At 71.1% G+C, this 230,686-nt stretch carries 196 protein-coding genes and 1 riboswitch (2 of these 197 running past the window's edge); of the genes, 103 read left to right on the top strand and 93 right to left on the bottom strand.

Going from position 1 to position 230,686, the window contains the following annotated elements:
* Nucleotides 1–98 carry the 3' end of an RbsD/FucU family protein gene (locus tag Q9R08_RS15090; RefSeq protein ID WP_308868930.1) on the top strand. It extends 319 nt beyond the left edge of the window, so the window shows 98 of its 417 coding nt (coding positions 320–417); the start codon falls outside the window, past its left edge; its stop codon occupies nt 96–98.
* A gap of 13 nt (nt 99–111) precedes the next feature.
* On the opposite strand, the gene Q9R08_RS15085 is transcribed toward Q9R08_RS15090, so the two are convergent.
* Entirely contained in the window at nt 112–1,836 is a 1,725-nt protein-coding gene (locus Q9R08_RS15085) for a D-alanyl-D-alanine carboxypeptidase family protein (protein WP_308868929.1), read from the bottom strand.
* 37 nt (nt 1,837–1,873) lie between these two features.
* A riboswitch (TPP riboswitch) is annotated at nt 1,874–1,985 on the top strand.
* Here Q9R08_RS15085 and Q9R08_RS15080 point away from each other — a divergent pair.
* The 3 genes from Q9R08_RS15080 to Q9R08_RS15070 all read left to right on the top strand — a co-directional run bounded on the left by Q9R08_RS15080 (nt 1,976) and on the right by Q9R08_RS15070 (nt 4,946).
* Nucleotides 1,976–2,620 (top strand): ECF transporter S component, encoded by a 645-nt coding sequence (locus tag Q9R08_RS15080; RefSeq protein WP_308868928.1) that lies wholly within the window; start codon nt 1,976–1,978, stop codon nt 2,618–2,620. (Overlaps the previous riboswitch by 10 nt.)
* A gap of 2 nt (nt 2,621–2,622) precedes the next feature.
* Complete coding sequence (locus Q9R08_RS15075) at nt 2,623–4,143, top strand: ABC transporter ATP-binding protein (RefSeq protein WP_308868927.1); 1,521 nt, start codon at nt 2,623–2,625, stop codon at nt 4,141–4,143.
* Entirely contained in the window at nt 4,140–4,946 is an 807-nt protein-coding gene (locus Q9R08_RS15070; protein ID WP_308868926.1) for an energy-coupling factor transporter transmembrane component T family protein, read from the top strand. The genes Q9R08_RS15075 and Q9R08_RS15070 overlap by 4 nt, the downstream gene beginning before the upstream one ends.
* Nucleotides 4,947–4,963: 17 nt before the next feature.
* Here Q9R08_RS15070 and Q9R08_RS15065 read toward each other — a convergent pair whose 3' ends face one another.
* From Q9R08_RS15065 to Q9R08_RS15055, 3 genes are read right to left on the bottom strand one after another with little or no spacing between them, the layout of a single operon-like run.
* Nucleotides 4,964–5,470, bottom strand: a complete 507-nt coding sequence (locus Q9R08_RS15065) for an SRPBCC domain-containing protein (RefSeq protein ID WP_308868925.1) — start codon at nt 5,468–5,470, stop codon at nt 4,964–4,966.
* Nucleotides 5,467–6,192: an aminoglycoside 3'-phosphotransferase gene (locus Q9R08_RS15060; protein ID WP_308868924.1), complete on the bottom strand. Its 726-nt coding sequence runs from the start codon at nt 6,190–6,192 to the stop codon at nt 5,467–5,469. Before Q9R08_RS15060 ends, Q9R08_RS15065 begins: the two co-directional genes overlap by 4 nt.
* Before the next feature lie 33 nt (nt 6,193–6,225).
* Entirely contained in the window at nt 6,226–6,576 is a 351-nt protein-coding gene (locus Q9R08_RS15055; RefSeq protein WP_308868923.1) for a DUF488 domain-containing protein, read from the bottom strand.
* A 56-nt stretch (nt 6,577–6,632) separates the two neighbouring features.
* On the opposite strand from Q9R08_RS15055, the gene Q9R08_RS15050 reads away from it, so the two are divergent.
* From Q9R08_RS15050 to Q9R08_RS15030, 5 genes are all read left to right on the top strand, one after another.
* Nucleotides 6,633–7,148 (top strand): hypothetical protein, encoded by a 516-nt coding sequence (locus Q9R08_RS15050; protein ID WP_308868922.1) that lies wholly within the window; start codon nt 6,633–6,635, stop codon nt 7,146–7,148.
* Between the two features lie 116 nt (nt 7,149–7,264).
* Entirely contained in the window at nt 7,265–8,026 is a 762-nt protein-coding gene (locus tag Q9R08_RS15045) for an SDR family NAD(P)-dependent oxidoreductase (RefSeq protein ID WP_308868921.1), read from the top strand.
* A gap of 14 nt (nt 8,027–8,040) precedes the next feature.
* Nucleotides 8,041–8,817 (top strand): enoyl-CoA hydratase/isomerase family protein, encoded by a 777-nt coding sequence (locus Q9R08_RS15040; protein WP_308868920.1) that lies wholly within the window; start codon nt 8,041–8,043, stop codon nt 8,815–8,817.
* 17 nt (nt 8,818–8,834) lie between these two features.
* Nucleotides 8,835–9,674, top strand: coding sequence for an SDR family oxidoreductase (locus Q9R08_RS15035; protein ID WP_308868919.1), 840 nt, complete (start codon nt 8,835–8,837; stop codon nt 9,672–9,674).
* A gap of 43 nt (nt 9,675–9,717) precedes the next feature.
* Nucleotides 9,718–10,098, top strand: a complete 381-nt coding sequence (locus Q9R08_RS15030; RefSeq protein WP_308868918.1) for a VOC family protein — start codon at nt 9,718–9,720, stop codon at nt 10,096–10,098.
* 39 nt (nt 10,099–10,137) lie between these two features.
* On the opposite strand, the gene Q9R08_RS15025 is transcribed toward Q9R08_RS15030, so the two are convergent.
* Genes Q9R08_RS15025 through Q9R08_RS15015 form a run of 3 tightly spaced genes read right to left on the bottom strand, consistent with a single transcriptional unit; the run spans nt 10,138 to nt 12,110 of the window.
* Nucleotides 10,138–11,028, bottom strand: coding sequence for a Cof-type HAD-IIB family hydrolase (locus tag Q9R08_RS15025; protein ID WP_308868917.1), 891 nt, complete (start codon nt 11,026–11,028; stop codon nt 10,138–10,140).
* Nucleotides 11,028–11,666 carry a LysE family translocator gene (locus Q9R08_RS15020; RefSeq protein WP_308868916.1) on the bottom strand — a complete coding sequence of 213 codons (639 nt, stop codon included), beginning with the start codon at nt 11,664–11,666 and terminating at the stop codon, nt 11,028–11,030. The genes Q9R08_RS15025 and Q9R08_RS15020 overlap by 1 nt, the downstream gene beginning before the upstream one ends.
* Before the next feature lie 9 nt (nt 11,667–11,675).
* Nucleotides 11,676–12,110, bottom strand: a complete 435-nt coding sequence (locus Q9R08_RS15015; protein ID WP_308869108.1) for a GNAT family N-acetyltransferase — start codon at nt 12,108–12,110, stop codon at nt 11,676–11,678.
* A gap of 157 nt (nt 12,111–12,267) precedes the next feature.
* On the opposite strand from Q9R08_RS15015, the gene rlmN reads away from it, so the two are divergent.
* From rlmN to Q9R08_RS14980, 7 genes are all read left to right on the top strand, one after another.
* A complete protein-coding gene (gene rlmN, locus Q9R08_RS15010; RefSeq protein ID WP_308868915.1) occupies nt 12,268–13,509 on the top strand; it encodes a dual-specificity RNA methyltransferase RlmN in 1,242 nt (413 codons plus the stop codon).
* Nucleotides 13,510–13,575: 66 nt separating this feature from the next.
* Entirely contained in the window at nt 13,576–15,219 is a 1,644-nt protein-coding gene (locus Q9R08_RS15005) for a DUF4407 domain-containing protein (protein ID WP_308868914.1), read from the top strand.
* A gap of 297 nt (nt 15,220–15,516) precedes the next feature.
* The gene (locus Q9R08_RS15000) at nt 15,517–17,250 is read left to right on the top strand and encodes an ABC transporter ATP-binding protein (RefSeq protein ID WP_308869107.1); all 1,734 of its coding nucleotides are present in this window, start codon (nt 15,517–15,519) and stop codon (nt 17,248–17,250) included.
* Entirely contained in the window at nt 17,247–19,394 is a 2,148-nt protein-coding gene (locus Q9R08_RS14995) for an ABC transporter ATP-binding protein (RefSeq protein ID WP_308868913.1), read from the top strand. The genes Q9R08_RS15000 and Q9R08_RS14995 overlap by 4 nt, the downstream gene beginning before the upstream one ends.
* Before the next feature lie 138 nt (nt 19,395–19,532).
* Nucleotides 19,533–20,546 (top strand): aldo/keto reductase family protein, encoded by a 1,014-nt coding sequence (locus tag Q9R08_RS14990; RefSeq protein ID WP_308868912.1) that lies wholly within the window; start codon nt 19,533–19,535, stop codon nt 20,544–20,546.
* Between the two features lie 36 nt (nt 20,547–20,582).
* Nucleotides 20,583–21,071 (top strand): NUDIX hydrolase, encoded by a 489-nt coding sequence (locus Q9R08_RS14985; protein WP_308868911.1) that lies wholly within the window; start codon nt 20,583–20,585, stop codon nt 21,069–21,071.
* 178 nt (nt 21,072–21,249) lie between these two features.
* Nucleotides 21,250–21,612: a VOC family protein gene (locus Q9R08_RS14980; RefSeq protein WP_308868910.1), complete on the top strand. Its 363-nt coding sequence runs from the start codon at nt 21,250–21,252 to the stop codon at nt 21,610–21,612.
* 26 nt (nt 21,613–21,638) lie between these two features.
* On the opposite strand, the gene Q9R08_RS14975 is transcribed toward Q9R08_RS14980, so the two are convergent.
* On the bottom strand, nt 21,639–22,031 hold the full coding sequence (locus tag Q9R08_RS14975; protein WP_308868909.1) for a hypothetical protein: 393 nt from the start codon (nt 22,029–22,031) through the stop codon (nt 21,639–21,641).
* Between the two features lie 19 nt (nt 22,032–22,050).
* Between Q9R08_RS14975 and Q9R08_RS14970 the strand changes: the two genes are divergently transcribed.
* Nucleotides 22,051–23,517 carry an aminotransferase-like domain-containing protein gene (locus Q9R08_RS14970; protein ID WP_308868908.1) on the top strand — a complete coding sequence of 489 codons (1,467 nt, stop codon included), beginning with the start codon at nt 22,051–22,053 and terminating at the stop codon, nt 23,515–23,517.
* Between the two features lie 3 nt (nt 23,518–23,520).
* Here the strand turns inward: Q9R08_RS14970 and Q9R08_RS14965 are convergent, their stop codons facing one another.
* From Q9R08_RS14965 to Q9R08_RS14950, 4 genes are read right to left on the bottom strand one after another with little or no spacing between them, the layout of a single operon-like run.
* Nucleotides 23,521–24,051: a ribonuclease H family protein gene (locus tag Q9R08_RS14965; protein ID WP_308868907.1), complete on the bottom strand. Its 531-nt coding sequence runs from the start codon at nt 24,049–24,051 to the stop codon at nt 23,521–23,523.
* Nucleotides 24,052–24,061: 10 nt separating this feature from the next.
* Nucleotides 24,062–24,532, bottom strand: a complete 471-nt coding sequence (locus Q9R08_RS14960; protein ID WP_308868906.1) for a GbsR/MarR family transcriptional regulator — start codon at nt 24,530–24,532, stop codon at nt 24,062–24,064.
* Between the two features lie 17 nt (nt 24,533–24,549).
* Nucleotides 24,550–26,169, bottom strand: a complete 1,620-nt coding sequence (locus Q9R08_RS14955; protein ID WP_308868905.1) for an ABC transporter permease — start codon at nt 26,167–26,169, stop codon at nt 24,550–24,552.
* Nucleotides 26,166–27,089, bottom strand: coding sequence for an ABC transporter ATP-binding protein (locus Q9R08_RS14950; RefSeq protein ID WP_308868904.1), 924 nt, complete (start codon nt 27,087–27,089; stop codon nt 26,166–26,168). Before Q9R08_RS14950 ends, Q9R08_RS14955 begins: the two co-directional genes overlap by 4 nt.
* 157 nt (nt 27,090–27,246) lie before the next feature.
* Here Q9R08_RS14950 and Q9R08_RS14945 point away from each other — a divergent pair, with 157 nt between their 5' ends.
* The 10 genes from Q9R08_RS14945 to Q9R08_RS14900 all read left to right on the top strand — a co-directional run bounded on the left by Q9R08_RS14945 (nt 27,247) and on the right by Q9R08_RS14900 (nt 40,955).
* Complete coding sequence (locus tag Q9R08_RS14945) at nt 27,247–29,967, top strand: FtsX-like permease family protein (RefSeq protein WP_308868903.1); 2,721 nt, start codon at nt 27,247–27,249, stop codon at nt 29,965–29,967.
* Nucleotides 29,964–32,732 carry an FtsX-like permease family protein gene (locus Q9R08_RS14940; RefSeq protein WP_308868902.1) on the top strand — a complete coding sequence of 923 codons (2,769 nt, stop codon included), beginning with the start codon at nt 29,964–29,966 and terminating at the stop codon, nt 32,730–32,732. Before Q9R08_RS14945 ends, Q9R08_RS14940 begins: the two co-directional genes overlap by 4 nt.
* The gene (locus Q9R08_RS14935; protein ID WP_308868901.1) at nt 32,729–33,748 is read left to right on the top strand and encodes an ABC transporter ATP-binding protein; all 1,020 of its coding nucleotides are present in this window, start codon (nt 32,729–32,731) and stop codon (nt 33,746–33,748) included. The genes Q9R08_RS14940 and Q9R08_RS14935 overlap by 4 nt, the downstream gene beginning before the upstream one ends.
* Nucleotides 33,745–34,587, top strand: coding sequence for an ABC transporter ATP-binding protein (locus Q9R08_RS14930; RefSeq protein WP_308868900.1), 843 nt, complete (start codon nt 33,745–33,747; stop codon nt 34,585–34,587). The genes Q9R08_RS14935 and Q9R08_RS14930 overlap by 4 nt, the downstream gene beginning before the upstream one ends.
* Before the next feature lie 114 nt (nt 34,588–34,701).
* Nucleotides 34,702–35,397: a GntR family transcriptional regulator gene (locus Q9R08_RS14925; RefSeq protein ID WP_308869105.1), complete on the top strand. Its 696-nt coding sequence runs from the start codon at nt 34,702–34,704 to the stop codon at nt 35,395–35,397.
* 9 nt (nt 35,398–35,406) lie between these two features.
* Entirely contained in the window at nt 35,407–36,933 is a 1,527-nt protein-coding gene (locus Q9R08_RS14920) for an MmgE/PrpD family protein (protein ID WP_308868899.1), read from the top strand.
* A 112-nt stretch (nt 36,934–37,045) separates the two neighbouring features.
* Nucleotides 37,046–37,945: a methylisocitrate lyase gene (prpB, locus tag Q9R08_RS14915; protein ID WP_308868897.1), complete on the top strand. Its 900-nt coding sequence runs from the start codon at nt 37,046–37,048 to the stop codon at nt 37,943–37,945.
* A gap of 103 nt (nt 37,946–38,048) precedes the next feature.
* Nucleotides 38,049–39,239, top strand: a complete 1,191-nt coding sequence (locus Q9R08_RS14910; protein ID WP_308868896.1) for a bifunctional 2-methylcitrate synthase/citrate synthase — start codon at nt 38,049–38,051, stop codon at nt 39,237–39,239.
* 4 nt (nt 39,240–39,243) lie between these two features.
* Nucleotides 39,244–39,696, top strand: a complete 453-nt coding sequence (locus tag Q9R08_RS14905; protein WP_308868895.1) for a hotdog fold thioesterase — start codon at nt 39,244–39,246, stop codon at nt 39,694–39,696.
* A gap of 80 nt (nt 39,697–39,776) precedes the next feature.
* Nucleotides 39,777–40,955: a thiolase family protein gene (locus Q9R08_RS14900; RefSeq protein WP_308868894.1), complete on the top strand. Its 1,179-nt coding sequence runs from the start codon at nt 39,777–39,779 to the stop codon at nt 40,953–40,955.
* A gap of 69 nt (nt 40,956–41,024) precedes the next feature.
* Here Q9R08_RS14900 and Q9R08_RS14895 read toward each other — a convergent pair whose 3' ends face one another.
* Nucleotides 41,025–41,942: an NADP-dependent oxidoreductase gene (locus Q9R08_RS14895; protein ID WP_308868893.1), complete on the bottom strand. Its 918-nt coding sequence runs from the start codon at nt 41,940–41,942 to the stop codon at nt 41,025–41,027.
* A gap of 145 nt (nt 41,943–42,087) precedes the next feature.
* Between Q9R08_RS14895 and Q9R08_RS14890 the strand changes: the two genes are divergently transcribed.
* The 3 genes from Q9R08_RS14890 (at nt 42,088) to Q9R08_RS14880 (ending at nt 45,235) form a co-directional block, all read left to right on the top strand.
* A complete protein-coding gene (locus Q9R08_RS14890; RefSeq protein ID WP_308868892.1) occupies nt 42,088–42,294 on the top strand; it encodes a dodecin family protein in 207 nt (68 codons plus the stop codon).
* 115 nt (nt 42,295–42,409) lie between these two features.
* Nucleotides 42,410–44,998, top strand: a complete 2,589-nt coding sequence (locus tag Q9R08_RS14885) for a glycosyl hydrolase 2 galactose-binding domain-containing protein (RefSeq protein WP_308868889.1) — start codon at nt 42,410–42,412, stop codon at nt 44,996–44,998.
* A 9-nt stretch (nt 44,999–45,007) separates the two neighbouring features.
* Nucleotides 45,008–45,235: an RNA-binding S4 domain-containing protein gene (locus tag Q9R08_RS14880; protein ID WP_308868888.1), complete on the top strand. Its 228-nt coding sequence runs from the start codon at nt 45,008–45,010 to the stop codon at nt 45,233–45,235.
* A 36-nt stretch (nt 45,236–45,271) separates the two neighbouring features.
* Here Q9R08_RS14880 and Q9R08_RS14875 read toward each other — a convergent pair whose 3' ends face one another.
* A complete protein-coding gene (locus Q9R08_RS14875; protein ID WP_308868887.1) occupies nt 45,272–45,604 on the bottom strand; it encodes a TraR/DksA C4-type zinc finger protein in 333 nt (110 codons plus the stop codon).
* Between the two features lie 68 nt (nt 45,605–45,672).
* Nucleotides 45,673–46,017 (bottom strand): hypothetical protein, encoded by a 345-nt coding sequence (locus Q9R08_RS14870; protein WP_308868886.1) that lies wholly within the window; start codon nt 46,015–46,017, stop codon nt 45,673–45,675.
* A 554-nt stretch (nt 46,018–46,571) separates the two neighbouring features.
* Here Q9R08_RS14870 and Q9R08_RS14865 point away from each other — a divergent pair.
* Nucleotides 46,572–46,706 carry a hypothetical protein gene (locus Q9R08_RS14865; RefSeq protein ID WP_308868885.1) on the top strand — a complete coding sequence of 45 codons (135 nt, stop codon included), beginning with the start codon at nt 46,572–46,574 and terminating at the stop codon, nt 46,704–46,706.
* An 87-nt stretch (nt 46,707–46,793) separates the two neighbouring features.
* Here Q9R08_RS14865 and Q9R08_RS14860 read toward each other — a convergent pair whose 3' ends face one another.
* The 3 genes from Q9R08_RS14860 to Q9R08_RS14850 form a co-directional block, all read right to left on the bottom strand.
* Entirely contained in the window at nt 46,794–46,919 is a 126-nt protein-coding gene (locus Q9R08_RS14860; RefSeq protein WP_308868884.1) for a hypothetical protein, read from the bottom strand.
* Between the two features lie 53 nt (nt 46,920–46,972).
* Nucleotides 46,973–48,673: a substrate-binding domain-containing protein gene (locus tag Q9R08_RS14855; protein WP_308868883.1), complete on the bottom strand. Its 1,701-nt coding sequence runs from the start codon at nt 48,671–48,673 to the stop codon at nt 46,973–46,975.
* A gap of 189 nt (nt 48,674–48,862) precedes the next feature.
* A complete protein-coding gene (locus Q9R08_RS14850; RefSeq protein ID WP_308868882.1) occupies nt 48,863–49,348 on the bottom strand; it encodes a GyrI-like domain-containing protein in 486 nt (161 codons plus the stop codon).
* A 240-nt stretch (nt 49,349–49,588) separates the two neighbouring features.
* On the opposite strand from Q9R08_RS14850, the gene Q9R08_RS14845 reads away from it, so the two are divergent.
* Nucleotides 49,589–50,182, top strand: a complete 594-nt coding sequence (locus Q9R08_RS14845) for an N-acetyltransferase (protein ID WP_308868881.1) — start codon at nt 49,589–49,591, stop codon at nt 50,180–50,182.
* Between the two features lie 151 nt (nt 50,183–50,333).
* Here Q9R08_RS14845 and Q9R08_RS14840 read toward each other — a convergent pair whose 3' ends face one another.
* The 3 genes from Q9R08_RS14840 to Q9R08_RS14830 form a co-directional block, all read right to left on the bottom strand.
* A complete protein-coding gene (locus Q9R08_RS14840) occupies nt 50,334–50,567 on the bottom strand; it encodes a hypothetical protein (RefSeq protein ID WP_308868880.1) in 234 nt (77 codons plus the stop codon).
* A gap of 6 nt (nt 50,568–50,573) precedes the next feature.
* A complete protein-coding gene (locus Q9R08_RS14835; protein WP_308868879.1) occupies nt 50,574–51,143 on the bottom strand; it encodes a dihydrofolate reductase family protein in 570 nt (189 codons plus the stop codon).
* 140 nt (nt 51,144–51,283) lie between these two features.
* Entirely contained in the window at nt 51,284–51,697 is a 414-nt protein-coding gene (locus Q9R08_RS14830; RefSeq protein ID WP_308868878.1) for a VOC family protein, read from the bottom strand.
* Between the two features lie 216 nt (nt 51,698–51,913).
* On the opposite strand from Q9R08_RS14830, the gene pulA reads away from it, so the two are divergent.
* Nucleotides 51,914–57,631 (top strand): pullulanase-type alpha-1,6-glucosidase, encoded by a 5,718-nt coding sequence (gene pulA, locus Q9R08_RS14825; RefSeq protein WP_308868877.1) that lies wholly within the window; start codon nt 51,914–51,916, stop codon nt 57,629–57,631.
* Nucleotides 57,632–57,679: 48 nt separating this feature from the next.
* Here pulA and Q9R08_RS14820 read toward each other — a convergent pair whose 3' ends face one another.
* From Q9R08_RS14820 to Q9R08_RS14810, 3 genes are read right to left on the bottom strand one after another with little or no spacing between them, the layout of a single operon-like run.
* Nucleotides 57,680–58,027: a hypothetical protein gene (locus Q9R08_RS14820; protein ID WP_308868875.1), complete on the bottom strand. Its 348-nt coding sequence runs from the start codon at nt 58,025–58,027 to the stop codon at nt 57,680–57,682.
* Nucleotides 58,028–58,042: 15 nt separating this feature from the next.
* Complete coding sequence (locus Q9R08_RS14815) at nt 58,043–58,411, bottom strand: bleomycin resistance protein (RefSeq protein ID WP_308868874.1); 369 nt, start codon at nt 58,409–58,411, stop codon at nt 58,043–58,045.
* Nucleotides 58,412–58,452: 41 nt separating this feature from the next.
* On the bottom strand, nt 58,453–58,632 hold the full coding sequence (locus tag Q9R08_RS14810) for a hypothetical protein (protein WP_308868873.1): 180 nt from the start codon (nt 58,630–58,632) through the stop codon (nt 58,453–58,455).
* Nucleotides 58,633–58,845: 213 nt separating this feature from the next.
* On the opposite strand from Q9R08_RS14810, the gene Q9R08_RS14805 reads away from it, so the two are divergent.
* The 4 genes from Q9R08_RS14805 (at nt 58,846) to Q9R08_RS14790 (ending at nt 62,413) form a co-directional block, all read left to right on the top strand.
* Nucleotides 58,846–59,220, top strand: coding sequence for a YciI family protein (locus tag Q9R08_RS14805; protein WP_308868872.1), 375 nt, complete (start codon nt 58,846–58,848; stop codon nt 59,218–59,220).
* 191 nt (nt 59,221–59,411) lie between these two features.
* A complete protein-coding gene (locus tag Q9R08_RS14800) occupies nt 59,412–60,572 on the top strand; it encodes an acyl-CoA dehydrogenase family protein (protein ID WP_418001356.1) in 1,161 nt (386 codons plus the stop codon).
* Nucleotides 60,573–60,614: 42 nt separating this feature from the next.
* The gene (gene mmsB / locus Q9R08_RS14795; RefSeq protein WP_308868871.1) at nt 60,615–61,514 is read left to right on the top strand and encodes a 3-hydroxyisobutyrate dehydrogenase; all 900 of its coding nucleotides are present in this window, start codon (nt 60,615–60,617) and stop codon (nt 61,512–61,514) included.
* A 122-nt stretch (nt 61,515–61,636) separates the two neighbouring features.
* Nucleotides 61,637–62,413, top strand: a complete 777-nt coding sequence (locus Q9R08_RS14790) for an enoyl-CoA hydratase (RefSeq protein WP_308868870.1) — start codon at nt 61,637–61,639, stop codon at nt 62,411–62,413.
* Nucleotides 62,414–62,480: 67 nt separating this feature from the next.
* On the opposite strand, the gene Q9R08_RS14785 is transcribed toward Q9R08_RS14790, so the two are convergent.
* A complete protein-coding gene (locus Q9R08_RS14785; protein ID WP_308868869.1) occupies nt 62,481–63,017 on the bottom strand; it encodes a MarR family winged helix-turn-helix transcriptional regulator in 537 nt (178 codons plus the stop codon).
* Between the two features lie 177 nt (nt 63,018–63,194).
* On the opposite strand from Q9R08_RS14785, the gene Q9R08_RS14780 reads away from it, so the two are divergent.
* Genes Q9R08_RS14780 through Q9R08_RS14770 form a run of 3 tightly spaced genes read left to right on the top strand, consistent with a single transcriptional unit; the run spans nt 63,195 to nt 66,828 of the window.
* Nucleotides 63,195–63,971 (top strand): electron transfer flavoprotein subunit beta/FixA family protein, encoded by a 777-nt coding sequence (locus Q9R08_RS14780; protein WP_308868868.1) that lies wholly within the window; start codon nt 63,195–63,197, stop codon nt 63,969–63,971.
* A 13-nt stretch (nt 63,972–63,984) separates the two neighbouring features.
* Complete coding sequence (locus Q9R08_RS14775; protein ID WP_308868867.1) at nt 63,985–64,950, top strand: electron transfer flavoprotein subunit alpha/FixB family protein; 966 nt, start codon at nt 63,985–63,987, stop codon at nt 64,948–64,950.
* A 6-nt stretch (nt 64,951–64,956) separates the two neighbouring features.
* Nucleotides 64,957–66,828 carry a cytochrome b/b6 domain-containing protein gene (locus Q9R08_RS14770; RefSeq protein ID WP_308868866.1) on the top strand — a complete coding sequence of 624 codons (1,872 nt, stop codon included), beginning with the start codon at nt 64,957–64,959 and terminating at the stop codon, nt 66,826–66,828.
* 95 nt (nt 66,829–66,923) lie between these two features.
* Here Q9R08_RS14770 and Q9R08_RS14765 read toward each other — a convergent pair whose 3' ends face one another.
* The gene (locus Q9R08_RS14765; protein ID WP_308868865.1) at nt 66,924–67,613 is read right to left on the bottom strand and encodes a pentapeptide repeat-containing protein; all 690 of its coding nucleotides are present in this window, start codon (nt 67,611–67,613) and stop codon (nt 66,924–66,926) included.
* A 58-nt stretch (nt 67,614–67,671) separates the two neighbouring features.
* Between Q9R08_RS14765 and Q9R08_RS14760 the strand changes: the two genes are divergently transcribed.
* The 4 genes from Q9R08_RS14760 (at nt 67,672) to Q9R08_RS14745 (ending at nt 71,506) form a co-directional block, all read left to right on the top strand.
* Nucleotides 67,672–68,547, top strand: coding sequence for an LLM class flavin-dependent oxidoreductase (locus Q9R08_RS14760; protein WP_308868864.1), 876 nt, complete (start codon nt 67,672–67,674; stop codon nt 68,545–68,547).
* A gap of 129 nt (nt 68,548–68,676) precedes the next feature.
* Complete coding sequence (locus tag Q9R08_RS14755; protein ID WP_308868863.1) at nt 68,677–69,942, top strand: sensor histidine kinase; 1,266 nt, start codon at nt 68,677–68,679, stop codon at nt 69,940–69,942.
* On the top strand, nt 69,930–70,652 hold the full coding sequence (locus Q9R08_RS14750; protein ID WP_308868861.1) for a response regulator: 723 nt from the start codon (nt 69,930–69,932) through the stop codon (nt 70,650–70,652). The genes Q9R08_RS14755 and Q9R08_RS14750 overlap by 13 nt, the downstream gene beginning before the upstream one ends.
* Nucleotides 70,649–71,506 (top strand): hypothetical protein, encoded by an 858-nt coding sequence (locus Q9R08_RS14745; protein WP_308868860.1) that lies wholly within the window; start codon nt 70,649–70,651, stop codon nt 71,504–71,506. The genes Q9R08_RS14750 and Q9R08_RS14745 overlap by 4 nt, the downstream gene beginning before the upstream one ends.
* 75 nt (nt 71,507–71,581) lie before the next feature.
* On the opposite strand, the gene cofE is transcribed toward Q9R08_RS14745, so the two are convergent.
* Together cofE and Q9R08_RS14735 are read right to left on the bottom strand one after the other, a co-directional pair.
* On the bottom strand, nt 71,582–72,358 hold the full coding sequence (cofE, locus tag Q9R08_RS14740) for a coenzyme F420-0:L-glutamate ligase (RefSeq protein ID WP_308868859.1): 777 nt from the start codon (nt 72,356–72,358) through the stop codon (nt 71,582–71,584).
* 81 nt (nt 72,359–72,439) lie between these two features.
* Nucleotides 72,440–72,946 (bottom strand): GNAT family N-acetyltransferase, encoded by a 507-nt coding sequence (locus Q9R08_RS14735; RefSeq protein ID WP_163620068.1) that lies wholly within the window; start codon nt 72,944–72,946, stop codon nt 72,440–72,442.
* A gap of 203 nt (nt 72,947–73,149) precedes the next feature.
* Between Q9R08_RS14735 and Q9R08_RS14730 the strand changes: the two genes are divergently transcribed.
* Nucleotides 73,150–73,710 (top strand): thioesterase family protein, encoded by a 561-nt coding sequence (locus Q9R08_RS14730; protein ID WP_308868858.1) that lies wholly within the window; start codon nt 73,150–73,152, stop codon nt 73,708–73,710.
* Nucleotides 73,711–73,719: 9 nt separating this feature from the next.
* Here the strand turns inward: Q9R08_RS14730 and Q9R08_RS14725 are convergent, their stop codons facing one another.
* Nucleotides 73,720–74,034 (bottom strand): DUF7882 family protein, encoded by a 315-nt coding sequence (locus Q9R08_RS14725; protein ID WP_308868857.1) that lies wholly within the window; start codon nt 74,032–74,034, stop codon nt 73,720–73,722.
* Between the two features lie 137 nt (nt 74,035–74,171).
* Between Q9R08_RS14725 and Q9R08_RS14720 the strand changes: the two genes are divergently transcribed.
* Complete coding sequence (locus Q9R08_RS14720; protein ID WP_308868856.1) at nt 74,172–74,960, top strand: EAL domain-containing protein; 789 nt, start codon at nt 74,172–74,174, stop codon at nt 74,958–74,960.
* Between the two features lie 70 nt (nt 74,961–75,030).
* Here Q9R08_RS14720 and Q9R08_RS14715 read toward each other — a convergent pair whose 3' ends face one another.
* Nucleotides 75,031–75,288 (bottom strand): hypothetical protein, encoded by a 258-nt coding sequence (locus Q9R08_RS14715; RefSeq protein ID WP_308868855.1) that lies wholly within the window; start codon nt 75,286–75,288, stop codon nt 75,031–75,033.
* Between the two features lie 44 nt (nt 75,289–75,332).
* On the opposite strand from Q9R08_RS14715, the gene Q9R08_RS14710 reads away from it, so the two are divergent.
* Entirely contained in the window at nt 75,333–75,635 is a 303-nt protein-coding gene (locus Q9R08_RS14710; protein ID WP_308868854.1) for a DUF7882 family protein, read from the top strand.
* On the opposite strand, the gene Q9R08_RS14705 is transcribed toward Q9R08_RS14710, so the two are convergent.
* Nucleotides 75,627–77,579, bottom strand: coding sequence for a bifunctional diguanylate cyclase/phosphodiesterase (locus Q9R08_RS14705; protein ID WP_308868853.1), 1,953 nt, complete (start codon nt 77,577–77,579; stop codon nt 75,627–75,629). The genes Q9R08_RS14710 and Q9R08_RS14705 overlap by 9 nt on opposite strands.
* Before the next feature lie 227 nt (nt 77,580–77,806).
* Here Q9R08_RS14705 and Q9R08_RS14700 point away from each other — a divergent pair, with 227 nt between their 5' ends.
* Entirely contained in the window at nt 77,807–78,424 is a 618-nt protein-coding gene (locus tag Q9R08_RS14700) for a hypothetical protein (RefSeq protein WP_308868852.1), read from the top strand.
* 45 nt (nt 78,425–78,469) lie between these two features.
* Nucleotides 78,470–79,771, top strand: a complete 1,302-nt coding sequence (locus tag Q9R08_RS14695; protein WP_308868851.1) for a hypothetical protein — start codon at nt 78,470–78,472, stop codon at nt 79,769–79,771.
* On the opposite strand, the gene Q9R08_RS14690 is transcribed toward Q9R08_RS14695, so the two are convergent.
* From Q9R08_RS14690 to Q9R08_RS14675, 4 genes are read right to left on the bottom strand one after another with little or no spacing between them, the layout of a single operon-like run.
* Nucleotides 79,772–80,299 carry a hypothetical protein gene (locus Q9R08_RS14690; RefSeq protein ID WP_308868850.1) on the bottom strand — a complete coding sequence of 176 codons (528 nt, stop codon included), beginning with the start codon at nt 80,297–80,299 and terminating at the stop codon, nt 79,772–79,774.
* Complete coding sequence (locus tag Q9R08_RS14685; RefSeq protein WP_308868849.1) at nt 80,284–80,850, bottom strand: hypothetical protein; 567 nt, start codon at nt 80,848–80,850, stop codon at nt 80,284–80,286. The genes Q9R08_RS14690 and Q9R08_RS14685 overlap by 16 nt, the downstream gene beginning before the upstream one ends.
* Nucleotides 80,837–81,499 (bottom strand): hypothetical protein, encoded by a 663-nt coding sequence (locus Q9R08_RS14680; protein ID WP_308868848.1) that lies wholly within the window; start codon nt 81,497–81,499, stop codon nt 80,837–80,839. Before Q9R08_RS14680 ends, Q9R08_RS14685 begins: the two co-directional genes overlap by 14 nt.
* Before the next feature lie 9 nt (nt 81,500–81,508).
* Complete coding sequence (locus Q9R08_RS14675) at nt 81,509–82,414, bottom strand: LysR family transcriptional regulator (RefSeq protein WP_418001359.1); 906 nt, start codon at nt 82,412–82,414, stop codon at nt 81,509–81,511.
* A 164-nt stretch (nt 82,415–82,578) separates the two neighbouring features.
* Between Q9R08_RS14675 and Q9R08_RS14670 the strand changes: the two genes are divergently transcribed.
* Nucleotides 82,579–86,337 carry a proline dehydrogenase family protein gene (locus Q9R08_RS14670; RefSeq protein ID WP_308869102.1) on the top strand — a complete coding sequence of 1,253 codons (3,759 nt, stop codon included), beginning with the start codon at nt 82,579–82,581 and terminating at the stop codon, nt 86,335–86,337.
* A gap of 51 nt (nt 86,338–86,388) precedes the next feature.
* On the opposite strand, the gene Q9R08_RS14665 is transcribed toward Q9R08_RS14670, so the two are convergent.
* Nucleotides 86,389–87,417, bottom strand: a complete 1,029-nt coding sequence (locus Q9R08_RS14665; RefSeq protein WP_308868846.1) for a LacI family DNA-binding transcriptional regulator — start codon at nt 87,415–87,417, stop codon at nt 86,389–86,391.
* Nucleotides 87,418–87,589: 172 nt separating this feature from the next.
* Between Q9R08_RS14665 and Q9R08_RS14660 the strand changes: the two genes are divergently transcribed.
* The 10 genes from Q9R08_RS14660 to Q9R08_RS14615 all read left to right on the top strand — a co-directional run bounded on the left by Q9R08_RS14660 (nt 87,590) and on the right by Q9R08_RS14615 (nt 99,218).
* Nucleotides 87,590–88,567 (top strand): sugar phosphate isomerase/epimerase family protein, encoded by a 978-nt coding sequence (locus Q9R08_RS14660; protein ID WP_308868845.1) that lies wholly within the window; start codon nt 87,590–87,592, stop codon nt 88,565–88,567.
* Nucleotides 88,564–90,309, top strand: coding sequence for a dihydroxyacetone kinase family protein (locus Q9R08_RS14655; protein ID WP_308868844.1), 1,746 nt, complete (start codon nt 88,564–88,566; stop codon nt 90,307–90,309). The genes Q9R08_RS14660 and Q9R08_RS14655 overlap by 4 nt, the downstream gene beginning before the upstream one ends.
* Nucleotides 90,310–90,312: 3 nt before the next feature.
* A complete protein-coding gene (locus Q9R08_RS14650) occupies nt 90,313–90,774 on the top strand; it encodes a ribose-5-phosphate isomerase (protein ID WP_308868843.1) in 462 nt (153 codons plus the stop codon).
* The gene (locus Q9R08_RS14645) at nt 90,771–91,724 is read left to right on the top strand and encodes a 3-hydroxyacyl-CoA dehydrogenase family protein (protein WP_308868842.1); all 954 of its coding nucleotides are present in this window, start codon (nt 90,771–90,773) and stop codon (nt 91,722–91,724) included. The genes Q9R08_RS14650 and Q9R08_RS14645 overlap by 4 nt, the downstream gene beginning before the upstream one ends.
* A gap of 197 nt (nt 91,725–91,921) precedes the next feature.
* Nucleotides 91,922–93,283, top strand: coding sequence for an ABC transporter substrate-binding protein (locus tag Q9R08_RS14640; RefSeq protein ID WP_308868841.1), 1,362 nt, complete (start codon nt 91,922–91,924; stop codon nt 93,281–93,283).
* Nucleotides 93,284–93,354: 71 nt separating this feature from the next.
* A complete protein-coding gene (locus Q9R08_RS14635) occupies nt 93,355–94,281 on the top strand; it encodes a carbohydrate ABC transporter permease (RefSeq protein ID WP_308868840.1) in 927 nt (308 codons plus the stop codon).
* Complete coding sequence (locus Q9R08_RS14630) at nt 94,278–95,204, top strand: carbohydrate ABC transporter permease (RefSeq protein WP_308868839.1); 927 nt, start codon at nt 94,278–94,280, stop codon at nt 95,202–95,204. Before Q9R08_RS14635 ends, Q9R08_RS14630 begins: the two co-directional genes overlap by 4 nt.
* A 49-nt stretch (nt 95,205–95,253) precedes the next feature.
* Nucleotides 95,254–96,765 carry an arabinosylfuranosidase ArfA gene (gene arfA / locus Q9R08_RS14625; RefSeq protein ID WP_308868838.1) on the top strand — a complete coding sequence of 504 codons (1,512 nt, stop codon included), beginning with the start codon at nt 95,254–95,256 and terminating at the stop codon, nt 96,763–96,765.
* Between the two features lie 49 nt (nt 96,766–96,814).
* Nucleotides 96,815–98,197, top strand: coding sequence for a glycoside hydrolase family 5 protein (locus Q9R08_RS14620; RefSeq protein ID WP_308868837.1), 1,383 nt, complete (start codon nt 96,815–96,817; stop codon nt 98,195–98,197).
* A 13-nt stretch (nt 98,198–98,210) separates the two neighbouring features.
* Nucleotides 98,211–99,218, top strand: a complete 1,008-nt coding sequence (locus Q9R08_RS14615; RefSeq protein ID WP_308868836.1) for a LacI family DNA-binding transcriptional regulator — start codon at nt 98,211–98,213, stop codon at nt 99,216–99,218.
* A 142-nt stretch (nt 99,219–99,360) separates the two neighbouring features.
* On the opposite strand, the gene Q9R08_RS14610 is transcribed toward Q9R08_RS14615, so the two are convergent.
* Nucleotides 99,361–100,917: an alpha/beta hydrolase gene (locus Q9R08_RS14610; protein ID WP_308868835.1), complete on the bottom strand. Its 1,557-nt coding sequence runs from the start codon at nt 100,915–100,917 to the stop codon at nt 99,361–99,363.
* A 329-nt stretch (nt 100,918–101,246) separates the two neighbouring features.
* On the opposite strand from Q9R08_RS14610, the gene Q9R08_RS14605 reads away from it, so the two are divergent.
* The 6 genes from Q9R08_RS14605 to rocD all read left to right on the top strand — a co-directional run bounded on the left by Q9R08_RS14605 (nt 101,247) and on the right by rocD (nt 107,486).
* On the top strand, nt 101,247–103,379 hold the full coding sequence (locus Q9R08_RS14605) for an alpha/beta hydrolase-fold protein (protein WP_308868834.1): 2,133 nt from the start codon (nt 101,247–101,249) through the stop codon (nt 103,377–103,379).
* Nucleotides 103,380–103,542: 163 nt separating this feature from the next.
* A complete protein-coding gene (locus Q9R08_RS14600; RefSeq protein WP_308868833.1) occupies nt 103,543–103,977 on the top strand; it encodes a hypothetical protein in 435 nt (144 codons plus the stop codon).
* On the top strand, nt 103,977–104,192 hold the full coding sequence (locus Q9R08_RS14595) for a helix-turn-helix transcriptional regulator (RefSeq protein WP_308868832.1): 216 nt from the start codon (nt 103,977–103,979) through the stop codon (nt 104,190–104,192). Before Q9R08_RS14600 ends, Q9R08_RS14595 begins: the two co-directional genes overlap by 1 nt.
* 1 nt (nt 104,193) lies before the next feature.
* Nucleotides 104,194–105,213 carry an NAD(P)-dependent alcohol dehydrogenase gene (locus tag Q9R08_RS14590; RefSeq protein WP_308868831.1) on the top strand — a complete coding sequence of 340 codons (1,020 nt, stop codon included), beginning with the start codon at nt 104,194–104,196 and terminating at the stop codon, nt 105,211–105,213.
* Nucleotides 105,214–105,330: 117 nt separating this feature from the next.
* Nucleotides 105,331–106,239, top strand: a complete 909-nt coding sequence (ddaH, locus tag Q9R08_RS14585; protein WP_335342915.1) for a dimethylargininase — start codon at nt 105,331–105,333, stop codon at nt 106,237–106,239.
* Nucleotides 106,240–106,259: 20 nt separating this feature from the next.
* Nucleotides 106,260–107,486, top strand: a complete 1,227-nt coding sequence (gene rocD, locus Q9R08_RS14580; RefSeq protein WP_308868830.1) for an ornithine--oxo-acid transaminase — start codon at nt 106,260–106,262, stop codon at nt 107,484–107,486.
* A gap of 22 nt (nt 107,487–107,508) precedes the next feature.
* Here rocD and Q9R08_RS14575 read toward each other — a convergent pair whose 3' ends face one another.
* Nucleotides 107,509–109,233, bottom strand: coding sequence for a molybdopterin-dependent oxidoreductase (locus Q9R08_RS14575; RefSeq protein ID WP_308868829.1), 1,725 nt, complete (start codon nt 109,231–109,233; stop codon nt 107,509–107,511).
* 209 nt (nt 109,234–109,442) lie between these two features.
* On the opposite strand from Q9R08_RS14575, the gene Q9R08_RS14570 reads away from it, so the two are divergent.
* The 3 genes from Q9R08_RS14570 to Q9R08_RS14560 are packed head-to-tail and all read left to right on the top strand — an operon-like array spanning nt 109,443 to nt 112,947.
* The gene (locus Q9R08_RS14570) at nt 109,443–111,179 is read left to right on the top strand and encodes a circularly permuted type 2 ATP-grasp protein (protein ID WP_308868828.1); all 1,737 of its coding nucleotides are present in this window, start codon (nt 109,443–109,445) and stop codon (nt 111,177–111,179) included.
* Nucleotides 111,173–112,105: an alpha-E domain-containing protein gene (locus Q9R08_RS14565; protein WP_308868827.1), complete on the top strand. Its 933-nt coding sequence runs from the start codon at nt 111,173–111,175 to the stop codon at nt 112,103–112,105. Before Q9R08_RS14570 ends, Q9R08_RS14565 begins: the two co-directional genes overlap by 7 nt.
* Nucleotides 112,102–112,947 (top strand): transglutaminase family protein, encoded by an 846-nt coding sequence (locus tag Q9R08_RS14560; RefSeq protein ID WP_308868826.1) that lies wholly within the window; start codon nt 112,102–112,104, stop codon nt 112,945–112,947. The genes Q9R08_RS14565 and Q9R08_RS14560 overlap by 4 nt, the downstream gene beginning before the upstream one ends.
* A gap of 42 nt (nt 112,948–112,989) precedes the next feature.
* Here the strand turns inward: Q9R08_RS14560 and Q9R08_RS14555 are convergent, their stop codons facing one another.
* On the bottom strand, nt 112,990–113,172 hold the full coding sequence (locus Q9R08_RS14555; RefSeq protein ID WP_308868825.1) for a hypothetical protein: 183 nt from the start codon (nt 113,170–113,172) through the stop codon (nt 112,990–112,992).
* 214 nt (nt 113,173–113,386) lie between these two features.
* On the opposite strand from Q9R08_RS14555, the gene Q9R08_RS14550 reads away from it, so the two are divergent.
* Nucleotides 113,387–115,645 carry a beta-glucosidase family protein gene (locus Q9R08_RS14550; protein WP_308868824.1) on the top strand — a complete coding sequence of 753 codons (2,259 nt, stop codon included), beginning with the start codon at nt 113,387–113,389 and terminating at the stop codon, nt 115,643–115,645.
* Nucleotides 115,646–115,725: 80 nt separating this feature from the next.
* Nucleotides 115,726–116,739, top strand: coding sequence for a LacI family DNA-binding transcriptional regulator (locus tag Q9R08_RS14545; RefSeq protein WP_308868823.1), 1,014 nt, complete (start codon nt 115,726–115,728; stop codon nt 116,737–116,739).
* Nucleotides 116,740–116,826: 87 nt separating this feature from the next.
* Here Q9R08_RS14545 and Q9R08_RS14540 read toward each other — a convergent pair whose 3' ends face one another.
* From Q9R08_RS14540 to Q9R08_RS14515, 6 genes are all read right to left on the bottom strand, one after another.
* Nucleotides 116,827–117,816 (bottom strand): serine hydrolase domain-containing protein, encoded by a 990-nt coding sequence (locus Q9R08_RS14540; RefSeq protein ID WP_308868822.1) that lies wholly within the window; start codon nt 117,814–117,816, stop codon nt 116,827–116,829.
* The gene (locus Q9R08_RS14535) at nt 117,813–119,243 is read right to left on the bottom strand and encodes a rhamnulokinase (RefSeq protein WP_308868821.1); all 1,431 of its coding nucleotides are present in this window, start codon (nt 119,241–119,243) and stop codon (nt 117,813–117,815) included. The genes Q9R08_RS14540 and Q9R08_RS14535 overlap by 4 nt, the downstream gene beginning before the upstream one ends.
* A gap of 94 nt (nt 119,244–119,337) precedes the next feature.
* On the bottom strand, nt 119,338–121,374 hold the full coding sequence (locus Q9R08_RS14530) for a bifunctional aldolase/short-chain dehydrogenase (protein WP_308868820.1): 2,037 nt from the start codon (nt 121,372–121,374) through the stop codon (nt 119,338–119,340).
* Nucleotides 121,375–121,406: 32 nt separating this feature from the next.
* The gene (locus tag Q9R08_RS14525; protein WP_308868818.1) at nt 121,407–122,294 is read right to left on the bottom strand and encodes an alpha/beta hydrolase fold domain-containing protein; all 888 of its coding nucleotides are present in this window, start codon (nt 122,292–122,294) and stop codon (nt 121,407–121,409) included.
* A 103-nt stretch (nt 122,295–122,397) separates the two neighbouring features.
* Complete coding sequence (gene rhaI, locus Q9R08_RS14520) at nt 122,398–123,564, bottom strand: L-rhamnose isomerase (RefSeq protein WP_308868816.1); 1,167 nt, start codon at nt 123,562–123,564, stop codon at nt 122,398–122,400.
* On the bottom strand, nt 123,561–123,977 hold the full coding sequence (locus tag Q9R08_RS14515) for an L-rhamnose mutarotase (RefSeq protein WP_308868815.1): 417 nt from the start codon (nt 123,975–123,977) through the stop codon (nt 123,561–123,563). The genes rhaI and Q9R08_RS14515 overlap by 4 nt, the downstream gene beginning before the upstream one ends.
* 182 nt (nt 123,978–124,159) lie before the next feature.
* On the opposite strand from Q9R08_RS14515, the gene Q9R08_RS14510 reads away from it, so the two are divergent.
* Nucleotides 124,160–124,942 (top strand): nucleotidyltransferase domain-containing protein, encoded by a 783-nt coding sequence (locus Q9R08_RS14510; RefSeq protein ID WP_308868813.1) that lies wholly within the window; start codon nt 124,160–124,162, stop codon nt 124,940–124,942.
* A 12-nt stretch (nt 124,943–124,954) separates the two neighbouring features.
* Here the strand turns inward: Q9R08_RS14510 and Q9R08_RS14505 are convergent, their stop codons facing one another.
* The 3 genes from Q9R08_RS14505 to Q9R08_RS14495 all read right to left on the bottom strand — a co-directional run bounded on the left by Q9R08_RS14505 (nt 124,955) and on the right by Q9R08_RS14495 (nt 128,174).
* Nucleotides 124,955–125,869 carry a carbohydrate ABC transporter permease gene (locus Q9R08_RS14505; RefSeq protein ID WP_308868812.1) on the bottom strand — a complete coding sequence of 305 codons (915 nt, stop codon included), beginning with the start codon at nt 125,867–125,869 and terminating at the stop codon, nt 124,955–124,957.
* Nucleotides 125,866–126,783: a carbohydrate ABC transporter permease gene (locus Q9R08_RS14500; protein WP_308868811.1), complete on the bottom strand. Its 918-nt coding sequence runs from the start codon at nt 126,781–126,783 to the stop codon at nt 125,866–125,868. Before Q9R08_RS14500 ends, Q9R08_RS14505 begins: the two co-directional genes overlap by 4 nt.
* A gap of 83 nt (nt 126,784–126,866) precedes the next feature.
* A complete protein-coding gene (locus Q9R08_RS14495) occupies nt 126,867–128,174 on the bottom strand; it encodes an ABC transporter substrate-binding protein (protein WP_308868810.1) in 1,308 nt (435 codons plus the stop codon).
* A gap of 266 nt (nt 128,175–128,440) precedes the next feature.
* On the opposite strand from Q9R08_RS14495, the gene Q9R08_RS14490 reads away from it, so the two are divergent.
* The 3 genes from Q9R08_RS14490 (at nt 128,441) to Q9R08_RS14480 (ending at nt 135,192) form a co-directional block, all read left to right on the top strand.
* On the top strand, nt 128,441–131,128 hold the full coding sequence (locus Q9R08_RS14490) for a family 78 glycoside hydrolase catalytic domain (RefSeq protein ID WP_308868809.1): 2,688 nt from the start codon (nt 128,441–128,443) through the stop codon (nt 131,126–131,128).
* Between the two features lie 62 nt (nt 131,129–131,190).
* Nucleotides 131,191–134,016 carry an alpha-L-rhamnosidase gene (locus Q9R08_RS14485; protein WP_308868808.1) on the top strand — a complete coding sequence of 942 codons (2,826 nt, stop codon included), beginning with the start codon at nt 131,191–131,193 and terminating at the stop codon, nt 134,014–134,016.
* A 168-nt stretch (nt 134,017–134,184) separates the two neighbouring features.
* Complete coding sequence (locus Q9R08_RS14480; RefSeq protein WP_308868806.1) at nt 134,185–135,192, top strand: LacI family DNA-binding transcriptional regulator; 1,008 nt, start codon at nt 134,185–134,187, stop codon at nt 135,190–135,192.
* 71 nt (nt 135,193–135,263) lie between these two features.
* Here the strand turns inward: Q9R08_RS14480 and Q9R08_RS14475 are convergent, their stop codons facing one another.
* Nucleotides 135,264–138,083: an FAD-binding and (Fe-S)-binding domain-containing protein gene (locus Q9R08_RS14475; RefSeq protein ID WP_418001358.1), complete on the bottom strand. Its 2,820-nt coding sequence runs from the start codon at nt 138,081–138,083 to the stop codon at nt 135,264–135,266.
* A 125-nt stretch (nt 138,084–138,208) separates the two neighbouring features.
* Between Q9R08_RS14475 and Q9R08_RS14470 the strand changes: the two genes are divergently transcribed.
* The gene (locus Q9R08_RS14470) at nt 138,209–141,319 is read left to right on the top strand and encodes a glycoside hydrolase family 2 TIM barrel-domain containing protein (RefSeq protein WP_308868805.1); all 3,111 of its coding nucleotides are present in this window, start codon (nt 138,209–138,211) and stop codon (nt 141,317–141,319) included.
* A 40-nt stretch (nt 141,320–141,359) separates the two neighbouring features.
* Here Q9R08_RS14470 and Q9R08_RS14465 read toward each other — a convergent pair whose 3' ends face one another.
* The 6 genes from Q9R08_RS14465 to Q9R08_RS14440 form a co-directional block, all read right to left on the bottom strand.
* Nucleotides 141,360–143,711 carry a transglycosylase domain-containing protein gene (locus tag Q9R08_RS14465; protein ID WP_308868804.1) on the bottom strand — a complete coding sequence of 784 codons (2,352 nt, stop codon included), beginning with the start codon at nt 143,709–143,711 and terminating at the stop codon, nt 141,360–141,362.
* A gap of 130 nt (nt 143,712–143,841) precedes the next feature.
* Nucleotides 143,842–144,015: a hypothetical protein gene (locus Q9R08_RS14460; RefSeq protein ID WP_308868803.1), complete on the bottom strand. Its 174-nt coding sequence runs from the start codon at nt 144,013–144,015 to the stop codon at nt 143,842–143,844.
* Between the two features lie 14 nt (nt 144,016–144,029).
* Nucleotides 144,030–144,503 carry an NUDIX hydrolase gene (locus Q9R08_RS14455; protein WP_308868802.1) on the bottom strand — a complete coding sequence of 158 codons (474 nt, stop codon included), beginning with the start codon at nt 144,501–144,503 and terminating at the stop codon, nt 144,030–144,032.
* Between the two features lie 22 nt (nt 144,504–144,525).
* Nucleotides 144,526–145,785, bottom strand: a complete 1,260-nt coding sequence (locus Q9R08_RS14450; protein WP_308868801.1) for a four-carbon acid sugar kinase family protein — start codon at nt 145,783–145,785, stop codon at nt 144,526–144,528.
* Nucleotides 145,778–147,034 (bottom strand): RuBisCO large subunit C-terminal-like domain-containing protein, encoded by a 1,257-nt coding sequence (locus tag Q9R08_RS14445; protein WP_308868800.1) that lies wholly within the window; start codon nt 147,032–147,034, stop codon nt 145,778–145,780. Before Q9R08_RS14445 ends, Q9R08_RS14450 begins: the two co-directional genes overlap by 8 nt.
* A 5-nt stretch (nt 147,035–147,039) precedes the next feature.
* Entirely contained in the window at nt 147,040–149,031 is a 1,992-nt protein-coding gene (locus Q9R08_RS14440; RefSeq protein WP_308868799.1) for a glycoside hydrolase family 127 protein, read from the bottom strand.
* Nucleotides 149,032–149,199: 168 nt separating this feature from the next.
* Here Q9R08_RS14440 and Q9R08_RS14435 point away from each other — a divergent pair, with 168 nt between their 5' ends.
* From Q9R08_RS14435 to Q9R08_RS14420, 4 genes are all read left to right on the top strand, one after another.
* Complete coding sequence (locus tag Q9R08_RS14435; RefSeq protein WP_308868798.1) at nt 149,200–150,618, top strand: ABC transporter substrate-binding protein; 1,419 nt, start codon at nt 149,200–149,202, stop codon at nt 150,616–150,618.
* A gap of 65 nt (nt 150,619–150,683) precedes the next feature.
* Nucleotides 150,684–151,565: a carbohydrate ABC transporter permease gene (locus Q9R08_RS14430; protein WP_308868797.1), complete on the top strand. Its 882-nt coding sequence runs from the start codon at nt 150,684–150,686 to the stop codon at nt 151,563–151,565.
* Between the two features lie 2 nt (nt 151,566–151,567).
* Nucleotides 151,568–152,482, top strand: coding sequence for a carbohydrate ABC transporter permease (locus tag Q9R08_RS14425; protein ID WP_308868796.1), 915 nt, complete (start codon nt 151,568–151,570; stop codon nt 152,480–152,482).
* Between the two features lie 21 nt (nt 152,483–152,503).
* Nucleotides 152,504–153,166, top strand: coding sequence for an aspartate/glutamate racemase family protein (locus Q9R08_RS14420; protein ID WP_308868795.1), 663 nt, complete (start codon nt 152,504–152,506; stop codon nt 153,164–153,166).
* A gap of 123 nt (nt 153,167–153,289) precedes the next feature.
* Here Q9R08_RS14420 and Q9R08_RS14415 read toward each other — a convergent pair whose 3' ends face one another.
* Both Q9R08_RS14415 and Q9R08_RS14410 read right to left on the bottom strand, forming a co-directional pair.
* Entirely contained in the window at nt 153,290–154,267 is a 978-nt protein-coding gene (locus Q9R08_RS14415) for a sugar-binding transcriptional regulator (RefSeq protein WP_308868794.1), read from the bottom strand.
* Between the two features lie 260 nt (nt 154,268–154,527).
* On the bottom strand, nt 154,528–157,140 hold the full coding sequence (locus tag Q9R08_RS14410) for a family 78 glycoside hydrolase catalytic domain (RefSeq protein WP_308868793.1): 2,613 nt from the start codon (nt 157,138–157,140) through the stop codon (nt 154,528–154,530).
* 147 nt (nt 157,141–157,287) lie between these two features.
* Between Q9R08_RS14410 and Q9R08_RS14405 the strand changes: the two genes are divergently transcribed.
* The 4 genes from Q9R08_RS14405 to Q9R08_RS14390 are packed head-to-tail and all read left to right on the top strand — an operon-like array spanning nt 157,288 to nt 162,934.
* On the top strand, nt 157,288–158,118 hold the full coding sequence (locus Q9R08_RS14405; protein WP_308868792.1) for an NAD-dependent epimerase/dehydratase family protein: 831 nt from the start codon (nt 157,288–157,290) through the stop codon (nt 158,116–158,118).
* A gap of 1 nt (nt 158,119) precedes the next feature.
* Nucleotides 158,120–159,193, top strand: coding sequence for a LacI family DNA-binding transcriptional regulator (locus tag Q9R08_RS14400; protein WP_308868791.1), 1,074 nt, complete (start codon nt 158,120–158,122; stop codon nt 159,191–159,193).
* 43 nt (nt 159,194–159,236) lie between these two features.
* Complete coding sequence (locus Q9R08_RS14395) at nt 159,237–160,766, top strand: apiosidase-like domain-containing protein (RefSeq protein WP_308868790.1); 1,530 nt, start codon at nt 159,237–159,239, stop codon at nt 160,764–160,766.
* Nucleotides 160,767–160,768: 2 nt separating this feature from the next.
* Nucleotides 160,769–162,934 carry a beta-galactosidase gene (locus Q9R08_RS14390; protein ID WP_470365359.1) on the top strand — a complete coding sequence of 722 codons (2,166 nt, stop codon included), beginning with the start codon at nt 160,769–160,771 and terminating at the stop codon, nt 162,932–162,934.
* 40 nt (nt 162,935–162,974) lie between these two features.
* On the opposite strand, the gene Q9R08_RS14380 is transcribed toward Q9R08_RS14390, so the two are convergent.
* Nucleotides 162,975–163,844, bottom strand: a complete 870-nt coding sequence (locus tag Q9R08_RS14380; RefSeq protein WP_308868789.1) for a helix-turn-helix transcriptional regulator — start codon at nt 163,842–163,844, stop codon at nt 162,975–162,977.
* Nucleotides 163,845–163,917: 73 nt separating this feature from the next.
* Here Q9R08_RS14380 and Q9R08_RS14375 point away from each other — a divergent pair, with 73 nt between their 5' ends.
* Genes Q9R08_RS14375 through Q9R08_RS14365 form a run of 3 tightly spaced genes read left to right on the top strand, consistent with a single transcriptional unit; the run spans nt 163,918 to nt 166,435 of the window.
* The gene (locus tag Q9R08_RS14375; RefSeq protein ID WP_308868787.1) at nt 163,918–164,115 is read left to right on the top strand and encodes a ferredoxin; all 198 of its coding nucleotides are present in this window, start codon (nt 163,918–163,920) and stop codon (nt 164,113–164,115) included.
* Nucleotides 164,112–165,242 carry an NAD(P)/FAD-dependent oxidoreductase gene (locus Q9R08_RS14370; protein WP_308868786.1) on the top strand — a complete coding sequence of 377 codons (1,131 nt, stop codon included), beginning with the start codon at nt 164,112–164,114 and terminating at the stop codon, nt 165,240–165,242. The genes Q9R08_RS14375 and Q9R08_RS14370 overlap by 4 nt, the downstream gene beginning before the upstream one ends.
* On the top strand, nt 165,239–166,435 hold the full coding sequence (locus Q9R08_RS14365; protein WP_308868785.1) for a cytochrome P450: 1,197 nt from the start codon (nt 165,239–165,241) through the stop codon (nt 166,433–166,435). Before Q9R08_RS14370 ends, Q9R08_RS14365 begins: the two co-directional genes overlap by 4 nt.
* Before the next feature lie 65 nt (nt 166,436–166,500).
* Here Q9R08_RS14365 and Q9R08_RS14360 read toward each other — a convergent pair whose 3' ends face one another.
* From Q9R08_RS14360 to Q9R08_RS14315, 10 genes are all read right to left on the bottom strand, one after another.
* On the bottom strand, nt 166,501–168,330 hold the full coding sequence (locus Q9R08_RS14360; RefSeq protein WP_308868784.1) for a D-apionate lactonase family protein: 1,830 nt from the start codon (nt 168,328–168,330) through the stop codon (nt 166,501–166,503).
* Nucleotides 168,331–168,445: 115 nt separating this feature from the next.
* Nucleotides 168,446–169,198, bottom strand: a complete 753-nt coding sequence (locus Q9R08_RS14355; RefSeq protein ID WP_308868783.1) for an SDR family NAD(P)-dependent oxidoreductase — start codon at nt 169,196–169,198, stop codon at nt 168,446–168,448.
* Nucleotides 169,199–169,206: 8 nt separating this feature from the next.
* Nucleotides 169,207–170,073 (bottom strand): phosphogluconate dehydrogenase C-terminal domain-containing protein, encoded by an 867-nt coding sequence (locus Q9R08_RS14350; protein ID WP_308868782.1) that lies wholly within the window; start codon nt 170,071–170,073, stop codon nt 169,207–169,209.
* Nucleotides 170,070–170,864, bottom strand: coding sequence for a sugar phosphate isomerase/epimerase family protein (locus Q9R08_RS14345; RefSeq protein WP_308868781.1), 795 nt, complete (start codon nt 170,862–170,864; stop codon nt 170,070–170,072). Before Q9R08_RS14345 ends, Q9R08_RS14350 begins: the two co-directional genes overlap by 4 nt.
* A complete protein-coding gene (locus Q9R08_RS14340; protein ID WP_308868780.1) occupies nt 170,861–171,736 on the bottom strand; it encodes a triose-phosphate isomerase family protein in 876 nt (291 codons plus the stop codon). The genes Q9R08_RS14345 and Q9R08_RS14340 overlap by 4 nt, the downstream gene beginning before the upstream one ends.
* 110 nt (nt 171,737–171,846) lie before the next feature.
* The gene (locus Q9R08_RS14335) at nt 171,847–172,332 is read right to left on the bottom strand and encodes a ribose-5-phosphate isomerase (protein ID WP_308868779.1); all 486 of its coding nucleotides are present in this window, start codon (nt 172,330–172,332) and stop codon (nt 171,847–171,849) included.
* Nucleotides 172,319–174,082: a dihydroxyacetone kinase family protein gene (locus tag Q9R08_RS14330; RefSeq protein ID WP_308868778.1), complete on the bottom strand. Its 1,764-nt coding sequence runs from the start codon at nt 174,080–174,082 to the stop codon at nt 172,319–172,321. Before Q9R08_RS14330 ends, Q9R08_RS14335 begins: the two co-directional genes overlap by 14 nt.
* Entirely contained in the window at nt 174,079–175,494 is a 1,416-nt protein-coding gene (locus Q9R08_RS14325; RefSeq protein ID WP_308868777.1) for an MFS transporter, read from the bottom strand. Before Q9R08_RS14325 ends, Q9R08_RS14330 begins: the two co-directional genes overlap by 4 nt.
* Nucleotides 175,495–175,613: 119 nt before the next feature.
* Nucleotides 175,614–177,299, bottom strand: coding sequence for a hypothetical protein (locus Q9R08_RS14320; RefSeq protein ID WP_308868776.1), 1,686 nt, complete (start codon nt 177,297–177,299; stop codon nt 175,614–175,616).
* A gap of 66 nt (nt 177,300–177,365) precedes the next feature.
* Complete coding sequence (locus Q9R08_RS14315; protein WP_308868775.1) at nt 177,366–178,679, bottom strand: ABC transporter substrate-binding protein; 1,314 nt, start codon at nt 178,677–178,679, stop codon at nt 177,366–177,368.
* Between the two features lie 145 nt (nt 178,680–178,824).
* On the opposite strand from Q9R08_RS14315, the gene Q9R08_RS14310 reads away from it, so the two are divergent.
* The 4 genes from Q9R08_RS14310 (at nt 178,825) to Q9R08_RS14295 (ending at nt 183,468) form a co-directional block, all read left to right on the top strand.
* A complete protein-coding gene (locus tag Q9R08_RS14310; RefSeq protein WP_308868774.1) occupies nt 178,825–179,562 on the top strand; it encodes a FadR/GntR family transcriptional regulator in 738 nt (245 codons plus the stop codon).
* 45 nt (nt 179,563–179,607) lie between these two features.
* Complete coding sequence (locus Q9R08_RS14305) at nt 179,608–180,858, top strand: D-arabinono-1,4-lactone oxidase (RefSeq protein ID WP_308868772.1); 1,251 nt, start codon at nt 179,608–179,610, stop codon at nt 180,856–180,858.
* Nucleotides 180,859–180,961: 103 nt separating this feature from the next.
* Nucleotides 180,962–182,008 (top strand): nucleoside hydrolase, encoded by a 1,047-nt coding sequence (locus Q9R08_RS14300; RefSeq protein ID WP_308868771.1) that lies wholly within the window; start codon nt 180,962–180,964, stop codon nt 182,006–182,008.
* Nucleotides 182,005–183,468, top strand: coding sequence for a DUF1593 domain-containing protein (locus tag Q9R08_RS14295; protein ID WP_308868770.1), 1,464 nt, complete (start codon nt 182,005–182,007; stop codon nt 183,466–183,468). The genes Q9R08_RS14300 and Q9R08_RS14295 overlap by 4 nt, the downstream gene beginning before the upstream one ends.
* A 140-nt stretch (nt 183,469–183,608) precedes the next feature.
* Here the strand turns inward: Q9R08_RS14295 and Q9R08_RS14290 are convergent, their stop codons facing one another.
* The 7 genes from Q9R08_RS14290 to Q9R08_RS14260 form a co-directional block, all read right to left on the bottom strand.
* The gene (locus tag Q9R08_RS14290) at nt 183,609–185,123 is read right to left on the bottom strand and encodes a glycoside hydrolase family 43 protein (RefSeq protein ID WP_308868769.1); all 1,515 of its coding nucleotides are present in this window, start codon (nt 185,121–185,123) and stop codon (nt 183,609–183,611) included.
* Between the two features lie 33 nt (nt 185,124–185,156).
* Nucleotides 185,157–186,287: a serine hydrolase domain-containing protein gene (locus Q9R08_RS14285; RefSeq protein WP_308868768.1), complete on the bottom strand. Its 1,131-nt coding sequence runs from the start codon at nt 186,285–186,287 to the stop codon at nt 185,157–185,159.
* 158 nt (nt 186,288–186,445) lie between these two features.
* A complete protein-coding gene (locus Q9R08_RS14280; protein ID WP_308868767.1) occupies nt 186,446–188,875 on the bottom strand; it encodes a beta-glucosidase in 2,430 nt (809 codons plus the stop codon).
* A gap of 89 nt (nt 188,876–188,964) precedes the next feature.
* A complete protein-coding gene (locus tag Q9R08_RS14275; protein ID WP_308868766.1) occupies nt 188,965–189,828 on the bottom strand; it encodes an ATP-binding cassette domain-containing protein in 864 nt (287 codons plus the stop codon).
* A complete protein-coding gene (locus Q9R08_RS14270) occupies nt 189,825–191,702 on the bottom strand; it encodes a dipeptide/oligopeptide/nickel ABC transporter permease/ATP-binding protein (protein ID WP_308868765.1) in 1,878 nt (625 codons plus the stop codon). The genes Q9R08_RS14275 and Q9R08_RS14270 overlap by 4 nt, the downstream gene beginning before the upstream one ends.
* Nucleotides 191,699–192,640 carry an ABC transporter permease gene (locus tag Q9R08_RS14265; RefSeq protein WP_308868764.1) on the bottom strand — a complete coding sequence of 314 codons (942 nt, stop codon included), beginning with the start codon at nt 192,638–192,640 and terminating at the stop codon, nt 191,699–191,701. Before Q9R08_RS14265 ends, Q9R08_RS14270 begins: the two co-directional genes overlap by 4 nt.
* A 63-nt stretch (nt 192,641–192,703) precedes the next feature.
* The gene (locus Q9R08_RS14260) at nt 192,704–194,233 is read right to left on the bottom strand and encodes an ABC transporter substrate-binding protein (RefSeq protein WP_308868763.1); all 1,530 of its coding nucleotides are present in this window, start codon (nt 194,231–194,233) and stop codon (nt 192,704–192,706) included.
* A gap of 196 nt (nt 194,234–194,429) precedes the next feature.
* On the opposite strand from Q9R08_RS14260, the gene Q9R08_RS14255 reads away from it, so the two are divergent.
* Entirely contained in the window at nt 194,430–195,197 is a 768-nt protein-coding gene (locus Q9R08_RS14255) for a TetR/AcrR family transcriptional regulator (protein ID WP_308868762.1), read from the top strand.
* Nucleotides 195,194–197,641: a glycoside hydrolase family 2 TIM barrel-domain containing protein gene (locus Q9R08_RS14250; protein WP_308868761.1), complete on the top strand. Its 2,448-nt coding sequence runs from the start codon at nt 195,194–195,196 to the stop codon at nt 197,639–197,641. The genes Q9R08_RS14255 and Q9R08_RS14250 overlap by 4 nt, the downstream gene beginning before the upstream one ends.
* Nucleotides 197,642–197,688: 47 nt before the next feature.
* Here the strand turns inward: Q9R08_RS14250 and Q9R08_RS14245 are convergent, their stop codons facing one another.
* A complete protein-coding gene (locus tag Q9R08_RS14245; protein ID WP_308868760.1) occupies nt 197,689–199,050 on the bottom strand; it encodes an MFS transporter in 1,362 nt (453 codons plus the stop codon).
* Nucleotides 199,047–199,520, bottom strand: coding sequence for a MarR family winged helix-turn-helix transcriptional regulator (locus tag Q9R08_RS14240; protein WP_308868759.1), 474 nt, complete (start codon nt 199,518–199,520; stop codon nt 199,047–199,049). Before Q9R08_RS14240 ends, Q9R08_RS14245 begins: the two co-directional genes overlap by 4 nt.
* Nucleotides 199,521–199,625: 105 nt before the next feature.
* Between Q9R08_RS14240 and Q9R08_RS14235 the strand changes: the two genes are divergently transcribed.
* The 6 genes from Q9R08_RS14235 to Q9R08_RS14210 all read left to right on the top strand — a co-directional run bounded on the left by Q9R08_RS14235 (nt 199,626) and on the right by Q9R08_RS14210 (nt 206,201).
* Nucleotides 199,626–200,477 carry an alpha/beta hydrolase gene (locus Q9R08_RS14235; protein ID WP_308868758.1) on the top strand — a complete coding sequence of 284 codons (852 nt, stop codon included), beginning with the start codon at nt 199,626–199,628 and terminating at the stop codon, nt 200,475–200,477.
* 187 nt (nt 200,478–200,664) lie between these two features.
* A complete protein-coding gene (locus Q9R08_RS14230; protein ID WP_308868757.1) occupies nt 200,665–202,272 on the top strand; it encodes a glycoside hydrolase family 6 protein in 1,608 nt (535 codons plus the stop codon).
* A gap of 184 nt (nt 202,273–202,456) precedes the next feature.
* A complete protein-coding gene (locus Q9R08_RS14225) occupies nt 202,457–202,783 on the top strand; it encodes a hypothetical protein (RefSeq protein ID WP_308868756.1) in 327 nt (108 codons plus the stop codon).
* Nucleotides 202,784–202,890: 107 nt separating this feature from the next.
* Nucleotides 202,891–203,940: a lipoate--protein ligase family protein gene (locus tag Q9R08_RS14220; protein ID WP_308868755.1), complete on the top strand. Its 1,050-nt coding sequence runs from the start codon at nt 202,891–202,893 to the stop codon at nt 203,938–203,940.
* Between the two features lie 13 nt (nt 203,941–203,953).
* A complete protein-coding gene (locus tag Q9R08_RS14215) occupies nt 203,954–205,042 on the top strand; it encodes a DNA-methyltransferase (RefSeq protein WP_418001355.1) in 1,089 nt (362 codons plus the stop codon).
* Nucleotides 205,043–205,214: 172 nt separating this feature from the next.
* Nucleotides 205,215–206,201, top strand: coding sequence for an LLM class F420-dependent oxidoreductase (locus tag Q9R08_RS14210; protein WP_308868754.1), 987 nt, complete (start codon nt 205,215–205,217; stop codon nt 206,199–206,201).
* 106 nt (nt 206,202–206,307) lie between these two features.
* Here the strand turns inward: Q9R08_RS14210 and Q9R08_RS14205 are convergent, their stop codons facing one another.
* Together Q9R08_RS14205 and Q9R08_RS14200 are read right to left on the bottom strand one after the other, a co-directional pair.
* Nucleotides 206,308–207,864, bottom strand: coding sequence for a carboxylesterase/lipase family protein (locus tag Q9R08_RS14205; RefSeq protein WP_308868753.1), 1,557 nt, complete (start codon nt 207,862–207,864; stop codon nt 206,308–206,310).
* Nucleotides 207,861–208,499: a TetR/AcrR family transcriptional regulator gene (locus Q9R08_RS14200; RefSeq protein ID WP_308868752.1), complete on the bottom strand. Its 639-nt coding sequence runs from the start codon at nt 208,497–208,499 to the stop codon at nt 207,861–207,863. The genes Q9R08_RS14205 and Q9R08_RS14200 overlap by 4 nt, the downstream gene beginning before the upstream one ends.
* A gap of 233 nt (nt 208,500–208,732) precedes the next feature.
* Between Q9R08_RS14200 and Q9R08_RS14195 the strand changes: the two genes are divergently transcribed.
* The gene (locus Q9R08_RS14195; RefSeq protein WP_308868751.1) at nt 208,733–211,600 is read left to right on the top strand and encodes a lamin tail domain-containing protein; all 2,868 of its coding nucleotides are present in this window, start codon (nt 208,733–208,735) and stop codon (nt 211,598–211,600) included.
* A 60-nt stretch (nt 211,601–211,660) separates the two neighbouring features.
* Here the strand turns inward: Q9R08_RS14195 and Q9R08_RS14190 are convergent, their stop codons facing one another.
* The 3 genes from Q9R08_RS14190 to galT form a co-directional block, all read right to left on the bottom strand.
* Nucleotides 211,661–212,503, bottom strand: a complete 843-nt coding sequence (locus Q9R08_RS14190) for an alpha/beta fold hydrolase (RefSeq protein WP_308868750.1) — start codon at nt 212,501–212,503, stop codon at nt 211,661–211,663.
* 128 nt (nt 212,504–212,631) lie between these two features.
* Nucleotides 212,632–213,828 carry a galactokinase gene (gene galK, locus Q9R08_RS14185; RefSeq protein WP_308868749.1) on the bottom strand — a complete coding sequence of 399 codons (1,197 nt, stop codon included), beginning with the start codon at nt 213,826–213,828 and terminating at the stop codon, nt 212,632–212,634.
* Entirely contained in the window at nt 213,825–215,015 is a 1,191-nt protein-coding gene (gene galT, locus Q9R08_RS14180) for a galactose-1-phosphate uridylyltransferase (RefSeq protein WP_308869095.1), read from the bottom strand. Before galT ends, galK begins: the two co-directional genes overlap by 4 nt.
* A gap of 138 nt (nt 215,016–215,153) precedes the next feature.
* On the opposite strand from galT, the gene Q9R08_RS14175 reads away from it, so the two are divergent.
* The gene (locus Q9R08_RS14175) at nt 215,154–216,125 is read left to right on the top strand and encodes a LacI family DNA-binding transcriptional regulator (RefSeq protein WP_308868748.1); all 972 of its coding nucleotides are present in this window, start codon (nt 215,154–215,156) and stop codon (nt 216,123–216,125) included.
* A 105-nt stretch (nt 216,126–216,230) separates the two neighbouring features.
* Here Q9R08_RS14175 and galE read toward each other — a convergent pair whose 3' ends face one another.
* Nucleotides 216,231–217,211 carry a UDP-glucose 4-epimerase GalE gene (gene galE, locus Q9R08_RS14170; protein WP_308868747.1) on the bottom strand — a complete coding sequence of 327 codons (981 nt, stop codon included), beginning with the start codon at nt 217,209–217,211 and terminating at the stop codon, nt 216,231–216,233.
* Nucleotides 217,212–217,384: 173 nt separating this feature from the next.
* Nucleotides 217,385–218,086 carry a ThuA domain-containing protein gene (locus tag Q9R08_RS14165; RefSeq protein WP_308868746.1) on the bottom strand — a complete coding sequence of 234 codons (702 nt, stop codon included), beginning with the start codon at nt 218,084–218,086 and terminating at the stop codon, nt 217,385–217,387.
* Between the two features lie 77 nt (nt 218,087–218,163).
* Between Q9R08_RS14165 and Q9R08_RS14160 the strand changes: the two genes are divergently transcribed.
* A complete protein-coding gene (locus Q9R08_RS14160; protein WP_308868745.1) occupies nt 218,164–219,291 on the top strand; it encodes a glycerate kinase in 1,128 nt (375 codons plus the stop codon).
* Nucleotides 219,292–219,439: 148 nt separating this feature from the next.
* On the opposite strand, the gene Q9R08_RS14155 is transcribed toward Q9R08_RS14160, so the two are convergent.
* The 9 genes from Q9R08_RS14155 to Q9R08_RS14115 form a co-directional block, all read right to left on the bottom strand.
* Nucleotides 219,440–220,903, bottom strand: a complete 1,464-nt coding sequence (locus Q9R08_RS14155; protein WP_308868744.1) for an aldehyde dehydrogenase (NADP(+)) — start codon at nt 220,901–220,903, stop codon at nt 219,440–219,442.
* A 28-nt stretch (nt 220,904–220,931) separates the two neighbouring features.
* Entirely contained in the window at nt 220,932–222,038 is a 1,107-nt protein-coding gene (locus tag Q9R08_RS14150) for a mandelate racemase/muconate lactonizing enzyme family protein (RefSeq protein ID WP_308868743.1), read from the bottom strand.
* Entirely contained in the window at nt 222,035–222,934 is a 900-nt protein-coding gene (locus tag Q9R08_RS14145) for a 5-dehydro-4-deoxyglucarate dehydratase (RefSeq protein WP_308868742.1), read from the bottom strand. The genes Q9R08_RS14150 and Q9R08_RS14145 overlap by 4 nt, the downstream gene beginning before the upstream one ends.
* On the bottom strand, nt 222,931–223,896 hold the full coding sequence (locus tag Q9R08_RS14140; protein WP_308868741.1) for an NAD-dependent epimerase/dehydratase family protein: 966 nt from the start codon (nt 223,894–223,896) through the stop codon (nt 222,931–222,933). Before Q9R08_RS14140 ends, Q9R08_RS14145 begins: the two co-directional genes overlap by 4 nt.
* Nucleotides 223,893–225,239 (bottom strand): Gfo/Idh/MocA family protein, encoded by a 1,347-nt coding sequence (locus Q9R08_RS14135; RefSeq protein WP_308868739.1) that lies wholly within the window; start codon nt 225,237–225,239, stop codon nt 223,893–223,895. The genes Q9R08_RS14140 and Q9R08_RS14135 overlap by 4 nt, the downstream gene beginning before the upstream one ends.
* A gap of 76 nt (nt 225,240–225,315) precedes the next feature.
* Nucleotides 225,316–225,663, bottom strand: coding sequence for a CU044_2847 family protein (locus Q9R08_RS14130; protein ID WP_308868738.1), 348 nt, complete (start codon nt 225,661–225,663; stop codon nt 225,316–225,318).
* Between the two features lie 126 nt (nt 225,664–225,789).
* The gene (locus tag Q9R08_RS14125) at nt 225,790–227,508 is read right to left on the bottom strand and encodes a CHAT domain-containing protein (protein ID WP_308868737.1); all 1,719 of its coding nucleotides are present in this window, start codon (nt 227,506–227,508) and stop codon (nt 225,790–225,792) included.
* A gap of 126 nt (nt 227,509–227,634) precedes the next feature.
* Nucleotides 227,635–228,648 carry a LacI family DNA-binding transcriptional regulator gene (locus Q9R08_RS14120; protein ID WP_308868736.1) on the bottom strand — a complete coding sequence of 338 codons (1,014 nt, stop codon included), beginning with the start codon at nt 228,646–228,648 and terminating at the stop codon, nt 227,635–227,637.
* A gap of 92 nt (nt 228,649–228,740) precedes the next feature.
* Nucleotides 228,741–229,775 carry a LacI family DNA-binding transcriptional regulator gene (locus Q9R08_RS14115; RefSeq protein WP_308868735.1) on the bottom strand — a complete coding sequence of 345 codons (1,035 nt, stop codon included), beginning with the start codon at nt 229,773–229,775 and terminating at the stop codon, nt 228,741–228,743.
* A gap of 105 nt (nt 229,776–229,880) precedes the next feature.
* Between Q9R08_RS14115 and Q9R08_RS14110 the strand changes: the two genes are divergently transcribed.
* Nucleotides 229,881–230,686 carry the 5' portion of a beta-L-arabinofuranosidase domain-containing protein gene (locus tag Q9R08_RS14110; protein WP_308868733.1) on the top strand. The gene runs 1,498 nt beyond the window's last position, so only the first 806 of its 2,304 coding nucleotides appear in the window; it begins with the start codon at nt 229,881–229,883; its stop codon lies off the right edge, out of view.

The following is a 230,686-nucleotide window of genomic DNA, read 5'->3' as shown; positions in this document are numbered from 1 at the left end:
CGAAGCGCGCGTACCTCGTGGTCCGCACGGGCGAGACCCGCACGTACGGCAACGCGCTGCTGCGCAAGGGCGTCGTCGGGCACCCGTCCGCCGACTGAGCGGCGGACCGCGTCAGCCGTTGAGGCCGAACAGGTCCAGCGGGTGCGTCAGCCGCCACCACGGCGACGGGTCGGTGATGTCGGCGGCGAGCTGCAGGTCGACCGTGGTGTCGTCGAGCGGCCCGGCCACGCTGAGCGAGCCGACCACGTCGCCCGCCTCGCGGCTCTCGCCGAGGTGATACGTGGTGGCGACGGTGCCGCTGCCGCCGTTCCACAGGACCACCGACGCATCCCCCGAGGTGACGATGTCCACCTCGTCGCCCCACAGTGTCTCGACCTGTCCGGCCACCGTGTTCGCCGTCACCGAGGGCTTCAGTTGCAACTCGCTCTCGAGCTGCGCGTAGAGCGCGCGGGAGGCGGCCAGGCGGCTTTCGTCGTCGGGCTGTCCGAGCACCGACGCGTAGAGGCGCACCGTCGTGTCGCCGATCGTGACGTCCTTCGCCGACAGCAGGTTCCAGGCGTCGAGCGTCCCGGTCTTCAGGCCCACGACGCCCGGGTCGGCGAGCAGGCCGTTGGTGTTCTCGACGAGCCCGGCACCGGGCAGGTCGACGGACTGCTTCGCGACGATCTCGGCGATCACGGGGTTCGCGAGGGCCTTCTGCGCGAGCACCACGAGGGCCTCGGGGCTCGCGGTGTTGCGCGGGTCCATGCCCGTCGGCTCGTAGACGGTCACGCCGGAGACGCCGTGGCTGGAGAGCCACGACGAGGCCGCCGAGGCGAAGACGGCATCCGACGGCCAGATGCCCTGCGCGAGCCGGTCGGCGTAGTTGTTCGCGGATCCGATCAGCATGCCCTCGAGCATCTGATACTGGGTGAGCGAGCCGCCGGCGGGCACGTTCAGCGCCGACTCGCCGTTGCTGAGGTACTGCCAGTAGCGGGAGCGATCCGCCGAGGTGAACCGGTACTCGGGTCCCTGCTCGCCGAGCGCGAGCGGCATCTCCTCGAGGACCACCAGGGCGGTCACGAGCTTGGTGATGCTCGCGATGGAGTCGGCATCCGCCGTGGTGGCCAGCGACCCCGAGATGCCCCCGACCGCCTCGGCCGCGCTGCCCTGTGCGGGCCACGCCGGGGCCGCGGCGGGCGCCGCCACCGGCTGGACCTCCATGGCGGTGACCGTGGGCGCGACGGCGTGCAGCGGCCACAGCAGCGTCGTCCCCGCATACGCGCCGAGCACGGCCGCGATCGCGAGGGTGGGAACCACGACGCCGGCGCGCAGCGGCGAGCGCCGCGGTGCGTCGGAGAGCAGATCGGCGTCGACGGTGACGTACGGGGTGGTCGCGGCGGTCAGGTCGCCCGGAGCGGCGCCGAGGCCCATGGTCGTCTCGTCGACCCAGGAGAGTGCGGTGCGTCCGCTGCCCGCCGTCGGGCGGAGGTCGTCGGAGCGCGGGAGGTCGGCGAGCGTGTCGTGAGTGCCAGGATCCCAGGTGGCCACGGGGACCGACGGCTCGGGAAGGCGCCCGGGAATGACAGGCCCGGTCTGCGGCGCCGCGTCGAACAGGGCCATCGTGGGCGCCATCGCGGCCGGGCTGCCGGCGAGCGGCATGGTGGCGATCGTCGGAGCGACGGTGGGCACACCGACGGGGGTGGTGGTGCTCTCCGGGTGCACGACCTCGGTCTCGCCGGTGGCGACGGTGAGGATGCCGCCTTCCGGGGCGCCGCCCGACGGCGCGGTCGGCACGGCACCGGTCTGCGCCCGACGCGCGCGACGCGTGGGCACGGGGGTGTCGTCCGGAGTCACCCCCTCAAAATACCCGTCATCGCGGCGGTATACTCAACGCCATAACCACGGGAGTCCGGTGAGCCGGGCTGAGAGGAAGCGATCCACGCTTCGACCGTCGAACCTGATCCGGATCATGCCGGCGCAGGGAGGAGTTCACATGCACACGTCCGCGTCCGCATCCACCCCCGTTGCGGCCCCCTCTTCGAGCCCGCGCAGCCTGCGCTGGCGCGTCGTCGACATCGTCGTCGCCGCAGTGCTCGGCGTCGCCATCGGCCTCGTCTTCTGGGCCTGGAACACCGTCGGCTACGCCTGGTTCATCGCGATGGACGGCCTGACCCCCGGCCTCGGCGGCCTCGCCGTCGGCATCTGGCTGATCGGCGGCGTCATCGGCGGTCTCGTCATCCGCAAGCCCGGCGCAGCGCTCCTCGTCGAGGTGATCGCCGCGATCGTGTCGATGCTCATCGGCAACGTGTGGGGCGTGTCCACGCTGCTGTCGGGCCTGGTCCAGGGCCTCGGCGCCGAGCTGATCTTCGCCCTCTTCCTCTACCGCCGCTTCACTCTGCCCGTCGCGATGCTCGCCGGTGCGGGCGCCGCGGTCGGTGCCTGGGTGTTCGAGCTGTTCTACGGCAGCTCGCCCAACATCCTGAAGACGCTCGAGTTCAACGTGATCTACCTCGTCTCGCTCGTCGTCTCGGGCGCCGTGCTCGCCGGCGTCGTCGGCTGGCTCGCCGTCCGCGGACTCGCCGCCACCGGCGCGCTCAACCGCTTCGCGGCAGGACGCGAAGCGCGCCGCGAGGTCTGACGATGGCCTCGACCCGTCCGGCCCGTCTCACGGCGGACGGCTGGGGATGGCGCTACGCCGGCCGGCGCTTGCCCGCCGTCCGCGACGTGTCGTTCACGATCGAGCCGGGGGAGCGCGTGCTGCTGCTCGGCGCGTCGGGCGCGGGCAAGTCGACGCTGCTCGCCGGGATGGCGGGCCTGCTCGGCGGGGCCGACGAGGGCGACGAGACGGGCTCGCTGCTGATCGACGGCGAGCGGCCGGAGGCCCACCGCGGCCGCGTGGGGCTCGTGCTGCAGGATCCGGACTCGGGCGTCGTGCTGTCGAAGGTCGGCGACGACGTGGCCTTCGGCTGCGAGAACCTCGGGGTGCCGGCGGCCGAGATCCCCGCCCGTGTCGCCGAGGCGCTCGAAGCCGTCGGACTCGACGTCCCCCTCGCGCGGCCGACGAAGGCGCTGTCCGGCGGGCAGAAGCAGCGGCTCGCGCTCGCCGGCGTGCTGGCGATGCGACCGGGTGTGCTGCTCCTCGACGAGCCGACGGCGAATCTCGATCCCGAGGGCGTCCGCGAGGTGCGCACGAGCATCGAGCACGCCCTCGCCGAGACGGGGGCGACGCTCGTGGTGATCGAGCATCGCACGGCCGTCTGGGCCGACCTGATGGACCGCGTGCTCGTCGTCGGCGCCGACGGCGGGCTGCTCGCCGACGGCCCGCCGGCCGAGGTCTTCGCCCGCCACGGCGCGGCGCTCGCCGCCGCCGGCGTGTGGGTCCCGGGTCGCCCCGTCGACCTGCCGGTCCTTCCCGAGGCACCGCCCGGTGCTGCCCCGGCGGTGGCGGCATCCGCTCTCTCGATCTCGCGCGACCGGCGCACCGTCGTGCGTGCGGGGCTCGACCTCAGCGTTCCGCGCGGCGCGGCGACCGTGATCACCGGTCCCAACGGCGCCGGCAAGTCCACCCTCGCGCTGACGCTCGCAGGGCTCCTGCCCGAGGCGGCGGGTGAGGTCGTCGCGGCGCCTGAGCTCGCCGGGCGCTCGGGCCGCCGTCCCTCCCGCTGGACCTCGCGCGAGCTGCTGACCCGCATCGGCACCGTGTTCCAGGAGCCGGAGCACCAGTTCCTCGCCTCGACCGTGCGCGACGAGCTCGCGATCGGGCCGCGCTCACGCGGGGTTGCCGTGGACGCCGTCGACCTGATCGTCGACGAGCTGCTCGAGCGCCTGCACCTCGCGCCGCTCGCCGCCGCGAACCCGTTCACGCTGTCGGGGGGACAGAAGCGCCGGCTGTCGGTCGCGACGGTGCTGGCCGACGCGCCGCCCGTGATCGTGCTCGACGAGCCCACGTTCGGCCAGGACCGCCGCGGCTGGATCGAGCTCGTGCAGCTGCTGCAGTCCGAGATCGCCGCCGGCACGACCGTCGTCGCCGTCACGCACGACGAGGACGTGCTGCGCCACCTCGGCGGCCGCCGAATCGATCTCGGGTCTGCGGGGCCGACGGTCCCGCAGACCCCGTCCGCAGCGCCGGGGCGCTCGCGGCCGGTCGGGTCACGGTCGTGACCGCCGTCGACGCGCGCACCGGCGCGCATGACGTCGGCGCCGAGCGGGCGGCCTGGCTCGACGGGGTCAACCCGGTGACCAAGATCGTGCTCGCACTGCTGCTGTCGGTGCCGCTGCTCGCGTCGATCGACGTGACGAGCGCGCTCGTCGCCATCGCGCTGCAGCTCGCGTGCATCCCGCTGACGGGCCTCGGCGCCCTCACGGTGCTGAAGCGGATGCTGCCCGTCCTCGTCTTCGCGCCCGTCGCAGGCGTCAGCATGCTGCTGTACGCCGAGCCGGGCGGAACGGTCTACTGGTCGTTCTGGTACGCCACGATCAGCGACGACTCGATCGCCCTCGCCGTCGCGGTGTGCCTGCGCGTGCTCGCCCTCGCGCTGCCGACGATCCTGCTGTTCGGCCGCACCGACCCCACCGAGCTCGCCGACGCCCTCGCACAGGTCGCGAAGCTGCCGAGCCGCTTCGTGCTCGGGGTGCTCGCCGGCACGCGCACGCTGGGACTCTTCCTCGACGACTGGCGCAGCATGGGCCTCGCGCGTCGCGCGCGCGGCGTGGGCGACAGCGGCGCGGTCCGGCGCTTCTTCTCGATGGCGTTCGTGCTGCTCGTGTTCGCCGTGCGGCGCGGCACCAAGCTCGCGATGGCGATGGAGGCGCGCGGCTTCGGCTCCGGCATCCCGCGCACCTGGTCACGTCCCTCGCGGCTCCACCCCCGTGACGTGGTGGCGCTGCTCGGCGCCGCCGCGATCATGACCGTGGCGATCGCCGCAGCGGTCGTCGCCGGCACCTTCCGCTTCGTCTGGTCCTGATCGCGGCCGCCCGTCGCTCAGTCGGCGGCGACGAGCCGCTCGTAGGCGGGCTGCAGAGCGGGGAAGTAGTCGTCCCACGAGACCGTGCCGGCATCGAGGCCGGCCTGCGCGGCGACGAGCCGGTCGAGGTAGTACTCCCAGCCCGGACCGATCGAGCCGACATCCTCGCCGGGGTTCAGCCGCTGGCCGAACGTGAGGATCGTGTCGCCCGGCGCCTCCTCGGCGAGCTCGAACCACAGATGCCACGCGCCCCCGGCCGCCGACGTGTCACCGGCGAAGCGCCGCGGCCGGTCGCACTCGAGGATCGTGTACTCCTCGCCCGCGGCATCCTCGGCCTCGGCCGTCATGTAGAACGTGACGTGCCCGCTGGACGGGTCGCCGTCCCACCGGCCTATCCAACGCGCGAGCCGTGCCGACTCGGTGAGCTCGCGCCAGATCTCGTCGGCGGTCGCGCGGAAGCGCCGCAGGATGACGAGGTTCGGGTGGCCGTCGATCTTGCAGACGTTGCCGGTGATCTCGGTCATGTCGCGTTCCACAGCTCTCGGTAGTACGACAGGCGCTCACGGTCGGGCTCGACACCGTACGCCTCGATGAGGGCGTCCTCCCATCCCTCGCCATAGTTCCACGCCGTCGACATCGACGCCACGGCGATGTCGGCCCAGCGGTCGCCGACGCCGAGTGCGCCGAGGTCGACGTGTCCGCTCCAGCGGCCGTCGTCGCCGATGAGGGTGTTCGGGCAGCAGGCGTCGGCGTGGCAGACCACGAGCCGGTCGACGGGCGGCGGCTCGCGCAGGACATCGGGAATTCGGATGCCGCGCCCCTGCGCATTCGCGATGCGCGAGGGCACGCCCCAGTCGAAGGGGCACTCGGCCACCGGCAGCGCATCGTGCAGGGCGCGCAGTCCCTCGCCGACGGCGCGGACGGCGGTGGCGGCATCCGCGATCCACCGGGGATCGACCGCCGAACGCCCTGGCAGCGCGGCCGTCACGATCCACTCGTGGGTGCCGTCGGCGCCCTCGTCCAGCACCCGCGGCACGGCGATGTGCGGCGACGCCCAGCGCAGCCGCTCCGCCTCACCCGCGAACGACGACTCCGCGTTGCGCGGGCCGTGCTTGATGAAGCGCGCGTCGTCGGTGCGGAACGTCACACCGCCGTAGTCGTTGCGCCAGACCGGGGCGAGATTCGCGCCGCGCGCGAGCTCGCGCACCTTCTCCGGGACGGCGACGTCTTCGAGGGGGATCGACACCGTCCCATCCTGCCCGGTGCAGCACCGGGTGGGTCAGGACTCCAGGGCGTCGCGGAGGATCAGGGCGTGGTTGTGCGCCTCGTCGTTCACGGCGTGCAGCAGTGTCACGACCGGGTGCGCAGCCAGCTCTTCCCGCAGCGACGCGAGGGCCGTGCTCGTCGGACCGGCGAGCTCTGCCCGATAGGCGGCCTCGAAGTCGGGCCACGACAGGTCGTCGTGGTGGAAGGCCTTGCGCAGCTCGGTCGAGGGCGCGACCTCATTCGCCCACAGGTCGAGCGCGGCGCGCTCCTTCGAGAGCCCGCGCGGCCACAGCCGGTCGACCAGCACGCGGAAGCCGTCGCCCGGGGTCGGCTCGTCGTACACGCGCTTCAGCCGGATCTCCATGCGCCCATCCAACCCGCCTGCCGCGCCATGCGCCACCGGCGCGGTGGGATGGATGCATGCCCACCACGCGCGCCACTCGCCGCCGCGGACCACTCACGGCGCTCCAGGGGGCGGAGCCGGCGGTCGCGATCGGCGACACCACGGCGCGGCACGTGCGACTCACCCCCGACGGGCTCGCGCGGCACATCGGCGAGTCCCGGTCGCAGTTCGTGTCATGGGTGCAGGTGCACTCGCTCACGGTGGCTCCGCCGTCGACCTGGTGGCCGTACCCTGCGATCTCCGACATGGCGGCGGCGCTGCTCGGCGGTGTGGCCGGCGGTCTGGAGGTCGGCGAGGCGGCCGAGACGCCGACCTTCCTCGTCGTGATGACGACCCTCGATGGGCAGCGCCAGGAGTGGCGCGCCACTCAGCACTACCTCTCGGGCTACCGTCGCGGCGATGCGCAGGCGACGACGCGGCTGGTGGAGTATCTGACCGCCCGCGGCGAGGCGCGCCTGCTCCTCGCACGGCCTGCCGAACTGATCGACCGCATCTCGGCCGTCACGCGCATCGGTCCGCAGTTCGGGCCGTGAGGGCGGCGACCGCCCGTTAGCCTGGTCCCGTTGCACCGCCCGCGGCACCACGTGGGACTCAGTCCCGCGTATGCTGATACGCGGTTCCGCATCATCCGGACTTCGAAGGAGAATCCATGGACCTCACCGGTGCCTCCGCGCTCGTCACCGGCGGTGCGAGCGGCCTCGGCCTCGCCACGGCCCGTCGCCTCGCCGCAGCGGGCGCGGCCGTCACGATCGTCGACCTGCCGTCCTCCGCCGGCGCCGATGTCGCCGTAGAGCTCGGGGGAGCGTTCGCGCCGGCCGACGTCACGGATGCGGAGCAGGTGGCTGCCGCGGTCGCAACGGCCGCGGCATCCGGTCCCCTCCGCGTCGTCGTGAACTGCGCCGGCATCGCACCGCCCGCGAAGGTGCTCGACCGCGACGGCAACCCGTCGCCGCTGGAGGGCTTCGAGCGCATCGTGCGCGTCAACCTCATCGGCACCTACAACGTCATCGCGCAGGCCTCCGCCGCGATCGCCAAGACGGAGCCGACCGCCGACGGCGACCGCGGCGTCATCGTCAGCACGGCGAGCGTCGCGGCGTTCGACGGGCAGATCGGCCAGCCCGCGTACGCCGCGTCGAAGGGCGGCGTGCACGCGATGACGCTGCCGATCGCGCGCGAGCTCGCGCGCTACGGCATCCGCGTCGTGACGATCGCCCCCGGCATCATGGAGACCCCGATGCTCATGGGGCTGCCGCAGGCTGCGCAGGACTCGCTCGGCGAGCAGGTGCCCTACCCGCAGCGGCTCGGCAAGCCCGACGAGTACGCGCGGCTGGTGATGTCGATCGTCGACAACGACTACCTCAACGGCGAGACGATCCGCCTCGACGGCGCGATCCGGATGGCCCCGAAGTGAGTGCAGGAGACCCCATGAGCGACTCGATCCTCGTCGCGCGCGACGGCGCGCTCGCGCGCGTGACCTTCAACCGGCCTGCGTTCCTCAACGCGATGGGCTTCGAGATGGGCCGCCGCTGGCGCGACGTCGCCCACGAGATCACGTCCGACGACTCCGTCGGCGCGGTGATCCTGGATGCCGCGGGCCCGGCCTTCTGCGCCGGCGGCGACGTCCTCGAGATGGCGACGTCGGGCGCGTCAGGCCCCGACGTCACGGGCGCCGCGCAGACCATCCACGACGGCATCCGCAGGTTCGTCGAGTCCGACAAGCCCATCGTCGCGGCCGTGCAGGGCGCGGTGGCGGGCGGCGGGCTCGGGCTCATGCTCACCGCCGACTACATCGTCGCGTCGGAGCAGTCGAGGTTCGTGAGCAAGTACGCGAACATCGGACTGACACCCGACCTCGGCGTCTCGACGCTGCTCCCCGCGGCGGTCGGCCAGCGCCGTGCCCTCCAGCTGCTGCTGCAGGACCTCACGATCGACGCCGAGACGGCGCTCGACTGGGGCCTCGTCACCGAGGTGGTTCCCGCGGCCGACGTCGCCGCCCGCGCCGAGGCGGTCGCACGGTTCTGGCTCGACAACGCCACCGGCGCCTTCGGCCAGGCGAAGCGGCTCGTGCGCACGGGGGCGGGACGCTCGTTCGCCGAGAACCTCGACGACGAAGCCGCCTCGATCGGCGCCCGCTTCGACACGCAGGAGGCCCGTGCTCGCGTCGCGGCCTTCGCGGCGGCATCCGCCAAATCCCGTTCCTGACCCGAGGAGAACCCGACATGAGCGACAAGCCCCTGGCCGGCAAGACGATCCTGATGTCGGGCGGCAGCCGCGGCATCGGGCTCGCGATCGCGCTGCGCGCGGCGCGGGACGGCGCCAACATCGCGCTGCTCGCCAAGACCGACACGCCCCACCCCAAGCTCGAGGGCACGGTGCACTCGGCTGCCGAGCAGATCCGCGCCGCCGGCGGGAACGCGCTGCCGATCGTCGGCGATGTGCGCAACGACGACGACGTCACCGAGGCCGTGCTGAAGACGCAAGGCGAGTTCGACGGCATCGACATCGTGGTCAACAACGCCTCGGTGATCGACCTGTCGCGCTCCCTCGAGCTCGACGCCAAGAAGTACGACCTCATGCAGGACGTCAACGTCCGCGGCACGTTCATGCTCTCGCGCGCCGCGATCCCGATCCTGAAGGATGCCGAGAACCCGCACATCCTCTCCCTCTCTCCGCCGCTGAACCTCTCGCCGAAGTGGCTGGGCGGCCACACCGGCTACACGCTCGCGAAGTACGGCATGACGATGGCGACGCTGGGGCTCGCGGCGGAGTTCGCGTCGGCGGGGATCGCCGCCAACACGCTGTGGCCGCGCACCACCATCGCGACCGCGGCGGTGCAGTTCGCACTCGGCGGCGACCGGATGATGAAGGTGAGCCGCACGCCCGAGATCTACGCCGACGCCGCGTACGAGATCTTCACGCAGCCGGCTCGCGAGTACACCGGGCAGACGCTCATCGTCGAAGACGTGCTGGAAGCGGCCGGCGTGACCGACCTCTCGGGGTACGCGGCCGTCCCCGGAACCCCGGACTCGGCCCTGTTCCCCGACATCTTCCTGGACTGAGCGGTCCTTTCGAGACCCATCAGGGCGACGTAAGGTGGGCGCCATGGGGGTACGGAGCCTGTTCCCGATCCTGCTGGTGCGAGACCTGCCGGAGCTCGTGCGGTTCTACGAGAGCGCCCTCGACGCGACGGTGGCGTACCGGTTCGGCAGCGGCGACGAGGACGACTACGTGTCGCTGCAGGTCGGCGAGACGTCGCTGGGCATCGGACGCGACCCCGACGCCCTCCCGCCGTCGGTGGGCGACCGCGTCGCGCTGTGGTTCTACGTCGACGACGTGGATGCGACCTACGCGGCGTGGGTGCGTGCCGGCGGGCGGGCCGAGCAGGCGCCGGCCGACATGCCATGGGGCGAACGGGTGGCGCAGGTGCGCGACCCGGGCGGCACCCTCGTCAACCTCGGGATGGAAGCCCCCACGCAGCCGTGACACCGCGGCAGGGCCGCTTCGCGCGCCGCCGACGCCGGGTCAGATGAGGCCGAGCCGCCGGAAGGCGTTGGCGATGCCGTCGTCGAGGACGTCGGTCGTGACCATGTCGGCGAGTTCCTTGAGTTCGGGCTGCGCATTGCCCATCGCGACCGCGACGCCGCACACTTCGAACATCTCCACGTCGTTCCAGCTGTCGCCGACCGCGACGGCGTCCGCGGCATCCATCCCGAGGTGCTCGAGCAGCAGCTCGATCGCCGAACCCTTGGTCGTGCCGCGTTCGCTGATCTCGCCGTTCGAGCCGCCGGGCAGCGGCATGCTGCCCGGGACGATGAGGAACTCGTCGCCCAGGTCGGCGCGGAGTTCGTCGATGCCGTCCTCGTGGTCGCTGACGAACACGGCCTTGTCGATGCGGTCGAGGTCCGCGTCCTCCACGCCGGGGAACGTCCGCTGAGCGAGGCCGACCAGCGAGTCCTCGGGGCGCACCTCTCGACCCGCCCGCACACGGGCCTCGAGCGCGACGGCGTAGTCGCGCATCAGTTCGGCCATGTCGTCGCTCGCGTAGACGCCGTCACGGGTCTGCAGGAAGTAGCGGATGCCGCGGCTGCGCAGCGCCGTCAGCATCCGGTTCGTCGCCTCCGGCGACAGCGGGCGTTCGACGACCACCTGGCCGTCCGACGTCACGAGCGCGCCGGAGTTGGTGACCGCGCCGTCGAAGCCGATCTCGGCCACGACCGGATGGATGTCGGCGGCCGAACGTCCGGTGCTGAGGTACACGAGATGGCCGGCCGCGCGCGCCGCTCGCACGGCGTCCGGGGTCGAGGGGGAGATGTGCGAGCCGTGCTCGAGGATCGTCCCGTCGACGTCGAGGAAGATGATGCGCCGACCGGCCGAGCGCTGCGGTCCGGCATCCGAGGTGGTCGACGAGCCCATCAGTGCTTGTTCCCGGTGAAGAGCAGGATGCCGCCGAGGCCGATCATCAGGCCGCCGCCGGTGGCCGACAGCGTCGAGATGCGCTTCGGCGAGCGGCCGAACCAGGTGCGGGCGCCGGCCGCGACGAGTGCCCAGATGCCGTCGGAGATCAGTGCGATGACGAAGAAGACGAGGCCCAGTTCGACCATCTGAAGGGGCACCATGCCCGCGTCCAGGTCGACGAACTGCGGCAGGACGGCCACGAAGAACGCGATCGTCTTCGGGTTGGTCACGCCGACGACGAAGCCCTCGCCGAGCTGGCGCCAGGCGGACCGGGGCAGGACGCCGCCGTTCGCCTCGGCGGCGGCGCGGTGCCGGTGACGGATCGCCTGGACGCCGAGATACATGAGGTACAGCGCGCCGGCGACCTTGACGATCGTGAACAGCACGATGGACTGCGCCACGATGCCGCCGACGCCGAGCGCGACGAGGCCGATGACCGGCAGCAGGCCCAGCGCGTTGCCGAGAACGCTGAGGAGCCCGCCGATGCGCCCGAGGGCGAGCGCGCGCCCGATCGTGAACAGCACGCTCGGGCCCGGGATCACGATCAGGACGAGCGCGGCGAGCGTGAAGGCGAGAAGGTTCTCGAGCGGGACCACACGGCGAGCCTAGCCGCGACGCCCGTGGTCGAGCCGTTTGCGCAGGAACACCTGCTCGGTGCCGTCGTCGCCCGGCACGCGCTGCGTCTGCGCGTAACCGACGCGCTCGTAGAGGCGGAGGTTCGCCTCGCTCAGCGATCCGGTGAAGAGCTCGGCCTCGGAGGCGCCCCGCTCGGCGCCGCGCCGCTCGACGGCCTCGAGGAGTGCGCTGCCGATGCCCTCGCCCGCGCGGTCCGGTGCGATCGCGATGCGGCCGACGAGCAGCAGATCGCCGTCGACGCGCGCCCGCAGCGCCCCGACCATGCGGGCGCCGTCCAGGGCGACGACGCCGAGGTTCTCCTCCAGCTCGGACTGCACCTCCTCGAGCGTCTGCGTGAGCGGCGGCATGTCGGGGGTTCCGTAGATGAGGGCCTCCTGCACGAACGCGGCGCGCTGCAGCGTCATCACTTCGCCGGCATCGCCGGGCTCGATCGGCCGGATCGTCACGTCGCTGTTGTCGCTCACGCCCGACACGCTAGCCGGGTCGGCCGGCTGCCCGACGGGGGTTGCGGGATGCGCCGGCATCGGCATCCGTCCAGGCGCGTCCCCTACCCTGGATCTCATGACCGATTCGCCCGTGCGCGCCACGAAGCCCAGGCAGGTGCGTCCGGCGACCGAGGGATGGACCCAGAAGAAGGATGCCGAAGGCAGGCCGCTCCTGCAGTTCGCCAGCCCCAAGCGCGGCAAGCCGCCGGTGCACCTCGCCGACTTCACCCCCGAGCAGCGCGTCGAGAAGGTCAAGGAGCTCGGGCTTCCCGGCTTCCGGGCGAAGCAGCTAGAGAAGCACTACTTCCAGCACTGGACCCACAACCCCGCCGACATGACGGACCTCCCGGCCGAGGGCCGCGAGGAGTTCGTCCACGGCATGCTTCCGGCGCTCCTCACCGAGGTGCGGCGTCTCGAGACCGATCGCGGCGACACGATCAAGTTCCTGTGGAAGCTGCACGACGGCGCCCTCGTGGAGTCGGTGCTCATGCGCTACCCCGGACGCATCACGCTGTGCGTCTCGAGCCAGGCCGGCTGCGGCATGAACTGCCCGTTCTGCGCCACCGGGCAGGCCGGCCTCACCCGCAACATGTCGGCGGCCGAGATCGTCGAGCAGATCGTGCGCGCCAACCGCCTCATCGCCGACGGCGGGCTGGGCGGCAAGAAGAAGGACGACCACTCCGCCGAGCGGGTGTCGAACATCGTCTTCATGGGCATGGGCGAGCCGCTGGCGAACTACGCGCGGGTGATGCAGGCCGTGCGGGTCATGACCGACAAGCAGCACGGTCTCGGCATGAGCGCCCGCGGCATCACCGTGTCGACGGTCGGACTCGTGCCCGCGATCACGAAGCTCGCGAACGAGGACATCCCGGTGACCTTCGCGCTCTCGCTGCATGCGCCCGACGACAAGCTCCGCGACGAGCTGATCCCGGTCAACTCCCGCTGGAAGGTCGACGAGGCGCTCGACGCCGCCCGCGCCTACTTCGACAAGACCGGACGCCGCGTGTCGATCGAGTACGCGCTCATCAAGGACATGAACGATCACGGCTGGCGCGCCGACCTCCTCGCCGAGAAGCTCAACGCGCGCGGTCGCGGCTGGGTGCACGTCAACCCGATCCCGCTGAACCCGACCCCCGGCTCGATCTGGACGGCATCCGACGTGCCGGTGCAGAACGAGTTCGTCCGGCGCCTCAACGACGCCGGCATCCCGACGACCCTCCGCGACACCCGCGGCAAGGAGATCGACGGCGCCTGCGGGCAGCTGGTCGCCACCGAGGAAGACGAGGCGGTCGCGGCCGTCACCCCGCTCGAGGACTGAGCGCACCGGCTCCTCGCGCCGCCGAGACTCACCTGCCGCACAGGTTGGCCTGTCTAGGGTGTCCGGATGTCATTCTCCGCACACCGGCCGGGCAGGTTCGGCTCCGACGGCCGCATCGAGTTCGAGACGGACGGCGACCGGACAGAGGATCTGTACCTCGACGACGTGCGCGCCCAGCAGGCGGCAGGCGAGCCCGGTGACGCGCGTCTCGACGCCGACGGACCCGAGGACCCGTACCCGGTGACGCGCGATCTGCTCGAGGACGCGCTGGCGATGAACCCGACTCAGCCGGTCGCGGTGGTGGCGGACAGGGCTCCGGTGGCGGACCGAGTGGTGGATGCCGAGCCGGCGGCGACCGCGGAGAGCACCCCGATCGGGGAGTGGGGCGCCGCGGCGGAGCCCGAGCCGACCGCCGAGCCCGCCGTCGAGGCGCCCGACGCGGAGGCCGCGGCCGCGCGCGCGGGTCGCTCGGGTCGCTCCCAGCGCGCCGCGCATCGGCGTGAGCGCGGCGCGGGCTGGCGCCGGGTCGCGATCCTCGGTGGCGCGGACGGCTCGGTGCTCGACGAAGTGCCCACTGAGACACCGCGGTTCGTGCAGATGTTCTTCGTGCTCGCCGGCACCGCCCTGGTCTCGGCGATCTCGATGATGTTCGCGCTCACGACGGGCGTGCGGGTGGCGGCGTGGGTCGCCGTGCCGCTCGCGATGGTGTGGGCGCTCATCATCTTCAACCTCGACCGCTTCCTCACCTCGACCATGCGCTCGACGCGCAATGTCTGGCGCCTCATCGGGCTGGCGATCCCGCGCGTGATCATGGCCGCGATCATCGGCATCGTCGTCGCCGAGCCGCTCGTGCTGCAGGTGTTCCACAACGACATCGCGCGCGAGGTGACCGCGACGAATCTCGTGCAGGCGCAGTCCGATCAGGACGCCGTGACGTCCGGCCCCGAGAAGCAGGCTTTGGATGCCGCGAGCGAGCGGGTCTCCGCTCTCGAGAGCCAGGCGGCCAGCGGCGTGGTGGCAGGCGCCGACACGACTTCCGGCGCGACGGCGTCGGCGCAGGCGACCGTCGATGACCTGACTGCCAAGCTCGCCGCCCAGCAGACCGTGATCGACCAGGCCCGGGCCATCTACCAGTGCGAACTCACCGGCCAGGGCGCTGGCGAGGTCGCAGGCTGCAGCGGCGTCGCCGGCGAGGGAGCGAGCTCCGGCGCGGCTCAGGATCAGCTGGCGGCGGCCCAGTCGGCGTACGACGATCTGGCGGCCCAGCTGACCGCCGCGCAGTCCGACCTCGCTGCCGCGCAGGCGGCCGGCACGGCCGACGCGGGTGCCTCCGAAGCCCAGAACAAGAAGCAGGCGAAGGACGAGTTGCCCGCCGCTCGCGAGCAATACGACGCGGCGCTCGCCGCGTACAACGCACGTGCCGCCGAAGTCGCGGGTGGCAACGCCGGTGCGACCGGATTGCTGAGCCAGATCAGCGGCCTGGAGCGCCTGTCGCAGCGCGAGCCGACGCTGCTGTGGGCGCACGGGCTGATCGCCGCGCTGTTCTTCATGATCGAGCTGCTCCCGGTGCTCGTGAAGGTGCTGACCAGCTACGGCGATCCGACGCTGTACGAGAAGGCGGACGCGTTGCGCCGTCAGGTCGCCCTCGACCGCGTCACCGCCCGCAGCTGGCGGGAGCGCGCCGACATCGCGCAGGGCGGCCAGGCCTAGACCGAGGCATCCGCCTTCCCTGCGAGGAATCGCGAAAGGGTATGTTTCCGCAGTCGCACGCTGCCGAACATACCCTTTCGCGATTCTGGAGCGGCGGATGCGGGAGCTCGCATCACGCGATATATCGTGTTAGAGTGACCGGCGGGCGGCCCGGGAATGCCGTTCGAATACGCCGTTCGCCCTCCGTGAACGGGACTGCCGCGATGTCGGCGGCCCGTGCAATGGTGGGGTCGGCACACCATGACCACCGCATCAGGCGGTGATTCGTCGTGGCCTCGTCACGTCTGGGAGAAGTCCGTGCTCGCCAAACTCCTCGTCCGCTATCTCAAACCATCCGGCTGGCTGCTGCTCGGGGTGCTGCTGTTCCAGTCCGCCTCCGCGCTCGCCTCGCTCTACCTGCCGAGCCTCAATGCCGACATCATCGACAACGGCGTCGCCAAGGGCGACACCGAGTACATCTGGCGCACCGGCGCGGTGATGCTGACCGTGTCGCTCGCGCAGATCGTCGCCTCGATCATCGCCACGTACTTCGCGGCTCGCGCGGCGATGAAGCTCGGCCGTGACGTCCGCGACGACATCTTCGAGCGGGTGTCGGGATTCTCCGAGCGCGAGGTCACCGGCTTCGGCGCCGGCTCGCTGATCACCCGCAACACGAATGACGTGCAGCAGGTGCAGATGCTCGCGATGATGGCCGCCACCTTCCTCGTGACGGCGCCCCTGCTCGCCATCGGCGGCATCATCCTCGCCGTCGAGCAGGCCGCCAGCCTCGCCTGGATCATCGCCGTCGCCGTGCCCGTGCTGCTCGTCGTCGCCGGCATCGTGATCGCGCGGATGGTCCCGCTGTTCCGCAGCTACCAGGGCAAGCTCGACGGCGTGAACCGGGTGATGCGCGAGCAGCTCACCGGCATCCGCGTGATCCGTGCCTTCGTCCGCGAGCCCATCGAGGAGGAGCGCTTCCGCGCGGCCAACACCGAGATCATGGTCGTCGGTCGCAAGGTCGGCTCGCTCTTCGTGGTGCTGTTCCCGGCCGTCATGCTCATCCTGAACGTCACCGTCATCGGCGTGATCTGGTTCGGCGGCATGCAGGTCGACTCGGGCGAGATCCAGATCGGCACGCTGTTCGCCTTCATGCAGTACGCCATGATCATCCTGTCGGGCGTGATGATGGCGAGCTTCATGACGCTGATGATCCCGCGCGCCGCGGTGTCGGCAGAGCGCATCGGCGAGGTGCTCGACACCGCCTCGTCGCTCGAGCGGCCCGCGGACGCGCCCGCCGAGTTCCCCGCGCCGGGCACCGTCGAGTTCAAGGACGTCACCTTCACCTACCCGGGCGCCGAGCATCCCATCCTCTCGGGCATCAGCTTCCGCGCCGAGCCGGGTGAGACCGTCGCGGTCGTCGGCTCGACCGGTGCGGGCAAGACCACGCTGATCTCGATGATCCCCCGCCTGTTCGACGTGACCGACGGCGTTGTCGAGGTGGGCGGCCTGGATGTCCGTCGCGCTGACCTCGACGCGCTCTGGGCCACGATCGGGCTGGTGCCGCAGCGGCCGTTCCTGTTCTCGGGCACGATCGCGTCGAACCTGCGGTTCGGGCGTGAAGAGGCGACGGATGCCGAGCTCTGGCGTGCGCTCGAGATCGCCCAGGCGAGCGACTTCGTGAGCCAGATGGACGGCGGGCTCGACGCCCCGATCTCGCAGGGGGGAACAAACGTGTCGGGCGGTCAGCGTCAGCGCCTCGCCATCGCCCGGGCGATCGTCCACCAGCCGCGCGTGCTCGTCTTCGACGACTCCTTCTCGGCGCTTGATCTCACCACCGACGCGAGGCTGAGACAGGCGCTGTGGCGGGAGCTGCCGGACGTCACCAAGATCGTCGTCGCCCAGCGTGTCTCGACGATCACCGACGCCGACCGCATCATCGTCCTCGACGACGGCGGCATCGTCGGACTCGGCACGCACGAGCAGCTGCTCGAGACGAGCCAGACCTACCGTGAGATCGTCGAATCCCAGCTCGGAGCGGAGGTCGCCCGATGAGCGCCGACAACCAGTCCCACACCGACGAGTCCACCGCCGACAAGTCCACCAGCCGTCGTCGTGCGCGCGACGCCATCGCAGAGCTGAGCCCCGAGGAGAAGCTCGAGATCGAGCTGGGCGAGCAGGCGCGCATCTCGGCCGATGACTGGAGCGGCGCCGTCGCCCCGGGCAAGGCCGCGCACTTCGGTCCGTCCTTCCGCCGCCTCATCGGGCTGCTGCGCCCCAACGCCGTCGGCTTCATCTTCGTGTCGATCCTCGGCTCGATCGGCGTCGTGCTGGCGGTTCTCTCGCCGAAGGTGCTCGGCGAGGCGACCAACATCCTCTTCGAGGGCGTCGTGTCGTCGATGGCGCCGTCGGGCGCCACCCAGGAGCAGGTCGTCCAGGGTCTCGCCGACAGTGGCCAGCAGGACCTCGCCAACATGGTCGCGGCGATGGAGCACTTCGTCCCCGGCGCCGGCGTCGACTTCATGGCGCTGAGCCGTGTGCTGCTCATCGTGCTCGCGCTGTACTTCACGTCGTCGCTGCTCATGTGGGTGCAGGGCTACGTCATCAACGTCATCATGGTGCGCGTCATGTGGCGCCTCCGCGAAGACGTCGAGGCGAAGATCAACCGCCTGCCGCTGCGCTACTTCGACCGGGTGCAGCGCGGCGAGCTGATCTCGCGCGTCACGAACGACATCGACAACATCACGCAGATGATGCAGCAGTCGCTGTCGCAGGCGCTCACGAGCGTGCTCACCGTGATCGGCGTGCTGATCATGATGCTGACGATCTCGTGGCAGCTCACCCTCGTCGTGCTCGTGAGCTTCCCGCTCATGGCCGTGCTGTTCGGCGTCATCGGTCCCCGTTCGCAGAAGGCGTTCGGCATCCAGTGGCGCAAGGTCGGCCGCCTCAACGCGCGCGTCGAGGAGTCGTTCTCGGGTCACGCGCTCGTCAAGGTCTTCGGCCGCGAGCAGGCGTCCCGCGAGGCCTTCCGGGCCGAGAACGAGGAGCTGTACCAGGCGTCCTTCAAGGCGCAGTTCCTGTCGAACATCATGATGCCCGCGATGATGTTCATCGGGAACCTGACCTACGTCGGCATCGCTGTCTTCGGCGCGCTGATGGTGGCGAGCGGCCAGCTGCGCCTCGGCGACGTGCAGGCGTTCATCCAGTACTCGCAGCAGTTCACCCAGCCGCTGTCGGAGCTGGGCGGCATGGCCGCGGTCGTGCAGTCCGGCACGGCGTCGGCCGAGCGGGTGTTCGAGCTGCTCGACGAGAGCGAGCAGGAGCCCGACGCGCAGGACGCCCCGGCGCCTGTCGAGGGCGACGGCACGATCGAGTTCCAGGACGTCGCCTTCTCGTACACGCCCGAGCGGCCGCTGATCCACGACCTGTCGTTCCGGGTGGAGCCGGGCCAGACCGTCGCGATCGTCGGTCCGACCGGCGCCGGCAAGACGACGCTGGTGAACCTGCTCATGCGCTTCTACGAGCTCGACGGCGGCCGCATCCTCCTCAACGGGCAGGACATCGCGCAGCTCACGCGTCGCGACATCCGCGCCAAGACGGGAATGGTGCTGCAGGACCCGTGGCTGTTCGCCGGCACGATCCGCGAGAACATCCGCTACGGCCGCGCCGACGCGACCGACGACGAGATCCTCGCCGCCGCGCGGGCGACCTACGTCGATCGTTTCGTGCACTCCCTGCCGGACGGCTACGACACGCTCCTCGATGAGGATGCGTCGAACATCTCGGCCGGCGAGAAGCAGCTCATCACGATCGCCCGCGCGTTCGTGGCGCAGCCGTCGGTGCTGATCCTCGACGAGGCGACCAGCTCCGTCGACACCCGCACCGAGCTGCTGCTGCAGCACGCCATGGCGGCGCTGCGCGAAGGCCGGACGTCCTTCGTGATCGCACACCGCCTGTCGACCATCCGCGACGCCGACCTCATCCTCGTGATGGAGAACGGCGGGATCGTCGAGAAGGGCACGCACGACGAGCTCATCGTCGCCAAGGGCGCGTACTTCCGGCTCTACAACTCGCAGTTCGAGCAGGCGGCGACCGATCTCGACGAGGAGGCGCGCGCGCTCTCCGAGGCCGCCCACGGCGAGGCGTCGGCCGGGGCCGGCGATGACGCCGTCGAGGACGAGTCGGCCCGCGTGGTCTGACCGGCGCCTGACGACGGATGCCGCGGCCGGTGCTCACGCGCCGGTCGCGGCATCCGTTCGTTCCGCCGTGTTTCATGGAGTCGGCGACCTGACCCGCTGCGCGCCGGCACCTCACCGGAGGCAGGTAGCGTTTTCCTCATGGTCAATTACCGGTACCTCGGAAACAGCGGTCTCAAGGTCAGCGAGATCACCTACGGCAACTGGGTCACCCACGGCTCGCAGGTCGACGACTCGGCCGCCATCGCGACGGTCCATGCGGCACTGGATGCCGGCATCACCACGTTCGACACCGCAGACGTGTACGCCAACACGCTGGCGGAAGAAGTCCTCGGCAAGGCGCTCACGGGTCAGCGCCGCGAATCGCTCGAGATCTTCACCAAGGTCTACTTCCCGACCGGCCCCAAGGGCCCCAACGACACCGGCCTCAGCCGCAAGCACATCTTCGAGTCGATCAACGGATCGCTGAAGCGCCTCGGCACCGACTACGTCGACCTGTACCAGGCGCACCGCTTCGACTACGAGACGCCGCTCGAGGAGACGTTCCAGGCGTTCGCCGACGTCGTCCGCCAGGGCAAGGCGCTCTACATCGGCGTGTCGGAGTGGACGGCGGAGCAGCTGCGCGAGGGTCACGCGCTCGCGCGGAGCTACGGCGTTCAGCTCATCTCCAACCAGCCGCAGTACTCGGCGCTGTGGCGCGTGATCGAGGGCAAGGTGGTGCCGGCCTCCGAGGAGCTCGGCATCTCGCAGATCGTGTGGTCGCCGATGGCCCAGGGCGTGCTGTCGGGCAAGTACCTGCCCGGTGAGCCGGTGCCCGAGGGCTCGCGCGCCACGGATGAGAAGAGCGGCGCGGGATTCATCAAGTCCTTCCTGCGCGACGAGGTGCTCCAGGCGGTCCAGGGGCTCAAGCCGGTGGCCGAGCAGGCGGGGCTGTCGATGCCCCAGCTCGCCATCGCCTGGGTGCTGCAGAACAAGAACGTCGCGTCGGCACTGGTCGGGGCATCGCGCCCCGAGCAGCTCGCCGAGACGGTCAAGGCCTCGGGTGTCGTGCTCGACGCCGATACCCTCGCCGCCATCGACGCCGCCCTGGGCGACGTCGTCTACCGCGACCCGGAGGACACGTACACCGTGTCGCCCGAGACCCGCCTGGTCTGACCGGCAGCCTCGAGAACCCGCGACCTCGGGACCGACATGGCGATCACCAGCGCCGGCATCCTTCTCTACCGGCTCGCGCCCGAACTCCAGGTGCTCATCGCACACATGGGCGGGCCGTTCTGGGCGAGCAAGGATGCCGGCGCCTGGTCGATCCCCAAGGGCGAGTTCACTGAGGGCGAGGAGAGCGCGCTGGATGCCGCACGGCGGGAGTTCCGCGAGGAGCTCGGCGTCGACCCGCCCGAGCCGCCCTACGCCGAGCTCGGCACCTTCGCATACTCGTCGGGCAAGCGGGTCACGGTGTTCATCGCCGACGGGACGGGCTTCTCGCTCGACGATCTCGCGTTCGGCGAGTTCGAGCTGGAATGGCCGCCGCGCTCGGGGCGGACGGCGTCGTTCCCCGAAATCGATCGCGTCGAGTGGACGAGCCCGGATGCCGCCCGCGAGCGCCTCGTGAAAGGCCAGCGTCCCGCGATCGACGCGCTCGAGGCGCACCTCGCGGAGGCGTCCTCGTCCTCCTCCGCCTGATCCCCCCGGCCCTCCTCGCCCCGCCCCCGCCCCCCGTTCGACCCGAGAGTGCATCTGGTGGACGAGAGGATGGGTGGTTCCCCGCCCCTCGTCCACCAGGTGCACTCTCGCGGGCTCTTGTGGCTCGGGCGCGGGCGGCGGAGACTGACCGGGTCGGATCCGCACGAGAGGAACCACCATGGCTCACGGCGACATCACGCACATCGACATCCCCGTCACCGATCTCGGCAGGGCGACGGAGTTCTATTCGGGCCTGTTCGGCTGGCAGATCGCGGAGGTGCCCGGCTTCGAGGGATACCCCATGTGGCAGGCGCCCAACAAGATCTCGGGCGGCGGTCTCGCGCCGCGCGAGGACGGCTTCACCCAGCCCCGTTCGTATGTCGAGGTCGACTCCATCGACGAGACGGTCGCGGCGGCGAAGGATGCAGGCGGCACCGTGCTCATGGAGAAGAGCCAGATCTCTCCCACGAGCTGGTGGGCCGTGATCGGCGACCCCGACGGCAACGCGATCGGCCTCTACGAGGGCATGACCGAGAGCTGAGCCGCGGTCCCGCCCGACGCTCCGGCTCAGGTGAGCCGGAGGCTCGGGCGACGGACGGATGCCGGTGCCGGCGCCGGTGCGTGGCGGTCGGTGGCCGCCGCTATCTGTGTCGCCGCGGCGCTGATCGCGTCGTCTGCGACGTCACGGAGTGCCCGGTCGCCGAGCGTGACGTCTCGTAGGGCCGGCGCGGCGCGGAGGTGCGACGCGACCGCCCGCACGAGCGCCACCGGCGAGCGCGGAGTCAGAGCCGGTGAGGCGTCGGGTGCGAGGCCGGCGAGGACGGCCGAGAGCAGGGGCCGGAGCGTCTCGTCGTGGGAGCGGGCGTCGTCGTCGGCGATCCACGCGACGAGCTCCTGAATGGTCCAATCGGGAGCAACTGGCCCGAGCGTGGCGGAAACAATGGCGTCTGACGTGAACATTGGACCAGAATGCGGTGCTATGACGACTGTTCACAGGGCCAATGAGCGGCTGGTGGACCACCGGGTGGCACTCGGCGGCACGGTCGAAGCCTCCCGGCTGGCCGGCCGGCTCGGCCGATGGGCGCAGGGCGACGGCACGCTCACCGTCCAGCTCGCACAGGCCATCGCCGCGCTCATCGAGGGCGGCGAGCTGCGTCCCGGCGACCGCCTCCCCGCCGAGCGTGCACTGGCCGGCGCGATCTCCGTGTCGCGCGGCACCGTCGTCGCCGCCTACGCGCTGCTGAGCGAGGACGAGCTGGTCGAGCGGCGGCAGGGGAGCGGCACCCGGGTCGCCGGTCACGTCGGCGCGGCGCTCCCGGTCCGTGAGCGGACGGCCCGTGGCGAGGGGCTGTTCTCTGCGCTCCCGTCGGGCATCGACCTGCTCCGCGCCGTGCCGGCGATGCCGCCGCTGGCTCTCGACATCGTGCGCGCGCACGCTCCGACACTCGATCCTGTGACGCTGGCCGAGACCGACCCCGCGGGGCTGCCGATCCTGCGTGCCCGCCTGGCCGCACTGCTCGAGGAGGAGGGCACTCCTGCCACGGCCGCGCAGATCCTGGTGACGCACGGCGCACAGCAGGCGATCAGCCTCGTGGTGGACGAACTGGTGTCGCCGGGCGACGTCGTGCTGACCGAGTCGGTCACGTGGCCGGGGCTCGCCGACTCGGTGCGCCGACGCGGCGGCCGCGTGCACGGGGTGACCATCGGTCCCGACGGCATCGACGTCGACGAGCTCGAGGCGGCGATCGTGGCACTGCGCCCGGTGCTGGTCGCCGTGAACCCGCACCACCACAACCCGACGGGCACGCGCCTGCCGGCGGCAGGGCGACAGCGGATCGCCGACCTGTCGGCGGAGTACGGCGTCCCGGTGCTCGAGGACCGGGTGCTCGCGCACATCTCGTTCGACGGGGTGGTGCCGCCGACGCTCGCCGCCCTGCGCCCGGACGCCCCGATCATCGTCGCCGACTCGCTGTCGAAGTGGTGCTGGTCGGGGCTGCGGATCGGATGGCTGCGCGCCGACCCCGTGCTGGTGCGCCGTCTGCGCGCGCTGCGCCAGCTCGTCGACCAGTCGACCAGCGTCCCCGCGCAGCTGCTCGCGCTCGATCTCGTCGACGAGGCCCGGGCGCTGCGCCGCTCCGTCGGCGAGACGCACACGGTCGCATCGGCCCAGCTGCTCGCGGCGATGTCCGAGCACCTTCCCGACTGGCAGGTGACGCCGCCGCGCGGCGGCCTGGCGGTCTGGGCGCGGCTGCCGGTGGGCTCGGCGACCGCGCTCTCGCGCGTGGCCTCGATGCGCGGCGTCGCGGTGGCGGGCGGCACCGAGTTCACGGCCTCCATCACCTACGACGATCACATCCGCGTGCCCTACACGGCGCGGGAGGCGCTGCTGCAGGAGGGCGTGCGCCGGCTCGGCGAGGCCTGGCAGGAGTATCGTGCGCAGCTCTGAGGCTCAGCGGCCGTTCTTCGGGCGCGTCGAGACGTCGATGCGGTCCTGCGCGCCGAGCGACGACCACGCGCTCGCGACGCCCTTGGCCGCGTGCTCGGACGCGCGAACGGCGCGCTCGTCGGCCCAGGCGTTGAGCACGTGGCCGGAGTGCCCGCGGACATGCTCGAGCACGACGTCGGGCATGCCCGCCGTCCGGCGCGCATCGCGCGCGACGATGAGCTGCTCGAGGATGTCGACGTTCTTCGTCGGCGCGCCGGTCGAGGTCTTCCAGCCTCGGCGGCGGTGGCCGTCCATCCACTTCGTGTAGGTGTCGATGGCGTATTTCGAATCGGCCTGCACCACGAGGTTCTCGACGTCGGCGTGGTCCTCGATCGCCTTGAGAAGACCCATCAGCTCGCCGACGTTGTTCGTGCCGAGCGGGATCGCGCCCGCGGCCCAGTGCCCGTCCTCGCCGACCCACGCCCAGCCGGTCGGCCCCGGGTTGCCCTTGCAGGCTCCGTCGGTCGCAACGATGTAGCGGGTCGCGTCAGTCACTCGGGCAAGGCTACCGTGCGCCCGAGGAGCGCTCGGCCCGCCATTCCGCCGCGAGGTGCGGCATCCGTTCCGCGAGATACCTCAGGAAGTCGGCGACGTCGCGCGCCCTCGCAACGGATGCCGGCGCGCCGTCGTTGGCGTCGGCGATGCGGTCGATGTGGCCGGCGAGCGCGGAGTACAGCGGGGCGTTCGCCGTGATCATCCCCGACCAGGCGTCGTCGGTGAGGTCGTAGCGGTCGCGCCGATCGCCGGGCCGCGACAGTCGCTGGATCAGCCGCATCGACACCAGGTACCGCACCGCGCCCGACACCGCCGCGGCCGACACCCCCAGGCGGTCGCCGAGTTCCGCCGCCGTGTAGCCCTCGTCGGGCGAGCCGACGAGCGCCATCATCACGCGTGCGGGCATACGCGCCATGCCGGCGCCGGTCAGCATCGCGGCCGCCTGCTCGGCGGCGTCGACGCCCGGATGCTCGCTGCTCACATCGCCCCCTTCGATGACTATCCTCCCGCTTCCAGTTCGCGCCGGCGCATCAGCCCGAGGGAGGCCACGGCGCTGGCGGCGGTCGCGAGCAGCAGCCACCACAGCCCGCGCACGTCGATGTCGTCGCCGTCGAGGAGCGGTGTCACGGCGATGGGCGAGAGATGCACCAGCCAGTCCGGGAACTGGAACAGCGGGCCGAAGAGGCCGAGCATCATGCCCAGGACGACCAGGGTCCAGCCCACGGGGATGGTCAGCCGGGGAAGGAGGACGAACACGAGCGCCGTCAGGACCAGGAACACGGATGCCGCGGCCACCTGTCCCGCACCCGTCACGAGCACGGTGCGCATGAGGTCCATGTCGCCGTCCTGCGAGGCGATGCCGATCGCCGCACCCCCGATCGCCGCCGCGATCACGAGCACGATCGCGAGCAGGGCCACGACGAGGTAGTCCGCGAGCCACCGCACCCGGCCGACCGGCGCGGCGAGCAGCGGCTCGGCCGTGCCGTGCGCCTCCTCCTGGCGGGCGCGGCACACCACCTGCACCGCCGCGCAGGCGGCGAGCACACCCAGCATGGTGAAGAACGTGGCGACCGTGCCCTGCTCCACGCTGCCCTCGCCCGAGATCTGCCGCAGGATCTGCTCGACCGACGGGTTGGCGGCGCCGATCTCCTGCACGATCGAGGCGAGCGACGTGGAGAGGATGCCGACGAGCAGCCCGCCGACGGTCCAGCCGATGACCGCGCCCCGCGTGAGGCGCCAGACGAGGCCGGTGGGGGTCGAGAGGGCGGCGGAGGCATTCGCGCGCGCCGGCCGCTCCGCGATGAAGCTTCCGCCGAGGTCTCGGGCCGAGACCAGCACCGCCGAGACCCCCACGAGCACGAGTCCCACGGCGAGGCAGAGCAGGGCGGGCCACCAGAGGTTCTCGTCGAACGCGCGGGTGTTCTCGCCCCATCCGAAGGGGGAGAGCCATGTGAGCCAGGAGCTCTCCATGCGGGTGAGGTCGTCGCTCGGCGTGCCGACCGCGTTACCGATGCCCGAGAGCACGAACGTGATGAGGAGCGTCCAGACCGCCAGCGAGTTCGCTCCGCGCGACGTGCGCATGAGCTGTGCCGCGACGAGCCCGACGCCGAGGAAGGTCACGCCGACCGCGCCGACGGCCGCACCCGCCACGAGCGAGCCTTCGACGCCCAGGCCGACGGCGAGGAACGCCCCGGCCGTCAGCGCGCCGAGCAGGACGTTCGCGATCAGCCCGTGCGCCGCGGTCGCCACGAACGGCAGCGTGCGCGACGCCGGAGTCGCGGCGACGAGCTCTGCGCGGCCGGATTCCTCGTCACCGCGGGTGTGCCGCACCGCGAGGAAGGTGCTCATGAACGCCGCGAGCATGGCGAGCCACGGGAAGATCAGGAAGACCATGAACGCGCCCTGATCGGTGCCCGATGGCAGACCCCGGAACAGCAGGATCACGGGGTTCGCGAGCGCGGCGGCGAGCAGTGAGGTGCGGTCCTGCTCGGTGCCATAGGAGTCGGCCACGCCGACGTAGGACGCGTAGGCGAGCAGACCGGTGCCGACCGCCCACAGCAGCACCTGCACCCAGTCCCGGCGGATGCGCTGACCGAGCAGCGCGAAGAATCGCGTCATCGGCCGTTTCCGTCCATCTCGGCGAGCTCGTCGCCGTAGTGGCGCAGGAAGAGCTCCTCGAGCGACGCCGGCGCGATGCGCAGGCCCGCGGCGTCACGCGCGGCGAGCGCCGGGAGGGTGGATGTCACGGCGTCGCTGTCGACGGTGAACTTGATGCGGCCCTCCTCGACGACGACGTCGTGGGCGCCGGGGATGCCGGCGATGGCGGCGGCATCCGTGCCCTGGAAGGAGACCTCGGTGCGGGTGAGGTGGCGGAGCTCGGCGAGGGTGCCCGCCTCGACGATGCGGCCCGACCGGATGATCGACACGCGGTCGCAGAGCTGCTCGACCTCCGACAGGATGTGGCTCGACAGCAGCACCGTGGCGCCTGCCGCCCGCACGCGCGCGATCTCGTGACGGAACATCACCTCCATGAGCGGGTCCAGGCCGCTGGTCGGCTCGTCGAGGATGTACAGATCGGCGGGTACCGCGAAGGCCGCGATGAGGGCGACCTTCTGCCGGTTGCCCTTCGAGTACGCCCGGCCCTTCTTGCGCGGGTCGAACTGGAACGCCTCGATGAGACGCTTCTTCTGCGCCGCATAGGCGGGGTCGTGCCGCGGGGCGCCGCGCAGGCGTGCCATCAGGTCGATCGCCTCGCCGCCCGACAGGTTGGGCCACACGCTGACATCGCCCGGCACGTACGCGATGCGACGATGCAGGGCGACGGCGTCGCGCCACGGATCCTGACCGAAGACGGCTGCCTCGCCGCCCGTCTTGCGCGCGAGCCCGAGGAGCACCCGGATCGTGGTGGACTTGCCGGCTCCGTTGGGTCCGAGGAAGCCGTGGATCTGACCCTCGTCGACGGTGAGGTCGAGTCCGTCGAGGGCGTGGACGCGGCCGTAGTGCTTGGTGAGGCCGCTCGTGCGGATGATCGTGGACATGGCGCCGAGGCTACGCCGATTTCACAAATTCCTGAATATTCCTCACGCTTTCCTCACGGTCCCGCCGCGCCGGACGTCGGAGCGTGCGCGATCGGGCAGGATAGGACCCCTATCCGCCCGCGCCGCGACCAGCCGGCCGCCTCTCCCCGGAACGCCGATGCCGACGACGCCTCTCCGCCGCCCCGCGGTGTCTGCGGGACACCTGGTGCGGGCGCGGCTGCGCTCGCGGGTGGGACTGGCGGCGAGCATCGCCGCCGCGATCGCCGTGGCCGTCGGCCTGCTGTGCGGGCTGCCCGCGGCGGCCGCCATGGCGTCCGCCGCATCGATCCGCTCCGCGATCCCCGATGCGCAGAGCCCGGCGGGGTGGCTGCAGGTGCACACGCGACCGGCGACGGATGCCGCCGCCCAGGACGACGCGGCGCGAAAGGTGATCGCGGACCTCCTCGCCGACGACGTTCGGATCGAGACGGTGCGGGTCGGTGACCCCGGCTCGGACTTCGAGCGCGTCGCCTGGCGCCTGACGCCGGCGCCCGAGGCACTGAACGCCGACGGCGTGGAGCGGCTCGCTCGAGGGCTTGCCCGGGTCCCGGAGTCGATCCGCGAATCGGATGCCGCCGAGGGAGGCATCGTCGCCTCCGGCGGGCTCGCAGACGCGGTGGAAGACGTCTCGGCCGGAGCGATCGCGGCGGCGGCCATCACGCCCGTGCCGATCGTCATCCTGACGGTCCTCGCGTGGTTCGCGGTGCTGCAGCTCGCTCGGCTGCTGGGTGCCGCCCGCGGCCGCGAGACCCGCGTGCTGGTCGCGCGGGGCTTGTCGGCCCGTCAGGACGCCGCGCTCGCAGCGATCGAGACGGTCGTGGTCGTGACGGCGGGAACCGCGACCGGGGTCGTCGGCGCCGTCGTCGCCGCCGGAACGGCTTGGGGACCGGTCGGGATCGGAGCGCTGACGCGCAGCTGGCCGCTCGTCGTCGTGTCGGTGATCGTGCTCGCAGCGACGCTCCTCGTCTCGCAGCTGCGCGGGGCGAAGGTCGCTTCGGGAGCGGATTCCGTCGCCGGGCGGATCGCGCGCGCGGCGTCGCCGGGCGTCGCCGTGCTGCTCGTGCTCGTGGGTGCCGTGCTCGTCTGGCAGGCTTCGCAGCTCGCCACCGGCGCCCGCGATCCGTGGTCCGTCGCCGTCACAGTGCTCGCCCCCACGGTCGGGATCGCCGCCGTCGCCGTCCTCGCGGTCCTCCTGTTCGCGCCGCTGTCGGCGCTCGTCGCGCGGGCGGCGGCGGCGGGTGCCGGTATCGCGCCGGCATTTCCGGCGCGACAGGTGGCCCGGCGGCTGAGGTCGTTCACGGTGGCCGTGGCTCTCGTCTCGATCGTCGTCGCCGGGGCGGTGCTCGCAGGCGCCTATGGTGCGACGTGGAGTGCGGCATCCGCCCAGTCTCAGCAGGTCACCGCGGGAGCGGCGCTCCGAGCCGCCGTCGATCCGGTGTCGCCCGGCGACGTCGCGACCGCGGGCGACACCGTCGGGGTGACGGATGCCGCCCCAGCGTGGAGTGCCGCCGTGGTCGCCGGCGGCGTCGCCGGGACGCTGGTCGCGTTGCCGCCGGACAGCATGCCCGGTGTGCTCTTCGCGGTGCCGGGCGTGATGGATCCCGTGAACCTGGCCGCCGAGATCGCGGCGCCGCGGCTGGCCGTCGAGGTGCCCGACGGCGCGACCGGCCTGCGCTTCGAAGCGCGCGTGTCGACGCCCGAGCCGGCGGCCGCGGGGGCGATGGAGGTGCAGGTCTGGCTCGACGACTCCGCCGGCGTGCCCGTGGCCGTGCCGCTGGACGTGAGTGTCGCCGAGGCCGACGGTGCTCTCAGCCTCACCGCGGACGCGGAGCTGCCGGCGGGTGAGGAGCCCTGGCGGATCGTGGCCGTCGAGATCGGGCAGGGACGCGGATGGCCCGGCGCCGAGCTGGTGGTCACCGGCATGCGCATGCTGTCGACCGATGACGGCGAGAGTGAACTGGTGGCGCCGGTGCCGAACGCCCGGTTGCACACCGCCCTGCCCGGCGGCGCCGCGGTGAGGTCCGCCATGGTCTGGGCGGCCGGCGGTGCGACGCCTCCGCGCATTCCTGCCGTCGTGACGACCGTCTTCGCCGACGAGCTCGGGCTCGCGGTCGGCGACGACGTCGACGTGCGCGTCGACGGGGGCGGCCGCACGGTCGCGGCGACCGTCGCTTCGATCGTCACCGCGCTCCCCGGAACGGGCACGGGCGCGGGCGTGCTGGTCTCCCTCGACGCGGCGGTCGACGCCGCGTCCGCGACCTCGGCGCTCGACGGCGCTGCGACCGACGAGGTCGTGACCCCACCGCTGGCGAACGAGGTCTGGGCGGCGGGAGACGAGTCCGCGGCCGCGGCACTGGGCCGTGCGCTCGACGCGCCCGTCGCGACGGTCGGCTCGCCCGCCTCTGCGGTGGCGGGTGAGGTCGTGACGCTGTGGGATGCCGCAGCCGTCGGAGGCGCACTGCTGGCCGGTGTCGCGTTGATCGCGCTGCTGGCTGCCCTGACCGCGCAGCGCGCGGGCGAGGTGCTGGTGCTGCGGGCGCTCGGCATCCCGCCGACCGCGCAGGCGCGCATGCGCGGCATCGAGGCCGTCGTCGTGGTGATGCTGGGCGTCGTGCTCGGCGCAGCGGGCGGCGTGAGCCTCGCCGCCCTCCTCGTGCCTCGGATGGCCGAGCGCGCGGTCCCCGACGTGCAGCTGCCGCCGACGCTCTCGTTCTCGCCGTGGCCGATCGTGTTGGCGCTCGCCGTCGTCGGGGTCGCGCTCGCCGTGGCCGTGCTGGGGTCGTGGCTCGCCGTGCGACGGCAGGGCTCGTCCACGCGCATCGAGGAGGCGGCCCCGTGACCGGCGGGCTTCGGACCCGGCGCCTGCTGCGCGTGCACCTGACCTCCGGGCTGGGGGCGACGGCGACCGTGGCCGCCGTGGTCGCGGTGCTGGCGGGCCTCGCCGTGTTCGCCCCGCTCGCCGTCGGATCCATGCTCGACGCGTCGACGCGATACCGCGTGTCGTCTCTGAGCGGCCCCGTGCGCGATCTGAGCACGTCGATCGCCACCCCACCCGCCCCCGGCGCAGGCACCGCGCCGACCGCGTCGCTGCCTCAGGAGTACCGGGACACCTGGGGCACCTGGGACTCGGGCCTTCGCGACATCCTCACCCAGGCGCCGGCCTCCGTCAGGGCGGTCCACGGCGACGCCGACTACTACGTCCGTCTCGGCCAGCCGGCGCGCTACGCGTCGGCCACCAACCTGGACTTCGACCCCCGCTTCGCCTCGCGCATCACCGTGACCGAGGGGAGGCTTCCCCGGGCGACCGTGACCGAGCAGGAGTGGAACGTCGCGCTGGAAGCGCGCATGGACGAGAACTGGCGACCGGTCGACGGCGCCGAGGCCCTTCCGGCGACCGAGATCGTGCTGTCGGCGGCGTCCGCCGACGAGGTCGACTGGGAGATCGGCGAGACGCGCATCTCGGAGGCGGAGTCGGGGTGGGTGCTGCCGGTGCCGCTCACGCTCGTCGGCACCTTCGAGGCCGTGGACCCGAGCGACCCGCACTGGTCGCGCGAGGTCGGCGTGCTCGAACCATCCATCGCATCCGACCCCGACGGCGTCCCCTACGTGCGCACCACCGCGTTCGCGGCACCCGAGACGTACCACCGCTTCGGGCACCTCAACGGCGGTACGACCACGGAGGCCTGGTATCCGCTGCAGCCGGAGCAGGTGACCGCGGCCGCCGCGCCGCAGTTGCTCGCAGACCTCCGGGGCTTCCTCGCGACGCCGCACCGCGCTCCCGGATTCGGTGGCCCCGGAGTGCCGATGAGCTTCCAGGCCGGAGTCATGCCCACTCTCGAAGGTGCCATCGCGCAGAATCAGGCACTCGTCTCGGCGCTGGCGATGCTCGTCGCCGGGCCGATCGGCGTCGCGCTCGCCGTGCTGGTGCTCGCCTGCCGGCTGATGCACGAGAACCGCCGCTCCGCTCTGGACCTCCTCGCCGCGCGCGGCGCGGCGAACGGGCAGCTGCGCGGCGTCCTCGGTCTCGAGGGCCTCCTCGCCGGACTCGTGCCGTCGGCGGTGGGGGCGGGGCTCGGGCTCGCGATCGCCGCCGTCGCGCTTCCCGGCGCGGGACCGGCATCCGCTCTTCCGGTGGTGCCCACCCTGCTGGCACTCGTGCCCGCCGCGGTCGGCGTCGCCACCGCCACGCGATCGCGCGGACGCGAGCGCGCGGATGCTCCGACCCGGCGCTCCCGCTGGCGGCCGGTGGTCGAGGCCGCTGTCCTGGCGCTCGCGATACTCGCGACCGCGCTGCTCGTGCTGCGGGGCACCGAGGCGACCGCGGCGGTGGACCCGCTCGCCGTGGCGGCCCCGTTGCTGCTCGCACTGGTCGCATGCGTCATCACGCTCCGCCTGTACCCGGTGGCGCTCAGGACCCTGCTCGCCCGCGAGCGCTCCCGCGCGGGATTCCTCGGCGTCCTGGGCGCCGCCCGCGCGCTCCGCGACCCCGCGACCGGCGTCGCGCCCGTGCTCGCGCTCATCGTCGGTGTCTCGTTCGCCGTCGCGAGTGCCGTCGTGCTCTCCATGGTGCAGACCGGGGCGATGGACGCCGCCCGGGCCACGGCGGGTGCCGACGTCCAGCTGTCGGCGAGCCGCTTCGACGTGGAGGCCGTCACGACGGCCGAGTCCGTGGACGGCGTCGCGGCGGTCGCGCGCATCGACCTGCTGCGCTCCGCCCAGCTGAAGGTCGACCAGCGGCTCTCGCGCGTCTCGCTCTACCTCGTCGACCGGGAGCGGCTCGACGAGGTGCAGGGCGAATTCCCGCGTATCGTGCCCGCCGACGTCTCGCTCGGTGACGGCTCGGGACCGCCGCAGCTTCTCTTCTCCGAGGAGGAGGCCGACCGCACCGATGCTGCCGCGCTGCCGGTGCACATCGTCACGTCCGAGGCCGAGTTCGCCGGGGCCGTCGCGGAGGCAGTGCCCTTCACCTCCTCGTCGTCGTGGGTGCTCGCCGACGCCGCCTACGCCGAGCAGATCTCGGACGACGCGCCGATCCCGGTCCGGCTGCTCGTGCGTACGGCACCCGGTGCGGACCCCGCCGCCGTCGCGGCGGAGCTGCGCGAGAAGTTCGGTGCGGGGGTGCGCGTCACGACAGCCGCGGACGCCCTCGACGCGGTGTACGCCGACCCCGCCTTCGCCGGGCTGCGTGGTGCGCTGGTGGCCGGAGTGCTGGTGTGCGCGGTGCTGAGCGCCGTGGCGGTGGTCGTGACGCTCGTGCTGGGGACGCGCCCGCGGCGCCGGATCCTCGCACTCCTGCAGACGCTCGGGGCTCCGCCGCGGGCGGGCCGCGGCCTCGTCGCATGGGAGCTCGCACCCGCGGGGATCGCCGCGTTGATCGTCGGCAGCGCTCTCGGGCTGCTGATGCCCGTGCTGCTGGCATCCGTGGTCGATCTGCGGCCGTTCACGAGAGGGCTCGCCCCGCCGTCGTACTCGGTCGACCCGCTCGTGCTGCTGTCGACCCTCGGCGGATTCGCGGCGGTGACCCTGCTGGTCACGGCCACCGCACTCGCCGTCACCCGACGCGCCCGCGTCGCCGCCGTCCTGCGTACCGTGGAGGAGACATGACCACCACCGTCACCCGCGCGCCCGCGATGCCGCACCGCGTCGAGCCCGACATCGTGTGCGCCGACCTCGTGCGCATCTTCACCACCGAGGCCGTCGAGGTGCAGGCGCTCCAAGGGCTGAGCCTGGTCGTGGAGCGCGGCGAGCTCGTGGCGGTTGTCGGCGCATCGGGCTCGGGCAAGTCGACCCTGCTGTCGATCCTCTCGGGCCTCGACACCCCGACGGCCGGCGTCGCCCGCGTCGCCGACCGCGACCTCTTGACGCTCTCGCGACGCGAGCGCGTGCGGTTCCGCCGGGAGTGCGTCGGGTTCGTCTGGCAGCAGACCTCACGCAACCTGCTGCCTTACCTCACCGCGGCCGAGAACGTCGCCGCCGTGCTGGCGATCACCGCATCCGCGAAGGGGGCGGCACGCGCCGAGCGGGTGGGTGCGCTGCTCGACCTGCTCGAGGTCGCGCACTGCGCCGATCGCCGTCCGGCGGAGATGTCGGGTGGCGAGCAGCAGCGCGTCGCGATCGCCGTGGGCATCGCCAACGAGCCCCGGGTGCTGCTGGCCGACGAGCCCACGGGCGAGCTCGACGATGAGACGAGCGCGCATGTGCTGGAGGCGATGCGGGCCGTCAATCGCGAGATCGGCATCACCACGCTGATCGTGACGCATGACCCGGCGGTGTCGGAGCACGTCGCGCGCACGGTGCAGATCCGCGACGGGCGCACGGCCACCGAGGTGCTGCGATCGACCCGCACCGACGAGGACGGCGCCGAGCACCACGTCGCCGAGGAGTACGCGGTGCTCGACAAGGTCGGCCGCCTCCAGCTGCCCGACGACTTCGTCACGACGCTCGACCTGCGCCAGCGGGTGCGCCTCGCACTGGAACCGGACCATGTCGGCGTGTGGCCCGCGCACCGCCGTGAGGCGTCTGCCGATCCCGCGCCGGCGGATGCGGACGGGGCGGCGGGCGACGGCGTGGTGCTCGACGCGCCGGCGGCGCTCGACCGTCCCACGGAGGAGAAGCGATGACTCTCGAACAGGCTCAGGACGCCCGCGTGGCGCTGCGGGCGGAGGGTCTGGTGCGGGTGTTCCCCTCCGCGGCCGGCGACGTGCACGCGGTGGACGGCATCGACATCGAACTCCGCGCCGGGGAGCTCCTCGCCGTCCGCGGGGCGTCGGGCGCGGGCAAGACGACGCTGCTGAACCTCCTCGGCGTGCTCGACCGCCCGACGTCGGGCCGGGTGTGGATCGGCGACGTCGACACCACCGACCTGCCCGAGGACGACCTCGCCGCGCTGCGGCGGGACGCCCTGGGGTTCGTCTTCCAGTCCTTCGGGCTCATCCCGGTGCTGTCCGCCCGCGAGAACGTGGAACTGCCCCTGCGGATCGCCCGCACCGACCCCGCCGAACGCGACGCCCGCGTCGCCGACGCCCTGGCGATGGTCGGGCTCGCGGCGCACGCCGAACAGCGGCCGGCCGAGCTGTCCGGCGGACAGCAGCAGCGCGTCGGCATCGCACGGGCGATCGTGGCGCGACCACGCGTGCTCATCGCGGACGAGCCGACCGGGCAGCTCGACTCGCGCACGGCCGCCACGATCATGGACCTTCTCGGTGCGCTGGCCCACCGCCAGGGCCTCGCGGCGATCGTCTCGACGCACGATCCGCTGCTGGTCGCGCGCGCCGACCGGGTCATCGAGGTGCACGACGGCCGCATCGTCGGTGCCGGTGCCGGTGCCGGTGCGGGTGCCGGTGACGGTCGAGGGGGAGCGGATGCCGCGGCCACGCCCGCGCCGCCCGCGGCGGCGACGGCCCCGGCGCCGCGGACTCGGGCGGAGGCGCGCCGCGACCGGCAGGGTTCGGGGGCGTGATGCTGCCGGCGCAGCGGTAAATGTATACCTAAAGCGCTCCTGATCCGCCGACGTTGGCGCCAGATGCGTTCAATGTATACACTGGCCGAGGTGTCGAACGAGGAGGTGATGCGGATGCGCGCCAGCGATCGCGCGTACGCGACTCTCCTCGACGAGATCCAGTCCGGCATCCTGCGCCCCGGCGCGGTGCTCGGCGAAGTGGAGCAGGCGGCCCGCCTCGGCGTCAGCCGCACCCCGCTGCGCGAAGCCCTCGGCCGCCTCGCGGCCGACGGACTCGTCGCGCAGCAGTCCCCGCGCGTCACCGTCGTGACCGCGATCGACGCCGGCGACATCCGCGAGATCTTCGAGGTGCGGCGTGCGCTCGAGGAATCGGCCGCACGCCTGGCCGCCGAGCGGGGCGATGCCGCGGCGTTCGCCGACCTCGCGCGCGACTTCGCACACGTCGACCTCGCGGGCGCCGAGGCACCGGGCCCCACCTCGCCGACCACGGACGGCACCGACGCCTACTACGCGCTCATCGAGCGCTTCGACCTCGCGCTCGACGCCGCCGTCGCCAACGACTACCTCACCGCAGCGCTGCGCACGGTGCGCACGCACCTCGTCCGCGTCCGTCGACTGGCACGCGACAACCCCGCACGGCTGGCGGCATCCGTCGCCGAGCACCGCCTGATCGCCGCCGCGATCGCCGCCCGCGACGCGGATCTCGCGGCCCACGCGACGCACGTGCACCTCCACAACGCCCTCCACAGCATCCTCGAGTCGCTCCGTGCCACAGCGCTCACGAACTCCTCGACTCCGCGTTCGATCTGAAAGGCCGTCATGACCGTCATCCACCACCTCCGCGTCCACCGCAGCGACGAGAACCTCGCCCGCGAAGGGCAGCTCGCCTGGCACATCGCCGAGATCGCCGCCGACCCCGTGGCGGTCGACGAGGACGTGGTCGACATGATCATCAACCGCGTCATCGACAACGCGGCGGTTGCGGCGGCATCCCTCACCCGCGCGCCCGTCAGCGCCGCGCGCCAGCAGGCCCTCGACCACGCGGTGTCGGTCGGCGGGAGCGGCGCCACCGTCTTCGGGTGCGCGCTCGACCGCAGGACCAGCCCCGAATGGGCGGCGTGGGCGAACGGCGTCGCCGTGCGGGAGCTGGACTACCACGACACGTTCCTCGCGGCAGAGTACTCGCACCCGGGCGACAACATCCCGCCGATCGTGGCCGTCGCGCAGCACGTGGGGGCCGACGGCGCCGCGCTCGTGCGCGGACTCGCGACGGGCTACGAGATCCAGATCGACCTGGTGCGCGCGATCAGCCTGCACAAGCACAAGATCGACCACGTCGCGCACCTCGGCCCGTCGGCTGCCGCCGGCATCGGCACGCTCCTCGGGCTCGACGTCGAGACCATCTACCAGGCGGTCGGCCAGGCCCTGCACACCACCACCGCGACGCGGCAGTCGCGCAAGGGCGAGATCTCGACGTGGAAGGCTCACGCCCCCGCGTTCGCCGGCAAGATGGCGATCGAGGCCGTCGACCGTGCGATGCGCGGCGAGACGTCCCCCAGCCCCATCTACGAGGGCGAGGACGGCGTCATCGCATGGCTGCTCGACGGACCCGACGCCACCTACGAGGTGCCGCTGCCCGGTGCCGGCGAGCCCAAGCGCGGCATCCTGGACTCCTACACGAAGGAGCACTCGGCCGAGTACCAGGCGCAGGCCTGGATCGACCTCGCCCGCAAGCTCCACGGCGAGCACCCCGAGCTGCTGGACCCCGCGAACGTCGAGGCGATCGTGCTGCACACGTCGCACCACACGCACTACGTGATCGGGTCGGGGGCCAACGACCCGCAGAAGTACGACCCGACGGCGTCGCGCGAGACGCTCGACCACTCGATCCCGTACATCTTCGCTGTCGCGCTGCAGGACGGCGGCTGGCACCACGTCGACTCGTACACCCCCGAGCGCGCCGGCCGCACCGACACCATCGAGCTCTGGCACAAGATCACCACGGCCGAAGACCCGGAGTGGACGCGCCGCTACCACTCGGAGGACCCGAACGAGAAGGGGTTCGGCGGCCGCGTCGAGATCCGCCTCACCAACGGCGAGACGATCGAGGACGAGATCGCCGTGGCCGACGCCCACCCGCTCGGCGCCCGGCCGTTCGCGCGCGAGGACTACGTGCGCAAGTTCCGGCTGCTGGCCGAGCCGGTGCTCGCGGCCGACGAGATCGAGCGCTTCCTCGATCTCGCGCAGCGCCTCCCCGAGCTGACCGCCGCCGAGGTGCAGCAGCTCACGATCGTCGCCGACTTCGGCGTGCTCGCCGGCGCCCCGGCGCCGAAGGGCCTGTTCTGATGCTGTCCGCGCGCTCCCAGACTTCGCAGAATCGCACGGATTTCGCAGCGACTCGCGCGCAAGCTGCGAAGTACGACGGATGCTGCGCACTCTGTGAAGGACGGAGTCTCTGATGCTGTACTCCACTGTGCCGGCGCACGAGAAGCGACGGCTGTTCCGCGAGCGGCTCGCGAGCGGCGAGCTGCTGCGCTTCCCCGGCGCGTTCAACCCGCTCAGCGCCCGGCTCATCGAGCGCAAGGGGTTCGAGGGCGTCTACATCTCGGGAGCGGTGCTCAGCGCCGACCTCGGCCTGCCCGACATCGGCCTCACGACGCTCACCGAGGTCGCGGCCCGCGGCCAGCAGATCGCGCGGATGACCGACCTCCCGGCGATCATCGACGCCGACACGGGGTTCGGTGAGCCGATGAACGTGGCACGCACGATCCAGACGCTCGAGGACGCCGGCATCGCCGGCACACACATCGAGGACCAGATCAACCCGAAGCGCTGCGGCCACCTCGACGGCAAGGCCGTGGTCGACGAGGACACCGCGATCAAGCGCATCCGCGCGGCCGCCGACGCACGCCGCGATCCGAACTTCCTGATCATGGCGCGCACCGACATCCGCGCGGTGGAGGGGATGGATGCCGCCATCGATCGCGCCAAGGCGCTGGTGGATGCCGGAGCCGACGCGATCTTCCCCGAGGCGATGAGATCGCTCGAGGAGTTCGCCGCGATCCGGGCCGCCGTCGACGTGCCGATCCTCGCCAACATGACGGAGTTCGGGAAGTCCGACCTGTTCTCGGTCGATCAGCTGCGGGACGTCGGCGTGAACATCGTGATCTGGCCGGTGTCGCTGCTGCGCATCGCGATGGGCGCCGCATCCCGTGCACTCGATACGCTCATCGAAGACGGACACCTCACCGCGAAGCTGGGTGAGATGCAGCACCGGGCCGATCTCTACGACCTCATCGACTACGAGCAGTACAACCACTTCGACCAGGACGTCTTCAACTTCCAGATCGAGCGTTGACCATGTCCCGAATTGCGCGTCGCATGTCCCGACACCGGTCGCTCCCGCACCCGCGGAACGACCGTTTCCGGGACATGCCGCACCCCGAAGGAGAGCAGTCATCATGACCGAACCCGACATCAAGAAGGGGCTCGCCGGCGTCGTCGTCGACTACACGGCCGTCTCGAAGGTCAACCCCGACACGAACTCGCTGCTGTACCGCGGCTACCCGGTGCAGGAGCTCGCGGCCACGCAGTCGTTCGAGGCCGTCGCCTACCTGCTGTGGCACGGCGACCTGCCCACCGGCGTGCAGCTGGCGCAGCTGCGCGCCACGGAGCGGGCCTACCGTCACCTCCCTGCTGATGTGCGCGCCGCGATCGATCTCGTGCCGATCGACGCGCACCCGATGGACGAGGTGCGCACGGCCGTGAGCCTCATCGGCGCCCGCGACCTCGCCGGCACGGGCTCGGTGCTCGAGGTGAGCGGCAGTGCGGAGGAGAACCTGGCGCGCAGCGTCCGTCTGTTCGCCGTGCTCCCCGCGATCGTCGCGTACGGCCAGCGCCGTCGGCGCGGCCAGCAGCCGCTCGCGCCGCGCGACGACCTCGACTACGCGGCCAACTTCCTCTGGATGACGTTCGGCGAGGAGGCCGACCCGGTCGTCGTCGACGCCTTCAATCGCTCGATGATCCTGTACGCGGAGCACTCCTTCAACGCCTCGACGTTCACCGGCCGCGTCATCGCCTCGACGCTCAGCGATCTCTACTCGGCGGTCGTCGGGGCCATCGGCGCCCTCAAGGGACCGCTGCACGGCGGCGCCAACGAGGCCGTGCTGCACATCTTCGACGAGATCGGCACCGCCGAGAACGTCGGACCGTGGCTCGACGAGGCGCTCGCGCAGAAGCGCAAGATCATGGGCTTCGGCCACCGCGTCTACAAGCGCGGCGACTCGCGCGTGCCGACGATGAAGGCGGCGCTCGACACCCTCGTCGAGCACTACGACCGGCCCGACGTCGCGGCGCTCTACGACACCCTCGAGTCGGAGTTCGTGGCGCGCAAGGGCATCTACCCGAACCTCGACTACCCGTCGGGTCCGGCGTACAGCCTCATGGGCTTCGACACGCTCACCTTCACCCCGCTGTTCGTGGCGGCGCGCGTCACCGGCTGGACCGCGCACATCATGGAGCAGCTCGCCTCGAACGCGCTCATCCGCCCGCTGTCGGAGTACAACGGCCCCGACGAGCGCCACATCGAAGGTTACGTTCCGGATGCCGCGACCCTCGCCGCCGCCGAGCGCGAAGAAGAGGCAGCGGGGTGACCCGATGAGCCTCTGGCACGGCGCCGACGCCGTCGATCTCGGAGCCATGGCAACGGGGACGCTCATCGAGAACCTCGGCATCGAGATCGTGGAGATCCGCGACGACGCGCTGGTCGGACGGATGCCGGTGGACCATCGCACGGTCCAGCCGGCGGGCGTGCTCCACGGCGGGGCATCGGTGGCTCTCGCCGAGACGCTCGCGTCGTGGGCGGGCTACCTCGCCGTGGATCGCGAACGGTTCCATGTCGTGGGCCAGGAGATCAACGCGAACCACATCCGCCCGATCTCGTCGGGCTGGGTGACGGCGACCGTGACGCCCGTGAACATCGGTCGCCGCGTGCACGTGTGGGAGATCCGCATCGTCGACGACGCCGGCAAGCTCGTGTGCATCTCGCGGTGCACGCTCGCCGTCATCGAGCAGCGCAGCACCTACGCCACGCCCGAGACGCGCGGCTGATGCCTCGACGCGCGGCTGATCCCGGATGCCGAGACCCGCGGCATCCGGCACCGTCCTAGGCTCTTGAGCAGGAGGTCTCCATGCCACAGGCCGTCATCGTCGACGTCGTCCGCACCCCCTCCGGGCGCGGCAAGCCCGGAGGTGCGCTGAGCGCCGTGCAGCCGGTCGACCTCGTCGCCGGAGTGCTCACGGCGCTGCTCGAGCGCAGCGGGCTGGAGTCGCGGCAGGTAGACGACGTGCTCATGGGATGTGTCAGCCAGATCGGCGACCAGTCCCTCAACATCGCGCGGCAGGCCGTGCTCGCGGCCGGCTTCGACGAGACGGTGCCCGCCGTGACGATCGACCGCCAGTGCGGGTCGAGTCAGCAGGCGGCGCATTTCGCGGCGCAGGGCGTGATCGCCGGTGCGTACGACGTCGTGATCGCTGCGGGCGTCGAGTCGATGAGCCGCGTCCCGCTGGGCTCGTCGGCCCACGGCGGGACCGTCTCGCAGGGCGTCGTGCACCGCTATCCCGACGGCCTCGTGAACCAGGGCGTGTCGGCGGAGCTCATCGCTCAGCGATGGGGCTTCAGCCGCGAAGAGCTCGACGCGTTCTCGGCCGAATCGCATCGGCGGGCGGCGGATGCCTGGACCCGCGGCGCGTTCGATTCGCAGGTGATCCCGGTCCTGGCCGGCGCCCCCGACGCGGTGGCGTTCGACGAGACCGTGCGCGCAGGTACGACGACGGAGTCCCTGGCCGGGCTGAAGTCCGCCTTCCGCACCGACGCACTCGCCGCGCGGTTCCCCGACCTCGACTGGCGCATCACCGCGGGCAATTCCTCGCCGCTCACGGATGCGGCATCCGCTGTCCTGATCATGAGCGAGGAGAAGGCGGCCGCGCTCGGACTGACGGCGCGGGCGCGCTTCCACTCGTTCGCGGTGGTCGGCGACGACCCGATGATGATGCTGACGGGACCGATTCCGGCGACGAAGCGCATCCTCGAGCGCAGCGGTCTGGGAATCGACGACCTCGATGCGTACGAGGTGAACGAGGCGTTCGCGTCGGTGCCGCTCGCATGGCTGCGCGAGATCGACGCAGACCCCGCCAAGCTCAACCCCTGGGGCGGCGCGATCGCGCTCGGGCACGCCGTCGGCGCGTCGGGCACCCGCCTGCTCGGCACTCTCGTGTCGTTCCTCGAGGCGACCGGTGGCCGCTACGGCCTGCAGACGATGTGCGAGGGCGGCGGCATGGCCAACGCCACGGTGATCGAGCGCCTGTAGCGGGGGAGCGGTCGGGTCCGCGTGTGGTCGCCTCAGACCGGGGTGCGAGTGCGCGAGCGGGGCCGATCGTCAGGGACGTACGCGGATGACGGTCTTGCCGGTGCGCCGTGCGGTGGGGTTGAGCGCGGCGACCGCATCGTCGAGGGTCGCGACCGTTCCTACGTTCGAGCGGAGCCGTCCGTCCCGGACGCGCTGCACGATCTGCGTCAGCTGGTCCGGCACGGACTCGACGACGAAATCGATGGCGAGACCGCCGTCCGGGCGCGCTGCCACGGGCCCCACGACCGACACCAGCGTGCCGCCGGGACGGATGATCCGCGCGGAACGTTCCTGGATATCGCCGCCGAGCACGTCGAAGACCAGATCGACGCCGCCGATGTCTTCGATGCTCGCACTGTCGAGGTCGAGGAACTCGTTCGCACCGAAGTCGAGCGCCGCCTGGCGGTTCTTGGCCCGCCCGGTACCGATCACATAGGCGCCGGATTCGCGGGCCAGCTGCGTGACGACCGAGCCGACCGCCCCCGCGGCGCCGTGCGCCACAACCGTCTGCCCCGGCTGCAGCCGGCCGTGCTGGAAGAGGCCCTGCCACGCAGTCAGGCCTGAGATCGGCAGGCTCGCGCCCATCGTGAAGTCCACGTCGCCGGGCAGCGGCGCGAGGTTTCGGGCTTCCACGGCCACGTGCTCGGCGAGGGTCCCGTCGCGGTGCCAGTCGGTGATCCCGAACACCCGCTGACCCAGCGACAGACCCGTCGTGCCGTAGCCGAGGGCGGTGACCACGCCGGCGAACTCGTGTCCGATGATGGGTCGCGACCGTTCATGGCCTGAGCGATCGACCCAGGTCGAGGGCCACTCCCACTCGGCCGGGACGAAGCCGGAAGCGTGGACCTCGACGACGACGTCGTTGATCGCCGGCACCGGCACCGGCGTCTCCGTCAGGATGATGCCGGCGGCTTCGGCGGATCGATCGGCCGCGACGATTGCCTTCATGGGTTGCCTCCGAGACTTGCCTGATACCCCATGAGGGATCACAGTAGCGGGGCGCGGCGCCGCGCCCCGCTGCTGTCGCCCTTCCATCGGAGCGGGAGCGGGATCAGTATGGGTTCGTCGGCATCGAGCGATGAGGGGTTCAAAGATGAGCGTGTACCGAGTGATCGACGTCATCGGCACCAGTGCCTCGTCCTGGGAGGAGGCGGCCCGAGAGGCCATCACCACCGCCGCGGGATCACTGCACGATCTCCGAATCGCCGAGGTGACGAAGCAGGATGTCGTCGTCGGCGATGACGGGACGCTGCTGTTCCGTTCCCGGGTCCAGCTCTCCTTCAAGTACGCGCCCGAGTAGGCCGATCCCCTGCAACAGCCGGCGCGTCTTCGCACGCCGTTCGACGCCCGTCGGCAGGGTCGAGGAACGGGTCCCGATGTGGCATCGATCCCACATCTGAGCCAGACTGTGATCCGTGCGCCGAATCCACTCCCTGAGCGACGACGAGTGGGAAATGCGCGAAGCGCTCGGCGATACGTGGCAGTGGCATATCCGCAAGCCCGCCGAGCGCCGCAACAGCGTGACGATGGCGGCGCAGACTGACGCGTGGATCCGCAGCCGTGTGCCCGGCTCGGTCGTCGACGATCTGGTCCGCGCCGGGGAGGTGCGCACACCGTACTTCGCGCGCCAGACCCGGGAATCCGAGTGGACCGCCGAACGCCACTGGGTATACCGCCGACTGGTCGACGTGCCTCGGCTCGACGCGAGCGATGGGGTTTGGCTCGAACTGGAGGGCGTGGATCCGGGTGGCTGGGTGTTCTGGGACGGCCGGCTGATCGGCGAGATCACGGGGCTGCACAACCACACCTGGCTGCGGGTCGGCGGTGAGGGCGACCCACCGGTCGCGGTAGGTGCTCACACGCTTGCCGTCGTCATCCGTCCCGCAGAACCGACTGAGCCTCAAGTGGGCCGCACCGACCGCGTACGCGCGCTGAGTCCACGGCTCACCAGCGGCTGGGACTTCGCGCCGCGCCTCCGGCACCAGGGCATCTGGCGTGACGTCCGGCTCGTGATCGGGCCCTCCGCTCTGACCGCTGTGAGCGCCCGATCGAGCGTCGACCTCGACGCGGGCACGGGCAGCGTGATCGTCGAGGCGAGCGTGGACGCGGTGGATGCGCCATCCCCTCCGGTCACGGCCGTGCTCCTCCGGGACGGCGTCGTCGTCGCGACCGAAACCTCCACCGCAGGTACGATTCGGCTGGATCTCGAAGAAGTCGAACTCTGGCAGCCCATCGGACACGGTGGCCAGACGCTCTATGATCTCCGAGTCACGTCCGGAGGGCACACCCGCTCCTTCCGTGTCGGGTTCCGGGACGCGCGCCTCGTCCCCAACCATGGCGCACCCGTCGGCGCGCTCGGCTACACCGCCGTCATCAACGGCGACCGCGTCCCGCTCGTCGGCTGGAACTGGGCGCCCGTCGACATCCAGTTCGGGACGATCGACGCCACCCGCACCAGGCATCTCGTCGATCTCGCTGCCGACTCCGGCGCACGCATCCTGAGAGTCTGGGGCGGGGGTCTTCTGGAGTCGGAGGAATTCTACGAGGCCTGCGACGAGCGCGGACTGCTCGTGTGGCAGGAGTTCAGCCAATCCAGTTCAGGGACGCAGAGCACACCTAGCGCCGATGCAGCGTTCGTCGCGCATGCGGTCGACCAAGCCTTGCGTGCCGTCGAACGGCTGGCCCACCACGCGAGCCTGTTCGTCTGGTGCGGTGGCAACGAGTTGGAGGATGATCTCGGCCCCCTCGACGAGACGCGGTCCCCCGTGCTTGCGGCGATGCGCGACACCCTCGCGGCCGCAGATCCCGGGCGGGCGTGGCTGCCCACATCCCCGAGCGGTCCGACATTCCACCATCGTCTGGACCGGATCGCCGCCGACCCGGAGGGTCAGCATGACGTGCACGGTCCGTGGGAACACCAAGGTCTCGAGGGCCACCACACGCTCGCGGATGCCGGAACGAACCTCGCCCACACCGAGTTCGGGGTGGAGGGCATGGCGGGTATGCGGTCACTTCGCGGCATCGTCCCCGCCGAATCGCTCTGGCCTGCCGACCGTTCGAACCCTGTCTACCGGCATCTCGGGGAGTGGTGGAACAACGCGGACCTCGTGTCGGAATGCTTCGGTGGACGGATCGACGGAATCGAGCAACTGGGCCGCGCCAGCCAGTGGCTGCAGGCGACCGGTCTGCAATACGCGATAGAGGCCGACCGTCGCCGGTGGCCGCGCTGCAGCATGGTGCTGCCGTGGCAGCTCGCGGAGAGCTTTCCGAACGCATGGTGCACCAGCGTCGTGGAGTGGTCGGGGGAGGCCAAGCCGGCCTTCCACGCGGCGACCCGCGCGTTCGCCCGCGATCGGGTGACGCTGCAAACGCCCCGATCCGCCTGGGCCGGCCATGAGCGTCTGACGGCGCGAGCATGGGTGTGGTCTGAGCGCGGGGTGAGTCCGGGCTCCATCGTTCTGCTGCGCCTGCGAGACGCGGCCGGCAGGACGCTGAAGGAAGTGTCAGCCTCGGCGCTCGACTCGGTGGGAGAGCCCCGGCCGGTCGTAGCTCTCGAGGTGGCCCATGTCGGCTCGAACGGCATCGTCATCTGGGAGGCCGAATGGCGCGACGCGGCGGGGCGCTCGATCGACGTCGAACGCTCCGTCGCGACGCTCGGCGCCGACCTCGGCGGCTTGCTGGATCTTCCCGCCGCGCAGCTCCATGCCGCAGTCCACGACGACGGCCACGCCTGGCGCATCCGCATCGCTCACGTCAGCGGTGCGGCCGCGATCGGTGCCGGACTGCGCGACGCCAGGCCGTGGGGCTCACCGGGGCGCGCACTCGTCCGCGACGACCCCCGACCCCTTCTGCCCGGCGAGTCGCGGGAGCATCGTGTGGAGTGGCGCGGCGTCGCGCCGGCCGAGCGGGCGCTGAGTCTGGACGCCTGGAACGTACCGGCCATCCCTCTCGTCTCGAGCGCCACCGATGACCGTCCCAGGGCAGGGCGCTGCCGCGTCGGCTAGCATTCGGGGATGACGAACCTGCCGCCGATCGAAGATGTCTCGATCGGCGGCGAGGTCATCCGCCTCGGGCAGTTCGTGAAGTTCGCCGGACTCCTCGACTCCGGCGGAAACGTCAAAGAGGCCATCATCGACGGCTACGTGCTGGTGAACGGGGAGGTCGATCGTCGCCGCGGCCGGCAGCTGCAGCTGGGTGACATCGTCGGTTTCGAGGGACGCCGGGTCCGCGTCTGCCCGTGAGGGCGAATCAGCACGCGTCCGTGAGCGGACGGGTGTTCACGAGCTCTCGACATCGTTCTGGCACACGATGCAGGTCTCGGCGTAGGGCAGTGCTTCGAGGCGCGCGGCCATGACCGCGCCGCCGCAGCGGACGCACCGTCCATACGTCCCGTGCGAGATGCGGTCCAGCGCCGCCCCGAGCTGGTCCATCACCCGACGTGTCTCCGCAGCGGCCATGTAGGCGACAGGATCGACGTGGGGAATGGCGCGAGGAGCGAGCTCGCGGAAGATGTCTTCGCGTCGCTTCAGCTCTTCTTCCAGCGAGCGCTGGATGGACGCCATGTCCAGCTTCGGCGGGGCGATGGTTTCAGCGGGGGTGTCGGGGGTCATGGGCGGTCCTTGTTCGTTGTGGGATGCGTGATGGGGCGCGGCGGAAGCTGAACCCGGGCCATGTGCGGTCAGGCGTGCCGGTGCGAGAGCCGCCCGGATCTCCACTGGCGACGTCTCGCCTCCTCGGCGCGTCGGTGCTGTTGGAGTCGGATGGTGAGGTCGCGCAGCTGCGCGGTTGCCGCGCGCAGTGTCAGTTGGCGCTGCTCCACCTGTGCGATGATCCGGCTGATCCGGGCTCGCGCTTCCGCGGTGATCGCCGAGGGACGACGGGGAAGCGCGCGCAGAGCCTCCTCCGCGACGAGCCGCGCGTTCAGCGCCTGGGGCGACCAGGTGACGGGCGGACTCAGCTCGATCGGCTCGCTCGCCGGGGCGCCGCCGTCATCGAGCCACCGGTGGATCTGCTTCGCGGGCACGGGGCGGGCGGTGTCGCGTCTGTAGGCTGTCGTCGCGATGAGGCTCCTGTGTGCGCTGAGATCCGGTGGGGATGCCGCGGCATCCGGGAGCTCACGCTCAGACGGGGATGAACGGAAACGTTCGGTGGGCATGACTGCCTCCTCGGGGCAAAAAAAGAAGCGCCGCAGATGCGACGCGCTGGGTAGCCGGAATTTCCGTGGTGGGACACGGATTCAGGGCGGCGGAGCGCGGCGGCGGGAGCGGTAGAGCACATCAGCTCCCTGCACGTGCGGCCGAGGCGGCAGCACCGCGTGCCGTGCCCCAGCGATGTCCATCGCACGCGCCACTCCGAGGGCGCCGGAGAGACGCACCGGGGTGGAAGAGCGAACCGTCATGGACATGCCCTCACCATAGCCCGGAAGCAAAAAAAGGCAAGTCCGTGGGACTTTTCACGGTCAGCACCGGTCGCACACCCGTGCAGTGGCGGGAAGAGAGAACCGCGAATTGACTTCCCGCGGAAGGCGGCTATGGTCGATGGTTCACCCGCCAGCCGATCTAGGGGAAGCGAGTTCTCATGTCTGGAAAATCACCGCAGTCACGCGGTGTCAAGAAGGTCGCACAGCGGTCGATCAAGGAGAAGCGCGCAGACAAACGCGCGACCCGCGAGTCCGCCGCATTCATCAAGCCGCGCAAGAGCGCCGGCACCTGATCCACCCTCGGCTCGAGCCGCTTGTGGACACTGAGGGATCAGGTGCGGAACTCCGCGGGCCGAACAGCTCTGAAGAGCACGAGGCTGTCATTGTTCGCACGCGATCGCGCCGTCGACGACCGCCACCGCGACGAGGCGGTCGTGGCGGTCGTCCGCCATCGGCGCCTCCCGCTCTCGCCGACCGCACGCCAGATGCACCGCGTTGATCGCCACGAGATCATCTGGCGCTGCTCGCCGGATCATCACGCGGCTGAGCGTAGCGCGGCCTAACCGCAGTTCGGGCGGCAGCCGCGCTGGGTGACCGCGTCGACCAGCACCGTGCCGATGTCGGTCGGCTGCAGCGCCTGATAGGCCGCGCCGTCGGTGGCAGCGGCGATCTGCTCCAGCGCGGCCTGATCGGTGTCGGGCCCGTAGCCGATCGCGATGACCGCGACGGGTTTCGCGGGGTCCCGGAGGGTTTCGAGCTGCGCGAGCAGCCCCGGCAGGTCGAGGCCTTCGTCGTCCTCGTTGTACCCGTCTGTGTTCAGCAGCACCAGGTTGACCTGGCCGGGGACGTACGTCTCCCGCATGTACTGCACGGCCGCGAGCACGCTGTCGTAGAGTCCCGTCCCGCCGCCGACGAGGCTGTCGAGCCCGTTCGCCGTGTCGATCGTGCGCTGTTTGTGCGCCGGATCGCCGAGCGGACCGAACGGGACGATCTCCTGCCAGTCCTGCCCGCCGATCCGCCGGCTCGAGAACACCCAGGTGGCGAGCGACGAGTCGGCCGACAGGGAATTGATGGCGCGGACGGCGGCCTGTTCGAACAGGTCGATGCGCCGCATGTCGGCGGTCGCCGGCTGGAGCATCGAACCCGACACGTCGTTGAGCGACAGCATCCGGGACGGCGCAGTGAGCATCTGCCAGGTGCGCAGCGCTTCGGCCTGGTTGGCGCTGTCGACGGGGTCGGATGCCGCGCCGGCATCCTCCGCGGTCGAGTCGGCCGCGTTCCCCGCCGCGTCGCGCAGGCCGTATTCGGCGAGACGGTCGCGTGCGCCCGCCAGGCCCGCGGAGAGCTCTTTCACCGCCGCGAGCGTGTCGTCCGACGCATCGGCGAGCGTCACGAGAGCTACGCTCACCGCGGGCTTCACGTCGGCCGGGTAGATCGGCACCAGGGGTGTCCCGGCATCCTTGCCGTACTCCAGGACCGCCTGTTCGGTGGTGACCGCGATCGTGGGCGTCGTCGCGGTGGATGCCGCAGCGAGCGCATCGGCGGCGGTGGGAACGACACCGGCGTCGAGGCCGAGTGCGATCGCTGTGAACATCCGCGCGTCTCCGGCGACGGCCGTCTGCAGCGCGAGCAGTGCGGCGGAGCTCGCTGCGACCGTCGACGGGTCTGGCAGCACCGTGGCGACCGAGGGTGCCGCCAGGCTCGAGAACCCGGCCCCTGCGGCTTCGAGAGCAGCCGCCGTAGCCTCCGTCGCCGCGAACACGACCGGCGTGCTGGCCACGGGATCGCTGACGACCAGTTCAGCGGCGTCCACGCCGGTGAGCTCCGCCTGGCCGGTGGCGCGCGCGGGCCACATCGCAGAGTCGGGCACCCAGACGTCGAACTCCGGCGCAGACCCGGTGGCCAGCGCCGCGGCCGTGGCCGAGCTGTCCTCCACGTCGATCGTCACGCCGGGGCAGTCGGCGCCGGATCGGGTCAGTTCGGCGACGGTCGCCTCGACCGCGCCTGCGACCGCGGGATCCGCGGTGATGCGCAGGCTCGCCGGCAGACAGTCACTCGTCGACGTCGACGAAGTGTCCTGCTCGGGTTCACCGGGGGCTCCGCGCAGGAAGAAGATGCCGAGCACGACCGCGACCGCGACAGCGAGAACGATGATGACGCCCAGGAGGATCAGCGAACGCCTGCGCTGCTGCGCAGCGCGCGCGGCCGCGCGTGTGGGCGCACCGCCACTGTCGGGCGTGTTCGGCTGCACTCGGACCACAAGCACTCCGATGGACGGCGGGTGGGTGCCCGCATGGGATACGACCTCGTATCAGGGAATACGGCATCGTACGTGGGGGGATACTTCAGTGGAGTATAGGCGACGGGCGCTCGAGCCGAAGGGGACTCCCGCCACACCCGCCCGCGCCACACGATGCTCGAGCGGCGTCGGACGCTGCAGAGGCCCGCGTCAGCGGGTGAGAAACGCGAGTTCTGTCTCCCAGCGGGTCTTCCGCGGCTCGGTGCGCGGATCGGTGACGTAGATCTCGAATCTCCCGGCCCAGCTGGTGCCGGCATCCGTCTCCTCGACGTCGAACCGTGTCTGCTGTGATTCCGCCCAGTCGAAGAGAAGCCGGTGTGCCCGCATCGAGTGATTGACGTACCGCAGGACGACGTACTCACCGCCGGGCATCGAACCCTCCACGACCTTCGCGTCACCGGGGGCGGTCGCGAACGTGCCGACCTCGATGTCCATCTCGCCCGCCATGTCGACGGTGTGCAGCCGCAGGTAGAACGAGCCTTCCGGCTCGACGTCGTTGACCCGCATCCAGCCGATGAGCTCCGAGAGGAGACGATCGCGTTCTGCGAGCATCCCGCGGAACGGCGTGCGCTTTCGGATGCCGAGCGTCGGACGCGAGTCGCGGTGCTCGATGCGAGGGCCGTCGACGACGTCCACGCCTGCTCCTCTCGACAGCGACCGCCTCGACGGTACTGCATCTCCGGCTCGTGCCGGTGGAATGCCCGGCCGCACGACCGGTCTTGGCGCAGCGATGAGCCCGTGACTTCGATCGGTGATGCTGGCAGGATGACGGCATGGCACGCGACCTGCGAGTGATCCTCCGTGGTCGTTCACCCGCGCCACCCGAACCGCGGCGCCGTTCCCGCCGCCGTCGGACCGAGAGCTGAGGCCGGTGACATGGTCACGACGACGTCGCACGTGATCAAGCCGCTCACGCCCGAGACCTTTCCCGCCTGGCTGGCCCTCGCGCAGAAGCACAACGGGGTCTGGGGCGGGTGCTACTGCTCGTACTTCCACGGCGACACGGAGCACACCGCCAAGGGCGACTACGACGGGCCGACGTTCAAGCAGCGACTCGTGGCGGAGGGCGTCGCGCATGCCGCGCTCGTCTTCGACGGCGAAGACGCGATCGCGTGGTGCGAATACGGCAGTCCCGCCGAGCTGCCCGGCATCTACCACCGCAAGCAGTACGACGCGGGCGAGGCCAACCCGGCGCCGTGGCGCATCACCTGCTTCTTCGTCGACCGCGACCACCGACGTTCGGGAGTGGCGCGAGAGGCTCTGGAGGGCGCGCTCCACCTGATCGCGCAGGCCGGCGGAGGAGAGGTGGTCTCGTTCCCGAACGAGCTCGCTGAAGGCAAGCGGACGTCAGCCTCGTTCCTGCACAACGGCACGCGGGCCATGTTCGAGAAGGCGGGATTCACGTTCGAGCGCCATATCGGCAAGAGCAAGACCGTGATGCGCAAGACCGTCCCGCCTGCCCACGCCTGAGTTCGGGTCGCGCCGCTCTCAAGCGCGCCGCGCGAGACGCAGACGGCGGCCGGCCCGTTACACCGGCTCCGTGGTGCGGATCAGGCCGCCGTTCACGCACGACCATGCGACGAGGAAGCGCTCATCGTCGAGGATCTCGAACTTCAGAGGGTCACCGCAGGTCGGGCAGACTCGCGGATCCGCAGCATCCACCGTCATGCCTCCAGCCTACGGACCTGTCCGGCGCGACGCACTCGATGACGGCGATCGGCGCGGCGAGGAAGGGGACCGTGACGAGGAAGATCACCCAGAGGGCGCTGCCCCAGCCGTTCAGGGTGTGGTCGCGGAACAGGTCGACGATGATCGTGATGACACCAAGCCTTCGGGGGCCGGTGGGCAGCCGCACCCGCTGTCAGTACCGGATGCGGTAGCGGAGGTGGGTCACTCCGCCTTCGCCGGGGAGGACCCTGACCCGCTCGAGCTCTCGACGCGGCGAGCCGAGGTGCTCGAAGAGCCGGCGACCTTCCCCGAGCAGCACGGGGACGAGGTGGATCTCGAGCTCGTCGAGGAGGGCGGCCGCGATGGCGCGCTGGGCCGTGGCGGCGCCGTGCACCAGGACGTCCTTGTCTCCCGCAGCCTGCCGTGCGTCGCGGAACGCCGCGGCGATGTCGTTCGTGTAGTGCACGGCGGACATGCCGCGCGCCCAGTCCGGCATCGGGCGGCGGCTCAGGACCCAGATCGGCACGCCATCGTGGTGGTCGCCGTGCCAGCCCTCGGCGGGCTCGAACGTGCCCCGACCGGCGACCACGGCGCCGGTGGACATGAACTCGTCCACGACCTGCGCGTTCGCTCCACCCTCGGGAGGGAACACCCATTCATGGAGTCTGCCGCCGCCATCGCCGAGGCCGTTCTCGTCGGTCTCGTTGGGTCCTGCGATGAACCCGTCGAGCGACATGGACATGTACAGCACCGTGTTACCCATGCACGACTCCGCTCTGCGTCGATGCAGGCATTGTCCTCCCTTCGCGCCGGCCCGGCGAGTACGTCGGCGTCGGTCGCGGCCGCCACGGTCCCGCGCCCAGCCGGCGCCGCATACGCGCCGCGCGCAGCAGGTCGGGCGGATCAGCTTGCCTCAGCAGGCTCCTGCGGGGGATTGTGCATGAACTCGATGCGGATGCCGTTGTCGTCCTCCACGAACGACGCGTAGTACCGATCGTTGAAGCGCGGGTAGAGCTTCGGCTCCCGCACGACGGACCATCCGGCGCCCACGGCGACCGCGTGGAGGCGCTCGACCTCGGCGCGGGAGTCGACGGCGAACGCGAGATGCTGCCATCCCACCCGTCCATGCCGGTGCGGGCCGGTGCCGGGCTCGCGGGCGGGAAGGAGGATGAACTCCGTCTCACCCTCGGTGTGCCACGACACACCGCCGTCGGCGTCGTACCGGGTGAATCCCAGCGCCGTGAAGACCGGATCGAACTGCGCGATCGAGGACGGAAGGTCGTCGACGCTGACGCCGAGATGGTCGAAGACAGGCATCCCGGAAGTATTCCGCATTTGGCGGACCCGCTGGTGCATGGCAGTGCAAGCGATTGCGGCGACGTCAGGAGAACGCACGCTGCAGCGCTCGGGATCCGCCGTATGAGCGCGTTCTCATGATGTAAGCGCTTGCAGTTCTTCCGAGCGCGCTGCTAGTGTCGGCGGCACATCGCATCACAACGGGCACGTCGCCGTGCCCCACACTCAGGAGCTCCTGTGTCGAAGTCGACCTCAGCCCGTGCCCGCATCGTGACCGCATGCCTCACCGCGGCGGCCCTCATTCTGACCGGGGGAGTGGTCGCCATCGCGCCGGCCGCCGCGGCCGAGCGCACGTTCGCGCTCGTGGGCAGCCTCCAGTCCGAACTCGGCTGTTCCGACGACTGGCAGCCCGCCTGCGCCGCGACCGAGCTCAGCCCGACCGCGACCGCGGACATCTACGCCGCCGAGTTCGAGGTGCCGGCCGGCTCGTACGACTACAAGGTCGCGGTGAACGACGCGTGGGACGAGTCGTACGGGCTGAACGGGGGCGACGACGACATCCCCCTGACGGTCGCGGGTCCGTCGACGCTGCGTTTCATGTTCGACGACAGCTCGCACCGCGTCGGGGTCGAGGTGAAGAGCCTGCGGGCCGGCTACACCGCCGACGACGACGCACTCGTCGCGACGCCGGTACGGCAGCCCGGCAGCCAGGAGCAGTTCTACTTCGTCATGACCGATCGTTTCGCCAACGCCGACGCGTCGAACGACGAGGGCGGGCTCACGGGCGACCGCTTGACGACCGGGTACGACGCGACCGACAAGGGCTTCTACAACGGCGGCGACATCGCGGGCCTGCGCGAGAAGCTCGACTACATCGACGGCCTCGGCACAACCGCGATCTGGCTGACGCCGAGCTTCAAGAACAAGCCCATGCAGGGCGAGGGGGCGAATGCGAGCGCCGGGTACCACGGGTACTGGATCACGGACTTCACGCAGATCGACCCGCATCTCGGCACCAACGCCGAGCTCGAGGCGCTCATCGCCGAGGCGCACGCCAAAGGCATCAAGGTGTATTTCGACATCATCACGAACCACACCGCCGATGTCATCTCGTATGCCGACGGCCAGTACGGCTACGTCGACCAGGCGACCACCCCGTACCGTGACGCCGCCGGCACCGCGTTCGACCCGGCCACCTACGCCGGCACCGACTCCTTCCCGACGCTCGATCCGGCGACCTCGTTCCCGCACCCGCCGGTGATCGCGGCCGCGGATGCGGATGCGAAGACGCCGGCCTGGCTCAACGACCCCACGTTGTACCACAACCGCGGCAATTCGACGTGGACGGGCGAGTCGGTGACCTACGGCGACTTCGACGGCCTGGACGACCTGATGACAGAGAACCCTGCGGTCGTGAACGGCTTCGTCGACGTCTACCAGGACTGGATCGACCTCGGCATCGACGGCTTCCGCATCGACACCGCCAAGCATGTGAACTTCGAGTTCTGGGAGCAGTGGACGACCGAGGTGCTCGACTACGCGCGCGACGTCAAGGGCAAGGACGACTTCTTCATGTTCGGCGAGGTCTACGACGCCGACCCGGTGAAACTCTCGCCGTACGTGCGCGACACCGACATGTCGAGCGTGCTCGACTTCACGTTCCAGTCGTCGGCAGTGAGCTACGCATCGGGCAACAGCGCGAAGGGACTGCAGAGCCTCTACGCCGGCGACGACTGGTACACCACGCCCGACTCGTCGGCGACGGCGCTGCCGACCTTCCTCGGCAACCACGACATGGGCCGCGTCGGCTACATGCTGCAGTCGACGCCGAACGCGCTCGAACGCGACCTGCTGGCGCATGACCTGATGTTCCTCGGCCGTGGCCAGCCCGTCGTCTACTACGGCGACGAACAGGGCTTCGCGGGTGCAGGCGGCGACAAGGACGCCCGCCAGAGCCTGTTCGCGACAGAGGTCGCCGCATACCAGAACCAGAACCTCATCACCGGGGCGACCGCCGGCTCGGTCGACCGCTACGACACGTCCGCACCGATCTACGAGAGGATCGCCGCGCTCGCCATGCTCCGCGAGGCGCACCCCGCACTCGTCACCGGGGCGCAGATCGAGCGCTACGCCGACAGCGGCGCGGGCGTCTATGCCTTCTCGCGCGTCGACCGCGACGAGAAGGTGGAGTATCTGGTCGCCCTCAACAACACCGCCTCCGACAAGACGGTGAGCCTCACGACGCTCACGCACGGCGCGTCCTTCGAGCCGGTCTACGGCACGACGACGGCGATCTCGACGGATGCCGCAGCGGCGGCATCCGTCACCGTCCCGGCTCTGTCGGCCGTCGTCTACCGTGCCGACCGGCCGGTGACCGCGCCTGAGGCGCCGCTCGCCGTCACCGTGTCGGCGCCCGCTGCGGGCGCGGCGGTCACCGGCTCGGCGCCGATCCTCGCCGACGTCGACGACGCGACGTGGACCGAGACCAGCTTCGCGTGGCGCGTGGTCGGCTCGGACGAATGGCACGCGCTCGGCACGGCCGAAGACACCGACCCCCGGGTGTTCCACACGGTGGAGGGCCTCGCCGACGGCACCCTCGTGGAGTACCGGGCGGTGACGACGGATGCCGCCGGTGCGCACGCCGCCTCGTCGACCTACGCTTCGGTGGGCAACGCCGTGACGCTCGACGTCCCGGAGGAGCCGGAGTCGCCGATCTCGATGGTGACCGTGCCGGGCAGCCTCAACTCCGAGATGGGCTGCGCCGGCGACTGGGCGCCCGGCTGCGAGGCCGCGAAGCTGACCCTGCGCGCCGACGGAATCTGGGCCGGCACGTTCGACCTGGCGCCCGGGGATTACGAGTACAAGGTCGCGATCGACGGCTCGTGGACGATCAACTACGGCGCGAACGGCGTGCCCGGCGGCGCGAACATCGCCATCACGCACCCGGGCGGCCCGATCTCGTTCTACTTCGACCCGCGCACCAACATCGTGCAGTCGACCGCCGAAGGCCCCATCGTGACGGTCCCGGGCTCGCACCAGAGCGAGAGCGGCTGCGCGGGTGACTGGGCACCGGACTGCCTCGCGAGCCTCATGGCCGACGGAGACAAGGACGGCGTCTACGAGCTCACCCTCGACCTGCCCGGCGGCGCGTACGAGGGCAAGGTCGCGCACGGCATGAGCTGGAGCGAGAACTACGGCGTCGGCGGCGTCGCCGGCGGCTCGAACTACTCGTTCACCGCCGAGGCGGGTGTGCCGGTGCTCTTCCGCTACACCATCGCGACCCATGTGCTGCAGATCGGCGACGGGCTCCCGGGCCTCGGCGAGGAGCGCGCGCACTGGATCGATGAAGAGACGCTCGCATGGCCCGCTGACCTCGGCGCCGATCCGGCCGAGGCCTCGTGGCAGCTGCACGCGTCGGCGGCGGCATCCCTCGCTCTGGAAGACGGCGGGGTCGTCGGGGGTGAGACCGTCGAGCTCAGCCGCGTCGAGGGAGATCTCACCGACGCCCAGAAGGAGCGGTTCCCGGCTCTCGCGGGCTACGTCGCACTGCAGGTGGCGGACGGGACCGATGCCGCGGCTCTCCTGCGCGGCCAGCTCCTGGTGTCGCAGCGCGACGCCGACGGCACCGTGCGCGCCTTCACCGGCGTGCAGATCCCGGGCGTGCTCGACGACCTGTACGCGGATGCCGTCGCCGACGCCGATCTCGGTGTGACGTTCGCGAAGGACAAGCCGACGTTCCGCCTGTGGGCGCCGACGGCCCAGAGCGCGACGCTGCTCACGTGGGACGCCGGCACCGACGGAGAGCCCGTGCGTCACGAGGCGACGTGGGATGCGGCATCCGGAATCTGGGCAGTCGCAGGCACCAAGGCTCTGAAGGGCGACGAGTACCTGTGGGAGGTCGTGGTATACGCACCGACTACCGGGGCGATCGAGACGAACCGGGTCACCGACCCGTACTCGCTGGCGCTCACGACCAACTCGGAGCGGTCGGTCGCGATCGACCTGGACGACAAGCAGTGGCGCCCGAAGGCATGGGAGAAGACGAAGGCGCCCGTCGTGGCCCGGCCCGTCGACCGCGCCATCTACGAGCTGCACGTCCGCGACTTCTCGATCACGGACGAGTCGGTGCCCGAGGCGGAACGCGGCACCTACCGGGCGTTCACGCGTGACAGCGCGGGCACGGAGCAGCTGCGTCAGCTGGCCGACGCCGGCATCAACACGGTGCACCTGCTCCCCACCTTCGACATCGCCACGATCGAGGAGGACCGCTCGCAGCAGGCCGTGCCCGACTGCGATCTCGCGTCGATGCCGGCCGACGGCACCGAGCAGCAGGCCTGCATCGAGAAGGTGGTCGACGCCGACGGCTTCAACTGGGGCTACGACCCGTACCACTACTCGGTGCCCGAGGGCTCGTACGCCGTCGACCCGGAGGGCGGCGCACGCGTCGCCGAGTTCCGCTCGATGGTGGGCGCGCTCCATGGCATGGGCCTGCAGGTCGTGCTCGACCAGGTGTTCAACCACACATCCGCGTCGGGACAGGCCGACACCTCGGTGCTCGACCAGGTCGTGCCCGGCTACTACCAGCGCCTGAATGCGGCCGGCGGCGTCGAGACGTCGACGTGCTGCCAGAACGTCGCCACGGAGCACGAGGTCGCCCAGCAGCTGATGGTGGACTCCGTCGTGCTGTGGGCCCGCGAGTACAAGGTGGACGGGTTCCGCTTCGACCTCATGGGCCACCACTCGAAGCAGAACTTGCTCGCTATCCGCGACGCCCTCGACGAGCTCACGCTCAAGCGGGACGGCGTCGACGGCAAGGCGATCTACCTGTACGGCGAGGGCTGGAACTTCGGCGAGGTCGCGAACAACGCCCTCTTCGAGCAGGCCACCCAGGGACAGCTCGGCGGCACCGGCATCGGCACGTTCAGCGACCGGCTGCGCGACACCGTGCACGGCGGCAGCCCGGTGGACGGCAACTCGAAGTTCTACCAGGGCTTCGGAACGGGCCTTGCGACGGACCCCAACGGCAGCGACCAATCCGCGCCCGGCGACCCGTTCGCCGACCTCGCCCACAAGACCGACCTCGTCAAGCTCGGGCTCGCGGGCAACCTGCGCGACTTCGCGTTCACGTCGGCGGACGGCACCCTCAAGTCGGGCGACGAGCTCGATTACAACGGCTCGCCCGCCGGCTACGCGGACCAGCCCGACGAGGTCATCACGTACGTCGACGCGCACGACAACGAGACGCTGTACGACCTCTCGGTGCTGAAGCTGCCGGCCGACACCCCGATGGCCGACCGCGTGCGCATGAACACGCTGTCGCTCGCGACGACCGCCTACGCCCAGACGCCGTCGTTCTGGCACGCCGGCACCGAGCTGCTGCGCTCGAAGTCGCTCGACCGCAACAGCTACAACTCCGGTGACTGGTTCAACCGCATCGACTGGAGCGGGCAGGAGTCCACCTTCGGATCGGGCCTCCCGCGCGAGGCCGACAACGGCGACCACTGGGACGATCTGGCGCCGCTCCTGGCCGATCCCGCGAACAAGCCCGGCGCATCCGACATCGCCACGGCCGAGGCATCCGCCCTCGATCTGCTGCGGGTGCGCGATGAGGTCGGTCTGCTGCGACTCGGATCCGCCGCGCTCATCGAGCAGAAGGTCTCGTTCCCCAACAGCGGGACGGATGCCTCACCCGGCGTCATCGTGATGCTCGTCGACGACCTCGTCGGCAAGGACGTCGACCCGAAGCTGAAGGGCGCGCTGGTGGTGTTCAACGCCGGCACCGAGCCCACCACGCAGACGGTCCCCGAGCTCGCCGGCCGGAAGTTCTCGCTGACGCCGGCGCTCGCCCAGGGCTCCGACCCCGTCGCGAAGACGACGACGTGGGATGCGGCGACCGGCACGATCACGGTGCCGGCGCGCACCGCGGTGGTGCTGGTCGAGGGTCAGCGTCGCTGACGCTCCCGGCGCTCGCCTGTCATCCGAGGGGCGAGCGCCGGGACCTCGTCACACGTTCAGTCGGGTGAGCAGCAGCTCCGCGGCGCCCGAGATCGCGTTGAGCTCGTACGGCACCACGACGAGAGCGATCACGGCGAAGATCGCGATCGTCGAGACGGTCGCGCGGCGGATGATCCGGTCGACGAGCAGGCCGAGCACTGTGGCGATGGCGAGAGTCGCCCCTGCCACCGTCGCGAAGGCCATGCGCACGTAGGCTTCGTCGTCGGGCGCCGACCAGCTGTTGAAGACGAGGCCGAATGCCACCGGCACGACGACGAGAGCGCCGATCAGCAGGATGGGTGCCGAGAAGCCTCGCAGGCTCGTCCCGGGCCGGGGCTTCGTCGCGACGTCCGTCATGGCGCGAGCCTAGCGTCAGACCGGGCTGCCGACGCGGACGAGATTCCCGCTCCGGTCGACGACGGCGAACTCGCGCATCCCGTAGTCCGTGGTGACCGGCGCGACGATGCGGCTGCCGGTGGCAGGGTCGGGATCGACCGCGTCCGCCCAATCGTCGTACACACGCTGGGCGTCGTCGACGTAGAGGTAGCACATCGAGGATGTGCGCAGCGGGTCGACGGAGAGGTCCTCGGTGAAATGCAGCTCGGCGGTGCCGCGGCCGATGATGAGGTAGCCCCACTCCTCGGGCGGTGCGCCGCGGTTCTCGAACCCCAGTCGCTCGAAGAACGCGAGCGTCTCACGCAGGTCACGGCTGAGGAGGATCGGGACGGCGCGCTCGTTCACAGACGCAGGCTAGCCCGGCGGGGCGCCTGCGCGACAGGGGATCAGAGGGCGTCGAGGATGCCGGGGCCGAAGACGGCGACCGCTGCGACGGCGACTCCGGCCATGGCGAGGGCGGCAATCCCGAGGACGAGGATGTTGCCGCCGATCGTCAGCAGCAGCGCGGCCGCCGCGGGCAGCTCGCGGCGGCGGGCGATCGGGACTGTCGATGTGCTGATGGCCATGCTTCGACGCTACGGAGCCGCCCGTCGCACCGCGTCCCTCCCGAGTCGCATCATCGTCCGTCGAGAGGATGATGCTCGTCGCGCGAGCGCCGTCCGGAGCGTCGGCGCCGGGTGGAAGAAAAGATCCTCGAGAGAAGTGTCGACATCGTCCGAGCCCGTGCGACGACCGGAGTGAGGCTGGCGTGCGCCGGCCCGCAACGGAAGGATCAGACCATGAAGTACATGATGTTCGTCGTCACCTCGCTCGAGCCCGACACCGAAGTCGACGACTCCGACGTCGACCTGTGGGTCGATCCCCTCGACGCCAGCGGCAAGCGCGTGATCGGAGAAGTGCTCGCCCCGCAGGCGGAGTCCACCGTCGTGAAGGTCCGCGGCGGCAAGGTGCTCACCGCTCGCGGCCCGTTCGTCGAGACGGCCGAGGTCATCTGCGGCTTCGACATCCTCGAGGTCGACGACCTCGAGGAGGCCATCGAGATCGCGTCGCGGCATCCGATGGCGCGCAACGGACAGCTCGAGCTGCGGCCGTTCATGGTCTGGCCCGAGGCCGACGCGCCGGCGGAAGAGCCCCGCGCGCACGCCGACGCCTGAGCAGCGGCATCCGGAATCGCGAAAGGGTGCATCTCCGCGCGCGTCGCGTGGAGATGCACCCTTCAGCGATTCCTCGAGACACCTAACAGATAGTTGGAAGTCCATGTAAAATTGCCGATGTGCCAATGCCGGCACGATCGCGTTGATCAGGATGCCCCACAAGGGCGTTCTGCATCTCTGAAGGAGCAACGGTGTCCACGATCACCCCTCTCACCTCGAGCCTTACCACTGAGGAGCGCGACGCGATCCTCGACGCCGTCCGCGAATTCGTCCAGAACGAGCTCGCGCCGCATGCGCTGGAGTGGGACGCGAAGTCCTTCTTCCCCCGCGACACGCTGCGCAGCGCCGGCGAGCTCGGGCTCGGCGGCATCTACGCCCGCGAGGACTTCGGCGGGGCGGGGCTGTCACGCTCCGATGCGGCCGCCATCTTCGAAGAGCTGGCGCAGGGCGACCCCGCGATCGCCGCGTACATCTCGATCCACAACATGGTCGTGTGGATGATCGACACCTACGGCAGTGACGCCCAGTGCACCGAGTGGCTGCCGCTCCTCACCTCGATGGCGGGCTTCGGCAGCTACTGCCTCACCGAGCCGGGTGCCGGATCGGATGCCGCAGCCATCACCACGAGCGCGATCCGGTCGGGCGACGACTACGTGCTGACCGGCGTGAAGCAGTTCATCTCGGGCGGCGGCGAGGCGTCGGTCTACATCGTCATGGCGCGCACGGGTGAACCGGGGGCTCGCGGCATCACCGCGTTCCTCGTCCCCGCCGACGCCCCGGGGCTGTCGTTCGGCGCGATCGAGCACAAGATGGGCTGGAACGCGCAGCCGACTCGTCAGGTGATCCTCGACGAGGTGCGCGTGTCCGCGGAGAACATCCTCGGCGGTGAAGGCCAGGGCTTCAAGATCGCGATGTCGGCACTCGACGGCGGGCGCATCAACATCGCCGCCTGCTCGCTCGGCGGCGCTCAGTGGGCGCTGGACCGCGCGCTGCGCTACGTGCACGAGCGCTTCACGTTCGGCGAGCCGCTCGCCGAGAGGCAGGCCGTCGTGTTCGCGCTCGCCGACATGGCCACCGAGCTGCACGCCGCGCGCGCCCTCGTGCGCGGTGCCGCGGCGGCGCTCGACGCGAAGTCGCCCGACGCCTCGCTGCAGTGCGCGATGGCCAAGCGCTTCGCGACCGATGCCGGCTTCAAGGTGGCCAACGAGGCGCTGCAGCTGCACGGCGGCTACGGCTACCTTCACGAGTACGGGATCGAGAAGGTGGTGCGCGATCTGCGCGTCCATCAGATCCTGGAGGGGACCAACGAGATCATGCGCGTGATCATCGGACGCCAGCTGCTCGCGCGCTGACGGTCGCACGGCGTTCGAGAAGCACCGACGAGGAGGTCCGAAATGAAGATCGCATTCCTGGGGCTCGGCCATATGGGCCTGCCCATGGCGAGGAATCTGGCCGCCGCCGGTCACGAGGTGACGGGTTTCGACGTCATGCCCGCCGCCGTCTCCGCCGCAGCTGACGGGGGACTCACAACCGCGGAGTCGGGAACGGATGCCGCCACCGGCGCCGACGTGGTCATCACCATGTTCCAGACCGGGGCGCAGGTGCTCGACGCCTATCGCCGTTCGGACGGCGCTGCGGGACTGCTCGATGTCGCAGCACCGGGAGCCCTGTTCATCGACTGCTCGACGATCGCCGTCGACGAGGCGCGCGCCGCGCACGCGCTCGCCGAGGCGGCCGGTCACCGGTCGCTGGATGCCCCGGTGTCAGGCGGAGTGGTGGGCGCCGAGAACGCCACGCTCGCCTTCATGGTCGGCGGGACGGACGAGGACTTCGAGGCCGCGCGCCCGCTGCTCGAGGCGATGGGCCGACGGGTCGTGCACTGCGGCGGAGCGGGGCTGGGGCAGGCCGCGAAGGTCTGCAACAACATGATCCTGGCCGTATCGCAGATCGCGGTCGCGGAGGCGTTCGTGCTGGGGGAGCGGCTCGGGCTCTCGCACCAAGCGCTGTTCGACGTCGCCTCGAACGCATCGGGCCAGTGCTGGGCACTGACGACGAACTGCCCGGTGCCGGGACCCGTGCCCACGAGTCCCGCGAACCGCGACTACCAGCCGGGCTTCGCCGGCGCGCTCATGAACAAGGACCTCGGGCTGGCAGAGCACGCGATCTCGGCGACGGGCGTCGAGGCGCGCATGGGCATGCTCGCGCGCGAGATCTATGCGCAGTACGCGGCCGGCGACGGCGCCGGCCAGGACTTCTCCGGCATCATCAACACCATCCGCGCCGAGAGCGCCTGACCGCCGCTGCCCAGATCTGCTGTTCTGGCGAGAACAGGTCGATGAGGGCGGGATCAGCCTGTCCCAGCCGGATCACCTGTTCTGGTGGAATGTTCACGACCCTGAGACGAAAGCGGGAACCGATGACCGAGTACGAGACGATCCTCGTCGAGACCCGCGGCCGCGTCGGCTGGATCACGCTCAACCGGCCGGAGGCGCTCAACGCGCTGAACACGCAGGTGTGCTGGGACGTCGTAGCCGCGGCATCCGCCTTCGATGCCGACGAAGGCATCGGCGCCATCGTGCTCACCGGCTCGGAGCGCGCTTTCGCGGCCGGCGCCGACATCAAGGAGATGGAGTCCAAATCGGGGCTCGAGATGCTGATGGGCGACCACTTCGGCGGCTGGGCGCAGTTCGCCGCCGTGCGGACCCCGGTCATCGCCGCTGTCTCGGGCTACGCGCTGGGCGGCGGGTGCGAGCTGGCGATGATGTGCGACATCATTCTCGCGGCCGACACGGCGAAGTTCGGGCAGCCCGAGATCAACCTCGGCGTCATCCCCGGCATGGGCGGCTCGCAGCGGCTCATCCGCGCGGTCGGCTACTACAAGGCGGCCGAGCTGATCCTCACCGGGCGGGTGATGGATGCCGCCGAGGCCGAACGCTCCGGACTGGTCTCGCGGGTCGTGCCGACCGCCGACCTGCTCGCCGAGGCGCAGAAGACCGCCGAGACCATCGCGTCGAAGAGCCTGCCGTCGCTGTATGCCGCGAAGGCCGTGCTGGATGCCGCCCTCGAGACGTCGCTGGCCGAGGGCCTTCGCCTCGAGAAGCACGTGTTCGCCAGCCTCTTCGACACCGCGGACCAGAAGGAGGGCATGGCCGCCTTCCGCGAGAAGCGCGCACCGGAGTTCGAGGGTCGCTGATCCGTCGCTGAGCCTGTTGAAGCGCGCTCGTGCCCTCACCACTTCGACGCAGTCAGGGACCCGCCGCTCAGAGCGGCTCGGGCTGGGGCTTCGGATCGGTGAAGTCGCCGGCGTCCTTGCGGAATCGGGCGATGATCCGCACCAGCTCTGTGGTGTCGGCGTCGGTGAGGCCGGGATCCTCGAACACCTCGCTGTTGAGGGCCGCGGTCGCCCGTTCGACCAGTTCGCGACCGGTGTCGGTGAGCACGAGCATCGCCGCGCGCCCGTCGCCGGGGTGCGGCTCGCGCGAGACGAGGCCGTCGCGGGCCAGCCGGTCGACGGTGTTGGTGACGCTGGTCGGGTGCACCTGCAGGCGGGCGATGGCGCTGGCCATCGGCATCCGTCCCTCCCGCGTGAAGCCGAGCAGGCGCAGCAGCTCGTACCGGGCGAACGAGAGTCCGAAGGGCCGCAGCGCCGTGTCGATGCGCGCGAACATGAGCTGCTGCGCCCGGATGATCGACGTCACGGCGGTCATGCCCGCGGCTGCGGGTTCCCAGCCATGGGCGATCCACTGGCGCTTGGCTTCGGCGATCGGGTCGACCGGAAGACGCTTGGGTGCTGCCATGACGACCTCCTCCTTCCACCGTACCGGTCCTCGGTTGCAGCGACCGATCCGGGGGCCGCGAAGGGGCGTTTATGTATACACACGGCGGGTCAGGGGTCGGTCCGGTCGGCGCATTCCGCGGGATTGGGTACATTGCGCGCCGCGCCATAGACTCGTGCCCAGCGTGAGGAGATCGTCATGAAGATCGTCGTCCTGGTCAAGGAAGTCCCGGATACCTACGGGGATCGCAAGCTGTCGCTGGAGACCGGCCTGGCCGATCGCGCCGCCAGCGAGACGGTCCTCGACGAGATCGGCGAGCGTGCCCTCGAGGTCGCGCTGTCGTACGCCGACAAGACGCCGGGCACCGAGGTCGTCGTGCTGTCGATGACGCCGGAGTCGGCTTCTGCGACGGTCCGCAAGGGCCTCGCGATGGGCGCGTCGTCGGCCGTGCAGGTCGTCGACGAGGCGCTCCTCGGTGCCGACCTCGGCCTGACCGCCGAGGTGCTCGCGGCGGCCCTGCAGCGCACCGGCTTCGACCTCGTCATCGCCGGCAACCAGTCCACCGACGGCACCGGCGGGGTGATCCCCGCGATGGTGGCCGAGATCCTCGACGTGCCGAGCGCGACCTACCTCAGCACGGTCGAGATCGCCGGCGACGCCGTCTCGGGCACGCGCGCGTCGGACGGTGCGACGCTGCAGGTGACGGCACCGCTTCCCGCCGTGATATCCATCACCGAGGCGCTTCCCGACGCGCGCTTCCCCAACTTCAAGGGCATCATGGCGGCGAAGAAGAAGCCGTTCGAGACGCTGTCGCTCGCCGAGCTCGAGATCGAGCCCCACGACCCGACCGCGTCGCGGTCCATCGTCATCGCGTTGAGCGAGAAGCCTCCGCGCGAGGCCGGCGTGAAGATCGTCGACGAGGGCGACGCGGGCCAGAAGCTCGCGGAGTTCCTGATCCAGAACCGGCTTGCGTGAGGGTGCGTGCGTGATGACGTTTGCAGATGACTCCATCCTTGTCTTCCTCGACACCACCCCGTCGGGTGGGCTCGCCAAGTCGGCGGCCGAGCTGCTGGGCGCCGCCGCGACGGTCGGCACGCCGGTCGCCGTGATCGTCGGCGACGCCGCGTTGGCCGCGGATGCTGCCGCGCTCGGAGCCGCCGCGGTGCTCGTCGCCGCTCCCGGCGACGGGCTCGGCGCCGCGGCGGTCGACGCGCTCACCGCGGCGGCCGACCAGGTGCGGCCGGACGCCATCCTGGTGGCGCACTCGGTGGAGGGCCGCGAGGTCGCCGGCCGGTACGCCGCGCGCACCCGGTCCGGCCTCGCGGTCGATGCCGTCGGCGTCTCGCGCGACCCCGAAGGCGTCATCGCGCACCACTCGGTCTACGGCGGCGCGTACAACGTCGACGCCGCGGTCACGTGGGGCGCGCCGGTCATCACGATCCGTCAGGGATCCGTGGATGCCCGCGCCGAGGCCGTCGCCGGTGTCGAGGCCGAACCGCTCGAGGTGCGCGCCTCGGGGCGCCGTGCCGCGACCGTGACGTCCGTGGATGAGACGGTGGTGTCGTCGACGCGCCCGGAACTGCGCGGTGCGACGAAGGTCGTGTCGGGCGGTCGCGGACTCGGATCCGGCGACAAGTTCGCGCTCGTCGAGCAGCTCGCCGACGCCCTGGGCGCCGCGATCGGCGCCTCGCGCGCCGCGGTCGACGCCGGTTACGTGCCCTACTCGTACCAGGTGGGCCAGACCGGTGTGTCGGTGTCGCCTCAGCTCTATGTGGCGCTCGGCATCTCGGGTGCGATCCAGCACAAGGCCGGCATGCAGACCGCGAAGACGATCGTCGCGATCAACAAGGACGCGGATGCCCCGATCTTCGAGATCGCCGACTTCGGCGTCGTCGGGGATCTGTTCCAGGTGGTTCCGCAGCTGATCGCTGCTCTTGAGGCGAAGAAGGCGTAACCCGGTATGGCGACCTTCGGTTCTGCGGTGCGGCGAGGTCTGCCTCGCGTTCCCGGCGGCGAGCCGTGGCCGCCCGCCGGCACGGCGCCGGTGCCGAACGGCGACGGGCGCCCGTCGCCGGCGACGATCGCGGTCGCTGAGCCTGTCGAAGCGCCCGTGGTCGCCGAGCCCGCCGCCGCGGCGGCGGTCCCGGTGGCCGCGACGACCTCGGTCGCCGCCGCGACCGCAGCCCCGGTCGCTGAGCGAGCGAAGGACGAGCGGGACGACGCGCAGTCCACGGCCGTCGAGGCCGTCGACGCGCCCTCGACCGTCGCCGCGGCCGGAGCCCGGCGCATCCGCCGGGGTCTGCCCCGCGTGCCCGGCGGCGAGCCCTGGCCACCGGCCGGAACCGTCGTTCCCGATGCCGCCGTGGCCGCCGGTGTGACCGCGCCCCAGCCACCGTCGTCCGCGCAGGAATCGTCGCCCGCTCCCGCGCACATAGAGACCGCCGCGCCCGCCGCGAGCACCGCCGCCAGCCCCGCTGCGTCCGGCTCCGTCGCCCCCGCTGCCGCAGGCGCCGAGGGCACCGCCGGTGCCAGGCCGCTCCGCCGGGGCCTGCCCCGCGTGCCGGGCGGCGAGCCCTGGCCGCCTGCCGGCTTCGCCCCGGCTCGGGGCGCCACGCCGGCGTCGGACACGGCAGCAGCGGCCGCGGCTACGTCCGTGAAGGGTTCCGCAGCACCGGTCGTGTCATCCACGACGGATGCCGCAGCTGCGCCGACAGCTGCGTCCGTGTCGGATGCCGCAGCCGCCCCGGCTGCGGCCACGACGGTCGCCGCGGAGGTCGTCGCCGCACCAGCGCCGGCCGCTCCCGGCACGTCGACGGGAGTGCCGCTGTCCCAGCCGCTGCCGTTCCCGCGGACCGTGTGGGCGGGTGCGGCAGCACGCACGCGCTCGGAGCCGGCGGCCGAGCCCCGGCGGATCGGGCCCTTCACCCGCGGACAGTGGGCCGGTGCCGTCCTCGTCGGCGGTGCCGGGCTCCTGTATGCCGCAGCCATGGCCGTGCTCGCGGTGCGGTGGCTGCTGTCGACGTCGTGGGGCGTCGATTTCCTCGCGACGTACCCGGGTGAGTACCACCTGCCCGAGGGCGCGCCGATCGGGATCCCCGCGTGGCTCGGATGGCAGCACTTCTTCAACGTGTTCCTGATGGTGCTCATCATCCGGTCGGGCCTGCGGGTGCGCACCGAGAAACGGCCGACCGCGTTCTGGTCGCCGCGGAGCAACAACCGGCGCAAGATCAGCCTGAATCTGTGGTTCCACCAGTCGCTCGACATCCTGTGGCTGGTCAACGGCGTCGTCTTCGTGGTGCTGCTGTTCGTGACCGGCCAGTGGCTGCGCATCGTGCCCAGCTCCTGGGAGGTGTTCCCCAACGCCGTGTCGGCGGCCCTGCAGTACGTGTCGCTGGACTGGCCGACCGAGAACGGCTGGGTCAACTACAACTCGCTGCAGCAGCTGGCGTACTTCGCGACGGTGTTCATCGCCGCGCCGCTGGCCGTGGTCACCGGCGTGCGGATGTCGGGCGTGTGGCCGAAGAACGCCGCCGGGCTGAACAAGGCCTACCCGGTGGAGTGGGCGAGGGCGGTGCACTTCCCGGTGATGCTCTACTTCGTCGCGTTCATCGCTGTGCACGTGTTCCTGGTGTTCGCCACCGGGGCGCTGCGCAACCTCAACCACATGTACGCCGCGCAGGGCTCGGTCGATCCCGACGCGTACGCCGACAACTGGACGGGGTTCTGGTTCTTCGGCGCCTCGCTCGTGGTGATCGCGGCCGCGTGGGTCGCCGCACGCCCGCTCGTGCTCGCCCCGATCGCCCGCCTCTTCGGCAAGGTGTCCGGCCGCTGACGCACGCCGCTGACGCGCGGCCTGCTGCACGCCGGCCCGCTGGCACGCGGCCCACTGGCATCCGCGCGCGCGGAACGGCGGGGCGTGCGGCCGGGTCAGGACTCGACGACGATGCCCGCGAGGTCGGCGAGTGCGGGTGCCATGAGCTGCAGCTGCTCGGCTGAGATCGTCGCGCCGCGCAGTCCCACCATGCCGACGACCTGACCGATGTCGGCTCCTCGCAGATCGACGTCGGTGAGCCGCGCGCCGCTGGCGTTCAGCGTGGCGATGCGGGTGGCCTCGAAGGCGACGCGGCGGGCCGAGGCGTCCAGCAGATCGATCTCGTCGATCGTGCAATCGACGAAGGCGACGTCGAGCAGCTCCGCGGCACGCAGGTTGACGTAGCCGAGCTTGCAGCGTGTGAAGCGGATGCCGCGCCACCCGGTGTCATATGCCTCGACGGACCCGAACCTGCTGTCCCTCACCTCGACGTCCCGCCAGTCGCTGCGCGCTCCCGACGCGACGGGGATGTTCGCACCGACGAACACGGACTCCACCAGACGCGCGCCGCGGAATCCCCACGCGGCGACTTCGAGGCCCTCGAAACGGCACGCCTCGACGGTGTCGCCGACGCCGAGCTCCCACGCATCGCGTACGACGTCGGTGTACGAGAGGCCCTCGAAGCCGGTCGACCCGAACTCCGACGGGTCGCGCGGGGCGAGGTCGGACAGCACGCTCTCGTCGAAATCGAATCGGGGTGCCTGGGTTTCGCCGCGTCCGCGCGGTGTCCTGGTTCGTCCTGCCACCACCGCACCCTAGCCCGCCGTCACGACACGACCGCCGCCGCGTGCCATCCTGAGTCGCATGACTCTGCGACGCATCAGTCTGGTGATTCCTCCGGTGGGCCCATGGCGTGATCAGGCGCGCTGGTACCGCTGGGGCGACGAGGTCGGCTACGACGTCGCGTACACATACGACCACCTCACCCATGCGACGGCCCGCGGCGAATGGCTCGGCGAGGCATTCACCACCCTCACGGCTGCGGCCGGCATCACCGACCGCATCCGGCTGGGGACCCTCGTGGCCTCCGCCGTCTTCCGCCGGCCGGTTGCGCTCGCGCGGGCGGCGATGACCGTCCAAGACATCTCCGAAGGGCGCCTCGTGCTCGGGCTCGGCCTCGGAGCACCCCCGTGCGAGCTCGCCGATCGCGGGGAGAACTCGACCATGGGTGAGATGTCCGCCCGTTTCGCCGACGTCGTCGAGGGCTACCGGGCGGTGCTCGACGGCGCCTCGCAGTGGCAGGGCAAGACGATGTCCTTCACGGGCCTCGAGACGATGGGCCGTCCGGAGGGCGTCGACGCGCCCGAGCTGCTGCTGGCCGCTCACGGGCCGCGCGCGCTGGCATTGGCTGCGCGCTACGCCGACACCTGGAACACCTACGGGGGACCGGGGTCGACGCAGCTCGACGCCGACGAGTACTGGCAGCTGATCGCGCAGCAGGCCGCCGGCTTCGCGGTGGAGTGTGATCGTGTCGGGCGCGACCCGTCGACCGTGCGGCGCTCCCTGCTGCTGGGCTTCGGCCGTGTGCGCCCGACCGCCGACGTCGACGCCTTCCTCGCGGCCGCAGAGCATGCGGAGAGCCTCGGTGTGGACGAGCTCGTCGTCTACAGCCCCGACTCGCCTGCCGGCATGGGCTCCGACCCGCGCGTGCACGAGCGGGCGCTCGCACGGCTGCGCTGACGCCACGAGCACCCAGCGCGCGGTTCACGCGCCCCGCGCACGGCCGGGTCCCGTCTGGGGGATAACCCGAAGACAAGACTCCGGCTGCCTCGGGCGCGATCGGCGGCGCACGCGCCTACCGTAAGGGGCATGACCTCCTCGGACTCTCCTGCCGTTCGCCCGGTGACGCGGCCCGCCCAGGTGGCGGGCGCCATCGCGCAGCTCGCCGCGCTCGGCGTCATCGGCGTCGCGGCGTTCTCGCTGCTGTTCTCGCTGCTGGGCGTGGGCATCGGCCTGCTCTTCGTGCTCGGCATCGGCGTGCTCGTGCTGGTGGCGCTCGTCTATGTGCTGTTCGGTCTCGGCTGGCTCGAGACCGAGCGCGTCGACGGCCTCTACGCGTTCGGTCTTCCTGCGATGCGGCCGCGGCGCAGCGGCCGCCCCGGATTCGGCGGCGTCCTGCGCACGATCTGGATGCAGGCGATCGATCCCGCCACCTGGCGGGCGATCGCGAACCTGGCGATCGCCACGATCCTCGGGTGGGTCGTCGTGGCCCTCGCCGGACTCCTGGTCTCCGGTGCCGTGTTGGCGTTCACGCCGCTGTTCGCCGAGGCGAGCTCGGTGCGCCTCGCCCGCACCGGCATCGAGGTTCCACTCGCCTGGGCGGTGCCGGTGGGGATCCTCGCGGTGCTCGTCGCCGCCGCCGGCCTCGTCGGCCTCGGCGTGCTCCACGGGATCATCGCGCGGGCCATCATGGTTCCCTCGCGCGAGGCGCAGCTGGCCGCCGCGGCGCGCGTGTCGAGCCAGCAGCACGCCGGTGCGGTCCGGGCCGCCGACGTCGAGCGCACCCGCATCGAGCGCGACCTCCACGACGGCGTCCAGCCGCGACTGGTGTCGGTCGGCATGACGCTGGGCCTCGCTCAGCAGAAGATCGACGCCGACCCGGATGCCGCGAAGGCGCTGATCGCGGAGGCCCACACGTCGACCAAGGCGGCCATCACCGAGCTGCGACAGCTGGCCCGCGGCATCCACACCTCCGTCCTGGACGATCGCGGCCTCGATGCGGCCCTCTCGGCGCTCGTCGCGCGGTCGGTCGTGCCCGTGCACACCGACGTGCGGCTCGACGGGCGCTGCAGCCGCGAGACCGAGGCGGCCGCCTACTTCGTGATCGCCGAAGCACTCACCAACGCGGCCAAGCACTCGCGGGCCACCGAGGTGCGGGTCGTCGCACGCCTGCGTGAGCCCGGCACCCTGTGGGCGCGCGTCGAGGACAACGGCGTGGGCGGCGCACGCGTCATTCCCGGCGGCGGCCTCGACGGCATCGTGAATCGCGTGCTGGCGGCCGGCGGCGAGGCTCGCATCGACAGCCCCGCCGGTGGACCGACGAGCGTGGAGGTGAGCATCCCGTGCGCATCCTGATCTGCGAGGACTCGGCGCTGCTGCGCGCCGGCCTGGTCCGCGTGCTTGAGGACGCCGGCCACCAGGTGGTCGCGGCTCTCCCCGACGCGTCGCACCTCGACGAGACCGTCGACCGGACCGCCCCCGAGCTGTGCATCCTCGACGTGCGCCTGCCGCCGAAGTGGACCGACGAGGGCATCCGTGCGGCGCTGTCGCTGCGCGCGCGGCTGCCCGAGCTCGGCGTCCTCGTACTGTCCCAATACGTCGAGGAGCGCTACGCCGCCGACCTCATCTCGTCCAGCGGCGGCGCGCTCGGCTACCTCCTCAAGGACCGGGTCGCGGACGTCACCGACTTCCTCGAGGCGATCGAACGCATCGCCTCCGGTGCCACGGTGCTCGACCCCGAGGTCGTGGCCCAGCTGCTCAGCCGTCGCACGCGCGACGAGCGGATGCTGCGCCTCACCGATCGCGAGGCCTCGGTGCTCGCGCTCATCGCGGAGGGCCGCTCCAACCAGGCGATCGCCAAGACGCTGCACGTCACCGAAGGCAGCGTCGAGAAGCACATCACCGCCGTCTTCCAGAAGCTCGACCTCGAACCCGACGAGTCGGGCAACCGTCGCGTCCTCGCCGCGATCGCCCACCTCGAGCACGGCGGCACGACGCCGCCCGCGCCGACACCTCCTTCGACGACACAGGGCGGCCGCGGGCCGCAGACAGGAACGAACCGATGAGCACGACCATGACGCCTCCTCCTGCGGCTCCCGAACGCACCGCCGAGGCACCGCAGCCGCCCGCCGGCGGCTCACGCGTCGTTGCGATCGTGATCATCGTGCTGGGTGCGATCGTGCTGCTGGGCGCGATGACCTCGGCCGCGATCGGGACGATCGCGTCGGCATCCGTCCACACCTCGACCCGGTCCCTCGACGCCGCGGGTGTCGAGGACCTGAGCGTCGAGGCGGCCGCGGGGACGCTTCGCGTCGAGTTCACCGACGTGCAGGAGGCCGAACTCGAGGTGACCAGCTCGTGGGGAGCCGATAACTGGCGATTCGAGCGCGAGGGCGACACCCTCGCGGTGTCATCGCCCGATCGCCTGGGATGGTTCGGCTGGCGCGGGTGGTTCGGCGACGGGGGAGCGGATGCCGTGCTGCGCCTGCCGTCCGCCCTCGAGGGTCTCGATGCGGACGTCTCGCTCGCGGCCGGCGAATTCGTGACGGACGGCGAGTTCGGCGAGCTCGACCTGTCGCTCGCGGCGGGCTCCTTCGACGTATCGGGATCGGCCCGGTCGCTCACCGCCGACGTCAGCGCCGGTCGCGGGACTCTCGAGCTCGACGGTGTCAGCGAGGCGGACCTTTCGGTCAGCGCGGGCTCGCTCGACGCCATCCTCACCGGCTCGCGGCCCGATGTCATCGAGGCGGACGTGAGCGCCGGCACCCTGCGCATGACCGTGCCGAAGGGCGACTACGACGTGACCTCCGACGTGTCGGCCGGCGAGTTCGACAACGGCATCGGCTCGACGCCAGGCGCTTCGAGCACGATCCGGGTGCAGGTGTCGGCCGGTCAGGCGGTGCTGGAGTCGGGCCGCTGACCCGCTGACCGCCTGGTGCCTCAGGCCCGGTCCGTCGTCGCAGCTCCGCGGCGGTGCGCCGGGCCTGTCGTCTCGTCAGTCGGAAGTGGTCCGCACGCCCGCGGCGAAGCCCTCGGCGTAGGCCTCGTCGGCGCCCAGACGGAACATGTCGCGCTCGAGCGGGCGCACGATCGACCGCGCGCCTGGAAGGTCCAGGGCGCCGACGAGGTCGGCGCGCCCGCGGACCACGGCCACCGGGCGCCGCGTGGCCTTGCCCTTGACGAGGTCGGCGGCCGCGGCCAGCTCGTCGGCCACGCAGGGCATGGTGACGACGAGCGGGCGGCCCTCGGCATCCGTCCCCCCGCGAAGATCCTCGAACACCTGCACGCCGCCCGCACCGATCGCGTGGTCGGTCTGGCCCTCTCGCCACGCGCGGCCCAGCGTGTCCGACACGATGACGCCCACCTCGACGCCGAGCCGCTCGCGCAGCCCGGCAGCGATCCCCCGGGCGGACGCGTCGGGGTCGACGGGCAGCAGCAGCACCGTGCCCTCCGGGGTGTTCGAGGCGTCGACTCCGGCGGCGGCCGACACCATGCCCAGGCGGTTCTCGACGATCCGCGTGGTCGAGCCGTTCGGGGAGGTGCGTGATGCCACCACCCGCACGGTCTCGGCCGTGATCGCGTCCTCGCGGTCATCGGCCTCGACGAAGCGGTCCTCGGCCTTGGACACGATCTTGGAGGTCACGACGAGGATGTCGCCGTCCGCGAGGTCGTCGCCCCCGGCTCGCGCGATGACGTCGACGAGGTCGGCACCCGCCTCGATCTCGGGGATGCCTTCGAGGGGCCAGACGGTGAGCGCGGTGCGAGACGGCATGGGTCCAGTCTTCCGGAAACGACGAAGGGGCGCGGCCGGCGAACCGGCCACGCCCCCTCGCGAAAAGCGGACGGTGGTCGATCAGCGCACGAAGCGCACCTCGGTGAGGGTCTCGCCGAGGAACGGCTCGGTGTGCGAGGCTCCGTCGAGCGTGAAGCCGTTGCGCGTGTAGAAGCGGTGCGCCCGCGGGTTGTCGTCGGCGACCCACAGGTACAGGCCCTCGGCCGGCTCGACGACCGCGTCGAACAGCTTCTGCCCGATGCCGGTGCCGTGGAACGCGTCCAGCAGGTAGATGAAGTACAGCTCGCGGAAGCGCGGGGCGTCCTTGTCGCGCGCCGGACCGGAGCCGGCGAAGCCGACGATCTCGCCGTTCACCAGGGCGGCGAACATCTTGAACTCCGGGCCCTGGACCGCCCAGTGGGTCCATAGCTCGGCGAGGCGCTTGGGGGAGACCGCCTCGAGGGCGGCCTTGCTGATGAGGTGGTCGTACGTCTCGTGCCAGGCGGTCGCGTGAACGCGGCCGAGGGCCTCCGCGTCGACGTCACGCACCGGACGGACGACGATGTCGGTCTGGGTTTCGGCTTCCATGGCCAGACTCTACGCGCGTCGGCGCGAGACCTGAAATCCGGCGAACGGCGGGTGAACACCGGGTGGCGAGCGGATGCCAGGGCTGTGGGTGAGCGCGATTCGCGCCATGGCTTGTGCGCGGCGGACGGAACGCGGAGGGAGCAGATGTCGGGATTCGACAAGAGAATCGGTGGAGCCGTCGAGGATCGCTACCATCGCACCTCGTGAATGTGATGTGGCGGACCCTGATCGTGATGCTCACCGCGCGCCGGCGCCTGCGCCGCGGCGGACGCCTCGGGCCGAGCGAGATCAGCCGCATCCGGCTCACCACGCTGCTCACCGACATCGACCTGCTGCGTCACATGAACAACGGCCGCTACCTGTCGCTGTTCGACCTCGGTCGCTGGGACCTTCTCGTCCGCACCGGGCTCTGGGACGTCATGAAGTCGCGCGGCTGGTACGCGGTGGTGTCGAGCGAGACCGTCACCTTCCGCAAGTCGCTGAACCTGTGGCAGCGGTTCGATGTCGAGTCGCGCATGATCGGCCACGACGACAAGGCGGTCTACCTCGAGCACCGCGCGGTGGTCGGCGGCGAGGTCTATGCCCGCGCCATCATCCGGGCACGCATGATGAAGCGCTCCGGCGGCACGCTGTCGCACGCGGAGCTGTTCGCCGCCGTCGGGCGCCCCGAGGGGGTTCCGGAGGTCGACGAGTGGGTGCACGAGTGGGCCGCGGCATCCGCTCTCCCGCCGACTCGTGCAGAGGCGCCCAGCGTCTGGAACTGACCTCTGCGGCTAGACGGCGCCCGCGGGATGGTCGGGCTCGGGAACGAGCGTCAGACCCCCGGGGGAGTTGGCGGCCTTGGTCAACGCCTCGATCCAGGCCGGGTTGAGGCGTGGCTGGCGTCCGCCGAAGTACTCGAACGTCAGCGTGACGTTCGGGCTCAGCCAGATCGACGTGCGTCCCAGGCCGCTGCGCATCGGGTCGGTCCAGGTGAAGGGGAAGGCCTCGCCCCGCCGCAGCTTGGCCCAGATGACCGCCTGCAGGTGCGCGAGGATGCGGTCGTCGAAAGAGGCGGTGACCCGCGAGTCGTAGGTGAGCGTTCCCATCGTCTCCACAGTAGCCGCCCGTCCGGCAGAACTGGGCCTGCCGGTTCGACGTCCGCGCATGGGAAGCGGCATTGTACGCGTTTCGAGTCGCTTTGTCTGGTGTTGCATGGATCGGCCGCCTCGTCGACTCTGGGTTGATGGTCAGCTCGCCTCAACTCACTCGGGACCTGCGTGCGGCGCTCTCAGCCGGCGAGTTGTCGGTCGCGTTCCAACCGCAGTTCGACCTCGAGGCATCGATCGCACCGGCCGGTGCGGCCCTCCCTGAACCCGTCGCCGTCGAGGCGCTCTGCCGCTGGAACCACGCGCTGCTCGGCGCGGTGTCGCCTGAGCGGTTCATCCCGCTCGCGGAGGAAGCCGAGTTCCTCGACGAGATGGATGCGCATGTGTTCGGCCGCGCGGCCGCGCAGCTCGCGCAGTGGCGGACGGAAGGCCACCTGCTCAGCCTCGCGGTGAACGCGTCGCCCGCGCATTTCTCCTCGGACTACGCGCACGCGGTGCTCGCGCGGCTCGATGAGCTCGACCTCGATCCCGCCGTCGTGACCATCGAGATCACGGAGGCGCCATCGCCGCAGCTGCGACCGCCGATGCTGGCCGCGATCCAGTCGCTCCACGCCGTCGGCGTCGCCATCTCGGTCGACGACTACGCGGCCGGCGACACCACCGTCGCCATGCTCGAGGCCATTCCCATCGACGAGGTCAAGATCGACCGATCGCTCACTCAGCGCACGGACGCCGCCGCGGACGATGCGATCGCCGCCGTGGTCGAGAGCAGCGGTGACTACGGCTGGCGAGTGGTCGCCGAGGGGATCGAGACGATCGCCGACCTGGAACGGTCACGCGCGCGGGGCTGCCACCGCGGGCAGGGCTACCTGTGGGGGTTCCCGCTGTCGGCCGGCGAGATGGACACCCGGCTCGCCCACGTCTGACGATCGGAGCTCGGACGGGTCGTGACGCCGCGGTGACAAGACGCCGCTCCGCCTCGAGGCGGACGCGTGCTCAGAGCCCGTAGTCGGTCGCGTCGTCGGAGGGGTCGTCCCCCTGGCCGGTCGCGTCGCCGACCTCGAACTGGGACCACGTGACGGGCATCCCAGGGGAGAAGAGGATGTCGACGCCGGGACCCCCGCGCAGCGGCGGGATGTTCACATAGCCGCCCCCTGCCTTGATCGCTTCGAGGATCTTGCCCTTGAGCTCTGACACCGGGTCGGGGAGGAAATAGTCGCGTCCGTCGACGGTCAGTCGGTTCACGATCGCCATGGGCACAACAGTACCCGCCCATCGCCGCCGGATAGGATCGAGCGGTGGGCACACTTCATTACGGCTCTCCGCCGGCCTCGTTTCAGATCGACGATCGCGCGCTCGCTCACGTCGAACTCGTGGTGATGGCAAAGCTGCGTCGCCGCGAGAACCTGTCGTTCTCCCTGGTCGACGACAAGACGTCCGTGCGGCAGGCGATGTGGATCTCACCGGTCACGACCCTGCGCTTCGAGTACGACGGCCCGATGCCCGAGATCAACCGGCTGTGGCTGCAGGATCTCGTCGACACCGCCAACTCCTCCAGCGGGCTGCGGCTCGTGCCGGAGCCGGAGCTCCCCTCACGCTGAGACGCGTCCGCCGCCGTCACGCTTGGCGCGGTACATCGCCGCGTCCGCGGCATCCAGCAGTTCTCCGGGAGTGCTGCCGCGTTCGGTGGCGACCACGCCCGCTGAGGCGTACACGGCGATCTCGGTGCCGCGGACCACGATCGGCTCCCTGATGGCGGCCACCGCTCTGCCGGCGATCGCTGCGGCCTCTGCGGCCCCTGCGCCGACGCAGACCATCACGAACTCGTCGCCGCCCAGCCGGACGACGGCGTCCGAGTCGCGGGCCACGCCGCTCAGACGCCGGCCGATCGCCGCCAGCACGGCGTCGCCCATCTCGTGCCCGTACGTGTCGTTGACCGCCTTGAAGTCGTCGAGGTCGAGGAACACGACGGAGAGCGGCTTGTCGGAGCCCTGCAGGAGCTCTTCCAGGCGGTCGTCCAGGTAGCGGCGGTTGTGCAGGCCGGTCAGCGGGTCGCGCAGGGCCAGCTCGGCGAGTTCGGCCTGCGTACGCGCCACCATGGCCGAACGGATCTCCTCGCCGAGCTCGAACGCGTCCTGGGCGTGTTCGCCCCACGGCAGGCTCCGCCCGGTGACGCTCTCACGCCAGGCGGAGAACGACCGCCGCGGCGAGAGCGCGTGGTCGCGGTTCTCGGCGCGCTGGTCGCCGAGCCAGTCGACGGACCGCGCGACCTCGCTGCGGACGAACACGAGCATGTCGCCCTCGCCGCCCAGCGGGACGATGAGCAGGCCCGTGACGCCGGGGATCTCGACGGCGAGTTCCGGCCGTTCGAGCGGGAGGGCCTCCCACACGAACCGGCCGACCTCGAGCTCGTCGACCACGGCGAACAGGCGGTCGGCCGGGGGCACGACGCCCACGGTGTGGACGAGATCACCGCTGCGCAGCAGGGCTCCATCGGCCGGCACCACGTCGAGCACGGTGCGTGACCCCGTCATGAGCACCGCGCCGACGTCGGCGCGACTGTAGAGGGGGGCGATGATCGAGATCCGCCGCTCGCGGGCTTCGAGCTGCCGGCGCAGGCGATGGATCTGCTGGGCGGCGGTCAGCTGCGTGCCGACCTGCGTCGCCATGACTTCGAGCGCGCGCCGCAGGAGCACCGGGATCCGGCGGGGCGTGCGGTGCGCGCAGGTGAACATGCCCACCAGGTGGTCGTCGATGACGATGCCGAACGACACGGTGGACGCCTGACCCATGTTCCGCATGAACTGAAGGTGGTGAGGCGAGACGGCCCGAAGCTCCGCGACGCCGAGATCCACGGGAGCCGCCTCCGGCAGCAGCGTGTGCAGCGCGAGCCCTGCATCCTCCGTGTCGGCGATCACCCGGGAGCGCTTCTCGATGTAGAGAGCGCGCGCCTGGGAGGGAATGTCGGATGCCGGGAAGTGCAGCCCGAAGTAGGGCTCCATGTCGGGTTCGCGCTCATCGGCGACGATCTGGCCGTGGCCGTCGTCGTGGAACTGGTAGCACATGACGCGATCGAAGCCGGTGATGTCTTTGATCTCGCGGGCTGCGCGCTGACGCAGCTCGTCGGGATCGGAGACGCCGGAGAGGCGCTGGATCGCGCTGACGACGCCGGTGCGCACGTAGTCGAGGTCGGGGACGATGGGCTCCAGTTCGAGGAGGAGCGGGTTCGTGCCGCGGTGTGCGATGACGTCGTACGCCCGGCCCCCGAATTCGGCGCGCACCGGGTCGACGGCGACCCCTTCGCCGATCGCCCGGATCAGCATCTCGCTGTCAGACTCGCGCAGGTCGCGGCCGAGCCACTGCTCGACGTTCTCGCTGGCCACGACGACGACACCGGTCGACTCGTCGACGCCGAAGAGGATTCCGTGGGACTGGATCCGGCCGATGGTGCGGATCGGTTCGGTCGAGCATTCCTGCAGGCGCAGGTTCTCTGCGGCATCGCGTGCGCGGTCGCCATCGAACGTCCGTGAAGAGAGGTCGGTCAACGCATACCCTTCGGTGCATGTAGGGGGACGGGGGAACTGCGCTGGCGAGAACTCCCATCCTATGCATGACCCCGACGCGCTGCGAAGAGTTCTCCACATCGGCCGGCTGTGACCGCTAGCGCACGGTGATCCGCGGCGCAAGCGGTTTGCCCCGGCGGTCCCCGTGCTGTTGCGTGGACGATCGAGGCGCCGGCGATCCCGCCGGTGCGGGAGGGGAGGAGTGCGCCGTGGATACGACCACCCTTATCTGGATCATCGTCGGCATCGCCATCGTGCTCGTCATCGTCGTCGTCGCCCTGCTGGTGACGGCACGGGGGCGCCGCACGCGTCGGATGGAGCAGCAGCACGACCGGGCCGAGAAGCTGCGCGCGGACGCGCGGGAGACCGAGCTCCAGGCCCGGGAGCACGAGGCTGAGGCGGCCCGTGCGCGTGCGGACGCCGCGGCTGCCGCTGCCGCGGCGGAGGCGGCGAAGGCGCGCGCCGCCGAGGCGTCGATCGACGCCGAGCGCCGTGCCGGAACGATCGACGACCACCGCTCGGAGGCCGAGAAGCTGCGCGAGCAGCAGGCGGAGACCCTGCGCAAGGCGGACGACGTCGACCCGTACGTCGGCGATGACGGCCGGTCCACGACGCCCGCGACCACCGGCACCGCGGCCGGCGTCGACGACCGTGCGACGGTCCGCGATGGCGACACGGTCGACGACCGGGCGGCGGTCCGAGATGCGAATGTGAACGACCGCACCGCCGTCCGTGACACCGGCACGGTCGACGATCGCACCACCACCGCCGCGGACGAGCAGATCACGCGGCCGCCGGCCCCGCCGAGCCGTACCGACCGCACCTGACCTGCGCGTCGAGCACGACGACACGTGGCCCGCTAGCGTGGGGGCGTGATCGCCGTGCTCGACGTGCTTCGCACCGCGGGCCGCCTGCTGTGGCGGCACTGGCCGGTGCTGCTCGCGTGGTACGCGGCGGGCGTGCTCGGACGCTATGTCGTGATCGAGGTGGCGGGCTTCGTCGGCGCGTACAACGCCGTCGCCGGATCCCTCCTGCTGCCGCTGGCGATCCTCTCGCGTCTGGTGGCGCTCGTCGCGATGCTCCTCGTCGTGCGGGACGGCATGCGGCAGCTGGACGAGATCTCACCGCTGCCCCAGGACGCCGTGACGCGTCGCCGCCAGTTCACCGACGCGCTCTTGGCCGGCATCCTCCCGTTCTTCGCCTTCTATGCCGCGTGGGGATTCCTGCGCGAGGATGCCGCGGCCTACTCGGCACGCGCACTCGAGGTGAGCGCGGGACTGAACTTCACGGCGATCGTCGACAAGACCGACCCGGCGGGCGACGGCCTGGCGGGGGCGCTGACACTCACCCCGGTGACATTCGCGATCGTGGTGGTGGCGTTCGCGCTGCGGTGGGTTCTGAAGCGCCATCGCGAACGACTGCCGCGCTGGTTCGCCGTGATCGCCGCCTACCTCGAAGCCGTCTGGGTGTATTTCGCCGCGCTCGTCCTGTCCGTCGTGATCGACTCCGTCACCGGCTGGGTGCAGACACGACAGGGGATGGTGTGGCTCGACGACTTCCAGGCCACCGTCTCGGCCGCATTCGCGCCACTCGCGTGGGTCTGGGACGGAATCGAGTGGTTCCTCGGCGAGGCCGGCGGCATCATCCTCCTTCCCCTTGCGTGGCTCACGATCGCCGGCGTCGTGTACGGGCAGGCGGTCGCTCCCGAGCCCGTGCCCGCCGACTCGCTCGGGGGCGAGGTCGGAGCACGCCTTCGCAGCCGCTATCGCTCGCTTCCGGCGCGGCTGCGTGCGCGCCTCCGCGACATCTGGGCCGACCTCGTGTCGCGGTTCACCCCGATCGGCGACGGGATCGTGCTGATGTGGCGCGCGGGCCCGGTGCTCATCGGAGGATTCGTCCTGCTCTACACGGTGCTGCTCGCCGTCCAGGGATGGGCGGAATGGGGTCTGCTGCGCCTGGTCGGCCCGCACGACCTGGACCAGTTCTGGCTGGTCTTCGATCAGGTGATCTTCCTCGTCGTCCCGGTGCTGATCGAGCCGATCCGCATCGCGCTGGTGGCGGGCGGCTACGACGCCGTCATCGGCCGCCTCGTCTCGCGGCGCGCCGCCGCCGCTGCGCCCTCGAGCGAGCCGGCGCCTGCCGCGCCCGCCGGTGCGGCGGATGCATCTGCATGATCAGGGCTCGACGATGAACCGGACGTTCTCTGGCCAGAGATCCGCCGATATGACGTCCACCGCGAACGGGCCGACGGCGTCCTGCGGCACGACGTAACGCACGTCGAGTGTGTACGGTTCGGTCACGTCGGACGAGCAGGATGCCGGACGCAACGGGTCCCAGTCCGTGGTGAGCGAGGAGGTGTCGGCATCCCACTCGCGGTGCGCCCCCTGCAGCTCGCGGAGCATCGGCTCCGCGCACGCGAGCTGCGATGCTCCGGGGTCGATGTCGATCTGAACCCTCAGGACCCGCGCGTCGCGCGGCGCGAGCGGGTCGTCGACGAAGTCCGCCACCGCGGGACCCACGATCGCGTCACCGTAGGGAGCGTGCTGCCCCCGTTCGAGCACGACGGGGGCGGCCGGCGCGCCGGAGTTCGCTTCGCTCCACTCGTGCCAGGCGACGGTTGCCGCCAGCGCGGGGACGAGGATCACCAGCACGCCGAGCGCCACCGCGTTCCTGCGCCACCACCCGCTCACAGGTTCGCCCATGCGGTCTCGGGGAGCTCGTCACTCGGCGCGGTGGGCACCGCGCCGAGGTCGAACCCCAGCACGATCATCGAGTCGAGCCGGCGGTCGGACGACAGCGCCAGTTCCAGGGTGGCGTCACCCGAGTCGAGGTCGGCCGGCAGTTCGAACGCCAGACCTCCGCCGATGGGGACTCCTGCCGACAGCGATTGCCGGAACAGGGAGTCCGGCCGCTCGCTGGCACCGTAGCGAACGCCGTCGACGACGACCTCGGCGTGACGCAGGGTCACGAGATCCTCCGATGTCACGGATGCGACGTCGAGATCGATGACGACCCAGTTCCCTTCGGCTGCCCAGTCCCCCGCGCGCAGCTCTGACGTGCGACGGACGTCCGTGACCGTGGCGACGATGTTGCGTCCGACCGCCTCTTCCCCGATGGCCGCGATCACCGGCATCGGTCCCTGGATCTGCTCCTCTCCGGGCGTGACGAGCACCACGAGCCACGCCACCACGACGAGCCCCGCTCCGACCGACCACGCCGCCCAGCGCGGAAGTGTGCGATCAGCCCTGGCCATCGGCATCCTCCGCGTCCGCACCGGCGCCCACGTCCTCGACCTCCACGGTGACGACAGCGTCGGGCACCGGGTCGATCCACCATTGGCCGGTCGTGACGAACGAGCCGGTGTACAGCGACCGTGCGTACAGGGTGACGGGCACCTGGTCGCCGGCTGCGAACGCGTCGGCGGGGACGACCCACGCGAACACGATCCGCGCCGGAACGTTTGGCTGCAGCCAAGGGCTGAGAGTCGTGTCGTCGTATCGCGCGGCGCTCACGTCGGTGTCGATGTCCTCCACCGTGAGCGAGCTGCCGATACCGCCGGAACCCGCGGTCACCGGCCGATCCCACTGGTTCTCGACGTCGGCGACGATGGCGAACACGCGCTCGCCGGGCTCGGGCAGGACGCCCGCGTCGGGCAGCTCGTCGATGAGCACCGCTCGCTGCACCGTGAGCGAGCGCTCGGCTGTGATGTGCGCGTCCCCCGGCTCGAGCCGGGCGGGTGCCGGCGGCGACGCCGTGGCGAGCCCGCCGAAAGCCGCCGTGACGAGCAGGAATGCTCCGGTGGCGATGCCCGCGAACCATCTGGTCGGGACCCGATCGGTCGCCGCGCGCACCCAGGCGAACCGACCCTTCGGCTCGGCGGGGGCGGGTGGCGTCTCAGACACGAGGCCAGCCTAGGGCGAGACCGGCCGGGGCTCGGATGCCGCGGGGAAGGCGTCGCGCAGCGCGCGCCGCACCTCGAGGATGCCGGCCCGGGCCTGGGATGCCGTCCGCTGCGCGCTGAAGATCTCGCGCGTCGGCCGGCCGGGCAGGTCGAGCAGCGTCACCGGCGGGCGGGTCCCCTCCCAGAGGAGATCCGGCAGCACGGCGACGGCCTGACCCGCGGCAACCAGTCGCGCGTGTGCGGAGAGGTCGGCGAGCTCGTAGCGCACGTCGGGCTCGTAGCCGGCGGCCCGGCACTGCTGCACCGCCCACAGCCGGGCCGCCGTTCCCGCCGGCTCCATCACCCACGGTCGCTCACGCAGCTCGTCGAGAGCGCGGGCCGGATCGGCAGGACCGACGGCGATGCGGATCGGATCGATGCCGAGCGTCTCGCGGTCCAAGCCGTCGGAGTGGGCGCGCGTGTGCCCGGGGTACTGCTCGGCGATGACGAGATCGACGCCCCGAGCCGTCAGCTCGAACAGCCCGAGCTCGGGCGGCATCTCGACGAGCTCGACGCGCAGCTGAGGAGCCCGCGCGGCCAGGAGCGCGAGCGCGGTGGGAACGATGGCGAGCGCCGCCGTCTGCATCACGGCGACGCGCACGGGCGCGAGGCCGGGGTGCAGCGACTCGAGCTCGCCCCGGGCGCGCTCGTCGAGGTCGAGTGCGCGAGCCGCGTGGGCGGCGAGGATGCGCCCGTGCTCGGTGAGTCGCACCCGGCGGCCCTCGGGCTCGAGAAGGGTCACGCCGGCCTCTTTCTCGAGCAGCGCCAGCTGCTGCGAGATCGTCGACGGGCTGTACGAGAGCGCCTCGGCGACCGCGGCGAGGGTGCCCCGCAGCGCGAGTTCATGGAGCAGTCGCAATCGCCGCAGCTCGAACATCAGCATCCCATCGAGAATCTCGAACGATACTGATCGTAGATCATCGCTTTTCACGAATGAATGGATGCCGCACCCTTGACCTCATGCCGCAAGTTGACCGTATGCCGCACATCGAGGTGCAGGCTGGACTCACGGAGTCGATCGACGTGACGTCGGGAGTGCGAATGCAAGACGGAGCCGAGCAGCGCCTGGCCGCCGAGGCGGTGGCGCTCGCACAGCGCTGGGTGGCCGAGAGCGCCGAGGTCGAGGTCGACCCGGCGGCCGAACGGCTGGCCGGCGTGCTGAAGGACCCCAACGGGCTGCCGTTCACGATCGGCTTCGTGGACGGCGTCATGCGGCCCGAGAGCCTGTCGGCCGCGGCATCCCACCTTCACCGCGTCGCACCGCTCGTGCCCGACTTCCTGCCGTGGCACCTGCGAGGCGCCGTGCGCCTGGGCGGTGCGGTCGCGCCCGTGCTGCCGTCGCCGGTCGTGCCGATCGCGCGACGAGTGCTGCGCGGCATGGTCGGCCACCTCGTCGTCGACGCGCGTCCCGAAAAGCTCGGGCCGGCCATCGCAGCACTGCGCGAGAGCGGGGCGCGGCTGAACCTCAACCTCCTCGGCGAGGCGGTGCTCGGCGAGAAGGAGGCGCTGCGCCGACTCGAGGGCATCCACGAGCTCATCCGCCGGCCCGACGTGGACTACGTCTCGGTCAAGGTCTCGGCCATCGCCAGCCACATCTCGATGTGGGCGTTCGACGAGGTCGTAGACAAGGTCGTCGAGCGACTGCGGCCGCTGTACCTGACCGCCGCGACGGACGGCACCTTCATCAACCTCGACATGGAGGAGTACCGCGACCTCGATCTCACGATCGCCGTGTTCACGCGGCTGCTCGAAGACCCGCGGCTGCGCCTGCTCGAGGCGGGCATCGTGCTGCAGGCGTATCTGCCGGACGCCCTGCCGGCGCTCGAGCAGCTCACCGCCTGGGCGCAGCAGCGCGTCGCCGCCGGCGGAGCGCGCATCAAGGTGCGGCTCGTGAAGGGCGCGAACCTGGCGATGGAGCGCGTGGACGCGATCATGCACGACTGGAGCCTCGCCACCTACGGCGAGAAGCTCGACTCCGACGCCAGTTACATCCGGTGCCTGCGCTACGCGCTGCAGCCCACTCGCACGGCCGCCGTGCGCATCGGCGTCGCGGGCCACAACCTCTTCGACATCGCATACGCCTGGCTGCTCGCCCGGACGCGCGGGCTGAGCCTGTCGAACGATGCCTCGCCGGATGTGGAGTTCGAGATGCTCCTCGGCATGGCGCAGGGTCAGGTGCAGGCCGTCACGCGGGAGGTCGGCCATGTGCTGCTGTACGTCCCGGTCGTCCGCCCCGACGAGTTCGACGTGGCGATCAGCTATCTCGTGCGACGGCTGGAGGAGAACGCCTCCAGCGACAACTTCCTCTCGGCCGCCTTCGACCTGGCCGACGACCCCGCAATGTTCGAACGGGAGCGCGACCGCTTCCTCGCCTCGCTGGCGCGCGCCGACGACGCCGGGCTCGCCACCGGACCCAACCGATCGCAGGACCGCGCCGCCGAGGCGGCCGCGGCCGGCGGAGGCGAGTCATTCGACCGCGCCGACTCGCCGCGGGCCCAGGCGCGCTTGCGCCGTGCCGCTGCCGCCGACGAGGCGGGGCTCACCCAAGCCGTGATGGGGATCGCCCGCTCGGTCGCGCCGGGCGACACCGCGCCGCTCGAGCGCGCCGTGCCCGAGCAGGTGTTCGGCGCCGAGGCATTCGTCGAGACGGCGGTCTTCGCGCCGCGCGAGGCCGGCGTCCGGGCCGCCGGAGCCCCGGGGTTCCGGAACGCGGCCGACAGCGACCCCGCGCTCCCCGCCAACCGCGCGTGGGCTCGCGACGTCCTGTCGCGCGTCGAGACCTCCGGTGCGGGCGACGCGACCATCGCGGCCGCGCGTGTCACGGACGAGCCAGCGCTGCAGGACATCGTGGCGCGCGTGCGCGCCGCGGCACCCGCGTGGGGTGGGATGCCCGCCGCGGACCGCGCGACCGTGCTGGCCGCCGCCGCGAGGACCCTCGAAGCACGGCGCGGCGAGCTCATCGAGGTCGCGGCCTCCGAGACCGGCAAGGTCTTCGCCGAGGCCGACGTCGAGGTGAGCGAGGCCGTCGACTTCGCCAACTACTACGCGGCGACCGCACGCGAGCTCGACCGCGTGAGCGGTGCGGTGTTCGAGCCGGCGCGGCTGACCGTCGTCACCCCGCCGTGGAACTTCCCGATCGCGATCCCCGCGGGTGGCGTGATCGCCGCGCTCGCGGCGGGGTCGGGCGTCGTGTTCAAGCCTGCACCGCAGGCCCGGCGGTGCGCCGCCGTCGTCGCCGAGGCGCTGTGGGATGCCGGCGTGCCGCGCGACGTGCTGGCGCTGGTCGACATCGACGAGGGCGGGCTCGGGCAGACGCTCCTGTCGCACCCCGACGTCGATCGGGTCATCCTCACCGGCGCGTGGGAGACGGCGGCGCTGTTCCGCTCCTGGCGGCCCGACCTGCCGCTCCTCGCCGAGACCAGCGGCAAGAACGCCATGATCGTCATGCCGACCGCCGACCTCGACCTCGCGGCATCCGACCTCATCAAGAGCGCGTTCGGCCATGCGGGACAGAAGTGCTCGGCGGCGTCGCTCGCGATCCTCGTCGGACCCGTCGGCCACTCGCAGCGCTTCGCGCGTCAGCTGGTGGATGCCGCCACCTCGCTCCGCGTGGGGCCGCCGTCCGACCCGCTCAGCGAGGTCGGTCCCATCGTGGAGGTGCCGCGCGGCAAGCTCCAGTGGGCGCTCACCACCCTCGACGAGGGCGAGTCCTGGCTCGTCGAGCCGCGGCAGGTCGACGGACCGCCCGAGTATGCGGGCCGGCTCTGGACGCCGGGCATCCGCACCGGCGTGCAGCCGGGGTCTCGCTTCCACCAGGAGGAGTTCTTCGGACCGGTGCTCGGGATCATGCACGCCTCGTCGCTCGCGCACGCCATCGAGCTGCAGAATGCCGTCTCGTACGGGCTCACGGCGGGGCTCTACACGCAGCACCCCGGCGACCTGGCCCAGTGGCTGGACCGGGTCGAAGCCGGCAACCTGTACGTGAACCGCGGCATCACCGGCGCCATCGTGCAGCGGCAGCCCTTCGGCGGCTGGAAGCGGTCGTCGGTGGGAGCCGGCGCGAAGGCCGGCGGGCCGAACTACCTCGTCGGACTCGGCCGCTGGCGGGCGACCACCGGTGCGCCGGCGTCCGCGACGCTGCACCTGCGCGGACTCGACACCCGCATCGCCGCCCTCATCGAGGCCGCCCAGCCGTCGCTGGACTACGAGGCGTTCGAGTGGCTGCGCCGCGGCGCGCTCTCGGACGCGATCGCGTGGGACCGCGAGTTCGGGCAGGTCAAGGACGTCTCAGGCCTGGGCATCGAGCGCAACCTGTTCCGGTACCGTCCGATCCCTGCCGTCGCGCTGCGGGCGACGGCGGACGCCTCGTGGCAGGCGGTGCTGCGCGTGGTGGTCGCCGGCCTCCGGGCGGGCTCCGCGCTGACGCTGAGCGCACCCGTCGGGCTCCCGGCAGCCGTCCGCCGCGTGCTCGCCGACGAGGACGTCGCCGTGTACGTCGAGACCGACGAGCAGTGGCTGCAGCGCATCGCGGTCGGCGACGACCTCATGGCGGCGGTCGCCGACGCCGATCCGGCACCCCGGCCGTCGCGCGTGCGCCTCATCGGCCGGCCCGATTCCGTCGCGGCTCTCCATGCCACGGTGGCAGGGGCTGTCGGCGGAGACCCCGACCTCGCGATCTACGACAACGAGGTCACCACCGCCGGCCGGCTCGAGCTGCTGCCGTTCCTGCGCGAGCAGTCCGTGACGATCACCGCACACCGCTTCGGCAACCCCGACCCCTGGTCGGAGGCGGTCATCTGACGCCGGGATCACGGATGCCGCGGGCCGCGGCATCCGCGATTCTGCCTGCCCCTATTCGGTCGTGGTGTCGGCGAAGCCGGTCGATTCGCGTCGCACGATGCGGAAGGCCGGCTTGACGGTCTCAGGCGGCCGGCGCTCGCCCTTCTCGTTGATGCGCGCGATGAGCCGGTCGACCGCGATGGCCGCGATCTCGGCGCGGCCGGTGTCGACCGTCGACATCGAGGGGACCGAGTAGTTGCTCTCATCGATGTTGTCGAAGCCGATGACGGCGACGTCGTCCGGAACGCGCAGTCCCTCTTCGCGCAACGCGCGCAGCACACCGAGTCCGAGCGTGTCGTTGAGCGCGAACACGGCGTCGAAGTCCACGCCCTCGCGGACCATGAGGTGGGTCGCCGCAGCGCCGCCGGCCCGGTTCCAGCGCAGCATCGCCGTCGGGCGGACCAGCGCGGGATCGAGCGGGACGCCGGCCTGCTCGAGGGCTCGCAGGTAGCCCTTCAGGCGCAGATTCGCCGAGCTCGCCTCGTCGCGTCCGTGCAGGTCGGCACCGACGAGCGCGATGCGGCGGCGGCCGATCTCGAGCAGGTGCTCCACTGCCGCCTGGGACGACGACGTGTTGTGCATGGTCACGTGATCGGTGGGTCCGCCGAAGATGCGCTCGCCGAGGAGCACGAGCGGCCCGTCGACGGCGAGCGCTTCGGCGTCGTCCTGTCCGAGACTCACGGGGCTGAACAGCAGGCCGTCGAGGAAGCGTGGCCGGTTGCCGGTGACGGCGCGCAGCTCGGCCTCGCGCTCACCGCTGGTCTGCTCCACCATGACGCCGAGGCCGCGTTTCTCGGCCGCCCTGATCACCTCGTCTGCGAGTTCGGCGAAGTAGTTCTCACGCAGTGACGGGACGGCGAGTCCGATGACGCCGGTGCGGCCGGACCTCAGCCCCCGGGCCGAGAGGTTGGGGCGGTAGTCGAGCTGTTCGATCGCTTCGTTGACGCGATCGCGCGTGCCGGGCCGGACGTGCGGATAGTCGTTGATGACGTTCGACACCGTCTTGATGGAGACGCCCGCCACTCGGGCGACGTCATGCATCGTTGCCCCCATCGATGCTCCCGCCTTCCCATTTGCGATCTCTGCACTCTACTGCGTTCCCGAGTGGGCGAGCGGTGTGCGCCCAGCGGAGCCGTGCGAGTGTGAAACGTCGGAATGCAACGTTGTAAAACTAGTGTATCGTGCCCGATGTGCGCGTCATGGAGGACCGACCATGCTGATGTCGAACGACTGGCCGATCGCTGCGGCGATGCTCCCGATGGGGGATGCCCATCCCGCAGCAGAGGGGCCGGACCCCACCATCCGGTGGCTGGCGGATCTCACCGAGGTCGGCGACGCGGGCTTCACCCAGGTGGACCTGACGGACTCGTGGGTCCGCTACGGCGAACTGTCCCCGTCGCAGACCGACGAGCTCGCGGGGTGCCTGGCCGCCACCGGGCTCACGGCGGTGTCGCTGTCGGCGATCCGGCGCAGCGTGATCGACGAGGAGCACGGTGCCGATCATCTGGCCTACGCGCATCGCTGCCTCGAGTTCGCCGCCCGCCTCGGGATCGGGGTGGTGTCGGTCGGGTTGCACAGGGCACTCACCGCGACGCAGCGGGCGCAGCTGTGGTTCTGGACGGTCGACGGCCATCGCGACCCGTTCGGCGACGACCAGGCGTGGACGCTGGCGGTGTCGCGCCTGCGGGAGCTGGGCCGCCACGCACAGGACCTCGGCATCCTGCTCTCGCTCGAGCTCTACGAGCACACGTTCCTGGGAACGGCGGAGTCCGCCGTGCGGCTGGTCGAGGACATCGGCCTGGACGTCGTCGGGCTCAACCCCGACATCGGCAACCTCATCCGCCTGCACGAGCCCGTCGAGGACTGGCGCGCCCTCGCCGAAGCGACGATGCCCTACGCGAACTTCTGGCACGTCAAGAACTACACGCGTGATGAGGATGCCGCGGCCGGCGTGGTCTCCACGGTGCCGACGAGCCTGGAGCTGGGCGTCATCAACTATCGTGAGGCGGTCAAGATCGCGCTGCGCAGCGGCTTCCAGGGTGTCATCTGCGTGGAGCACTACGGTGGCGACGGTCTGAGCGTGAGCGCGACGAACCGCGACTACCTCCGCAACCGGGTGCTGCCGCGCCGCGCGTACGAGGTCGGACGCAGTCGCGTGCGACAGCCGCAGCACGGGCGGGCCGCCTCATGACGCGCATCTTCGCGGAACCCGACGCCTTCGTCGCCGACGCGCTCCGCGGCTTCGCCGCCGTGCATCGCGACGAGATCGCCCTGGTCGACGGAGGGGTCGTGCGGGCTGAGCCGCTCGACGCTGGTCGCGTGGCGGTCCTCATCGGCGGTGGGTCTGGGCACTACCCCGCTTTCGCGGGCTTCGTGGGTCGAGGACTCGCGGCGGGGGCCGTCTGCGGCAACATCTTCACGTCGCCGTCGACCGCGCAGGCTGTCCGCGTCGCCCACGCGGCCGATGCCGGCGGGGGAGTGCTCTTCACCTACGGGCGGTACGCGGGCGACGTCATCCACTTCGGCGAAGCAGAGCGGCGACTGCGCGCCGAGGGCGTGGACGCCCGCACCGTGCTCATCACCGACGACGTGGCGAGCAGTCCGCCCGACGCGCGAGACGAGCGCCGCGGCATCGCGGGCATCCTCTGCGTGTTCCATGTCGCCGGTGCCGCCGCCGATCGCGGTGACACGATCGACGAGGTCGAGCGTCTGGCCGCTCATGCCAACAGCCGCACGCGCAGCCACGGCGTGGCCTTCGCCGGGTGCACGTTGCCGGGGGCGACCCACCCGCTCTTCCATGTGCCCGAGGGCCAGATGTCGATCGGGCTGGGCATACACGGCGAGCCCGGCGTGCGGGACGTTCCCCTGCAGTCCGCCCCCGAGCTCGCGGTGACCCTCGCCGAGCCGCTGCTCGCCGAGCGCCCCGAGGGCTGCAGCCGTGCCGCGGTCGTGCTGAACGGCCTCGGGTCGGTCAAGTACGAGGAGCTGTTCGTTCTCTTCGGCTACGTCGCGGATCACCTCGAGAGTCAAGGGATCGAGATCGTCGAGCCCGAATGCGGCGAGTTCGTGACGAGCCTGGATATGGCGGGGGTGTCCCTCACGATGCTCTGGCTCGACGACGAGCTCGAGGAGCTGTGGCGCGCACCCGCAGCCTCGCCGGCCTTCCGGAAGGGTGAGACAGCGGCCGGCGGGCGCCCCGCGCAGCGGCCGACGCCGCAGCCGCCGACCGGCACGGTGTCGGCGCCGGAGTCCGGACGCGAGCCCCGGCCGTCGACTCCCGCCTCACGTCGCGCCGCCGCCACCGCACGCCGTCTGCTCGAGGCGGCTCGCGACGCGATCGCCGTCGAGGCCGAGCATCTCGGAGAGCTCGATGCCGTCGCCGGCGACGGCGACCACGGCATCGGCATGCTGCGCGGGCTGAACGCTGCCGTCGACGCGGCCGAGGCCCTCGGCGACGCCGTCGGCGTGCGTGAGCTGCTGGAGACAGCGGGCGACGCGTGGTCGGAGACCGCCGGCGGCACCTCGGGCGCGCTCTGGGGCAGCGGGCTGGCGGAGCTCGGACGAGCACTGGGTGATCCCGAGCAGTTCCGGCCGGAGGATGCCGCAGCCGCCGTGTCCGCCGCGTGCACCCGCATCGCCGAGCTCGGCGGCGCGGCGCCCGGCGACAAGACGATGCTCGACGCGATGGTGCCCTTCCAACGGGCTCTCGCCGCGCAGCTGGACAGCGGAGCAGACCTGGCGTCCGCGCTGGCCATCGCCGCCGGTGCTGCGGCGGAGGGCGCGGCGGCCACATCCGGGATGCTGCCGCGTCGCGGGCGGGCGACACCGCTCGCGGAGCGCAGCCTCGGGCATCCGGACCCGGGCGCGACCTCCTTCCGGATCATCGTCGACACGGTTGCAGGCATCGCGTCTGCCGGGAAAGTAGAGGAGTGAGCCATGGGGTGGAGGATCGTCGTCGGTGCCGACGACGCCGGCTTCGAGTACAAAGAGGTGCTCCGGGAGATGCTGTCCGCTGATCCTCGCGTGAGCAGCGTCGTCGACGTGGGTGTCAGGAAGGCGGAGCCGACGCCGTATCCGCGAGTCGCCGTCGAGGCGGCCACGCTCGTGGCGAGCGGCGAGGCCGATCGTGCCCTCCTCGTCTGCGGCACAGGGCTCGGGGTGGCGATCGCGGCGAACAAGGTGCGCGGCATCCGCGCTGTCACCGCTCACGACCCGTATTCGGTGGAGCGTTCGGTCAAGAGCAACAACGCCCAGGTTCTGACGCTGGGCGCGCGGGTCATCGGCATGGAGCTTGCGAAGAAGCTCGTCTCGGACTGGCTCGACCATCACTTCGACCCCTTGTCGGCATCCGCTGAGAAGGTGCAGTTGATCGGGCGATACGAGGAGGGTGAGAGATGATCTCGACGGCGGCGGTTGTGGGGTCCGGCTACATGGGGGGTGGCATCGCCCAGGTGCTGGCGCTCTCCGGGCGGGACGTGGTGCTGGCGGATGCGAGCGCGGAGCTTGCCGAGACGAACAGGCAGCGCATCGTCCGGGAAGCGGGCGACTACGCCGCCCGGGGGATCTTCCCCGAGGATGCGGGCGAGCGGGTCGCCGCACGGGTGACCGCGGCGCGCTCGATCGAGGAGGCGGTCGCCGACGTCGACTTCATCGAGGAGGCGGTGCCCGAGGTGCTCGCGATCAAGCACGAGACTCTCGGCCGGATCAGCCGCAGCTGCCGGCCTGACGCCCTCATCGGGAGCAACACGTCGACGATCTCCATCGGCACGCTCGCCGAGGGCGTCGACGGCGTCGAGCGCTTCCTCGGCGTGCACTTCAGCAACCCGGCGCCGTTCATCCCGGGCGTCGAGGTCATCCCGCACGTCGCCACGCGTCCGGATGCGGTGGCCGCGGTGGTGGAGCTGCTCAGTGACTGCGGCAAGGTCGGCGTGCCCATCACCGACGTCACCGGTTTCGTGCTCAACAGGCTGCAGTACGCGCTGTTCGGCGAGGCGGCCCGGCTCGTCGAGGAAGGAGTGGCGACGCCGGAGGCGATCGATCTGATCGCCCGCACCACGTTCGGATTCCGCCTGCCGTTCTTCGGGCCGTTCGCCATCGCCGACATCGCCGGCCTGGACGTCTACCAGTACTGCTACGGGTCGCTGAACAGCGCCTACCCGGATCGCTTCTCGGCGCCCGGCATCCTGGAGGACCACGTGGCGCGTGGGGAGCACGGGCTCAAGTCCGGCCGCGGATTCCTCGCCACCCCGCCGGAGCGCGCCCCGGAGCTCGCCGCGTATCGCGATGAGGCTTACGCGGCCCTGTCGGCTCTTGTGGCCCGCCTCGGGGACGCTCCCGTCACCTACTGACGGCAGAAGTTTCGCTCCCCGCCCAGAAAATTCCGTCCGCGTCTTGACAGTCGATGCGGCCGGTGGGAAAGTGTCTACAACGTTGCTCTACAACGTTGTAGACCACGTACCAGACCGACCGTCGCCACCCGGGGCGGACGGCTCTGGGACCGGTCGTGCACCGACGAAGAAGTCAGCAATACCGAAAGGAAACTCCAGTGAAGACGAAGCCTGTCCTTGCTGCAGTCACAGCGTTCGCCCTGGTCGGCGCTCTGGCTGCGTGCACCGCCGGAGGTGGCGGCGACAACGCCGACGGCGGCGGCAACGACGACGCGAACTGCACGAATTCCATCCCCAAGGAGGACCTGCCGGTCGTCACCATGTGGGCCTGGTATCCGAACATGGAGCTCGTCGTCGACAACTTCAACGAGCAGAACGACGAGGTCCAGGTCTGCTGGACCAACGCCGGCGCGGGTGGTGACGCCTACGACAAGTTCCAGACCGCGATCTCGGCCGGCAGCGGCGCTCCCGACGTCATGATGGTCGAGGCCGACCGCATCGCGACCTTCCAAGCGCAGGACGCCCTGGTCGAGCTGAACGACCTCGGCTACGAGGACGTGAAGGACAACTTCAGCGACGGCGCGTGGAAGGACGTCTCCGTCGGCGACGGCATCTACGGCGCTCCGGTCGACGGCGGCCCGATGGGCATGATCTACCGCACCGACATCTTCGACCAGTACGGCATCACTCCGCCCACGACGTGGGCCGAGCTCGAGACCGCGGCGCAGAAGGTCAAGGATGCCGGCGGCCCGGTCTTCGCGAGCTTCGCGGCGAACCAGCCGGCCGAGGTCACGGCGCTGATGTACCAGAACGGTGCGCAGCCGTTCGAGTACGACCCTGCCAACGAGGGTGAGATCGGCATCGAACTCAACAGCCCCGAGATCAAAGAGGTCCTCGACTACTGGGCCGGCCTCGTCGAAAAGGGTCTGGTCGGCACGGAGGACCAGTTCACTCCCGAGTACATCGCCGGTGTGATCAACGGCGACTACGCCACCTACCTCTCGGCCGCCTGGGCCCCGGGCTACCTCCAGGGCGCCGGTGTCGGCGAGGGCGCGGATGCCGGTGTCTGGGCGACAGCCCCGATGCCGCAGTGGGATCCCAGCAACCCGATCGCGATCAACTGGGGCGGCTCCGCCATGGCCGTCTCGAGTCAGGCGAGCGACCCTGACCTCGCGGCCAAGGTGGCGTTCGGTGTCTACGCGGATCAGGCTTCGCTGGACGACGGCTGGCAGAACCAGATCATCTTCCCGCTGAACGTCAACGTGCTCGATTCGCCGGAGTTCCAGGACTACGAGGTGCCCTTCTTCGGAGGCCAGCAGGCCAACAAGGAGGTGTATGTGCCGGCGGCCAACGCCTACGAGGGCATGACGTACACGCCGATCGGCCAGTACTACTACTCGCAGCTGACGGAGCAGATCGCGCGCATCAACGAGGGGTCCGCAACCGGCTCCGAGGCGGCGGACGCCCTGCAGGACGCCGTCGTGGCCTACGCGGAGGAGCAGGGGTTCACCGTCAAGTGACCTGACCGCAGGGCCGGTCCGTGCTCCTACGGACCGGCCTTCGGTCATCCCCTGCCAGACCTGGAGAAATCATGACTGCGTCAACCGCAACCTCCGCGAAGACGAAGCACAGAAGGTCGACCACGCGGCGCCAGAACCTTTACGGCTGGCTCTTCGTCGGACCATTCGGGATCGTCTTCCTCACCCTTCTCGTACTCCCGATCGGGTTCGCGCTCTATCTGAGCCTGTTCCAGAAGTCCCTCATCGGCGGGACGAGGTTCGTCCTCTTCGGCAACTACGTCAAGGCCTTCAGTGACCCGTCGTTCCTCGACGGCATGTGGTTCGTCATCCGGTTCTCGCTTGTGCTGATCCCTCTGCAGATGGCGATCTCGCTCGCGATCGCGCTGATCCTCGACATCGTGATCACACGGTTCGCGCGATTCTCGCGCCTGATGATCTTCATGCCTTACGCGATCCCGACCGTGATCGGCGCCCTGATGTGGGGGTTCCTCTACAGCGACAACTTCGGTCCCCTCGCGGAGATCTTCGAAAGTTTCGGCGCTCAGGCTCCCGATTTCCTGAGCAGCAGCCTCATCTTCTACGGCCTGCTCAACATCGTCACCTGGCAGTGGGTCGGCTACTACATGATCATCCTGTACGCCGCGCTGCAGGGCATCGATCCGACGCTCTACGAGGCCGCGCGCATCGACGGCGCGTCCCAATGGCAGATCGTCCTGCGGATCAAGATCCCGCTGCTCTCTCCAGCCCTGCTGCTCATCCTGGTGTTCGCCCTCATCGGCACCCTGCAGTTCTTCAACGAGCCCCAGATCCTGCAGCAGCTGGCCGCCGGAGCGATCCCCAACGACTTCACGCCGAACATGTACGCCTACCAGCAGGCGTTCTCGCTGGCGAACTACAACTACGGGTCGGCGATCTCGTTCGCGCTCGGGGCTGTCGTCTTCGTGTGCGTCTACATCTTCCTGTTCGCCACCCGCAAGCGAGGGAGCTTCTTCTCATGACCGTCACACCCATGGAGCTCACCGGGACGAACCCGAAGCCGCGCAGACGCGTCGAGCGCCGGACGACCCCGCGCACACGCGGCCGCATACCGATGAACGTCGTGCTCGCGCTGCTGATGGTGTACTTCCTGATCCCGTTCTGGTGGCTCATCGTCAACAGCTCGAAGAGTTCAGCCGGTCTGTTCGGGGGTGGCAGTGCGCTCTGGTTCTCGGACGACATCGACTACATCGGCAATCTGGTCGAACTCTTCACCTACAGCGGGGGCATCTACGCACGGTGGCTGGCGAACTCCGCCCTCTACGCGATCGCCGGCGGTGTCGGGGCGACCGTGCTCGCCGTGCTGGCCGGCTATGGATTCGCGAAGTACAACTTCACCGGCCGGCGTGCCGCGTTCGCGATCCTGCTGGGTGCCGTCATGATCCCGACGACGGCCCTCGTCATCCCCACCTTCGTGCTGTTCGCTCAGGTCGGGTGGACGAACACCATCTGGGCGGTGATCTTCCCCAGCCTGCTCAATCCGTTCGGGGTCTACCTCATGAACGTGTACGCGCGTGATGCGGTGCCGGACGAGCTGCTGGACGCCGCACGCGTCGACGGCGCGGGCGAGTTCAGGACGTTCCTCCAGGTGGCGCTGCCGCTCCTCCGCCCGGCGATCGTGACGGTGGTACTGCTGTCCGTCGTGGCCTCGTGGAACAACTACTTCCTCCCGCTCGTCATGCTGTCGGACAACCGCCTCTACCCCGTGACGGTCGGCATCGGGCTCTGGCAGTCCACCGCAGCGACGTATGGGGCGGCGGGCGGGCAGAACCTGTGGAGCATCATCATCCTCGGCGCGCTCGTCTCGGTGATCCCGCTCATCATCGCGTTCCTGGGCCTCCAGAAGTACTGGCAGGGCGGGCTGTCGATCGGAAGCCTCAAGTGAGCGGGCGCTCCACGCCCCTGCCCCTTTCCCTCGTCCTTGGAAGAGAAGAATGAACCGAGCACACCTCACCCTCGACCCGCAGTTCACCATCGGACCCGTCAATCGCCGCCTCTTCGGATCCTTCGTCGAGCACCTGGGCCGCTGCGTGTACGACGGCATCTACGAGCCGGGGCACGAGAAAGCCGACGAGGAAGGCTTCCGCACCGACGTCATCGAGCTCGTGCGCGAGCTCGGCGTCTCGACGATCCGATACCCGGGCGGCAACTTCGTGTCGGGCTATCGCTGGGAGGACGGTGTCGGGCCGCGCGACGAGCGACCGCCACGGCTCGACCTGGCCTGGCACTCGACCGAGAGTAACGAGATCGGCCTCGACGAGTTCGCGGGGTGGCTGAAGAAGGTCGACAGCGAGCTGATGTACGCCGTCAACCTGGGAACGCGGGGCGTGCTCGAGGCCCTCGACGTCCTCGAGTACGCGAACCTGCGCTCGGGCACGCATTGGGCGCAGCGACGCGTCGCCAACGGCCACCCTGAACCGCACGGCATCCGGATGTGGTGCCTGGGCAACGAGATGGACGGCCCGTGGCAGCTCGGGCACAGCACCGCCGAGGAGTACGGCCGGCTCGCGGCTAAGACCGCGAGCGCGATGCGGCAGATCGATCCCGATCTCGAGCTCGTCGTCTGCGGCAGCTCGAGCGCGCAGATGCCGACGTTCGGCGACTGGGAGCGCGTGGTCCTCGAGCACACCTACGACGACGTCGACTTCATCTCGTGCCACGCCTATTACGAGCCCAAGGGTGACGACTACGGCAGCTTCCTCGCCTCCGGCGTCAACATGGACCGGTTCATCGAGGCCGTCGTCGCCACCGCCGACCACGTGAAGGCCACCCGTCGCAGCGACAAGACCATCAACATCTCCTTCGACGAGTGGAACGTCTGGTACCAGTCCCGCTACAACGAGGTCGACAAGATCACCGACGTGGCGGAGTGGCCGGTCGCGCCGCGGCTGCTGGAGGATTCGTACTCCGTGCTCGATGCCGTCGTGCTGGGCAGCCTCATGATCTCGCTGATCCGCCACGCCGACCGGGTGACCGCCGCCAGCCTGGCGCAGCTCGTGAACGTGATCGCGCCGATCATGACCGAGCCGGGCGGCCCCGCGTGGCGGCAGACCACGTTCCACCCGTTCTCGCTCACTTCGAGGCTGGCCCGCGACGTCGCGCTCGAGCTCAAGCTCGACAGCCCGACCTACGGCACCCGGCTCTACGGCGAGGTGCCGCTCGTCGACGCCGTCGCGACGTACGACGAGGCCGGCGGCGGCACGACGGTCTTCGCCGTGAACCGCAGCCTGACGGAGGAGGTAACGCTCGACATCGACACCCGTGCCGTGGGCTCCGTCGGCGCCGCCCGCGCGACATCGCTCTTCGACGGCGACATCCACGCGGCGAACACGCTGGAGGATCCCGAGCGCGTCTCCCCGCGGGAGAACACCTCGGTGAGTGTCGGCGAGGGCACGGTCAGCATCACGCTGCCGCCTGTCTCGTGGACGGTTCTGACGCTCGACTGAGCGCAGCCGACCGATCCGTCTCGCACGTGCACACAGAGGAGGAGAGACGATGACGCCGCACGGCATGCTCCGTGTCGACGGGACCCGCATCGTGGCCGACGACGGGCCGGTGACCCTCAGGGGGTTCGGGCTCGGCGGCTGGATGAACATGGAGAACTTCATCACCGGCTACGCCGGTGCCGAGTCGCAGCAGCGGCGCGCCCTTCGGCGCGTCCTCGGCGACGAGGGGTACGAGCGCTTCTTCGCTCGCTTCCTGGCGGGCTTCTTCACCGCTGAGGACGCGGCGTTCCTGCAGTCGCTCGGACTCAACTCGCTGAGGATCCCTTTCAACTACCGCCACTTCGAGAGCGACGACGAGCCGTTCGTCATCCGCGAGGAGGGCTTCCGGCTGCTCGATCAGGTGGTCCAGGCGTGCGCCGGCCACGGGATCTACACGATCCTCGACCTTCATGCGCTGCCGGGTGCGCAGAACCAGCACTGGCACAGTGACAACCCCACCCAGTGGGCGAACTTCTGGGGCCAGCGGCAGTTTCAGGATCGCGTCGTCCATCTGTGGGAGACGATCGCGGAGCACTACCGAGGCAACCCGTGGGTTGCCGGCTACAACCCCGTGAACGAACCGGCCGACGCGCACGGGTCCGCCATCGGTCCGTTCTATCGCCGACTCGAGGCGGCAATCCGGGCGGTGGATCCCGACCACATCCTCTTCCTCGACGGCAACCGCTACTCGACCCAGTTCGACCAGTTGGGCGATCCGCTGCCGAACTGCGTCTACACCGCGCACGACTACGCGCTGCCGGGGTTCGTCGACGGCGGCCCCTACCCCGGGGTCTCTCGCGGCCAGTTCGTCGACCGGGCACGCGTCGAGGAGACCTTCCTGCAGCGGACTGAGTACATGCGCGAGACGGGCACGCCGATCTGGGTGGGTGAGTTCGGTCCGGTCTACACCGGTGACCCCGCGCGGGACGAGCAGCGCTACCGCCTGCTCGAGGACCAGCTCGAGATCTTCGAGCGGTACGACGCGAGCTGGGCGCTGTGGACCTACAAGGACATCGGGCTGCAGGGAGTCGTGACCGTCGACCCCGAGTCGGCCTACCTCCGCCGCATCGCGCCCGTGCTCGAGAAGAAGGCCCGTCTGGGGGTGGACTCCTGGGGATCGACGGATGCCGGAGTCCGCGGCATCCTGGAACCGATCGAGCGGCTCTTCGAGACGGAGTTCCCGGATTTCCAGCCCTACCCGTGGGGCGCGCGCCGGTGGATCCACGGACACGTGCGGCATGTGATGCTCGCCGAGGCGATGGTGGACGAGTTCGCGCGGGCGTTCGAGGGCGTCGCGCCCGACGAGGCGGAGCAGCTGGCCGACGCCTTCTCGTTCGCCCACTGCCGGGTCCGCGAAGGGCTGGCGACGATCCTCCGGCGCGCGGCGCGCTAGTCCAGGTGGTGTGATGGCGCGGACCCAGCGGGTGACCCTCAAGGAGATCGCCGCGCAGACCGGAGTGTCGCTGACGACCATCTCGAAAGTGCTCAACGGTGCGGCCGACGTGTCGTCGGCGACGCGAGCCCTCGTCGAGGAGCAGCTGCGCATGAGCGGCTACCGGCGGCGCAAGAGCAAGGAGCGGCGCGAGTACATCGAGGTAGTGCTCCACGAACTCGACGGCGACTGGGCGCTCGCCGTCATCGAGGGCGTTCGCGAGAGCGCCGCCGAGGTGGGCCTGGCGATCTCGCTGTCCGTCAGCGGCGACCGGCGCACGCCCGGGCCGGAGTGGCTCGATGCCGTCGTGCGACGGGGTCCGACCGGGATCATCCTGCTGTTCGCCGACGTCCCTCCGCAGGGTCGCGCCACGCTGAAGGCCCGCGGCATTCCGTTCGTCATCATCGATCCGGCGGGGGACCCGGCACCCGGCATCCCCTCCGTCGGCTCGGCGAACTGGTCCGGCGGGCTCGCCGCGACGAGGCATCTGCTGGAGCTCGGCCATCGCCGGATCGCGGCGATCACCGGTCCCGAGGAGGTCATGAGCTCCCTCGCGCGGCTCGATGGCTACCGCGCGGCGATGACCTCGGCCGGTGTGGCCATCGAGCCGGAATGGATCCGCTACGGCGACTTCCAGCGAGAGGGGGGCGAGAGGCATGCGTCGGAGCTGCTGAGTCTCGCCGATCCGCCGACCGCCATCTTCGCGGGCAACGATCTGCAGGCGCTCGGGGTGCTGTACGCGGCACAGGCGCGGGGGATCGCGGTGCCGGGCGAGCTGTCCGTCGTGGGCTACGACGACCTCGCGATCGCCGAGTTGGCGAGCCCGCGGCTGACGACCGTTCACCAGCCCCTGCGCGAGATGGCCGAGCAGGCGACGAAGCTGCTCCTGCAGCTGCTCGACGAGCCGCGGCCGGAAGTCACCCGGGTCGAGCTGGCCACCAGTCTCGTCGTACGCGATTCGACGGCAGCGCCCGCTCGCTAGCGCTCCTCAGCGCGCCCGCGCGACAGAGCCGCAGGCCGACAGGCTGCGCACGGAGGGGATGCCGGCAGCCACGCTGCCTCCGTGCGCGAAGGGGTGCCGGCGGACCAGAGCCCGCCGGCACCCCTTTCGCCTCAGCAGCGGATCACTGCACCCAGTAGCCCACGTTGAAGAGGATCTTCTGGGCGACCGGAAGCAGCGCCGCCGACTGCTCCGTCGTCAGCTTGCCGGCAGCGGTGAGCTCGGTCACCTGGGCCACGAAGCCGTTGAGCACCTCGAGGGCGCCGACGCTGTCGCCCTTCGCGACGAGGTTCAGAGCCTGGTCGAGCTTGACCGTCAGGGCGTTCTGGTTGCCTTTGTTCAGGTCCGTTCCGGCGACGCTTGCCTTGAGCGTGTCGATCTCGTCCTTGATGAAGGCCTCGGGGTGCCACAGGTAGTCGCGCGCGAACGTCGTGAACATCTGGTTCCACGTGTTGAAGTCGTGGGCACCAGCGACGACGACGTTCTCGACGAACCCGACGTTGTCGAGCGCCGCCACCGTGTTCGCGTTGGGCAGACCGAAGTCCCAGCGACCGCCGCCGTAGAGGATGTACGGCGCTGCCAGGTTCGGCGTGGTGGTGCGGACGCTCGCGCCGCCACTCCAGGGCCCGTAGTAGCCGAACGCGTCAGCATCGAAGTTGATCAGGCTCTGCGTGACGCCCGAACCCGCCGACAGCCCCGCGAAGGCACGGTCGATCGCGTCCGTGGAAACGTTGTAGTTCGACTCGACGAACGGGATCACGACGTTCCGCAGGTTGGGATAGCCCTGGCTGGAGGCGCCGAGGTAGTTCGTGTTCGTCGTGACCACGACCGCGGGCTCGGTGGTCCCGTCCTGGATCAGGTTGTCCATGATGACCGGCACGTCACCCATGTTCATCCAGTCGGACTGGTCCTGGCCGCTGCCGTGCTGCATGTAGATCGTCTTGTACGGCTCCGCGCGCTCGGCGTCGTAGCCCGGCGGAAGGTAGACCCCGATCGTGCGGGTCGTGCCGTTGACCTCGAACGGGACGTAGCTCCACGTGCCCTTGGGCGAGTCGGCCCGCTCGAGCTCGATCTGGCGGGCGGCCAGAGGCGCGAAGTTCTGCTTCTCGGCGTCGTAGGGGACGAACACCTTGTTGAACGCGCGTCGCGCTGTGCCCGTCAGTCCGTCGGGCGCGAAGATCGGCGAGTTCGCCGGGTCGGCCACCCACAGGCTCGTGTTGTCGTCCACGTAGAACCAGTACTGGTTCGCGCCCGCCGCGAGCGGAACGTCGGTCACCCAGTACCCGTTGCCGGCGTCGGTCATCTCGACGTCGTACCCGCCGCCCCCTCGCATGAGGCCGGGCTTGTACTCGGACGGCTGGTACACCTTCGTATCCGTCGGGTCGGCCCAGTTGCGCAGCAGGATGTCGGCGACGAAGCGGACGCTGGTCGCCTCCGGGTCGTAGTACACGAAGTGGCCCGTGTAGCCGGTGGGTGAATCCGGGTCCGCGATGATCGTCGGACCGGGCGTCGGATCCCCATCGTCGGCCTGCGCCGCCCCCGGCGACATGGTGAGCACCAGGGCGGAGGCGAGCACTGCGACGGCCAGTGCCTTCAGGCGATGCCTGCCGAAGCGCCGGTCCTCTCCGACCTCGTGCCGAACCCCCGCGTCATCTCTGCGCTGTTGCGCGATACTCTCCACCGTTCCTCCTCGAATGGTTGTGAGTGCCGGCAAGGCTGCTCGGCGGGGGCCAGGCTACAGCCGGTTTACGACGTTGTAAAGCCAATCTTTACGACGTTGTATTTTTCTCTTGACCCGATGCGAGTGGCTCTGTAAGAGTGAACGCGGACGGGAGTTACTACGTTGTAAAGACATGCTCTGCTGCGTGTCCGCCCGTCTCAGCCAGTCGGCCCCGGGGCCCGCGTGCTCCCGGTGTCGGTCGAGTCACACGAGATGAGGAATCGATGGAGATCACATCCGAGGACCGGCGCTCCGGCCGGTTCGGGAGAGCGAGACGGGCCGTTGCCGTCGTGACTGCTGCAGTCCTGGCGCTCACCGGCCTGATTGCTGCCGCGCCCGCGAGTGCGGCCGAGCCGTGGATCGCGCAGCAGGAGGGCGGCTATCTGCGGATCGCCGTGCCGAACGCCGCCGTCGAAGCCGCCGTCGGGCCGGTGTCGCAGGTGGTCGTCGAGGGCAACTTCGGCCCCTCGCACAACTGGGCGCAGATCGGACTGCAGCGCAGCGGTGCCAACTGGACCGCGACGTACGGGCCCTTCGAGCCCGGTCTGTACTACTACCAGGTCACGGGAGACGACATCAAAGTCCTGAAGGACACGAGCAACCCGACGAGCGTCGCATCCGAGCCGGAATGGAGCACGTTCTTCATCCCCGGCGAGTCGGCGGCGCTGCTGGCGGATGCGCCGGAACCGGCGGGGGTCATTCAGACGCTGTCCTACGCCAGTTCCGTCGCGGGTGAGCAGCGTGAGGCACTCGTCTGGGTTCCGCCGACCTACCAGCCCAAGGGAAAGAAGCTGCCGGTGCTGTACCTCCAGCACGGTGGCGGCCAGAGCTACCGCGACTGGGTGGAGGTGGGTCGCGCCGAGCAGATCCTCGACAACCTGTGGCTGGCCGGACAGCTCGAGGACATGCTGGTGGTGATGGGCAACGGCAACGTCGACGACTTCTCGGCCGAGCTGCTCGAGAACATCGTGCCCGCCGTCGAGCGCACCTACAACGTCTCGCCCTCCAAGAACCATCGGGCGCTGGCGGGCCTCTCGATGGGCGGTGGCCAGGCGTTCGAGGTGTTCAGCGAGCACCCCGGCGAGTTCGACGCGATCGGCACGTTCGGAGCCGGACGCTTCGGCGACCTCGACGCCATCCCCGTCGACAGGATGAACGACCGCACCGAGCTGTTCCGCGTCTATGTCGGCAACAAGACCGACATCGCGTACAACGACGTCTACGACTCGTTCCAGAAGTTCGACGCGATCGGTCTGAACTACCAGTTCGACGGCGTGAATCCCGATGCCGGCCACAACTGGAACGCCTGGCAGGAGAATCTCATCGACTTCGCGCCGCGGCTGTTCACGGGTACGGCGTCCGACCCCGCCATGAGCGAGGGACACACGGCGCTCACCGAGCGCTTCGAGCCGCCCGCCGCAGGCACGACGCCCACGCCGTGGCTGACCGATGACGACTTCGTGACGTTCGAGACGACGGCCGACTTCGCCGATGCCGAGTATGTCTCGGTCTGGGCCAACTGGGCGCCCGGCGGCAGCTGGCTCCGCGTGGAGATGAACAAGGTCGGTGACCGCTGGAGGGCGACGGTCGGCCCGCTCGAGGAGAAGTTCTACCACTACCGGCTCATCGTCGATCGACAGTCCGTCAAGGACACGTCCAACCCGACGAAGGTGACATCGGAGCCGGCGTGGAGCACCTTCCTCGTCCCGGGAGGGGGCTCGCGCCTGCTTGCCGACGTTCCCGAGGGCCAAGGCGGGGGCCTGGAGGTCATGAGCTACCAGAGCACCGTGGCCGGCCAGCAGCGCAATGCCTACGTGTGGACCCCGCCGGGGTATGACCCCGACCGCGCCGAGCCCTATCCGCTGTTCGTGCTCAACCACGGCGGCGGTCAGAGCTGGACCGACTGGGTGGAGGTCGGACGTGCGCGCCAGATCCTCGACAACCTGTCGCTGGACGGCGCCATCGAGCCGATGGTCGTCGTGATGCCCAACGGCAACGTCGGCGACTACCCGCGGGAGCTGCTCGAGAACGTGGTGCCTGCGACGGAGGAGCACTACAACATCAGCAGCGATCCCGCCGATCGGGCGCTGGCCGGGCTGTCGGCCGGCGGGGCGCGAACGGTGTCGGTGCTCAAGGCGCATCCCGGTGAATTCGCCTGGATCGGGACCTTCGCCGCGGGCTTCGGCGGGACGGCAGGCGTCGACGTCGAGGCCATCAACGCAGGAACCGAGCTGTATCGCATCTACACCGGCGACATCACCGACTTCACCTACGGGTCGGTGATGAGCTCCCTTCCGGTGCTGGATCAGCTGGGCATCGAGTACGAGTTCAACGGCGTGACGGTCGGCCCTCACGGGTGGGACGTCTGGCAGAAGAACCTCATCGACTTCGCCCCTCGGCTGTTCCAGAGCACGGACGGCTGACGGATCGAGTCGAGCCGACGCACCGCCGTCTCCCGCACGGGAGGCGGCGGTGCGTGCGTATGAGGGGCACCGCGCTCGCGGCTTTGTAAAAAATTCTTGACACTTCGGCGGCCCACACCTAACGTCGGTGTCAAGAATCCTTTACACATCGGCGGAGCATCTCATGGTCTACGAAGAGCGCAACATCTGGGCGAGCCTCATCGCGAGCGTGGTCGGGGTCTCCGTCTACGTGATTCTGGTCCTGCAGCAGGCGGGCGGCGGGCCGTTGACGGATGTCGACTGGGTGCCGCTGATGCTCTGGACGATCGGCGGCAGCATCGTCGCCGCGATCGTCATCAGCATCGTGTGGGGGATCCTCGCCGGAATGCGCGACCCCGACGGCGTCGGCACGAGCGACCAGCGGGACCGCGACATCAGCGCCATGAGCGGGCGCGTGGGGCAGGCGTTCACGGTCATCGCCGGTCTCGGCGTCATCGTGCTGTGCGCCTTCCAGGCGGACTGGTTCTGGATCGCGAACTGCATGTTCTTCGGCTTCGCCGCGTCGTCGATCATCGGCGGCATCGCGAGCGTCATCGCCTACCGCCGGGGGCTCGTCTGATGGTCAAGCCCACCAAGGTGACCAACTCCATCCGCGCGGTGCGCGAGGCGGCAGGGATCACGCAGGCCGAGCTCGCCCGTCGCGTCGGAGTCACGCGGCAGACCCTCATCGCCATCGAGCAGGGCAGGTACTCGCCCACGCTCGAGCTGGCCTTCCAGCTCTCCCGCGCCTTCGGTGTGGGACTCGACGACCTCTTCGACTACCCGGAGGAATGACATGTCCGATCTCCGTCCCTCGACGCTGCGCACCGGCACGATGCCCGCCTGGACCCAGCGCCGCTACGGTGACGCCGAGTCCATCGCCAGGGAGATGGTCGACGTCCCCGCACCCGGACGCGGTGAGGCCCTGTTGAGGCTTCGCGCCACCGGCCTCAACAACGGCGACATCCGCGTGATGCGCGGCGAGCCGCTTCTCGTGCGTCTGGCGTTCGGCCTGCGCCGGCCGCGCCAGCCCGTGCGGGGGATGGATGCCGCGGCCACCGTGATCGCCATCGGCGACGGCGTGACGCACGTGGCCGTGGGCGATGAGGTCGTGGGCGAGCTCCCGGGCGGCGGCGGGCTCGCACGTTACGCGCTCGCACCCGCCGCCCGGCTGGTGCCCCGCCCACCCGCTCTCGACGCCGTCGTCGCGGCGGCACTCCCGATCGCAGGCGGGACCGCGTGGCAGGCGCTCGAGCGGGGCGGTGCGGCATCCGGTCATCGCGTGCTCGTGATCGGAGCCTCCGGAGGGGTCGGCACATTCGCCGTGCAGCTCGCCGCGCTCCGCGGCGCCGAAGTGTGGGCGCTGTGCGGCGAGCAGAATCGTGCCCTCGTCGAAGGGCTCGGCGCGACGCGCACCTTCGACTACCGCCGCGTGCAGCCGGGTGCGACCGAGCTGCAGGCCGGCACGTTCGACGTGGTCGTCGATATCGCCGGCACCGCGCCCTTGCGCGCACTGCAGCGCCTCGTGCGCGACGGCGGTCGGGTCGTGCTCGTGTCGGGCGAGGGCGGTCGCCTGCTGGGACCGATAGGGCGCATCCTGGGCGCCTCCCTGCGCTCGATCGGCTCCCGACGCCCGCTCCGACCGCTCGCGGCCACCGCGAAGCCCCGGGTGCTCGCCGAACTCGTCGCGCTCGCCGCGGCAGGGTCGCTGCGCCCCGTCGTCGAGCGGACGTTCCCGTTCGGCGCCGCGCCCGCTGCGCTCGCCCACGTCGCCGCCGGGCACACGGTGGGCAAGGTGGTCGTGACGGCGGCCTGACGCTCCCAGGGCACGCACAACGTTCGTGAGAGAATGGTCGCGGCGTGCCCGGTTGCCGGCTTCTCCAGCTCCGCCGGGCCCCTGGACAGCGTCCGCCGCCCCTCGTACAGGAGCAAGATGTCCACGCAGAACACCGCGCCCGCCACCTCGACCAGCTCGGCGACCGAAGGTGCGACCGAGACCGCCGTCGCCGAAGGCCGCATCCAGCAGGTGCGCCGCTACCTGATGTGCCGCCCCGAGCACTTCACCGTCAGCTACCGGATCAACCCGTGGATGGAACCGGCGAACCCGACCGACACGGCCCTCGCCGTCCGCCAGTGGCAGGCGCTGTACGACACCTATGTCGCACTCGGTCACGAGGTGCACCTCATCGACCCCATCCAGGGTCTGCCCGACATGGTCTACACGGCCAACGGCGGCTTCGTCATCGACAACGTCGCCTACGGCGCGAAGTTCCGGTTCCAGGAGCGCGTGCCCGAGGGCCCGGCCTTCATGGACTGGTTCCGCGCCAACGGCTTCGAGGTCGCCGAGCCCGTCGAGGTCAACGAGGGGGAAGGCGACTTCCTGCTGGTCGGCGAGACGATCCTCGCCGGCACCGGCTTCCGCTCGACGGGCGACAGCCACCGCGAGCTCGCCGACGTGTTCGGCAAGGAGGTCGTCAGCCTCAACCTCGTCGACCCGCGGTTCTACCACCTCGACACCGCCATCTCGGTGCTCGACCCGGTGGAGGGTCCGGGCGGCGTCGAGAAGGCCAACATCGCCTACCTCGAGCACGCGTTCGATGAGCGCAGCCAGGCGATCCTCGCCGAGCGCTACCCCGACGCGATCCGCGTCGCCGACGCCGACGGCGCGGTGTTCGGCCTCAACTCGGCCAGCGACGGCCTCAACGTCATCATCTCGCCGCGCGCGAAGGGCTTCGAGGCGCAGCTGCGCGAGCGCGGCTACAACCCGGTGCTCGTCGACCTGTCCGAGCTGCTGCTCGGCGGCGGCGGCATCAAGTGCTGCACGCTCGAGCTGCGGCGCTGACGGCGGGAAAGAGGAGCACCATGACCGCCACTTCCCCCTCGGTCGACGCGGCGATGAGCCAGATCATCGCCGCCGAAGAGGAGCACGTCGCGCACAACTACCACCCGCTGCCCGTGGTCATCTCCAGGGGTGAGGGCGCGTGGGTGACGGACGTCGAGGGCAAGCGCTACCTCGACCTGCTGTCCGCCTACTCGGCCCTCAACTTCGGGCATGGGCACCCGGCGCTCCTCGCCGCGGCGCAGGAGCAGCTGAACCGCCTCACCCTCACCAGCCGCGCCTACCACAACGATCGCCTCGGCCCGTTCGCGGCCGCCCTCGCGGCGCTCTGCGGCAAGGAGCTCGTGCTGCCCATGAACACGGGCGCGGAAGCGGTCGAGACCGGCATCAAGGTCGCACGTGCGTGGGGCTACCGCGTCAAGGGCGTGGCACCGGACGCTGCGCGCATCGTCGTCGCCCACGGCAACTTCCACGGCCGCACGACCACGATCGTGGGCTTCAGCGACGACCCGCAGGCGCGGGCCGACTTCGGACCGTTCACGCCGGGCTTCGTGTCGGTGCCGTTCGGCGACGCCGCCGTCATCGACGCGGCGATCACCGCCGACACGGTCGCCGTGCTCATCGAGCCGATCCAGGGCGAGGCCGGCGTGGTGGTGCCCCCCGAGGGATACCTCCGGGCGGTGCGCGAGATCTGCACGCGCCGCGGCGTGCTGCTCATCGCAGACGAGATCCAGTCGGGCCTCGGCCGTGTGGGCGAGACGTTCGCGTGCGACCGCGAGGGCGTCGTGCCCGACGTGTACCTGCTGGGCAAGGCGCTGGGCGGCGGCATCCTTCCCGTCTCGGCGGTCGCCGCCGATCGCGATGTCCTCGGCGTGATCCACCCGGGTGAGCACGGCTCCACCTTCGGCGGGAACCCGCTCGCCGCGGCGGTCGGCCTCCGTGTCGTCGAGATGCTGCAGACCGGCGAGTTCCAGCGTCGCGCCAAGCTGCTGGGCGAGCACCTCGAGTCCAAGCTGCAGGATCTCATCGGTCATGGCGTGACCGAGGTCCGCGTCGCGGGTCTTTGGGCGGGCGTCGACATCGACCCCGCCGTCGGCACCGGCCGCGAGATCGCCGAACGCCTCATCGGCCGCGGAGTGCTCGTCAAGGACACGCACGGCCAGACCATCCGGATCGCGCCGCCGCTCGTCATCCGCGGTACAGAGCTGGACTGGGCCGTCGAGCAGCTGCGCGTGGTGCTCGCGGCCTGAACCGGCTCGGCACCTCGGGCCGTCAGTCGAAGACCGACACCGTTCGCCAGTGCCAGCCGGTCGCTCCGTCCGGGGCGGGCGGCGCGGTGCTCTCGGTCTGCACCTCTCCGGCCTTGCTCGTCGCGCGGCATTGGATGACGTGATCGCCCGTGGTCGCGGTCCAGGGGAAGCTCCACTGCACCCACGTGTCGTCCGAGATGGCCGTCGCGAGGGTCGCCGGTGTCCACTCGCCCTCGTCGATGCGCACCTCGACGCCCTCTATGCCCACCTGCTGCTGCCACGCCACGCCCGCGACGACCACCTCGCCCGACTTCAGGCCCTGGCCCTTGCGCGGCACGTCGATGCGCGACTGCAGCTTGATCGGGCCCCGCTCCGACCACCCCCGCGTCGTCCAGTAGGCGGTCGCCCGGTCGAACCTCGTGACCTCGAGATCGACGACCCACTTCGTCGCCGAGACGTAGCCGTACAGTCCCGGCACCACCATGCGCACCGGGAAGCCGTGCTCCGTCGGCAGCGGGGCGCCGTTCATGCCGACGGCGAGGATCGCGTTGCGTTCGTCGGTGACGGCCTCGAGGGGGGTGGATGCGGTGAACCCGTCGATCGATCGTGACAGCACCATGTCGGCATCCGCGGCGGGGCGGGCCCGCGCGAGCAGCTCGCGGAGCGGGTAGCCCAGCCACCGCGCGTTGCCGATCAGGGTGCCGCCGACCTCGTTCGAGACGCACGTGAGCGTGGTCCACGACTCCTCGAGCGGCAGGGCCAGCAGCTCGTCCCATGTGAGCTCGAACTCGTTCGCCACCATGCCGTGCACGCGCAGGCGCCAGTCCGCGGGGTCGACCTCGGGCACGATGAGGGCGGTGTCGATGCGATAGAACCGGTCGTTCGGGGTGACGACGTCGGCGAGGCCGGCGATGTCGAGCTCCGCGCCCGCGGGGACGGCGGATGCCGCGACCGCCGGCTGCGGGAGCCTCACCGCCCGCCGGACCGCGGCGATCGTCGCGGACGTCGCGCCGCGCACGCCGACAACCGTCGCGAGGATGCCGGCCGCCGCGGCCGCGCCCGCCCACGCGAAGAACGCGCGACGGCTGGGCGGCGAGGCGGCGGGCATGTCGGCGGCGGGAGCGGCGACGGGTCTTGCCGGTGCGGGTCCTGCGGGCACGTCGGCGGCGGAAGCGGCGACGGGCGCTGCCGGTTCGGCCGGTGCAGGGGGGCCTGCGGGCACCTCGGCGGCGGGACCGGCGACGGGATTCGCGGGCTCGTCTCGTGCGGAGCCGGCGGGTTCCGGTGCGGCCGCTGCCGGCTGGAGCAGCCGGACCAGCAGCCAGAGCGCGACGGCGCCCACCGCACCTGCGACGAGTGCCGGCAGCCAGGCGAGTGCGCCGGCGCCGGGTCGCGTCGCCGCGACGACCGCTCCGGTGATGCCGAAGGCGGCGATCACGACGACGCCCCACGGCGGGCGGCGGGCCTGGAGCCAGCCTGCGAGCGCGGCGAGCACCAGCATCGCCAGGGCGATGCCGACGATGAGGGCGATCTTGTCGGCGGTGCCGAACAGCGCGATCGCGGTGTCTTTCGCCCACGGCGGTGCGACGTCGATGAGGGCGGAGCCGATCGCCGCCACCGGGCTGGACGAGGGGCTGACGACTATGGCCACCAGCTCGCCGAGTCCCGCCGCGAGCAGCACGGCGGCCACGCCTGCGACCCACGTCAGCGGGGCCGGGGCACGTCCGGCCGATCGGGTCGCAGCCATGGTGCCAGCGTATGGTTCCCGGGCGTCCCAGGGGCGCCGCCGGGGATTACGGGGTTCTTACGGTGCATCGGTCCCGGCGTGGCCCCGCACGCGGCGAGCGGGATGAGCGCCGGTCCGGCGCGGGTCGTCCGCCGCCGCTCCTCGCGCTCGCGGTGCCGCCCGCATCCGTCGAAACACCGCGGCAACACGGCCCGCATTAGGCTGTCCGGATGGGTGATCTGTTCGACGGCTACGGCTCCACGCTGGCGCCGCGCAAGACGCCCTCGGGGGTTCCCGCGTTCGACGAGATGTTCGGAAACCCGGCTCATCCGGGTGCGCCGGCCGAGTCCCGCGAGGCCTATCGAGAGCTGTACCAGGCGCTCGCGCAGATGACTCAGGAAGAGCTGCGCGGGCGCACCGACTCCCTCGCGAGCTCGTATCTCGCTCAGGGCGTGACGTTCGACTTCGCGGGGGAGGAGCGTCCGTTCCCGCTGGATGCCGTGCCCCGCGTGATCACCTTCGACGAGTGGTCGCGCATCGAGGCCGGCGTGAAGCAGCGCGTGCGCGCGCTCGAGGCGTTCCTCGACGACGCCTACGGGCACCAGTACTGCGTGCGGGACGAGGTGCTGCCCGCCGGGCTGATCGCGAGCTCGCAGTACTTCTACCGCCAGGCCGCCGGCATCCACTCCGCCAACGGCGTGCGCATCCAGGTGTCGGGCATCGACCTCATCCGCGACGAGCACGGCGAGATGCGCGTGCTCGAAGACAACGTGCGCGTGCCGTCGGGTGTCAGCTACGTCATCTCGAACCGGCGCGTCATGGCGCAGACCCTCCCCGAGCTCTTCGTCTCGATGCGGGTGCGCCCGGTCGGCGACTACCCGAACAAGCTGCTCGCGGCGCTGCGCGCCTCGGCGCCGGCAGGCATCGAGGACCCCAACGTCGTCGTGCTCACCCCCGGCGTCTACAACTCCGCCTACTTCGAGCACACGCTGCTCGCGCGGCTCATGGGCGTCGAGCTCGTCGAGGGCCGGGACCTCCTGTGCATCGGCGGCAAGGTCTTCATGCGCACCACCCGCGGCCCCAAGCGCGTCGACGTGATCTACCGTCGCGTCGACGACGACTTCCTCGATCCGCTGCAGTTCCGCGCCGACTCGATGCTCGGTGCGCCCGGGCTCATGCTCGCGGCGCGGCTGGGCAACGTCACCATCGCGAACGCGGTGGGAAACGGTGTCGCCGACGACAAGCTGCTGTACACCTATGTTCCCGACCTCATCCGCTACTACCTGGCGGAGGAGCCGATCCTCAAGAACGTCGACACCTGGCGGCTCGAAGACCCGAACGCCCTCGAAGAGGTGCTCGACCGCCTCGACGAGCTCGTGGTGAAGCCGGTCGACGGCTCGGGCGGCAAGGGCCTGGTCGTCGGACCGGATGCCTCGCCCGCCGAGCTCGAGAAGCTCCGCCAGCGGCTGCTCGCCGACCCGCGCGGGTGGATCGCGCAGCCCGTCGTCATGCTGTCGACGATCCCCACGCTCGTCGAGGACGGCATGCGCCCACGCCACGCCGACCTGCGGCCGTTCGCGGTCAACGACGGTGAGGACGTCTGGGTGCTCCCGGGCGGGCTCACACGGGTCGCGCTGCCCGAGGGTCAGCTCGTGGTCAACTCCAGCCAGGGCGGCGGCTCGAAGGACACCTGGATCGTCGGCGGCTCCGCGCCCACCGGCGGCGAGTACGGCCCCGGCAAGGTGCCGGAGCTCGTCGCCGATCAGGCGACCGTCACCGCTGCGATCCCGATCATCTACGACGCGCAGAGCGAGCCCGCCCACTCCCCGCGGGATCCGGTGCGCGGCAACCGCGAGCAGCAGGAGCAGCAGCAGCAGCAGGCCGCCAGGGACGCCGCTCCGGCGGGCCCGACTCGGCCGGACACGAGACACGCGTCGCGTGAGAACGAAGGCGGTGCGTCATGCTGAGCCGTATCGCCGAGAGCCTGTTCTGGATCGGGCGCTACATCGAGCGGTCCGACGGCACCGCGCGCATCCTCGACGTGCACCTCCAGCTGCTGCTGGAGGACCCGTGGGTCGACGAGGACATCGCGTGCCGCTCGCTGCTCAGCGTCATGGGCTCCGTTCCTCCCGACGGCATCGACCTGGTGCGCCGCGAGGACGTGTTGGCACGCCTCGCCGTCGACCGCATGAACCCGTCGAGCATCGCCTACGCGCTGACCGCCGCCCGCGAGAACGCGCGCCGGGCGCGCGAGATCGTCTCGACGGAGCTGTGGGAGACGCTGAACACCACGAGTGCACGGATGCCGCGGCGCCTGCAGAACGATCGCGTGCACGAGTTCTTCCAGTGGGTGCGCGAGCGCGCGGCGCTGGCCATCGGCATCGTCGACTCCTCGACGAGCCGCGACGAGGCGTGGCAGTTCTTCACGCTCGGCCGCAGCATCGAGCGCACCGACATGACGGCGCGGCTGCTGGCGACGCGATCGCTCACCGAGGCCTCGGGGCCGTCGTGGACGACCATCCTGCGCTCGTGCGGCGCGTACGAGGCCTACCTGCGCACGTATCGCGGCATGCCGAGTGCGCGCAACGCCGCCGAGTTCCTGCTCCTGGACCGGCTCTTCCCGCGCTCGATCATCTACTCGATCCAGCGCGCCGAGGAGTGCATGAGCGCCATCGATCCGCGCGCAGACCGCGTCGGGCATTCCAACACCGTGCTGCGGGCCCTCGGGCAGATCCGCAACGACCTGGAGTACCGGCCGATCTCCGAGATCCTCGGCGAGCTGCCCACGCACATGGACCGCGTGCAGAAGGTCACGCGGGAGGCATCCGAGGCGATCCGAGGCCGGTTCTTCCCGACACAGGCCGAGCCCAGCTGGATCGGAGAGATCTCATGAAGCGCCTGCGCATCGAGCACCAGACCGGGTTCGCCTATCTGGGCGACGTGACGGCCTCGTACAACGAGGCCCGCATGCTGCCCGGCTCGACCGACAGCCAGTTCGTGCTGAACTCCTCTCTCGACATCGAGCCGTCGACATCGGTCAACCAGTACGTCGACTACTTCGGCACCCGGGTCGCGGCGTTCGACGTGCTGTCCCCGCACTCGTCGCTGACGATCACCGCCCGCTCACTGGTCGAGGTGCGTCCGCGCCCGCTCGAGCACATCGACCTCACATGGGACGACCTCGCCCGCGAGTCCGCCCGCTCGATCGAGACGGTCGAGCAGCTGTCGCAGACCGCACGCACGCGCCCGCACGCCGAGGTGGCCGAGCTCGCCCGCGCCATCGCCGCGGAGCACGAGCACCCGGGCCGCGCCGCCCACGCGATCTCGGTCGCTGTGGGCGACGCCGTCGAGTACATGCACGGCATCACCGGCGTGCACTCGACCGCGAGCGAGGCGTGGGAGGCGCGCAAGGGCGTCTGCCAGGACATCGCGCACGTCACCCTCGGAGCGCTCCGCGAGGTCGGCATCCCGGCGCGCTACGTGTCGGGCTACCTGCACCCGCGGCCGTCGGCGGATGTCGGCGTCGCGGTGACCGGCGAGTCCCACGCGTGGATCGAGTGGTTCGCGGGGGAGTGGCAGGGCTTCGATCCCACGAACAACATCGAGATCGGCGACCGGCACGTGCTCGTCGGCCGTGGTCGCGACTACGGCGACGTGCCGCCGCTGCGCGGCGTCTACGCCGGCCCGTTCAAGAGCAACCTTCACGTCAAGGTGACGATCACGCGCGAGGCGTAGGCCCGGCTCGTCTCCCCGGTGCTGCCGGCCGGGGTTGCTCGGTCAGGCGGGTGGGTTGTCGGGATCGAGAGTTTCGAGAGTGTCCGCCTCGACCGGGTTGTCGGCCTCCAGCTGGTCTTCGGTGGTCTGGTCTCCGCCGACCGGGTTCCCGTCGCCGCTCACCGGCCTCTCGTCGGCCGCACTGTCGTCGCGGGGCGTCTCGTCTTCGCTTCGCCGTTCGTCCATGCCGACACGCTAACCCCGGAGGATGCTGCGCGTCGGGGCCTTGACATGGCCACGGGCAGGCGGGCGGGCGGGATCGGCCCGTCGCGGCCGTTCCGGCATCCGCTGGTGAATCACGAAGGAGAACCTTGACGTTCGCGGATGCCACGTGTCACCGTAGAGCGGTCTACATATGTAGAGCGGTCTACGGATCGCTCCTCGACGGAGAGGAACGACGATGACGTTGTCCGAGAACGACCGACAGCCGCGCCGAGCGCGCGCGCGTCGACGTGCGATCGCGGTGCTGCTGGGCGCCACATTGGTCGGCACGGGGACGGTGATCGCGGTCGCCGCACCGGCCGCCGCGGTGGACTGCAGCACCGTGCCGTGGATGGATGCCTCGAAGACCGCGGACGAACGCGCCCAGGCGCTGCTCGACGCCAGCTCGCAGCACCAGAAGTATCGCTGGCTGGTCGAGCAGCCGGCGAACGACCCCGCACGCACATCGTGGAACCCCGGGTTCACGGGCGAGGCACCGGTCGTGTACCCCGCGCAGGTCGCGTGCACGCCTGTGGTCGTCTACGCCAACGGACCCGACGGCGTCTATCAGTCGGCAGGGACGACCGCGTGGCCCGGGCCGATCGCGGTCGCGGCGACCTGGAACCTCGAGCTCGGCGAGCAGAAGGCGAGTGCGCACGGCAGCGAGTCGTTCGACAAGCGCAGCGCGGTCGTCCTGGGACCGGGCATCGCATCGGGCCGCACACCGCTGTCTGGCCGAGGCTCGGAGTACTTCGGCGAGGATCCGGTGCTCTCGGGTCTCATGGCGGCCGCGAATGTGCGCGGTCTGGAGGACGGCAACCCCGACAAGCCGGTGATCGCGAACCTGAAGCACTACGTGGCGAACGAGCAGGAGCTCGCGCGGCAGTCCTCCTCGTCGAACATGGACGAGCGCACGTTCAAGCAGATCTACGACCTGCCGTACGAGATCGCGGTGCGCAAGAGCGATCCCGGCAGCCTCATGTGCTCGTACAACCAGGTCAACGGCGCCTGGGCGTGCGAGAACGAGATCCTCACGACGAGCCTGCGCGAGGACTATCCGTTCGAGGGCTACGTGATGAGCGACTTCGGGTCGGTGCACTCGACCGCTCCGTCGCTGAACGCGGGCCTCGATCAGGAGCTGAACCGGCCGCGGTGGTTCACCCCCGCGCGTCTGGACGCCGCGCTGGCCGCCGGTGAGATCACGCAGGAGCGGATCGACGAAGCCGCCTTCCGCGTGGTGCGCTCCTACATCGCGGGAGGCCTGTTCGACCACCCGGTGCCGACGACGCCCGTCGCCAACGTCTCCACGCCGGAGCACAAGGCGCTCGCCCGCGAGATCGCCGAGCAGAGCACGGTGCTGCTCAAGAACGACGGCGTGCTGCCTCTGGCCGAGGGCGATCTCACCGTCGCCGTCATCGGGCAGACGGCGTCGAGCGTCCCCACCGGGGACGTCAGCGCGCAGACCGGCTGCGGGTGGGACTTCCCGTTCGGTCCCGGCGGACCCGTGCTGAACTGCACCGCGCTCGTCGACCCGCTCACCGCTCTCACCGAGCGCGTGACGCAGGCCGGTGGAGACGTCGTGTACGACAACGGGGCCGACGCGGCGCAGGCCGCGGCGGTGGCATCCGCCGCCGACGTCGCTATCGTGTTCGGCCACTACACGATGGGGGAGAGCCAGGATCTGCCCGACCTCCGGCTGGACGGCAACGGCGATCAGCTGATCGAGGCGGTCGCGGCATCCGCTCCCGCCACCGTGGCGGTGCTCAACGCGGGCTCCGCCGTCGAGATGCCGTGGATCGACGACGTCGACGCGGTGTTCCACGCGTGGCACTCGGGAGAGCAGTTCGGCCCCGCGCTCGCGGCGCTCGTGTACGGCGATGCGAACCCGTCGGGCAAGCTGCCGATGACGTTCCCTGTCTCACTCGCCGACACGCCGACGGCGGGTTCCGAAGCGCGGTATCCGGGGGTGCTGGACGCATCCGGCATCCGGCAGGTCGACTACAGCGAGGGGCTGGAGGTGGGCTACCGCTGGTACGAGGCCGAAGGCATCGAGCCGCTGTTCGAGTTCGGTCACGGCCTGAGCTACACGGAGTTCGCCTACGACAAGGTGACGGTGACGCCGAAGTCGACCACCGGCGACAAGGAGGTCCGTGTGCGCTTCAAGCTGACCAACACCGGCGACGTCACCGGCACCGAGGTCGCACAGGTCTACCTCGACCTGCCCGACGCCACGGGTGAGCCCTCGAAGCGCCTGATCGGCTGGGAGCGCGTGACGCTCGAGCCCGGCGAGCACCGGAACGTGCAGGTGACCCTGTCGGCCGATGACCTCGCCGACATGCACCTGCTCGAGTACTGGGACACCACGGCGTCGGCATGGACGACCGCGCCCGGCACCTACACGGTGACGGTCGGCGGGTCGGTCAGCGCCGACGCCGAGGCGTCGTTCACGGTCAAGTAGCCCATGGCGCCGGGTGAGGTGGTGACGGCGCGTGCCGCCTCATCCGGCGTCGCCGCGCCGCCCGCCACTACCCTCGTGTCATGAGTGTCGAGCGGCCGCGTGCGGCGACCATCGAAGACGTCGCGCAGGTGGCGGGCGTGTCGCGGGCGGCGGTGTCGAAGGTGCTGCGCGACGCCTACGGCGTGAGCGACGCCATGCGCGAGCGCGTCACGGCCGCGATGACGCAGCTGAACTATCGCCCGCGGATCGCCGCCCGCGCCATGCGCGGACGCACCTACACGCTGGGCATCGAGCTTCCGGATCTCGCCAACCACTTCTTCGCCCGCATCGCACGCGGGGCGACCGGCGCTCTCGAGGGAACGCCGTACCAGCTCATCATCGCGCCCGCCGAGGCCGGCTCGCGCGAGGGTCTGCGCGCATTGGAGGCGCTCGTGGACCGCCAGGTCGACGGCGTCATCGCCGTGTCGCCCCGGGTCGACGAGGCGGGTCTGGAGCGCATCTCCGCCTCGGTCCCCGTCGTCATGTTCGGGCGGCACGACACGTCCGACCGCTACGACGTGGTCGCGGGCGACGATGCGTCGGGGGCGAAGGCCGCGATGCGGCATCTGCTCGGGCTGGGGCATCAGCACATCGCCCATCTGACCCTTCAGGAATCCGGCGCGCACGAGCCGTTCCCGCACGGCGTGCGGCTGCACGAGTACGAGGCGGCGATGGCGGCCGCGGGGCTGACTGGGAACGCCGTGGTGTGGCGCACCGACGAGGGTGAGACCCCGTCGTACGGCGTGGTGCGCCGCATGCTCGAAGCAGGCACGCCGGTGACGGCTGTGTTCGCCGCCCACGACGAGCTCGCGTTCGGTGCGATGCGGGCCGCCGCGGAGGCCGGAGTGCCGCTGGCCGTCGTCGGATACGACGACGTGCCGATGGCATCCCACCCCGCCCTCGGTCTCACGACGGTGCACCAGCCGGGCGAGGCGATGGGTGCCCGGGCGGTGCAGATGCTGCTCGAGCGCTTCGCAGGACGCACGGAGCCCGCGCGCGAGATCTTCGACGTCGAGCTGAAGGTGCGCACCTCCGCGGGCGCCCCGCCGGCGTGACGCGGTCGGGATCCGCCCGGCCACGGTCCGGCCGCGCGCCGTGACCCCGCGTCACGCGGCGTCGGATCACGCCGCGCGCCGGCGCCGTCAGACGCCTGCCACCACCGCGTTGTCGAGCTCGTCGACATCGACGCCGGGCCGCTCGGCCGCATTCGTGAGCAGCACGTAGGCGACACCCGCGGTCGGATGCACCCAGAACTCGGTGCCCGCCCAGCCGGCGTGGCCGAACACGTCGCGGTCGATGAGGCCGGGAGCGCGCGTGCGCAGGTTGAACGTGAGGCCCCAGTCCTGCCCGCGCCCGGCGGGATAGGGCTCGAGCCGCGGGATGTCGCCGGTGAGAGGGCGACGCATCATCGCAAGCGTCGGCGGCTGCACGACGCCTCCGGCCTCGCCCTCGCCGATGCGCAGCAGAGCCGTCCCGAGGGCGAGCAGGTCGGCAGCCGTGCCGATCATCCCGGCGCCGGGATTGCGGTGGCTCGCGAACCCGCGCATGTCGAGCCCCAGGCGCTCGGCGTCGACCACGGCATGCGGATCGACGGCGGGATCCAAGGTGAACCCGTTCGCGCCGAGCGCGGGAGCCCACACCGCGACGTCGGCATCCCAATCCTGTCCTGTGGTGTGCCGCACCAGTTCGGCGATGCCCTGGAACGCCACGGTCGAGTACCGCGAGGCGGTGCCCGCGGCGAAGTCCCGGCCGGGCGCGCGCAAGGCGGCGCGAAGGCCCTCGGCGGGATCGAGCGTCGGCTCGCGGATGCCGGACGTGTGGCTCACGAGGTGGCGCAGGCGCACCACGTCCTCGCGCCCGCTCGCGAACTCGGGAACGGCGGCGGCGAGCGGTGTCTCGGTCGTGAGCAGGCCGCGCTCGATCGCGCGGGCGGCGGTCAGGCCCGTCAGCACCTTCGTGATCGAGAACAGCCAGTACGGGTCGTCGACCCGGGCGGTCCGGCCGTCGGTCGCCCCGAACGCGTCGAGCGCGGCGACCCCGGCGGCCGTCGCGACGCCCACCACCGCCGTCGGCAGACGCCCGGCTTCGACGTGCCGTCGCGCCCAGTCGAACGCCGCGCCATAGCCGGTCACGAGCGCGGCTCGTACCGCTCGGGAGAAACGGATGCCGCGACCACGCGCCGCAGGTCCTCCAGGGTCGCATCGGGGCCGAACCAGCCGTGCGCGCGTGCCTGCACGAGGACGTTGCCGAGCGCGGTCGCCTCGACCGGTCCCGCGAGCACGGGGAGACCCGAGCGGTCGGCGGTCGCCTGGCAGAGCAGCCGGTTGAGGGCTCCGCCGCCCACGATGTGGACGACGTCGATGTCGCGGCCGGTGAGCCGGCCGGCGGTGGCGACGGCGTCGGCGAACGCCTGTGCGATGCTCTCCACGATCGTCCGCGCGAACGCCTCCCGGGTCGCGGGCACTGTTGCGCCCGCCTCGTCGAGGACGGCCGCGATGCGGGCCGGCATGTCGCCCGGCGCCGACAGGCGCGGATCGTCGGCGTCGAACAGGGGGATGTCACCGGTGACGGCGGCTGCGGCATCCAGCAATGCCGGAAGATCGATCGTCGCGCCGTCTTCGGCCTCCCACGTGCGGACGGCCTCGCTGAGCAGCCACAGCCCCGTCACGTTGTGGAGGAACCGGACGCGCCCGTCGACGCCGCCCTCGTTCGTGAAGTTCGCCTCGCGCGCTGCGTCGCTCACGACGGGCTCGTCGAGCTCCACGCCCACCAGGCCCCACGTGCCGCAGGAGATGTAGGCGGCGTCGGGGGTGCTGAGAGGCACGGCCACGACGGCTGAGGCCGTGTCGTGCGAGCCGACCGCGATCACCTGGAGCGGGGCCCCGATGCGCTCGCGAGCCTCGCCGTGCAGCGTGCCCAGTGTCGCACCCGGGTCCACGAGGGGCGGGAGCACGGATGCCGGAATGCCGAGTCGTGCGGCGAGCTCCAGGTCCCAGTCGCCGGTGCGGACGTCCACCAGGCCGGTCGTGGAGGCGTTCGTCCGCTCCGCGAACCGCGCGCCGGTCAACAGGAACGCGACGAGGTCGGGGATGAGGAGCGCCACGTCGGCGTCGGCGAGGCGCGCTTCGACCGCGTACTGGTACAGGGTGTTGAACGGCAGGAACTGCAGGCCGTTGCGGCGGTACAGCTCCGCGAACGGCGCCTCGCCGTGCACCGACCCGACGCCCCGCGCGGTGCGCTCGTCGCGGTAGTGGAACGGTTCGCCGAGCAGTTCGCCACCGTGGACGAGACCGTAGTCCACGGCCCACGAGTCGATGCCGATGCTCGCGATGCCGGGCTCACGCCGCAGCGCCTCGGTGAGGCCATCGACGATGTGTCGGTAGAGCGCCGAGAAGTCCCAGTGTAGGCCGTCCGGTCCCGGCACGGGGCCGTTCGGGAACCGCGCGACCTGCTCGAGGCGCAGCATCCCGTCGCCGACGTAGCCGAGCATGACGCGCCCGCTGGTCGCGCCGAGGTCGACCGCTGCGACGACCCCGCCGGTCACCGCGGGCTCCCGCATGTGCGACCACTGCACTTCGCTGCGCGTGCGGCGTCGGCCGAAGCCGCGGTCGCAGGAAGGTGGCGCGCTCGCGCTCTGGCGCCGGCCGCGGCGGTCATCGCAGGAACGCGGCCGCGACGCCGGAGTCGACCGGGATGTGCAGGCCCGTGGTGCGGCTCAGCTCGGGGCCGGTCAGCACGAACACCGCGTCGGCGACGTTCTCGGGCACGACCTCGCGCTTGAGGATGGTGCGGTTCGCGTAGAACTGGCCGAGGTCCTCTTCCTTCACGCCGTAGGTGGCGGCGCGGTTGGCGCCCCAGCCGGAGGCGAAGATGCCGGAGCCGCGCACGACCCCGTCGGGGTTGATGCCGTTGACGCGCACGCCGTGTTCGCCGAGCTCGACCGCGAGCAGACGCACCTGGTGGGCCTGGTCGGCCTTGGTCGCCGAGTACGCGATGTTGTTCGGGCCGGCGAAGACGGAGTTCTTCGACGAGATGTAGATCACGTCCCCGCCGAGCTTCTGCTCGATGAGGATCTTCGCGGCGGCCTTCGAGACGAGGAACGAGCCCTTCGCCATCACGTCGTGCTGCAGGTCCCAGTCCTTCTCGGTGGTCTCCAGCAGCGGCTTCGACAGCGACAACCCGGCGTTGTTGACGACGAGGTCGACGCCGCCGAATGCGAGCACGGCGGCGTCGAACGCGGCCTGGATCGCGTCGGCGTCGGCCACGTTGGCGGCGACGCCGATGGCGACATCCGCGTTTCCGAGCTCCGCCGCAGCGGCCTGCGCCTTCTCGAGGTCGAGGTCGGCGATGACGACGCACGCGCCCTCGGCGGCGAGGCGGGTCGCGATGGCCTTGCCGATGCCGGATGCCGCGCCCGTGACGAGCGCGATGCGGCCCTGGTGCGTCTTGGGCTTCGGCGAGCGCAGCAGCTTCGCCTCTTCGAGCGCCCAGTATTCGATGCGGAACTTCTCGGCGTCGGAGATGGGGGAGTAGGTCGACAGCGCCTCGGCGCCGCGCATCACGTTGATCGCGTTGACGTAGAACTCGCCCGCCACCCGGGCGGTCTGCTTGTTCGCGCCGTACGAGAACATCCCCACGCCCGGGATCAGCACGATGAGCGGGTCGGCGCCGCGGATCGCCGGGCTCTCCGCGGTCGCGTGCGCGTCGTAGTACGCCTGGTAGTCCGCGCGGTACGCCTCGTGCAGCTCGGTCAGCCGCGCGACGGAGCCCTCGATGCTCGCGTCGGCCGGCAGGTCGAGGATGAGCGGCTTGACCTTGGTGCGCAGGAAGTGGTCGGGGCAGCTGGTGCCGAGCGCCGCGAGGGCGGGCGCCTTCTCGGACGCGAGGAAGTCCAGGACCTCGGGCGCGTCGGTGAAGTGGCCGACCATCGGCTTGTCGGTCGACGCCAGGCCGCGGATCGTCGGCGCGAGCGCGGCGGCCTTGGCGCGGCGCTCGGTCTCGGGCAATGCCTCGAAGCCGGCACGAACTCCTCCGAACGGGTCGGCCTTGCCGTTCGCGGCGATGTAGTCGGCGGCGGTCGTGATGATCCACAGCGAGTTCTGCTCGGCCTCGTCGGAGGTGTCGCCCCACGCCGTGATGCCGTGGCCGCCGAGGATGCAGCCGATGGCCTGCGGGTTCTTCGCCTTGATGTCGGCGATGTCTAGGCCCAGCTGGAAGCCGGGGCGGCGCCACGGCACCCACACGACCTTCTCGCCGAAGATCTTCGCGGTGAGCTCCTCGCCGTCGGCCGCGGTCGCGATGGCGATGCCCGAGTCGGGATGCAGATGGTCGACGTGCGCGGCGTCGACCAGGCCGTGCATCGCGGTGTCGATCGACGGCGCGGCGCCGCCCTTGCCGTGCAGGCAGTAGTCGAACGCGGCGACCATCTCGTCCTCGCGCTCGACGCCGGGGTAGACGTCCACGAGCGCGCGCATGCGGTCCAGGCGCAGCACCGCGAGCCCCGACTCCTTCAGCGTGCCGAGGTCGCCGCCCGAGCCCTTGACCCACAGCAGCTCGACGGGCTCGCCGGTGACCGGGTCGGTCTCGGTGCCCTTCGCCGACGTGTTGCCGCCGGCGTAGTTCGTGTTCTTCGGGTCGGCGCCGAGGCGATTGGACCGGGTGATCAGGTCGGAGACGGCCGGGTTGGTCATGTCGTGATTCCTTCGGGGGTGGCTGGTGTCGCTCAGGCGAGTGGAGCCGGGGCGGAGGCGGGTGTCGCCGTGGGGCGGGCACCGGCGAGGGACAGGGAGGCGAGGCGGGTCGCGAAGCGGTCGAGGGTGACGGATGCTGCGGGCTCCTGCGGCCGGTTCAGATGACCGTGATCGGTGCCCGGCTCGGTCACGACCTCGATCGCACGGCCGGCGGCCTGCAGCGACGCGGCGAACACTTCACCGGAGACGCGGAGCTCGTCGACGTCGCCGTTGACCATGAGTGTGGGCGGGAACTCCACGAGGTCGTCGGGGCGGGCGTTCCCGGGGATCGCCGCGAGGGGCGCGTCGTCGGTCGGGCCGCCCAGGAAGTTCTCGTACATCGCGCGGATCATCTCCGGACGGAACCGGTCGGCCTCGGGCTGGGCGTCCAGCGCGGCGCGCAGTGATCCGTCCGGCGCCGGCTGGACCGCCAGCAGCGTGGGATAGGCGAGCAGCACGAGCGCGGGACGCGTCGTCGACCGCTGCTCGATGAGCCGGAGCGTGGCCCCGGCGGCGAGGTTGCCGCCGGCGCTGGTGCCGCCGATCGCCAGGCGCTCGCGGTCGATGCGCAGGCGGCCGGCATTGTCGACGACCCACGCCCACGCCGTGAGCATGTCGTCGGATGCCGCGGGGTAGTGGTCTCCGCCGCCCGTCCGGCCGGCGGCATCCCACCCGTCCGGAACGGGGGCGAGGCGATAGTCGACCGAGACGACCGTCGTGCCGCGGGCCGCGAGTTGCTCGGCGACCCAATCGGACTCGGGCATGTCGAGGTCACCGAATGCGAACGCACCGCCGTGCGCCCACACCAGGCCGGTGCCGTTGGGCTCGCGGGCAGGGTAGACGCGCACGAGGCCGTCGGCGGCGGAGTAGGGCTCGCTCATCTGGATCCTTCGGGTCCGGACCCGGCAGCAGTGCCGGGATCGAGGTGGTGCACCGGGGGTGCGGGGATCGGCATCCCGCACCCCCGGTGGGTCTGTGCGGGGCTTACGCGCCCCAGCCGGCCTGCGTGCCGCCGACGCGGTCCGCGGCGATCTGCTGCTGGTAGCCGGATGCCGCATACGCGGCCATCGGGTCGGCCGCGAGTCCGCGCGACTCGCGCCACTCGGCGAGGGCAGGCCGGACGTCGGTGTAGAAGGCGTCCATGAACACGGCGTTGGCGCCGAGCACGTCGTTCGCCTGCTGCGCCGCGGCCAGGGCGTCGCGGTCCACGAGGAGGGCGCGAGCGGTCATCTCCTGCACGTTCAGCACCGAGCGGATCTGACCGGGGATCTTGTCCTCGACGTTGTGGCACTGGTCGAGCATGAACGCCACGTCGGGGTTGTTCAGCCCGCCTCCGCGCACCACCTCGAAGATGATGCGGAACAGCTGGAACGGGTCGGCCGCCCCGACGATGAGGTCGTCGTCGGCGTAGAAGCGGGAGTTGAAGTCGAACGAGCCGAGCTTTCCGAGGCGCAGCAGCTGCATGACGATGAACTCGATGTTGGTACCCGGCGCGTGGTGGCCGGTGTCGAGGCAGACCATCGCCTTGTCGCCGAGCGACGCGACCTGAGCGTACGAGGTGCCCCAGTCCGGAACGTCGGTGTGGTAGAACGCCGGCTCGAAGAACTTGTACTCGAGCACGAGTCGCTGCTCGTCCGACAGACGGTCGTAGATCTTCTGCAGCGAGTCCTGGAGGCGGTCCTGACGCGCACGGATGTCGGCCTGCCCCGGGTAGTTCGACCCCTCGGCGAGCCAGATCTTCAGGTCGCGCGAGCCCGTGGCATCCATGATGTCGATGCACTCGAGGTGGTGGTCGATCGCCTTGTTGCGGATGCGGTCGTCGTGGTGGGTGAGCGCCCCGAACTTGTAGTCCTCGTCCTGGAAGGTGTTCGAGTTGATGGTGCCGAGGCTCACGCCGAGGTCCTCGGCGTGGCGGCGCAGGTCGGCGTAGTCGTCGACCTTGTCCCACGGGATGTGCAGGGCCACGCTCGGCGCGAGCTTCGTGTACGCGTTGACCTGCGCGGCGTCCGCGATCTTCTCGTACGGGTCGCGCGGCGTGCCGGGGGTCGTGAAGACGCGGAAGCGCGTGCCGGAATTGCCGAACGCCCAGCTGGGCAGCTCGATGCCCTGGCCTTCGAGGGTGGACAGGATGTCAGGTGACAGCGTCGTCATGATGCGGTGCCTTCTTCGTGGACGGGGTCGGTGTGGGGAGGGGGCTCGGTCGCCGCGCCGCGTGCGGCGGTGAGCTGATCGTGCAGGTTGAAGATCTCGGTGAGGGCTGTGGCGGCCTGGTCGGGACGGCCGTCGAGCCCGATGAAGAAGCGGCCCATCTCCGCCTCCCAGCGCGCGGCGACCTCGGAGCCAGCGAGATAGGTCTGCGCGGCTTCGTCGTCGTCGGTCTCGTAGTACCCGATCAGCTGCCCGCCCTCGCCGAGGAAGAGCGAGTAGTTGCGCCGGCCGGCGGCCGCGATCTCGGCGAGCATCTCGGGCCAGACCGGGGTGTGCCGGGCGATGTACTCGTCCAGCAGTTCAGGACGGATCCGCAGCTGGAAGCAGACACGCGTCGTCGCGGTGGTGCTCGTCATGCGCGGGGCACTCCTCTACGGCTGGGGAACGGGCGGGAAGCACCCATGCGAAGGATGAATCGTTTCAACAGTAATTGGTCCGTCGCGGTTCCGCAAGTGGGAAAACGCTTCCCGCCCGATGCCACGCGCCGGCTGCCCGGGTGTCGATAGCGTGGGAGCGGATTCGACGCGAAGGAGCACGGATGCTGCAGCAGGAACGGGCGCTCACCGCCTACGTGGACTCGGTGAAGGACGAACAGGGTGCGCTCGGCGTCGTGCTCGTCGGCTCGGTCGCGCAGGGAAGGGAGCGCGAGGACTCCGACGTCGACGTGTACCTCGTCGTGGACGACGACCGCTTCGCGGCCGAGACCGCCCGGGGCCGCTTCGCCTGGGTCGAGCGCCGGGACCTCGACTACCCCGGCTCGTACATCGACATCAAGCTCGCGAGCCCGTCGTACCTCGCCACCGCCGTCGAGAAAGCCGATGACCCGACCCGTGCGTCGTTCGTCGGTGCGCGCATCGCGTGGAGCGCCCTGCCGGGGCTCGACGAGACGGTGGCCAGCATCGCGACGCTGCCCGACGACGTGTGGGGCGAGCGCGTGCGGTCGCACGTCGCGCAGGCGCGGCTGTACGGCGGCTACTTCCTCCGTCAGGCGGTCGAGCGCGGCGACGGATTCCTCCGCCGCCACGCCGGGCTCCATCTCGCCTTGGCCGCCGCGCGGGCGGCCCTCGCGGCGAACCACGTCATGCTTCCTGGGCCGAAGTACATCTCGAAGCTCGTGCACTCGGTGCCGACTCCCGACGGGTTCGTCGACAGCTGGAGTCAGGTGGTGGACGACCCCGGCATCGAGTCGGGCCGCGAGCTGCTGCGCATCCTCGACGAGTGGCTCGGCGACGGTCTCACCCCCGACGACGCGCTGTCGACGTTCATCCGCGACAACGAGCTCGCCTGGCTCCGCGGGACCGTCCCCGCGGAGTTCTGGTGAACGCACGGCGCATCACCCCTTGACCGCTCCGCTGGTCAGTCCCGCGACGATCTGCCGGTTGAAGAAGATGTACATGATCAGCGGCGGGATCGTGATGAGCAGGATGTCCATGAACAGCAGGTTCCACTGGCTCAGGTTCTGGCTCTGGAAGTTGTAGAGGGTGAGCTGCACGGTGGCGTTGGCATCGCCGGGCAGGAAGTACAGCGGACCGGTGAAGTCGTTGAACACGCGCACCGCCTGGACGACGATGATCGTGATCATCACGGGGCGCAGCAGCGGCATCACGACCGAGAAGAACAGCCGCATCGGCCCCGCTCCGTCGATGATCGCCGCTTCGTCGAGCTCGCGCGGGATCGTCGAGACGAACGCGCGGAAGAGCAGGATGCAGAACGAGAGACCGAAGGCCGCCTCGATCAGGATCATGCCCGGCATCGTCTTGAAGAGTCCGAGACCCTGCAGCACCCAGATCGTCGGAACCACGGCCGGCGGCACGATGAGCCCCGCGAAGACGAGGAAGTAGACGAGGGCGTTCCAGCGGGACTTGCGCCGCTGCAGCACATAGCCCACCGCCGCCGAGAAGATCACCATGATCGCGACGCTGACGACTGTCAGCACGGTGCTGTTGACGAAGGCGCGCAGGATGATGAAGTCGCGCGTCTGCAGCACCGTGAGGAAGTTGTCCCACAGGAACCAGCCCTGCTGGGGCAGCGAGAACTCGAAGAGCGAGGCCTCCTGGGGGTTCTTCGCCGCGGTGAGGAAGATGAACGCGAACGGCACGATGAAGACGATGATCGACAGGACGATCGCGATGATTCCCACGACGTACTTGCGCAGGAACTTCCGCAGCGTGAGCGGGCGACGATCCTCGCGGGCAGCGCGACGGACAGCGCGGGCGTCCGCGGTCGTGATGGTGCGCGTGACGGTCATGATTCCACCTGCCGACGATTGATGAAGTAGAAGATCGGCACGACGATGGCCGTGACGATGACGAAGAGCACCACGTTGCCCGCCGTCGACAGGCCGTAGAAGCCGGCCTGGTACTGCTTGTAGATGACCGATGCGATCACGTCGCTCGAGAACCCGGGTCCGCCGCGGGTCATCGCCCAGATCAGCTCGAAGGATCTCAGGCCGCCGATGAGCGAGAGCAGCACGACCGTGCCCGTCGCGGGCGTGACGAGCGGGAGGGTGATGTTGCGGAAGACCTTCCATGCCCCGGCGCCGTCGACGCGGGCGGCCTCGAAGTACTCCTGGGGGATGGCGACGATGCCCGCGATGTAGATGAGCGTCGCGATGCCGACGCCCTGCCAGACGTCCACCAGAGAGACGGAGTACAGCGCGAGCGAGGGGTCGGTGAGCCATGCGGGGCCCTGGATGCCGATGGCCGCGAGGGACTTGTTGATGAGGCCGTCGAACGGGTCCATCAGGACCTTGAACGTGATGCCGACGCCGATCGTCGACACCAGCACAGGGAAGAAGATGGTGGCGCGGAGGTATCCGCGACCGAGGATGGAGCCCGTCAGCAGCAGGGCGAGGGCGAGGCCGAGCACGACCTTCAGGCCGGAGGTGATGAAGCCGTAGATGAAGGTGTTGATGAGGCTCTGATAGAGCATCGGCTCCGTGAAGAAGGTCACGAAGTTCTGGAATCCGATGAACTCGACGTCGAAGAGCGACCAGCGGGTGAGGCTGAAGTAGAACGACGCGAACGTCGGGACGGCGAAGAGGACGATGAAGAGGATCCCCGCCGGGATGTAGAACCAGAGCGGGTACATGCTCCTCATCGAGCGCCGTGTGTGCGGCGGGGGCGCGGCGGTGTTCTTCCGCGCGGGGGCGAGCGTCGTCATGTCATCTCCATTGATGTGAAAGGGGGGCCGCGCCGCGGACGACGCGACCCCCGAATCGGATGCTGTTCAGACTCGCGTCCGGGTCACCAGCCTTCGAGGCCGAGCTGCTGAGCCTGCTTGACGACATCCTCGTCGTAGAGGGCGGCGCCCTCCTCGGCCGAGCTGATGCCGGAGCCGACCTGCACCGTGATGTTCTCGAGGTTCGGTCCCTTGATGGGCGAGAGGAACTCCAGCGCGGGGTTGGTGTTGCCCTCGTCGAAGTACACCTGCATGTCCTTCAGCAGGCCCGGAACGTCGTCCGGCAGGGTGCAGGCATTCGCGTACGGGCCGCTGGGCACCATGGCGGTGTTCTGCACCTCGCAGCCGGCTTCGGTCTGCGTGAAGGCGACGAACTTCTTCGCGGCCTCGAGCTTGTCGCCCTCGGTCGTCTTCGGGATGTAGATCGCGTTCGGCAGCCAGACGGTCAGCTTCGTGTCGGCCGCGTCCTGTGCGGGCAGCGGGAAGACGCCGACATCCTCGAGCTCGTCGGGGTTGTTCTGCGCGATCGTCGAGACGATGCCGGTGAGGATCGGGTAGTGGGCTCCCTCGCCGGTCGCGATCATGCGTGCACCGTCGTCGAAGAGTGCGGAGCCGAAGTCCTCGTTCCACCAGCCGGCTTCGAAGCCCGCCTGCTGATTGGCGAAGCCTTCCAGCGCGGGCTCGTCCACGTACTTGCGGTTGCCCGCGGTGTACTCCTCGGCCCAGTCCGGGTCGGCCGCCAGCACGTTGCCGAAGTCGCCGAGCACGAACAGCTGGCTCGTCCACGTGTCGCCGTAGGTCTGGATGACCGGAGTGATGCCGGCCGCCTTGATCGCCTCGTTGTTGGCGGCGAACTCATCCCACGTGGTCGGGATCTCGAGGCCGAGGTCGGCGTAGATCTTCTTGTTGTAGACGACGGCGCCGGCCTGGGTCGCACCCCACGGCGCACCATAGACGCCGTTGTCGGTCGAGACGACAGCGGTCATCGTGTCGATCAGGTCGCCGGTCCAGTCCTGGTCGTCGAGCGGGACGAGGTTCTGGTCGGGGTTGAGGGCCTGGAACAGCGAGCCCGAGTTGTAGTGGAAGACGTCTTCCATCTCGCCGGTGGCGAGCTTGGTCTTCATCAGGTTGTCGCCCTCGGTGCCCGCGGGCTGCGTCTCGAGCTTGACCGAGATGTCGGGGTTCTCGTCTTCGAACGCCTCGATGAGCGCCTTCGCCGCGGCGACGTTCGCCTCGGCGTTCTGGGTGAGATACGTGATCTCGACCTTGCCGTCGTCGGACCCGCCGCCACCGCTGCACGCGGCCAGCGGCAGGGTCAGTGCCACGATGCCCGCACCTGCGAGGAGCACTCTCCTGGTCGGGGAGCTCTTCATCTTTACCTCCTTGTAAAGCTGAGCGGATGGTCCGCCCACGTTGCCGGATTCCCTGGTGCTTCGCCGAGTGGATCTCGATGCCTCGGGCATTGAAACCATTCAACCCTCGTACGGTACGTCCCTTTCCGTCCGCAGGTCAACCACCGTCTTCGCAGCGCCGATCACGATCGTGTAACGGTCTACACTGCTGTTGACAGATCGCCCTGAATCGTTTCACGATGGTGAGGCTGGTCGGCGACGCGGCCGACAGCCGAAAGGACCCAGCCATGACGGCTCTTCCCTCTCCCTCGGCAGTGGATGCCGCGACGCGCGTCGTCGCCCTCCGCACGCAGCACGGGCCCGGCCTTCTCGGCGTGCCCCGTGACGGCCTGCGCCTGAGCTGGCGCGCCGAGACCGGCGACGCCGGTGCCCGGATCGAGGGCTACCAGCTCGCGGAGGGAGTGGAGGGCGCGACACTGACGGCGTCCGAGCCGGTCGCATCCACACGGATCACAGGCGTCGCGATCCCCGGATCGCTGGCTCCGCGCGAGCGCCGCGCCTTCGCGGTCCGGGTCGCGACCGCGACCGGCTGGACCGCGTGGAGCGAACCGCTCGTGGTCGAAGCCGGCGTCGACAGCGCCGACCTCGAGGCGGCCGTCATCGGCACCGACACGCCCGCCGACGGGCCCGTCCCGCTGCTGCGCACCGAGTTCGCCCTCGATCGCGTCCCCGCGTCGGCGCGCCTGCGCCTCAGCGCCCTCGGCCTCGTCGATGCGTGGATCAACGGCACGCCCGCCACCGACGCGCTGCTCACCCCAGGGTGGACCTCGTACCAGGAGCGCATCCTGGTCGACACGATCGACGTCACCCCGCTGCTGCGGGAGGGGGCGAACGTGATCGTGCTCGCCGTCGCCGACGGCTGGTACCGCGGCAGCTTCGGGTTCGCGCGCCGCCAGGCCATCTACGGCGACCGCACCGGCGCCCTCGCGCAGCTCGAGGCCGACGGCGAGACCGTGGCGAAGACGGATGCGTCGTGGCAGGCAGGATTCGGCCCACTGCGCAGTGCCAGCATCTACGACGGCACCGTGACCGACCTCCGCCTCGACGACCCCGCGGTTCACGAGCCGGGTTTCGCCGCAGACGGCTGGCGTGCGGCATCCGTCATCGATGTCGACACGGCACGGTTCGTGCCGCGGTCCGCACCGCCGGTACGCGTCGTCGCCGAGCTGCCCATGGACGCCATCGCGCATGACGGACGCACGCGCCTCGACGGCGGCCAGAACGTGTCGGGTTGGGTGCGGCTGACGGTGCGCGGCCGCGCCGGCGACGTCGTGACGGTGCGTCACGCGGAGGTGCTCGAGCCCTCCGGCGACCTGCACGTCAAGGCCCTGCGATCGGCGAAGGCCACCGACGTCTACACGCTGGATCGCGACGGCGAGCACACCCTCGAGCCGGCCTTCACGTTCCACGGCTTCCGCTACGCCGACGTCGACGGTGCCGAGGTGGTCTCGGCGACCGCCGTCGCCATCTCGAGCGACCTCGCCCCCCGCAGCACGTTCACGTCGTCGCACGAGGCGCTCGACCGGTTCCACTCGAACGTCTTCTGGTCCCAGCGCGACAACTTCGTGTCGGTGCCGACCGACTGCCCGCAGCGCGACGAGCGCCTCGGCTGGACCGGCGACGCCCAGGCCTTCGCTGCGACGGCCAACACGCTCATGGACACCGAGGCGTTCTGGCTGTCGTGGCTGCGCGACCTCGAGATCGACCAGACCGACGAGGGCGGCGTTCCGGCCGTCGTCCCCGACATCATCCGCCCTCAGGACATGCTGATGGGCGGCGTGCAGACGCCGAACATGGGTCGCGCGGGGTGGGCGGATGCCGCCACCATCATCCCGCTCGCCGTGTACGAGTCGTACGGGTCCGACGAGGTGCTCCGGCGTCAGCGCGACAGCATGCGCCGCTGGGTGGACCACCTGACCCGTCGTGCCGGCGACCACGTCGTGCTGGCCCCGGGTGATTACCAGTTCGGCGACTGGCTCGACCCCGATGCGCCCGGCGACCGCCCGTGGGAGGCGAAGGTCTCGAGTGACTTCGTGTCCAACGCGTTCTACGCGCACTCGGCTCGTCTGCTCGCCCACGCCGAGCGCATCCTGGGCGATGCGGCGACCGCCGACCGGTACGACGCGTTGGCCGATCGCGTGGGGGCGGCGACGTTCGAGCGCTGGGGTGACGAGGCGGTACTCACGCAGAGCGGTGCCGCGATCGCGCTCGAGTTCGGGCTTGCTCCGACCGCGCGCCGGGCCGAGATCGCCGATGGTCTGGCCGAGAACGTCCGCCGCGAGAACGGCCGCATCGCCACGGGCTTCCTCGGCACCCCACTCGTGCTCTTCGCGCTGTCGCGCAGCGGTCACCTCGACGAGGCGTACCTCATGCTGCTCCGCAGTGAGGCGCCGTCGTGGCTGTACCAGGTCGACCGCGGCGCGACGACCGTGTGGGAGCGGTGGGATGCCATCCTGCCGGACGGCAGCATCCATTCGGGCGCGATGGACGCGCTGCCGACGGAGGACGCGTCCGAGGACGACACCGGCATGCTCTCGTTCAACCACTACGCCTACGGGGCGATGATCGACTGGGTGTACCGCACGGTGGCGGGGCTCGCCCCGGATGCCGACGACCCCGGGTATCGCACCGTGCACGTGGCTCCGCGGCCCGCCGTCGGGCTCTCGCACGCGTCGGCGTCGATCGACACCCCACAGGGTCGCCTGGCGATCGACTGGCGCGTCGACGGCGGGGTGTTCGAAGCCGCGCTCGAGGTGCCGTTCGGCTCGCGTGCCATGCTCGACCTCCCCATCACGGCGGAGTCCACCGCCACCGTCGGCGACGCCCCGGCGCCCGCCGAGCTCCGCCACGGCACGCACCGGATCGTCGTCACCGCGCCCGCGGTCGCGGCACCCGGCGCCGTCGTGCCCGCCTGATGCCGGCATCCGTCAGCGCACCCAGACCATCCCCACACACCGCCCATCTCCAGAGGAGTGCCATGAGCAGCCCCGTTCCGCACATCGTCATCGACGCACCGCACGGCAGCGACGTCGTCGCGTCGCCCGCGCCCGAGATCGGCTGGCGCACCGAGACCACGACGCCCGACTGGCTGCAGGCGGGCGCCGACATCGAGATCACGCGCGACGGCGAACCGTCGACGCACCGCATCGAGGGTCGCGCGTCCACGCGCGTCGCCTGGCCCTTCGCTCCCCTCGCGCCGCGCGAGCAGGTGTCGCTCCGCGTGCGGGTGACCGGCGAAGACGGCGCGCAGGGCGAGTGGAGCACACCCCGCCGCGTCGTCGCCGGCTTCCTCGGTGACGACGAATGGCAGGCCGCGACCATCGGACTCGCATCGCCGTCCGAGACCGCGCAGCCCGCGTACTTCCGCACCGAGTTCGACGCGATCGGGCCGCTCGCCCGTGCCACGCTCTATGCGACCGCCGTGGGCGTCTACCAGGTCGCGATCGGCGGGGTCGACGTCGACGACCAGGTGATGAAGCCGGGCTGGACGCCGTACGAGCAGCGGACGATCCACGAGACGACCGACGTCACCGCTCTCGTCACCGAGGGCCGCAACGCGATCGGCGTGAGGCTGGCCGGAGCCTGGGCGACCGAGCGCTTCGGGTTCCGCGACGGCGCGCGTCCTCTCTACGGCGACCAGCCGCGATTCGCCGCGCAGCTGCTTCTCGAGTACGCCGACGGATCGAGCGAGTGGGTGGCGACGGATGCCTCGTGGCGGGCGTCGACCGGACCGATCACCGCCAGCGGGCTCTACGCGGGCGAGGACTACGACGACCGCCTGGCGCTCGTCGACGCCGAGGGCCGCGGCTTCGCCGAGGCGGGATACGTCGCCGACGGCTGGGAGGCCGTCGCCGAACGCGAGCCGATCCACACGCCCGAGGCGCGGGTGTCGCCGTTCGTGCGACGCCTCCAGGAGCTGGGCGTCCAGGAGGTCATCACGACGCCGAGCGGCAGGACGGTTCTGGACTTCGGACAGAACCTGGTCGGCCGGCTGCGGCTGCGGGTGACCGGCCCGGCGGGCACCGAGATCACGCTGCGGCACGCTGAAGTGCTCGAGCACGGCGAGCTCGGCACGCGACCGCTGCGCGCCGCCGCCGCGACCGACCGCTACACGCTGTCGGGTGATGGCGTCGAGGAGTGGGAGCCCGAGTTCACGTTCCACGGGTTCCGCTACGCCGAGGTCGAGGGCTGGCCGGGGGAGTTCGACCCGTCGGCGGTCACGGCCGTCGTGATCCACAGCGACATGGAGCGCACCGGCTGGTTCGAGGCGTCGCATCCGCTCGTCAACCAGCTCCACGAGAACATCCTGTGGGGCCTGCGCGGCAACTTCCTGTACCTGCCGACCGACTGCCCGCAGCGCGACGAGCGCCTGGGCTGGACGGGCGACATCCAGGTCTTCGCCCCCACGGCGTCGTTCCTGTACGACGTGCGCGGGTTCCTCGACTCGTGGCTGCGCGACCTCGCGATCGAGCAGGTCGACGGCGTCGTGCCCTTCGTCGTGCCGAACGCCCTCGGCGTCGCACGCCCCGCCGCCGCGTGGGGCGATGCCGCCACCGTCGTGCCGTGGGTGCTCCACGAGCGCTACGCCGACGTCGCCACCGTCGAGCGCCAGTACCCGAGCATGAAGGGCTGGGCCGACGTGCTCATCGACCTCGCCGGGCCGCGCCGGCTGTGGGAGGGCATGTTCCAGTTCGGCGACTGGCTCGACCCCGATGCGCCGCCGCACCTGCCGGCCAACGCCAAGACGGATGCCGACATCGTGGCGTCGGCGTACCTCTTCCGGTCGGCCGATGCCGTGGCCCGCGCGGCGGCGCTCCTCGGCAAAGACGACGACGCACGGCAGTACGCGCAGGTCGCCGAAGAGGTGCGCACCGCGTTCCTGGCCGAGTACGTGACGCCTGCGGGACGCATGATGTCGGACGCCCAGACTGCGTACGCGATGGCGATCGTGTTCGACATCGCGCCCGCCGACCAGCAGGAGACGCTCGGCGCCCGGCTCGCCGAGCTCACGCGACTGTCGGGGTACCGCATCGGCACGGGGTTCGTCGGCACGCCGATCATCCAGGACGCGCTCACCCGCACCGGTCACCTTGAGACGGCCCGCCGCCTGCTCACCCAGACCGAGAACCCGTCGTGGCTGTACCCGGTGACGATGGGCGCGACCACGATCTGGGAGCGCTGGGACTCCATGCTCCCCGACGGCTCGATCAACCCTGGCGAGATGACGTCGTTCAACCACTACGCGCTGGGCGCGATCGGCGATTGGCTGCACCGCGTCGTCGCCGGACTCGCCCCCGATGCTCCCGGATACGCCCGGCTCCGCATCCAGCCGCACCCGCTCGCGGAGTTCGACCACGCGTGGGCCGAGCACCTCACGCCCTACGGCACCGCGCGTGCCGGCTGGGCCCGCGCCGACGGCGTCATCCGCGTGGAGGCGATCGTGCCACCCAACACGACGGCCGCCGTCGTGCTGCCGGACGGGCGTGAGCTCGAGGTCGGTTCGGGAACCCACGAGTGGGAGGTGGAGGATGCCGCCCCGCCGGCCGCCGCATCCCGCATCGGTCTCGACTCGACCCTGGCCGCAGTCATCGACGATCTCGACGCCTACCGGGCCATCGGCGAGGTGCTCGAGGCGGCGAACCCCGAGTCGGCCCACGCGTTCCGCACGAACACGAAGTGGTCGGAGCGCCGCGAACTCGGCGAGGCGCTGTTCATGCATGCGGGCCCCGACACGCAGCGCGAGATCGCCGACCGCCTCGCCGAGCTGTCGACGCAGCGCGAGGGGGCGACGGCCGATGCCTGATCGCGCAGCGCCCGCTGGGGCTTCGCCCCATATCCCGGGGCGCTGCCGCGCACCGGGGAGGCGGGCGACCGCTTCCCCGGGCAGGAGGGCCTCGCCCCCGCCCGGTCGTCGCTGTCGCACGCGCGTGCCCTACACTCGCGGACAGCGGAGTGTCGTCCAGGGGGTGTCATGGTGGTGAGTGTGCGCGATGTCGCGGCCGCGGCATCCGTGTCGGTCGGCACCGTCTCGAACGTGCTCAACCGCCCCGAGAAGGTGTCGCCGGCGACCGTCGAACGCGTCACGCAGGCGATCGAGGAGCTCGGCTTCGTGCGCAACGACGCCGCCCGCCAGCTGCGCGCGGGACGCAGCCGCAGCGTTGCGCTCATCGTCCTCGACGCGGGCAACCCGTTCTTCGCCGAGGTGGCCCGCGGCGCCGAGGATCGCGCCGCCGAGTCGGGCATGAGCGTGCTGCTCGGCAACAGCGATGAAAGATCCGATCGTGAGGACGCGTATCTCGAGCTCTTCCGCGAGCAGCGGGTGAACGGCGTGCTCGTCACGCCCGTCGACCGCGATCTCGAACGGCTCGCGCGCCTGCAGAGCGGTGGGGTGCCGGTGGTGCTCGTCGACCACGAGGACTCGGAGCGGGCGTTCGGATCCGTCTCGGTCGACGACGTCGAGGGCGGCTACCTCGCGGTGTCGCACCTGCTGTCGACCGGTCGCCGGCGCATCGCGTTCATCGGCGGCCCGCGTTCGCTCCGCCAGGTCGCCGACCGGCTCGAAGGAGCCCGCCGCGCGGTCGCCGAGGTGCCCGGTGCGACGCTCGAGGTCATCGAGATGTCGGCGTTGTCGGTGCTGCAGGGACGCGAGGCCGGCGAGCTGCTGCGCGGACGCGCCGCGGCCGACCGGCCCGATGCCGTGTTCGCGGCGAACGATCTGCTCGCGGTCGGTGCACTGCAGGCCTTCACGCTCATGGCCGACCTGCAGGTGCCGCGCGACATCGCGCTCATCGGGTACGACGATATCGACTTCGCGTCGGCGACCGTCGTGCCGCTCAGCTCGATCCGCCAGCCCGCGCACCTCATCGGCTACACGGCGGTCGACCTGCTCCTCAAGGACATCGAGGACCCGGAAGGCGACCACGACCGCACCGTGCGGTTCCAGCCCGAGCTCGTGGTCCGCGAGTCCACCGCCGGCTGAGCGGGCGGGGGCCGTCGCCCGGCCTCGTCGCCGAGCGAGCGCCGGCGAGGCGATGCGCCCGCTCGCGCCGGCTACGGGCGCGTCGCCTGCTCCAGCAGCTCGAGCACGTGGCGGTAGTCCGAGCCGGTCGCGCGGGTCATGCCCAGCTCGCAGGTGCGGTTGCACGACGCGTGCGCATCGGCGTCGAGCGCCCGCACCTCGGCCGCCTCGGCCGCCGTGGCCGAGGCGGTCAGCTCAGGGTGCAGCATCCCGCGGTCGCCGGCGAAGCCGCAGCACGACCACGCGTCGGGCACGACGACCTCGGCGGCCACGACCCCCGCGACGCGGCGCAGCGCCGGGTCGAGACCGAGCTGGGTCGACGAACAGGTCGGGTGCAGAGCGAGCGTGCCGACGAGCGGCGCCACGGTGCCCAGGCGAGGGAGCAGCACCCGCTCGGCGAAGGTCACCGCGTCTTCGACCCGGGCGTCTACGCCGGCGTCGGCGAGCAGGTGGAGGAAGCCCTCGGTGCAGCTCGAGGCGTCCGTCACGATCGTCAGCTCACCGTGGCGTGACGCCTCGACGATCGACGCCGCCACCCGCCCGGCCATGACCTCGCGTCCGCCCGCGTACCCCTTCGACGTCCAGGGCGTGCTGCAGCACAGCGCGTCGACGTGCTCCGGCACCGCGAGCCGCACACCCGCGCGCTCCGCCAGACGGCGGAACGCCTCGGTCACGCCGACGCCGTCATCGGCCGCGCCGAACATCGCGTTGACGCAGGCGGGCACGTACACGGCGACCGGTGCGCCCTCGCCCGCGCCGACGCTCTCGCCGAGGCGTGAGCGCGGCCGGCCGCCGCCGGGCAGGTCGCCGGAGTACCGCGGCACGGTGTCGGCCCCCAGCACGGCGCGGCCGAGGTCCGTCGCAGCGGCGACGATCGCGGCGGGCAGGTGGTCTGCGAGCGTCAGCCCCATGCTCGCGACGCGAGTGGCGGTGCCCCATGCCTGCGCGGCGCCCTTCCAGGCGGCGCTCGCCACGGGCGCGGCATCCTCGCGTCGCAGTCGCTTGACGAGGCTCCCGGTGTTGATCAGCACCGGGCAGGCCGTCTGGCACATGCCGTCCACCGCGCAGGTGTCGATCCCGGCGTACTCGTAATCGCGCTCCAGCTCGCTCACGAGCGTGTGGTCTCCGGATGCCTCGGCCCGGGCGATCGCGCGGCGCGTCACGATGCGCTGCCGGGGCGTGAGGGTCAGATCCTTGCTCGGGCAGACGGGCTCGCAATAGCCGCACTCGACGCAGCGGTCGGCCTCGGGCTCGATCGGGTCGGCGAGCTTGATGTCGCGGAGATGAGCCTCGTCGTCGTCGCCGATGATCACGCCCGGGTTGAGGATGCCGCTCGGGTCGCACAGCGCCTTCAGCTCCCGCATGACGTCGTACAGCTCATCGCCGTACTGGCGGCGCACGTACGGCGCCATGACGCGGCCGGTGCCGTGCTCGGCCTTGAGGTTGCCGCCGGCGTCGAGCACGAGGTCGACCATGTCTTCGGTGAACGCCGAGTAGCGGGCGAGCTGGTCCGGCGACTCGAAACGGTCGGTCAGCATGAAGTGGATGTTGCCGTCCTTGGCGTGCCCGAAGATCACGCTGTCGCGGTAGGCGTACCGGTCGAACAGCGTCTGCAGGCGCGCGCAGGTGGCGGCGAGGCGCTCGACGGGCACAACGACGTCTTCGAGCAGGGCGGTGGTGCCGCTCGGACGTGCACCGGCGATGGAGGCGTAGAGGCCCTTGCGCAGCTTCCAGGCGGCGGCGCGCTCGACGGCGTCTGACGAGAACGCCGCCGCCGCCTCGAGGGGCTGCGCGGCCAGGGCGCGGGAGCCGCGGTCGACCAGATCGGCGAGCTCCTCGTCGTCGTGGGCGCGGTACTCCACGAGCAGCGCGGCCTGCGAGCGCACGATCAGGCCGGAGATCTGGCGCGGTGCGCCGGCGAGCGTCTGACCGACGCGGAGGGAGGTCGCATCCATGAGCTCGAGCGTGGCCGCGCCGGTCGCGACGAGCTCCGGCAGAGCCTGCGTCGCCGTGTCGAGGTCGGGGAACACGGTGAGCGCCGTCGCCATCCGGGGCAGGATCGGAACGGTGCGGTACGTCGCCTCGGCGACGAACGCGAGCGTGCCCTCGCTGCCGACGATGAGGTGCGCGAGCAGCTGGGTCGGCGTCTCGAAGTCCAGGAACGCGTTGACGGCGTACCCCATGGTGTTCTTCATGGCGAACTGGCGCCGGATGATGTCGACCGACGCCGGGTTCGACACGACCCGGTCGCGCAGTCGCATCAGTTGCTCGACGAGTTCGGGTTCGGCCGCCCTCAGCGCGGCGTCGGCGTCGGGCGCGCCGGAGTCGACCACGGTGCCGGAGGGGAGCACGAAGACGAGCGACTCGAGGGTGCGGTACGTGTTCTCGGTGATACCGCAGGCCATGCCGCTCGAGTTGTTGCTCACCACGCCGCCGATCGTGCAGGCGATCTCGCTCGCGGGGTCCGGCCCGAGCCGGAAGCCGTGGCGTGCGAGCCGGGCGTTGACCTGGCGCACGGTGGCGCCGGGCTGGACGCGGACGCGCTGCCCGCCGCTCTCGACGTCGATGCGGCGGAATCGCTGCCGCACGTCGACGAGGATCCCGTCCGTCGACGCCTGGCCCGACAGGCTCGTACCGCCCGAGCGGAACGTCAGCCGCGTCCGGCTCTCGGTGGCCCCACGCATGATGGCGCCCACCTCGGCCGCGTCGGCGGCGACCACCACCGCCTGCGGGGTGAGCAGGAAGTGGGAGGCGTCGGAGGCGTAGGCCACCCGGTCGATCGCGCGTGTCTTGATTCGGGACGCCTCGGCGATGGTGCGCGCGATGGCTCCGGGAACCGTCGGCGGCGCCAGGGTCGTCGTCGCCGCCGCGGTCCCCGCTCGGGTCGACGATGAGCGCGGATCGATGCTTGCCACGGGGACTCCTCGCTGAGCTAGACTGCAACCGCATTCGACCAAGAATGGATATGCAAACTCCTATGGATATGCAGGATAGCGGACTCTTCGATCGCGCGGAGTCGGATCGGTACTGGGAGAGCACGGCGCCGGGTGAGGGACGACGGATGCCGCGGGCCGACGCCTTGAGCGATGCCCGTGTGCTGAGCCTGAACGGCACGTGGCGCTTCCGCCTCTCGCCGACCGCGGCGGGTACGGGTGAGGACTTCCTGGCGGACGACTTCGACGATGCCGCGTGGGACGAGATGCGCGTGCCCTCGCACTGGGTGCTGGAGGAGTTCACGCCGCTCGCCGGGGGCCCGGCGCGGCGCATGCTCGGCACCGAAGAGGGTCCGCTGTACACCAACACGGCGTATCCGATCCCGCTGGATCCGCCGCACGTCTCCACCGAGAACCCCACCGGTGACTACCGGCTCGTCTTCGACGCGCCTCCGGACTTCGGCCCGGCAGTGCTGCGTTTCCAGGGCGTCGACTCGTGCGCCAAGGTGTGGCTGAACGGCGACGAGCTCGGCTGGTCGACGGGCAGCCGGCTGCCGTTCGAGTTCGACGCACCGGTGCGCCCCGGCCGGAACGTGCTGTGCGTGCGCGTGCACCGCTGGTCGGCGGGCACGTACCTCGAAGACCAGGACATGTGGTGGCTCCCGGGAATCTTCCGCGATGTCGAGCTGCTCGCGCGTCCGGAGGGGGCCGTCGACGACCACTTCGTGCACGCGGACTTCGACGCGGAGACCGGCCTCGGAACGCTGCGGGTGGACGCCTCGATCGCGGCCGTCGTCGAGATCCCCGAGCTCGGCATCCGGGTTCCCGCGGGCGACACCGTGACCGTTCCGGTCGAGCCGTGGAGCGCCGACAGCCCACGCCTCTACCGGGGGACGCTGCGCTCGACCGGCGAGGCGGTCGAGCTGGTGATCGGCTTCCGGCGGGTCGAAGTCCGGGACGGCGTGTTCACGGTGAACGGACGCCCGGTGACGTTCCGGGGCGTGAACCGGCACGAGCATCACCCCGACACCGGGCGCACGCTCGATCGCGACACGATGATCCGCGACATCGTGATGATGAAGCGCGCCAACATCGACGCCGTGCGCACGAGCCACTACCCGCCGCATCCGGAGTTCCTGCGGCTGTGCGACGAGTACGGCCTGTGGGTCGTGGTCGAGGTCGACCTCGAGACGCACGGGTTCATCTACGAGGGGTGGGTGCACAACCCGCCGGCGCTGCCCGAGTGGCGCGACGCGCTGATGGATCGCCTGCAGCGGACGGTCGAGCGTGACAAGAACCGTCCGAGCGTGGTGGTGTGGTCGCTGGCGAACGAGAGCATGACCGGTGACGGCTTCGCCGAGATGCGGCGCTGGCTCGACGAACGGGACACCTCCCGACCCGTGCTGTACGAGCGTGATCCGAGTTATCGCGACTCCGACTTCTACTCGCTGATGTATCCCTCGCTCGAGCTGTTGCAGCAGATCGGCCGGCGGGAGGAGCCGCGCGGGGGCCGCCTCAGCATGCACGGCATGGTGGTCGGCGAAGGGGGAGCGGCCGCGCCCTTGCCCGACGGCGTCACCGAGGCCGACGAGGACCGTCGGCGTGCGCTGCCGTTCCTGCTGGTCGAGTACGCGCACGCGATGGGCAATGGGCCGGGGTCGCTGCAGGACTACTGGCGCATCATCCGCGCGCACGACCGCCTGTGCGGGGCCTTCGTGTGGGAGTGGATCGACCACGGCTTCCACTCGGCGACGGACCAGGGTGTGCCCTTCGTGATGCACGGCGACGACGTGGACTACGAGCCCCGGGGCGGGCGCTTCAGCCTGCACGGCCTCGTGTTCAGCGATCGCACGCCGACCCCCGGCCTCGTGGAACTCGCCAAAGCCCACGAGCCCGTGACTGTCGAGGTGCGTCAGCGATCGGTGTGCGTGACGAACAACCGACACTGTGCCGACACCTCGGATCTGCAGTTCCGCTGGTCGGTGGAGGCCGGCGGCGCGGTGGTGGCAGAGGGGATGCTGGATGTCGCGCCGGTGCCCGCGGGCGAGTCGCTCAAGATCGCCGTTCCCGATGCCGCGACGCGCAGCCGCGTCGGCTCGGCGCCGGATGCGGCATCCGATGCAGCCGATGTCGTTCTGACGGTCGAGGCCGCGCTCGCGGCGGACCTGCTGTGGGCGCCCGCGGGTCATGTGGTCGCGTGGGGTCAGTGCGTGTGGGGCACGCGGCCGGCGGCGGGTGAACTCCGCACGGTCGAGCCGTCGGGTGCGACGCGCGGGAGCACACAGGGCGGGGCCTCTGCAGCTCGCCCCCGCGCTGGGAGTTCGACGGTGGACGTCGGCCCCGGCGTCTTCGATACGGCGACGGGCCGGCTCATCCGGCTCGGCGAGCTCGAGATCGATGGACCGGTGCTCGACCTGTACCGCGCGCCCACCGAGAACGACCACGGACAGGGCGACCTCAACGACCTGGCGTCGGTGTGGCGCAAGACGCAGCTGCATCGGCTGCTGCACCGGGTCGACGGGCTCGACGGCGGCGAGGGCTGGCTGCGCGTGTCGGGGCGCACCGCCCCGCGGACGCACCCGCACGGCATCGAGTGGATGATGACGTGGACCGCCGACGGCGACGGGCTGCTGCTCGACGTCGAGGCCGACTACGTCGGACCGTGGGCGGACACCCCGTACATGCACCGCGACATCCTCGTGCCGCGGCTCGGCCTGCTGTTCGGGCTTCCGGGGGCAGCCGAGCGCGCCACCTGGTTCGGCCGTGGCCCCGGGGAGACGTACGTCGACTCGTTCGAAGGGTCGCGCGTAGGGCGCTTCGAGCGGTCGATCGACGACCTTCAGGTGCCCTACCCGGTGCCGCAGGAGAACGGCAACCACGTGCAGACGCGCTGGCTCGAGGTCGGCGGTCGCGGCATCCCCACGCTGCGGGTCGACGGGGGTCCCACGTTCGACTTCACCGCGCGCCGCTGGACGTCCCACGACCTCGATCGGGCGAACAAGCCGCATGAACTCTCGGACTCGGGTCGTGTGTGGCTCAACATCGATCACGCCCAGCAGGGGCTGGGCTCGGCATCCGTGGGTCCCGCGTTGCCCGAGCAGTACCGCGTGCCGCGCGAGCGCACCGTGTGGAGTGTGCGGCTGGCGGCGCGCTGAGGGGCGGAGACGAGGCGCCGAGATCGAGGGACGCCGGAGGTCAATCGGGGGCGCGCGGGCGGCCGACCAGTTCTCCCGGTGGCGCGGGGAAAGCGCCGCCCGGATAGAGCTGATTGGCGGTGGCCTGGATCTCGCGAGTGATCGGCAGACGGATGGTCGACAGCACGCGGCCGTTGTGCGAGACGCGGAAGACGTCGGCCTTGCCATCGGCGTTGCCAGCCCACACGGCGGTGGTCACCCGGGTGCTGGACTCGACCAGCCAGGTCTGGAGCTGCTCGTGCGTGCCGGTCTTGCCGATCATCGGCGTGCCGTCGTTCGGGTTGCCGCCCGACCCGGTCCCGCCGGGCCGCATGACCCCCTGGAGCGCGAACGCCGTCGCCGCAGCCACCTCTGGGCTGATGGACTGCGAGCATCGGTCGCCCGGCACGGGGAGTTCCATCCCGTCGGCGTTCACCACGCGCTCGATCGCCCGCGGCACGCAGTAGATGCCGTTGTTCGCCACCGTGGCGAACGCTGCCGCCATGGCGACGGGGGCGATGCTGTTCGTCCCGATGATCGCTGCGGCGCCGTCGACGTCGACTGGCGTGCCGTTGCCGCGTGTCACGCCCATGCGTGCCGCGACGTTCTCGATGTCGCAGAGGTCGAGCTTCTCCGCCATGGCGATGAAGCCGCTGTTCAACGACTGCGCGGTGAACTGCATCGGCGTCCCGGTGTAGCCGGGAACGCCCCCGAAGTTGCGCACGACATGGTTCTCGCGGTTGATCCACGTCCCCTCGCAACGGTCCTGCATGCGGGGGATCGTGCGCAGGGCTCCGTTGACGCTTTCGGAGAGCGAGTGTCCCTGCTCGAGCCAGTCGACCAGCGTGAACAGCTTGAATGTCGATCCGGTCTCGAATCCCGTGGAGACGCCGTGAACCAAGTCGCCCGCGTATACGAGTGACGTGTAGGCCGGGTCACTGGCCGCGAGGTCGGCGTCCTCCGTGAAGCGGTTGTTCTGGCTGATCGCCAGGATGCGCCCGGTGGTGGCCTCGATGCTCACCGACGCCGATCCGAAGTCCATCCCCGCCACGGTCTCGGGTGCGTACCGCCGCATCGCGTCCTGCGACGCGTTCTGAAGGCGCCAGTCCAGCGTGGTGTAGATGTTCAGGCCTTCGCGGGTCAGCGACTGCTGTCGCTCCTGCGCGGTCTCGCCGAACGCCTCCGCGTAATCCGGGTCGGAGCGCACGGTGTTCACGACGTACTGACAGAAGAAGGGCGCGGACGTCGCCACGCACCCGACATGCGCGGGCTGCAGGACGGGCGAGATCGGCTCGATCGCCGCAGCGACGTACTGTTCGGGAGTGATGCGGCCGTCCTCGCGCATCCGGTCGAGCACGTAGAGCTGGCGTCCTTTGGTCGCGCTGTAGGCATCGCCTGCCGCGAGGTACTGCTCCGGCGTGATGGTGCCGTCGGCGAGGAGCGAATCCAGCCCCGCGAGCGTGCCTGGTGTCACATCGTCGATCGCGCCGTCGGCCGCCTTGTTGTAGGTGGTCCCGTCCGCGCCGGTGATCGACCCGGTTGTCCGGTCGATGCGGAACGTGTTGGGATTCTGCACGATGCCCGCGAGCGTGGCGGCCTGGGTGAGCGTGAGCCCCGCGGCCGTGGTGCTGAAGTAGTAGCGGGCTGCTGCTTCGATGCCGTAGGTCGTGCCGCCGAAGTTCGCGATGTTGAGATAGCCGAGGAGGATGTCGTTCTTGGAGTACTGCTGCTCGACCTGGATGGCGTACCGGATCTCCTGCAGTTTGCGCTGGTAGCCCTCCACACCGCTCGCCTGGGTCGCGTCGAGCCAGCATTCCCGCAGCACGTCATCGCGCGACTGGGTCTCGGTCTCGACGGCGTCGCGCTCGCAGCGCTGCACCAGTACGTTCTTCACGTATTGCTGGCTGATCGAGGAGCCGCCCTGGGTCGCACCGCCCTGGGCGTTCTTGATGAGGGCGCGGGTCGTGCCGACGATGTCGATGCCGCCGTGCTCGTAGTAGCGGGGATCCTCAGACGCCAGGATCGCGTCGTACATGACAGGCGCGACCTGATCGAAGGTGACGGGGACCCGATTCTGGTCGTAGAACGACGTCAGCTCGACGTCCTGTCCGCTCGCGGGGTCTCGGGCGTAGATCGTCGTCGGCAGCATGAGCCGATCGATCTCGAGGTAGCTCGGCATGCCGTCGAACAGCGACACCGCCCTGCTCGCCGCGTGCCCGGAGATCGCGAGGACGGGTGCGAGGGGCGCGACCACCAGCAGGCCCGCTATCGCGCTGAGCATCACGAGCCCCACGAGACCACCGAGAACGCCCGCGAGGGTGCGCGTGTAAGGCGGCGCTGGCGCCTTCGCCGAGTCCTTCGATGACCGCTTCATGATGACTTCCAATGTGCGGTGGGAGACAGCATGACAGACCGCCCCGGATTCCGAAACGGGTGATTCGAGTGGCTCTTCCGTCATCCACCCGACGGCAGTGTCGGAGCGTCCTGCGACGACCGGGTGGCCGTCAGGCGACCGCTCCTCCGAAGTGCACCTCGGCGGATGTCACCCGGCCGTCGCGGACTTCGAGCGCGTCGGTGTTGCGCCAGCGGCGGCCCTCGACGCGGTACTCGCAGCGATGCAGGACGACTCCATCGACCTCGACGAGCTGCAGGGTCTGTGCGGTCGCGTCGTCGAGCACGAGACGTTCGACTGCTACGAGCCGTTCACGAGTGCCGAGAAGCCGCGGCTGAGCAGGGTCGCGGCGGCGCCGCGGCGAAGCGCGACGAGCGCCTCCCGCTCGTAGTCGGGCATCTGATCGGGGAGCGCGTCGAGATCGAACCACGCGAGCTCGGCGCACTTGCGGGGCTCGAGGATCTGCGGCTCGCCGGACCAGTCGTCGCACACGAAGAACCAGTCCACGCGCTGTTCGATCGGGTTGTCGGTGCCGTCGGTGCGCTGCATCACCGCGACGGCTGACAGCGCCTCCGGCGCGAGCACGAGACCCAGCTCCTCGCGCGCCTCGCGGATCGCGGCCGCGACGGCGGTCTCACCGAGCTCGACGTGGCCGGCCGCGCCGGCCGCCCAGCATCCGTCCATGTACCCCGTGTTCTGCCGCCGCTGCAGGAGGACCGCTCCGCCGCGGCGGAGATAGACGTACGAGGACGGGACGACGAAGAGGCGGCTCACGGCGTTCCAACCTACCGGCGGGTCAGGAGCCGAGCGCCGCCACGTCGATGAAGAGCGAGTCCGCGCCGACCTGGCCGCCCTTGAGCAGCAGCTCGAGCCCGTCGATCGCGGGGTCCTCGGCATCGGCGCGCAGCAGGACGACGTTGCCCCACGGGTTCGCGGCGATCGACAGCGACTCGACGGCGAGCAACCGGGTCACGCGGCTCGACGTGTCGCCGCCGCAGACGATCACGCGTCGTGACGCGCCGTCGCGCGCGATGGTGGAGATGACGGATGCCGCGGCCTCGGCGATCGCCTCCAGCACCGGCCGCTCATCCGACGTCGCGGTGTCGGCGTCGTCGGAGGTCAGCACGACCCCGCGGTCCGACCGCAGTGACCCGACGACCTCGGAGATCACGGCCGCCGGCACGGGACCGCCGAGCGGAAGCGGCCGGACGAGCCAGCCTGCGTCGGCGGCGGCATCCGCCTGCCGTCGTGTCTGGGCGGAGCGGCTGCCCGACACGACGAGCACCGGACCGTGCGCTGCGGTGGAGGTGGGCACGGCGGGCGCCTCGCCCGGCGCTGCGGCGGCGACGCCGTGCGAGAGTCCGCCCGAGCCGATCGCGAACACCGGCGCGGGCAGCGCCACGAGCGCCTCGCCGATCGTGACGAGGTGCTCGTCGGTGAGGGTGTCGAGGACGAGCCCGGCCTCCGGCGCGGCCTGGAGTCGCGCGGCGAGGGCGTCGAACTCGACGAGCGGCACCGCGCCGATCGGAAGCTCCGTCTGGCGACCGACGTGCACGGCGAGGTCGGCCTCGGTCATCGGGGTCGAGGGGTGCTGCGACATCGTCGGCTGCCGGTCGAGCCGGTACACGATGCCTCGCTCGGCAGCGAAGTGCTGACCGAAGAGGGTATAGCGGCCGAAGTCCGGCTGGGCGAAGAGCATCGGCACCGCACGGTCGCCGAAGACCTCCCGGGCGAGTTCGACGACCCGGCCGAGGCTCCCGACGTGCGGTGCGGAGTCCGCGGTCGAGCAGGCCTTGTACTGCACGAGCTGAGGCTCGAGGTCCGCGAAGGCGGCGAACACCGGTCGCAGCTCGTCGTCCATCTCCGTCGGTGCGAGGGACCGCGAGATCCCGGCCACACCGACAACGTCGACCTCGTCGGCCGCGCGACGCAGGGTCTCGGCATCCGGCAGCCCCGTGAACAGGCGCCCGGTCCAGCCGCGCCGTGCGAACTGCAGCAGCGCGTCGACGCTGCCGGTGAAGTCGTCGCCGTAGAAGGCGACGCGAGCCCTAGACACGGACGGGGCCGAACAGCTCCGCCGCCCGGCGCAGCGCCGCGGAGTTCTCGAACGCATGGTCCACGCTCTCGCCGCGCGCGGCCGATGCCCACGCCTCGCGCATGCTCGCCACCCCGGCCGCCGCACCGTCCGGATGACCGTGGATGCCGCCGCCGGCGAGCACGAGCAGGTCGGTGGTGCCGACCGCGGCGTAGGTGGCATGCGCGAGGCCGCCCCATTGTCCCGACGACAGCACGGGAAGCGTCGGCGTGAGGCCGAGCAGCGGCTCGCGCACCGCCGCGATGGAGTCGAGCACCTGGTCGTCCGTCTCGTAGAACTTGTTGCTGATGCCGTTCGTGTGCAGGTGGTCGGCGCCGGCGAGGCGCGCGAGCTTCTGCCACGCACGGAACCCTATCCCCACCTGCTCCGACCGTCCGAACGAGCCGAACATGGCGCGGTGCCCGTGGATCGGCACGTCGCTGTGGCGCCGGAGGAACTCCAGTCCCGGCAGGCCGATCAGGTTCACGCAGGCCATCACGCACGTGCCGCCCGCGCCGACGACGAGGTCGTGATTCGCCTCGAGGCGCCCGATGTCGTCGGTGATGTTGAACGCGTACATGGGCTTGCGGCCCGTGCGGTCGGCGTAGCGCTCGAGCACCGGCATCACCGCGCGCACCCGTTCCGCGAGCGGCGCCGACGGCCCGTTGCCCTGCAGCTCGTCGTCTTTGATGAAGTCGATGCCGGCCTCGGCGAGCTCGGACACCACCTCGGCGAGCTCGGCCGGCGAGAGCCCGATGCTGGGCTTGACGATCGTGCCGATCATGGCGCCGTCGGGCCGGCCCATCAGCCGCCGCGTGCCGTCGACGCCGAAGGCGGGGCCGGCGTAGCGCTCGGCGAACGCCGGCGGCAGTTCGAGGTCGACGAGGCGGATGGCCGACAACTCCTTGATCTCGAACAGGTTGCCCGCGACCGCCGCCAGGAGGTTCGGCAGCGAGGGGCCGAAGTTGTCGAGCGGGAACCTCAGCCGCAGCCGGGCGCGGCGGCGGAGCGCGGGATCGCCGACGGATCCGGGCAGGGGAGTGGCGCCGGTGAGCGGGAGTTCGTCGATCGATTCGACCAGGGCGGCGAACCGCGCACGCAGGTCGTCGGACTCGCGCTCGACGCGGACGAAGGTGCCGGTGGACTGCTCGCCGGCGAGCACCTCGGCGGCGTGCTGCAGCGGCAGCGAGGTCTCGATGACGTAGGTCGCGGTGACGTGCTGAACAGACATGCGCGTCACCACACCAGGGGGAGCCAGACCGACATCTCGCCGGCCCCGCGGTTGCCCCATGCGAAGTAAGGGACGAGCCGCACGGGCGCGGTGGTGAGATCGGCGTCGGCGACGTCGTCGTAGAGCGCGGCCTCGGCGGTGCCGGGCAGCACGACCGCCTCGGTCCCGAGGGCCATGACGCGGTGGCCGGCGACCTCCGTCTCGGCCGGCGTGAAGCGCGCGCCCCGGCGGAGAGCGACCTGTTCGAGCACGACGCCGTCGGGCAGATCCGCGCTCTCGACGCAGTAGACGACCGGTCCGCGGCGCACCGCGACCTGGTTGGTGGCCTCCTCGGCCAGGCGGTGGGCGCGGAGCACCCGGACGGGCATCGGCAGCGTCAGCTCGATGAGGTCGCCCTGCTGCCACGCACGGTCGATGCGGGTGTACGTGCCGGGCTCGCTCACCGCCACCGGCTGGCCGTTGACGGTCAGCGTGGCGCCGGACGACCAGCCCGGAATGCGCAGGTGCAGCGGGATGCCGCGGCCCGCGGCATCCGTGACGGTGAAGGCGATCCTCTCGCTCCAGGGGTAGTCGCTGTCCTCACGCAGGGCGAGCCGGCCGCCGTCCTCGTTCGTGACGTCGAGCGCACTGCCGCCGTACAGGTGGACGTACAGTCCCTCCTCGCCGACGGATGCCGCGCGCTCGTGGAAGCGGGCCAGGGTGCGCGCGATGTTCGGCGGGCAGCAGAAGCAGCTGAGGTACGGCTCGCGCAGCCGCTCGTCGGACGGCGGGGGCGGCGGTGTCGGGTGGAGGGCGGTATCGCCCGGGCGGCGCAGCGGGAAGGGCAGGTCGCGCACCTGACGCAGCGGGTTGGTGTAGAAGTACTCCGATCCGGCGAGGCTGATGCTCGAGAGCAGGCTGTTGAACGCGACCTGCTCGATGACGTCGGCGTACTTGGCGTCGCCCGTGAGCGACAGCATCCGCTCGCTCCACAGGATGAGGCCGATGTTCGCGCACGACTCGTTGTGCGCGGTGGTGTGCGGCAGCTGGTACGAGCGGCCGTAGGCCTGGTGCACGCGGCTGATCTGGTCCTGCCACGGGGAGCCGTCGGGCGATGCTCCGTCATACAGCGCTCCGGCGCCGCCGGTGATGTAGAGCTTGGTGTCCACGACGTCGTGCCACAGCCGCTCGAGCACCGCCTCCAGCTCCTGGTCGCCGTTCTCGGCGATGAGGTCGGCAAGGCCGGCGTACAGGTAGTTGGCACGCACGGCGTGGCCCGCGACGACGGTCTGCTCGCGCACCGGGAGGCGATCCTGGTTGTCGTCGCCGCCCTCGAAGTCGTCGCGCACCCGGATGAACGCCTCTGACAGACGCAGGTACTGCTCGTCGCCGGTCGCACGGTAGAGGTCGATGACCGCCATGTAATGGGACGGGCAGATGGCGCTGCGGGCGAGCTCCAGCGGCTTGTTCGTCGCGAGGTCTTCCAGGAAGCCGGCGGCCTTGCGCGCGGCATCGAGGAGGGTGGTCGACCCGGTCACCTCGTAGTGGCGCACGCCCGCGGTGATCAGGTGGCCGAGGTTGTAGGTCTCGAAGTCGAAGCGGTCGGCGAGGGCGATCGCGTCCTCATGGTTGCGGCTCGAGATGATCGTCGGCGTGTGCAGGTACCCGTCGTCGCGCTGCACCGAGGCGATCAACTCCGCGATCTGCTCGATGCGCGCGGCGAGCTCAGGGTCGGGATCGGTCTCGAGGCGGGCGATGGCGGCTTCGAGCCACTTGTAGAAGTCGCCGTCCATGAACGGCGGACCGGCGTGCTCGCCGCTCTCGAGGCCGGCCGCGATGCGGAAGTTCGTGAGGCCCGCGCTGATCGCGGGGTCGCTCAGCGAGGACCAGATCTGGGGGATCGTCACGTCGCGCGTGCGATCGTGGATGTCTCCCCAGAAGCCGCTCGCCCAGCGCGCACTGTCGGCGCCGAGGGGTCGCAGCCGGGCGTGAGCCCGGGTCGCGGTCGTGGCGGTCATGGCTGTTCCTTCCGAGTGGCGTTCAGTCTCGTGCTCGCTGCTGCATCGCGGCAAGCCAGGTGGGGTGCAGGTCAGATTAGGCAGCGTTGAAAGTTCTCGCAACACTGCATGGAAATGCAGTCTAACCCTTGAATCGTGTCAAAGTGAATAGAATTTCAGTACTGACTGTTGACACACATCGAAATCGTGCCTACTGTCGTGCTCGTACCTTTCACCCGCATGGTCGTCGTCAAGGAGGACGCTATGAACACACGCAGCAACCGCCGCCGCATCGCGGCGCTGGGGATCGCACTGGCCGCGGTGCTGCCGCTGGCCGCCTGCGCCGGCGGCAGCGCCGACACCGACAACGGCTCCTCGGAGGGCGGCTCCGGCGCCGGCGGCACCGATCCCGAAACGTTCACCGTGATGACGGCGAACGAGAACCCCGTGCTCGAGGAGCAGCTCACCGCGCTATCCGAGGGTGCGTGCGAGGCCGAGAACGAGGCGCTGCCGCTGGAGCACCAGAAGGTCGCACAGGCCGACACGGTGCAGAAGGTCACGCTGCTGGCCAGCCAGGGCGCGTTGCCCACACACACGATCGCCGGCACGGCGCTCATCCGTCCCGACGGCGACCTCAACGCGGCCGGCCTCGTCGGCGACCTGAAGGCCGCCCTCGAAGACGCCGGCACGTGGGACAACGTGCTGCCGGCCGCGGCCTCCACCGTCGAACAGGTCTACGGCGGCATGTACTCCATGCCGTACCAGTACAACATCGAGGGGATCTTCTACAACAAGGAGATCCTCGCCGACAACGGCATCGAAGAGCCGCAGACCTGGGACGACCTGGTCGACGCCGCCGACACGCTGGCCGGCGCCGGTGTCGTCCCGATGACCGAGGCGGGCGCCAACGGCTGGCCGCTCACCCGCATCATGGGCATGTACATCTTCCGCAACGTCGGGCCCGACGCGATGGCCGCCGTCCGCGACGGCGACGCGAAGCTCACCGACCCCGAGTACGTCGCCGGCGCGCAGGCGCTCGCCGACTTCGCCGAGGCCGGCTACTTCGGCGAGGGCTTCTCGACCCGCGACGGCGACACCTCGTCGAACATGTTCCTCACCGGCCAGGCCGCGATGACGTACGACGGCTCGTGGCTGCTGAGCGCGATCAACGACCCCGAGCGCAATGAGATCGGCGGCGAGAACGTCGGCTTCATGCCATTCCCCGAGGTCGACGGCGGCGAGGGCTCGATCGACCAGTATGCGGCGAACGCGGGCGCTCCGATGATCATCAACGCCGAGCAGTTCGGCCCGAAGGTCGTCGACTGGGTGAGCTGCATCGCCGAGAACTACGGCCAGCAGGCGCTGCAGGATGCCGGCGTCATCTCGGGCTTCAAGGTCAACGGCGACGTCACCGACATCTCGGAGAACACCGCCGAGATCCAGGAGCGGATCGCGGGCATCGACGAGACCGTACTGTGGTTCGAGGCGCTGATGGACTCGAAGAGCAACTCGCTGGCGTCGACCAACGTGACGCTGCTCACGACCGGCCAGATGACCGCCGAGGATTACATGGCCCAGCTGCAGGCGAGCATCGACGCCAACGGCTGAGACCCCGCACCGGCTCCCCGGGCGGTCGCTCGGGGAGCCGGTCCACGACAGAAAGCAGTTCGCAGATGAACTCGATCTTCGGAGATCGGAAGACGATCTTCATCCTGCTGGCACCGGCCCTCTTGCTGTACACGCTCCTGAAGGTCGTGCCGGTGGGCTGGTCCCTCGGCCTCTCGTTCTTCGAGGGCAACTCGCTCCGCGGCTTCGACTGGGTGGGGCTGCAGAACTTCACCACCTTCTTCACCGACCCGGCCGCGCTCCAGTCGATGTGGGTGAGCGTCTTCTTCGCGATCGTCGCCACCGCCCTGCAGGTCGCTCTGGGCTACGCGCTGGCCCTCCTCTACGTCTTCGTCCTCCGCAAGGGCTCGACTCTGGTGCGGACGCTCGTGTTCTTCCCCACGGTGCTGCCGACCGTGGCGGTGGCCATGCTGTTCCGCAGCTTCGTCGCCGTCGGCGACAACCAGGGCCCGATCAACGACATCATCAACTTCTTCGGCGGTGAGAGCGTCGAGGTGCTGGCGTCGACCGTCGGAACGATGACCACGGCCATCGCCATGACGCTGTGGAGCTCGATGGGCTTCTACGCCGTCCTTCTCTACGCCGGGCTGCTCGACATCCCCGAAGAGGTCATCGAGTCGGCCCGGCTCGACGGAGCCAACGGCCTTAAGCTCGTCCGCCACATCGTGGTGCCGCTGTCGCTGCCCATCCTGCTGTCGTCGATCATCTTCAGCCTCAACGCCACCCTCAAGGTCTTCGACAGCCTGCTCGCCCTCAACGGCGGCGGGCCCGGCACCTCGACCGCGCCGATGACGCTGTACATGTACCGCACGGCGTTCGAGTACGCCGAGTACGGCTACGGCTCCACGATCGCCGTGATCCTCACCGCGCTCTGCCTCGTGTTCACCCTGGCGATCTTCCGATCGTCGCGCCGCAAGGCGGAGGTCTGACAATGACTCTGACCCAGACTGATACCGCCTACACGGTCGCCACCCCCACGGTCCACAAGCCCGGCCCGAGCCGTGCGCGGCGCGGCCTTGTGAAGGCCCTGCGCCGGCTGCCGGTGTGGATCCTCGTCGCGGTTCTCATGGTCGTGGTGCTCTATCCGCAGGTCTGGATGGTGCTCGGCTCGTTCAAGACGCAGTCCGAGTTCCTCTCCAACCCCGCGCTGTCGCTGCCCGAGACGTGGAACTTCGACAACTACGTCACCGCGCTCACGAACGGCAACGTGGCCCGCAACTGGCTCAACAGCGTGATGGTGACGATCCCGTCGGTGCTGCTCATCGTCTTCATCGGCGTCGCCGCGGGCTACGCCCTCGAGGTGATGATCTGGAAGGGCCGCAACGGGGTCCTGCTGTACATCCTCGCCGGCATCATGGTGCCCGGCCAGATGATCCTCGTGCCGTTGTTCATCACCTACTTCCGCATCGGCATCACCGACACGCTGTGGCCGCTCATCATCACGTACACCGTCATGGGCCTGCCTTTGACGACGTTCCTGATGGCGACCTACTTCCGGTCGGTGCCGCGCGAGATCTTCGAGGCGGCGACCGTCGACGGCTCGGGGCCGCTGCGATCGTTCTTCGTGATCGGCATCCCGATGATGAAGAACTCGATCATCACGATCGCGCTGGTGCAGTTCTTCAGCGTCTGGAACGACCTGCTCATCGCGCTGACCTTCACGACGCGGCCCGACCTGGCGACCATCCAGGTGGGCCTGCTGAGCCTGAGCGACGAGTACGGCTCGACGCAGTACGGACCGCTCTTCGCGGCCGTGAGCATCAACATCGTCGTGCTGCTGATCCTGTTCCTGACGCTCAACAAGAAGATCATGGCCGGCATGGCCGGCGGCGCCCTCAAGGGCTGAGAAGCTGGAAGGCTCGTTCACATGACCTCGTCCGCACCCCGCATCGCGTTCCTGCACACCGGAGCGGTCAACATCGCCCCGTTCGGAGCGCTGGCCACCGAGTTCCTGCCGGACGCGACCATCGTGAACTACCTCGACGACCGCATCGTCGCCGACCTCGGCGACGAGGAGCGCGCGAGCTCGGTGCCGGCCCGCGTCGAGGACCTCGTCCGCGCCGCCGCGGCCGGGGGAGCGGATGCCGTCATGTTCACGTGCTCCTCGATCTCGGAACTCGCCGCCCCCGCTGCCGCTGCGGCCGGGGTGCCGGTGCTGCGCGTCGACGAGGCGATGGCGGACGCCGCGGTGCGGGCCGGACGCCGCATCCGCGTGCTCGCCACGCTGCCGACCACCTGCCGGCCGACGCTGGGGCTGCTGCGGGAGCGCGCCGCGCTCGCCGGCGTGGACCCGGAGTTCTCGAGCGAGGTCATCGAAGGCGCCTTCGCTGCGGTCGCGAGCGGCGACCGCGCCACGCACGACCGCCTCGTCGCGGCAGCCATCGAGCGGGGCGCGGCCGAGACCGATGTCGTCGTGCTCGCCCAGGCGTCCATGGCCACCGCCGCCGACGCGGTCTCTGTCGACGTTCCGGTGCTCACCAGCCCGCGGCTGGGCGTCGAGCGCCTCGCCGCCTCGCTCCTCTCGGACTGAGCGGCTCCGCCCGCGTCAGCCGCGAAACAGGGGATCCGGCACGAGACCAGGGGCGTCGCCCCGGGTCTGGGCGGGAATCCCCTGGTTCGGCAGCGAGAGCGCGCTCACGGCAGCCGGGGCGGGTCAGCGCGCGGCGAGGGCCTCGGCCGAGCGGAGGTCGGTCACGAGCGTCGTGACCCAGTCGCCGGCGAGCGCGCCGTGGATCGCCTCGAGCTTGCGGTCCCCGCCGGCGATGCCGACGCGACGCGGGATGCGGCGCAGGTTCTCGACGGTGATCGCGATGATGCGGTCGTCGACGGCGCCCCGCACGAGCGAGCCGTCGGCGCGGAAGATGCGGTGGCAGATGTCGCCGACGGCGCCCTGATCGAGCAGGTCGCGGCGCTCCTCGGCGGCGAACGCGTTGCCGCTGGTCGCCAGCACATCGGACGGCTCGATGCTGCCGATGCCCATGATCGCCATCGTGAGGTCGTTCCAGTGGCGCGCGACCTCCTGCATCGAAGGATCCTGCAGCAGACTGTCGCGGATCGCCGGGTCGCCGACGACCCCCGGCGCCTGCACGTAGACCGGTTCGGCGCCGAGCGTGCGCGCCAGCTCGCCGAGGATGCGGTTGGAGTGGCTCTGCGCCTCGGGGGCGCCGACGCCGCCGAGCAGCTGCACCACCTCCGTAGCCCCCCGCACGGTGAAGGGACGCATGCGGTCGACCATCGCGAGGATCGTCTGGCTCCACGACGAGACGCCGATCCGGTCGCTTCCCGAGAGCGTGGCCTCCAGATAAGCGGCCGCTCCGGCCCCGAGCGACGCGAGCAGCTCGCCCTCGTCGGCGTCGTGGTCGACGTCGACCACGACGGCCTCGGCCAGCCCGTACTTCTCCTCGAGCTGCTCTTCCAGCTCGGCGTAGACCCCCGGCGCGACCGTGACGATCGTCCGCACGATGCCGACGGATTCCGCGCGCTTGAGCAGACGCGAGACCTTCGCCTGTGAGATATTGAGCGCGGCCGCGATGTCGGCCTGGCGCACGCCGCGCTCGTGGTACATGCGCGCGACCTTCGTGAGCAGGCGCACCTGGCCGTCTGCGGGCCGGGTGTAGGGCGTCAGGGGCACGGCGGTCTCCGATCGTGACGATCCGAGGTGTGTATTCGGATTCGCTAACGAAAGGATATTCACTCCGAGCCTGTGAAGCCAGCCCGAGTTCCGGCGAAACGCCTGATCGGCGCCCGGACGCGCGCATGACTGCAGGCCTGGGTCGCGCTCACCGACGCGGTTCCCGGCGCGCGAACGATGCGGATCGCGGATGCCGCGGCGCGCGGCATCCGCAATCCACAGGCCCCTCAGCGGTCAGGCGTGCCCGTCCGCGCCCGCGGTCAGACCGCCGCGCCGACCTCGACCGGTACGTCGACGACACGGGTGTGCCTGCCGGGGCTGAGCGTCTCCTCGGGAGAGCCCTCGAGGTCGAGCACGGCCTCGGCGCCGACCGGCACCGTGACCTTGACGTGGAGCCGTCCGTCGGCGATGCGCCACGAGATCGCCGCCTCGCCGTAGGCGGTGAGCTGGCGTGCCGACGCGGAGCTCAGCCCGCCGCCGGGGCGCGGGGCGAACCGGATGCGCCGGTAGCCGGGGGCGTCGGGCACGAGACCGCCGATGACGCGGTGCATCCAGTCGGCGACGGCGCCCAGCGCGTAGTGGTTGAACGAGGTCATCTGGCCGGGATTGACGGTCCCGTCGGGCAGCAATGAGTCCCACCGCTCCCAGACTGTGGTCGCCCCCTGCTCCACCTGGTAGAGCCACGACGGGCACTCGCGCTCGAGGATGAGGTCGTAGGCGGTCGAAACCTGCCCGCCGGCGCTCAGGGCGTCCGAGACCAGCGGCGTCCCCACGAAGCCGGTCGCGATGCGGTTGCCCGCCTCGTGCACGAGCTGGGCGAGCCGTGCGGCCGCGGCATCCCGCTTCCGTGGATCGGTGATGAGGTCGAACCGCAGGCCGAGGGCGTACGCGGTCTGCGCGTCGCTGGTCATGGTGCCGTCGTCGTTCACGTAGGCGCCGTCGAAGGCGGCCACGACCTCGTCGGCGAGTTCGTCGTAGTGCGCCTGCTCCTCGCCGAGTCCCAGCACCTCCGCCATGCGCGCAACGGTGCGCGCCGACTTCGCGAAGTAGGCCGTCGCGACGAGGTAGCGGTCGGTGAGCGCGTCGGCCGGGTCGTCCGGCGGTGCCGCCGGGTCGAGCCAGTCGCCCAGCTGGAAGCCGGTGTCCCACAGTCGGGACAGGCCGGAGAGGCGCTCGAGCAGATCGACCCAGCGGCGGGCGCTGTCGAACTGCGCGCGCAGCACCCCGGTGTCGCCGAAGCGCTCGTAGAGCGTCCAGGGCAGCAGGGTGGCGACGTCGCCCCACGCGGCGCCCGGACGCAGCGGCGTCCACTTGTCGACGGCGGGGATGACCGGCACGTACCAGGGCACCGTGCCGTCCGGCAGCTGCTCGATCGCGACGTCGCGGAGCCAGCCCGAGAGCATGCCCGATACGTCGAAGAGCGTCGAGGCGGTCGGGCCGAAGACCTGGATGTCGCCTGTCCAGCCGATGCGCTCGTCGCGCTGCGGGCAGTCGGTGGGGATGTCGACGAAGTTGCCGCGCATGCCCCACACGACGTTCTCGTGCAGGCGGTTGAGGGCGGGGTCGGACGACTCGAACCATCCGGTGCGCTCGAGGTCGGTGTGGTACACCCGGGCCACCAGTGCGCCGGCCGCCGCATCGGCGTCGAGGTCGCCGGGCCACCCCGTCACCTCGACGTAGCGGAAGCCGTGGAAGGTGAAGCGCGGCTCCCATTCCTCGACGTCGCGGCCGGCGAGCGTGTAGTTGTCGGTCGAGCGGGCCGCGCGGAGCGGTCGGGTGTAGATCTCGCCGTCCTGCATCACCTCGGCGGTGCGCAGCGTCACCGTGGTGCCGGCGTCGCCCGAGACCCGGATGCGCACGCGGCCGACGAGGTTCTGCCCGAAGTCGAGGATGCGTGAGCCGCTCGGGCCGGTGAGCACGTCGATCGGCCGCAGCTCCTGGGTCGCGCGCACCGGCGGCGCCGTCGGGGCGACGAGGGTGGCGGGGTCTCGGTGGCGCTCCTGCACCCCGTCCCAGCCGGAATCGTCGAAGTCCGCGGTCGACCAGCCGGACTGCTCCTCGCGTGCGTCGTAGTCCTCGCCGTCGTAGAGGCCGCTGTGGAGGATGGGGCTGGGCGCACAGCGCCAGGACGCGTCGGTCGCCACGACGTCGCGAGTGCCGTCGGCGTAGGTCAGCTCGAGCTGGCCGAGGAAGGACTGGTCGTATCCGTAGACGTTGCGGAAGCCGCCCCGCCAGCCGAGCCGCCCCCGGTACCAGCCGTCGCCGAGCCAGGCGCCGAGCGCGTTGTGCCCGGGGCGCACCAGGCCGGTGACGTCGTACGTGTAGTACCGCAGACGCCGGCCGTACACGGTCCAGCCGGGCGAGAGCGTGTCGTCGCCGACGCGTTCGCCGTTGAGCTCGGCCTCGTAGACCCCGTGCGCGGTCGCGTAGAGGCGTGCGCGCACGATGTCGTCGCGCACCTCGAACGCGCGGCGGACGAGCGAGGGCCGGCGCTCGTCCGAGTGCGGGTTCTCGTTGCGGAAGGAGCCCACCGGACGCGCGACCCAGTCGCCCGGCTCGAGCAGGCCGGCTTCCACGACGGTGGGGCCGGATGCCGTCGACCACGCGCCGTCCGCGCCCCGGACGGCGATGCGCACCGTGACGATCTCGCGCGAGTGCAGCGGTTCGGCCGGCCAGTCCACGAGCACCTGCTCGGCCGAGTCGACCACGTACGTCGTGACATCGCCGCCGCGTTCGACCTCGACCGAGTACGCGGTCTGCCGCCAGCCGGGCGGCGCGGAGGAGACCCGCCACGAGAGGCGCGGCATCCGCTCGCCGATCCCGAGGGCTTCGCGGTGGTGCTCGATGCGGGGTGCGTCGACGGTGACGGACATCCGTGGCCTCTCTCCGGGCGCCCGCCTGTCGCAGTTCGACGGCGAACGGAAACTGAAACGTTTCGGTTTGATGTGTACAGTGAGTGTGTCACTCAGTTCGAAACGTTTCAAGTCGAAACGACGGATCACGGCACAGAGAGGTACGGGATGCGGATCGGCGTCACCGGCAGCGGAGGCAAGCTCGGGCGGGCCACGGTCGAGCGGCTGCGCGCCGACGGCCACGACGTGATGGGCTTCGATCTCGCCGGAACACCGGGGCCGGGCTTCACCCGCGTCGACCTCACCGACTTCGGGCAGACGCTCGACGCGTTCCTCTCGGTGACGGCGCGCCACGACGGGCTCGACGCCCTCGTGCACCTCGCGGCGATCCCGGTGAACGGCCTCGTGCCGGACGCCGCCACCTTCCACAACAACGTCACCGTGTCGTTCAACGCGCTGTTCGCGGCGCATCGCGCGGGCGTCCGCACGATCGTGCTCGCATCCAGCATCACGGCGATGGGCTTCCCGTTCGAGGAGGCACCGCCGTCGCTCCCCGTCGACGAGGCCTACACCAGCGCGAACAACACGTACGGGCTCGGCAAGGTCGCCGAGGAGGCGATCGCCGCCCAGCTCGCACGGTGGCATCCCGAGACCTCGATCACCGCGCTGCGGTTCACCAACGTGGTGGCCGAGGACGAGTACGCGACGTTCCAGCGCGCGGCCGAGCCCGACTACCGGCGCGACCTCGTCGGCTCGTGGATCGACGCCCGCGACGGCGCGCTGGCGGTGGCGCTGGCGCTCTCCGCGGCTCAGCCGGGCTTCGAGGTGTACAACGTGGCCGCCCCCGGATCGGGCAACGCGCAGCCGTCGCGCGAGGTCGCGGCGCGCTGGTTCCCGGGCACCCCGGTCGCCGACGACTTCGGCGAGTTCGAGTCGCTGATGTCGACCCGCAGGATCCGCGAACGACTCGGCTTCGCGGCCGAGCACGACTGGCGCTGACATGTCGCCGCAGGGGATGGGACAGGGCGCCCGGCCGGGGATCCGGCAGGTCGCCGCTCGTGCCGGTGTGGCCGTCGGCACCGTCTCGGCGTACCTCAACCATCCCGATCGCGTCTCCGCCGAGCGGGCGCGCCGCATCGCCGAGGCGATCGACGAGCTGGGGTTCGTCCCGAGCAGCGCCGGGCGGCAGCTGCGACTCGGGGTGAGCAGTCTGATCGGGTACCTCTCACCCGACGTCAGCAACCCGCACTTCAGCGAGATCGCGCAGGAGGTCGAGTATCGCGCCGAGCGGCTCGGCATGACCGTCTTCTTCGCGCACTCCCACGGCGACCGCGAGCGCGAGGACGCATACCTCGAGGCGTTCGAGCAGCGGCAGGTCCGCGGCCTGCTGGTGTCGTCGTTCGAGCCGGTCGAGAGCCGTCTTGCCGCGATGCGCGAGCGGGGCACGCCGTCGGTGCTCGTCGGCCGCCGCGCGTACGACGAACGGCAGCCGTCCGTGTCGATCGACGACGTCTCGGGAGGGCGTCAGGCGGCCGAGCACCTCATCGAGCAGGGATGCCGCCGCCTCGCGTTCGTCGGCGGCCCGCTGCCGGTGCAGCAGGTGACCGACCGGCTCGACGGCGCGCGGCAGGCCACAGGTGCACATCCGGACATCGGCGGCCCGGAGGTCATCGAGGTCGCGGAGCGCTCGATCGCGGCCGGCCGTGCCGTGGGCGCCGCTCTGGCCGCCCGCCCTGCTGCCGACCGCCCCGACGGCGTGTTCGCCGCCAACGACGTGCTGGCTCTGGGCCTGCTGCAGGCGCTGGTCGCCGGCGGTGTCTCGGTGCCCGGCGAGGTGGCCCTCGTCGGCTACGACGACAACGAGTTCGCCGAGGCATCCCTCATCCCGCTCACGAGCGTCCGGGCCCGCCACGGCGACTTCGGCGCCGCGGCCGTCGACCTCCTCTTCGAGGCGATCGAGCGCCAGACCGGCCCGTCCGCAGAGACGGCGCCGGCGCAGCCTGAGGGTATCGCTCAGCGCGTCTTCGCCCCCGAGCTGATCGTGCGCGAGAGCTCTCGCCGGCTCGCTCCCTGACTTCGCCCATCACCCACGGATACGACATCGAAGGAGAATCCCCGTGTCCTCTGAGCCTCGCGCTCCCCAGTCCTCCGAGCTCTATCGGCCGATCGAGCTGACCTTCGAGGGGGCCGACCTCATCCCGGTCGACCGCACGCCCCTCACCCTGCGGCTGCGGCATCGGGCATCGGGTGCCGAACGGGTCGTGCCCGGCTTCTGGGATGGCGGCACCACCTACCGGGTGCGCTTCGCGCCGGACCTCGAAGGGGAGTGGTCGTGGACCACCGAGAGCGCGGATGCCGCGCTGTCGGCCAGGACGGGAACGGTCGACGTGGCGCGCGGCGCCGAGCACGGGCCGGTGCGCGTCGCCCACCGCTTCCACTTCGCGCACGCCGACGGCACGCCGTTCCGACCGGTCGGCGCGACCGCGTACAACTGGCTGCACCAAGACGAGCCGCTGTTCTCGTCGACTGTGGATGCGATCGCCGAGGCCGGCTTCAACAAGTTCCGGTTCATGGTCTTCCCGCAGGGCGGCGGCTACATCGAGCACGTCCCGAGCCTGATGCCGTTCGAGAAGACAGACGGCCGCTGGGACGTGACCAAGCCGGTGCCCGAGTTCTTCCAGCGCCTCGACCGTGCCGTCGAGGTGCTCGGTGAGCGCGGCATCCAGGCCGACGTGCTCATCTACAACGCCTACGACCGCGGCCAGTTCGGTCTCAACGAGCTCACCGAGGAGGAGGACGCCGTCTACCTGCGCTACCTCGTGGCGCGACTGGCCGCGTACCCGCACGTGTGGTGGTCGCTCTGCAACGAGTTCGATCAGCTCGAGCGCCCGGCCGAGCGGTGGGACCGCACCGGTGCGCTGCTGGCCGAGATCGACCCCTTCGACCATCTGCGTTCCATCCACAACTGGATCGAGCTGTACGACAACAACAAGCCGTGGGTGACCCACGCGTCGATCCAGAACGGCTCCGCCACGACGGATTTCGGGCGCGCCAACCTGTACCGCGACGTGTACGGCAAGCCGGTCGTCCTCGACGAGATCAAGTACGAGGGAGACATCCTCGACCGGTGGGGTCACCTCAGCGCCGAGGAGCTGGTGCACCAGTTCTGGGTCGCGACGGTGGCCGGATGCTACGCCTCGCACGGCGAGAGCTTCGTGACCGCGTCAGGGAGCCTCCACATGGTCGAGGGTGGCCCGCTCCGGGGCGCATCGCCTGCGCGGCTGGCGTTCCTCCGGCGGGTCCTCGAAGAGGTCGAGGGCGCGGGGCTCGATCCCATCGACAAGTGGGACGACCCGGCGCATGTCGCCGGCGTCCCGCGCCGTCTCTACGTGCAGTACCTCGGCCGGTCGGCGCCGGAGACGTGGGGCTTCCGGCTGCCGATCGGTTTCCCGGGTGAGCGGCCCGAGCCGGGCGATACGTTCGAGGTCGACGTCATCGACACGTGGAACATGACGATCACGCCCGTCGGCCGGCGCTTCACTCTCGACGACGTGCAGCGCAACGACGCCTACGATCGGGCCTCCGCGCCGATCGAGCTGCCCGCCGGCGAGGCGCTGGCGCTGCGCATCACGCGCGTGGCGGGCTGACCGTGGCGGCGGCATCCGATCGCCTGAAGGCCTGGCGCCGCGGACCGCGCCTGGGGACGGCGTACTACAACGAGTACCTGCCCGACCCGTCGCGGCTCGAGGCCGACCTTCGACTGATGACGGATGCGGGCATCACGTGCATCCGGGTCGGCGAATCGGTGTGGTCCACATGGGAACCGCGTGACGGCGAATTCGATCTCGAGTGGCTGACGCCCGTGCTCGACGCAGCGCACGAGCACGGGATCGACGTGATCCTGGGCACTCCCACGTACGCCGTGCCGCCGTGGCTCGCGCGTGCGCACCCCGAGCTCGCGGTCGTGCGCAAGGACGGCAGCACCGTGCCCTGGGGCGGCCGCCAGGAGGTGGACTACACGTCGGAGCTGTTCCGCGGATACGCGGAACGCGTCATCCGCGCCGTCATCGGCCGGCATGGCCGGCATCCGGCGGTCATCGGCGTGCAGCTCGACAACGAGGCCGGCCTGCATCTGATGCACAACGACCACGTCGTCGGGCACTTCCGCGACTGGGTCGCCGACCGCTACGGCGATGTCGACATGCTCAACCGCGCATGGGGGCTGACGTACTGGTCGCACCGCATCGCCGAGTGGGACGAGCTGTGGTCGCCGTCGGGCAACACCACCCCCGCCTACGACCTCGCCTGGCGGCGGTTCCAGGCCGAGCTGACCGCGGACTTCATCGGCTGGCAGGCCGACCTCGTCCGCCCGCTCGTGGCCGAAGACACGTTCCTCACGACCTGCATCGCCTATCAGCGGCCGGCCATGGACGACGTCGCCGTGGCCGCGCGGCTCGACATCGCCAGCGGCAACGCCTACCACCTCGCCCAGGACGCGATAGACCTCGAGCGCGAAGGGGCGGGCGGCCAGTGGTACGCCGACGACGTGCCGCAGTTCGTGCTCATGGCCGACCGCATGCGAGCCTCCCGGCAGGGGCCGTTCCTCGTGACAGAGACGGGTGCGGCCTCCATCGGCCCCGCGTGGCTCACCCGCCCGCCGTACGACGGGCAGCTGGCCCAGGCGGCATGGCTGCTCGCCGCGCGCGGGGCCCGGCTCGTGTCGTACTGGCACTGGCACACGCTGCACTCGGGTGCCGAGGTGCACTGGGGCGGCATCCTCGGTCACGACCTCGCACCCGGGCGCATCCACGCCGAGATCGCCGGGATCGGCCGGCAGTTCGCGGCGGCGGCGCCCTGGCTGACGGATGCCGAACCCGACGCCGACGTCGGTCTCGTGTACGCGCACGACAGTGAGTGGATGATGACGTTCGAGCCGCCGCTCGCGCGTGGCACCGATGCCGACCGCGGCTCGTACGGGCGGATCGTCGGCGCGTTCGGACGCGCGGCGGTCGACGCCGGACTGCAGGTGGGAATCGTGAACGACCGGCAGCTGCCCGGCGCGGGCGACCTCGTGCGGCTATACCCGGTGCTCGTCGTGCCGGGGCTCATCGCGGCATCCGATCCGACCCTCGACACGCTCGTCGAGTACGCCCGCCTCGGCGGACGGCTCGTGATCGGCCCGCGCACCGGGTACGGCGACGACGAAGGCCGCATGCGACCCGTGCGGGCGCCCGCGATCGTCGGACCGGCGGCCGGCGTCGGCTACCGGGAATTCGCGGCGCTCGCCGAGCCGATCGAGGTCGAGCGCGACGGCGTGGTCGCCGGCACCGCGCACGGCTGGGTCGACGGACTCGAGCCCGACGGCGCCGACGTCGTCCTCGGGTACCGGCATCCGCTGTTCGGCCGATGGGCGGCCGTCACGCGCCGGGGCGTCGGCGCGGGCACGATCACGACCGTCGGGACGCTCCTCGACCGTGCCACGCTGGCTGCCGTGATCACGGATGCCGCGAACCGGGGGAGCCGGGCGCGATGCGCACGCGGCGATTGCGCGCCCGGGTGCCTCCGCCATCCTCGCGGCGCGGCCGGCCTCGGTCACCGCGCACTCCCTGACGGGCGGTCGGGGTCGCGTGTGGGTGGTGCACAACTGGTCGCCGCAAACCCGCACGGTGCGGATCGCGGCGGACGCGGCATCCGTCCTCGACGACGCCGTGCACCGGGCGGGCACGGAGGTCGCGCTCGCACCCTGGGATGTGCGGGTCTGGCGGGAGGTGCGCTCCGGCATCGGGGTGAGCGCTCCCTCCTCCTGAATCAGTGAAGACGGTTGAACGCGGTGCGGGGACCTTCGCGCGCGGAGGTCACGGAGTGCGGCGGTAGTCGCGGGGGGCGACGCCGAGCAGGCGCTTGAACGTCCGGCCGAAGTGAGACAGGTCGCGGAAGCCCGCGGTGGCGGCGATGTCCGCGATGCTGCGATCGGTCGTGCGCAGGAGGGTGGCGGCGTAGCCGATCCGCAGACGCGCGACGTACTCCGAGATCGTCTCGCCGGTCGAGGCGGCGAAGGCACGCGAGAGGTAGGTGCGCTCCAGGTGCACCCGTGCCGCCAGGTCGGCGAGACTCTGGTTCTCGGTGAAGGAGCGATCCAGGTGCGCGCGCACCTCGTCGACGGCGACGTCGGTGCGGCTGCGGCTGCTGCGGGCGGGGAGGAAGCCGTGGGCCGTGATCGCCCGCGCGCACTCGACCAGCAGCGCCCGCCGCAGGGCCGCGACACTGTCGCCCGTGCCGGGCCCCGGGCGAAGCGTCTCGCGTTCCAGCAGTTCGAGCAGTGCACGGGTCGAGGCCACATCGTCGATCGCGACCTGGGGGAGCCGCACGCGGGGTGCATCGCCCAGGGGCAGGAGGGCGGCGAGCGCGCGGTCCAGTGGCGGCGACAGCGGCAGGATCGGATGCGCGTCGACGTCGAGGTAGACGTTGACGACCTCGAGCGCATCGCCGTCGGTGACGAGCCCGTGGCGCTCTCCGGTGCGGGTGACCGCGAACGACGGGCCGGTGATCGCGTACTCGGTCTCGTCGAGGACGTGGCGGCCGGTGCCGCGCAGCACGAAGGTGAGCAGGACGACGTCGACCCCGTGGAGGTCGAGAGTGGGACTGACGAAGTCCATGAACCTCTCGGCCGCGATGCCGTGCTGTTCGAGCGTGGCGTGGCGCCCCCGGACGCGGGAGTCAGGCACGGCCGTCAACATCCTCCGACATGACGTCAACATACACGTGGAATACGCCGTTGAATCGGCGGATATTGCTCTCATGACGATCTTCGCCGACACCACGGCCTGCGTGGGCGCGGGCCAATGCGCGCTCGTGGCGGGCACGCTGTTCGACCAGGACGATGACGGCATCGTCGTCGTGCTCGACCCCGACCCGACCGCCCAGGACGAGATCGCGGCGGCCGTGCGGGCGGCATCGCTGTGCCCCGCGCGGGCGATCCGCGTGGCGGACCGATGACGCATGTGCTGATCGTCGGCGCCTCGGTCGCGGGGCTGACGACAGCCGAGAGCCTGCGTGCCCAGGGGTTCGACGGGCGCATCACCCTTCTCGGCGCCGAACGCCACGCACCCTACAGTCGCCCGGCCCTGTCGAAGCAGGTCCTCTCCGGAGAGTGGGATGCCGCTCCGATCCGCGGCGGCGCCGAGCTCAGCGGGCTCGACGCGACCTTCCGCCTCGGCCGCCGCGCGACGGGGCTCGACCCGCGGCGACGCGAAGTGGCGGTCGGTCGCGAACGGATCGCCTACGACGAGCTGGTGATCGCCACCGGCGCAGTGCCGCGGCAGCCGTTCCGGGCGTCGCAGACGCTGCGGACGATCGAGGACGCGCACCGCCTGCGCCGCCTGCTCGCGCGGGGCGACCGGATCGCGATCATCGGCGCGGGGGTGCTCGGCTGCGAGGTGGCCTCGTCGGCGCACGCAGGGGGATGCGCGGTGACTCTGATCGCCCGCGGCGAGGGGGTGTCGCTCGGCGGCCTCGGGCCGCCCCTCTCGGAGCGCGTCGGCGGCCTGCTGCGCGAGAACGGCGTCGAGCTGCGCACCTGGGCGCACGTCGTCACTGTGGACGCCGCCGGCGTGCGCCTCGCCGACGGCACCATCGTCGGCGCGTCGGTCGTCGTGAGCGCCGTCGGCTGCACCCCCGCCGTCGAGTGGCTGCGCGGCTCCGGCCTCGAGATCGCCGACGGGGTGGTCTGCGATGTGAACGGCCGCGCGGCCGACGGGATCCACGCGGTCGGCGATGTCGCGGCCTGGACCGATCCGTCGGACGGCCGTCCACGACGCACCGAGCACCAGCAGACGGCGATCCTGCAGGCGCAGGCGGTGGCCCGTGCCATCGCCACCGGTGCGGCGTCCCCGCCCATCGAGCCGTTCTTCTGGACGACGCTCTTCGGCACGCGCATCCTCGTCCACGGCACGGTGCGTCCCGACGCCGAGCTGCACGTGATCGCGGGCGAGGGTGACGGCGACCGCTTCGTCTTCGCTGCCCGGCGCGAGGGGCGCGTGGAGGCGCTCGTCGGCTGGAACATGGCGCGCGAATTCCGGCTGGCCCGGGCCGACCTCCTCCGCGCCGAAGGGAGTCTCGTATGACCGGATGCCCGTACCACGAGCGTCGCCTCCCGACCGACGGCACGCCTCTCGCGCCCTCGCCGGCGCTGGCGACCTGGCGCGACGAGGCGCCCGCGACGCCGCTGCGCTACCCCGACGGGCCCGACGGACTCATCGTCACCCGGCATGCGCTGGCGCGCGATGTGCTGGCGGACCCGCGGTTCACCGTCGCGGTCCACCGATTCCCTCACCCGCAGGAGGGGACGTACCTCGACGATCTCGACGAGGCCGGACACGCCGCCCTCGCCGCCTCGAACCTGCTCGCGCTCGACGGCGATCAGCACCTCCGCATGCGACGGGCGATCATCTCGCAGTTCTCGATGCGGGCGGTGCGGGCGCGTGAGGATGCGGTCGCCGCCATCGTTACCTCGCAGCTCGCCGAGTTCCTCGCCCGTGACCAGCCCGCTGACCTGTTCGCGCACTACGCGACGCCGATCTCGATGCGCACGCACTGCCTCGTCCTGGGCGTGCCCGACGCGCTGGCGCCGCGGTTCGGCGAGCTCTTCGTGACCGGAACGTCGACGACTCAGGAGAAGTTCGACTACATCCGCGACCTCCTCGCCGGGAGGGAGGACGCACCCGGCGACGACGTGGTCACCCACCTGCTGCAGGGCGAGTGGACGCGTGCCGAGGTCGAAGGGATCCTGCTGGTCCTGATGACCTCGGGCCGCGATTCGGTGGCGTACCTCATCGCCACGGCGATGGTGGCTCTGCTCACCCATCCCGACCAGCTCGCCATCCTGCGGGACGATCCCGCGGCCCTCTCGGGAGCGATCGAGGAGTTCATGCGGGTGGGCGCGATGTTCGTCACGCTGTTCCCGCGGACGGCGCGGGAGGACCTCGAGCTGCACGGCGTCGCCATCGCCGCCGGCACGACCGTCGCCGTCTCTCCCGTCGCCGCGAATCACGATGAGCGGCAGTACGAGGATCCCGACATGTTCGACGTCACCCGCGACGCGTTCGGTCATCTCGGGTTCGGGCACGGGCCGCACGGCTGCGTCGGCCAGCAGCTCGCGCGCCTCGAGATCCGCGAGGCCGTCGGACAGCTGCTCGCCGCGGCTCCCGGCATCCGTCTGGTGCATGCCGAGCAGCTCTCCCCGCTGCCGTTCGCACATCCCGTCGCGACATACGAAGCCGGCGCCGTCGAGGTCGCGTGGAGTGCCGCCGCTCCCTGAGCGGGCGTCAACGGGACGCGGTGACGCCCGTGCGTGCGGCGGCGGCGAGTGGGGGCGCGGCGGCGTCAGAGCGGCAGGAACGACCCCGGCGGCACCTCGGCGGTGCGGGTCTCGCCACCCGGAAGGGTCACCTCGACCTGTCGCGCGCGATCGTCCAGATTCGCGAGGAGTACGGTGTCACGCGCGCCGGCGCCGCTGTCGCTCCCGCCGTCGGCGGTGCGGGCGCCGAGCGCCCACACGAGACCGTCGGGGGAGTCGCCGCGCAGACCCGGCGCACCGGCCATCGCGGCGAGAGCCGAGACTGCGGCGAGCGCGGGAAGCGGGGTGCCGTCGGCCGTGCGGACGCCGCGCGGCCCCCATTCCTCGAAGTAGGCGAGCGTGGCGACGCCGGGCACGGCGAGGGCGGCGGCGCTGGCGATGGTCCAGGCAGCGAGCTGCGGTGCCGACTGCCGCGGGTCGACCGCGTCGAGCAGTGCCGAGCCGTAGCCGTCGCGCAGGTCGTCGTGCTCGGGCATCGGCGGGGGAGTCGTCGCCACGTCGTTGAAGTGCGGACGCAGCGAGATCGGGCCGATGTGCACCGGGATGCCCGCGGCGATGCGCACGCCCTGCGTCGCGACGATGCGCTGCATCGGCAGCGACTCGACCAGCTGCGCGGTGCTGAGGCTGTGGAACAGCGGCGTGCTGCTGAACACGATGCCGGCGAGCCCGCGCGGCAGGCGATGGTGCTCGCGGTTGAGCTCGGTGAAGTGCGAGCGCACTCCGCCGACCACAGCGATGTCGAGTCCCGCCTCGGTCAGCGCGTGGCGCAGCCGGGCGATCGCGTCGAGATCGGAGACATGGCGCGCCGGGCCGGTGGGCCGGAAAGCGGTGACGCGCGCGACCGGGAGGCCCCGGAGCGCGTGCACGGCTTCGTCGATGCTCGCGGGGTCGGACTCGTCGAGCACGAAGCGCACATCGAGCGGGCGCGGCGCCGCTTCGTCTCGGTCGCTCTCACCCGGCGACCCGGGGCTGCTTTCGGCGCGATCACGGCCGGCGGCGCGATCGAGGGCTGCGCGCCAGTTGCGGGTCGCGAGGTCGAGCTCGACGAGCACCGTCGCCGGCCAGGCGCCACCATCCGCCGGCCACCGGTCCGCCGGGGCCGGGTCGGGCGCGGTCGAGGCCGAGACGCCGATCGCCGGGAGCGGCGGCCCCTCCTCGAGCCGGATGCGGGCCACGGGATCGGGATCAGCGGTCGTGGGAGTGCCCGACACGGCGATGTCGATCGTCTGCACGACCCGTTCGCCGGCGGCGAGCGTGTACGGGAAGGGCAGGGCGAGCGGGCGGCTGTACGTCTTGTACGAGGCATCCGTCCAGTTGCGCTGGTCCTCCATCTCGAAGACGTCGCCGGTGAAGCGCACGTCCACCTCGAGACCCCCGCGCGACCACGAGAGTCCGGCGATGTCGAGCGCGGGCTGGTGCGGGCTGATGCGCTCGGGGAACTGGGAGTGGACGACCGTTCCGTCGGAGTGCCGGACGCGGACGGCCGCACCGGCCAGCGCGGGCGGGTGCAGCACGACCAGGCCGGTGCGGTTGGTCGCGAACTCCGTCCGCGACTCGAGGTCGGTGAGCACGCGCAGGCGCCCGGGCCCCCGCACCTCGGCGCGGACGATGCCGCTCAGGTCCGCGCCGAGGCCCGCCGAGTGCACGTGCAGCGTCAGTGCGAGGTCGGATGCGGCGACGCGGTCGACCACCAGGCCCGCCGTGTCCCAGTTGCGGTCGCGCACGACGGCGCGCACCGACCGCAGCACGACGTGCCCGTCGTACGCGATGTCGGCGAATTCGTCGTCGCGCAGCTCGAGCGACCACGCTCCGCTCTGCCACCGGTTCCCCGGCCCTCCGCCCCACACGTCGCTCATGCGCTCCATCCTCGTCCTCGCCGCGGGCTGCCGCTGCTCCGCTGCCACGATTCGCGTGCTGCGGCGACCGCTTGCGACAGCGGAGCCGCCCCGAGGGGCGGGGCTTGCGCGGCGCTCAGATCGTCATGCCCCCGTCGACCGCGAACAGCGCGCCCGTCGCGAACGCGGCGTCGTCCGACGCGAGGAACACCATGATCCCCTCGACATCTCCCGGCGCTCCGGCGCGGCCCATCGGAATGCGGCCGATGATCGCCGCGCGCGCCTCCGGGTCGCTCGTGATCGTGGTGACCAGTGAGGTCTCGGTATACGCCGGAACGACGGTGTTGACCCGGATGCCGCGATCGGCGTACGCCGCCGCGACCGTGCGTCCGAGGCCGTGGATCCCCGCCTTCGACGCGCTGTACGCGGTGAAGTCGCGGCCCTCGCCGTTGATCCCGGTCGGGCTGCCGGTGAGGATGATCGAACCGCCGCCGCTCACGAGCATCGACCGGACCGCGTGCTTGACGGTGAGGAAGGTGCCGGTCAGGTTGATGTCGATCGTGCGCTTCCACACGTCGAGATCGAGGTCGGCGGCGGCCGCGTCCTGCCCGAACAGCTGCACGCCGGCATTGGCGACGACGACGTCCGGCGCCCAGCCCTCGGCGCCGAGCAGTCCGAAGGCGGCTTCGACCGACGCCTCGTCGGAGATGTCCATGACGGCAGCCCGGGCGGAGGGGCCGATGGCGTCCGCGGTCTCGCTCGCCGCAGCGGCGTCCCGGTCGGCGATGATGACGCGCGCGCCCTCACGGGCGAACCGCTCCGCGACGGCGCGGCCGATGCCGGTGCCCGAACCGGTGACGAGGGCGGTCTTGCCTTCAAGTCTGGTCATCGTCGTCCTCAGCGCTCGATGTGGTCGAGGTGCAGCATCCGTGCGAGGTTCTTGTCGAGCTCGTCGTCGCGGAAGATCTTCTTCCAATCCTCCTTGATGATGCTCTCGCGGCCGTAGTCCATCGCGATGAGGCAGGCGTCCGAGAACGGGTTGTCGCCGCGGAGGCCGTTGGCGAGGGCGACCTGGGTGTGGCCGTACAGGATGCTGCGCGCAGCCGCCTCGGGGACGCCCATCGTGTTCACGGCCTCCTGCAGGGCCTCGTTGAGCAGCGCGCCGATCATGCACGCGACCGTCTCGACGAGGGTCGGCTCGAGCTGCGCGAGCTGCTTGATGGTGACCCAGTGGACGTCGATCACGGGTGCGTAGATCGCGCGGACGGTCGCCTCGACGATCGCCTGCTTCTCGGGGTCGTCGGACTCGATCGCGGCGATCGCGTCCTGCGGTGCGGCGATGCCGCCGAAGGTGTCGGCCCACTCCTCGGGCGTCTGGCGCTGCAGGAAGATCGACGGGTGGCAGGGGTGCGCCACCGCTTGGATGACGTCGTCGCGGGTGGTCAGCAGTCCGGCGTACGCCGCGGCGGGGTCGAGGGTCAGCACGATCGCGCCGGCCTTGAGCTGCGGCACGAGGTCGGCGGTGACGGGTCCGAGCGCGAGGTCCGGCACCGCCAGCACGACGATGTCGGCGTCGGCGACGGCGGTGGCGGCATCCGTCAGCTCGCGGCCTGCATCGATCGTGCGCTGCTGGCCGGCGGGCGAGTTCTCGACGTACGCGACCTGGTGGGCGGTCTTGACGAGATTGTCAGACACGCGCATGCCCATCTTCCCGCCGGCGCCGACGACGGCGATCTTGTACGTCTCGGTCGAGGTGGTGCTCATGTCGTGCTCCTCAGATATTCGATGGTTCGGCGGGTCCATTCCCGCTCGGTGCGGACGGTGGTCTCGGCGTCTCCCTGCCAGGAGAGCCAGTGCTCGACGATCTCGTTGACCCCGCGTTCGCGGGGCCGGACGGTCTCGAGCAGGTGGGGGTAGTCGTGCAGTCCTTCGCCCATCGGCGCGCCGCCGTAGGTGAAGCCGACCCAGCCGGCCTGGCGGGCGAAGGCGAAGTCCTTGACGTGCACGTTCTTGACGTGGGGGGCGGTGGCCTCGACGCAGTCGCGCGGCAGCTCGAGCCGCGCGACGACGTTCGCCGGGTCGAGACAGATGCCGAGGCGCGGACTGTCGATGCGTTCGACCAGGCCGACCAGATCGGCGGTCGCGAGCTGCTCGTACGTCTCGAGGGCGAGGTCGACGCCAGCGGCCTCATAGGCCGGCAGCGCGGTGCGCAGCCATTCCTCCGCCTGCGCGATCGTGGGGCGGGTATCGGGCGAGTAGAGCATGCTGCGCACGAGGCGTGCATCGAAGACGCCGGCGAGGCCGAGGAAACGCGCCAGCCGGTCGGGCTCGATGCCCTTCGTGCCCAGCTCGATCGCGATGCCGAGGTCGCGCGCGGCGGCGGCGGCATCCGTCAGCTCCGCGTCGCTCATGGACTCGAGCGGGGCGTAGTCGCAGATCTGGAACAGCTCGATGCCGAGCGCCCGGGTCGCCTCGAGAGCGTCGACGAGCGACAGCGGCTCGGGCACCTGGTCGGAGTGCTGCCAGAAGAAGGCGTACGTGCCGAGGCCGATCATGCGCTCGCCCCCGGCGTCTCGCCGTGGGACCCGAGCTCTCCGTGAGACCCGGGCGCGGGGACGAGACCCTGGGGTTCTCCCACGGTCTCGTCCATCCACTGGGGTTTCGCCGGATCTGACGGTGCGGTGCGGGTGCGGGCGGACGCGAGAACGCCGGCCTCGTCGAGCACCGCGAACAGGGCGTCGGGGTCGTGGGCGAAGCGGCCGAGGAACAGGCCGTCGACGCTCTCGCCCAGGCGGGTGAGCAGGCCCGGGCCCGCCGACCCGCCGTAGATCACGACGCTGCCGGCGCGCGCCGGGTCGGCGTCGAGCGCGCCGCGGAGGGAGCGGGTCACGGTGGCGATGTGCTCGTCGGGGGCGGGCTCGGCCGCGCCGATCGCCCACACCGGCTCGTACGCGACGATGACCGGGCCGGCCGGCACGCCGTCGAGGTCGGCGGCGAGCTGCTCGACGTTCGCCAGCGCCGCAGCGGGGCTGCCGAGGCGCTCGGCCTCGCCGATGCACAGCACCGGCGTGATGCCGTGCGCGAGCGCGGCGGCGGCCTTGGCGGCGGTGACGGCGTCGGTCTCGTCGAACAGGCGGCGGCGCTCGGCGTGCCCGATCTCGGCGACCGCGACCCCGACCTCGGCGAGTTCGGCCGCGGTGACCTCTCCGGTGTACGCGCCGGGCGCGAACTCCGAGACGTCCTGTGCGCCGATCAGCGCCGGGGTGCCTGCGAAAGCTTCGAGCGCCGCAGGGATCTGCAGGTACGTGGGGATGACGAAGAGCCGCACGTCGCCGGCGGTCACGGCGGGATGCGCGGCCGCGCGGCGCGCCACATCGGCGAACCACGTGCGGGCGCGCTCGTGCCCGAAGTACGTCTTCAGGCTCACCCCGACCGTGACCCGCGGGTGCACGAACTCCGCAGAGTCGCGCGATTCTCGCAGAATCCGCGCGGAATCCTGCGAGATCGGTGCGTCCCTGCGGAGTTCGTGCCCGCTCATCAGCAGGAGCCCGTGTTCTCGAACTCGTCGATGACGGCGACCTTGTCGGCCGAGGCCGACGACGTGTCGAAGCGGTAGGTCAGCCATTCGCGGACCAGGCGTCGGGCGAGCTCGACGCCCACGACGCGCTGGCCCATCGTGAGCACCTGCGCGTTGTTGGAGAGCACGCCGCGCTCGACGGAGTAAGAGTCGTGGGCGGTGACGGCGCGGATGCCGGGCACCTTGTTCGCCGCGATCGCGACGCCCAGGCCCGTGCCGCAGATCAGCAGGGCGCGGTCGGCGGTGCCGGCGGCGACCTGCTGCGCCGCCTCGATCGCGACCTTGGGGTACGGGGTGTGCCCCTCCGCGTCCACGCCGACGTCGATGACGGAGGCGACGCCGGGGTTCTGCTCGAGGTCCTTCTTGAGGATCTCCTTGTAGTCGAAGCCGGCGTCGTCCGCGCCGATCACGATGCGCAGGGGCTGGGCGGTCTCAGGCTGTGCCATGAGCGTTCTCCTTCATTGAGGTCTCGGCCGTGTCGACGGCGAGTGTGTCTGCGATGGCGGTCACGATCAGCGCGAGCGAGATCGCGCCGGGATCGGGCGTGCCCACGCTGTTCTGACCGTGCGTGCGGGCGCGACCCATGCGGGGCAGCAGGTCGACGGTCGCAGCGGCGGCGCGGGTGGCGGCATCCGCTGCCGTCCGCCACGCGTCGGTCAGCCGGGCGCCGGCGTCGACGGCCTGGGTGAGCGTCGAGGTGAAGGGCACGAGCGCGTCGACGAGCGTCTTGTCGCCGACCTCGGCCTTGCCGTAGTCGGTGACGCCTCGTGATCCGGCGGCGACGCCGGCAGCCACGGCTGCGGCGTCGGGGCGGCCCTGGTCGCCCAGTTTCGCGGCGACGGCGTTCAGGATGACGCCCCAGAGGGCGCCGGAAGTGCCACCGGCCTTGTCGGCCCACGCGTCCGCCGCCCGCGCCAGAGTGGTGCGGGCGCCGGCTCCGCCATCCACCGCGGTCGCCGCGGCGGCCAGCGCGGCGTGCGAGCCGCGCTGCATGCCGATGCCGTGGTCGCCGTCGCCGGCGATCGCGTCCAGCCGGCCGAGTTCGTCGACGTGGGCGTCGACGGTGTCGGCGATCGTGCGCACGACGGCCAGCACGGTCCCGGCAGCGGCACGGGATGCCGCGTCGCCGGGCTCGATCACATCGGCGACATCCGCCGCGGTCGCTGCGTCCGACCGCTCCTGCGGAGCGACCGAGCCGCGCCGGTAGGCGGGGGTGTCGACCGGGGTCTCCCACAGCGACTCCAGTGCGTCGTCGAGCCAGAACAGCGTCAGCGACGTGCCGGCCATGTCGAAGCTCGTGCAGTACTCGCCCACGTGCGGGTCGACGATCTCGATGCCGGCGTCGGTCAGCAGCTGGGCGATCCGCCGGTAGACGACGAACATCTCCTCGTACTTCAGCGAGCCCAGGCCGTTGAGGATGGGGACGACGCGGGCCCCCCGGACCGCGTCGACCCCATCCGGCACCTCGGCGAGCAGCTTCTCGACGAGCAGTTCCGCCAGGCCGTCGGCCGTGGGGATGCCCGTCTCGTCGATGCCGGGTTCGCCGTGGATGCCGAGCCCGATCGCCATCCGGCCTTCGGGAACGGTGAACAGCGGGTCGTCGGCGCCGGGCAGTGTGCAGCCGGTGAACGCGACGCCGAACGACCGCGTGCGCTCGTTGGCGTGCTGCGCGAGCCGTGTGACCTCGGCGAGGTCGGCGCCCGCCGCCGCGGCGGCCCCGGCGATGCGGAACACGGTGAGGTCGCCGGCGATGCCGCGGCGCTTGTGCTTCTCGTCGGCCGTGGCGCTGAAGATGTCGTCGGTCACCGTGACGGTCTCGCACGCGATGCCCTCGGCGCGCAGCCGCTCCTGCGCCGCGTCGAAGTTGAGCACGTCGCCGGCGTAGTTGCCGTAGGTGAAGAACACGCCGCCACCGTTGTCGGCGGCCTTCGCCACCGCGTGCACCTGCTGCGTCGACGGCGAGGCGAAGAGGTTGCCCATCGCCGCACCGTGCGCGAGCCCCGGACCGACGAGCCCGCCGAACGCGGGGTAGTGGCCCGACCCGCCGCCGATCACGACGGCGACCTGCCCTGCCGGCGAGGTGGTGCTGCGCACCACGCCGCCCGGGACGCGGCGGACGTAGCGGCCGTTGGCCGCGACGAAGCCGTCGATCATCTCGTCCGCGAAATCGGCGGGCTCGTTCCACAGGCGCGTCATCGCGCGTCGCCCTTCGGGTCGGCCGCGGCCCGCAGAGCCTCCGCGTCGACGGCGGTGTCGTCGGTCGTCGTCTCGTCGACCGTGACCGGGTTGATGCGGTTGCTGCGGGCAAGCAGCACCATGAGCACGGCCGACACCAGCATGACGAAGCCGACGATGAACATCGGCACCTCGTACCCTCCGGTCCAGTCGTGCACGGCGCCCGTGACGAACGGCGCGGAGAAGCCCGCCAGGTTGCCGATCGTGTTGATGAGCGCGACGCCGGCCGCGGCCGCGGCCCCGGTGAGGAAGCGGGTGGGCAGCGTCCAGAAGTTCGGCAGGGCGGCGAAGATCGCACACGCCGTGACAGTGATGACCGCGATGGTCGCCGCGGGTGAGCCGGCGAACAGGGCGAGCGGGATGCTGATCGCACCGGCGATCGCAGGCCCTGCGATGTGCCAGGTCTTGAGGCCCCGCTTGGACGCGTCGCGCGACCAGAAGTACATGACGATCGCAGCCGGCAGGTACGGGATCGCGGTGATGAGACCCTTCTGCAGCGTGTCGAAGGTCTGGCCCGTCTGCGACTGGAAGCCCTCGATGATCGTCGGCAGGAAGAACGCGAGCGCGTAGAGGCCGTAGATGAAGCCGAAGTAGATGAACGACAGCACCCACACACGGCCGCTCTTGAAAGCGAAGCGCGCCGAGACGTGGCCGTGCTCCTTCTTCTGCGTCGCGGACGTCTCCTTCTGCAGCGCGTCGGTGAGCCAGACCTGCTCGTCGCGCGTCAGCCACTTCGCGTCGGCCGGCTTGTCCTTGAGGTAGAACCACGCGATGACGCCCACGACGATGGCGGGGACAGCGACGCCGAGGAACATGAAGCGCCAGCCCTCGAGCCCGAGGGCGCCGTGCTGCTGGATGAGCCAGCCGGCGAGCGGGGCGCCGATGACGGTGGTGAGGGGCTGCGCCAGGTAGAAGAGCATGAGGATGCGACCGCGGTACTGCGCGGGCACCCAGAGGCTGAGGAAGAGGATCGCCCCGGGGAAGAATCCGGCCTCGGCCACACCGAGCAGGAAGCGCAGCACGACGAGCTGCTCGAAGTTCTGCACCCAGGTGAACAGCAGCGCGACGATGCCCCAGCTGACCATGATGCGGGAGAGCCAGCGCCGCGCGCCGAACCTGTGCAGGGCCAGGTTGGAGGGCACCTCGAGGAGGATGTAGCCGATGAAGAAGACGCCCGACGCGAACCCGAACTGAGCGGCGCTGAGGGCGAGGTCCTCGTTCATGCCGTTGGGGGCGGCGAAGCCGATCGCGGTGCGGTCGAGGTAGTTGATGAAGAACATCAGCGCCACGAACGGCACGAGGCGCGTCGACACCTTTCGGATCGCGGAGCGCGCGACGGGCGGCGCGTCGGCGACGGTCTGATTGTGGTCCACGGTGACTCCTGCTCATCGACGGTGATCGAGGTGGTTGACCGCACCATTGTGACAAACCGGTTGACCAATTGCAAGCCGGTGCGGATGCCGAGCCTCCATCGATCCGAGCCCGCGGGGCGTCAGTCGATCCGATCGTGCGGGGCGTCCGCGATCTCGAAGTCGAGCGTCTCGCCGCCGGGGCTGGTGGCGCGGATCCGCACCTCCACATCGGCGAAGCGCTGGGTCCACACGTCGGCCGCGCCGGCGTGAGCGGCGATCGCCTCCTGTGCGTCGGAATCGTCGAAGCTCTCGTAGACGATCCACCGCCCGCGCCCCACGCGCTCGCTGTTCGCGTGCTCGCCGCCGTACAGCCACGCGGCGACGAGCACCGTCGCGCCGGCGTCCGCTCGCGCCCGGAGCGCGTCCAGCGTCGCTCCGGGCAGGCGGCTGCCGGCGACGACGATCAGGCCGGCATCCGCGAGCTGGTCGGGGCGCACCAGCTCATCGAAGACGAGCACGTTCCGCGTCGCCTGGAAGAGGCCGTGCAGACGGGTCTGCTCGGTCGCTCCCGCGTCGAGCGGGAACCGCGACCGCTCGATCCCGTTGAGCTGATGACGCGGGAAGTCATAGCCCGGGATGTGCAGGCAGCTGCCGTGGCCGGGCAGCTGCCCGTGGCTGAGAGCGTGCCACGCCCCGAAGACGCTGCCCGCCGCAGCGGGCGCCGTCGCGGCGCGGTTGCCGAAGGGGCGCTCGCCGCGTCCGAAGTCGCTGTCGTCGGCGTGGACGAGGGCGATGTCGGCGCGTGCGTCGCGGTGGCTCCAGCGAAGCGGATGCCGCGGCACGAAGTCGCGCACGAACTCCTGCCACACCTCGCCGTGGGCGGTGCGCTCGAACGCTCCCGCGCCGCGATGGCGCACCAGCACGTCGATGTTCTCGACGAACAGCCGGGTCGGCGCGAACAGGTAGGCGAGCCGCAGGGCGGAGGCGAACTCGGCGGGGGAATGGCCGGGGAAGCCGGGCGCGCGCGTGAGCCATGGCCCCACGTCGGGACCCCAGAGGTCGGCGCAGATCCAGAGCTCGCGGTCGTACTGCCGTGCCGCGCCGAGCGCGGTCGCGAGCTGCAGCGGCTGGAAGGACTCCTTCATGACCTTGGGCGCCGGAGTCATCCCGGCCCGCGCGAGCGTGTGGAACATCACCGGGAACACCTGCTCGGCGAGCACCGGGACACTCCCGCCTCCCGAGTCGGCGACGGCGGCGTCGACATCCCGGACGATGCCGCGGACCGTGGTGTCGATCACGGCGATCGCCTCCTCGGCGCCGAGCCCGTCGGTCTGCCCGAAGTGGGGCAGGTGCGCGTCGGTGCGGTACTGGTCGGCGTGGATCTGCAGGTGCTCGGGCTCGTCGTACAGCACACCGGCCAGGCGGCCCGAGGCGGCGGCATCCCGCAGCAGGTCGAGCGGCAGGTCGTGGCGGTTGGTGCCCTCGACGTACGGGCCGTTGATGTTGCCGTACTCGTTGCCCAGCACGACGTCGATCCCGGCATCGTCGAGGTCGCGCAGCAGCGCGGTGTGGTCGTGCACCGTCGGGATAACGTGGTGCACGTAGAAGTCGGCGCCCAGCTCGCGCAGCGCCGCGACGAACTCTCCCGGAGTCGGCGCCGGATCCTGGGACGGGATGGGGATGCCGGTGCCCGTGCGCATGATCGCGTCCGAGGCGTCGCCGGTCCAGGGGTCCTGGAAGGCGACGACCGGTCCCTGGATGCCGAGAGACGGCCGGGGAGCCGGCGAGGCGGGAAGAGCGGCGGGAAGGGGAGCGGATTCGGCCACGGGACTCCTCTGTGGTCGGTGACGAAGTGCGGGGCGGGCGCGACAGCCCGCCCCGCACGACCGTCGCTACTGGCTGCTGACGACGACGTCCATCTCGGCGAAGAACTGCGTCACGGCCTCGTCGACGGTCATCGTCCCGAAGTTCAGCTCCTCGCCGAGTTCGCGGAACTTCTCGTGCAGCGAGCCGTAGCCGACGATCGGCACCGGCGGCGCGGCGCCGAGACGGTCGGCGATCGATGCCTCGTAGTCCGCGATGGTCTGGCTCAGCTCGTCGAGGTCGGCGGACTCCCGCGCCGTCTCGGAGGCGGGGAGACCTCGGTTGGTGCCGAAGATCTCACCCGACTCGGGCGAGTTGATGAGGAAGTCGATCAGCGTCGCCGCCGCAGCCGGGTGCTCCGAGTTCGAGGCGATCGAGTACATCTGCGAGGCCTTCAGGTACAGATCCTTGCCGTCCTCCACAGAGAGCGGCGGAGCAATCAGCTGGATGTCGTAGCCCTCGCCCAGGTTGGCGAGGAACCCGGCGCCGGTGTTGTCCCACGTCGCGTCGCTGGCGCTCAGCGCGCTGTCGAACGCCGTCAGCGGCTGCACCTCGGCGATGCGCTGCTGCGGGACCAGCTGGCCGGCGTCGCGCTGAGTGGAGACGGAGTCCCAGAACTCCGCGAGCCGCTCCTCGTCGAAGCCGGGGGTGCCGTCCTCGTCGAACAGGTTGTCGCCCTCGGCGCGCAGCTGCAGCTCGAAGTTCTCGATGCGTCCGGTCGGGTCCACGCCGCCCCACACGTCGACGCCCGCGGCCTTCCCGGCGTCGCTGACCTCGGCGATCCAGTCGTAGTAGTCCTCCCACGTGCCGTCGGTGAAGGCCTCGACGCCGAGCTGGTCGAGCAGCGTCGTGTTGAGGAACATGCCCCACGAGTTCGTCGAGAGGGGCACGGCCGTCGTGACATCGTCGACGACCCCGGCCGACAGCACCTGCGGATCGATCGCGTCGGTCTGGATGATGGTGCCGAGATAGGGCTCGAGGTCGAGCAGCGACCCGCTCTGCGAGTACTGCCGCAGGTACGCCAGGTCCATGGTCACGACGTCGGGCAGCCCCGAGCCGGCGGCCTCGATCTGCCGCTTCTCCCAGTAGTCCGTGGGCGCCAGGAAGATGATGTCGACGTCGATGTTGGGGTGCTGCTCCTCGAAGACCGCGATGGCCTCGTTGTACAGCTCGGCGCGCACGTCGTTGCCCCAGAACGTGAAGGTGATCGAGACCTCCTCGTCGGGGTCGAGGGTCGGCTGCGTGCCGGCCGGCGCGCCGGAGGCGCATCCCGTCAGTCCGACCAGGGCCGCCAGTGCCACCCCCGCCGTGCCCGCCATGAGCTTCCTGCTCCGGAACTTCATCGTGATCGCCTCTCGTCATCGAGCGTCAGGAAACGTTTTCTCACGAACCCGTGAGAAAGGCGACCATCGTCGCCTGTCGACAGTCTGACAAACCGGTTGACCGAAAGCAATCCCGCGGATGCCGCGACTGCCGTAGGTTGTTCGCATGCCCGCCTATCCCGACGACCGCTCGGCCGAGATCACTGCCGCGCTCGGCGCGCTGCCCAGCGGGACGCCGGTGTCGGAGGTCGCTCGCCGGCTCATGGACCTGTTCACGAGCGGCGATCTCGAGGCTGGAACGAGGCTTCCGCCCGAGCGCCAGCTCGCGTCCACCCTGGGCGTCGGCAGATCCGCGGTGCGCGAGGCGCTCGCCGCATTGGAGATCCTCGGCATCGTCGACGTCCGTCCGGGCTCGGGCACGTACCTGCGCGGCACCGCCAGTGAGCTGCTGCCGCAGACGCTGCGGTGGGGGCTGCTCATCGGCAGCAAGAACACCGCGGAGCTGCTCGAGCTGCGCTCGGGGCTCGAGATCTACGTCGCCCGCCTCGCTGCCGGTCGGGCTGCGGCATCCGATCTGTCCTCGCTGTCGGGCTCGCTCGCCCGCATGCGCAGCGGCGTCAGCGACCTCAAGTCCTTCGCCCGCGCCGACCTCGACTTCCACAACGCGCTGGCCACCGCCGCCGGCAATGACACGCTCGTCGACCTGCTGCACGTCGTGCGCTCGCTGCTGCAGGTGTACGCCGATCGAGCGGTTCATGACGACGCCGAGGCCCGCATCGCGATCGACGAGCACGGGGCCGTCTTTCGGGCGATCGAGGCGGGGGACGAGGATGCCGCCGCCTCGGCGATGGCGACGCACATGGCGACCGCTTCCCAGCGCCTCGCCGCAGAAGCCGCTCCCTGAGCCCCGTAGCGAGCAGTGCCCGTATCGAGCAGTGAAGGAGGCGCCATGGCGCGCAACTGGGCCGGAACCTACGAGTACGCCGCGCCGCGGATCGTCGACGCGACGTCGATCGACGACGTGCAGCGGGTGCTCCGCGAGCCCGGGCGCGTCCGCGCGCTGGGTACACGCCATTCGTTCACCGACCTCCCCGACACCACCGGGACGCTCGTGGACGTGACCGGCTTCGCGGCCGAGTTCGAGCTCGACGAGGCCGCGCAGACGGTCACCGTGCCGGCCGGCATCCGCTACGGGGTGCTGGCGGTGTGGCTCGATGACCGCGGCTGGGCGCTGCGCAACATGGGCTCGCTTCCGCATATCAACGTCGGCGGCGCGACGGCGACCGGCACGCACGGGTCGGGCGATGCGAACCCCGTGCTCTCGGCGTCCGTCCGCGCCCTGCGCTACGTGGGCGCCGACGCCGAGCTCCGCGAGGTGCGCCGCGGAGACGCCGACTTCGACGCGCTCGTCGTCGGCCTCGGCGCGTACGGCATCGTCGTGTCGCTGACCCTCGACATCGAGCCCGCCTTCCGCGTCCGGCAGGACATCTACACCGGAGTCAGCTGGGATGCCGCGCTTGCGCACTACGACGAGCTCACCTCTGCGGGTTACAGCGTCTCGGTGTTCTCGCGGTGGGAGGAGCCGTCGGTCGGCTACGTGTGGATCAAGACGCGCCTCGACACCGACGACGACGTCGTGCCCGACACGATCTTCGACGGCGTCCGCGCGCTCACCGGCGACTCGCCGCTCGGAGTCGAGGACAACGTCACCGAGCTCGCGGGGGTCCCGGGGCCGTGGATGCTGCGACTGCCGCACTTCCGCCTGGACGCCCAGCCGTCGTTCGGCGACGAGATCCAGAGCGAGTACTTCGTCGCCCGCGCCGATGCGCCCGCCGCGCTGAACGCGGTGCGGGCCCTGGGCGACGGCATCCGTCCCCATCTCATCTGGACCGAGCTGCGCACCGCCGCAGCCGACGAGCTGTGGCTGAGCCCCGCCTACCGTCGCGACGTCGTGATCATCCACTTCACCTGGTTCAACCACCCGGACGAGGTCGCCGCAGCCCTCGGGCGCATCGAGGCGGCGCTCGAGCCGTTCGACGCCCGGCCGCACTGGGGCAAGCTGCACGGCTTCGACCGTGCCGCCATGGAGCGCGTCCACCCGCGTCTGGCGGACGCGCGTGCGGTGTTCGAGCGTCTCGACCCCGACGGACGCTTCACGAACGCGCACCTCGAGAGGGTCGGGGTCCGCGAGCCGCGCTGACCGGGGCACGTCGTCGCGTCGCGCGAGCCGTCGGGATTGGTCAACCGGTGTTACAGTTGCCGACGAGATCGTTCGTGACGCCGCGGCGAAAGGGAAGTCGACGATGACGCAGATTCCGAGCGCGAGCACCCGCCCGGCGGACAGCCCGCCGAACCGGTGGAGCCTCGGCGAGACGCCCTGGCAGCAGATCCCGCCCGTCGGCGGGCCGCGTGCGCGCGTCATCATCGACAACGACTTCGCGGGCGACCCCGACGACCTCTACCAGCTCGTGCATCACCTGCTCTCGCCGAGCGTCGACATCCGAATCGTGGTGGCTTCGCACCTGCGCGCGGACGACCCGTTCGACCCTTCCGGCCGCAGCGCGCAGAACGCCGAGGCGGTGGTCCGCGACGTCTTCTCACGCATGGGGCTCACGTCGACCGAGGTCATCGTCGCCGGGGCGGATGAGCCGCTGCAGGACCGCTCGACCCCGCGTCCTGCGCCGGCCGTCGACGCCATCATCGCCGAGGCCCTGCGGGACGACGTCTCGAGCCCCCTGTTCTACGTCGCCGGCGGCGGTCTCACCGACATCGCCTCGGCATTTCTGACCGAGCCGCGCATCGCGGAGCGCCTGACACTCGTGTGGATCGGCGGCGGCGAGCATGAGGGCCTCGCCGTGCCGCCGCCGAACCCCATGGCGATCGAGTACAACCTGCTCATCGACCCGGTTGCCGGGCAGGTCGTGTTCAACGACTCGACGATCCCGCTGTGGCAGGTGCCCCGGGACGTCTACCGGCAGTGTCTGGTGTCGGATGCCGAGCTGCGCATGCGCGTGGCGGCGGCGGGTCCGCTCGGACGCTACCTCTACGACGAGGTGGCCTTCGTGTGCGCGATGGTCGCCCCGCACCTGGGTGGCGCGTCGGAGACGTACGCCCTCGGCGACTCGCCGCTGGTGCTGCTCACCGCGCTGCAGTCGGTGTTCGAGCCGGATCCGTCGTCGAGCCGGTACGTGGAGCGGCCGACGCCGGCGCTAGGCGAGGACGGGGCCTACAGCGATGTCGCCGGCGCCCGCCCGATGCGGGTCTACACCTGGGTCGACACGCGGCTGATGTTCGAGGACATGTACCTGAAGCTCGCCGAGTTCGAGCGGTGGCAGGGGGGCGTTTCATGACCCCCACGACGACCGCGGCGCGGCCGCGGACGATCATCACCGCGGATCCCGAGCTCGACGACCTCAACTCGATGATCCGGCTGCTGCTGTACAGCAACGAGCTCGAGATCGAGGGTCTGATCTACGCGAGCAGCCGGTTCCATTGGCGCGGCGACGGGGCGGGCACGACGTTCTTCCTCCCCGACCGCGAGTACGACGAGCCGCAGACCTCGTGGCGGTGGGCGCCCGGCGAGAGGTTCATCGACGACGCGGTCGACGCGTATGCGCAGGTGCACCCGAACCTGGTCGTGCACGATCCTCGCTACCCGAGCCCCGAGCGGCTGCGGTCGGTGATCCGCGAAGGCAACGTCGCGTTCGAGGGCGACATGTCCGAGGAGTCGCCCGGTTCGAGGCTCATCGCCGACGCGCTGCTGGACGACCGTCCCGGTCCGGTGTTCCTGCAGCTGTGGGCGGGGCCCAGCACCGTCGCCCGCGCCCTCCTCTCCATCGAGGAGCGCTTCGGCGGGTCGGACGACTGGGAGAGGGTGCGCGCCGAGGTCTCGGCGAAGGCCGTGATCACCAAGTTCGCCTCCCAGGACGCCAGCTACGACGAGTACATCGCACAGGGCTGGCCCGGCATCCGCGTGGTGGAAGTGGCCACGCTGGCATGGGGTTACATGGCGCGCCGCACCGTCCCCGCCGCCGACCACCGCCTGCTGAGCGCCGACTGGATGCGTGAGAACGTCACCAGCGCCGGGCCCCTCGGCGCGCTGTACCGCGTGTGGGGCGACGGGCGCCAGATGGTGCCGGGCGACGTCACCGACTACTTCCACCTGTCGGGACACACGGCGCAGGAGCTCCGCGATCTCGGCTACCAGGTCTGGATGGACCCGCAGCCGGCGGGGGAGTGGATCTCGGAGGGCGACACCACGAACATGCTGAACCTGCTCGTGCCGGGGCTCCGCAGTCACGAGCACCCCGCGTTCGGCGGCTGGGGCGGCCTCGCCGTGCGCACCGACGACGGCGCCGATACGTGGGCCATCGCGGACTCCGGTTTCGGTCGCGGTGGCGACGAGGCGTCCGTCACCCGCTGGTTCGCGGACGCGCAGGCCGACTTCGCCGCGCGGCTGCGCTGGAGCGTCGCCGCCCGGTACGAAGAGGCGAACCACCACCCGCGGCTGCGGATCGAGCAGGGCACCGACCTCGGAGTTCCGGCCGGTGGCGACGTGTCGCTGACCGCGGTCGCGGACGATCCCGACGGCGACGCCGTGCGGGTGCGCTGGTGGGTCTACCGCGAGGCGGGGACGTGCGAGGCGGATGCCGTGCTCGACGCCGCCGAAGGTTCGGCGACTGCCGTGCGCGTCCCGGTGGACGCACGGCCGGGCGACACGATCCACGTCATCGCCGAGGCCTCGGACGACGCCGGCGAGCACCCGCTCAAGGCGTACCAGCGCGTGATCCTCACCGTCACCGCCCCCTAGCGTCCCGCCCGTCTCCCTTCGGGGCTCGGGGTTCGGGTGTCACGACACGCGGCTACGGCGGGTCGGATGCCGCGTGTTGCGACCTGCGAACGGCGCCCGGGGCCGGGCTTGGACCCGGGTGGCCACGGGCGCGGCATCCGTCAGTCGTCGTCGCCCTCGGCGATCCAGCGCTCGACGGCGATCTCGCCGGCGACGGCGTAGACGCCGATGACGCGGCCGGTGAAGGACTCGGTGGTCTCCGACGACAGGAAGCGGCCGTCGACCTCGCCCAGTTCGACGCGCTCGCCGTCGACGGTCGCGCCGAGGTGGAAGACGTCGCTCGTGCGCGGGAAGCCCTGCGCCGGCGCGGGCTTGCGCGACTCGAGGTGGAGCTCGAGCGTGCCGCCGCCGAACGGCGAGCGCCACTCCTGCACCAGCCCGCCGATGCAGGCGCGCCCGACGATCTCGCCGCCGCCCGCTTCGACCTCGACGTGGAACCGCTCGTCGTAGCGCACGGCGAGCCCGCCGACGCCTGCGGTGACGTCCATGGTCACCGTGACCGCGTGCGTGAGGTGCTCCTGGCGGCGCCCGACGAAGACGGGTCGCGGTTGGTCGAGCGTCGATCCATCGGCGCGGAGCGTCATCCAGCCCGGCCGCGAGGTCAGGTCCGCGTGGGCAGCGGGGAGTGCGCGCACGGCGATCCACTCGCCGTCGAGCTCGCGATCCGGCGCGAACCCGATCTCGACGCGCGTGCCGGGCCGGGGGTTGAGCAGCACCGCGTCGATCGCGGGCCAGCCGTCGGCCTCCCAGCGCACGGGCGTCACGAACGTCTCGCGACCGAGAGCGGAGAACGCGCGCGTCATGCTGCGCGGTCGGACGCCCAGCAGCACGCACAGCCAGTCGCCGTCGGGCCCGACCACGAGGTCGCCGTGACCGGTGTTCTGCACCGGACGCGTGGTGCCGCGCGCGGTGACCAGCGGGTTCTGCGGGGCGGTCTCGAACGGTCCTTCGGGCGAGTCCCCGCGCGCGATCGAGATGCCGTGGCCGCGCTCGGTCCCGCCCTCGGCGATCATGAGGTACCAGCGCCCGTCCACCTCGTACAGGTGCGGTGCCTCGGGGAAGCCGCCGCCGGTGCCCGACCACAGCGAGCGCGGCTCCTCGAGCGCGAGGTGGCTGTCGAGGTCGACCTTCACCTGCTGGATGCCGAGATGCTGCCCGGCCTGCTCGCCGCCCAGCAGGAGGCCCGAGAAGGTGATGTACACCGTGCCGTCGGCATCCCACGCGATGTCGGGATCGATGCCGTCGATCGAGCCCGATCCGTCGGCCTTGCGGATCAGATCGCCGTCGCTCCACGGGCCGGCGGCGTCCGTCGCGGTGAAGTGCAGCATGCCGCGCCCCATCGCGTCGGTGATGACGAGGTGGAAGACGCCGTCACGGTGGCGGATCGTCGGCGCCCACGCCCCGCCCGCCGTCGGCACCTCTTCGACGGCCAGCTGCCCCGGACGCGTGGCGACGTGCCCGATCAGCTCCCACGACTCGAAGTCGGTGGAGCGGTGGATCGGGATGCCCGGCAGGTACTCGAACGTCGAGGTGGCGAGGTAGTAGACGCCGTCGACCGCGACGACGCTGGGGTCGGGGTGGAAGCCGTTGAGGAGGGGGTTGTACAGCGTGGTCACGGGGTGCTCCGGGTTCGGGCGGGCGGGGCGGGTTCAGGACGAGAGCAGGACGCCGAGCTCGCGGGCGAGCGCGACGGCCCGGGGGTCCGCGCCGCCCGGCCATGCGCCGCGCGCGATGGTCCAGGCGAAGGCGAGGCCGCTGTCGGGATCGACGCAGGCGAGCGCGCCCATCGCCCCGTCGTGACCGAAGGCGCGCGGCCCGCCGAAGGGGACCGTCGCCGTCGACTTCTGGAAGATGATCGCGTGCGCCCGGTCGGGGAGGCCCAGCACCTCGTCGAAGCCGTGCACCTGCTGCTGGCCGATCTGCGCCACGGTGTCGGCCGAGAGGAACGGGGCCGCACCCTCCACCCCCGTCGTCGCGGCGGCGAAGAGGCGGGCGAGACCGCGCGCGGTGCCGGTGCCCGAACCCGCCGGATGGCCGTAGCGCCAGCTCACCTCCTCGTTGGCGAGATCGACGGGAGGGCCGGGGGTGACCCAGGTGTGCAGGCCGAGCGCGGTCGGCTGCATCTCCGTCTTGTCGGAGACCGGCCGGATCATCGGCAGCACCGGGACGCGGCGCGCCTCGTGCGCGGGCGGAAGCCCCAGATAGAAGTCGATGCCGTACGGCGCGCGGATCTCCTGCTCGTAGAACTCGTGCAGCGTGCGACCGGTGACCCGGTACACGAGCTCCGAGCCGAGGTTGCCGATCGTCACGGCGTGATAGCCGAACGCGCTCCCCGGCTGCCAGAACGCCCACGTCTCGGCGAGCCGGTCGGCGGCGGCGTGGTCGTCGAGCAGCTCCGCCCACGTCAGCGGCGGCGTCGCCTGCGGCAGACCCGCCTGGTGCGAGAGCAGCTGCCGCACAGTGACGCGGCCCTTGCCCTTCGCGGCGAACTCCGGCCAGTAGTGGGCGACGCGCTCATCGAGGTCCAGCTCGCCCCGCTCGACCAGGAGGCCGATGGACAGCCCGATCGTGTTCTTCGTGACCGAGTAGGGCACCATGACGGAGTCCTCGACCAGGTGCGGCCCGCCCCACGCGTCGAGGACGGGGTCACCGCGGTGGAACGCCGCGACCTGGAAGGAGAGATCGGGGTCGGCAGCGAGGAAGCCGTCGAGGCGCGCGACGATCTCGTCCAGGCGCCCGTCGGCGCGTCCCTGCAGGTTCTCGGTGGTGACGTCGTGCATCGCGGTCCTCTCGTCGGTGAAGCGGGTCTGCGGGTGTGGGCAGCGGCCGGGCGCGGCATCCGCGTACGAACTTCGCAGAATCTCGCGTAGTTCGCAGGGGTCCGGCGAGACGCTCCGAGTTTCGCGCGATTCTGCGAACTTCGGATGCCGCCCGACGTCTAGCGCGCCGCGACCGTCCAGTTCACGGTAAGCGGGAGGTCGGCGACCGAGGCACCGGCGCGCAGGGTGAAGTCGCCCGGCTCGACGACCCATTCGCCGGCCCAGTGCGCGAGGCGTCGTGAGGGCACCCGGATGGCGGCGGTCACGGTCTCGCCGGGACGGGCCTGCACCGTCGCGAATCCCACGAGCCAGCGCTCGGGGCGCTCGACCGCGGATTCGGCGCGCTCGGCGTAGACCTGCACGATCTGCTTGCCGGCGCGGTCGCCGGTGTTCGCGAGCGTCACCTCGACGGCGTCGCCCACCCGCTGCGCGGTACCCCACGACCACGTCGTGTAGCCGAGGCCGTGGCCGAACGGGAACGCCGGCTCGGCATCCGCCTTCAGCCATGCGCGGTAGCCGATGTGCAGGCCCTCGCGGTAGTCGAGGCGACCGTCGGTGGGCACCACTTCGGTGATCGGAACGTCAGCGAGGGCAGCGGGCCAGGTGGTGGGCAGGCGCCCGCCGGGCTCGGCCGCGCCGGTCAGCACGTCGGCGACGGCGTGGCCGAACTCCTGCCCGCCGAAGTAGCCCTGCACGATCGCGGCGACCTCGCCGGCCCACGGCAGGACGACCGGCGAACCGGCGTTGACCACGACCACCGTCGGGGTCCCGGTTGCGGCGACCGCGCGCACCAGGTCGTCCTGGTGGCCGGGCAGGTCGAGGCTGGTGCGGTCGTAGCCCTCCGACTCGACCTTCGCGTTGGTGCCCACGACGACGATCGCGACATCGGATGCCGCGGCCTCCGCCACGGCGCGCGCGATGAGCTCCTCGGGATCGGTGCGCTCAGGGGCGATGCCGAGCGTCGCGCTGAGCGCGCCCGACAGCGCTCCGGCGGCTGCGCGGGTGAACTCCACGCGCACGGCCGTCTCGCGGCCGGCCTCCACGGCGACCGTCGCTGTGATGGACGGCGGGTTGAGGAACGCGGCGCCGAGGTCGGAGCCCTCGATGACGGGCGCGTCGTCGAGCACGAGGCGCTCGTCGACGAACAGCCGGCCCGGGTTCGCGCCGGCGAAGCCCAGCTCGATGTCGCCGGTCTCGGCGGGGGTGTACAGCGTCTCGAACACGACGGTCGCGCTCGCCGCGATGGGAGCGTCGCCGCCGAACCACACCAGGGCGGTCGAGCGGCGGTTCTCGGCGAAGAGCTCGGTGCCGTCGGCGTCGAAGAACGCGACGCGCATGCCCGCCTCGCCGGTGGCCGGGTTGCGCAGCTGCGCGAGCGGGATCTCGGCGACGCCCTCCTGCACCACCGCGCCGATCTCGTACCGCACCTCGGCGCCCGGCACCGCGGCGCGGATCGCGTCGAGCGGCGAGACGACCGCCTCGGGGATCACCGTGGCGCTGCCGCCGCCCTGGGTCCGTGCCTCGCGCGCGTTCTGGCCGATGACCGCGACACGACCGAGCGAGGCGGCATCCAAGGGCAGCACGCCCTCGTTGCTCAGCAGCACGGTGCCTTCGATCGCGGCGGCGCGCGCGAACGCGGGCCCGTCCAGTGGCGCGGGCTCCACCGGGGCGGCGTCGCCGAGCGCGCCGACCCGCTCCGCGAGCAGCAGCAGGCGCAGCACCTTGCGGTCGAGGTCGGCCTCATTGAGGCGCCCGTCGCGGACCGCCGAGACGAGGTCCGCCCACGCGGGGGCGGGACCGGGCATAGCGAGGTCCTGCGCGGCGGGCACCGCGTCGAGCGAGCGCACCGCGGTCCAGTCGCTGATGACCACGCCGTCGAAGCCCCACTCGGAGTTGAGCGGCGTCTCGAGCAGGTCGTTCTCGGTCATCGTGACGCCGTCGACGGCGTTGTAGGCGCTCATGAGGGTCCAGGCGCCGGCCTCGACGGCGCGTTCGAACGGCACGAGGTAGAGCTCGCGCAGCGCCCGCTCGTCGACGCGGACGTCGACGGTGAAGCGGTCGGTCTCGGAGTCGTTGGCGACGTAGTGCTTGGGCGTGGCCGCGACCCCGTTGTCCTGCAGGCCGCGCACGTACGCGGCGGCGAGCGCGGCGCTGAGTTCCGGGTCTTCGCTGAAGCACTCGAAGTGGCGGCCGCCGAGCGGCGAGCGGTGGAGGTTGATCGTCGGTCCGAGCACGACGTCGACGTTCTTGCGCCGGGCTTCGGATGCCGCGGCCGCCCCGTACCGGTACGCCAGGTCGACGTCCCACGACGCGGCCAGCGCCGACCCCGACGGAAGGTTCAGCGACGGCTCGCGCTCGTCCCAGCGCGGACCGCGGACGCCCGCAGGACCGTCCGACAGCGTCATCGCGCGCAGCCCGATCTCGGGAAGCGGGACGGTGGTCCAGAAGTCGGCGCCCTGCACGAGCGCCGCCTTCTGCTCGAGGGTCAGGCGCTCGAGCAGGGGCACGAGGTGGCGCACCGCGTCGGGGTGCGTGGCGATGTCGGTCATCGGGGGAGGTTCTTTCTGGAGAAGGGTCAAGAGGACGGATGCCGCAGCCCGCCACCCACGGGCCGGGCCGGGCTGCGGCATCCGAGTCGTCAGACGGCGCCGGCGGCCGCCTCGGAGGCGAGCAGGGCGCGCCGGGCGATGCGACGCTCCTCCTGCTTGTCGGGGTCGGGCACCGGCGCGGCCATGAACAGCCGCTGCGTGTACGGGTGCTCGGGCTGCGAGGTGACGCGCTCGCCGTCGCCCGACTCGACGATCTCGCCGCGGTACATCACGGCGACCCGGTGGCTGATGTGGCGCACCACCGCGAGGTCGTGCGTCACGAACAGGTAGGCCACGCCGGTGCGGTCCTGGATGTCGATGAACAGGTCGAGCACGCGCGCCTGGGTCGAGAGATCCAGCGCCGACACGGGCTCGTCGCACACGATGAGGCGCGGTCGCAGGGCGAGAGCCCGCGCGATCGCGACGCGCTGGCGCTGGCCGCCCGAGAACTCGCGCGGCAGGCGTCCACGTGCGTCGGCGGGCAGGCCCACCTGGTCGAGCAGATCGTGCACACGCGCCTTCGCCTCCTTGCCGGCGACGCCGGCAGCGGTCAGCGGCTCGGTGAGGATCTGCTCGATCGTCATCGACGGGTTCAGCGACGAGTACGGGTCCTGGAACACGACCTGGATCTCGGAGCTGAGCGTGCGGCGCTCCTGCCGTTTCAGGTGGGCGATCTCCTTGCCCTCGTACTGGATCGAGCCCTCGGTGACGGGTGCGAGGCCGAGCGCGGCACGGCCCAGCGTGGTCTTGCCCGATCCCGACTCGCCGACCAGACCCACGGTCTCGCCCGGCAGGATGTCGAGCGAGACGCCCTTGAGCGCCCGGAACGGCTGGGCGCGGAAGCCCTTGCCCGGGTACTCGACGACGAGGTCCTTGATGTCGAGCAGCGGCGTCTGCGGCGTCGGAGTGCTCATGCTCGTGCTCCCTTCTCGGTCGACGGGACGGTGACGAGCGGGCCGCGGGCGGGACCCTCGTCGAGGATCGCATCCAGCAGCGCCCGCGTGTAGGGGTGCTGCGCGTCGTTGAAGATGGCGCGCACGGGTCCCTGCTCGACGAACAGGCCGCTCTGCATGACCGTGACCCGGTCGCAGAGGTCGGCCACGACGCCGAAGTTGTGCGTCACCAGCAGCATGGCCATGTGCCGCTCGGCCTGCAGATCGCGCAGCAGCTCGAGCACCTCGGCCTGCACCGTCACATCGAGGGCCGTGGTCGGCTCGTCAGCGATGATCAGGTCGGGGTCGGTCGAGACCGCGCCGGCGATGAGCACACGCTGCGCCATGCCGCCCGAGACCTCGAACGGGTACGCGTCGAACGTGCGTTTCGGGTTCGGGATGCCGACCCGCGCCAGCAGCTCGAGCGAGCGGTCGGTCGCGGCCTTCTTCGAGAGCCCGAGGTTCTTGCGCAGCGGCTCGACCAGCTGGCTGCCGATCGTGAACGCGGGGTCGAGGTTCGACATCGGCTCCTGCGGGATATAGCCGATGCGCTGGCCGCGGACGCCGGCGTACGCGCGCTCGTCGCCGCCGGCGAGCTCGGTGCCCTCGTACAGGATCGAGCCGGCGGTCACGTGACCGCCGCGGGGGAGCAGGCCCAGGACGGCGAACGCCGTCTGCGTCTTGCCCGAGCCCGACTCCCCGATGAGGCCGTGGACCTCGCCTTTGCGGATGTCGAGCGAGACGCCGTGGACGACCTCGACGTGCGAGCCGTCCGGCTGGTCGTAGCCGACTCGGAGGTCACGGACCTCGAGCACCTTCTCGGTCGCCTTGCTGCGCACGTCGTCCTGGTGGCGGATGACCCCGGAGCTCTCGAAGACCGGCGGCTCGTCGAGGTCGACGACGTCTCCGCCACCGGTCGAGAGCGAGGTGGTGACGGCGGCGATCGAGCCGGTCGCGGTCGCGACGGCGCGACGACGCTTGCGCCGCACCGACACGGTGCGCTCCAGCTCATCGCGCATGACGTTGGCCAGGAGCGTCAGCGCGATGCACGTGAGGCCGATCGCGAGCGACGGCCAGAGCATCAGGATGGGCTCCTTGTAGATGTTCTTGAACCCGTCGTTGAGCATCTGGCCCCACGTGGGGACGCCGATGTCGCCGAGGCCCAGGAACTCCAGCCCGGACTGGATCGCGATGGCGATGCCCGCGATGATCGCGCCCTGGATGATGATGGGCGCGCGCACGACCGACAGCACATGGCGACCGATGATGCGGGTGTCGCTGAGCCCTGAGACGCGTGCGGCGTCGACGTACAGCTCCGAGCGCACCGCGGTGACGGAGGCGTACACCAGGCGGTAGAAGGCCGGGGCGAGCAGGATGCCGAAGATGAACATCGAGATCCACACCGACGGGCCCAGCACCGCCCGGGCCGCCAGCAGCACGACGATGCCGGGCAGCGCCATGTTCAGCTCGGTCACCCATGTCGCCGTGCTGTTGAACCAGCCCTGGTAGTAGCCCGCGATGAGGCCGCTGGTCACGCCCAGGACGACGGCGACGACGAGGGCGAGGAGTGCCGCCGTGACGCTGATCTGCGTCGCCACCAGCAGTCGCGACAGCACGTCGCGGCCGCTGCCGTCGGTGCCGAGGATGTGCTCGGCGCTGGGTGGCGCCAGCACGTTGCGGATGTCGGCGTAGTTGGGGTCCTGCGGGGCGATCCACGGTCCGATGATCGCGATGACCGCCACGAACGCGAGGAAGAGGAGCGAGGCGAGCCCCAGGGGCCGCCGCACGAGACGTCGCCAGAGCGCCACGCGCACCGGCGCGACGGGGACGTCGAGGGGAACGTCGACAGCGGTCATGACAGTCGCACCTTCGGGTTCAGCGCCGCTTGGGCGAGGTCGATGAGGAGGTTGACGACGACGACGATGATCGCGAAGACGATCACCAGGGCCATGACGACAGGGATGTCGCCGAGCGTCGTCGCCCGCACGGTGAGCTGGCCCATGCCGGGGATGGCGAAGACCTGCTCCACGATCACCGCGCCGCCGAGAAGGCCGATGAACTGCACGGCGAGGACCGCGAGGGCGGGGCCGCCGGCGTTGCGGAGCACGTGACGGTAGACCACCGAGTTCGTGCTCAGCCCGCGGGAGCGGAGCGTGCGTACGTAGTCGCGGGACATGGCGTCGATGACCGAGCCGCGCACCTGCTGGGTGACCGTCGCGATCGCGCCGATCGAAAGGGCGATGATCGGCAGCGTGACCGATGACAGCCAACCGGGCACCGACGTCGTGAGCGGGACGTACCCCGTCGCCTTGAACCAGCCGAGGTTGATCGCGAAGACGAGCACCAGGAAGAGCGCGATGAGGAAGCCGGGGATCGCGAAGCCGATCAGCGAGAACACCTGGACGGTGCCGTCGATGGCCCCGCCGCGCCGGGCGGCGAGAACCCCCACGACGACGGAGATGATCGCCGAGATCACCGTCGCTCCGATCACGATCGACAGCGTCACAGCGACGCGATTGGTGACGCTGGTCGTGACCAGTTCTCCGTTGAACCAGCTGCGGCCGAGATCGCCGGTGAACGCCGAGGTCAGCCAATCGAAGTACTGGGTGAGCAGTGGCCGGTCGAGGCCCAGCTCCTCGGCCTTCTTGGCGACGGTCTCGGCGGTCGCGTTCTCTCCGAGGATGCGACGGGGGATGTCGCCCCCGGCGGCGTAGAGGAGCACGAACGCGAGGAAGGAGATCACCGCGATGAGGATGACGCCGGACAGCAGGCGTCTGAGGATGAATGCAAGCATGTCTGTCGCTTCCCGTGGGTGGTGTCGCCCCGCCCGCGCGCGACGCGCGGGCGGGGCGAGGACTCAGTTCTTCGGCGAGAATCCGAAGATCGAGGGGTAGGCGTTCGACGGCCAGAACTCGAGGTCCGTGTTCGCGTCGACCGCGTAGGTGCCCTGCACCCGGAAGAACGGGGCGAACCAGGCGTTCTCGACGATCCAGGCGTTCAGATCCTTCGTCGCCTGGTCGGCCTCGTCCTGCGTGCCGTTCTGGATGGTGCTGATGTACTCGTCCACCTGCGGGTCCTGCGAGTGGAACGGGTTGAACGTCGCCTCGGGCGCGATCATGAAGTTGATCAGCTGCCAGTCCGGGTTCTGCTCCAGCGCCATCCACGTCGCCGGGTACTTCGGCGCGAGCATGTCGGTGATGAAGTTGCCCGTGCCGGGGTCGGTGTAGTTCACCGTGATCCCGATGTCGGAGAGCTGCTGCGCGACGAGGTCGAACGTGGTCTGGAAGGCGGGGGTCGACATCATGTTCAGCGTGAACCCGTCGGGGTAGCCGGCCTCGGCGAGGAGTTCCTTGGCGCCCTCGGGGTCGTACTCGTACGTGCTGTCGAGCGCCTCGTCGTACCCGACCGACGTGGTCGGGAAGACCTGCTCGGTCACGGTGCCGTAGCCCGCCTGGAGCGCCTCGAGGAGCGCCTCGCGGTCGAACGCCATGTTGATCGCCCTGCGGACGTTGACGTCGGCCAGCTCGGGCGCCATCGTGCCGGCGCGGTCGAACAGCAGCAGGCCCTGGAAGTCGAGCTCGTTGGCCTCGATCGTCCAGCCGGATGCCTCGATCTCGGGGATCGTGTCGTTGTTCACGATCTTCGCTCCGTTGGCCTCGCCCGCCTTGAGGGCGTTCAGGGTGGCGGTCGGGTCTTCGATGACGTTGATCGTCAGGTTGTCGTACTTGACGACGTCAGGGTTCCAGTAGTCCGGGTTGGCCGTGTAGACGTACGTGGTGCCGGTGACGCTGGCGGCGGTGTCGAGCACGTAGGGGCCGGAGCCGATCGGCTCGGTGGCCGAGTCGGGGTCGTCGAACGTGGAGGGCGCCTGGATGAGTCCCGGTGCGATCGACAGGAGGTTGACCAGCGACGGGTCGGGCGCGGGCTGGGTGATCGTGACGGTGGTCGCATCGACGGCCGCGAACTCCTTGCCGGCGAGGGTCGCCGCCTGGGGAGCAGTGCCGTCGCGGAAGCGCTCGAGGCTGCCCACGACGGCCTCGGCGTCGAGCGGGGTGCCGTCGGTGAACTCGACGTCGTCGCGGAGCGTCAGCGTGAGCACCGTGTTGTCTTCGTTGTACTCCCACTCGGTGGCGAGCCAGGGCTCGATCTCGCCCTCGCCGTTCTTCTGCAGCAGCGTGTCGAACACCGCCTGGAAGAACGGGCTGCGGTTGCCGTACTCGGCGCCCTGACCGATGTCGTAGCTCGTCGGGCCGATGATGGCGGTGAGGGTGAGCCGGTCGGCTCGGCCGGAGTCGCTCGTGCCGGAGTCGTCCCCGCCACCGGCGCAGCCGGTGAGGGCGATCGCGGCGATCGCGATGGTGGCTGCTGTGGCCTTCCAACGGAACATCCTTGGTCCCTTCATCTGTGGCGATGCCCCTGCGGATCGCCTACTGCCGGGAGACGCTAACAGCAATATCGAGCGAGCGCTAGGTTTTTGACACAAAAAGCTAGCGACTACTAGGAATTCGTTATACAACGGAGGGGAAGGACCTCGGCGGGCACCGATGGAGGTGCGCCAGACGACCCGGGGATACGGTGAGACGATGACCGAGACGACCTCTGCCGCGACGCGCGAAGGGACCGCTCCCACGGGGAAGCGCAAGCCCCGCGGCGAGTACGCGAAGTCCGCCGCGACCCGCACGGCGATCCTGGACGCGGCCCTCGAGGTGTTCGCCGAGTCCGGCTATCGCGCCGGCTCGCTGCGCGAGGTAGCCGAGCGGGTCGGTATGAGCGAAGCGGGGCTTCTGCACCACTTCCGGAGCAAGAGCGCGCTGCTGATGGCCGTGCTCGATCACCGTGATGCGCTGGCGCGTGCGCTCGTGGACTTCGATCTGCCGGACGGCATCGAGGCCCTCCGCGGACTGGTGAAGCTCGCCGAGCACAACGCGTCGATCCCCGGGGTCGTCGAGCTGTACTGCACGCTGTCCGCCGAGGCGACGTCGCCGGCGCACCCGGCCCATGCCTACTTCGTGAACCGCTACGAGTCCGTGCGCGAGAGCGTCGCCGCGTCTTTCCGCCGCGTCGCCGAAGCGGGCCGCCTCAATCCGGGCGTCGACCCGGGCCGCGCCGCCGTCGCCACCATCGCCCTCATGGACGGCCTCCAGGTGCAGTGGCTGCTCGACCCCGGGTCCACCGACATGGCGGAGGCGCTCGCCGAGGCGTTCCGCAGCATGATCGTGGGCTACGACCTCGCGGGCCTCGAGCAGGTGCTCGACGCCCGCTCGGCAGAGGCGGCATCCGTCGACGCCGTCGAGCCAGGCGACGCCGCGATCGCGGCGACCGGCGCGGCGGCCGAGGGAGCAGAGGCATGATCCGCGAGCCTTTCCTCGATGGCTGGACGGTCGGCCCCAAGCTCGGTGCCTTCGAGGCGCCGACCCCCGAGTCGGCGCCGCGCCCCGTGCGCCTGCCGCACGACGCGGTGCGCGACCTGCCCCGCTCGGCCGACAGCGACCAGGGCGTGCACACCGGCTACGTCCCCGGCGGAGTCTTCGAGTACGCCAAGTCGTTCGACGTGCCGGACGGGTGGCGCGACAAGACCGTGCGGCTCGAGTTCGAGGGCGTCTACCGCGACGCCGTCGTCTTCCTCAACGGCGACGCGGTCGTGCACGAGCCCAACGGATACAACGCGTTCGAAGCCGTGCTCGACCCCTACCTCCGCTACGGGGAGCAGAACCGCATCACTGTCGAGGCTCGCGCGCACCGCGACAGCCGGTGGTATTCCGGCGCCGGCATCTATCGGCCCGTGCACCTCGTGGTGGCCGATCCGCTGCACATCCCGCTCGACGGCACGAGCGTGACGACGCCCGACATCGACGCCGACCGGGCGATCGCGAGCATCGCGACGACCGTCCGCAACGGCTCGCGGCACACCCGCACGCTGCGCCTCATGTGGGCGGTGACGGCGCCGAACGGCTCCGAGGCTGCGTCGGGGACGGCGCCGGTGACGGTGCTCCCCGACTCCGAGGCCGTGGCGCGCGTGCGCCTCACCGTCGACCACCCGGCGCTCTGGAGCCAAACCACGCCGTCGCTCCACCACGTGCGGACCACCCTCGCCGACGAGGACGGACGCGTGATCGACGCGGACACCGCGACCTTCGGCATCCGTCGCCTCCAGGTCGATGCGCGGCGCGGGCTCCGCGTCAACGGTGAGACCGTGAAGCTGCGCGGCGCCTGCGTGCACCACGACAGCGGGCCCCTCGGGGCCGCCACATTCGCCGACGCCGAGGACCGGCGCGTGCGGCTGCTCAAAGCGGCAGGGTTCAACGCGCTGCGGAGCGCCCACAACCCGATGAGCCGCGCGATGCTCAACGCGTGCGACCGGCACGGCGTGTTCGTGATGGACGAGCTGACCGACACGTGGACCCGCTCGAAGGTCGCGTTCGATGCGGCTCCCGGCTTCGCCGCACGGTGGCGTCACGACGTCGACGCCCTCGTCGCCAAGGACCTGAACCACCCGAGCGTCATCATGTACTCGATCGGGAATGAGATCCTCGAGCTCGCCACGCCGGCCGGATCGGCGTGGAGCCGGCGGCTGGCCGAGGCGATCCGCGACCGCGACGACACCCGCCTGGTGACGAACGGGATCAACGGCATCATCGCCAACCTCGACCGTCTGGGGGCGGATGCCGCGCCCGGCGACGCAGCCGGCGCCGACGCCTCCGACCCGAACACGATGATGGCGACGATGGGCGACATGATGGCCGCAGCCAACGCGTCGGAGCTGGTGACGAAGTCGACCGAGGAATCGGCGGCGGTGCTCGACGTCGTCGGCTTCAACTACGCCGAGTCGCGCTACGAGCTCGATCGCGAGCTGTTCCCGAATCGTGTCATCGTCGGATCCGAGACCTTCCCGTCGCGCATCGAGAAGATGTGGGAGCTCGTCGAGCGCCTCGACCACGTCATCGGCGACTTCACGTGGACCGGATGGGACTATCTCGGCGAGGCCGGCATCGGCCGCGTCGACTACACCGACGAGCCGGGCTACGAGCCGACCGGCACGGCGGGGCCGTACCCGCACCTGCTCGCCGGCTGCGGCGACATCGACATCACCGGGCACCGCCGCCCGGTCTCGTTCTACCGCGAGATCGTGTTCGGGCTGCGAACAGAGCCGTATCTGACGGTGCACCCGCCACGGCACCACGGCCGCCCGACCGCGACGACGCCGTGGTCGTGGGACGACTCGGCGTCATCGTGGACGTGGGATGCCGAGCCCGGCGCCCCCGTCACGGTCGACGTCTATGCGCCGGCCGAGGAGGTCGAGCTGCTCCGCGACGGCGTCTCGCTGGGCGTGGCGACAGTGGGGGCGGAGAAGGCGTTCCGCGCACGGTTCGAGACCGAGTACCGGCCCGGCGAGCTCGTCGCGATCGCCCGCAGCGGCGGCCAGGAGATCGGTCGCACCGCGGTGCGCACCGCCGGAGAGCCGGGGCTCACGGCATCCGCCGAGCGGCCCGAGATCACCGCCGAAGGGCTCGGCTTCGTGGCCATCGCGCTGGCCGATGCCGAGGGCGTGGTCGCCTCGGATGCCGACCGCCTGGTCACGGTGACGGTCGAGGGCGATGCCGAGCTCGTGGGACTCGGCACCGGCCGCATCCGCACCGAGGAGTCCTTCGCCGGTCCGTCCGTCACGACCTTCGAGGGCCGCGCGCTCGCGATCGTCCGGCCGACCGGGCGAGGCGCGGCGACGGTGACGGTGTCCGCCGACGGCCTCGTGCCTGCCGTCGCGTCACTCACCATCGCAGGTCCCGCGTCCCCCTGACGTCCTGCTTCCTACCTTCCGCGCATCAGACGTGCGCGGGCAGCGGGTCAGCTCGCGGCGCGCGTGCGCGCCGGGAGCTCATCGTCGTCGTCGCGGGACAGCGGGATGGGGGTCGTGCCGGCCACCTCGTCGCTGAACTCCTCGGGAGCGACGACCTTGAGCGGACGCGTCTCGTCGAGCGTGAGGCGGAACCGCTTGCGCTCGTGGCGATGCAGCCGGCCCGAGACCAGCAGCCACGTCGCGCCGATCGCGAAGGCGACGAAGGCGGCGACGGCGCCCACGAGGATCGCGCTGCGCGGACCGAACTCGGCCGCGACCCAGCCGACGATCGGCGCGCCGATCGGGGTGCCGCCCATGAGGATCGCCATGTACAGCGCCAGCACGCGACCACGCAGCACCGGGTCGGTCGTGGTCTGCACATACCCGTTCGCCGTGGTCATCATCGTGACGACCGCGAACCCGGTGAACATCAGCGTGACGGCGTACAGCCAGTACGTCGGCATGAACGCCGACACCAGCGCCGCGACCCCGAACATCGCGGTGCCGACGATGAGCACGCGCAGCCGGGCCCGATCGCGACGGGCCGCCAGCAGTGCCCCGGCGACCGAGCCGATCGCCAGGATCGAGCTGAGCAGGCCGAATCCGTCGGCCTCCTTGTCGAACTCGACCGCCATGGTCGACGCGAGGATCGGGAAGTTCATGCCGAACGCGCCGATGAGGAACACCATGGCGAACGTGACGATGAGATCCGGTCGCCCGCCGACGTAACGGAAGCCGTCCGCGAGGCGCGACGACTGCGGCGCCTTGACGCGCGGCACCAGCTCGTGGGTGCGGATCAGCAACAGGGCCGCCAGCATCGCGAGGAAGGTGACCGCGTTCGCCACGAACACCCAGCCCGTGCCGATGGCGACGATCACGATGCCCGCGACGGCGGGGCCGATCATGCGGGCGCCGTTGAACGACGCGGCGTTGAGCGCGACCGCGTTCGAGGCGTTCTCGCGCGCGACGAGGTCGGAGACGAACGCCTGGCGTGCCGGGTTGTCGAACGCGGCGACTACGCCCAGTGCCAGCGCGAAGCCGTACATGATCGGCAGGGTCATCGCGCCGGCGAAGATCAGCACACCGATGGCGACGCCGAGCAGGAGGAGCATGCTCTGGGTGACGAGCAGCAGCTTGCGGCGGTCGAAGCGGTCCGCGACCAGACCCGTCACGCCTACGAGGAGCAGCGGCGGGGCGAACTGCAGGGCCATCGTGACGCCCATCGCCGCGGCGTCGTTCTCGGTGAGCTCCGTGAGCACGACCCAGCTGATCGCCGTCGACTGCATCCAGGCGCCGATGTTCGACACCAGGGCACCGATGAACCAGACGCGGTAGTTGAAGGCCGAGAACGACCGGAACATCGCGCTCATCGGGCGACCATCCGGGCCATGATCTCGGCGGCGGCGGCGAGTGTCTCGCGCTCTTGCGCCGTCAGCTCGGCCAGCGAGGACTCCACCCAGGCGTCGCGGCGCCGCGCCGTCTCTTCGACGACGGCCTCGCCCTCGGGCGTGAGCGAGATGACCACCTTGCGACCATCGCTCTCGTCGGCCGCGCGCGAGATGTAGCCCGACTCCTGCAGGCAGTTGACGGTGCGGTTCATCGACGGAGCCGACACGCGCTCGCGCTCGGCGAGCTCGCCGAGGGTGTGGGCGCCGTGCACGCGGAGCGCCGCGAGCACCGCGAACTGCCCATCGCTCATCGAGTCGACCGCGCGCTGCGTGCGCATTCGGCGGGCGAGGCGGAACGTCGCGATGCGCAGCCGCGAAGCCGCGGAGGAGAGGTCGGGCTGGTCGCCCGGGTCGCTGCCGGTCTCAGGGATGGGGATCACGTTGCTGCTCATGCGATTACTTAGCATAGCTCATTAGCTTTGCTAAAGAAAGTCGCCGGATGCCGCCTCCCGGGTTCGTGCGCGATGCGTCGGCGTCCCGCACCTAGACTTCTGCGCATGCCCGAGTTCATCGATGCGCACGGCATCACGATCTTCTTCGACGTCCATCCGGCGAAGACCGAAGCGCGGGCGGTCGTGCAGCTGCTGCACGGCGTCGGCGAGCACGCGGGACGGTACGCCGTGCTGATCGAAGCTCTCACCGCGCACGGCTACGCGGTGTGGGCGGCCGACCATCGCGGCCACGGTCGCACCGGCATGACCCAGCACGGCGGAGACGTCGCCCTCCTCGGCCACCTGGGACCCGGCGGCCTGCGGGCAGCGCTCGGCGCCATGTGGAAGTTCACCGAGCAGATCCGCGCCGAGAACGCCGACCTGCCGCTCGTGCTGCTGGGCCACTCCGGCGGCTCCGTGCTCGCCCAGATGCTGGTGAACGCGCATCCCGAGGCGTACGACGGACTGATCCTGACCGGCTCGGCACTGCGCATGCCGGGTGCGATCCGCACGAGTGGACTGAACAAGCCCTGGGACGGTCCCGATGCGATGGGCACCGAGTGGCTCTCGAGCGATCTGTCGGTGGGGCGGGCCTTCCTGGACGATCCCCTCACCACCAGTGAAGACCCGATCAAGCTCATCGGGGTGCTGGACTCCCTTCGCATGTACGGTCTCCCGCGCAAGAACCTCGGCCGCGACATCCCGACGCTCCTCATGGTCGGCAGGGACGACACCGTCGGTGGCCCGCGCAGCGTGCACCGGCTGGCCGACGCGTACCGCACGCGCTCCGGATTCACCGACGTGACGACGCTCGTCTACCCGGGTGCCCGCCACGAGATCTTCAACGAGCTCGTGCAGCAGGACGTCCGCGCCGACCTCCTCGCCTGGCTCGACCAGCGAATGCCCGCCCGAGACTGATCGTCGCCCCTGGGTCGCGGCGCCGAGCCGTTGACGCCGCTCGCCGGATGCGCCATCCTGGCCGCAGTGATCACCGTGGGAGCGCTCCCACACCCCGCGGCGCTGAGGCCGCCGAGGGTCGCCGTTCGCGCGGTGCCACTCCCCGGGCGAGGACGCCCGGCGGTCGATGACGACCCAGGAGAATTCCATGACCCCTCATCCCGCCCGCCTTCGCCTGCGCTCGCGAGGGCGCATCCTGGCCTTGGGTGCCGTAGCTGCGCTCGCGATCGGCCTGGCCGTCCCGTTGAGCACCGGCGCCGCCGCCGCGGAGGAGGTGGACGCCGACTCCGGGCTCGTCGGCTCCGAGCTCTACGTCAACCCGTGGAGCACCACCCTCGAGGCGGCGCAGTCGCTCACTGGCCAGGCGCGGGACGACGCCCAGCTGCTGGGCTCGATCGCCTCCGCCGACTGGTTCACCTCGGGGACGCCCGCCGAGGTGGAGGCGGCAGTGGACGACGTCGTCACGGCCGCGGCCGCGCAGGGGCGCATGCCCGTGCTCGTCGCGTACAACCTGCCGTTCCGCGACTGCGCGCAGTACTCGGCGGGAGGAGCGGCCGACACCGCGGCGTATGCGGCCTGGATCGACGGATTCGCGGCCGGCATCGGCGACCGGGCGGCCACCGTGATCCTCGAGCCCGACGGGCTCGGCATCATCCCGCACTACGTCACGCTCGACGGCCAGCACGAGTGGTGCCAGCCCGCCGAGGTGCCGGCGGATACCGCCGCGGCCGAGCGCTTCGCCCAGCTCAACCACGCTGTGGACGCGATCGGGGCGCTGCCGGCGGCATCCGTCTATCTCGATGGGACCGGCGCGAGCTGGCTGAACGTCGGCGAGATCTCCGACCGCCTGATCAAGGGTGGCGTGCAGGATGCGGACGGCTTCTTCCTCAACGCGTCGAACTACCAGTTCACCGCCAACTCCACCGCCTTCGGCACCTGGATCTCGCAGTGTCTCGCGTACGTCACCGAGGTGAACCCGGGCGACTTCGGCTCATGCGGCAACCAGTACTGGAACGGCGGCCCGGCGAACGACTGGACCGGCGTCGCCATATCGCAGTACAGCGAGTGGAGTGCGGATGCCGCCGACCCGGCACTGAACACGAGCGGGGTCGACTCGCGCTACGAGCTCATCCTCGGCGGCGTCGAGGCGACCACGCACTTCGTGATCGACACCAGCCGCAACGGGCTCGGCCCGTGGCAGTACCCGGTGGGCGCCTACCCCGCGAACGAGGACTGGTGCAACCCGCCGGACCGCGGCCTGGGCCTTCGTCCTGACACGACGACCGACGTGCCGCTGGTCGACGCGTACCTGTGGATCAAGGTCCCGGGGGAGTCCGACGGCAAGTGCTACCGCGGAACCGCCGGCCCGCTCGACCCGGAGCGCGGCATCGAGGACCCCGCGGCAGGGCAGTGGTTCGTGGAGCAGGCGCGCGAGCTCATCGCTCTCGCGGATCCGCCGATCGCCCCGCTGGACTGCCACGTCGCGTGGGTCGCCGACCCCGCTGAAAGCTCGTTCTCGGCGACCGTGCGCCTCTCGGGTGCCGTAGCCGACCGCTGGACGCTCGCGTTCGCCGTCCCGGAGGGGCAAACCGTGACGAAGGCGACGCGCGCCGTCGTCGTTCAGGACGACGGCATCGTCACCGTCAGCGGCGCGACCAAGAAGGCGGGCAATGCGCCCGACACGGTGATCCACGCGAAGGGCGCCGCCAGCACGCCGTGGCAGTTCCTTCTCGACGGACTCGCCTGCACGTCGTAGTGGGCGTGTCGACCCCGTAAGAGGCGGCGGTGACGGATGCTCGCCTCCCCGCCGCCGCCTCTTACCAGTCGCGCGGGCGCCGAGTCCAGACCCCGGTCGTTTCGCGGTCGCGGTTCTGCGCGTCGATAGGCTGACCGCGCCCCGGCACCCGCCGGGGCATCCCTCGCGAAAGGTTCCCCCCGCCTTGATCATCCTCAGCTGGCTCCTGCTCATCGCGCTCGTCGGCGGCGTGCTCGCCCTCGTCGACGGCATCCTGCGCGTCCGCGGCAAGGGCAACACCCTCGTCGGCATCATCGAGATCGTCGTCGCCGCACTGTTCATCCTGTCGCTGTTCCTCCCCGGCATCCCGTTCGGGGCGCTGGTGCTGGCCATCGCGACCCTGATCGTCATCGTCGTCGGGCTCATCGTCCGGGGGCGCCAGGGCGTCGGCATCGCGATCGCGGCGCTCGCCGTCATCGCGCTGTGGATCGTGCTCGTCAACCGCTGGCTCGTCATCCCCGGCATCAACTGATCCGGCGGCCGGGCGTCGCCTTCGGGCGGCGCCCGGCCGCCCCGCGACCTCCGCCGGCCGGGTGCCCGGCCCGGCTGGACCCACGGGCCGGGCAATAGGCTGAACGCATGCACGGCGAATACAAGGTCCCCGGCGGAAAGCTCGTCGTCGTCGACCTCGAGGAGCGCGACGGCCGCATCGCGGACTTCCACCTCGCGGGCGACTTCTTCCTCGAGCCGGATGACGCGCTCGACGACATCGACGCCGCGGTGAACGGACTGCCGATCGAGGCGGATGTCGCCGCCATCGCCGCCGCCGTGCGGTCGGCGCTCCCGAGCGGCGCGCAGCTGCTGGGCTTCACGCCGGAGGCGGTCGGCACTGCGGTGCGCCGGGCCCTCGTCACCGCGCCCGGCTGGCGCGACTTCGACTGGGAGATCGTCCACGACAAGCCGGTCTCACCGCGCATGAACCTCGCCCTCGACGAGGTGCTCACCGGCCGTGTCGGCGACGGCCGGCGGCGTCCCACGCTGCGCATCTGGGAGTGGGACGAGAACGCGGTCGTGATCGGCTCGTTCCAGTCCCTGCGCAACGAGGTCGACCCCGACGGCGCCGCCAAGCACGGCTTCGACGTCGTGCGCCGCATCTCCGGTGGCGGCGCGATGCTGATGGGCGCCAACTCGATCGTCACGTACTCGCTGTACGTGCCGGCATCGCTGGTCGCCGGGCTGACGTTCGCGGATTCCTACGCCTTCCTCGACGACTGGGTGCTGCAGGCGCTGCGTGCTCTCGGCATCGACGCCACGTACCAGCCGCTCAACGACATCGCCTCGCCGCAGGGCAAGATCGGCGGAGCAGCGCAGAAGCGCCTCGCCAACGGGGGAGTGCTGCACCACGCGACCCTCAGTTACGACATGGACGGCGAGGTCATGACCGAGGTCCTGCGCATCGGCCGTGAGAAGCTCAGCGACAAGGGCACGACGTCGGCGGCCAAGCGCGTGGACCCGCTGCGCCGCCAGACCGGCCTTCCGCGCGAGGCCATCATCGCCAAGCTCGAGGAGACGTTCTCGAACCTCTACGGCGCCGTCCCCGGTCATATCACCGACGACGAGTACGCCGAGGCCGAGGCGCTCGTGGAGTCCAAGTTCGCGACCGACGCGTGGTTGCGCCGGGTCCCGTGACGGGCCGGGGCGCGTGAGCTCGGCTGCGGGAGGAACGGATGCCGCGCCCCGCGGCCGCGCAGCGGCCCCCGGCTCCACCCCGGCGCCCGCTTCGGCGGCAGCCACCGGGTCCGTCGAAATCCACGAGGGCGACAACCTCGAGGTCATCCGCCGGCTGCCCGACGCCTCGTTCACGCTGATCTACCTCGACCCGCCGTTCAACACCGGCCGCCCGCAGGAGCGCTCGATCGAGACCGCCCGGTCGCGGCATCCGTCCCCCGCCGCATCGTCCGACGCTCGCGCCGGCTCCCTCTCGGTGAGAGAACAACGGGTGGACGAGACGATGGGCGGTTCCCATGGTCTCGGCGACCCGGTGTCGTCTCGCGGGGTCGGCGGGGCGGACCGTGCCCGCGGGACCCGCGGGGCGGACGCCGCCGGAGTCGTGCGGCGCGGGTTCCACGGTCGCGAGTACGAGCGCATCCGCGGCGATCTGCGGGCCTACGACGACCGGTTCGACGACTACTGGGGCTTCCTCGAGCCGCGGCTGCTCGAGGCCTGGCGTCTGCTCGCCGATGACGGCACGCTGTACCTTCACCTCGACTACCGCGAGGCGCACTACGCCAAGGTGCTGATGGACGCGCTCGTCGGGCGGGAGCGGTTCCTCAACGAGCTCATCTGGGCCTACGACTACGGCGCCAAGACCCGCAAGCGCTGGCCGACCAAGCACGACACGATCCTCGTGTACGTCAAGGATCCGAAGGCGTACTGGTTCGACTCGGATGCCGTGGACCGCGAGCCCTATATGGCGCCGGGGCTGGTCACGCCCGAGAAGGCCGAGCGCGGCAAGCTCCCCACGGACGTGTGGTGGCACACCATCGTGCCGACGACCGGGCGCGAGAAGACCGGGTACCCGACGCAGAAGCCTGAGGGGATCCTTCGTCGGATCGTGCAGGCCTCGTCGCGCCCGGGTGACCGGGTGCTCGACTTCTTCGCGGGGAGCGGCACCACGGGTGCGGTGGCCTCGGCGCTCGGCCGCGACGCCGTCCTCGTCGATCACAACCCCGAGGCGATCGCCGTCATGCGGGAACGGATGCCGCACGCCCGCGTCCTTCCGGCGCCGTGACCCCCCGAACCCGCCCCAGAACCGCGGAAGGGTAGATCTCCGCACGGGCGCGCCCTTTCGCGGTTCCTGCAAGCGCGAGCGGCGGGGCGGAAATATACCCTTTCGCGGCTCCGGCGACGAGGGGTCCGCGGGGCCGGGCAGAGGCATCCGTCCTCCCCATAGGCTGATGCGCATGCGCTTCGGTACCTTCATCCCCCAAGGCTGGCGATTCGATCTGGTCGGCATCGACCCCTCTGAGCACTGGGAGGTGATGAACGGACTGGCGCAGCGGGCCGACGCGGGCGCGTGGGAGTCGCTGTGGGTCTACGACCACTTCCACACCACCCCCGTGCCGAGCGAGGAGGCGACGCACGAGGCGTGGACGCTGATGGCGGCGTTCGCGGCATCGACCGACCGCATCCGTCTCGGCCAGATGTGCACGTGCATGGGCTACCGCATTCCCGCCTACCTCGCGAAGGTCGCCGCCACCGTCGACATCGTGTCGGGGGGACGCACCGAGATGGGCATCGGCGGCGGCTGGTACGAGCACGAGTGGGAGGCGTACGGCTACGGCTTCCCGCCTGTGCCGGAGCGACTGCGGATGCTGCGCGAAGGCGTCGACATCATGCAGCAGGCCTGGACCACCGGCCGTGCCACGCTCGACGGGAAGCACTACCAGGTCGACGGTGCCATCGTGCAGCCGCTGCCCCTGCAGGACGGCGGCATCCCGCTCTGGGTCGCCGGCGGTGGCGAGAAGGTGACGCTGAAGATCGCGGCGAAGTACGCGTCGTACACGAACTTCGCCGGCTCGCTCGATGACATCGACCGCAAGAGCGCGATCCTGCGCGAGCACTGCGACGCGCTCGGTCGCGACTTCTCGGAGATCACCCGCAGCTCGAACTTCAACACGATCGTCGGCGCGACCGAGGCCGAGGCGCACGACCGCCTCGCGGCCGTGAAGGCGCGCCTGCTCCCGTTCGTCGGACAGGAGCGCGCCGACCAGATCGAGCACGACTACGTGACCTCGCCCGCCTTCGGCGCAGTGGAGCAGGTCGTCGAGCGCCTCGCCGAGCGCGAGCGCCACGGCATCGGGTACGCCATCCACTACTTCCCCGAGGCCGCCTACGACCTCTCGGGCGTCGAGCTGTTCGAGCGCGAGGTGGTCAGCGCCCTCGCCTGACCCATCAACTCCGCAGAATCACGCCGGATACGCAGCGATCGGCTCGAACTCCGCGAGATTCGCGCAATTCTGCGGAGTTCGTGCGCACTGAGGCGCCGTCGTCGGGTCAGACGAGGGCACGCACGCTGCGGTAGCCGTCGGCGACGACATCCGGAGCGGATGCCGCGCCACCGAACACCCGTGTCGTCCCGGGTGCGGCCGACCAGGGGCGCCACCCGGGGTCGTCGCCGCGGACGAGCGCGACCGCGGCGCCGTGGATCGCGGCGGCGAGCCGTCGCGGCGGAGCGTCACCGGCGATCGCGGCCACGTGGGGCTCATCGAGGCAGTCGAACCAGAACGGCACGTCCAGGCAGTGGAGCGCCCACCGCCGCGTGGGCGACGGCCACGAGAAGCGGTAGACCCACGTGGGGGCGGTTCCCCGCGCGGCGGCGACCCTCACGACCGTCGAGCGGAAGACCACGTCGGTGACGTAACGGCCGAGGACCGCCGCCGTCCCCTTGCGACGCTGTGCCGCGTTGTCGGCGAGATAGGCGCGTCGGCGCTCCCGCGGTACGTGGAGCTTCGCGAGGGCGAGGCCTGCCGGGACGATGCGGAGCTTGCGTTGCGCCGAATCGAGCACCATCGTGAACTCGTCATCCGTCGTGCCGAGGATGAGCGGCTTGTCGCTGCCGACTCCGGAGCGCAGTGCGCCGACCGTCGGCTCGAGGATGAGGTCGCCGTCGATCTCCGGGCCCCAGGACAGCCCGTCGTCGAGCAGCCCCCGCACGCCCGCGAGCCGGTCGCCCGACTCGGGCTCGACCGCCTTCGACTGGAGCGCGTGCAACGTGTCCTCCGGCACGGAGGCGAAGCCATCGCGGGTCGGCGCGACGCCAGCGAGCCGGGCGAGCCGCGCCGACGCGGTACGGGCACGCTCCGATGAGACATCGGCCAGGGCGCCCGACAGCGCCCACACGGAGTGGAACAGGTGCTGCGCGGCGGGCATCGCGAGCAGCCGGAGCACCGCTCCGCCGCCGGCGGACTGCCCCGCGATCGTGACGCGCGACGGATCGCCGCCGAAGTTCGCGATGTTGTCCTGCACCCACTGCAGTGCAGCGAGCCAGTCCCGCACCCCACGGTTCGACGGTGCGCCGTCGATGTGCCCGAACCCGTCGAAGCCGAGGCGGTAGGAGATCGTCACGGTGACGACGCCGTCGCGGTTGAACGCCCGGCCGTCGTACCAGGGGCTCGCCGGCGACCCGGTGACGTAGCCCCCGCCGTGGATCCAGACGAGCACCGGGAGCGCGGCATCCGCGATCCCCGGAACGGGCGTGAACACGTTGACGTTGAGCGTCGCGTCACCGGGCACGGACGGCTCCGGGATGAGAGTGATCCCCGGGTCGCCGCGCTGGGCGGTCGCCCCGAACTCGAGCGCGTCCCGCACACCCTCCCACGACTCCGGAGGTACGGGTTCCTCGAATCGCAGCGCCCCGACGGGCGGCTTCGCGAACGGGATGCCGAGGAACGCCGCCGATCCGCCGGCTCCGGGCTCCCCGCGCCAGAGGCCCCGCACGCGTCCGGCGACGGTCTCGGCTTCCGCGTAGCGCGTCGTCGCCGTGTCTGAATCGGCGGACTCGGCGACTGCGGGCGACGCGCCGGCGGCAGCCGGCGGAGGTGTGGGTGTCATGGCTTCTCCGGGGTGAGCAGGTCGAACAGCGCGCCGACGATGGCGGCCATGTCTACGTCGGGCTCCAGCATCCACTGCACCTGCATGCCGTCCGCGACCGCCTGGAGGATGCGGGCGAGGGTATCCGGGTCGATGCGGTCATCGAGCTTCCCGGCGGCTTGCTGGGCGGCGATCGCGGACGCGAACAAGCCCCGCAGATTCTCGCCGCGGTGGAGGAAGAACTGGTGTGCGGGGTGCGCTGGATCGGCCGCGTCGACGGAGAGCCGGGCGAAGAGGTTCACCAGGCCCGGGACGTCGGCGTTGTGGCTGATGACGCCGAGGTAGCCCGCGCGGACATCGAGCAGCTCGGCATCCTCGGGTCGAGGCAGACCGCGCTCGAGATCGACGCCCAGGCCATGATCGATGGAGTCGATCTCGTCGCGCTTGCGGAGGATCTCGGTGAAGAGCTCCTCCTTGCTGTCGAAGTAGTGCAGGAGTCCGGCCTGGCTGAGGCCGACGGCATCCGCCAGTTCCTTGACCGATGCGCCGCGATAGCCCTCCCGGGCGATGACGTCGAGCGCGCGCGTCAGGATCTCCTCCCGCTTCGCGACGCCCTTGGCGTAGGAGCCGCGTCGTCCGGTGCCGCTCTCGCTCATAGGAGAAGTAAACCCGAATATCGCTTGATTTCTCACAACCAAATGACGTGAGGTGTTGACGAGCGCTCGCCGGCGTGCCGGCACGATGCCGGAGGCATCCGCCGTCCGCGCGCGGCGCCCACCATCCGGTGGCTGCGCGTTCGGTTCGACGACACCGCGCGTTCACCCGCCCTTCGCACACCGTCGAGACGCTGGGCCGAACCCGAACCCCCCCTCGTCGAAGGTGACCGCCGATGCGATCTCGTCCGTCTTCCCGCGCGCGTGTGCGCGCCCTCGTCGCCGTCGCGGCCGTGGCATCGCTCGCGGCCGTTCCGGTCCTCGTGGCACCGGCTGCTTTCGCCGCCTCGCCTCCCATCGCGAACGCGACAGAGACCGCCGCCGTGGGGTCCGAGTCGATGACCGCCGGCGCGGCGATCCTGATCAACGAGGTCAACTCGGATCCCGCCGACTGGATCGAGCTCACCAACATCGGCACCGGCGCGGTCGACCTCTCGGGCTGGCTGCTCGCCGACAACGCCCGCCTCACCGACGCCTCGCATCTTCAGGCGATCGCGGCCGGGACCACCCTCCAGCCGGGCGGCTTCGTGAAACTCGACTACACCGCGGCCGGGCTCGGCAAGGGCGACGAGGCGAACCTTTACCTCCCCGACGCGACGACCCTCGTCGACACCACCACGTGGCCGGCCGGCACCCACGCCACCTCGTGGGGCCGCTGCGCCGACGGTGCGGGCGCCTTCCAGCCGACCACGCCCACCCCGGGCGCCGCCAACGTCTGCACCGTGACGCCGCCGCCGGCGCCGCCGCTCGACCCGAACTGGGACGACATCGAGATCAATGAGATCGCCTCTCTCAACGACGACGATCCGGGCAACCCGGGCTTCGGCGACGCGGTCGAGCTGGTCAACACCGGTTCGCACGGCGTCAGCATCGAAGGCTGGTACCAGACCGACAGCGGTGCGGCCACAGGCGCTGCGCCGCTGACCCTGGCGGATCTCAGGACCTGGGACGGCGACTCGCTCGAACCGTCCGGCTCATGGATCGTCCCCGCCGGCGGGTACGTCGCGTTCTCCTCGAAGAAGGGCCTGTCGGGAGAGGGCGATGCCGTGAAGATCTACGGCCCGGGCGCTGACGCGGCGACTCGCCAGCTCGTCGACGAGCAGGCGTACGGCGACGGGGATGCCGGTGTGTCGGACTCGTACGACTCCGATGCGCGTGCCTTCGCGGCCTGCCCCGACTCGTCGGACGAGTTCTGGCGCGTGACGCAGAACAGCTTCGGTCAGGACAACACCGCGTCGTGCGCGACGAAGTCCCGCCGGCTGGACACGCCGGTCGTCCTGAACGAGGTCTCCAACGTCGATGGAAAGGCCGAGCTGCTCAACACCGGGTCGGGGCCGGTGGACATCTCGGGCTGGGAGCTGCAGGACTCGCAGGACGCCGTGGTGCACACCGTCCCCGCCGGCACTGCGCTGACGGCCGGGGCGTTCTACGTCGCGGACGAGATCGCCGGGCTCGACAGTGCCGACTCGCTCACCCTCCGCCGCGCGGACGACGGCGCCAGTGTGGTCGCGTACACCTGGTACGAGGACGGCATCGCGTCGTACAGCCGCTGCGACCTGTTCGGAACCGTCTCGTACGTCGAGACGCCGACCGCGACGTGGGGCACCGCCAACGCCTGCCCGGGCCTGAGCACCGAGACCTGGCCGGGCGCCGCGACGGTGTCGGTCGCCGACGCGGCCGATGCCTTCACCGATCTCGACGCCAACGACGAGGGCGACGTGTCGGGAGCGGCGTTCGACCCCGCCGATCCGAGCATCCTGTGGGTCGTGATGAACAAGGGTCGCCTGTTCAAGATGCACGCGGTGGACGGCGTCTACCAGTCGTTCCCCGAGTGGGCCGGCGGCATCCCGCTCCGCTTCGCCGACGGCGGCGGCGAGCTGGACTCCGAGGGCGTCACAGTCGCCCCCGATGGCGCGGTCTACATCACCTCGGAGCGCGACAACGGGCGCGCGAAGGACACATCGTCGAACAAGGTCGCCCGTTTCGACGTGAGCGCCGTGACCACGGCGACCACCGAGCTCGTCGCCACGCATGAGTGGGATGTGAACGAGTTCGTCACGACCGGCACCAACCTGGGACTCGAAGGCATCACCTATGTGCCCGATGCGTTCCTGGTCGCGTCCGGCTTCGAGGTCGGCGGCGTCGCGTACACGGCCTCGGACTTCGCCACTCCCGGGCTGTTCGTGACCGCGGTGGAGGCCACCGGGGCGCTGCACTTCTTCTCCCTCGCCGCCGGCGCAGCCCCCGTCGAGGTGAAGGTCGAGAGCTCCGGCCTCCCGTGGTCGATGGACGTCGCCTACGACGCGGATCGCGGTGTTCTGTGGGCGCTGTGCGACGACAGCTGCGGCGGCGTCTACAACCTCCTCGAGGTCGTCGACGGAGACTTCGAGGTGGCGCACTCCTTCGCCCGCCCCGCCGGGATGCCCAATCTCAACAACGAGGGAATGGCCGTCGCCCCGGTGTCCACGTGCGCGGACGGCTTCCAGCGGGTCGTGTGGGCCGACGACGGTGACACCGACGGGCACTCGCTGCGCGCCGGCACGCTCCCGTGCCCGCAGACGGGCGGCCCGGGCGAGCCGGGCGGACCGGGAGAGCCGACGCCGACCCCGACGCCGAGCACTCCGGCGACCCCGGGGCCGGCTGCCGACGGCCAGCTCACCGACGCCACGCGCGGGTCGGTCGATGCGCCGGCGTCGGCCGCGGCGGGGCAGACGGTGACGCTCTTCGTCGGCACGCAGTACACCGGCGACACGGTGTGGGTCTGGCTGCACTCCACTCCGATCTCGCTCGGCGCCCACGTGGTGAGCGCGGCGGGCACGGTGACGGTGACCCTCCCCGCCGGGGTCTCTCCGGGCGAGCATCGGCTGGTCGTGCTGGATGCCGACGGCAACGTGGTCGGCTGGACCGAAGTGACCGTGACCGGACCGCTGGCCGCCACAGGTGCCGACGGCGCAGGACTGGCGGCCACCGCCGGGCTCGCCGCCGCTCTCATCGCCGCCGGCGCTCTCGCGGTCGTGCTGCGACGGCGCCGCGCTCACGCCTGACGCGGGAACGACGAATGCCCCGGCACCGCGGGTGCCGGGGCATTCGTGTCGCGTCGTGCGTCAGCTCTTGAGGAAGGCCAGGAGCGCCTCGTTCACCTCGGCGCCGTGGGTCCACAGCAGGCCGTGCGGGGCGCCCTCGAGCTCGACGTAGGTGGCGTCGGGCAGGAGCTCCTTGAAACGGCGTCCGGTCGCGTCGATCGGCAGGATGTTGTCGGCGGTGCCGTGCAGGATGAGCGTCGGCACGTCGACGGCAGGGATGTCGGCGCGGAAGTCGGTCGGCCACGTGAGCGGTGCCGCGGCGATCGCCGCGTTGCCGGCCAGGTTCGCGACCTGCGCGCTGGCGTCCACGGCCTCCTGCGAGATGCGCGAGCCCAAATTGTCGTCCAGGTTGTAGAAGTCCTTCAGGAACCCGGTGATGAACGCGAAGCGGTCGTCGCGCACGGACTGCGCGACGCCGTCGAAGAACTCCTGCGGCCCTGCGCCGCCGGGGTTGTCGTCGGTCTTGAGCAGGTAGGGCTCGAGCGAGCCGAGGAACGCCGCCTTGGCGACGCGGCCGCTGCCGTAGCGCGACAGGTAGCGGGCGATCTCGCCGGTGCCCATCGAGAAGCCGACGAGGACGGCGTCGCGCAGGTCGAGGTCCTCGATCAGGGCGTGGAGGTCGGCCGCGAACGTGTCGTAGTCGTATCCCGCGCCGGCCTTCGTCGAGGCGCCGAAGCCACGACGGTCATACGCGATCACGCGGTAGCCGGCATCCAGCAGTGCGGCCTGCTGCTTGCCCCACGACTCGCTGTTGAGCGGGAAGCCGTGGATCAGCACGACGGGCTGCGCGTCGGCCGGTCCCTGGTCGGTGTAGTAGAGGTCGATGTCGACCGAGTTCTCGGTTCCGACGGTGATGTACGCCACGATCGCTCCTTACGTGCGCGGATCGGATGCCCGCGCACCAGGTTCGACGCTAGAGCGCCCGGATCCATTCCCGCCACACCTTGCGCACCGTGCGTCGCCCCTTCTCCCAACGTTCACTTGCGCGGGTGTCAGTCGCGGGCGGCGCCGGCGGACGGGGTCACGGTGAAGATCGTGGGAGCGGCGAAGCCGGCCGCCGCGAAGGCGGCGGTGGCGGCATCCGACACGGCCTGCACGCGGTCGCGGGCGACCAGGGCGATCGCGGCGCCGCCGAAGCCGCCGCCGGTCATGCGCGCGCCGACCGCGCCGGCGGACAGCGCCGCCTCCACCGCGGTGTCGAGCTCGGGCACCGAGATCTCGAAGTCGTCGCGCATCGAGGCGTGCGACGCGACGAGGAGGTCGCCGATCGCGGTCGGGCCCTGTTCGCGGAGCGTGCGCACGGTGTCGAGCACGCGCTGGTCCTCGGTGACGACGTGGCGCACCCGGCGGAAGGTCACGTCGTCGACGAGCCCGGCCAGGCGCGGCAGGTCGTCGAGGGTCACGTCGCGCAGCGCGGGCACCCCGAGCGCGGCCGCTCCGCGCTCGCAGGCCGCCCGGCGCTCGCCGTAGCCGCCGGTCGCGTGCGAGTGCTTCACGCCGGTGTCGATGACGACGAGCTCGAGTCCGGCATCCGCGAAGCCGAGGTCGACGACCTCTGCCTCGAGCGAGCGGCAGTCGAGGAAGATCGCGGCGTCGGCGCGACCGAGCAGCGCCGCCATCTGGTCCATGATCCCGGTCGGGGCGCCGACGGCCTCGTTCTCGGCGCGGCGGCCGACCTTCGCCAGAGCGACGCGGTCGAGGTGGATTGCCCAGGCGTCGGCGAGGGCGACGGCGGTCGCGCCCTCGATCGCCGCCGACGACGACAGCCCCGCGCCGACGGGGACCTCGGAGGCGAAGGCGAGGTCGACGCCGGGGACCGACGCCGGGTCGGTTCCGGATGCCGCCAGCAGCGCCCACGCTACGCCCAGCGGGTAGCGCGCCCATTCCGGCACCTCATCGCGGCGCTCCGGGAAGACCTCCGCGAGCTCCGCCACGGCCAGCTCGGCGGTCGTGTCGTCGAACGTCGAGGCGACGCGCACGCGGAAGACCCCGTCGGCACGCGGAGCGAGCGCGACGTGCGTGCGGTGCTGGATGGCGAAGGGCAGCACGAACCCGTCGTTGTAATCGGTGTGCTCGCCGATGAGGTTCACGCGCCCCGGTGCGGACCAGGTGCCGACCGGCTCGGCGCCGAACCGTTCTGCGAAAAGCGCGCGGGCGGCCGCGGCGGCGCGGGAGTCGGTGGTGGTCACAGGGTCTCCTCGGGGATCGATGCGACGGCCTCGCGCAGCTTCGCGGCGGCCGACTCGGGCGGGATGTCGCCGATCCAGGCGCCCATGGCGGCCTCGGATCCGGCGAGGAACTTGAGCTTGTCGGCGGCGCGACGCGGCGACGTGAGCTGCAGATGCAGCCGGGCGGTGTCGCGCCCGCGGTGCACCGGCGCCTGGTGCCAGGCCGCGATGTACGGCGTCGGCGAGTCGTAGAGGGCGTCGAGGCCGCGCAGCAGGCGCAGATACAGAGGAGCGAGCTCGTCCCGCTCGGCATCCGTCGTCGCGGCGAAGTCGGCGACGTGGCGGTGCGGCAGGAGGTGGATCTCGATGGGCCAGCGCGCGGCGAACGGCACGAAGGCGGTCCAGTGCTCGCCCTCGAGGATCACGCGTTCGCCGGCGCGCTCGAAGGCGAGGATGCGCTCGAAGAGGTCGGGACCTTCGCGGTCGATCGATGCGAGCAGGCTCGTGGTGCGCGGCGTGATGTACGGGTACGCGTAGATCTGGCCGTGCGGGTGAGGGAGCGTCACGCCGATCGCCTCGCCGCGGTTCTCGAAGGGGAAGACCTGCTCGATGCCGGGAAGGGCCGACAGCGCGGCGGTGCGGTCCGCCCACGCCTCGATGACGGTGCGGGCGCGGGTGCGGCTGAGAGAGCCGAACGACCCGGAGTGCTCGGGGCTGAAGCACACGACCTCGCAGCGACCGACGCTCGTGCGCGTGCGGCCGAGCCCGGGGGCGACGAGGTCGTCGAGGTCGCGGGGCGCGTCCGCACCGGCCGGGGCGTCGCCGAGGGCTTCCGCGAGCGCCGGTCCGAACGACGGCGACTTGTTCTCGAAGACGGCGACGTCGTACTGCGACGGGATCTCGGACGGGTTCGTCGGCGTCTGCGGCGCGAGCGGGTCGAGCTCGGCCGGCGGCAGGAACGCGCGGTTCTGGCGTGCCGCTGCGACCGAGACCCAGTCGCCGGTGAGGACGTCGCGACGCATGGTGGCGGTCTCGGGCCGAGGGCCGAGCTCGCGCGCATCGACGGCGCGCCCCGGGCCGAGCGTCGTGCCGGGGTCGTCGTAGTAGATGAGGTCGCGGCCGTCGGCGAGCCGGGTCGGGCGCTTGACGACGCCGGCGCCGAGCGCCTCGCCCGGAAGGTCGCGGGCAGACGTCGCGGGGTCGTCCAGAGGCGTGTTCACGTCAACACGGTAGCAAGTCGGTAATGTTAGCGTCAACATGACTGAGGGAACCCGGATGCCACGAGCGACGCTTCGCTCGGCATCCGAGCCGGATCGGGGTGACGCATGACGGCCAGGCGGGTATCGATGGCGGACGTGGCCGAGCGCGCCGGCGTCTCGGGCCAGACCGTGTCGCGGGTGGTCAACGCGAGCCCGCGGGTCGATCCCGAGACCCGCGCCCGGGTCGAGTCGGCGATGTCGGAGCTCGGCTACCGTCCGCATCGCGCCGCCCGCGCCCTGCGCACCGGTCGCACCCAGACCATCGGCCTCGTGGTGTCGACGCTCGCGTCGGTCGGCAACTCCCGCATGCTGCAGGCGGTGGCGGATGCCGCGGCCGCCCGCGGCTACGCGCTCACCGTCGTCACGCTCGGCGCCGACGGTGACGTGTCGGCCGCCTTCGAGCGGCTGTCCGACCAGGGGGTCGACGGTGCGATCGTGCTGAACGAGGCCACCGAGCGCGTGCGCGAGGCCGATCTCCGCGCGGCGGGGCTGACGTTGGTGGTCGTCGACTCGCCGCGCGATGACCGCTTCGGCGTCATCGAGACCGACCACGCGGGCGGCGCGCGACTGGCCGTGAGCCACCTCCTCGACCTCCGGCACGAGACGGTGCACCATCTGGCAGGGCCGGCGGGTTCGTTCGCCGCTGCCGAGCGGGAGCGGGGCTGGCGCGAGGCACTCGCCGCGGCCGAGTCGCCGGTCCCGCTCGTCGTGCGCGGAGACTGGACTTCGGCGTCGGGGTTCGCCGCGGCATCCGCACTCCTCGATGGCGGCGCGACCGCCGTCTTCGCCGCCAACGACCAGATGGCGCTCGGCCTGCTCCGCGCATTCGCCGAGGCGGGCCGCGCGGTGCCGGCCGACGTGAGCGTCGTCGGGTTCGACGACGTGGCGGATGCCGCCGACTATCGCCCGCCGCTCACCACGGTGCGTCAGGACTTCGACGCGCTCGGATCGCGCGCGGTCGCGGCGCTCGTCGAGGGCATCGAAGCCGGCGCGCACGTAGCGTTCGAGACGCTGCCGACGAGCCTCGTCGTGCGGGCGAGCACGGCGCCCGCCCGCTGACCAGGCCTTTCGCGGCAGGCGTTCGTCGTTCGGGTGTCGTCACGTCCGGCATCCGTTGGCACATCTCGTGTCACCCGAGCGCCTCGCGCTGCGACGGCGTGCAGCTCAGACGTGGGCGTTGCTGCGGGCTTCCCAGCCGCTGCGCACCATCTCGTCGACGGTGTAGCGGTTCTTCCAGTCGAGGTCGCGGGCGGCGAGCTCACCGGTCGCGACGATGCGGTCGGGGTCGCCGGGCCGGCGGGGCGCGATCTCGGGCGTGAAGCCGATCCCCGTGACCCGCGCCATCGCATCCATGATCTGGCGCACGCTGAGCCCGTTCTGCGAACCGAGGTTGTACGCCGGCTCGATCGGCTGGTTCGCGAGCAGGCGCTGCGCCGCGGCGACGTGGGCGGCCGCGATGTCGGCGACGTGGACGTAATCGCGCACGTTGGTGCCGTCGGGGGTGTCGTAGTCGTCGCCGTTGATGCGCGGGGTGCGGCCCTCGATGAGCGCCTCGAAGACCAGCGGGAACAGGTTGTGCGGGCTGGTGTCGTAGACGGCCGGGTCGCCGGAGCCGACGACGTTGAAATAGCGCAGCGCGGTGTAGCGGAGCGCGTGCTCCGAGGCCGCGGTGGCGATCGCCTGGTCGCGGATGAGCCACTCGCCGATGAGCTTGGACTCGCCGTACGGCGATGCCGGTCGCTTCGGCAGGTCCTCTGTCACGAGCGCGACGTCGGGCGTGCCGTAGACGGCGGCCGACGACGAGAACACCAGGTGGGCGACATCCGCCGCCTGCATCGCCGCGAGGAGCGACCGCGTGCCCTCGACGTTCTGCGCGTAGGTGTGCAGCGGGCGCTGCACCGACACGCCCGCGTACTTGAAGCCGGCGAGGTGGATCACGCCCTCGACGCGGTGCTCGCGGAGCGTGCGCTCGACGAGGTCGGCGTCGAGGATCGAGCCGGTGACGAACGGCACGCCCTCGGGCACGAAGCCGGCGTGTCCGCTCGAGAGGTCGTCGATGACGACGGGCGAGAGGCCCGCGTCGGCGAGCGCACGGACGATGTGGGCGCCGATGTAGCCGGCACCTCCGGTCACGAGCCAGGTCATGTCACTCCGTTGGTCGGATTCAGCTGGGGTCGGTTCGCCGAGCGGCGCCGCTTCCATTCTGCCGGGTTCGGCGGACCGCTCCGGTTCCCGGCGAGCGCCACGCGTCCGATCCACCCTTCCGGCCGCGACGCCGCGGATACGCGGGCGCACCCGTCGGGCGACGCGCCGCGGCGTCAGACGCGGGCGGCCCAGCGCGCTGCGCGCTGCAGCAGCGCCACGTGGGCGGGGGAGTCGAAGGCGCGCTCGTCGTGGCCGAGCGATGACACGACGGCGCGCGTGGGGCGCTCGCGTACCCACACAGCGGGATGCGCGACCCCGTCGACGTCGTGGACGGCGAGCACCCGCACGCCGTCGTCGACCACGAGTTCGCTGTAGCGCTCGTCGAAGACGTCGATCGCCGGCATTCCCTCGGCCACGGGGTGGTCGCCGTCGACGATCCTGACGCGCGCATCGCCGATCGGCGGATGCCACGACAGGCCGGGCTGCCATTCGCCGCCGATCGCTTCGCGCCACGCCGGATGATCGCGCAGGCTCGACAGCGCCGCGTGGATGGCGATGAGCCCGATGCCGCGGGCGATCGCGGCTCGCAGTCCCGCGTCGGCGGCAGGATCGGCCCGGTGACCGAGCTCGGCGCCGCCCTCGCGCCAGGGGTCGCCGGCGTTGACGATGAGCAGGTCGGTCCCGTGGAGCGTCGCGAGCGCGTGGTCGACGTCGTCATCCACCGTGACGTCCCACCCGTCGGAACGCAGCGCCTCCGCGATGCGGGCAGAGGTGGCGGGGAACGGATGCCAGGGGTCGCCGTAGCGGCCGGTTCCGGTGGCGATCACCGCGCGTGGCGGTGCGGGCTCGGCGTCCGGATGGTCCATGGATACCATGATCTGCAGGATAACGCTTTCCCGCACGGATATCGCCATCGCCGGCGCCGCCGTGCGCTCCCGAGGAGAATGACGCCATGGCCCGCACCGTTGTGATCGCCCCCGATTCGTTCAAAGGCACCATCGGTGCTGCGGCGGCCGCCGAGGCCCTCGCCGCCGGCTGGTCGAGGGTGCGGCCGTCCGACGACGTCCGGCTGATGCCGATGGCCGACGGCGGAGAGGGCACCGTGGACGCCTTCGCGGCGGCCGTGCCGGGTGCGCACCGCATGCCCGTGACGGTGACCGGTCCCGAGGGCACGCCGGTCGAGGCGTCCTGGGTGCTGCTGCCCGCCACCGGGGAAGCCCCGCGGGGAACCGCCGTCGTGGAGCTCGCGAACACCAGCGGCATCGAGCGGCTCGGTACGCCGCCCCGGCTGCGTCCGTTCGACGCCCACACCAAGGGCTTCGGCGAGGCCATCGCCGCCGCGCTGGCCCACGGCGTCTCGCGGCTGGTGCTCGGCATCGGCTCGAGCTCGTCGACCGACGGCGGCGCGGGCATGCTGACGGCGCTCGGGGCACGGTTCATGGATGCGGCCGGTGCCCACATCGTCGACGGTGCGCGGGGCCTCGCCACGGTGGCGACGGCCGACCTGTCGGGCCTCGCGCCGCTGCCGCCGCACGGCGTGACGGTGCTCAGCGACGTGACCAACCCGCTGCTCGGCGCGGGCGGCGCGGCCGCCGTCTTCGGCCCGCAGAAGGGTGCGGGCCCGGATGACGTCCCCGCCCTGGACGCGGGGCTCGCGCGCCTGGCGGCGCTGGTCGACGCGGATCCGGATGCCGCAGGCGCCGGTGCCGCGGGCGGCACGGGCTTCGGCCTGCTGGCGTGGGGCGCCCGGCTCGTGCCCGGCTCGGCGGCCGTCGCGGAGCTCGTGGGGCTCGACGCCGCGGTGGCTGCGGCATCCGTCGTCGTCACGGGCGAGGGGTCGTACGACGGTCAGTCCGCCGCGGGCAAGGTACCCGGTCATGTCGGTGCGATAGCGGCGTCGGCCGGGGTGCCGTCCGCTCTGGTCGCGGGGCGCATCGCACCGGATGCCGACGCCGCCGGCTTCGCCGCGACGGCCTCGCTGACCGGCCTCGCCGGCTCGGGCGAGGCGGCGATGGCCGAGCCGGCCCGCTGGCTCGAGGCGGCCGGCGCCCAGTTGGCGCGCGCCTTCGAGGAGCGCTGAGACCCGACGGCACCCCGCGGCCGGGGCCCAGCTGGCCCGCGCCTTCGAGGAGCGCTGAGACGCGACGGCCACCCCGCGGCCGGCGCCCACCTCGACCGCGCCTTTCGGGGAGGGACGAGAGGATGACCGAGGACGACCCCGCCCGGCGTCAGCGGCCGGTGTGCAGGACGCCGTTGCGGCGGTGCGGCAGGGTCGCGAGGCTCGCGTCGCGGAGCACCTCGGGCAGCAGGGCCTCGGGAGCGTCCTGGAACACGACGGGCCGCAGGAACCGGCGGATCGCGGTGGCGCCCACCGAGGTGTGCAGCGAGGTCGTCGCCGGCCACGGACCTCCGTGCTGCTGGGACCAGGTCACGGCCACACCGGTCGGCCATCCGGCGAAGAGCACGCGTCCGGCCTTGCGGGTCAGCACCTCGAGCACGGCGGCGACGTCGTCAGACGGTTCGGAGTGCAGCGTCGCGGTGAGCGAACCGGGCACCGCTTCGAGGGCGGCGTGCAGTTCGTCGTCCGACGAGTAGCGCACGAGCAGCGTGACAGGTCCGAAGCACTCCTCGAGCAGCGTCTCGGGGCGCGAGGCGACGGCCGCGGCATCCGTCGACAGCACCACGGGCTGAGCCGAGCCGGGCTCCGCGGGCAGGCCGTGTGTCACGACGGTCACCGACGCGTCGGCTTCGAGGTGCTCGATCCCCGAGGGGAAGGCCGCGGTGATGCGATCGGTGAGGAGCGGGCCGCCGCTCGAGCCGGCCGCGAAGCCCGCCACGCGGTCTTCGAAGCCGGCGCCGTCGGGCACGAAGACGACGCCGGGCTTGGTGCAGAACTGGCCCACGCCGAGCGTGAACGAGCCGACGAGGCCCTGGGCCAGCGCCTCGCCGCGCGCGGCGACCGCGGCGGGAGTGATCACGACCGGGTTGACCGAGCCCAGCTCGCCGTAGAACGGGATGGGGTCGGGCCTGCCGGCCGCGAGGTCGAAGAGGGCGCGTCCGCCGCCGAGCGAGCCGGTGAATCCGGCCGCCTGGATGACGGGATGCTGCACGAGCGCGTTGCCGGCCTCGCGGCCCTCGACCAGCGCGAGCGATCCTTCCGGTGCACCGGCGTCGACCAGCGCGGCGGCGACGATCGCGGCCGTGCGCTCCGACAGGCGCGGGTGGCCCGAGTGCGCCTTCACGATCACGGGGTTTCCGGCGGCGAGTGCCGAAGCGGTGTCGCCGCCCGCCACCGAGAACGCGAAGGGGAAGTTCGAGGCCGAGAACACGGCGACCGGACCCACCCCGACGAGCATGCGGCGCAGTTCGGGACGCGGCGGCGCGGCCGAGGCGTCGGCGTCGTCGACGGTGAGCTCGAGGTACGAGCCCTCCTCGACGACCGTCGCGAACAGGCGCAGCTGCCCCGTGGTGCGGCCGACCTCGCCGCGCAGACGCGTCGCGCCGAGGCGCGTCTCGGCGTCGGCGATCTCGACGAGCTCGTCGGCGTGTGCGTCGAGCGCGTCGGCGGCCGCGCGCAGCCACGACGCCCGGGTCGCGGCGTCCGCCGCCCGCCACACGGGTGCGGCGGCGGCCGCGGCGGCGGCGAGGGCGTCGAGCTCGGTGGTGCTCGTGGTCGTGATGGCGGTGGTCATGAGACTCCTCCGGAAGCGTGCAATGGGGTCATGAGAAGCGGATGCCGAGACCGGCGTGGTAGACCTCGGTGAGGACGCCGCCCGAGATGCGCACGGGCGAGTCGTCGAGGAGGGCGCCGAGCGCGCCGAAGCCGGCGTCCTCGACGTCCTCGGCCATCGGCGCGGGAACGCCGGGCACCGCGCGCAGGCACAGGGCGAGCTGACCCGACAGCTCGGGCAGCAGGTGCGGGTGCACGGCGGCGCCGTGCTCGGCGGCGATCGCCGCGATCCCGAGGAACGGCGTGATGCCGCCGACCCGCACGACGTTCGGCTGCACGATCTGGGCGGCGCCGCTGCGCAGGAAGTCGTCGAAGCGGAAGACGTTGTGCAGGTTCTCACCGACCGCGATCGGGATGCCGCTCGAGGCGCCGAGGCGCTGCGCGAGCTCGATGTGGCCGTACAGGTCGTCGGCCCGCAGCGGCTCCTCGATCCATGCCGGGGAGACGTCGGCGAGCACCTCGAGCGAGCTGGTCGCGCGGTCGAGCTCCCAGCGCTGGTTCGCGTCGATCATCAATGCGCGGTCAGGGCCGAGAACCTCGCGCACGGCCCGCATCCGGTCGAGGTCCTCCGCCACGTCGGCCTTGCCGACCTTGACCTTGACGGCGTCGAACCCGGCGTCGACCCAGCGCCGCACCTGGGCGACGAGCTCCTCCTCGGTGTAGTGGAGGTTCACGCCCGAGCCGTAGGCCCGGACGCTTTCGCGCTGGGCGCCGAGGAAGCCGGACAGCGACGTGCCGGCATCCCTCACCGCGGCATCCCACAGTGCGAGGTTGAGGCCGGCCATCGCGATGGTGGTGATCCCGCCGCCACCCGCCTCGTGCAGGTGCTGCCAGAGTGCGAGCCACTCGGAGCCTGGATCGGCCGACCGGCCGATCGCGAACGCGGTGATGTCATGCGCCAGAAGGGCGAGCACCGCCTCGGCGCCGATCTGCGGCGTCCACGAGAAGCCCCACCCTTCGGCGCCGTCCGACCGCACGACGTGCGTCGCGATCACGCCGACCGAGGTGACGTCGGCAGCCCACGGGCGCGTGAGCGGCACCCTGACCAGCCGCGCGTCGAACGCGGCGATCGTCGGGGACTCGGGAGCCGTCGTCACAGCAGCGCTCGTCCCGCCTCGAGGATCTCGCCCAGGCGGGTCTCCTGCGCGGGAGTCGGGTCGACAAGTGGCGCACGCACCGACCCGACCGGAAGCCCGCCGAGCCGCAGCCCGGTCTTGATGAGCGAGACGCCGAAGCCGGGCGTCTCATCGCGCAGGGCGACGAGCGGCGAGTAGAACCCGTCGAGCAGTTCGGCGCGTCGCGCCTCGTCGCCGCGGACGTACGCGCGGTAGTACGCGTTCGCCACCTCCGGGATCATCGCGAACGCCGCCGAGGAGTACAGCGGGATGCCGATGCCGCGGTAGGCGCCCTGGGTGAGCTCCGCGGTCAGCAGACCGTTGAAGAAGGCGAAGTCGTCGCGTCCCTCGGCCGCCACCGCGCGCACGATCTGCTGCGCGAGGCCGACGTCGCCGACGCCGTCCTTGAAGCCGACGACCTGCGGGTTGCGGGCGAGGCGGCGCACGGAGTCGACCGAGAACTGCGCGTTGGCGCGGTGGTAGATCACGACGGGGAGATCGGATGCCGCCGCCACCGCCTCGACGTACGCGACGAGGCCGGCCTGCGGGCCGCCGACGAGGTACGGCGGCAGTACGAGCAGTGCGTCGGCGCCGGCGTCGGCGGCCGCGCGGGCGAGGGCCTTGGCGTGGCCGAGGGGACCGCCGGTGCCGGCGACGACGGGCACCCGGCCGGCGACGGTCTCGGTCGCCACCTGCACGACGCGGATCGCCTCCTCGGTCGACAGCGCGTGGAACTCGCCCGTGCCGCAGGCCGGGAAGACGCCGCCGGGGGCGTGCGCGAGCGTGTCGTCGAGGTGCTGCCGGAGCAGATCCTCGTCGACGCGGTCGGCAGCGTCGAACGGGGTGACGGGGAAGAAGAGGATGCCGTCGAAGTTCACGCCAGCACGTCCTTTCGGGCGGAGTCGGGGGAGGGGGCAGCCGTGGCGTCGGAGGTGGCGAAGGCGGGCTCGCCGAGCTCGCCCCGCCAGCCGTGCGCGGGACGCCAGCCGAGGACGCGGCGGGCCTTCGCGTTGGAGAACGCCGGCGAGGTGCCGGTCAGTCCCGCCGCGAGCTCGTCGCTTCCCGGCACGAACTGCGGCAGCAGCTCGGCGAGGGGCCGGCGGGCGAGCGCGTCGTCGGCGCCGACGAAGAACACCTCGGCGTTCGGGATCTCGGGGAGCGCCCGCAGCAGGGTGTCGACGAAGGTGGCGACGTCGCGCGCGTCGACGTAGTTGAAGAGGGCCGGTGCCGACAGTGCCGGGTCGGCGAGGCGCTCCACGACTGTGTGGCCCTGCTGGGTGGGTGCGCCGCGCCACTCCTCGGGCGCGATGACGTAGCACGGGCGGAACGCGGCGAAGCGCGTCGCATCGCCGGTCTGGCGCGCCAGCATCGCGATCGTCTGCTCGGCGAGGTGCTTCGAAAGCGCGTAGGCGTTCCAGGGCTGCGGGGTCGTCTCCTCGTCGAGCGGGAAACGGTCGGGCAGCCAGCCCCGGGGGGCCCCGTAGCCGAGGACGGTGGGGCTGGACGCCGTCACGATCTTCGGGATGCCGGCCGCGACGCCCGCCGACATCACGGTGAGCGCCATCGTGGCGTTCGTGCGGAGGATGACCTCCTCGGGTGCGCTGAACGGCACGGCGATCGCCGCGAGATGGATGAGCGCCTCGGCACGGACGCCGGCGATGGCGCGGGTGGCGGCATCCGTATCGGTGAGGTCCACCGGGATCTGCTCGAGGCCCTGCAGCTCGGCGGCGTCCGAGACTTCGCGGTCCAGCGACACGAGTTCGTGGCCGGCGGCAGCGAGCCCGGCGACCAGGCTGCGCCCGAGCCTGCCGGCGCCGCCGGTGACGGCGATGCGGGTCATGCGCGGACGGCCGCGCCGTCGGCGGCGAGGAAGCGGGTGCCGAGGTCGGCGACCTGCACCGGAAGCCCGGTCTCGAGCGAGCGGTTGCCGGCGATGCCGACCGCGATCGAGCGGACTCCGTCGCGCCAGTCGGCGGGGCGTGCGAGCGGGTCGTATGCGGGGCCTTCGAACACGTCGGCGAGCAGCAGTGCGTCGCCGCCGCCGTGTCCGTCGCCAGAGCTCTCGATGGGCACCTCGTACGCGGCCTCCCAGTGGCGCTGCACGATGAGGCGCTCCCCCTCCGGCCGGAGCGACCCGGAGGATCCGGCATCCACTGCCGAGGGATCGATCACGGGGTGCAGGCCTTCGTCCGCGAGCACGGCGCCGCGCTCGATCACCTCGAGCTCGGCGCGGCCGAGGGTGCCGTTGACCGCGACCCGGTAGCCCTCCCAGGGCGAGTGGGCGTTGAGCGAGTAGCTGAGGGTCGCGCCCGAGGCGTAGTCGACCACGAGGGCGAGGTTGTCCTCGATCGTGATGCCCTCGCCGAACACATCGCGGTCGCGCAGGTAGCCGTCGTGCTGCTCGGCATCGAGGTACAGCGCCTTGAGTCGCTCGTCGCCGCGCAGGTCGAGCTCGAACGCGTCGCCGCCGTCGTGGGTGCCCCGGGCGGGACGGTCCTGGATGCCGCGGGCGGCGGCGTTGTCGGCGCCGTAGAAGCGCAGCCCGCCCGAGGCGAACACGCGCCGCGGTGCCGAGCGGATCCACCAGTTGACCAGGTCGAAGTGGTGGCTGGCCTTGTGCACCAGCAGACCACCGGAGTGCTCCTTCTCGCGGTGCCAGCGACGGAAGTAGTCCGCGCCGTGCTTGGTGTCGAGCACCCACGAGAAGTCCACCGAGGTGATCTCGCCGATGGTGCCGTCCTGGATCACCTGGCGCAGCGCCGAGTTGCGCGGCGAGTATCGGTAGTTGAACGTGATCACGACTTCGCGGCCGGTGCGGTCGATCGCGTCCTCGATGGCTGCGGCGCTCGGCCCGTCGATCGTCAGCGGCTTCTCGACGACGACGTCGGCTCCGGCATCCAGCGATCGGACGATCAGCGGTGCGTGCAGGTCGTCGCGAGCGCAGATCACGACGCGTTCGATGCGCTGCTCGCGCACCATGATCTCGAGGTCGTCCGGGCCGTACACCGCCGGCGCGGGGAAGCCTGCCTCGACGACGCGGTCGACGTAGTACTGCGCGCGCACCGGGTTCGGCTCGCAGATCGCGACGAGCACGGCGTCGTCGGAATAGCGTCCGATGATCGCGTCGACGTACATCTGGGCGCGGTGTCCCGCACCGACGAGGGCGTACCGGCGGTGGCTCATCTCACTCCTTCAGGAAACGTTTTCTCAGAGTACCATGAAGCCGTGTGCACCCCGCGAAAGCGTCGGTGCGATGCGATCAGCCTGATCCGTCGCGCTGCCACGTGATGGTTACTTTGAAGTTCGCTTGGACGGCCGTGGAAGCGATGACGGCGCCGAGATCCGCCGACATCTCTATCCCGAACTCCACGGTGACCTCGCTCGGCGGGCGTGGGCCCGAGCGCGCCGCGTCCAGCACGGCGACGGCGGCCGGCTGCACCCTCTTGACCACGCTCTCGAACGACTCGCTCGCCTGAGTGACCACCGCTTCTGAGACGCGACCCCGCAGGATGGGCCCGTACGGGTCCTGTCCGCCGCCGGGACGGCTCGTGGCGACCACTACCGATCCGCCGTCGGCCAGCGGGAACTCCACCAGGTTGTCGGCCATGCCGCACCCCCCTCACCCGCGACGGACGGTCGCGGTTTCGCGTCGAGCGTCCCGCGTTCGCCGGGAGTGCGCAACGGGGCCGGCGTTGGGCCGCTCCCGAGCGGTGCACTGGCGCGGCCTCCGGCACTACTGGTTGAGGGTCACGACGGCGCCGAACTCGCCGCTGTTGTCCGCCAGGTCGGTGTCGTTGATGCCGAGCTGCAGGTCGCCCTGGCTTGGGCAGATATAGGTCGTCCCCGTGCCGACAGCGAACATCTCCGGCGTGGTGCTCAGCCGGCCGATGACGGAGGCGGTGTTGGCGTCGGAGAGCACCCGCCACTCCGGCCTCTCGCCGCCCGTCAGGCCGTCGGGACCGATCTGCGACTCGGGTGTCTCGTCGAGCCATCCGCGCCCGCTCACCTCGATCACGACTTCGTCGCCGAGGGTGCAGTAGAGCCCGACGTCCACCCAGTCGACGTCGAGCGGGACCGCGAGCTCGGCCGTGCTGTCCGAACCGCCGGACCCGCCCGGGTCGCCGCCGAACAGGTTCAGCCCGAGCGCTGCCGCGACAGCGAGACCAGCTCCGACGGCGAGCACCACCGCCCCGCCCACGATCGCCCAGCGCCCCCACCTCGTCCACCGCCGTGGGGTGTCAGGGGTGGTGTCGGCCCCCGGCTGTACCCGCTCGGCAGTGGAGACTGGCGCCTGAGCGGTCTCCTCGGCTCGAGCCGGGGGAAGCGGTGTCTGGCCGCGGTCTGCAGCTACAGGTCCCAGGTCGAACAGGTGGGCGTCGCCTCGCAGATAGAGCACGGGCGTGACCCACTCGAGGGTGCCGCGACCGGCGCCGAGGATGCCGATCCGGCCGCTGCGCACGGCCTCGTCGATCCCGCGGTTGTGAGCCAACGCGGTGTAGAACGCCCGCGAGAATGCGAGAGCGGCGGTGTCGCTGATCGAGAACTGCATGGCGGCCACGGCGCGGATGCCGCTGCGGGCGAGCGCTGCGGCGGTGCCCGAGAACAGGTCGGTGGGACCGCCCGTACCAGACTGGCAGGAGTTCAGCACGACCAGGCGCGGGGTGGGCTCTGCTTCGTCCAGGAGGTCGGCCAGCGACGATGCCGTGACATAGTCCGCCCGTCCGTCGCGACCGACGAATGCCAGCACGCCCTCGTCGGTGGCGGTGTCGTAGGCGCCATGACCGATGAAGTGCAGCACGTGCCATGCGTCCTCGAGCAGCGTCGCATGCAGCCCGTCCCAGGTGAGGTCCTCCAGCCAGCTCAGCTCCACGCGCCCATCCGCGATGTGGGGCTCGAGCGCCTCCTCGAGCCGCGCTCGTTCGAGCTCCACGTCCAGCATCGGAAGGCCGCGCGGCGACGAGATCATGCCGAGTACCCGCAACGGGGGAGTGATCTGAAGGACGGGGGTGTGCGGCGCGGGGACGTTGCGCACGAGCGGCTCCTTGCGGCACAGGTAGCGCTGCGTGTCCGCATCGTAGAGCGCCTCCCACGGCAGCGCGGCCAGTCCCGGCGCGGTCAGGCGCAGCGAGATCTGTACGCTGTGGCCGCGCTCCGACGCGACGGCGATGCTCGTGCGGTAAGCGGTGGCGACGCTTCCCGCGAACGCCGCGTCGAACAGTCGCCGGCCGACGTCCTGGATCACCGCTTCGGTATCCGACAGCACGCGCCGGGCCGACACCGCTGACGCCAGCACACTCGCCTCGAGCAGCGGCCGGCGATCCACGAGCTCGTCGAGGTCGAGCCTGAAGGTCTCACTCGGCTCGCCGCCGCCCACGGACCGCAGCACACGGGTGACGTATGAGCCCGGCTCAGGTCCGGGCCCGATCTCCAGCTCCATCACGGCGGGGTCCATTTGCGATCATTGTCCCGCCCCACCTGCACCCGCAACAGAGGCCCGTGCGGCCGTACCCTCGCTCGCGCAGGGACAGCTCCACACCTCACCGGGGCGCGACGGCCCGGGCTCTCGGGCCGACGACGATCACGCCGAGGTCGGGCCCGTGGTGCCGCGCACCGTCAGTTCCGGCAGGACCGTGAGCGGATGCCCCGGTTCGGCGCCTTCGAGAAGATCGCGCATGCGCGCCCATGCCTGCACCCCCAGCTCGGTCGCGGGCACGGCCGCGGTCGTGAGCGGGGGTGTCGTGTACCGCGCGAACGGGATGTCGTCGAACCCCACGATGGAGAGGTCGCCGGGCACGCGGCATCCGCTGTCCTGTACAGCGCTGAGGAGACCCATCGCCACGAGGTCGTTGAAGGCGAGTGCGGCCGTCGCGCCGGAGGCGAGCACAGCAGGACCGGCGGCGGCGCCGGCCTCGAAGTCGACGCCGCAGGCGATCTCGGCGACCTCGGTGTCGGCGTGCTCGGCGACGAACGCCGCGATCGCTTCGAGGCGCGCCGCGTTCGCGACGCTGCCCGGAGCACCGGCGAGGAAGACGATGCGCCGGTGCCCGAGCCCGTGGAGGTGGGCGAGCTCTGCCGCCAGTGCCGCGCGGTAGTCCGCGCGCACCGAGGGGACCTCGCCCGACGCGCGGTTGATCAGCACAACGGGCCGGAGGCCCCCGACGAGCCGGTCGAGCTCGTCCTGGGGGAGGCGCGGAGAGCACAGGATGACGCCGTCGGTGCGCCGCCGCGTCGCGCCCGCCAGCACCCGCTCCTCGTCGACCGACTCCGCCGAGTCGGCGACGAGCACGTGGTAGTCGTCGGCGGCGGCCGCGTGGCTGAGGCCGCGCAGGATCGCCTGGAACGTGGGGTTGCCGAGGTCGGGCACGATGACCGCGACGGTCTGGGTGCGACCGAGGACGAGACTTCGCGCGACGGGGCTCGCGGTGTAGTCCAGGGCCGCTGCGGCCTCCTTCACCCGCTCCGCGAGCTTCGGGTCGACCGTGGGATTGCCGTTCAGCGCACGGGACACCGTCGAGAGCGACACGCCCGCTCGGGCGGCGACGTCGGCGATCGTGACGCGCGTCGCTCGGTCGGCGCGGGGCGGTCGAGGCATCCGTGTCTCCTTGGGGTCTCGGCGCGCTCAGCCTACCCGGAAACGTTTCCCGACCCGGCGGGGGCGCCGGTGGGCGTCCCCGCCCCCCGACCTCAGCCGCGCGGCGGGGTGCTGCCGCGCACGATGACCTCGAGCGGCAGCTGCGGCTCGCCGGGGGTCCATTCCGGGTCGGTCGCGGCGTGCAGCGCCTGGTAGCCGAGATCCTCGAGGGGCACGCGCACCGTCGTCAGGCCCGGACGGATGTCGCGGCCCGTCGCGATGTCGTCGAAGCCGGCGACCGCGATGTCGGCGCCGACCTGGCGCCCGGCGTCGCGGACGGCCGACATGATGCCGATCGCCACGACGTCGCTGATGCCGAAGATCAGTGTGCCGGCGGGGACGTCGCCGGTGAGGAGGTCGGATGCCGCCGCGTAGCCCGCGTCGCGGGTGAAACCGGCACGCCGCACCTCGCGGATCACGCCGCCCGCCGCGGTGAAGCCCTCGGTGAAGCCGGCGAGACGGTCGTCGGAGGTGCGGATGCCCTCGGACGCCGCGACCACGATCGCATCGCGGTAGCCGAGGTCCGCGAGCTCGGCGCCGAGCGCCGCGGAGCCGCCGCGGTTGTCGACGGCCACCGAGCGGGCGGAGCCGCCTCCCGGTCCCACGACGACGACGCGGCCGCCCATGTTCGAGAACGCGTCGAGCTCGCCCTGGAGGCCCACGGCGTCCGGTCCTTCGACGCGGGATGCCGCGAGGATGAGCCCTCGCGGGCGCTGGCCGCGCAGCGCGCGCACCAGCTTGACCTCGCGCTGCGGGTCGCGTTCGGTGATCGCGATGGTGACGACGAGTCCGGCCTCGTCGGCGCCGCGGGCGACGCCGGAGGCGAGCTGACCGAAGTACGGGTCGGCGATGTCGGCGACCAGGAGCGCGACGATCGCGGAGGTGCCGCGCGCGGTGGCTTGGGCCGACAGGTTCGCGGTGTAGCCGAGCTGCTCGGCGGCGGCCTCGACCCGCTCGCGGTAGCTCTCGGCGACCTTGCGGGTCGAGCCGTTGAGCACGCGCGAGGCGGTGGCGAGCGAGACGCCGGCCGCGCGCGCGACGTCGTGCAGGGTTGCTGCGCCTCGGGCAGGCGCCGTGGTGTCGCTCACAGGCCAGAGTCTAGGCCCTGTGTCCGGTTGGGCCGATAGATTGGGAAACGGTTTCCCCGCATTGCTCCTCCGGAGCAGCGACCGTCGTCGGCTCGAAGGAGCGCCATGTCCCGCACCGTCGCCCCGGCCTTCGCGCCGGCCGCCCATGTGCGCCTCGCGCCGGGTGCCGATCTGGAGGCGCAGCGCAGCGTCAGTGCGACGCTGCAGCGACTGGATCCCGAGCGCCTGCTGGCGCCGTTCCGCCGCGAGGCGGGCCTGCCCGCGCGCGCCGATTCCTACGGCGGGTGGGAGTCCGACGGTCTCGACGGGCACACCGCCGGCCATGTGCTCTCAGCCGCGAGCACCCTCGCGGCGGCGGGGGATGCCGCGGCCGCGGACCTCGCGCGGACCCTGGTGCGCGGCATCCGGGAGTGCCAGCTCGCGACCGGCACGGGGTACGTCGGGGGAGTGCCCGAGGGCGCGGCGCTCTGGGACGAGCTGCGCACCGGGCGCGTCGACGTCGGGGCGTTCCACCTCAACGGGCGCTGGGTGCCGCTGTACAACCTGCACAAGGTCCTCGCCGGTCTCATCGACGCGGTGGAGCTGACCGACGACCCCCTCGCACGAGAGACGCTCGTCGAGCTGGCCGCCTGGTGGGTGCACGTCACCGGCGACCTCGACGACGACACGTTCGAGCGCATCCTCGAGTGCGAGTTCGGCGGGATGACCGAGGCGTTCGCGCGCCTGGCGATGGTGCTGCAGGATGGCGCATTCCTGCGCCTCGCGCGCCGCTTCGCGCGCCGCGGGCTCGTCGAGCCGCTCGCGGCCGGCCGAGACGAGCTCGACGGACTGCACGCCAACACGCAGATCCCGGTCGCCGTCGGCTTCGCGACGATCGAGCGCGCGGCGCGGGAGGTGGCGCCCGAGCTCGT

The sequence above is a fragment of the Microbacterium psychrotolerans genome (genome assembly GCF_031085295.1).
Taxonomy (GTDB): domain Bacteria; phylum Actinomycetota; class Actinomycetes; order Actinomycetales; family Microbacteriaceae; genus Microbacterium; species Microbacterium psychrotolerans.
The sequence above is the reverse complement of the archived record's forward strand: the minus strand, read 5'-3'. Positions and strand labels throughout refer to the sequence as shown.

Bases quoted from the DNA above. Each gene is read 5' to 3' on its own strand.
- Q9R08_RS14420 (WP_308868795.1), top strand. From the start codon at position 152,504: ATGACCTCGTCCGCACCCCGCATCGCGTTCCTGCACACCGGAGCGGTC.
- Q9R08_RS15015 (WP_308869108.1), bottom strand. From the start codon at position 12,110: ATGACGCTGCAGCGCGCCGCGTTCGTGCAGGAGGCCCTCATCTACGGA.
- Q9R08_RS14890 (WP_308868892.1), top strand. From the start codon at position 42,088: ATGAGCGTGTACCGAGTGATCGACGTCATCGGCACCAGTGCCTCGTCC.
- Q9R08_RS14165 (WP_308868746.1), bottom strand. From the start codon at position 218,086: ATGGTATCCATGGACCATCCGGACGCCGAGCCCGCACCGCCACGCGCG.
- Q9R08_RS14300 (WP_308868771.1), top strand. From the start codon at position 180,962: ATGACGCAGATTCCGAGCGCGAGCACCCGCCCGGCGGACAGCCCGCCG.
- Q9R08_RS14220 (WP_308868755.1), top strand. From the start codon at position 202,891: ATGCACGGCGAATACAAGGTCCCCGGCGGAAAGCTCGTCGTCGTCGAC.
- rocD (WP_308868830.1), top strand. From the start codon at position 106,260: ATGACCGCCACTTCCCCCTCGGTCGACGCGGCGATGAGCCAGATCATC.
- cofE (WP_308868859.1), bottom strand. From the start codon at position 72,358: ATGCCGTCTCGCACCGCGCTCACCGTCTGGCCCCTCGAAGGCATCCCC.
- Q9R08_RS14505 (WP_308868812.1), bottom strand. From the start codon at position 125,869: ATGACCGTCACGCGCACCATCACGACCGCGGACGCCCGCGCTGTCCGT.
- Q9R08_RS14195 (WP_308868751.1), top strand. From the start codon at position 208,733: ATGCGATCTCGTCCGTCTTCCCGCGCGCGTGTGCGCGCCCTCGTCGCC.
- Q9R08_RS14160 (WP_308868745.1), top strand. From the start codon at position 218,164: ATGGCCCGCACCGTTGTGATCGCCCCCGATTCGTTCAAAGGCACCATC.
- Q9R08_RS14425 (WP_308868796.1), top strand. From the start codon at position 151,568: ATGACTCTGACCCAGACTGATACCGCCTACACGGTCGCCACCCCCACG.
- Q9R08_RS14925 (WP_308869105.1), top strand. From the start codon at position 34,702: ATGCGCGCCAGCGATCGCGCGTACGCGACTCTCCTCGACGAGATCCAG.
- Q9R08_RS14210 (WP_308868754.1), top strand. From the start codon at position 205,215: ATGCGCTTCGGTACCTTCATCCCCCAAGGCTGGCGATTCGATCTGGTC.
- Q9R08_RS14360 (WP_308868784.1), bottom strand. From the start codon at position 168,330: ATGAGCGACGTGTGGGGCGGAGGGCCGGGGAACCGGTGGCAGAGCGGA.
- Q9R08_RS14665 (WP_308868846.1), bottom strand. From the start codon at position 87,417: ATGCATGACGTCGCCCGAGTGGCGGGCGTCTCCATCAAGACGGTGTCG.
- rlmN (WP_308868915.1), top strand. From the start codon at position 12,268: ATGACCGATTCGCCCGTGCGCGCCACGAAGCCCAGGCAGGTGCGTCCG.
- Q9R08_RS14470 (WP_308868805.1), top strand. From the start codon at position 138,209: ATGGATATGCAGGATAGCGGACTCTTCGATCGCGCGGAGTCGGATCGG.
- Q9R08_RS14130 (WP_308868738.1), bottom strand. From the start codon at position 225,663: ATGGCCGACAACCTGGTGGAGTTCCCGCTGGCCGACGGCGGATCGGTA.
- Q9R08_RS15065 (WP_308868925.1), bottom strand. From the start codon at position 5,470: ATGACCGAGATCACCGGCAACGTCTGCAAGATCGACGGCCACCCGAAC.
- Q9R08_RS14550 (WP_308868824.1), top strand. From the start codon at position 113,387: ATGACGTTGTCCGAGAACGACCGACAGCCGCGCCGAGCGCGCGCGCGT.
- Q9R08_RS14595 (WP_308868832.1), top strand. From the start codon at position 103,977: ATGGTCAAGCCCACCAAGGTGACCAACTCCATCCGCGCGGTGCGCGAG.
- Q9R08_RS14405 (WP_308868792.1), top strand. From the start codon at position 157,288: ATGCGGATCGGCGTCACCGGCAGCGGAGGCAAGCTCGGGCGGGCCACG.
- Q9R08_RS14720 (WP_308868856.1), top strand. From the start codon at position 74,172: ATGGTCAGCTCGCCTCAACTCACTCGGGACCTGCGTGCGGCGCTCTCA.
- Q9R08_RS15045 (WP_308868921.1), top strand. From the start codon at position 7,265: ATGGACCTCACCGGTGCCTCCGCGCTCGTCACCGGCGGTGCGAGCGGC.
- Q9R08_RS14950 (WP_308868904.1), bottom strand. From the start codon at position 27,089: ATGTCCACGATCATCCGCACGAGCGGCCTCACCAAGCACTACGGCCGC.
- Q9R08_RS14230 (WP_308868757.1), top strand. From the start codon at position 200,665: ATGACCCCTCATCCCGCCCGCCTTCGCCTGCGCTCGCGAGGGCGCATC.
- Q9R08_RS14895 (WP_308868893.1), bottom strand. From the start codon at position 41,942: ATGAAGGCAATCGTCGCGGCCGATCGATCCGCCGAAGCCGCCGGCATC.
- Q9R08_RS14935 (WP_308868901.1), top strand. From the start codon at position 32,729: ATGACCACCACCGTCACCCGCGCGCCCGCGATGCCGCACCGCGTCGAG.
- Q9R08_RS14125 (WP_308868737.1), bottom strand. From the start codon at position 227,508: ATGGACCCCGCCGTGATGGAGCTGGAGATCGGGCCCGGACCTGAGCCG.
- Q9R08_RS14690 (WP_308868850.1), bottom strand. From the start codon at position 80,299: ATGGGCGAACCTGTGAGCGGGTGGTGGCGCAGGAACGCGGTGGCGCTC.
- Q9R08_RS14560 (WP_308868826.1), top strand. From the start codon at position 112,102: ATGAAGCGCCTGCGCATCGAGCACCAGACCGGGTTCGCCTATCTGGGC.
- Q9R08_RS15080 (WP_308868928.1), top strand. From the start codon at position 1,976: ATGCACACGTCCGCGTCCGCATCCACCCCCGTTGCGGCCCCCTCTTCG.
- Q9R08_RS14835 (WP_308868879.1), bottom strand. From the start codon at position 51,143: ATGGGTAACACGGTGCTGTACATGTCCATGTCGCTCGACGGGTTCATC.
- Q9R08_RS14200 (WP_308868752.1), bottom strand. From the start codon at position 208,499: ATGAGCGAGAGCGGCACCGGACGACGCGGCTCCTACGCCAAGGGCGTC.
- Q9R08_RS15025 (WP_308868917.1), bottom strand. From the start codon at position 11,028: ATGGGCTCGTCGACCACCTCGGATGCCGGACCGCAGCGCTCGGCCGGT.
- Q9R08_RS14820 (WP_308868875.1), bottom strand. From the start codon at position 58,027: ATGACGGACGTCGCGACGAAGCCCCGGCCCGGGACGAGCCTGCGAGGC.
- Q9R08_RS14345 (WP_308868781.1), bottom strand. From the start codon at position 170,864: ATGATCGGCCTCGGCACGTACGCCTTCTTCTGGCAGCACTCCGACCAG.
- Q9R08_RS14830 (WP_308868878.1), bottom strand. From the start codon at position 51,697: ATGCCTGTCTTCGACCATCTCGGCGTCAGCGTCGACGACCTTCCGTCC.
- Q9R08_RS14510 (WP_308868813.1), top strand. From the start codon at position 124,160: ATGCTGCAGCAGGAACGGGCGCTCACCGCCTACGTGGACTCGGTGAAG.
- Q9R08_RS14980 (WP_308868910.1), top strand. From the start codon at position 21,250: ATGGCTCACGGCGACATCACGCACATCGACATCCCCGTCACCGATCTC.
- Q9R08_RS14845 (WP_308868881.1), top strand. From the start codon at position 49,589: ATGGTCACGACGACGTCGCACGTGATCAAGCCGCTCACGCCCGAGACC.
- Q9R08_RS14875 (WP_308868887.1), bottom strand. From the start codon at position 45,604: ATGACCCCCGACACCCCCGCTGAAACCATCGCCCCGCCGAAGCTGGAC.
- Q9R08_RS14635 (WP_308868840.1), top strand. From the start codon at position 93,355: ATGACTGCGTCAACCGCAACCTCCGCGAAGACGAAGCACAGAAGGTCG.
- Q9R08_RS14295 (WP_308868770.1), top strand. From the start codon at position 182,005: ATGACCCCCACGACGACCGCGGCGCGGCCGCGGACGATCATCACCGCG.
- Q9R08_RS14735 (WP_163620068.1), bottom strand. From the start codon at position 72,946: ATGGAAGCCGAAACCCAGACCGACATCGTCGTCCGTCCGGTGCGTGAC.
- Q9R08_RS14465 (WP_308868804.1), bottom strand. From the start codon at position 143,711: ATGAAGCGGTCATCGAAGGACTCGGCGAAGGCGCCAGCGCCGCCTTAC.
- Q9R08_RS14315 (WP_308868775.1), bottom strand. From the start codon at position 178,679: ATGAAGTTCCGGAGCAGGAAGCTCATGGCGGGCACGGCGGGGGTGGCA.
- Q9R08_RS14630 (WP_308868839.1), top strand. From the start codon at position 94,278: ATGACCGTCACACCCATGGAGCTCACCGGGACGAACCCGAAGCCGCGC.
- Q9R08_RS14155 (WP_308868744.1), bottom strand. From the start codon at position 220,903: ATGACCACCGCCATCACGACCACGAGCACCACCGAGCTCGACGCCCTC.
- Q9R08_RS14645 (WP_308868842.1), top strand. From the start codon at position 90,771: ATGATCTCGACGGCGGCGGTTGTGGGGTCCGGCTACATGGGGGGTGGC.
- Q9R08_RS14265 (WP_308868764.1), bottom strand. From the start codon at position 192,640: ATGCTTGCATTCATCCTCAGACGCCTGCTGTCCGGCGTCATCCTCATC.
- Q9R08_RS14175 (WP_308868748.1), top strand. From the start codon at position 215,154: ATGGCGGACGTGGCCGAGCGCGCCGGCGTCTCGGGCCAGACCGTGTCG.
- Q9R08_RS14135 (WP_308868739.1), bottom strand. From the start codon at position 225,239: ATGAGCCACCGCCGGTACGCCCTCGTCGGTGCGGGACACCGCGCCCAG.
- Q9R08_RS14280 (WP_308868767.1), bottom strand. From the start codon at position 188,875: ATGACCGACATCGCCACGCACCCCGACGCGGTGCGCCACCTCGTGCCC.
- Q9R08_RS14310 (WP_308868774.1), top strand. From the start codon at position 178,825: ATGCCCGCCTATCCCGACGACCGCTCGGCCGAGATCACTGCCGCGCTC.
- Q9R08_RS14525 (WP_308868818.1), bottom strand. From the start codon at position 122,294: ATGAGCGAGCCCTACTCCGCCGCCGACGGCCTCGTGCGCGTCTACCCT.
- Q9R08_RS14970 (WP_308868908.1), top strand. From the start codon at position 22,051: ATGACGACTGTTCACAGGGCCAATGAGCGGCTGGTGGACCACCGGGTG.
- Q9R08_RS15030 (WP_308868918.1), top strand. From the start codon at position 9,718: ATGGGGGTACGGAGCCTGTTCCCGATCCTGCTGGTGCGAGACCTGCCG.
- Q9R08_RS14240 (WP_308868759.1), bottom strand. From the start codon at position 199,520: ATGAGCAGCAACGTGATCCCCATCCCTGAGACCGGCAGCGACCCGGGC.
- Q9R08_RS14430 (WP_308868797.1), top strand. From the start codon at position 150,684: ATGAACTCGATCTTCGGAGATCGGAAGACGATCTTCATCCTGCTGGCA.
- Q9R08_RS14535 (WP_308868821.1), bottom strand. From the start codon at position 119,243: ATGCGGGAGCCCGCGGTGACCGGCGGGGTCGTCGCAGCGGTCGACCTC.
- Q9R08_RS14685 (WP_308868849.1), bottom strand. From the start codon at position 80,850: ATGGCCAGGGCTGATCGCACACTTCCGCGCTGGGCGGCGTGGTCGGTC.
- Q9R08_RS14990 (WP_308868912.1), top strand. From the start codon at position 19,533: ATGGTCAATTACCGGTACCTCGGAAACAGCGGTCTCAAGGTCAGCGAG.
- mmsB (WP_308868871.1), top strand. From the start codon at position 60,615: ATGAAGATCGCATTCCTGGGGCTCGGCCATATGGGCCTGCCCATGGCG.
- Q9R08_RS14790 (WP_308868870.1), top strand. From the start codon at position 61,637: ATGACCGAGTACGAGACGATCCTCGTCGAGACCCGCGGCCGCGTCGGC.
- Q9R08_RS14500 (WP_308868811.1), bottom strand. From the start codon at position 126,783: ATGACGACGCTCGCCCCCGCGCGGAAGAACACCGCCGCGCCCCCGCCG.
- Q9R08_RS14975 (WP_308868909.1), bottom strand. From the start codon at position 22,031: ATGTTCACGTCAGACGCCATTGTTTCCGCCACGCTCGGGCCAGTTGCT.
- Q9R08_RS14570 (WP_308868828.1), top strand. From the start codon at position 109,443: ATGGGTGATCTGTTCGACGGCTACGGCTCCACGCTGGCGCCGCGCAAG.
- prpB (WP_308868897.1), top strand. From the start codon at position 37,046: ATGCTGTACTCCACTGTGCCGGCGCACGAGAAGCGACGGCTGTTCCGC.
- arfA (WP_308868838.1), top strand. From the start codon at position 95,254: ATGAACCGAGCACACCTCACCCTCGACCCGCAGTTCACCATCGGACCC.
- Q9R08_RS14660 (WP_308868845.1), top strand. From the start codon at position 87,590: ATGCTGATGTCGAACGACTGGCCGATCGCTGCGGCGATGCTCCCGATG.
- Q9R08_RS14565 (WP_308868827.1), top strand. From the start codon at position 111,173: ATGCTGAGCCGTATCGCCGAGAGCCTGTTCTGGATCGGGCGCTACATC.
- Q9R08_RS14440 (WP_308868799.1), bottom strand. From the start codon at position 149,031: ATGACCGCCACGACCGCGACCCGGGCTCACGCCCGGCTGCGACCCCTC.
- Q9R08_RS14260 (WP_308868763.1), bottom strand. From the start codon at position 194,233: ATGTTCCGTTGGAAGGCCACAGCAGCCACCATCGCGATCGCCGCGATC.
- Q9R08_RS14305 (WP_308868772.1), top strand. From the start codon at position 179,608: ATGGCGCGCAACTGGGCCGGAACCTACGAGTACGCCGCGCCGCGGATC.
- Q9R08_RS14480 (WP_308868806.1), top strand. From the start codon at position 134,185: ATGGTGGTGAGTGTGCGCGATGTCGCGGCCGCGGCATCCGTGTCGGTC.
- Q9R08_RS14945 (WP_308868903.1), top strand. From the start codon at position 27,247: ATGCCGACGACGCCTCTCCGCCGCCCCGCGGTGTCTGCGGGACACCTG.
- Q9R08_RS14545 (WP_308868823.1), top strand. From the start codon at position 115,726: ATGAGTGTCGAGCGGCCGCGTGCGGCGACCATCGAAGACGTCGCGCAG.
- Q9R08_RS14205 (WP_308868753.1), bottom strand. From the start codon at position 207,864: ATGACACCCACACCTCCGCCGGCTGCCGCCGGCGCGTCGCCCGCAGTC.
- Q9R08_RS14490 (WP_308868809.1), top strand. From the start codon at position 128,441: ATGACGGCTCTTCCCTCTCCCTCGGCAGTGGATGCCGCGACGCGCGTC.
- Q9R08_RS14410 (WP_308868793.1), bottom strand. From the start codon at position 157,140: ATGTCCGTCACCGTCGACGCACCCCGCATCGAGCACCACCGCGAAGCC.
- Q9R08_RS14805 (WP_308868872.1), top strand. From the start codon at position 58,846: ATGAAGTACATGATGTTCGTCGTCACCTCGCTCGAGCCCGACACCGAA.
- Q9R08_RS14245 (WP_308868760.1), bottom strand. From the start codon at position 199,050: ATGAGCGCGATGTTCCGGTCGTTCTCGGCCTTCAACTACCGCGTCTGG.
- Q9R08_RS14920 (WP_308868899.1), top strand. From the start codon at position 35,407: ATGACCGTCATCCACCACCTCCGCGTCCACCGCAGCGACGAGAACCTC.
- Q9R08_RS14985 (WP_308868911.1), top strand. From the start codon at position 20,583: ATGGCGATCACCAGCGCCGGCATCCTTCTCTACCGGCTCGCGCCCGAA.
- Q9R08_RS14930 (WP_308868900.1), top strand. From the start codon at position 33,745: ATGACTCTCGAACAGGCTCAGGACGCCCGCGTGGCGCTGCGGGCGGAG.
- Q9R08_RS14515 (WP_308868815.1), bottom strand. From the start codon at position 123,977: ATGACGAGCACCACCGCGACGACGCGTGTCTGCTTCCAGCTGCGGATC.
- Q9R08_RS14555 (WP_308868825.1), bottom strand. From the start codon at position 113,172: ATGGACGAACGGCGAAGCGAAGACGAGACGCCCCGCGACGACAGTGCG.
- Q9R08_RS15040 (WP_308868920.1), top strand. From the start codon at position 8,041: ATGAGCGACTCGATCCTCGTCGCGCGCGACGGCGCGCTCGCGCGCGTG.
- rhaI (WP_308868816.1), bottom strand. From the start codon at position 123,564: ATGACGACGCTGTCACCTGACATCCTGTCCACCCTCGAAGGCCAGGGC.
- Q9R08_RS14770 (WP_308868866.1), top strand. From the start codon at position 64,957: ATGGCGACCTTCGGTTCTGCGGTGCGGCGAGGTCTGCCTCGCGTTCCC.
- Q9R08_RS15055 (WP_308868923.1), bottom strand. From the start codon at position 6,576: ATGGAGATCCGGCTGAAGCGCGTGTACGACGAGCCGACCCCGGGCGAC.
- Q9R08_RS14615 (WP_308868836.1), top strand. From the start codon at position 98,211: ATGGCGCGGACCCAGCGGGTGACCCTCAAGGAGATCGCCGCGCAGACC.
- Q9R08_RS14235 (WP_308868758.1), top strand. From the start codon at position 199,626: ATGCCCGAGTTCATCGATGCGCACGGCATCACGATCTTCTTCGACGTC.
- Q9R08_RS14780 (WP_308868868.1), top strand. From the start codon at position 63,195: ATGAAGATCGTCGTCCTGGTCAAGGAAGTCCCGGATACCTACGGGGAT.
- Q9R08_RS14140 (WP_308868741.1), bottom strand. From the start codon at position 223,896: ATGACCCGCATCGCCGTCACCGGCGGCGCCGGCAGGCTCGGGCGCAGC.
- Q9R08_RS14335 (WP_308868779.1), bottom strand. From the start codon at position 172,332: ATGGCACAGCCTGAGACCGCCCAGCCCCTGCGCATCGTGATCGGCGCG.
- Q9R08_RS14495 (WP_308868810.1), bottom strand. From the start codon at position 128,174: ATGAAGAGCTCCCCGACCAGGAGAGTGCTCCTCGCAGGTGCGGGCATC.
- Q9R08_RS14865 (WP_308868885.1), top strand. From the start codon at position 46,572: ATGTCTGGAAAATCACCGCAGTCACGCGGTGTCAAGAAGGTCGCACAG.
- Q9R08_RS14120 (WP_308868736.1), bottom strand. From the start codon at position 228,648: ATGCCTCGACCGCCCCGCGCCGACCGAGCGACGCGCGTCACGATCGCC.
- Q9R08_RS14745 (WP_308868860.1), top strand. From the start codon at position 70,649: ATGAGCACGACCATGACGCCTCCTCCTGCGGCTCCCGAACGCACCGCC.
- Q9R08_RS14995 (WP_308868913.1), top strand. From the start codon at position 17,247: ATGAGCGCCGACAACCAGTCCCACACCGACGAGTCCACCGCCGACAAG.
- Q9R08_RS14620 (WP_308868837.1), top strand. From the start codon at position 96,815: ATGACGCCGCACGGCATGCTCCGTGTCGACGGGACCCGCATCGTGGCC.
- Q9R08_RS15035 (WP_308868919.1), top strand. From the start codon at position 8,835: ATGAGCGACAAGCCCCTGGCCGGCAAGACGATCCTGATGTCGGGCGGC.
- Q9R08_RS14600 (WP_308868833.1), top strand. From the start codon at position 103,543: ATGGTCTACGAAGAGCGCAACATCTGGGCGAGCCTCATCGCGAGCGTG.
- Q9R08_RS14370 (WP_308868786.1), top strand. From the start codon at position 164,112: ATGACGCATGTGCTGATCGTCGGCGCCTCGGTCGCGGGGCTGACGACA.
- Q9R08_RS14955 (WP_308868905.1), bottom strand. From the start codon at position 26,169: ATGACGCGATTCTTCGCGCTGCTCGGTCAGCGCATCCGCCGGGACTGG.
- Q9R08_RS14255 (WP_308868762.1), top strand. From the start codon at position 194,430: ATGACCGAGACGACCTCTGCCGCGACGCGCGAAGGGACCGCTCCCACG.
- Q9R08_RS14530 (WP_308868820.1), bottom strand. From the start codon at position 121,374: ATGACCAACCCGGCCGTCTCCGACCTGATCACCCGGTCCAATCGCCTC.
- ddaH (WP_335342915.1), top strand. From the start codon at position 105,331: ATGTCCACGCAGAACACCGCGCCCGCCACCTCGACCAGCTCGGCGACC.
- Q9R08_RS14715 (WP_308868855.1), bottom strand. From the start codon at position 75,288: ATGGCGATCGTGAACCGACTGACCGTCGACGGACGCGACTATTTCCTC.
- Q9R08_RS14575 (WP_308868829.1), bottom strand. From the start codon at position 109,233: ATGGCTGCGACCCGATCGGCCGGACGTGCCCCGGCCCCGCTGACGTGG.
- Q9R08_RS14355 (WP_308868783.1), bottom strand. From the start codon at position 169,198: ATGACCAGACTTGAAGGCAAGACCGCCCTCGTCACCGGTTCGGGCACC.
- Q9R08_RS14905 (WP_308868895.1), top strand. From the start codon at position 39,244: ATGAGCCTCTGGCACGGCGCCGACGCCGTCGATCTCGGAGCCATGGCA.
- Q9R08_RS14785 (WP_308868869.1), bottom strand. From the start codon at position 63,017: ATGGCAGCACCCAAGCGTCTTCCGGTCGACCCGATCGCCGAAGCCAAG.
- galE (WP_308868747.1), bottom strand. From the start codon at position 217,211: ATGACCTGGCTCGTGACCGGAGGTGCCGGCTACATCGGCGCCCACATC.
- Q9R08_RS14655 (WP_308868844.1), top strand. From the start codon at position 88,564: ATGACGCGCATCTTCGCGGAACCCGACGCCTTCGTCGCCGACGCGCTC.
- Q9R08_RS15050 (WP_308868922.1), top strand. From the start codon at position 6,633: ATGCCCACCACGCGCGCCACTCGCCGCCGCGGACCACTCACGGCGCTC.
- Q9R08_RS14285 (WP_308868768.1), bottom strand. From the start codon at position 186,287: ATGCACGACGTCACCACCGAGAACCTGCAGGGACGCGCCGACGGGCGC.
- Q9R08_RS14330 (WP_308868778.1), bottom strand. From the start codon at position 174,082: ATGACGCGCCTGTGGAACGAGCCCGCCGATTTCGCGGACGAGATGATC.
- Q9R08_RS14880 (WP_308868888.1), top strand. From the start codon at position 45,008: ATGACGAACCTGCCGCCGATCGAAGATGTCTCGATCGGCGGCGAGGTC.
- Q9R08_RS14755 (WP_308868863.1), top strand. From the start codon at position 68,677: ATGACCTCCTCGGACTCTCCTGCCGTTCGCCCGGTGACGCGGCCCGCC.
- Q9R08_RS14810 (WP_308868873.1), bottom strand. From the start codon at position 58,632: ATGGCCATCAGCACATCGACAGTCCCGATCGCCCGCCGCCGCGAGCTG.
- Q9R08_RS14400 (WP_308868791.1), top strand. From the start codon at position 158,120: ATGTCGCCGCAGGGGATGGGACAGGGCGCCCGGCCGGGGATCCGGCAG.
- Q9R08_RS14725 (WP_308868857.1), bottom strand. From the start codon at position 74,034: ATGGGAACGCTCACCTACGACTCGCGGGTCACCGCCTCTTTCGACGAC.
- Q9R08_RS14365 (WP_308868785.1), top strand. From the start codon at position 165,239: ATGACCGGATGCCCGTACCACGAGCGTCGCCTCCCGACCGACGGCACG.
- Q9R08_RS14910 (WP_308868896.1), top strand. From the start codon at position 38,049: ATGACCGAACCCGACATCAAGAAGGGGCTCGCCGGCGTCGTCGTCGAC.
- Q9R08_RS14275 (WP_308868766.1), bottom strand. From the start codon at position 189,828: ATGAGCACTCCGACGCCGCAGACGCCGCTGCTCGACATCAAGGACCTC.
- Q9R08_RS14760 (WP_308868864.1), top strand. From the start codon at position 67,672: ATGACTCTGCGACGCATCAGTCTGGTGATTCCTCCGGTGGGCCCATGG.
- Q9R08_RS14445 (WP_308868800.1), bottom strand. From the start codon at position 147,034: ATGTCTGTTCAGCACGTCACCGCGACCTACGTCATCGAGACCTCGCTG.
- Q9R08_RS14650 (WP_308868843.1), top strand. From the start codon at position 90,313: ATGGGGTGGAGGATCGTCGTCGGTGCCGACGACGCCGGCTTCGAGTAC.
- Q9R08_RS14675 (WP_418001359.1), bottom strand. From the start codon at position 82,414: ATGTTCGAGCTGCGGCGATTGCGACTGCTCCATGAACTCGCGCTGCGG.
- Q9R08_RS14900 (WP_308868894.1), top strand. From the start codon at position 39,777: ATGCCACAGGCCGTCATCGTCGACGTCGTCCGCACCCCCTCCGGGCGC.
- Q9R08_RS14670 (WP_308869102.1), top strand. From the start codon at position 82,579: ATGCAAGACGGAGCCGAGCAGCGCCTGGCCGCCGAGGCGGTGGCGCTC.
- Q9R08_RS15075 (WP_308868927.1), top strand. From the start codon at position 2,623: ATGGCCTCGACCCGTCCGGCCCGTCTCACGGCGGACGGCTGGGGATGG.
- Q9R08_RS14350 (WP_308868782.1), bottom strand. From the start codon at position 170,073: ATGAGCACCACCTCGACCGAGACGTACAAGATCGCCGTCGTCGGCGCC.
- Q9R08_RS14590 (WP_308868831.1), top strand. From the start codon at position 104,194: ATGTCCGATCTCCGTCCCTCGACGCTGCGCACCGGCACGATGCCCGCC.
- Q9R08_RS14250 (WP_308868761.1), top strand. From the start codon at position 195,194: ATGATCCGCGAGCCTTTCCTCGATGGCTGGACGGTCGGCCCCAAGCTC.
- Q9R08_RS14775 (WP_308868867.1), top strand. From the start codon at position 63,985: ATGACGTTTGCAGATGACTCCATCCTTGTCTTCCTCGACACCACCCCG.
- Q9R08_RS15005 (WP_308868914.1), top strand. From the start codon at position 13,576: ATGTCATTCTCCGCACACCGGCCGGGCAGGTTCGGCTCCGACGGCCGC.
- Q9R08_RS14485 (WP_308868808.1), top strand. From the start codon at position 131,191: ATGAGCAGCCCCGTTCCGCACATCGTCATCGACGCACCGCACGGCAGC.
- Q9R08_RS14270 (WP_308868765.1), bottom strand. From the start codon at position 191,702: ATGACCGCTGTCGACGTTCCCCTCGACGTCCCCGTCGCGCCGGTGCGC.
- Q9R08_RS14375 (WP_308868787.1), top strand. From the start codon at position 163,918: ATGACGATCTTCGCCGACACCACGGCCTGCGTGGGCGCGGGCCAATGC.